This is a genomic window from Brevibacterium permense (assembly GCF_013280495.1).
Classification (GTDB): Bacteria; Actinomycetota; Actinomycetes; order Actinomycetales; family Brevibacteriaceae; genus Brevibacterium; species Brevibacterium permense.
In genome coordinates, this window is the sequence record NZ_JABSSX010000001.1 from 1 (window position 1) to 228,467 (window position 228,467).

Annotated in this window: 220 protein-coding genes and 3 tRNA genes (1 of these 223 running past the window's edge); 146 read left to right on the top strand and 77 right to left on the bottom strand. The window is 64.8% G+C overall.

Going from position 1 to position 228,467, the window contains the following annotated elements; genetic code table 11:
* Positions 1-154 precede the first annotated feature (154 nt).
* Positions 155-1,078, bottom strand: a complete 924-nt coding sequence (locus HK353_RS00005) for a hypothetical protein (protein ID WP_173151089.1) — start codon at positions 1,076-1,078, stop codon at positions 155-157.
* A gap of 423 nt (positions 1,079-1,501) precedes the next feature.
* On the bottom strand, positions 1,502-3,055 hold the full coding sequence (locus tag HK353_RS00010) for an APC family permease (protein ID WP_245395683.1): 1,554 nt from the start codon (positions 3,053-3,055) through the stop codon (positions 1,502-1,504).
* A 209-nt stretch (positions 3,056-3,264) separates the two neighbouring features.
* Between HK353_RS00010 and HK353_RS00015 the strand changes: the two genes are divergently transcribed.
* From HK353_RS00015 to HK353_RS00040, 6 genes are all read left to right on the top strand, one after another.
* Positions 3,265-4,422, top strand: a complete 1,158-nt coding sequence (locus tag HK353_RS00015; protein ID WP_342589757.1) for a CPBP family intramembrane glutamic endopeptidase — start codon at positions 3,265-3,267, stop codon at positions 4,420-4,422.
* Between the two features lie 59 nt (positions 4,423-4,481).
* Positions 4,482-4,970 (top strand): DoxX family protein, encoded by a 489-nt coding sequence (locus tag HK353_RS00020; RefSeq protein WP_173151091.1) that lies wholly within the window; start codon positions 4,482-4,484, stop codon positions 4,968-4,970.
* A 60-nt stretch (positions 4,971-5,030) separates the two neighbouring features.
* Positions 5,031-5,597 carry an isochorismatase family protein gene (locus HK353_RS00025; RefSeq protein WP_173151093.1) on the top strand — a complete coding sequence of 189 codons (567 nt, stop codon included), beginning with the start codon at positions 5,031-5,033 and terminating at the stop codon, positions 5,595-5,597.
* Positions 5,598-5,768: 171 nt separating this feature from the next.
* The gene (locus HK353_RS00030; RefSeq protein ID WP_245395684.1) at positions 5,769-8,138 is read left to right on the top strand and encodes an MMPL family transporter; all 2,370 of its coding nucleotides are present in this window, start codon (positions 5,769-5,771) and stop codon (positions 8,136-8,138) included.
* A gap of 177 nt (positions 8,139-8,315) precedes the next feature.
* The gene (locus HK353_RS00035) at positions 8,316-9,749 is read left to right on the top strand and encodes a sensor histidine kinase (protein ID WP_245395685.1); all 1,434 of its coding nucleotides are present in this window, start codon (positions 8,316-8,318) and stop codon (positions 9,747-9,749) included.
* Entirely contained in the window at positions 9,746-10,366 is a 621-nt protein-coding gene (locus HK353_RS00040; RefSeq protein ID WP_173151095.1) for a response regulator, read from the top strand. Before HK353_RS00035 ends, HK353_RS00040 begins: the two co-directional genes overlap by 4 nt.
* 146 nt (positions 10,367-10,512) lie before the next feature.
* On the opposite strand, the gene HK353_RS00045 is transcribed toward HK353_RS00040, so the two are convergent.
* Positions 10,513-10,974, bottom strand: a complete 462-nt coding sequence (locus HK353_RS00045) for a VOC family protein (protein ID WP_173151097.1) — start codon at positions 10,972-10,974, stop codon at positions 10,513-10,515.
* An 8-nt stretch (positions 10,975-10,982) separates the two neighbouring features.
* The gene (locus HK353_RS00050; protein ID WP_173151099.1) at positions 10,983-11,375 is read right to left on the bottom strand and encodes a hypothetical protein; all 393 of its coding nucleotides are present in this window, start codon (positions 11,373-11,375) and stop codon (positions 10,983-10,985) included.
* Between the two features lie 169 nt (positions 11,376-11,544).
* Between HK353_RS00050 and HK353_RS00055 the strand changes: the two genes are divergently transcribed.
* The 5 genes from HK353_RS00055 to gap all read left to right on the top strand — a co-directional run bounded on the left by HK353_RS00055 (position 11,545) and on the right by gap (position 18,246).
* Positions 11,545-13,035 carry an outer membrane protein assembly factor BamB family protein gene (locus HK353_RS00055; RefSeq protein WP_173151101.1) on the top strand — a complete coding sequence of 497 codons (1,491 nt, stop codon included), beginning with the start codon at positions 11,545-11,547 and terminating at the stop codon, positions 13,033-13,035.
* Between the two features lie 301 nt (positions 13,036-13,336).
* Positions 13,337-15,304, top strand: coding sequence for a serine hydrolase domain-containing protein (locus HK353_RS00060; protein WP_173151103.1), 1,968 nt, complete (start codon positions 13,337-13,339; stop codon positions 15,302-15,304).
* A gap of 189 nt (positions 15,305-15,493) precedes the next feature.
* A complete protein-coding gene (locus HK353_RS00065) occupies positions 15,494-15,862 on the top strand; it encodes a carboxymuconolactone decarboxylase family protein (RefSeq protein WP_229663963.1) in 369 nt (122 codons plus the stop codon).
* A 45-nt stretch (positions 15,863-15,907) separates the two neighbouring features.
* A complete protein-coding gene (locus HK353_RS00070) occupies positions 15,908-17,005 on the top strand; it encodes a GlxA family transcriptional regulator (protein ID WP_173151105.1) in 1,098 nt (365 codons plus the stop codon).
* A 245-nt stretch (positions 17,006-17,250) separates the two neighbouring features.
* Positions 17,251-18,246 (top strand): type I glyceraldehyde-3-phosphate dehydrogenase, encoded by a 996-nt coding sequence (gene gap, locus HK353_RS00075; RefSeq protein WP_173151113.1) that lies wholly within the window; start codon positions 17,251-17,253, stop codon positions 18,244-18,246.
* Between the two features lie 207 nt (positions 18,247-18,453).
* Here the strand turns inward: gap and HK353_RS00080 are convergent, their stop codons facing one another.
* A complete protein-coding gene (locus tag HK353_RS00080; protein ID WP_173151115.1) occupies positions 18,454-18,771 on the bottom strand; it encodes an XRE family transcriptional regulator in 318 nt (105 codons plus the stop codon).
* Between the two features lie 259 nt (positions 18,772-19,030).
* On the opposite strand from HK353_RS00080, the gene HK353_RS00085 reads away from it, so the two are divergent.
* Complete coding sequence (locus HK353_RS00085) at positions 19,031-19,891, top strand: hypothetical protein (RefSeq protein WP_173151117.1); 861 nt, start codon at positions 19,031-19,033, stop codon at positions 19,889-19,891.
* A gap of 5 nt (positions 19,892-19,896) precedes the next feature.
* On the opposite strand, the gene HK353_RS00090 is transcribed toward HK353_RS00085, so the two are convergent.
* Both HK353_RS00090 and HK353_RS00095 read right to left on the bottom strand, forming a co-directional pair.
* Complete coding sequence (locus tag HK353_RS00090; protein ID WP_173151119.1) at positions 19,897-21,837, bottom strand: bifunctional sugar phosphate isomerase/epimerase/4-hydroxyphenylpyruvate dioxygenase family protein; 1,941 nt, start codon at positions 21,835-21,837, stop codon at positions 19,897-19,899.
* Complete coding sequence (locus tag HK353_RS00095; protein WP_342589789.1) at positions 21,834-22,862, bottom strand: MFS transporter; 1,029 nt, start codon at positions 22,860-22,862, stop codon at positions 21,834-21,836. Before HK353_RS00095 ends, HK353_RS00090 begins: the two co-directional genes overlap by 4 nt.
* 34 nt (positions 22,863-22,896) lie before the next feature.
* Between HK353_RS00095 and HK353_RS00100 the strand changes: the two genes are divergently transcribed.
* Positions 22,897-23,250 (top strand): type II 3-dehydroquinate dehydratase, encoded by a 354-nt coding sequence (locus tag HK353_RS00100; protein ID WP_245395687.1) that lies wholly within the window; start codon positions 22,897-22,899, stop codon positions 23,248-23,250.
* Positions 23,247-24,107 (top strand): shikimate dehydrogenase, encoded by an 861-nt coding sequence (locus tag HK353_RS00105; RefSeq protein ID WP_173151121.1) that lies wholly within the window; start codon positions 23,247-23,249, stop codon positions 24,105-24,107. The genes HK353_RS00100 and HK353_RS00105 overlap by 4 nt, the downstream gene beginning before the upstream one ends.
* Before the next feature lie 51 nt (positions 24,108-24,158).
* On the opposite strand, the gene HK353_RS00110 is transcribed toward HK353_RS00105, so the two are convergent.
* From HK353_RS00110 to HK353_RS00120, 3 genes are all read right to left on the bottom strand, one after another.
* Entirely contained in the window at positions 24,159-24,944 is a 786-nt protein-coding gene (locus HK353_RS00110; protein WP_173151123.1) for a DedA family protein, read from the bottom strand.
* On the bottom strand, positions 24,941-25,993 hold the full coding sequence (gene mgrA, locus HK353_RS00115) for an L-glyceraldehyde 3-phosphate reductase (RefSeq protein ID WP_173151125.1): 1,053 nt from the start codon (positions 25,991-25,993) through the stop codon (positions 24,941-24,943). Before mgrA ends, HK353_RS00110 begins: the two co-directional genes overlap by 4 nt.
* An 89-nt stretch (positions 25,994-26,082) precedes the next feature.
* Positions 26,083-26,403 carry a 4a-hydroxytetrahydrobiopterin dehydratase gene (locus tag HK353_RS00120; RefSeq protein WP_173151127.1) on the bottom strand — a complete coding sequence of 107 codons (321 nt, stop codon included), beginning with the start codon at positions 26,401-26,403 and terminating at the stop codon, positions 26,083-26,085.
* 80 nt (positions 26,404-26,483) lie between these two features.
* On the opposite strand from HK353_RS00120, the gene HK353_RS00125 reads away from it, so the two are divergent.
* From HK353_RS00125 to HK353_RS00150, 6 genes are all read left to right on the top strand, one after another.
* On the top strand, positions 26,484-27,869 hold the full coding sequence (locus HK353_RS00125; RefSeq protein ID WP_173151129.1) for a GntT/GntP/DsdX family permease: 1,386 nt from the start codon (positions 26,484-26,486) through the stop codon (positions 27,867-27,869).
* Between the two features lie 270 nt (positions 27,870-28,139).
* Entirely contained in the window at positions 28,140-28,916 is a 777-nt protein-coding gene (locus HK353_RS00130; protein WP_173151131.1) for a UTRA domain-containing protein, read from the top strand.
* Positions 28,913-30,136, top strand: a complete 1,224-nt coding sequence (locus tag HK353_RS00135; protein ID WP_173151133.1) for an anhydro-N-acetylmuramic acid kinase — start codon at positions 28,913-28,915, stop codon at positions 30,134-30,136. Before HK353_RS00130 ends, HK353_RS00135 begins: the two co-directional genes overlap by 4 nt.
* A gap of 103 nt (positions 30,137-30,239) precedes the next feature.
* A complete protein-coding gene (locus HK353_RS00140; RefSeq protein WP_173151135.1) occupies positions 30,240-31,748 on the top strand; it encodes a sodium:solute symporter in 1,509 nt (502 codons plus the stop codon).
* The gene (gene murQ, locus HK353_RS00145; protein WP_173151137.1) at positions 31,745-32,791 is read left to right on the top strand and encodes an N-acetylmuramic acid 6-phosphate etherase; all 1,047 of its coding nucleotides are present in this window, start codon (positions 31,745-31,747) and stop codon (positions 32,789-32,791) included. Before HK353_RS00140 ends, murQ begins: the two co-directional genes overlap by 4 nt.
* A complete protein-coding gene (locus HK353_RS00150; RefSeq protein WP_173151139.1) occupies positions 32,788-33,867 on the top strand; it encodes a BadF/BadG/BcrA/BcrD ATPase family protein in 1,080 nt (359 codons plus the stop codon). Before murQ ends, HK353_RS00150 begins: the two co-directional genes overlap by 4 nt.
* A gap of 7 nt (positions 33,868-33,874) precedes the next feature.
* On the opposite strand, the gene HK353_RS00155 is transcribed toward HK353_RS00150, so the two are convergent.
* Entirely contained in the window at positions 33,875-34,381 is a 507-nt protein-coding gene (locus HK353_RS00155) for a GNAT family N-acetyltransferase (protein WP_217278154.1), read from the bottom strand.
* A gap of 280 nt (positions 34,382-34,661) precedes the next feature.
* On the opposite strand from HK353_RS00155, the gene HK353_RS00160 reads away from it, so the two are divergent.
* The 4 genes from HK353_RS00160 to HK353_RS00175 all read left to right on the top strand — a co-directional run bounded on the left by HK353_RS00160 (position 34,662) and on the right by HK353_RS00175 (position 37,354).
* Positions 34,662-36,269, top strand: a complete 1,608-nt coding sequence (locus HK353_RS00160; protein ID WP_173151141.1) for a glycosyltransferase family protein — start codon at positions 34,662-34,664, stop codon at positions 36,267-36,269.
* A gap of 74 nt (positions 36,270-36,343) precedes the next feature.
* A complete protein-coding gene (locus HK353_RS00165; protein ID WP_173151143.1) occupies positions 36,344-36,526 on the top strand; it encodes a hypothetical protein in 183 nt (60 codons plus the stop codon).
* Entirely contained in the window at positions 36,523-37,092 is a 570-nt protein-coding gene (locus HK353_RS00170) for a GNAT family N-acetyltransferase (protein ID WP_173151145.1), read from the top strand. Before HK353_RS00165 ends, HK353_RS00170 begins: the two co-directional genes overlap by 4 nt.
* A 10-nt stretch (positions 37,093-37,102) precedes the next feature.
* The gene (locus HK353_RS00175) at positions 37,103-37,354 is read left to right on the top strand and encodes a PspC domain-containing protein (protein WP_173151147.1); all 252 of its coding nucleotides are present in this window, start codon (positions 37,103-37,105) and stop codon (positions 37,352-37,354) included.
* A gap of 24 nt (positions 37,355-37,378) precedes the next feature.
* On the opposite strand, the gene HK353_RS00180 is transcribed toward HK353_RS00175, so the two are convergent.
* The 4 genes from HK353_RS00180 to HK353_RS00195 form a co-directional block, all read right to left on the bottom strand.
* Positions 37,379-37,846, bottom strand: coding sequence for an SgcJ/EcaC family oxidoreductase (locus tag HK353_RS00180; RefSeq protein ID WP_173151154.1), 468 nt, complete (start codon positions 37,844-37,846; stop codon positions 37,379-37,381).
* Positions 37,847-38,326 (bottom strand): RDD family protein, encoded by a 480-nt coding sequence (locus HK353_RS00185; protein ID WP_173151156.1) that lies wholly within the window; start codon positions 38,324-38,326, stop codon positions 37,847-37,849.
* A 230-nt stretch (positions 38,327-38,556) separates the two neighbouring features.
* Positions 38,557-38,629 (bottom strand) — tRNA-Lys (locus HK353_RS00190).
* A 142-nt stretch (positions 38,630-38,771) separates the two neighbouring features.
* Entirely contained in the window at positions 38,772-39,710 is a 939-nt protein-coding gene (locus HK353_RS00195; protein ID WP_342589758.1) for a hypothetical protein, read from the bottom strand.
* Between the two features lie 175 nt (positions 39,711-39,885).
* Between HK353_RS00195 and HK353_RS00200 the strand changes: the two genes are divergently transcribed.
* The 3 genes from HK353_RS00200 (at position 39,886) to HK353_RS00210 (ending at position 42,451) form a co-directional block, all read left to right on the top strand.
* Positions 39,886-40,473: a hypothetical protein gene (locus HK353_RS00200; protein ID WP_245395688.1), complete on the top strand. Its 588-nt coding sequence runs from the start codon at positions 39,886-39,888 to the stop codon at positions 40,471-40,473.
* A gap of 340 nt (positions 40,474-40,813) precedes the next feature.
* Complete coding sequence (locus tag HK353_RS00205; RefSeq protein WP_101543807.1) at positions 40,814-41,434, top strand: DUF47 domain-containing protein; 621 nt, start codon at positions 40,814-40,816, stop codon at positions 41,432-41,434.
* A 3-nt stretch (positions 41,435-41,437) separates the two neighbouring features.
* A complete protein-coding gene (locus HK353_RS00210; protein ID WP_173151158.1) occupies positions 41,438-42,451 on the top strand; it encodes an inorganic phosphate transporter in 1,014 nt (337 codons plus the stop codon).
* Positions 42,452-42,555: 104 nt separating this feature from the next.
* Here the strand turns inward: HK353_RS00210 and HK353_RS00215 are convergent, their stop codons facing one another.
* The 10 genes from HK353_RS00215 to HK353_RS00260 all read right to left on the bottom strand — a co-directional run bounded on the left by HK353_RS00215 (position 42,556) and on the right by HK353_RS00260 (position 53,846).
* Positions 42,556-43,014, bottom strand: coding sequence for a DUF4383 domain-containing protein (locus HK353_RS00215; protein WP_245395689.1), 459 nt, complete (start codon positions 43,012-43,014; stop codon positions 42,556-42,558).
* A gap of 291 nt (positions 43,015-43,305) precedes the next feature.
* The gene (locus HK353_RS00220) at positions 43,306-43,866 is read right to left on the bottom strand and encodes a dihydrofolate reductase family protein (RefSeq protein ID WP_173151160.1); all 561 of its coding nucleotides are present in this window, start codon (positions 43,864-43,866) and stop codon (positions 43,306-43,308) included.
* Between the two features lie 420 nt (positions 43,867-44,286).
* Positions 44,287-45,066 carry a phosphate ABC transporter ATP-binding protein PstB gene (gene pstB, locus HK353_RS00225; RefSeq protein WP_101543804.1) on the bottom strand — a complete coding sequence of 260 codons (780 nt, stop codon included), beginning with the start codon at positions 45,064-45,066 and terminating at the stop codon, positions 44,287-44,289.
* Between the two features lie 55 nt (positions 45,067-45,121).
* Entirely contained in the window at positions 45,122-46,261 is a 1,140-nt protein-coding gene (gene pstA, locus HK353_RS00230) for a phosphate ABC transporter permease PstA (RefSeq protein WP_173151162.1), read from the bottom strand.
* 14 nt (positions 46,262-46,275) lie between these two features.
* The gene (gene pstC, locus HK353_RS00235) at positions 46,276-47,166 is read right to left on the bottom strand and encodes a phosphate ABC transporter permease subunit PstC (protein WP_101544086.1); all 891 of its coding nucleotides are present in this window, start codon (positions 47,164-47,166) and stop codon (positions 46,276-46,278) included.
* A 244-nt stretch (positions 47,167-47,410) separates the two neighbouring features.
* Positions 47,411-48,514 (bottom strand): phosphate ABC transporter substrate-binding protein PstS, encoded by a 1,104-nt coding sequence (gene pstS, locus HK353_RS00240; protein WP_173152038.1) that lies wholly within the window; start codon positions 48,512-48,514, stop codon positions 47,411-47,413.
* Between the two features lie 305 nt (positions 48,515-48,819).
* Complete coding sequence (locus HK353_RS00245) at positions 48,820-49,794, bottom strand: NUDIX domain-containing protein (RefSeq protein ID WP_173151167.1); 975 nt, start codon at positions 49,792-49,794, stop codon at positions 48,820-48,822.
* Positions 49,791-51,935 (bottom strand): RNA degradosome polyphosphate kinase, encoded by a 2,145-nt coding sequence (locus HK353_RS00250; protein WP_245395690.1) that lies wholly within the window; start codon positions 51,933-51,935, stop codon positions 49,791-49,793. The genes HK353_RS00245 and HK353_RS00250 overlap by 4 nt, the downstream gene beginning before the upstream one ends.
* A gap of 4 nt (positions 51,936-51,939) precedes the next feature.
* Positions 51,940-52,953, bottom strand: coding sequence for a mycothiol synthase (gene mshD, locus HK353_RS00255; protein ID WP_173151169.1), 1,014 nt, complete (start codon positions 52,951-52,953; stop codon positions 51,940-51,942).
* Positions 52,950-53,846 (bottom strand): winged helix-turn-helix domain-containing protein, encoded by an 897-nt coding sequence (locus HK353_RS00260; RefSeq protein ID WP_173151171.1) that lies wholly within the window; start codon positions 53,844-53,846, stop codon positions 52,950-52,952. The genes mshD and HK353_RS00260 overlap by 4 nt, the downstream gene beginning before the upstream one ends.
* A 139-nt stretch (positions 53,847-53,985) precedes the next feature.
* On the opposite strand from HK353_RS00260, the gene HK353_RS00265 reads away from it, so the two are divergent.
* The 20 genes from HK353_RS00265 to HK353_RS00360 all read left to right on the top strand — a co-directional run bounded on the left by HK353_RS00265 (position 53,986) and on the right by HK353_RS00360 (position 78,008).
* A complete protein-coding gene (locus HK353_RS00265) occupies positions 53,986-54,789 on the top strand; it encodes an ammonia permease (RefSeq protein WP_342589760.1) in 804 nt (267 codons plus the stop codon).
* 170 nt (positions 54,790-54,959) lie between these two features.
* Positions 54,960-55,562: a heme-binding beta-barrel domain-containing protein gene (locus tag HK353_RS00270; protein WP_173151173.1), complete on the top strand. Its 603-nt coding sequence runs from the start codon at positions 54,960-54,962 to the stop codon at positions 55,560-55,562.
* Position 55,563: 1 nt separating this feature from the next.
* Complete coding sequence (gene ygfZ, locus HK353_RS00275; RefSeq protein ID WP_173151175.1) at positions 55,564-56,775, top strand: CAF17-like 4Fe-4S cluster assembly/insertion protein YgfZ; 1,212 nt, start codon at positions 55,564-55,566, stop codon at positions 56,773-56,775.
* A 206-nt stretch (positions 56,776-56,981) separates the two neighbouring features.
* Positions 56,982-58,346, top strand: a complete 1,365-nt coding sequence (gene gabT, locus HK353_RS00280) for a 4-aminobutyrate--2-oxoglutarate transaminase (RefSeq protein WP_173151177.1) — start codon at positions 56,982-56,984, stop codon at positions 58,344-58,346.
* Positions 58,347-58,450: 104 nt separating this feature from the next.
* Positions 58,451-60,001, top strand: coding sequence for a histidine kinase (locus tag HK353_RS00285; protein ID WP_173151179.1), 1,551 nt, complete (start codon positions 58,451-58,453; stop codon positions 59,999-60,001).
* Positions 60,001-60,780, top strand: coding sequence for a response regulator transcription factor (locus HK353_RS00290; protein ID WP_245395691.1), 780 nt, complete (start codon positions 60,001-60,003; stop codon positions 60,778-60,780). The genes HK353_RS00285 and HK353_RS00290 overlap by 1 nt, the downstream gene beginning before the upstream one ends.
* A 186-nt stretch (positions 60,781-60,966) precedes the next feature.
* Positions 60,967-62,787 (top strand): PucR family transcriptional regulator, encoded by a 1,821-nt coding sequence (locus HK353_RS00295; RefSeq protein WP_173151181.1) that lies wholly within the window; start codon positions 60,967-60,969, stop codon positions 62,785-62,787.
* A gap of 98 nt (positions 62,788-62,885) precedes the next feature.
* Positions 62,886-64,433 (top strand): type III PLP-dependent enzyme domain-containing protein, encoded by a 1,548-nt coding sequence (locus HK353_RS00300; protein ID WP_173151183.1) that lies wholly within the window; start codon positions 62,886-62,888, stop codon positions 64,431-64,433.
* 182 nt (positions 64,434-64,615) lie between these two features.
* A complete protein-coding gene (locus HK353_RS00305) occupies positions 64,616-66,436 on the top strand; it encodes an ABC transporter substrate-binding protein (RefSeq protein WP_173151185.1) in 1,821 nt (606 codons plus the stop codon).
* 125 nt (positions 66,437-66,561) lie between these two features.
* Positions 66,562-67,722 carry an ABC transporter permease gene (locus HK353_RS00310; RefSeq protein ID WP_342589761.1) on the top strand — a complete coding sequence of 387 codons (1,161 nt, stop codon included), beginning with the start codon at positions 66,562-66,564 and terminating at the stop codon, positions 67,720-67,722.
* Positions 67,722-68,729 carry an ABC transporter permease gene (locus HK353_RS00315; protein WP_245395692.1) on the top strand — a complete coding sequence of 336 codons (1,008 nt, stop codon included), beginning with the start codon at positions 67,722-67,724 and terminating at the stop codon, positions 68,727-68,729. The genes HK353_RS00310 and HK353_RS00315 overlap by 1 nt, the downstream gene beginning before the upstream one ends.
* Positions 68,729-70,384 (top strand): ATP-binding cassette domain-containing protein, encoded by a 1,656-nt coding sequence (locus HK353_RS00320; RefSeq protein WP_173151187.1) that lies wholly within the window; start codon positions 68,729-68,731, stop codon positions 70,382-70,384. The genes HK353_RS00315 and HK353_RS00320 overlap by 1 nt, the downstream gene beginning before the upstream one ends.
* Positions 70,377-71,456: a S66 peptidase family protein gene (locus tag HK353_RS00325; protein ID WP_173151189.1), complete on the top strand. Its 1,080-nt coding sequence runs from the start codon at positions 70,377-70,379 to the stop codon at positions 71,454-71,456. Before HK353_RS00320 ends, HK353_RS00325 begins: the two co-directional genes overlap by 8 nt.
* Before the next feature lie 28 nt (positions 71,457-71,484).
* Positions 71,485-72,285, top strand: a complete 801-nt coding sequence (locus tag HK353_RS00330; protein WP_245395693.1) for a serine hydrolase — start codon at positions 71,485-71,487, stop codon at positions 72,283-72,285.
* 59 nt (positions 72,286-72,344) lie between these two features.
* Complete coding sequence (locus HK353_RS00335; RefSeq protein ID WP_173151193.1) at positions 72,345-72,653, top strand: DUF3870 domain-containing protein; 309 nt, start codon at positions 72,345-72,347, stop codon at positions 72,651-72,653.
* Between the two features lie 129 nt (positions 72,654-72,782).
* Positions 72,783-73,940 (top strand): DUF819 family protein, encoded by a 1,158-nt coding sequence (locus tag HK353_RS00340; RefSeq protein ID WP_173151195.1) that lies wholly within the window; start codon positions 72,783-72,785, stop codon positions 73,938-73,940.
* A gap of 113 nt (positions 73,941-74,053) precedes the next feature.
* Complete coding sequence (locus tag HK353_RS00345) at positions 74,054-75,247, top strand: dipeptidase (RefSeq protein ID WP_173151197.1); 1,194 nt, start codon at positions 74,054-74,056, stop codon at positions 75,245-75,247.
* Positions 75,244-75,945, top strand: coding sequence for a type 1 glutamine amidotransferase (locus tag HK353_RS00350; protein WP_173151199.1), 702 nt, complete (start codon positions 75,244-75,246; stop codon positions 75,943-75,945). The genes HK353_RS00345 and HK353_RS00350 overlap by 4 nt, the downstream gene beginning before the upstream one ends.
* 102 nt (positions 75,946-76,047) lie before the next feature.
* Positions 76,048-77,481: an APC family permease gene (locus HK353_RS00355; protein ID WP_342589762.1), complete on the top strand. Its 1,434-nt coding sequence runs from the start codon at positions 76,048-76,050 to the stop codon at positions 77,479-77,481.
* Positions 77,482-77,612: 131 nt separating this feature from the next.
* Positions 77,613-78,008, top strand: coding sequence for a universal stress protein (locus tag HK353_RS00360; RefSeq protein WP_101543775.1), 396 nt, complete (start codon positions 77,613-77,615; stop codon positions 78,006-78,008).
* 199 nt (positions 78,009-78,207) lie between these two features.
* Here the strand turns inward: HK353_RS00360 and HK353_RS00365 are convergent, their stop codons facing one another.
* Positions 78,208-79,236 (bottom strand): NAD(P)/FAD-dependent oxidoreductase, encoded by a 1,029-nt coding sequence (locus HK353_RS00365; RefSeq protein ID WP_173151201.1) that lies wholly within the window; start codon positions 79,234-79,236, stop codon positions 78,208-78,210.
* 109 nt (positions 79,237-79,345) lie between these two features.
* Between HK353_RS00365 and HK353_RS00370 the strand changes: the two genes are divergently transcribed.
* The 4 genes from HK353_RS00370 to HK353_RS00385 all read left to right on the top strand — a co-directional run bounded on the left by HK353_RS00370 (position 79,346) and on the right by HK353_RS00385 (position 85,547).
* Positions 79,346-80,005, top strand: a complete 660-nt coding sequence (locus tag HK353_RS00370) for a helix-turn-helix domain-containing protein (RefSeq protein WP_245395694.1) — start codon at positions 79,346-79,348, stop codon at positions 80,003-80,005.
* A gap of 646 nt (positions 80,006-80,651) precedes the next feature.
* On the top strand, positions 80,652-82,880 hold the full coding sequence (locus HK353_RS00375; protein ID WP_173151203.1) for a DUF222 domain-containing protein: 2,229 nt from the start codon (positions 80,652-80,654) through the stop codon (positions 82,878-82,880).
* A gap of 143 nt (positions 82,881-83,023) precedes the next feature.
* Complete coding sequence (locus HK353_RS00380) at positions 83,024-84,139, top strand: LLM class flavin-dependent oxidoreductase (RefSeq protein WP_173151205.1); 1,116 nt, start codon at positions 83,024-83,026, stop codon at positions 84,137-84,139.
* A gap of 319 nt (positions 84,140-84,458) precedes the next feature.
* Positions 84,459-85,547: a C40 family peptidase gene (locus HK353_RS00385; RefSeq protein WP_173151207.1), complete on the top strand. Its 1,089-nt coding sequence runs from the start codon at positions 84,459-84,461 to the stop codon at positions 85,545-85,547.
* A gap of 403 nt (positions 85,548-85,950) precedes the next feature.
* Here the strand turns inward: HK353_RS00385 and pepN are convergent, their stop codons facing one another.
* Positions 85,951-89,040, bottom strand: coding sequence for an aminopeptidase N (gene pepN / locus HK353_RS00390; RefSeq protein ID WP_173151209.1), 3,090 nt, complete (start codon positions 89,038-89,040; stop codon positions 85,951-85,953).
* A gap of 85 nt (positions 89,041-89,125) precedes the next feature.
* Here pepN and HK353_RS00395 point away from each other — a divergent pair, with 85 nt between their 5' ends.
* Positions 89,126-90,274 carry an FUSC family protein gene (locus HK353_RS00395; RefSeq protein WP_173151211.1) on the top strand — a complete coding sequence of 383 codons (1,149 nt, stop codon included), beginning with the start codon at positions 89,126-89,128 and terminating at the stop codon, positions 90,272-90,274.
* Between the two features lie 12 nt (positions 90,275-90,286).
* Here HK353_RS00395 and HK353_RS00400 read toward each other — a convergent pair whose 3' ends face one another.
* The gene (locus HK353_RS00400; protein WP_173151213.1) at positions 90,287-90,940 is read right to left on the bottom strand and encodes a helix-turn-helix domain-containing protein; all 654 of its coding nucleotides are present in this window, start codon (positions 90,938-90,940) and stop codon (positions 90,287-90,289) included.
* Between the two features lie 66 nt (positions 90,941-91,006).
* On the opposite strand from HK353_RS00400, the gene HK353_RS00405 reads away from it, so the two are divergent.
* The 6 genes from HK353_RS00405 to HK353_RS00430 all read left to right on the top strand — a co-directional run bounded on the left by HK353_RS00405 (position 91,007) and on the right by HK353_RS00430 (position 95,825).
* Complete coding sequence (locus tag HK353_RS00405) at positions 91,007-91,783, top strand: AzlC family ABC transporter permease (protein WP_173151215.1); 777 nt, start codon at positions 91,007-91,009, stop codon at positions 91,781-91,783.
* Positions 91,780-92,244: an AzlD domain-containing protein gene (locus tag HK353_RS00410; RefSeq protein WP_173151217.1), complete on the top strand. Its 465-nt coding sequence runs from the start codon at positions 91,780-91,782 to the stop codon at positions 92,242-92,244. The genes HK353_RS00405 and HK353_RS00410 overlap by 4 nt, the downstream gene beginning before the upstream one ends.
* 204 nt (positions 92,245-92,448) lie before the next feature.
* A complete protein-coding gene (locus HK353_RS00415; RefSeq protein WP_173151219.1) occupies positions 92,449-92,760 on the top strand; it encodes a DUF2516 family protein in 312 nt (103 codons plus the stop codon).
* A gap of 73 nt (positions 92,761-92,833) precedes the next feature.
* Positions 92,834-93,643, top strand: a complete 810-nt coding sequence (locus tag HK353_RS00420) for an alpha/beta fold hydrolase (RefSeq protein WP_173151221.1) — start codon at positions 92,834-92,836, stop codon at positions 93,641-93,643.
* 119 nt (positions 93,644-93,762) lie between these two features.
* Entirely contained in the window at positions 93,763-95,199 is a 1,437-nt protein-coding gene (locus HK353_RS00425) for a glycosyltransferase (protein ID WP_173151223.1), read from the top strand.
* A gap of 50 nt (positions 95,200-95,249) precedes the next feature.
* A complete protein-coding gene (locus tag HK353_RS00430; RefSeq protein ID WP_173151225.1) occupies positions 95,250-95,825 on the top strand; it encodes a YbjN domain-containing protein in 576 nt (191 codons plus the stop codon).
* 44 nt (positions 95,826-95,869) lie between these two features.
* Here the strand turns inward: HK353_RS00430 and HK353_RS16815 are convergent, their stop codons facing one another.
* Together HK353_RS16815 and HK353_RS00440 are read right to left on the bottom strand one after the other, a co-directional pair.
* A complete protein-coding gene (locus tag HK353_RS16815; RefSeq protein ID WP_217278158.1) occupies positions 95,870-96,190 on the bottom strand; it encodes a hypothetical protein in 321 nt (106 codons plus the stop codon).
* Positions 96,187-97,230 (bottom strand): bile acid:sodium symporter family protein, encoded by a 1,044-nt coding sequence (locus HK353_RS00440; protein WP_245395695.1) that lies wholly within the window; start codon positions 97,228-97,230, stop codon positions 96,187-96,189. The genes HK353_RS16815 and HK353_RS00440 overlap by 4 nt, the downstream gene beginning before the upstream one ends.
* A gap of 168 nt (positions 97,231-97,398) precedes the next feature.
* Here HK353_RS00440 and HK353_RS00445 point away from each other — a divergent pair, with 168 nt between their 5' ends.
* Positions 97,399-98,142 (top strand): phosphoglyceromutase, encoded by a 744-nt coding sequence (locus tag HK353_RS00445; RefSeq protein WP_173151227.1) that lies wholly within the window; start codon positions 97,399-97,401, stop codon positions 98,140-98,142.
* Positions 98,143-98,232: 90 nt separating this feature from the next.
* Here HK353_RS00445 and phoU read toward each other — a convergent pair whose 3' ends face one another.
* Positions 98,233-98,895, bottom strand: coding sequence for a phosphate signaling complex protein PhoU (gene phoU, locus HK353_RS00450; RefSeq protein ID WP_173151229.1), 663 nt, complete (start codon positions 98,893-98,895; stop codon positions 98,233-98,235).
* A gap of 267 nt (positions 98,896-99,162) precedes the next feature.
* On the opposite strand from phoU, the gene HK353_RS00455 reads away from it, so the two are divergent.
* Together HK353_RS00455 and HK353_RS00460 are read left to right on the top strand one after the other, a co-directional pair.
* A complete protein-coding gene (locus HK353_RS00455) occupies positions 99,163-100,620 on the top strand; it encodes a sensor histidine kinase (protein ID WP_342589763.1) in 1,458 nt (485 codons plus the stop codon).
* Positions 100,617-101,300, top strand: a complete 684-nt coding sequence (locus HK353_RS00460) for a response regulator transcription factor (RefSeq protein ID WP_039208435.1) — start codon at positions 100,617-100,619, stop codon at positions 101,298-101,300. The genes HK353_RS00455 and HK353_RS00460 overlap by 4 nt, the downstream gene beginning before the upstream one ends.
* Positions 101,301-101,519: 219 nt before the next feature.
* Here the strand turns inward: HK353_RS00460 and HK353_RS00465 are convergent, their stop codons facing one another.
* Positions 101,520-102,083 carry a hypothetical protein gene (locus tag HK353_RS00465; RefSeq protein ID WP_173151231.1) on the bottom strand — a complete coding sequence of 188 codons (564 nt, stop codon included), beginning with the start codon at positions 102,081-102,083 and terminating at the stop codon, positions 101,520-101,522.
* A 352-nt stretch (positions 102,084-102,435) separates the two neighbouring features.
* On the opposite strand from HK353_RS00465, the gene HK353_RS00470 reads away from it, so the two are divergent.
* The 4 genes from HK353_RS00470 (at position 102,436) to HK353_RS00485 (ending at position 105,705) form a co-directional block, all read left to right on the top strand.
* Complete coding sequence (locus HK353_RS00470) at positions 102,436-102,918, top strand: CarD family transcriptional regulator (RefSeq protein ID WP_025779034.1); 483 nt, start codon at positions 102,436-102,438, stop codon at positions 102,916-102,918.
* Between the two features lie 14 nt (positions 102,919-102,932).
* Positions 102,933-103,913, top strand: coding sequence for a 2-C-methyl-D-erythritol 4-phosphate cytidylyltransferase (locus tag HK353_RS00475; RefSeq protein ID WP_173152054.1), 981 nt, complete (start codon positions 102,933-102,935; stop codon positions 103,911-103,913).
* Positions 103,910-104,395, top strand: coding sequence for a 2-C-methyl-D-erythritol 2,4-cyclodiphosphate synthase (gene ispF, locus HK353_RS00480; RefSeq protein WP_173151233.1), 486 nt, complete (start codon positions 103,910-103,912; stop codon positions 104,393-104,395). Before HK353_RS00475 ends, ispF begins: the two co-directional genes overlap by 4 nt.
* An 80-nt stretch (positions 104,396-104,475) precedes the next feature.
* Positions 104,476-105,705: a hypothetical protein gene (locus tag HK353_RS00485; protein ID WP_173151235.1), complete on the top strand. Its 1,230-nt coding sequence runs from the start codon at positions 104,476-104,478 to the stop codon at positions 105,703-105,705.
* 202 nt (positions 105,706-105,907) lie between these two features.
* On the opposite strand, the gene HK353_RS00490 is transcribed toward HK353_RS00485, so the two are convergent.
* The 5 genes from HK353_RS00490 to HK353_RS00510 form a co-directional block, all read right to left on the bottom strand.
* Positions 105,908-107,320 (bottom strand): amino acid permease, encoded by a 1,413-nt coding sequence (locus tag HK353_RS00490; protein WP_342589764.1) that lies wholly within the window; start codon positions 107,318-107,320, stop codon positions 105,908-105,910.
* A gap of 193 nt (positions 107,321-107,513) precedes the next feature.
* Positions 107,514-108,185 (bottom strand): MBL fold metallo-hydrolase, encoded by a 672-nt coding sequence (locus tag HK353_RS00495; RefSeq protein WP_173151237.1) that lies wholly within the window; start codon positions 108,183-108,185, stop codon positions 107,514-107,516.
* Positions 108,185-109,276, bottom strand: coding sequence for an S-(hydroxymethyl)mycothiol dehydrogenase (locus HK353_RS00500; protein ID WP_173151239.1), 1,092 nt, complete (start codon positions 109,274-109,276; stop codon positions 108,185-108,187). Before HK353_RS00500 ends, HK353_RS00495 begins: the two co-directional genes overlap by 1 nt.
* 375 nt (positions 109,277-109,651) lie before the next feature.
* Positions 109,652-109,765 (bottom strand): methionine/alanine import family NSS transporter small subunit, encoded by a 114-nt coding sequence (locus tag HK353_RS00505; protein WP_173151241.1) that lies wholly within the window; start codon positions 109,763-109,765, stop codon positions 109,652-109,654.
* Position 109,766: 1 nt separating this feature from the next.
* Positions 109,767-111,314 carry a sodium-dependent transporter gene (locus HK353_RS00510; protein ID WP_173151244.1) on the bottom strand — a complete coding sequence of 516 codons (1,548 nt, stop codon included), beginning with the start codon at positions 111,312-111,314 and terminating at the stop codon, positions 109,767-109,769.
* Positions 111,315-111,559: 245 nt separating this feature from the next.
* On the opposite strand from HK353_RS00510, the gene cysS reads away from it, so the two are divergent.
* Together cysS and rlmB are read left to right on the top strand one after the other, a co-directional pair.
* Entirely contained in the window at positions 111,560-113,011 is a 1,452-nt protein-coding gene (gene cysS / locus HK353_RS00515) for a cysteine--tRNA ligase (RefSeq protein WP_173151246.1), read from the top strand.
* Positions 113,012-113,071: 60 nt separating this feature from the next.
* Positions 113,072-114,010, top strand: a complete 939-nt coding sequence (gene rlmB / locus HK353_RS00520) for a 23S rRNA (guanosine(2251)-2'-O)-methyltransferase RlmB (protein ID WP_173151248.1) — start codon at positions 113,072-113,074, stop codon at positions 114,008-114,010.
* 68 nt (positions 114,011-114,078) lie between these two features.
* Here the strand turns inward: rlmB and HK353_RS00525 are convergent, their stop codons facing one another.
* The 4 genes from HK353_RS00525 to HK353_RS00540 form a co-directional block, all read right to left on the bottom strand.
* On the bottom strand, positions 114,079-115,578 hold the full coding sequence (locus tag HK353_RS00525) for an amino acid permease (RefSeq protein WP_173151251.1): 1,500 nt from the start codon (positions 115,576-115,578) through the stop codon (positions 114,079-114,081).
* 174 nt (positions 115,579-115,752) lie between these two features.
* A complete protein-coding gene (locus tag HK353_RS00530) occupies positions 115,753-116,640 on the bottom strand; it encodes an SDR family NAD(P)-dependent oxidoreductase (protein WP_245395696.1) in 888 nt (295 codons plus the stop codon).
* Between the two features lie 147 nt (positions 116,641-116,787).
* On the bottom strand, positions 116,788-118,134 hold the full coding sequence (locus HK353_RS00535; RefSeq protein WP_342589765.1) for a DUF4032 domain-containing protein: 1,347 nt from the start codon (positions 118,132-118,134) through the stop codon (positions 116,788-116,790).
* A 3-nt stretch (positions 118,135-118,137) separates the two neighbouring features.
* Positions 118,138-118,845: an ABC transporter ATP-binding protein gene (locus HK353_RS00540; RefSeq protein WP_245395697.1), complete on the bottom strand. Its 708-nt coding sequence runs from the start codon at positions 118,843-118,845 to the stop codon at positions 118,138-118,140.
* A 227-nt stretch (positions 118,846-119,072) separates the two neighbouring features.
* Here HK353_RS00540 and HK353_RS00545 point away from each other — a divergent pair, with 227 nt between their 5' ends.
* Both HK353_RS00545 and HK353_RS00550 read left to right on the top strand, forming a co-directional pair.
* Positions 119,073-120,056 (top strand): LacI family DNA-binding transcriptional regulator, encoded by a 984-nt coding sequence (locus HK353_RS00545; protein ID WP_173151253.1) that lies wholly within the window; start codon positions 119,073-119,075, stop codon positions 120,054-120,056.
* Positions 120,053-121,138 (top strand): substrate-binding domain-containing protein, encoded by a 1,086-nt coding sequence (locus tag HK353_RS00550; protein WP_173151256.1) that lies wholly within the window; start codon positions 120,053-120,055, stop codon positions 121,136-121,138. Before HK353_RS00545 ends, HK353_RS00550 begins: the two co-directional genes overlap by 4 nt.
* A gap of 78 nt (positions 121,139-121,216) precedes the next feature.
* Here HK353_RS00550 and HK353_RS00555 read toward each other — a convergent pair whose 3' ends face one another.
* Positions 121,217-122,197, bottom strand: coding sequence for a trehalose-phosphatase (locus HK353_RS00555; RefSeq protein WP_173151258.1), 981 nt, complete (start codon positions 122,195-122,197; stop codon positions 121,217-121,219).
* 10 nt (positions 122,198-122,207) lie between these two features.
* Positions 122,208-123,797 carry an alpha,alpha-trehalose-phosphate synthase (UDP-forming) gene (locus tag HK353_RS00560; RefSeq protein ID WP_173151260.1) on the bottom strand — a complete coding sequence of 530 codons (1,590 nt, stop codon included), beginning with the start codon at positions 123,795-123,797 and terminating at the stop codon, positions 122,208-122,210.
* A 65-nt stretch (positions 123,798-123,862) separates the two neighbouring features.
* Here HK353_RS00560 and HK353_RS00565 point away from each other — a divergent pair, with 65 nt between their 5' ends.
* The 3 genes from HK353_RS00565 to HK353_RS00575 all read left to right on the top strand — a co-directional run bounded on the left by HK353_RS00565 (position 123,863) and on the right by HK353_RS00575 (position 127,483).
* Positions 123,863-125,947, top strand: a complete 2,085-nt coding sequence (locus HK353_RS00565; protein WP_173151262.1) for a serine/threonine protein kinase — start codon at positions 123,863-123,865, stop codon at positions 125,945-125,947.
* A gap of 317 nt (positions 125,948-126,264) precedes the next feature.
* Positions 126,265-127,125, top strand: coding sequence for a DsbA family protein (locus tag HK353_RS00570; RefSeq protein WP_173151265.1), 861 nt, complete (start codon positions 126,265-126,267; stop codon positions 127,123-127,125).
* Between the two features lie 282 nt (positions 127,126-127,407).
* Positions 127,408-127,483, top strand: a tRNA-Thr gene (locus HK353_RS00575).
* 92 nt (positions 127,484-127,575) lie between these two features.
* On the opposite strand, the gene HK353_RS00580 is transcribed toward HK353_RS00575, so the two are convergent.
* Genes HK353_RS00580 through HK353_RS00600 form a run of 5 tightly spaced genes read right to left on the bottom strand, consistent with a single transcriptional unit; the run spans position 127,576 to position 131,271 of the window.
* Positions 127,576-128,814: a tyrosine-type recombinase/integrase gene (locus tag HK353_RS00580; protein ID WP_342589766.1), complete on the bottom strand. Its 1,239-nt coding sequence runs from the start codon at positions 128,812-128,814 to the stop codon at positions 127,576-127,578.
* A complete protein-coding gene (locus tag HK353_RS00585; RefSeq protein WP_173151276.1) occupies positions 128,706-129,137 on the bottom strand; it encodes an ImmA/IrrE family metallo-endopeptidase in 432 nt (143 codons plus the stop codon). The genes HK353_RS00580 and HK353_RS00585 overlap by 109 nt, the downstream gene beginning before the upstream one ends.
* A 54-nt stretch (positions 129,138-129,191) precedes the next feature.
* Positions 129,192-129,704, bottom strand: a complete 513-nt coding sequence (locus tag HK353_RS00590; RefSeq protein WP_173151278.1) for a hypothetical protein — start codon at positions 129,702-129,704, stop codon at positions 129,192-129,194.
* A 5-nt stretch (positions 129,705-129,709) separates the two neighbouring features.
* Complete coding sequence (locus HK353_RS00595) at positions 129,710-130,639, bottom strand: hypothetical protein (protein ID WP_173151280.1); 930 nt, start codon at positions 130,637-130,639, stop codon at positions 129,710-129,712.
* A complete protein-coding gene (locus HK353_RS00600; protein ID WP_173151282.1) occupies positions 130,639-131,271 on the bottom strand; it encodes a hypothetical protein in 633 nt (210 codons plus the stop codon). Before HK353_RS00600 ends, HK353_RS00595 begins: the two co-directional genes overlap by 1 nt.
* 209 nt (positions 131,272-131,480) lie before the next feature.
* On the opposite strand from HK353_RS00600, the gene HK353_RS00605 reads away from it, so the two are divergent.
* From HK353_RS00605 to HK353_RS00820, 45 genes are all read left to right on the top strand, one after another.
* Positions 131,481-131,789, top strand: a complete 309-nt coding sequence (locus HK353_RS00605) for a helix-turn-helix transcriptional regulator (RefSeq protein WP_173151284.1) — start codon at positions 131,481-131,483, stop codon at positions 131,787-131,789.
* Positions 131,789-131,968: a hypothetical protein gene (locus tag HK353_RS00610; protein ID WP_173151286.1), complete on the top strand. Its 180-nt coding sequence runs from the start codon at positions 131,789-131,791 to the stop codon at positions 131,966-131,968. Before HK353_RS00605 ends, HK353_RS00610 begins: the two co-directional genes overlap by 1 nt.
* A complete protein-coding gene (locus HK353_RS00615) occupies positions 131,965-132,189 on the top strand; it encodes a hypothetical protein (protein ID WP_167199590.1) in 225 nt (74 codons plus the stop codon). The genes HK353_RS00610 and HK353_RS00615 overlap by 4 nt, the downstream gene beginning before the upstream one ends.
* A gap of 41 nt (positions 132,190-132,230) precedes the next feature.
* Complete coding sequence (locus HK353_RS00620; RefSeq protein ID WP_173151288.1) at positions 132,231-132,590, top strand: hypothetical protein; 360 nt, start codon at positions 132,231-132,233, stop codon at positions 132,588-132,590.
* A complete protein-coding gene (locus HK353_RS00625; RefSeq protein ID WP_173151290.1) occupies positions 132,590-132,859 on the top strand; it encodes a hypothetical protein in 270 nt (89 codons plus the stop codon). The genes HK353_RS00620 and HK353_RS00625 overlap by 1 nt, the downstream gene beginning before the upstream one ends.
* A gap of 114 nt (positions 132,860-132,973) precedes the next feature.
* Positions 132,974-133,768 (top strand): Rha family transcriptional regulator, encoded by a 795-nt coding sequence (locus HK353_RS00630; RefSeq protein ID WP_173151292.1) that lies wholly within the window; start codon positions 132,974-132,976, stop codon positions 133,766-133,768.
* Positions 133,765-133,983: a hypothetical protein gene (locus HK353_RS00635; protein ID WP_173151294.1), complete on the top strand. Its 219-nt coding sequence runs from the start codon at positions 133,765-133,767 to the stop codon at positions 133,981-133,983. Before HK353_RS00630 ends, HK353_RS00635 begins: the two co-directional genes overlap by 4 nt.
* Positions 133,980-134,207 (top strand): hypothetical protein, encoded by a 228-nt coding sequence (locus tag HK353_RS00640; protein ID WP_173151296.1) that lies wholly within the window; start codon positions 133,980-133,982, stop codon positions 134,205-134,207. The genes HK353_RS00635 and HK353_RS00640 overlap by 4 nt, the downstream gene beginning before the upstream one ends.
* The gene (locus HK353_RS00645) at positions 134,204-134,728 is read left to right on the top strand and encodes a hypothetical protein (protein WP_173151298.1); all 525 of its coding nucleotides are present in this window, start codon (positions 134,204-134,206) and stop codon (positions 134,726-134,728) included. The genes HK353_RS00640 and HK353_RS00645 overlap by 4 nt, the downstream gene beginning before the upstream one ends.
* Positions 134,722-135,150, top strand: coding sequence for a hypothetical protein (locus tag HK353_RS00650; RefSeq protein WP_173151300.1), 429 nt, complete (start codon positions 134,722-134,724; stop codon positions 135,148-135,150). The genes HK353_RS00645 and HK353_RS00650 overlap by 7 nt, the downstream gene beginning before the upstream one ends.
* Positions 135,147-135,302, top strand: a complete 156-nt coding sequence (locus tag HK353_RS00655) for a hypothetical protein (protein WP_173151302.1) — start codon at positions 135,147-135,149, stop codon at positions 135,300-135,302. The genes HK353_RS00650 and HK353_RS00655 overlap by 4 nt, the downstream gene beginning before the upstream one ends.
* Positions 135,303-135,448: 146 nt before the next feature.
* Positions 135,449-135,574: a hypothetical protein gene (locus HK353_RS17255; protein ID WP_281063431.1), complete on the top strand. Its 126-nt coding sequence runs from the start codon at positions 135,449-135,451 to the stop codon at positions 135,572-135,574.
* The gene (locus HK353_RS00660) at positions 135,571-135,843 is read left to right on the top strand and encodes a hypothetical protein (protein ID WP_173151304.1); all 273 of its coding nucleotides are present in this window, start codon (positions 135,571-135,573) and stop codon (positions 135,841-135,843) included. The genes HK353_RS17255 and HK353_RS00660 overlap by 4 nt, the downstream gene beginning before the upstream one ends.
* 86 nt (positions 135,844-135,929) lie before the next feature.
* The gene (locus HK353_RS00665) at positions 135,930-137,138 is read left to right on the top strand and encodes an RtcB family protein (protein ID WP_173151306.1); all 1,209 of its coding nucleotides are present in this window, start codon (positions 135,930-135,932) and stop codon (positions 137,136-137,138) included.
* Positions 137,139-137,140: 2 nt separating this feature from the next.
* On the top strand, positions 137,141-137,284 hold the full coding sequence (locus HK353_RS00670) for a hypothetical protein (protein ID WP_173151308.1): 144 nt from the start codon (positions 137,141-137,143) through the stop codon (positions 137,282-137,284).
* 211 nt (positions 137,285-137,495) lie between these two features.
* Entirely contained in the window at positions 137,496-137,894 is a 399-nt protein-coding gene (locus HK353_RS00675; RefSeq protein ID WP_173151310.1) for a DUF7574 domain-containing protein, read from the top strand.
* Positions 137,895-138,049: 155 nt separating this feature from the next.
* The gene (locus HK353_RS00680) at positions 138,050-139,225 is read left to right on the top strand and encodes a hypothetical protein (RefSeq protein WP_173151312.1); all 1,176 of its coding nucleotides are present in this window, start codon (positions 138,050-138,052) and stop codon (positions 139,223-139,225) included.
* Entirely contained in the window at positions 139,222-139,554 is a 333-nt protein-coding gene (locus tag HK353_RS00685) for a VRR-NUC domain-containing protein (protein WP_342589767.1), read from the top strand. The genes HK353_RS00680 and HK353_RS00685 overlap by 4 nt, the downstream gene beginning before the upstream one ends.
* 2 nt (positions 139,555-139,556) lie before the next feature.
* Entirely contained in the window at positions 139,557-140,321 is a 765-nt protein-coding gene (locus HK353_RS00690) for a hypothetical protein (protein ID WP_173151314.1), read from the top strand.
* A 710-nt stretch (positions 140,322-141,031) separates the two neighbouring features.
* Positions 141,032-141,487: a hypothetical protein gene (locus HK353_RS00695; protein ID WP_173151316.1), complete on the top strand. Its 456-nt coding sequence runs from the start codon at positions 141,032-141,034 to the stop codon at positions 141,485-141,487.
* Positions 141,468-143,153 (top strand): hypothetical protein, encoded by a 1,686-nt coding sequence (locus tag HK353_RS00700; RefSeq protein ID WP_173151318.1) that lies wholly within the window; start codon positions 141,468-141,470, stop codon positions 143,151-143,153. Before HK353_RS00695 ends, HK353_RS00700 begins: the two co-directional genes overlap by 20 nt.
* 1 nt (position 143,154) lies before the next feature.
* Entirely contained in the window at positions 143,155-144,624 is a 1,470-nt protein-coding gene (locus HK353_RS00705) for a phage portal protein (protein WP_173151320.1), read from the top strand.
* A complete protein-coding gene (locus tag HK353_RS00710) occupies positions 144,621-145,559 on the top strand; it encodes a VG15 protein (protein ID WP_173151322.1) in 939 nt (312 codons plus the stop codon). Before HK353_RS00705 ends, HK353_RS00710 begins: the two co-directional genes overlap by 4 nt.
* Before the next feature lie 71 nt (positions 145,560-145,630).
* Positions 145,631-146,290 (top strand): phage scaffolding protein, encoded by a 660-nt coding sequence (locus HK353_RS00715; protein ID WP_173151324.1) that lies wholly within the window; start codon positions 145,631-145,633, stop codon positions 146,288-146,290.
* Between the two features lie 41 nt (positions 146,291-146,331).
* Complete coding sequence (locus HK353_RS00720) at positions 146,332-147,150, top strand: phage major capsid protein (protein WP_173151326.1); 819 nt, start codon at positions 146,332-146,334, stop codon at positions 147,148-147,150.
* A gap of 15 nt (positions 147,151-147,165) precedes the next feature.
* Positions 147,166-147,591 carry a hypothetical protein gene (locus HK353_RS00725; protein ID WP_173151328.1) on the top strand — a complete coding sequence of 142 codons (426 nt, stop codon included), beginning with the start codon at positions 147,166-147,168 and terminating at the stop codon, positions 147,589-147,591.
* Positions 147,592-147,605: 14 nt separating this feature from the next.
* A complete protein-coding gene (locus HK353_RS00730; protein WP_173151330.1) occupies positions 147,606-148,199 on the top strand; it encodes a hypothetical protein in 594 nt (197 codons plus the stop codon).
* Positions 148,196-148,600 carry a DUF6093 family protein gene (locus tag HK353_RS00735; RefSeq protein ID WP_173151332.1) on the top strand — a complete coding sequence of 135 codons (405 nt, stop codon included), beginning with the start codon at positions 148,196-148,198 and terminating at the stop codon, positions 148,598-148,600. Before HK353_RS00730 ends, HK353_RS00735 begins: the two co-directional genes overlap by 4 nt.
* Positions 148,601-148,610: 10 nt before the next feature.
* Complete coding sequence (locus HK353_RS00740) at positions 148,611-149,003, top strand: hypothetical protein (protein WP_173151334.1); 393 nt, start codon at positions 148,611-148,613, stop codon at positions 149,001-149,003.
* Positions 149,000-149,422: a hypothetical protein gene (locus HK353_RS00745; RefSeq protein WP_173151336.1), complete on the top strand. Its 423-nt coding sequence runs from the start codon at positions 149,000-149,002 to the stop codon at positions 149,420-149,422. Before HK353_RS00740 ends, HK353_RS00745 begins: the two co-directional genes overlap by 4 nt.
* A gap of 71 nt (positions 149,423-149,493) precedes the next feature.
* The gene (locus HK353_RS00750; protein WP_173151338.1) at positions 149,494-149,772 is read left to right on the top strand and encodes a hypothetical protein; all 279 of its coding nucleotides are present in this window, start codon (positions 149,494-149,496) and stop codon (positions 149,770-149,772) included.
* A 9-nt stretch (positions 149,773-149,781) separates the two neighbouring features.
* Positions 149,782-150,297, top strand: a complete 516-nt coding sequence (locus HK353_RS00755) for a phage tail tube protein (protein ID WP_173151340.1) — start codon at positions 149,782-149,784, stop codon at positions 150,295-150,297.
* Positions 150,298-150,394: 97 nt separating this feature from the next.
* Entirely contained in the window at positions 150,395-150,934 is a 540-nt protein-coding gene (locus HK353_RS00760; RefSeq protein WP_173151342.1) for a hypothetical protein, read from the top strand.
* A 149-nt stretch (positions 150,935-151,083) separates the two neighbouring features.
* Positions 151,084-151,305: a hypothetical protein gene (locus HK353_RS00765; RefSeq protein WP_173151344.1), complete on the top strand. Its 222-nt coding sequence runs from the start codon at positions 151,084-151,086 to the stop codon at positions 151,303-151,305.
* Between the two features lie 11 nt (positions 151,306-151,316).
* Positions 151,317-157,547, top strand: coding sequence for a phage tail tape measure protein (locus HK353_RS00770; protein WP_173151346.1), 6,231 nt, complete (start codon positions 151,317-151,319; stop codon positions 157,545-157,547).
* A gap of 3 nt (positions 157,548-157,550) precedes the next feature.
* Positions 157,551-158,426 carry a hypothetical protein gene (locus tag HK353_RS00775; protein ID WP_173151348.1) on the top strand — a complete coding sequence of 292 codons (876 nt, stop codon included), beginning with the start codon at positions 157,551-157,553 and terminating at the stop codon, positions 158,424-158,426.
* A gap of 12 nt (positions 158,427-158,438) precedes the next feature.
* The gene (locus HK353_RS00780; RefSeq protein WP_173151350.1) at positions 158,439-159,485 is read left to right on the top strand and encodes a hypothetical protein; all 1,047 of its coding nucleotides are present in this window, start codon (positions 158,439-158,441) and stop codon (positions 159,483-159,485) included.
* A 7-nt stretch (positions 159,486-159,492) separates the two neighbouring features.
* Positions 159,493-160,620 (top strand): hypothetical protein, encoded by a 1,128-nt coding sequence (locus HK353_RS00785; RefSeq protein WP_173151352.1) that lies wholly within the window; start codon positions 159,493-159,495, stop codon positions 160,618-160,620.
* Positions 160,617-164,090 carry a hypothetical protein gene (locus tag HK353_RS00790; RefSeq protein ID WP_173151354.1) on the top strand — a complete coding sequence of 1,158 codons (3,474 nt, stop codon included), beginning with the start codon at positions 160,617-160,619 and terminating at the stop codon, positions 164,088-164,090. The genes HK353_RS00785 and HK353_RS00790 overlap by 4 nt, the downstream gene beginning before the upstream one ends.
* Before the next feature lie 154 nt (positions 164,091-164,244).
* Positions 164,245-164,697 (top strand): hypothetical protein, encoded by a 453-nt coding sequence (locus tag HK353_RS00795; protein WP_173151356.1) that lies wholly within the window; start codon positions 164,245-164,247, stop codon positions 164,695-164,697.
* Positions 164,694-165,095, top strand: a complete 402-nt coding sequence (locus HK353_RS00800; protein WP_173151358.1) for a hypothetical protein — start codon at positions 164,694-164,696, stop codon at positions 165,093-165,095. Before HK353_RS00795 ends, HK353_RS00800 begins: the two co-directional genes overlap by 4 nt.
* A gap of 2 nt (positions 165,096-165,097) precedes the next feature.
* A complete protein-coding gene (locus HK353_RS00805) occupies positions 165,098-165,406 on the top strand; it encodes a hypothetical protein (protein ID WP_173151360.1) in 309 nt (102 codons plus the stop codon).
* A 63-nt stretch (positions 165,407-165,469) separates the two neighbouring features.
* Positions 165,470-166,549, top strand: a complete 1,080-nt coding sequence (locus HK353_RS00810; RefSeq protein ID WP_173151362.1) for a peptidoglycan-binding domain-containing protein — start codon at positions 165,470-165,472, stop codon at positions 166,547-166,549.
* An 11-nt stretch (positions 166,550-166,560) separates the two neighbouring features.
* Entirely contained in the window at positions 166,561-167,055 is a 495-nt protein-coding gene (locus tag HK353_RS00815; RefSeq protein WP_173151363.1) for a holin, read from the top strand.
* 11 nt (positions 167,056-167,066) lie between these two features.
* The gene (locus HK353_RS00820) at positions 167,067-167,261 is read left to right on the top strand and encodes a hypothetical protein (RefSeq protein ID WP_173151365.1); all 195 of its coding nucleotides are present in this window, start codon (positions 167,067-167,069) and stop codon (positions 167,259-167,261) included.
* Positions 167,262-167,311: 50 nt separating this feature from the next.
* On the opposite strand, the gene HK353_RS00825 is transcribed toward HK353_RS00820, so the two are convergent.
* From HK353_RS00825 to HK353_RS00845, 5 genes are all read right to left on the bottom strand, one after another.
* On the bottom strand, positions 167,312-167,989 hold the full coding sequence (locus tag HK353_RS00825) for a hypothetical protein (protein ID WP_173151367.1): 678 nt from the start codon (positions 167,987-167,989) through the stop codon (positions 167,312-167,314).
* Positions 167,990-168,286: 297 nt separating this feature from the next.
* Positions 168,287-168,454: a hypothetical protein gene (locus HK353_RS00830; protein WP_173151369.1), complete on the bottom strand. Its 168-nt coding sequence runs from the start codon at positions 168,452-168,454 to the stop codon at positions 168,287-168,289.
* A 14-nt stretch (positions 168,455-168,468) separates the two neighbouring features.
* The gene (locus tag HK353_RS00835) at positions 168,469-168,663 is read right to left on the bottom strand and encodes a hypothetical protein (RefSeq protein WP_173151371.1); all 195 of its coding nucleotides are present in this window, start codon (positions 168,661-168,663) and stop codon (positions 168,469-168,471) included.
* Between the two features lie 491 nt (positions 168,664-169,154).
* The gene (locus tag HK353_RS00840; protein ID WP_173151373.1) at positions 169,155-171,167 is read right to left on the bottom strand and encodes an ABC1 kinase family protein; all 2,013 of its coding nucleotides are present in this window, start codon (positions 171,165-171,167) and stop codon (positions 169,155-169,157) included.
* Positions 171,168-171,285: 118 nt separating this feature from the next.
* Positions 171,286-172,626, bottom strand: coding sequence for an MFS transporter (locus HK353_RS00845; RefSeq protein ID WP_173151375.1), 1,341 nt, complete (start codon positions 172,624-172,626; stop codon positions 171,286-171,288).
* 92 nt (positions 172,627-172,718) lie between these two features.
* On the opposite strand from HK353_RS00845, the gene HK353_RS00850 reads away from it, so the two are divergent.
* Genes HK353_RS00850 through HK353_RS00860 form a run of 3 tightly spaced genes read left to right on the top strand, consistent with a single transcriptional unit; the run spans position 172,719 to position 175,020 of the window.
* Positions 172,719-173,843, top strand: coding sequence for a M4 family metallopeptidase (locus HK353_RS00850; RefSeq protein ID WP_173151377.1), 1,125 nt, complete (start codon positions 172,719-172,721; stop codon positions 173,841-173,843).
* Positions 173,840-174,184, top strand: coding sequence for a protealysin inhibitor emfourin (locus HK353_RS00855; protein ID WP_173151379.1), 345 nt, complete (start codon positions 173,840-173,842; stop codon positions 174,182-174,184). Before HK353_RS00850 ends, HK353_RS00855 begins: the two co-directional genes overlap by 4 nt.
* Before the next feature lie 17 nt (positions 174,185-174,201).
* Entirely contained in the window at positions 174,202-175,020 is an 819-nt protein-coding gene (locus HK353_RS00860; RefSeq protein ID WP_173151381.1) for a tryptophan 2,3-dioxygenase, read from the top strand.
* A 9-nt stretch (positions 175,021-175,029) separates the two neighbouring features.
* Here the strand turns inward: HK353_RS00860 and HK353_RS00865 are convergent, their stop codons facing one another.
* Positions 175,030-175,794 (bottom strand): alpha/beta hydrolase, encoded by a 765-nt coding sequence (locus HK353_RS00865; protein ID WP_173151383.1) that lies wholly within the window; start codon positions 175,792-175,794, stop codon positions 175,030-175,032.
* Positions 175,791-176,753 carry an SGNH/GDSL hydrolase family protein gene (locus tag HK353_RS00870; RefSeq protein WP_173151385.1) on the bottom strand — a complete coding sequence of 321 codons (963 nt, stop codon included), beginning with the start codon at positions 176,751-176,753 and terminating at the stop codon, positions 175,791-175,793. The genes HK353_RS00865 and HK353_RS00870 overlap by 4 nt, the downstream gene beginning before the upstream one ends.
* Positions 176,754-177,037: 284 nt before the next feature.
* On the opposite strand from HK353_RS00870, the gene HK353_RS00875 reads away from it, so the two are divergent.
* Both HK353_RS00875 and HK353_RS00880 read left to right on the top strand, forming a co-directional pair.
* Complete coding sequence (locus tag HK353_RS00875; protein WP_173151387.1) at positions 177,038-178,318, top strand: amidohydrolase; 1,281 nt, start codon at positions 177,038-177,040, stop codon at positions 178,316-178,318.
* Positions 178,315-180,222: a threonine/serine exporter family protein gene (locus tag HK353_RS00880; RefSeq protein WP_173151389.1), complete on the top strand. Its 1,908-nt coding sequence runs from the start codon at positions 178,315-178,317 to the stop codon at positions 180,220-180,222. Before HK353_RS00875 ends, HK353_RS00880 begins: the two co-directional genes overlap by 4 nt.
* Positions 180,223-180,296: 74 nt before the next feature.
* Here HK353_RS00880 and HK353_RS00885 read toward each other — a convergent pair whose 3' ends face one another.
* Positions 180,297-180,998, bottom strand: a complete 702-nt coding sequence (locus HK353_RS00885; protein WP_173151391.1) for a uracil-DNA glycosylase — start codon at positions 180,996-180,998, stop codon at positions 180,297-180,299.
* A gap of 465 nt (positions 180,999-181,463) precedes the next feature.
* Here HK353_RS00885 and HK353_RS00890 point away from each other — a divergent pair, with 465 nt between their 5' ends.
* The 6 genes from HK353_RS00890 (at position 181,464) to HK353_RS00915 (ending at position 187,527) form a co-directional block, all read left to right on the top strand.
* The gene (locus tag HK353_RS00890; RefSeq protein ID WP_173151393.1) at positions 181,464-182,930 is read left to right on the top strand and encodes an aldehyde dehydrogenase family protein; all 1,467 of its coding nucleotides are present in this window, start codon (positions 181,464-181,466) and stop codon (positions 182,928-182,930) included.
* 329 nt (positions 182,931-183,259) lie between these two features.
* The gene (locus HK353_RS00895; RefSeq protein WP_025780444.1) at positions 183,260-183,526 is read left to right on the top strand and encodes a DUF3263 domain-containing protein; all 267 of its coding nucleotides are present in this window, start codon (positions 183,260-183,262) and stop codon (positions 183,524-183,526) included.
* Positions 183,527-183,528: 2 nt separating this feature from the next.
* Complete coding sequence (locus HK353_RS00900; RefSeq protein ID WP_173151395.1) at positions 183,529-184,092, top strand: LytR C-terminal domain-containing protein; 564 nt, start codon at positions 183,529-183,531, stop codon at positions 184,090-184,092.
* A 449-nt stretch (positions 184,093-184,541) separates the two neighbouring features.
* Positions 184,542-184,745, top strand: a complete 204-nt coding sequence (locus HK353_RS00905) for a cold-shock protein (RefSeq protein WP_025780447.1) — start codon at positions 184,542-184,544, stop codon at positions 184,743-184,745.
* Positions 184,746-185,297: 552 nt separating this feature from the next.
* Complete coding sequence (gene groL, locus HK353_RS00910) at positions 185,298-186,941, top strand: chaperonin GroEL (protein WP_039208485.1); 1,644 nt, start codon at positions 185,298-185,300, stop codon at positions 186,939-186,941.
* A gap of 202 nt (positions 186,942-187,143) precedes the next feature.
* The gene (locus HK353_RS00915) at positions 187,144-187,527 is read left to right on the top strand and encodes a nuclear transport factor 2-like protein (protein ID WP_173151397.1); all 384 of its coding nucleotides are present in this window, start codon (positions 187,144-187,146) and stop codon (positions 187,525-187,527) included.
* Positions 187,528-187,640: 113 nt separating this feature from the next.
* On the opposite strand, the gene HK353_RS00920 is transcribed toward HK353_RS00915, so the two are convergent.
* Complete coding sequence (locus HK353_RS00920; protein WP_173151399.1) at positions 187,641-188,408, bottom strand: DUF1707 SHOCT-like domain-containing protein; 768 nt, start codon at positions 188,406-188,408, stop codon at positions 187,641-187,643.
* Between the two features lie 76 nt (positions 188,409-188,484).
* Between HK353_RS00920 and HK353_RS00925 the strand changes: the two genes are divergently transcribed.
* The 3 genes from HK353_RS00925 (at position 188,485) to HK353_RS00935 (ending at position 190,487) form a co-directional block, all read left to right on the top strand.
* Complete coding sequence (locus HK353_RS00925) at positions 188,485-189,234, top strand: TSUP family transporter (protein WP_173151401.1); 750 nt, start codon at positions 188,485-188,487, stop codon at positions 189,232-189,234.
* Between the two features lie 225 nt (positions 189,235-189,459).
* A complete protein-coding gene (locus HK353_RS00930) occupies positions 189,460-190,269 on the top strand; it encodes a hypothetical protein (protein WP_173151403.1) in 810 nt (269 codons plus the stop codon).
* Positions 190,269-190,487, top strand: a complete 219-nt coding sequence (locus tag HK353_RS00935) for an RNA-binding S4 domain-containing protein (RefSeq protein ID WP_025780455.1) — start codon at positions 190,269-190,271, stop codon at positions 190,485-190,487. Before HK353_RS00930 ends, HK353_RS00935 begins: the two co-directional genes overlap by 1 nt.
* A gap of 112 nt (positions 190,488-190,599) precedes the next feature.
* Here the strand turns inward: HK353_RS00935 and pspAB are convergent, their stop codons facing one another.
* From pspAB to HK353_RS00985, 10 genes are all read right to left on the bottom strand, one after another.
* Complete coding sequence (gene pspAB / locus HK353_RS00940; protein ID WP_173151405.1) at positions 190,600-191,199, bottom strand: PspA-associated protein PspAB; 600 nt, start codon at positions 191,197-191,199, stop codon at positions 190,600-190,602.
* A 48-nt stretch (positions 191,200-191,247) separates the two neighbouring features.
* Positions 191,248-192,159 carry a zinc metalloprotease HtpX gene (gene htpX, locus HK353_RS00945; protein ID WP_101543644.1) on the bottom strand — a complete coding sequence of 304 codons (912 nt, stop codon included), beginning with the start codon at positions 192,157-192,159 and terminating at the stop codon, positions 191,248-191,250.
* 79 nt (positions 192,160-192,238) lie between these two features.
* Entirely contained in the window at positions 192,239-192,523 is a 285-nt protein-coding gene (gene pspAA / locus HK353_RS00950) for a PspA-associated protein PspAA (protein ID WP_139468159.1), read from the bottom strand.
* Positions 192,520-193,269, bottom strand: coding sequence for a PspA/IM30 family protein (locus HK353_RS00955; protein WP_173151407.1), 750 nt, complete (start codon positions 193,267-193,269; stop codon positions 192,520-192,522). Before HK353_RS00955 ends, pspAA begins: the two co-directional genes overlap by 4 nt.
* 340 nt (positions 193,270-193,609) lie before the next feature.
* Complete coding sequence (locus HK353_RS00960; RefSeq protein WP_172171469.1) at positions 193,610-193,897, bottom strand: WXG100 family type VII secretion target; 288 nt, start codon at positions 193,895-193,897, stop codon at positions 193,610-193,612.
* A 227-nt stretch (positions 193,898-194,124) separates the two neighbouring features.
* Complete coding sequence (locus HK353_RS00965; protein ID WP_217278160.1) at positions 194,125-196,101, bottom strand: trypsin-like peptidase domain-containing protein; 1,977 nt, start codon at positions 196,099-196,101, stop codon at positions 194,125-194,127.
* Positions 196,098-198,176, bottom strand: coding sequence for a HAMP domain-containing sensor histidine kinase (locus tag HK353_RS00970; RefSeq protein ID WP_342589768.1), 2,079 nt, complete (start codon positions 198,174-198,176; stop codon positions 196,098-196,100). The genes HK353_RS00965 and HK353_RS00970 overlap by 4 nt, the downstream gene beginning before the upstream one ends.
* A gap of 30 nt (positions 198,177-198,206) precedes the next feature.
* Positions 198,207-198,965 (bottom strand): response regulator transcription factor, encoded by a 759-nt coding sequence (locus tag HK353_RS00975; protein ID WP_101543636.1) that lies wholly within the window; start codon positions 198,963-198,965, stop codon positions 198,207-198,209.
* Between the two features lie 244 nt (positions 198,966-199,209).
* On the bottom strand, positions 199,210-199,986 hold the full coding sequence (locus HK353_RS00980) for a hypothetical protein (RefSeq protein ID WP_173151409.1): 777 nt from the start codon (positions 199,984-199,986) through the stop codon (positions 199,210-199,212).
* Between the two features lie 15 nt (positions 199,987-200,001).
* On the bottom strand, positions 200,002-200,613 hold the full coding sequence (locus HK353_RS00985; RefSeq protein ID WP_245395699.1) for a CGNR zinc finger domain-containing protein: 612 nt from the start codon (positions 200,611-200,613) through the stop codon (positions 200,002-200,004).
* Positions 200,614-200,908: 295 nt separating this feature from the next.
* Here HK353_RS00985 and HK353_RS00990 point away from each other — a divergent pair, with 295 nt between their 5' ends.
* Positions 200,909-201,871, top strand: a complete 963-nt coding sequence (locus HK353_RS00990) for an EamA family transporter (protein WP_173151411.1) — start codon at positions 200,909-200,911, stop codon at positions 201,869-201,871.
* Positions 201,872-201,945: 74 nt separating this feature from the next.
* Here HK353_RS00990 and HK353_RS00995 read toward each other — a convergent pair whose 3' ends face one another.
* Both HK353_RS00995 and HK353_RS01000 read right to left on the bottom strand, forming a co-directional pair.
* Entirely contained in the window at positions 201,946-203,580 is a 1,635-nt protein-coding gene (locus HK353_RS00995) for a DNA repair helicase XPB (protein WP_173151412.1), read from the bottom strand.
* A 136-nt stretch (positions 203,581-203,716) separates the two neighbouring features.
* Positions 203,717-205,798 carry a helicase-associated domain-containing protein gene (locus HK353_RS01000; protein WP_173151414.1) on the bottom strand — a complete coding sequence of 694 codons (2,082 nt, stop codon included), beginning with the start codon at positions 205,796-205,798 and terminating at the stop codon, positions 203,717-203,719.
* A gap of 73 nt (positions 205,799-205,871) precedes the next feature.
* On the opposite strand from HK353_RS01000, the gene HK353_RS01005 reads away from it, so the two are divergent.
* The 5 genes from HK353_RS01005 to HK353_RS01025 all read left to right on the top strand — a co-directional run bounded on the left by HK353_RS01005 (position 205,872) and on the right by HK353_RS01025 (position 209,810).
* Complete coding sequence (locus HK353_RS01005; RefSeq protein WP_101543627.1) at positions 205,872-206,102, top strand: hypothetical protein; 231 nt, start codon at positions 205,872-205,874, stop codon at positions 206,100-206,102.
* A 388-nt stretch (positions 206,103-206,490) separates the two neighbouring features.
* A complete protein-coding gene (locus HK353_RS01010; protein WP_173151416.1) occupies positions 206,491-206,871 on the top strand; it encodes a cold-shock protein in 381 nt (126 codons plus the stop codon).
* The gene (locus HK353_RS01015; protein WP_173151418.1) at positions 206,871-207,830 is read left to right on the top strand and encodes a DUF3027 domain-containing protein; all 960 of its coding nucleotides are present in this window, start codon (positions 206,871-206,873) and stop codon (positions 207,828-207,830) included. Before HK353_RS01010 ends, HK353_RS01015 begins: the two co-directional genes overlap by 1 nt.
* 8 nt (positions 207,831-207,838) lie before the next feature.
* A complete protein-coding gene (locus HK353_RS01020) occupies positions 207,839-209,116 on the top strand; it encodes an MFS transporter (RefSeq protein ID WP_173151420.1) in 1,278 nt (425 codons plus the stop codon).
* Positions 209,117-209,312: 196 nt separating this feature from the next.
* Positions 209,313-209,810, top strand: a complete 498-nt coding sequence (locus tag HK353_RS01025; RefSeq protein ID WP_173151422.1) for a DUF456 family protein — start codon at positions 209,313-209,315, stop codon at positions 209,808-209,810.
* A 131-nt stretch (positions 209,811-209,941) separates the two neighbouring features.
* Here the strand turns inward: HK353_RS01025 and HK353_RS01030 are convergent, their stop codons facing one another.
* From HK353_RS01030 to serC, 3 genes are all read right to left on the bottom strand, one after another.
* Entirely contained in the window at positions 209,942-211,207 is a 1,266-nt protein-coding gene (locus tag HK353_RS01030; RefSeq protein ID WP_173151424.1) for an MFS transporter, read from the bottom strand.
* Positions 211,208-211,334: 127 nt separating this feature from the next.
* Complete coding sequence (locus tag HK353_RS01035) at positions 211,335-212,486, bottom strand: FAD-dependent oxidoreductase (RefSeq protein WP_173151426.1); 1,152 nt, start codon at positions 212,484-212,486, stop codon at positions 211,335-211,337.
* 221 nt (positions 212,487-212,707) lie between these two features.
* Positions 212,708-213,889, bottom strand: coding sequence for a phosphoserine transaminase (gene serC / locus HK353_RS01040; RefSeq protein WP_173151428.1), 1,182 nt, complete (start codon positions 213,887-213,889; stop codon positions 212,708-212,710).
* Between the two features lie 175 nt (positions 213,890-214,064).
* Between serC and pdxH the strand changes: the two genes are divergently transcribed.
* From pdxH to HK353_RS01070, 6 genes are all read left to right on the top strand, one after another.
* Positions 214,065-214,736, top strand: a complete 672-nt coding sequence (pdxH, locus tag HK353_RS01045) for a pyridoxamine 5'-phosphate oxidase (protein WP_173151429.1) — start codon at positions 214,065-214,067, stop codon at positions 214,734-214,736.
* Between the two features lie 143 nt (positions 214,737-214,879).
* Positions 214,880-215,320, top strand: coding sequence for an aldehyde dehydrogenase family protein (locus HK353_RS01050; RefSeq protein ID WP_173151430.1), 441 nt, complete (start codon positions 214,880-214,882; stop codon positions 215,318-215,320).
* Positions 215,321-215,583: 263 nt separating this feature from the next.
* Complete coding sequence (locus HK353_RS01055; protein ID WP_173151431.1) at positions 215,584-216,270, top strand: iron-dependent transcriptional repressor DtxR; 687 nt, start codon at positions 215,584-215,586, stop codon at positions 216,268-216,270.
* Positions 216,271-216,728: 458 nt separating this feature from the next.
* Entirely contained in the window at positions 216,729-217,577 is an 849-nt protein-coding gene (locus tag HK353_RS01060) for an NlpC/P60 family protein (protein ID WP_173151432.1), read from the top strand.
* Positions 217,578-217,993: 416 nt separating this feature from the next.
* Positions 217,994-218,494, top strand: coding sequence for an HNH endonuclease (locus tag HK353_RS01065; RefSeq protein WP_062862386.1), 501 nt, complete (start codon positions 217,994-217,996; stop codon positions 218,492-218,494).
* Positions 218,495-218,661: 167 nt separating this feature from the next.
* Positions 218,662-219,726 carry a universal stress protein gene (locus HK353_RS01070; protein WP_173151433.1) on the top strand — a complete coding sequence of 355 codons (1,065 nt, stop codon included), beginning with the start codon at positions 218,662-218,664 and terminating at the stop codon, positions 219,724-219,726.
* Positions 219,727-219,878: 152 nt separating this feature from the next.
* On the opposite strand, the gene HK353_RS01075 is transcribed toward HK353_RS01070, so the two are convergent.
* Positions 219,879-219,954, bottom strand: a tRNA-Arg gene (locus tag HK353_RS01075).
* Between the two features lie 107 nt (positions 219,955-220,061).
* On the opposite strand from HK353_RS01075, the gene HK353_RS01080 reads away from it, so the two are divergent.
* The gene (locus tag HK353_RS01080; protein WP_342589769.1) at positions 220,062-225,029 is read left to right on the top strand and encodes a DUF4011 domain-containing protein; all 4,968 of its coding nucleotides are present in this window, start codon (positions 220,062-220,064) and stop codon (positions 225,027-225,029) included.
* Positions 225,022-225,342: a hypothetical protein gene (locus HK353_RS01085; protein WP_173151434.1), complete on the top strand. Its 321-nt coding sequence runs from the start codon at positions 225,022-225,024 to the stop codon at positions 225,340-225,342. Before HK353_RS01080 ends, HK353_RS01085 begins: the two co-directional genes overlap by 8 nt.
* A 177-nt stretch (positions 225,343-225,519) precedes the next feature.
* Here the strand turns inward: HK353_RS01085 and mscL are convergent, their stop codons facing one another.
* From mscL to HK353_RS01105, 4 genes are all read right to left on the bottom strand, one after another.
* Positions 225,520-225,981 carry a large conductance mechanosensitive channel protein MscL gene (gene mscL / locus HK353_RS01090; RefSeq protein ID WP_173151436.1) on the bottom strand — a complete coding sequence of 154 codons (462 nt, stop codon included), beginning with the start codon at positions 225,979-225,981 and terminating at the stop codon, positions 225,520-225,522.
* A 249-nt stretch (positions 225,982-226,230) separates the two neighbouring features.
* Complete coding sequence (locus HK353_RS01095) at positions 226,231-226,740, bottom strand: SAF domain-containing protein (protein ID WP_245395700.1); 510 nt, start codon at positions 226,738-226,740, stop codon at positions 226,231-226,233.
* A 325-nt stretch (positions 226,741-227,065) separates the two neighbouring features.
* A complete protein-coding gene (locus HK353_RS01100) occupies positions 227,066-227,383 on the bottom strand; it encodes an FmdB family zinc ribbon protein (RefSeq protein WP_173152072.1) in 318 nt (105 codons plus the stop codon).
* A gap of 123 nt (positions 227,384-227,506) precedes the next feature.
* Positions 227,507-228,286 (bottom strand): 5-formyltetrahydrofolate cyclo-ligase, encoded by a 780-nt coding sequence (locus HK353_RS01105; RefSeq protein ID WP_342589770.1) that lies wholly within the window; start codon positions 228,284-228,286, stop codon positions 227,507-227,509.
* Between the two features lie 45 nt (positions 228,287-228,331).
* Here HK353_RS01105 and galU point away from each other — a divergent pair, with 45 nt between their 5' ends.
* Positions 228,332-228,467, top strand: partial view of a UTP--glucose-1-phosphate uridylyltransferase GalU gene (gene galU / locus HK353_RS01110; protein ID WP_173151440.1) — the start only. 767 nt of this gene lie beyond the right edge of the window; only the first 136 of its 903 coding nucleotides appear in the window; the start codon lies at positions 228,332-228,334; its stop codon lies beyond the right edge, outside the window.

Sequence of the window (228,467 nt, forward strand, 5' to 3'; positions counted from 1 at the left end):
GACGAAGAACGCGTCGAGGTGGTCGAAAGGCACTGGTCGCATGATGGGCTCCTTCTCAAGTGCTGTCCCGACCCGACCGTGCTGGTCAGGCCGGGTGTTGCACTAGAAGATAGAAACCGCCGCGTCAGAAATGTCCGTTAGTGACCTATGTTTCTCACTGCAAACCGAGATGCTGGCGGATGTCTCGCTCGAGTTGGTGACGATTCGTCGATTTCGTCACTCGGATAACTGTCCAACCGACGGCTCTCAGCGCGTTGACTCGATCGATGTCGGCGGCCCATTGGTCTTCGGAGGTCCGGTGATGGTCTCCCTCGTATTCCAAAGCGAGCTTTTCCTGCGGATAGCCGAGGTCAGGATGCAGCGTGCGATCGATCGACGGACAGTACACAGCAGGATGGACTGCAGGTTCGGGAAGGTTCCGCGAAACAGCCCAGAGCCGGAGATCAGTCTCCATCGGCGAGTCGACGCCTTCTCTGATCAGTTCGAGGGCGGAAAGCAGCTTCGATCTGGCTCTGAGATGTTTCGTGCCGGAGATGTGCGTGGCCAGGTCTTCCAGTGAGAACTGGGGCGGGCTCTTCCAATCGCCGATCGCAGCATCTCCCATCTTCACCAACGATTCAACCGAACTGACGGCCGCGAATTGGCTGAAGACCTGCAACGGACTCTGAACTGGCAGGCCCAGGAAACCAGTTCGTCTGAGCGTTCTCATCCGATGCAGCGTCACACCCTTTCTGCGAATGCGTTTGTTGATGTCCGACGTTGCCAGACGGAGAATATGTCGGTTGCTGGAACCTTGCAGCGGCCACCCGAACAGACGCGCAGCAGTTTCACTGCATGCGACGATTCCCGAGTGCCTGTGTGCGAGGGCAAGCAGCAGTTGAGCTTCCTTGATCCAATCATCATCGGCCCATGTCGGAACCGGGAACTCAGTGGGGACCGTGGCGTCGAAGCGGATTCCCCACGCGGCTGCTGGAAAGTTGCGGCCGGAGCGAATGTCGTAGTCCGACGCCCCTCGTGCACGTGCCTCGGAAACCGAGACGATGGCTGGGTAATCGGCATAGTTCAGAGGATGTCTCATGCACAGATCGTTCACTTGCACTCTCGGCGCAGGAAGAGCTGCTGAGGCAGCTGTGGGCAACCGTTCTGCATCCACAGCCCGTATGCGCCTGAGTCAGGTCATTCGTCCACAACCGGTTGAGGGCGGAGCCGGGGTGACCTGAGGCGATGTCAGCGCGCCCAGGAGAAGCTTCGCGTGTCCCGGCGACGACTTGAATGAAACTCTGCACAGGAGTGGGTGTGCGAGTGGACTCAGCGAGGTGCGCAATCAGGGCGGCATAGGCTGTGCGCGAAATAGTGGTCACCATCGGACACTCGGGCCAAAACATTAGGTCACCATCGGACATTTCTGGTGCCAGAAAGTATCCGATGGTGACCTAAATTCGAGGGCAGTGTCCGTTTGTGACCACTATTCGGGGAAGTGGCCGCGGCCACCCCGCGTGAGTTACAGCTTCGCTCTGTGGGTGCGGATCGCCTCGGCGACGGCGATGGCATCGCCTTCCGGGGCGTCGGACTTCCGATCGGGACGTGCCGTGAAGAGGTAGATGAACCCGACGGCGAGTACGACGACCAGGCCGATGAGCACGATCCAGTCGGCGAAGAACGACCCGGAGTCACCGGGCAGCGACAACAGGATCATCGCGAAGATGCCGTAGGCCAGAGCTGCGATGTTGACGACGATGCCCCAACCGCCCAGTGACCATGGTCCAGCCGGCTTCCAACCCTTGACCCGCTGTCGCAGGGCGCCGAGGACGACCATCTGGAAGGCCAGATAGATGCCGAGGATCGCAAACGAGGTCACGGCCACGAGGATGCCGTCGTTGAACCAGATGAGCACGCTGATGAGTGCGGGTGCAGTGCAGGCGACGATGAGGGCATTGCGAGGAACTTTCGTGCCATCGGTGACCTTCGACAGCCACCGGTGGGCGGGCATCATGCCGTCGCGGGCGAAGCTGAAGATCAACCTCGAAGCGGCGGCCTGGAGGCTGAGCACGCAGGAGATGAACGCGAGGATCGCCACCAGCAGGAAGATCTTCGCCCCGACCGCGCCTAGACTGCCCTCGAGAATCGTGGGAATCGGATCCTCGACCTCTCCGGCGACGATCTCCTCGAGGTTCGGGGCTGCGAGCACGTAACCGCCGAAGGAGAACAGGGCCGAGATCGCCCCGACGAGAATCGTCATGAGCATCGCCTTCGGGATGCCGCGAGCGGGGTTCGAAACCTCCTCGGCGACGTCTCCGCAGGCCTCGAAGCCGTAGAAGAGGAACAGGCCCGCGACGGCGGCACCCATGAATACGGGCAGGTAGCTGCCGTCCCCGGCGGTGCCCATGGTGTCGAAGAAGACGGAGAAGCTGTGTTTGCGTTCGAAGATGAGCAGGAAGAGCCCGAGCCCGATGACGCCGATGAGCTCGGCGAAGAGTCCGATGCGTGCGATCCGGGCCAGCCATTTGGTGCCGGAGAAGTTGATGCCCAGCGCCAGCACCAGCAGTGCGAGTGTGAGCACGAGGGTGGAGTTCCGGGTCAGCTCGAGCCCGAACAGGCTCGTGACGAATCCGGAGCCGAATTCCGCCACCGAGGTGATCGTGACGATGAGTGCGCAGATGTAGACCCACGCAGCCATCCACGCGTACCGCTTGCTCCACAACCGGCGCGCCCATGGGTAGATTCCGCCAGCGATGGGGAACTGGGAGACGACCTCGCCGAAGACGAGGGCGACGAGCAGCTGACCGCAGGCGACGATGACGATCCACCAGATCGACGGGGGACCGCCGGTGGACAGGGCCACCGCCATGAGCGAGTAGACCCCGACGAGTGGGGAGAGATAGGTGAAGCCGAGGGCGAAGTTCGCCCACGGACTCATCGATCGCTCGAATGAGTCGTTGTAGCCGAGGACGGCCAGGTGGTCGGAGTCGGAGAGGTGGTCCCCGGGGGTGCCGCGGCGGCCGGGAGATTTATCGGCGCCCGAGGGGTAGTGGGCGCTCGTGGGGTGATCGGACATGGTGATGTTCCTTCATTCGAATCGTCGTTGATTCTGTGCTGTTCGCATCGTATCTCCGATTCTCACCTGCGGAAGCATTCTCGTCCGCGCGGCTGATCGCGATTTCATCCTCGCGGCGGAGGTGCCGAACGACGGCGAGTCATAGCGTGGAATCACAGGCACGGACCACTGCCGAACCGGTGGGCACAGTGCAGGAACGAGGAGGAATCGTGAACACGCAGACGCACAGTCAATCCGGATTCGCCGAAGCGACCGGACCGGCCGAGCCATCACCTCAGTCCGCCATCCAGCCCCACCCGCACGGAACGACGGATTCCATGCCCGGTCCGGCCGCCTCGGCGATGGATGGATCACACACCCCCACCGAGGATGTCGACGCGAAAGGGAGACCGCTCGCCGTCGTACCCGCCCGGGTCCCGTGGCTTGAGATCGGCATCTTCGCCGTCACCGCATTCGGGCTCGCTTGGCTGGCCTGCCTGCCGCTGTGGTCCTCCGAAAAGGGGATCGGCGATCCCGTCCTGCTTCTGGCCTGCGGCAGCGCCATGATGTTCACTCCGCTTATCGCGAGCATCATAGCCTCCATCGTCCAGGGCCGCCGTGCCCGTGCCAGGGGAGAGGGCCTGACCAGTGCACCCCGCTACTTCGGCTTCTGGCCGCTGCGCCCCTTCGGGCGGGTCATCTGGATGACGGTGGCCGCCTTCTTCGGAATCATGGTGCTCGTCGTCTGCGGATACCTCCTCAGCGCGGCCTTCGGCTGGCTGAGCCTCGACCTCACCGGGCTGTCCGGGTTCAAGGCGCAAGCGGCCACACTGCCTGGCATGGAATCGGTGCCGACGGCCGCCGCCCTCGCCGTCTATCTGGGCCTGATGCTCGTCAGTTCGTTGACCAAAATCTTCGTCACCATCGGTGAGGAGTTCGGCTGGCGCGGGTGGCTGCTCACCAGCCTGCGCCCCTTGGGAACCTGGCCGGCGCTGCTGATCATCGGCGTCGTCTGGGGTCTGTGGCACGCGCCGCTCATTCTGCTCGGCTACAACTTCGACCGCCCCGACATCACCGGCATGGGCTTCATGGTCGCCGGGTGCATCGCAGTCGGCATCCTCTTCGGCTGGCTGCGCCTGCGCACGGCTTCGGTCTGGCCAGCGGTCTTCGCGCACGCCGCACTCAACGGATGCGGGACTATGCTTCTCGGGTTGTTCGTCGACGCCGGGGCACAGACGCCGGACCCTGCCCTCGTCGCTTTCCTCGGGGTGGCCGGATGGATTGTCTCCGCCGTTGTCATCGTTGTCCTCGTCCTCACCGGCCAGTTCCGCAAGCAGCCGGAATTGGGCATCAAGAAGCCGAAGGTCGGCACCGAGGCCGGCCTCTGAAATTGAGGCTCGACCCCGGTGTCCATTAGGCTCAAAATCCCCAACCTCTTAGGAGCACTATGCTTTTCGGACCATCGCTGCTGCAGACTGCAGGACGCATGCTCACCGCACCGATCTTCATCACCGGCGGACTCTCTGCCGTGAAGGATCCGGCAGGAAAGGCGGCGATGGCCGAGTCGACGCTCGACACAATGCGCGAATACGTGCCGGGTCTGCCCGATGACAACGAACTGCTCGTGCGCATCAACGGCGGTGTGCAGATCCTCGCCGGCGCCACCCTGGTCTTCGGCATCAAGCCGCGGCTGTCCGCGCTGACACTCGCCGGATCCCTCATCCCGACCACTCTCGCCGGACACTCCTTCTGGGAGATGGAAGGCGGAGAGGCGAAGGCCCATCAGACGCAGTTCTCGAAGAACCTTGCCGCTCTCGGCGGTCTGATGCTCATCGCCGGATCCGGTGACAACAGCAAGGCGATCGAGGAGGCAGCGAACAAGGCCGCCAAGAAAGCTGCGAAGAAGGCCGAGAAGGCCGCGCTCAAGCAGGCCTGAGACCCTGCACCGTCTCGGGATGCCCCTGGAAATCGGCGCAGAAGCGCCTATGCTCGAAGCATGGTCAAGGCACTCCTCATCGTCGATGTCCAGAATGACTTCACCGAAGGCGGCGCGCTCGGTGTGACCGGCGGCGATCATGTCGCCGAAGGCATCACGCGCCACCTCGCCGCGCGCTCCGGCGACTACGACGCGATCATCGCCTCCCGCGACTGGCACGATGCCGACAGCGACAACGGCGGTCACTTCAGTGACACCCCGGACTTCGTCGACAGTTGGCCCGTCCACTGCGTCGCCGGCACGACCGGTGCCGAATTCGACCCGCTGCTCGACACCGCTCCCATCACTCACGAGGTCCGCAAAGGCCAGGGCCGACCCGACTATTCGGCCTTCCAGGGAATCACGGAAACGGGGAGCCGCCTCGGCGAGCTTCTGAACGATCTCACCATCACCGAGGTGGACGTCGTCGGCATCGCGACCGACCACTGCGTGCGCGCCTCCGCGCTTGACGCACTGACCGCGGGAGTGGCCGTCCGCGTGCTCACCGACCTCGTCGCAGGCGTCGGGGAGGACACGAGCGCGGCGGCCCTGACAGAGGTGGAACAAGCGGGCGCCACCCTGGCCTGAGTCGCTGACCAACCGCCGCTGACGCCCCACTGACCCCTCCACCCCCACTGACCCCTCCACCCTCAGAAGAAACATCGTCCCAGGTCAGAAAAATTTCTCCATCGAAAGTTGCAGATGGAGTCTGAACTCTTTTGCGATGTTTTCCAGCCCATAGATTGATGGACTGGAGTCATGAACTCACCACTGGCGAAAACCGCACACACGCTGACATCGAAGCGCGGTTCGTGGCTCGTCCTCGTCGGGATCGTCGTCCTCGTCGCTCTGCTCTTCGGACTCCTGTCCGGGGCAGGGGAGGACCGGCCCAACGAAACCGCTCCGGCCGACTCCGAATCGACTCAGGCACAGAAGATCCTCGACAAGTTCCCCGAGGCGGACAAGCAGTCCGTCATGGTCGTGGCCTCGCACGAGGACGGATCCGAACTCTCCGCCGACGACCAGGCGCAGCTGAAGAAGCTCGGCACCTCGATCGGCGATTCAGTCGGCGACGAATCCTCCGAGACCGTGACAGGACCGATCCTCAGCGACGACAAACAGGCCGCGCTGCTCATGGTGCCGATCACGGTAGGCCTGACGAACTCCGACACAGCCGAAACCGTCGACGACCTGCGCACCGCCATCGCCGATCACCGAACCGCGCAGTCGCTCACTGATGATGGCATGTCCGTGCTGGTCACCGGCGGTCCCGCGATCGGCGCCGACATCGCCTCGGCGTTCAACGGTGCGGACTTTACCCTGCTCATCGTCACCATCGTCATCGTCGCCCTGCTGCTCATCATCACCTACCGCTCGCCGATCCTGTGGCTGCTGCCGCTCATCGTCATCGGCACAGCCGACGGGCTCGCCTCGACCGTGACTGCGGCCGTCGGCGACTGGCTCGACCTGCAGTTCGATGCGGGCATCATCAGCGTCCTCGTCTTCGGCGCCGGCGCGAACTACGCCCTGCTCTTCATCTCCCGCTACCGCGAGGAGCTGCGCCGGATCGCCGACCACCGCACTGCGCTCGCCGAAGCCTGGACGCACACCGCGTCGACGATCCTCGCCTCGAACCTCACCGTCGTGCTGTCCCTGCTCAGCCTCGTCTTCGCGATCATCCCCGGCACCCGCGGCCTGGGCATCACCGCGGCCGTCGGCCTGCTCATCTCCGCAGCCGCCGTCCTCTTCGCGCTGCCGCCCGTACTTGCGATCTGCGGCAAGAAGATGTTCTGGCCGTTCATCCCGAAGGTCGAAGAGTTCACGGATGAAGAGATGACTCCCGCCGAGGCGGCCCCGCACTCAGCGCGGGAGCTCGGTGACCGCGCGGCCGGAATCAAGGACCGGGCCACCTCAGCCAAGCCCTCGATCTGGCGGACCATCGCCACTCGCGTGGTCCGGAAACCCGGCCTCCACCTCGGTGCCGGAATCGTCATCCTCGGTGTCATGGCCACCGGCTTCATCGGGTCCTCGATCGGTCTCGACCAGACCGAGAAGTTCCGGGTCCAGTCCGAATCGGCGAAGGGACTCGACGTCCTCGCCGATCATTTCCCGCCCGGCGAATCCCAGCCGATCTGGATCGTCGCCGATACCGACCATGCGGATGACGTCGTCGATACGGTCAGCGACATGGACGGCGTCGTGCGCGCCTCGGCGATCGAGGACACGACAATCGACGGCACCTCGGTCACGAAGATCATGGTCACAGGCGAGTACGAACCCGACAGCGCGAAGGGACTCGACCTCGTCGAGGACATCCGCAGCGATGTCCACGCCATTGAAGGAGCCGACGCTCAGGTGGGAGGGGCCGCGGCTACGGAGCTCGACGCTCGCGCCGGCAACCAGACGGACTTCTTCACGATCGTCCCGATGGTCCTGGCGATCAGCTTCATCATCCTGCTCGGCATCCTCCGGGCGCCGATCGCGGCGTTCACTCTGCTGCTCGTCAACGTGGTGTCCTCGGCAGCGGCGATCGGTCTCGGAGCATTCCTGTCACGGACGATCTTCGGCCAGTCCGCCCTCGATGCGCAGGTGCCGATCCTGGCGTTCCTCTTCCTCGTGGCACTCGGCATCGACTACTCGATCTTCCTCGCTCACCGGGCGAAGAAGGAGTCCGTCTTCCACGGCGGACGTCAGGGCATGGTCGAAGCCGTCGCGCACACCGGTGGAGTCATCACGAGTGCCGGCATCGTCCTGGCCGGAGTGTTCGCTGCGCTGGGCATGCTGCCGCTCATGGTGCTCGGCCAGCTCGGTCTCATCGTCGGAGTCGGCGTGCTCGTCGATACGATCATCGTCCGCACCGTCATCGTGCCCTCGATCTTCGGACTCGTGGGCGACAAGATGTGGTGGCCCAACAAGGCGATCACGCACTTCCACGAGCGTGCGGCATCCGGTGCGGCTGGTGGATCGGCAAACGCGGGCAACGGTACTGCCGTAGGGTCGGCCGAGGCCGCCGGATCGGATGCGGCCGCCGGATCGGATGCGGCCGGAGACGGCGAGCACTCCACTCACCTGCTCGCCGAAAGCAAGTTCGCGGACACAGGTTCCGGTGCTCACCACGGCAAGCACTGAGCTGAACCGCCCGGCGCGAGCCGAGTAGGCACACGTCAGCAGACCGCCGGTCAGAGTGAGGCGGGCGGGCCCGGGCGACGACGCAGATCGTCGCCCGGGCCCGCTCGGTTTCCGCACCGGACGGTGCAGATGTCATACCACCGGGGTTCCGGATGTGATTGAGTTGGCAGGGAGATCATGACAGCACTGGATCACCGCTTCGGCCACCTGGCCGCTGAGGCCGATCTGCAGGAGGGTGGCAGCGTGGGCGCACGCAAATGGACGGAACGCACGATGGAGTTCGGTCAGCACGCCATCACTCTCGTCCTCGTGCTCATTTCCTGCATCCGCGCCGTCTCGGGTGGTGCCTCGATGATCGCCGCCGTCGCCGTGAGCGTGGTATTCCTCGCCTGGTACGCCCTCGGTGCCGTCCGCGCGGCGCGCTCCGGCGCACTGGTGCTGGCGAAATGGTGGCTCGTCGTCCTCGCAGCAGCATGGCTGTGCACCCTGCTCGTTTCCGCCGAGTTCATCTGGGTCGCCTTCCTCCTCTGGCTGCTCGCCGGCCATCTCTTCTCCCTGCGCATCGCCATCGTCTTCACCGCGCTCACCTACATCGCGACGGTCGTCGCTCCGCTCGCGCACTACGGACAGGTGCCGACCCCGAGCATCATCGGCTCCCTCATCGGTGCCGTCTTCGCCCTCGGGTTGTCCCGCGGCTATATCGAACTGCTGCGCGAAGGCCGCCGTCGTGAGGAGCTGCTGCGCTCCCTCGAACTTGCCCACCAGAATCTGCTCGATCTGCAGGACGAGCTCGCTCTGACCCAGCGGCATGCCGGCGAGATCCAAGAACGCACCCGCGTCTCCCGCGATATCCATGACACGATCGCTCAGTCGATCTCGTCGATCCGGCTCATCGCCCACGCCGAGGCGGAGCGCACCACCGATGGCCATGCCGGGCAGGTGCTCGCCCAGGTCGAGGATCTCGCCGCACAGAGTTCCCGGGACGTGCGTCGCATCATCGCTGCGCTCGCCCCGGCCGAACTCGAGGACGGGGCTCTGACCGCAGCGATCCGTCGTCTGCTCACCCGCCTCGAGGAAGACAGTTCGATTGCCGGTCGCTTCGACGTCGACGAGACACTGCCGACACTGTCCGCCGAGGTGGAGGTGGCACTGCTGCGGACCGCGCAGTCGGCGCTCGCCAACGTTCGCCAGCATTCCCAGGCCACGCGCGTGATGGTCAGCCTCATGGACCTCGACGGGGCGATCAGGATGGACATCGTCGATGACGGCGTCGGAATGGACGATCCTCACAATCGGCAGCGGAACCCCGATTCGGGCTTCGGTCTCGACTTCATCGGCTCCAGGATGCGCGAACTCGGCGGAGAGCTCGTCATCGAATCGAGTCCAGGATCCGGCTTTGCCATCTCCGCGACCCTGCCCAGCCAATCCCAGCTGCACACCCGGGGTGAGGGCCTCAGCATCTCAGCCGCGGAATCGGGCGCGGATTCGGACCGCCGCCTCGGCGAGGGTGAGGGCACTGGCGCGGACGGGTCGGGCACGGATGGATCGGGCCGCCTCGGCGAGGGTGAAAGCAACACAGGTGAGACACGCGATCCAGGAGAGAACGCATGAGCATTCGAGTCATCCTCGTCGACGATCACCCCGTGGTGCGGGCAGGTCTGAAGTCCGTCATCGACGCTCCGGACCACATCGCCGTGATCGGCGAGGCCAGCAGTGGAGAGGAGGCGCTGACGATCGTCGACGAGCTCGACCCCGACGTCGTCCTCTGCGACCTGCGGCTGGGGGAAGGGATCGACGGCATCGAGGTGACGAAGCGACTGCGGGCACGGCAGAACCCGCCGGCGGTGCTCATCCTCACCACCTTCGACCTCGATTCGGAGATCATCGCCGCGATCAACGCCGGGGCCTCGGGGTACCTGCTCAAGGACATCGACCCGGGGGACATCTCGACGGCGATCGAGAAGGCGGCGAAGGGGGAGACCTATATGCCTCCGGAGATCTCGTCGAAGGTTTTCGCCGCGATGCGCAATCCCAGCCCAAAGCTCACCCGGCGTGAGCGTGACGTCGTCAGACTCTTGGCAACAGGGGCGTCGAACGCGCAGATCGCTCAGGAGCTCTTCGTCACCGAGGCGACGGTGAAGAGCCACCTCGTCAACGTGTTCACGAAGCTCGGGGTGGACTCTCGGGCCCGCGCCATCCGCGTCGCGGAGGACCAGGGGCTGGTGTAGAGGCCTCGCTTCTCGCAGTCTTCGCCGAGTTTAGGTCACCATCGGATGTTTGAAGCCGAATATAGGTCACCATCGGATACTTCTGAGCGAATAAAGTATCCGATGGTGACCTATATTTGCGGGCTGGCTGGACCTGCTGATCTCAATTACTCGTTCGTGAACCGAGTGAACTGCGCTTCATCGTTGACCGAGGTGCCTCGGTATTCCTGCTGTTGCCCACTTGGCACCAGGTCTTGGTAGTAGCCGAGCCGATTGCCCCAGGGATCAGCGAAGTCGACAAATGCGACGACTCCAGGCAACTGTGACGGTTCGGATCGCTCTATCCCAGAGGAGTCGAGAAACGACAATGCCTCGGCCAGATCGAGCACACGAAAGCGGACCCTGTTGAGCAAAGGCGGTGCTTGGTCTTTCCCTGACACCTGAAACCAACATTCCTGGCCAGCGATCGGCGACCACTCGAAGAAGTCGTCGTGTGGCTCGAACTCCGGCTCGCGACCGAACAGAGAACTGTAGAACGATCGCGCTTCGGCGGCGTCACCGGTCGGCACGTACACCTGCAACGTGAAACCTGTGGTCTTCGCGGCAGAATTTCCCGAATCAATTTCCATGTCTAGATCTATGCCCTTCGCTCATCTAGTGTTTCTCCGAACCAAGCGCGCGGAATTTTGTCCTCCAGCTTCGTCAGATCAAGGTAGCGGAGAACGGTTCGTCCTCGGTTCGACGCGGCATAGTTGCCGACCGGCACCTCCGTCGGCGAAATAGCCCACGAGGCGGCATCATCCAGACCGAGCCTTGTCACAGCGTCGACCAGCAGCACCGGACCGGGCCCAAGTGCACGTTCAGCCGGATCATCTTCGACCATCACGCAGGCGCGATCGTTGACTCCTAACAACGCAGTCCGCGGATCGGGACGCCAATAGACGTTGAGCCCACTCGCGACGTGGGCGGAGACAGCAACAGCGAGATCGTCCGTGGGGACCATGGTGCAAGCGTGCGCGAGAATCTTCATAGTTCAGTCCTCATCATGTTGAACAGGGAATCGGCATTGACATCCCAGTTCTCGCCGCCATTGTACGCTGAGGCGACCGTCTCCAATCTCACCACACCCGAAGTGCCAATACGATTGCCGCGGCATATGATCAAGCTATGAATCGGGGTATGAGCAGGAGAAACGCGTCATGAAGCGGATGTGGGCGGCGGTCGTGGCAACAGGCTTGGTGGCACTGAGCGGGTGCAGCAATGACAACGGTGAGCCAGCGGGGACACCGTCGCCGACGATCACCCCGACCTTGTCCGAGCCGGTCGAACTCGACTACTACGCCTCGGTAATCACCGACAACGGCTCGGATCTGGCGCTCGTCGGTGACTGGATGAGCCAGAAGCTGCGAGTCGTCGATGCCAAAGGCGACGAGAAGTGGAGCATCGACTCCAATGGCAATGAAGACGACGGTGGCGGCCCTGAGGCGTATTCGGCAGGTGAGAACGTCATCGTCCACGATTACTCCGGTACGACGACGGCCTACTCGTGGGCCGATGGGCAAGAAGCCTGGTCCTTCGACCTCCCAAGCACCGCTGGTTCCTGCCGCCCCGCACAATCCTTTGGGTCGCAGTCGACGAGCGGGAACAGCCGCCTCGGCGAGGGGGACCACATTCTGATCGAGAACATTTGGATGGACGCCGAGGAAAACTGCAAGCCCTCGGCCGACGGGAACACAGTCCTCTACGCCCTCGACCCGGACACAGGGAAGGAAGCGTGGCCGGCACTGTCGGTCGGCGAAGACGGCGAGACCTTCGGCGGTCGCCTTCTCGAACTGGCACCCGACCGCAAATCCGGGATCATGTCGTGGATGGACGGGGCCGAGTCGATGGTCACACGAGTGAATTTCAAGGACGGCTCGCACACGTCAATCCCCATCACCGAGGCGCGCGAGATCGATGACACCGGAGTCGATTACTTCACCGTGCTTCCGACCGCCGATCCCAGCAGTCTGACGTACGTGTACGGGTCGATGGACGGCGACGATCCGATGAGCTCGACAGTCACCCGGGCGGCCAAACTGAGTGTCCCCACGGACCTGAAGCCGTCCGATTCGGCGACATTGGCAGCCACCGGGCATTCTGTCGATGTGAGCATGAAAGACAGCTTCGATGCCGTGTGCAGCGCCGAACTGCACTTCACCGCAGGCGGCAAGCCGGCGTGCCTGCAAACTCAGCTGTTCGCGTCAGCGGTGAAATACCAAGGGTCCGACGGGGCCGTCGACGGTTGGTATGCCGACGCCCCGGAGGCCGCGGTCGCCAGGATCGGCGGTCTTGGCGGTCCACAGTGGGAGCCCGTCGACCACGGAGATCAAACGCTCGTCGTCGTTCCCGCAGCCGAAAGTGGGATCGCTGCATTGGATGCTGCGAACGGCAAACCAGTGTGGACGACCAGCGGGCCCAAACTGCGTGAGGAGGGCGAAACAGGAAGTTGGGGCGGCCAGGGTGTGTTGCCGGACCTCGGGTTGATCGTCGTCACTGACAACAAGAAGACGACGTTTTTCAATGCGAAGACCGGCAAGCCTGTCAGCGACCATCCGGCCGGGGACTACGCCGAACTGACTTCGAGCGGGAGATTCGCCATCGCGACGAACGAGGACACGAGCACGATGTGGGCCGTCGTTGACAGATGAAGAGTCGGGGCGACGGCTCGGTCGGGTAGCCAGCCGGTCGGACTGACCATGTCGGCTGGACCAGGACCCGAACCGGCCCCACCGACGTCCTACCCGACTGTCAGATGAATAACTGATAGGTAATGGGCCGTATCGTCACTCCAGGTGAGAGGCGCAGGCGATCGGGACGGAGAACGCCGCATCGCCCGAATCGGCCCGCTTCGACTACGGAGTTTCACCTCCTACCGGTAGTCTGTTCCCTGCACATCGGGACGGCCGCGCGCATGCGCAGCGCAGTCCAGGTCGAGACAGCGGAGGTGACATGGCAGGCGAAGACGAGACGTTTCCGCCCCGCCCGGTGACCCCGCCGAACCGCCGCATCGGTGCACTGTCCGGCAATACCAAGGGCATCAGCACATCCACAGACACCGCCACCGAGGCGGCTCCCGGGCAATCCGCGGACGCGGACTCCCAGCAGCCCCCGGCCTCCCAGGGTCCCGCAGTTGCGCAGTCCGGAGACGACGATGGGGACGCCTCGGCGTTGGACATCACCCTTCCCCACGTCGGGGAACTCACCTCGGCGAGTGAAGACGCCATCGTCGACCCCTCGGAAGCGGTGCTCGAGAGCATCGACCTCGACACCTGGAAATGGCCCGAGTTCTTCGCCTTTGCGCTCACCCGGATGCAGGAGATCTTCCCGACCGGCGGGATCCCGCGCGGCATCGGGCCGGTGCGCGAGTACGTCACCGAAGACAACGACTTTCGATCCTTGACCATCGACCGCGAGAAATGGCCGGCCGCCGACGAGGACTGGACCACCGTCGGCGACGTGCTGGCCAACACCCACACCGACGCCTGGCTCGTCACACGCAACGGAGTGGCGCTGGCCGAGGAATACGCCTGGCCGATGAAGCCCGCCCGCCAGCACATGCTCTTCTCCGTGAGCAAGTCCATCGTCGCCACCGTCATCGGTGCGCTCGCCGACGCCGGACTGCTGCGCCCCACCGACCTCGTCACCACGCATGTGCCCGCACTGGCTGAGAGCGGATACGCGGGAGCCACCATTCGCGATCTGCTCGACATGCGTTCGGGCATCAAGTTCTCCGAGGAGTACCTCGAGGAGGACTCCGAGATCCGAGCCCTGTTCGAAGCGGTCGATTTCGCGCCCCGATCGGCCGCCTCGGCGAAGGGGATCAAGAACTTCCTCACCGGGCTGACCAGCGACCGCGAACACGGCTCGGCCTTCGTCTACCGCAGCTGCGAAACCGACGTGCTCGCCTGGATCGCCGAGGCAGTCACCGGCCAGCCGTTCTCCATCGTCGCCAGCGAATACGTGTGGTCGCGGATCGGCGCCGCCCACGCCGCCCAGGTCTGCCAGGACCGGTGGGGCGGATCGATTGCTGACGGTGCCATCAGCGCCACCCTGCGCGACCTCGCCCGCTTCGGCGAGATCATCGCCCGAGGCGGCACCACCGACAACGGCGAACGCGTGCTTTCGGCGGAATGGGTCGACGACATCTTCACCGGTGCCGAGGACTCCGCTGAGGTCTTCGCCGCGTCCCCGTCCGGACGTTCCTATCCTGGCGGAATGTACCGCAGCCAGTTCTGGATCCCCTCTGCCGACCGCAACGTCGTCATCGGCATCGGCATCCACGGCCAGATGCTCTACATCGACCGCGCCACCCAGACCGTCGGCATCAAGCTCTCGAGCGACCCGGAACCGGTGAGCCTCGCGGCCCAGCACGGCACCCTGGCCATGTTCGAAGCCATCGCCGAGGCGGTCCCGACCGCTGGTCAGACGCCTGCAGGCCCGGCCCTCACCGAGGCGGCTCCCCGGGGCGATGCGTTGAGTGCCCCGTCCGCAGCGCCGAAAGCGGCTACTCCCGCAGCGCCGACCACCGCTGCTCATGCCGACCCGACTGCGGCTGCTCCCGCCGGCCCAAACATCGGCACTCCCGAAACAGAGGATGCGGAAGCCTTGGCGACCGAGGCCGGTCCGGCTGCTGCAGCACCAGCCGAAGCGGTGCAGGCAGCCGCGACATCTGCCGAATCGGTCCCCGCAGACACCCTGCCCGCTCCGGCGGAGGCCGCGCCCGTGTCGCCGGCTCCTGCAGATCCGACTCCGGCAGCTCCAGCAGTTGCAGACCCTGCATCTGCAGCGCCCGTGCCTGCGCTGAGTGAAGCAGCGGTTGCACCTCCTGAGGCCGCGCCTGCCGCAGCCGCACCTCAGGAACCGCCTCTTCCGGGAGCGCAGGCTGCCCCTCTCATCGGCCAGAACACTCTCTACTGAGGTCGAGCGGTTCGCGTGCCACCTGCGGGCGGATCCACCTCGAAACAGCGCGGATAGTCGAGCCGGATCCACCCGCAGGAGACACGCCGGCCGCAGTCCCGTCCGGCGCAGCTGTGTACGTGTCGATCCGCCTCTTAGGTGACAATTCCGTAGCGATTGGTGCGGGGACTCGGTAGCGTGAGGATCGGAATGACACCGATCACAGGAGATATGACCATGACCGACTTCTTCGACCGCGAGAACGACCGCAAGTACGACAGGGCCTACAAGGAAACCACTCCCGACATCCTCAAGGCCTTCGGCGAGTTCAACAACGCCGTATTCGCTTCCGAAGGTCGTGAGATCCCGCTGAAGTACCGTGAACTCATCGCCTACGCCGTCGGCTTGACCACCCAGTGCGCCTACTGCATCGATGCGCATTCGAATGCCGCCGTCAAGGCCGGCGCCACGGAGACCGAACTGGCAGAGACTGCCTGGACCGCCTCGGCGCTCCGTGCCGGTGGGGCATACGCCCACGGCCGTCTGGGCTTCAAGCTCACCGGGGTCCACGAGCACTGAGTTCGCCCCGGGGCGAGTCCCGATTGCCTAGACTGAGAGGCGATCATGAGTGACGAGCCCCGCACCCTTCCGCGCAGAACACCCCGTTCCCGCCCGCACCGCATCCTCGTGCTGGCACTGGACGGGGTGTCTGCCATGGATCTCGGCGTCCCCGTCCAGGTCTTCGGCCGGGAGTCGAACGCAGCCACAGACCGCACCCGCACCGAGGCGGCTCCACGCTCCCAGCCGAATCCGAGCGGTGAGGCGGCTTCCGCCGTGCCCGGCGGACGGGCGACGACCGTGCCCGTAGGCAGCTGGCCCTATGAAGTCGAGGTCTGTGGCATCACCGCAGGAAAGGTGACCGGATCGGACAGGCTCGACTATTCCGTGGACCAGGGACTTCACGCCCTGGAAACCGCGGACACGATCATCCTGCCGGGTGCCACCTCGGCGGTGGCAGAAGAACCACCGGCCTCGGTCGTCGGGGCGCTGCTCTCGGCATACGAACGCGGCGCGCGGATCGCTGCCATCTCCACCGGCACCTTCGTCCTCGCGCGCACAGGACTGCTTGTCGGACGACGCGCCACCACGCACTGGTCGACGGCGAAGGAGCTCGCCCGACGGTTCCCCTCGATCAAGGTTGATGAGAACGTCCTCTTCATCGACGAAGGACAGCTGCTGACCTCCGCTGGAGCCGCCTCGGCGATCGATCTGTGCCTCCATCTCATCCGCAGCGATCACGGCGTCGGACTGTCCAACCAGGTCGCCCGGCGGCTCGTCGCCGCCGCGTATCGCAGCGCTGGCCAGGCGCAGTACGTGCCGCGCAGCGTGCCTGACCCGCTCGGCGACGACTTCGCCGACACCCGCGAATGGGCGCTTCAGCACATCGGCGAGAAGATCACCTTGCGGGATCTCGCCGCCAATGCCGGAGTCTCCGTACGCACCTTCTCCCGCCGCTTCGTCGAAGACACCGGTTACACCCCCATGCAGTGGGTTCTCAGAGCCCGAGTCGATGTCGCCCGGGAACTCTTGGAGAATTCCGACCTGGGCATCGAACAGATCGCTGACCAGGTGGGACTCGGAACGGGTGCGAATCTGCGGATGCATTTTCAGCGCATCCTCTCAACCTCCCCGAACGACTACCGTCACTCTTTCCAGGGATGAAGAGAGCCCTCTTCTCGACGACTTCTCGCGTCGTCCTGCGGCGGCAATTCCACACCTGCATCGCCGGCTTTCAGCGACCCGGATCACACGAACACGAGGCTGGCCGGAAACTTTCGACCTTTGGCAATACGACTGGCGAGAAGCTTGCGTAGTTTGTCTGTCTGGCCACTGTTGTCGTGCGTGAAAGTTGCCCATGATGGAGATATCAAGACGAATCCCGTGTTCAACATCTACAAGGAGTGACATTGACTCGCATCGCCATCAATGGTTTCGGTCGCATCGGACGCAGCACCCTGCGCGCGCTGATCGAGCGCGGCAGCGAGCTCGAGGTCGTGGCCATCAACGATCTGGGCCCCGTGGCCGATCTCGCTCGGCTGCTGAAGTTCGACACCACCCTCGGGCGCTTCAACCATGACGTCGAGGCCACGGATGATGAGATCGTCATCGACGGCAAGGCCATCAAGGTCTTCGCCGAGAAGGATCCGGCCGAACTGCCCTGGGGTGAGCTCGGCATCGACATCGCGCTCGAATCGACCGGCCGCTTCACCAAGGCCGAAAAGGCCAGCGCCCACATCACCGCCGGCGCGAAGAAGGTCCTCGTCTCCGCTCCGTCGAAGGGTGCTGACGTCACCCTCGCCTACGGAGTGAACAATGAGGCGTACAAGCCCGAGCACACCGTCATCTCCAACGCCTCCTGCACGACGAACGCCTTGGCCCCGCTGGCCAAGGTCCTCGACGACCTCGCCGGAATCGAGCAGGGCTTCATGACCACCGTCCACGCCTACACCGGTGACCAGATGGTCCAGGACGGCCCGCACAAGGACCCCCGACGTGCCCGCGCCGCCGCCGAGAACATGATCCCCACGTCGACGGGTGCGGCCAAGGCCATCGGCCTCGTCCTACCGCAGCTCGACGGCAAGCTGTCCGGCGATGCCATCCGCGTGCCCGTCCCGGTCGGATCGATCGTCGAGATCAACACGACCGTGTCCCGCGAGGTCACCCGCGACGAGGTGCTCGACGCCTACAAGAAGGCCGCCGAGGGGGAGCTCAAGGGCGTCCTCGACTATGAGACCGAGCCCGTCGTCTCCTCCGATATCGTCGGTCAGCCCGCATCGTCGATCTTCGACTCCGCACTCACCCGCGTCGTCGGCAACCACGTCAAGGTCGTTGCCTGGTATGACAACGAGTGGGGCTTCTCCAATCGTGTCGTCGACAACCTCGAGTTCATCGGCAAGAACTGACGTTCTCCGCTGATGTTTCCCGGCGCTCGTCGCCGGCGACACCTTCGGCGCCGAGGTGGTTCCTCGGAGTCAACGGATGCAACTGTGGCCTCGGATCTGCGTTGAGCAGATCCGAGGCCATAGCCTTTCGGTGCCCGGGAGCCTGACTATCGCTAAGTGTGCCTGAGTCCAGATGACCTCGGTGGAGAACTGTCTTCGGCGAGGAACTCAGACGTCGTCGGCGCCGGGGGTGCCGCCTTCGTCTTCCCAGCGTTCGATGGCGCGGACCTTCGCACGACTGAATTTCAGGCGGATGCCGTAGCCGCCTTCCTTGCCGTCGGGAATGAACCGTGCGCCGTACTCCTCGAGGGCGAGGATGAGTCGACGCTCCTGCTCGGCAGTCAGGTCAACGGTCCCCTTTTCGTAGTCCTTGAGTTCGGACTTGTCGATCTCAGCTTTGTCTGCGACGTGCTTGGCTGAGACCTGGCAGAGGATCCGCGTTGCGCGTGCCAGGGGGCCGTCGATGATGATCTCGTCTGTGCTCATGGCTCCACCATGCCAGAGGTCACCAGGAGTGCCAAGGCAGGGGGACTCTTATGAGGGTGGCGGTTTCCCCTGGTGAGACGGTGCGTGGCACGACGCCGTCCAGAGAAATGCACCTCTCACGATTTCATATGAATGATTCGTTCTATTCTTCTCCGATCAAGGTATGTCAGTGCCTCCGGATAGTGTTTCATCATGCCTCCGACAGCGGAGTCAGGGGCGCCGCATCGCAGGGTGCGATGCACGACGGAAGGTCAGAACAATGGAGATCACGACCAGCAGCATCAGAGAATTGGCGTGGAGCTGTGAAGAGTTCCTCGACGACCGAGGGGAGCCGCGATCAATCAGCTATCCGGGCAGTCTCGCTCTGTGCATTCTCGACGCGCTCTATTCGACGGGTTCGCACCCGACGTCGGTCGACAACGTCACCGATCGCTATATCGAACGGCACGGTGAATCCGATGGGGCGAAATCACTGCGGTACTCGATCGCAGAGGCCGGCGGGCCCGAGGTGTGGGCGCGGGAGGTGATCTGCAATGTCAAGCCTGCCAATGTGCAGCCGGGCGCCATGCTCAGGGCCGAGGTTGTCGACCGTGCCACACGAGTGATGGCCGATCATGGCATCGACACCGTTGAGCAGCTGCTCGCCGCCGTCGGAGAAGAACCGTGTATCGGGCCGCATGCCAATGTGGTGGCAAAGGCATGGAGAGCGCTCCCCAGTCAGAAATCGGGATTCTCATGGCGCAATCTGCTCATGATCGCAGGCTCCCCTCATTTCGATATCGACTACCGCGTGAAAGGCTATTTCAATCAGATTGGCGGGTGGTACCCCATAGCCACGGACGAGTATGTGCTTGAACTGATCGGCGCTGCCGCTGATTTCCTCGGTGTTGAGGAGCACGAGATCCGACGAATCGTCTGGCAGATCTCGCGCCGTCGGCTTCGGCCGAATCCTCGACGAGAGATGTGCCCTTGGCCGTACGGTCTCGAGCTCGAGGCAGGCGAGGACGTCGACTATGAGTCGTGGGGGTCGTCCTTCGGCTTCGAAGGTTCGGCGATCAGCTCGAGCGACTGGTCTGGTATGGAATACGTCGATTCGCGCGGGAGCGCCGCGCCTTTCTGACTGTTTCAGCTTTCCGTATTGCGCCGATGCTGGGCTGCCAACCGCACCGGTGCGTTCGGAGCGCCGAAGCCGCGATAGCCGGTACGGCGTTCGACCATCTCGAAGAAGACCGAGCCGATCGTCGACGTGTAGAAATGGAGGAACTCGCCCTCGTCATCACGGTCGTAGAGGATGTTGTGCTCACGCAGCCGATCCAGCAGCTCTGGTGCGAGGTCGAAGCGTGCGGCAAGGTCCTCATAGTAGTTCTGCGGCACTGCCAGGAACTTCAAGCCTCGCGCGACCGCGGTTGTCGCCGCGGTGAAGATGTCATCGCAGGCGATGGCCACATGCTCCGGGTAAGTCGCGGCAGGTGAGCCGGCGTCTCGGCTCAATGCGTTGGGGCTGTGATCGGGGGAGACGTTGAGCGGCATCCTCACTGCCCCATCGGCGCTGGACATCACTTGGGAGCGCACAAGGCCGGAGGGGCTTGGGACATCCTGGGACGGCAGCGCGGTCAGAGCGAGCATGGAGGTGTAGAAGAGCACTGCCTCGTCGTAGTGATGGGCCGGCTGAGCGAGGTTGATGTGGTCGATAGCCGACTGCCGATCGTCCGGGACGGTGCCGAACTCGTCGGTCCACTGCGGATCCTCACCATTTCCATCACCGAAGAAGACCTCTGACCCGTCGGGCGCGAAGACCCCACGCAGCACCTTCTCGTCGTGAGCCTGCTCGCGAGGAACCTCGGTCGTCGAGAGCAGGAGGGCGCGTTCCATTGCGGCATCGGCATCTGCGACGGCGAATCCGATGCCGCGCAGGTAAGTCTTGGACGCAGTGGAATCTGCATCCGGAGTGGACACTGCAAACGCAACGGTGGATTTATCAGATGTCTCGATCAGAGCGTTCTCCGGTCCGGTGGGCTCAGTGACGACGATTCGAGCTTGACCGCGTCGCCACAGCTGCACGTGTGGTTTCGTGCGGTGGAAGCCGACGAACCGGAACCCGAGCTGATGGATCTGCCGGGTGAGCGCGCCCAGGTTATCGGTGTTCAGTTCGACGTAGTCGATGCCTCGCGGCTGCGCGACCTGCGGCAGCGGCTGCAGATCGAGTCGCACACGATCGCGTCCCGTGTGAGCGGAGGAAGCATTGCCTTCACGAGCTGCCGACACATTGGCTTCGAGCCACCGCAGGGAACGCAGTCCGTCGACAGCGGTGCGCTGAGTGTCGGCCTGCCGGAAGGAGTCGTTGAAGACTTCGAGCGACACCGGTCCGGAATAACCGGTCCCGGCGACGCGAGCGAGGAAGTCGGTGAGGTCCCATGAGCCTTCGCCGGGGAAGACTCGGTGGTGACGGGACCAGCTGAGCACGTCCATCGACAGGGCGGGGGCGTCGGCGAGCTGGAGGAAGAAGATCTTCTCGCCCGGGATCTCGGCGATGCGTGACAGGTCCGTGCCGCGGGAGAGCATATGGAAGCTGTCGAGGCAGGTGCCGATGCGCGGATGGTCGACGGCCTTGACGAGGTCCCAGGCGCGATCGTATTCGGAGACGAAACGGCCCCAGGCCAACGCCTCGTAGGCGACGTCGATGCCGTATCTCTCCGCCAGATCACCGAGGCGGCGAAGCTGATCGACGACAACCTCATCATCGTCGATGGTCGCGGTGGCGACGTTCGAGCACAGCAGAATCGTGGTCATGCCCATTCGCTTCATCAGCTGGAACTTCGCCTCGGCCCGGGCCAGATTGGCGGCGAACTGCTCCTCCTCGACGCCTTCGAAATCGCGGAAGGGCTGATAGAGGTCAAGACTCAGCCCGAGCTCTGCGGCCAGTGCAGCGGTCGCTTCGGGGGAGTTGGGGGAGACGATGAGATCCTGTTCGAAGATCTCGACCCCGTCGAACCCTGCCGTCGCGGCAGCCTGCAGCTTCTCTTCGAGCGTGCCCGACAGGCACACCGTGGCAATCGAGGTTCTCATCGTGACCTTTCCTCATGGACGACATCGATCTCTTCCAGGCTCAGTCCCTTCGTCTCCTTCGCCGTCAGTGCAACAAGACCGACGACGATGCAGACACCCGCGGTGAAGGCGGCGACCGATACCCAATTCTCTCCTCCGGCACCGGCGACAGCGGAAGCGAGGACCGGAGCCAGACCGCCGGAGACTGCGAATCCGACCTGAGTGCCCAGAGCCAGCCCCGTCACTCGTGCCGTCGTCGGGAACATCTCGGCGTAGAAGGAGGGCCAGATGGAGTTGGCCAGCGAGTACGCACAGCCGGACATGATGGCGCCGAAGACGAAGATGAGCGGCCAGTTCCCGGCCGAGACCGCACCCAGGTACGGGAACATCATCAGACCCGAGCCGACGGCACCGGTGATGAAGACCGGCTTCCGGCCGAACCGGTCGGAGAGCAGTGCGGCTGCCGGGATCGCGAAGAGGGCGACACCGTTGGCGATGACCGAGACGAGCAGCATGGTCGAACGCTCGAGACCGACGATCGATGTGGCGAACGACAGCGACCAGACGGTGAAGACCATATTCACGGTGTTGACCATGGCGCACACGGCCACGCGGACGACCGCGGCCTTGTGCCACCGGAAGACCTGCATGAGCGGTGGGTTCTCAACCCGCGACTCCTTGAATGCTGGCGGCTCATCGAGCCCGCGACGGATGAGCCAGGCGGTGAGCACGACGAGTGCCGACAGCCAGAACGGTACGCGCCAGCCCCAGCTGAAGAGTGCTTCGTCAGGCAGGAAAGCAGTGAAGGGAACGAACACGGCGGTGGCCAGCAGGGTGCCGAATTGGGTGCCGTGCAACGTCCAGCTCGTCGTCCACGACCGTTTCTCCTCGGCCGAATGCTCGAGGGAGACGGAGATCGCGCTCGCCTGTTCACCCGAGGCCGACAGACCCTGGACGATGCGGCAGAGCACGAGCAGGATCGGAGCGAGCATTCCGATCTGGTCGTAGGTCGGCAGGCAGCCGACGACGAAAGTCGAACCGGAGATCTACGGCCGCACCACGCTGTACGACATCGAAAAGATGTGTGCCGACACCGCCGCCGAGGCGGGGCTGGGCGTTCGCTGCATCCAGAGCAACCATGAGGGTGGGCTCATCGACGCCGTGCACGAGGCCCGGCACTCGACGGTCGGTGCGATCATCAACGCCGGCGCGTACACGCACACTTCCCTGGCCCTGCACGATGCGCTGAAGTCCTACGATCACCCGATCATCGAGGTGCACCTGAGCAACCCGCATGCGCGCGAAGCCGTGCGCCACCACTCCTATCTCTCACCCGTGGCCGCCGCCGTCATCGCCGGAGCCGGCGGGAAAGGCTACGTCCACGCGGTGGAGATACTCATCGACCAGCTCCCGACCGCGAAAGCGAGACCATGACCTCTTCCCTCCTCCTCGGACTCATCGGCGTCGGCATCTCCGCCTCCCGCACCCCGCGGATGCACGAGAACGAAGGTGCCGCACATTCCATCCCCACGATCTACCGCACCATCGACATCGCCGAACCTCGCCTCGCCGAGGTGGGGCTTGAGGAGCTGCTCACCGCGGCGATCCGGCTCGGCTTCGATGGACTCAACATCACCCACCCGTTCAAGCAGCGGTTCATCGATCTCCTCGATGACGTCGACCCGGTGGCCGCGCGCATCGGTTCGGTCAACACCGTCGTCATCGACGCTGCGGGGAAGACGACCGGCCACAATACCGACGTCACCGGATTCGCCGCCGGGTTCCGTGCCGGACTGCACGGCGCCGCCACCGAGGTGGTTGTGCAGATCGGTGCGGGCGGAGCCGGCCGTGCGGTCGGGTTCGCCCTGGCCGAACTCGGCGTCGGTGAACTCATCATCGCCGATACCGATATCGACCGGGCCGCCGGTCTGGCGACGGATATCGGGACCGTCACGGGCTCTCGGGTCCGGGCGCGAGCGATCGGGCTCGATGAGCTGGAAGGGGCGGCCGCCTCGGCGCAGGGGATCGTCAACGCGACCCCGGTGGGGATGAAGGCGTACCCGGGAACTCCGGTCGACACTTCCGTGTTCGGGTCGGATACCTGGGTGGCCGACGTCGTGTACTTCCCGCTCGAGACGCAGCTGCTCGCCGAAGCCAGGGCCAAGGGGTGCCGCACACTCGACGGATCGGGGATGGCGGTCAATCAGGCAATCGACGCATTCGAACTCTTCAGCAGCCAGAAGGCCGACCCGCAGCGCATGCGTGAGACCTTCCTGTCCTTCGGTTCCTGATCCGAGACACCTGACCGGAATTCGACGCGGCTCCCGGTCAGGGGCGAATGGTCAGTTCTCGGAGGTGTCACCCGCAGCTTCGGTTTTCTTCTGCTTGCGGTATTCCTTGAAGAAGCTGATGGCGAAGATGCCGACGATCAGGGCCAGAGTCAGCCACAGGGCGTACTTGTCGATGACCTTGAGGATGTCGACCGCGGCCTCTCCGAGCTGATAGCCCAGGAAGGTCCAGATGAGCGTGAAGATGAGGCAGCCGAGAAGGTCGGCGACGAGGAACAGCGACAGCCGCATCCGCGTCCACCCGGCGACGAGGTAGACGAGGGTGCCCGGGATGCCCGGGCAGCGCGAGACCAGCGTCATGAGGAACAGGGCCCAATTCGGGATCTTCTTCAGTTGGTTGATGCGTTTGAGCTGACGTTCGTTCTGCGCGAAGAGCCGCAGCACACCGTCGCCCCACCGGCGACCGGCCAGCCAGAACGCCCAATCGAGTTTGGCCATGCCGACGAAGCCGGCGACGATGACCAGCCACAGCGGGATCTCACCGACGCGAGCATAGGCGGCGGCCGCGACGATCGAGGTCTTCGCGCCGTTGATGAATTCCTGGACGACCGGGGCATTGACGAGCATCCACGGCCGCAGCGGCATGAGGCCGAGGTAGATGAGCGGGACGCCGATGATGATGAACAGCAGCAGCTTGTCGAGACCTTGAGCCTTGCCCTGCCAGGGTTTGATCGCCGCCCAGGGGCTTTCCCCTGCCGTGCTCTCGCCTTCTGTGGTCTCCGCAGTATCCGCGTCTTCAGCGGTATCCGTGCGGTCAGGATCCACGCGATCGTCACTCATCGGGCATCGCCCTCTGAGGTGCTGCGGCGCGCGTCTCCCCAGATATCGACACCGGAATCGACGGCGAATTCGTCGATTGCGCCGAGCTCTTCATCGCTCAACGGTGCCGCGTCGAGAGCCGCGACATTGTGCTCGAGCTGTTCGATACGGCTGGCCCCGATGACCAGCGAGGACACTCGCTCATCCCGCAGCGCCCAGGCCAGGGCGAGCTGTGCCAACGACTGACCGCGTGCGGCAGCGATGTCATTCAGCGACCGAATCCGGGCGAGGTTGTCGGCGCTGAGGAACCCGTCCTGGAACGACGGCTTCGCCTTGCCTGCGCGCGAATCTTCGGGGACTCCGCCGAGGTACTTGTCCGTGAGGAGGCCTTGGGCGAGCGGAGAGAAGCAGATGACGCCGAGCCCTTCGTCAGCGGTTGTGTCGAGGAGTCCATCGTCCTCGATCCACCGGTTGAACATCGAGTACGACGGCTGGTGGATGAGCAGGGGAGTGCCGAGATCGCGGGCGATCTGGCAGGCCCGGGCCGTATCGGTGGCGGAGTATGAGGAAATCCCGGCGTAGAGCGCGCGACCGGAACGCACGGCGGTGTCGAGCGCACCGATGGTCTCTTCGAGCGGCGTCGAAGCATCGGGACGATGGGAGTAGAAGATGTCGACATAGTCGAGGCCGAGTCGGCGCAGGGACGCATCGAGGCTGGCCAGAAGGTATTTGCGGCTCCCGCCGGGGCCCCCATAAGGGCCGGGGTGCATGTTCCAGCCGGCCTTCGTCGAGATGATGAGCTCATCGCGGTAGGGGTGGAGGTCTTCACGCAGCAGGCGCCCGAAGTTGATCTCCGCCGAGCCCGGGGGAGGGCCGTAGTTGTTCGCCAGGTCGAAGTGCGTGATGCCGAGGTCGAAGGCCCGGCGAACGATATCGCGCTGATTCTGGAAGGCGACGTCATCGCCGAAGTTGTGCCACAGCCCCAGCGACAGGGCCGGCAGGACGAGCCCGGACCGTCCGACGGGACGGTAGGTCATCGAGTCATAGCGGTTCTCAGCGGCTTGAAACACACGTTCTCCTGGCTTCGCGCGGATGGTCTGACCCCAGACTAGTACGGTCCGGGACCGCCGGGGTTTCCGTCCGCTGCTGCCCTGGCCGGTCAGTCGGCGTCGGGGTCTGCCTTGACCCCCGCCGAGGCGGCCAGTTCGCTGATCTGTCCCGCCATGTCGAGGTCGCGTTCGGTCACGGACCCGGCATCATGGCTGGTCAGCTGGATGTCGACGTGAGGGAAGGTCAGGGTGATGTCGGGGTGGTGGCCGGCCTCCTCGGCGGCGGCACCGATCTTGTTGACCAGTTCCAGACCGGTCGCGAAGTCACCGGTGAGCAGCCGGGTGCCGATCGAGTCGTTGCGGTCCTGCCAGTCGGTCAGGCCGTTGTCCTTGAGTGCGTCGAGCAGCTTCTGTCCGGTATATGCAGTCATGACTTCATGCTAGGGACTTCCCGGTGCCGCGTGAACCCCTCGTTCCCGGATCCAGCAGTTAGGGGCGTAACGTTGCCCCAGTGATTGGCTCAACCGCATACCTCGTGACGCTTCTCTTCGCGTCGATCGCGCTGCTCATCCTCCTCATCAACTGGAAGACGAAGCTGCATCCGTTCCTCGCTCTCCTCATCACTTCCGCCGTGACGGCACTGGCCGCCGGTGAGGAGATCGGCAAGATTCCGGAGACGATCGCCGCCGGAGCCGGCGACACCCTCGGCGAGACCGGTGTCGTCGTCGCCCTCGGAGCGATGCTCGGACGGCTTTTGGCCGACAGCGGTGCCATCCAGCGGATCGCGAACCTCGTCATCGAGCACTCCTCGCCGAAGGCCGCACCGTGGATCATGACGGGAGTCGCCTTCATCATCGGCATCCCGATGTTCTTCGAGGTCGGCCTCGTCGTCCTCATCCCGGTCATCTACGCGGTCGCCTCGCAGCTGGAGAAGAAGACCGGGCAGAAGAAGCTGTGGTACCTGCGCATCCTCGTCCCCGCGATCGCCGCGCTCGCCTGCCTCCACGGCATGGTTCCGCCCCATCCGGGACCGCTCATCGCTGTATCCGGACTCGACGCGAACGTCGGAATGACCATCGGCCTCGGGCTCGTCTGTGCGATTCCCACCGTCATCCTCGCCGGCCCGGTCTACGCCCGCTGGATCGCCCCACGAGTCAAACTCGAACCGACTCCTGAGCTCATCGACCAGTACACCGGAGCCCGCGCCGAGGTGGACCAGAAGGAACTGCGAACGATTCCCGTCTGGCTCGCCTTCGTCACCGTCCTCGTCCCCGTCGTGCTCATGCTCGTGCACACCGTGGTGCAGCTCGTGGCACCGGAGTCAGTGTTCGAACCCGTCGCCGAGGTGATCGGCAACCCGATCATCGCCATGCTGGCCGGAGTCGTCTTCGCCGCCATCGCACTCGGTTGGACCTCGGGAATGGGCGGCGAGCGGATCCGCAGCTCCTTCGGAGACAGCCTCAAGTCGATCGCCGGAGTTATCCTCATCATCGGCGGCGGTGGTGCCTTCAACGAGGTGCTGGGGGACTCGGGCATCGGCGACGCCGTCGTCGGCGCGACCTCTCACCTGGAGATGAACCTCATCCTGCTCGGCTGGTTCATCGGCATCCTGCTGTCGTTCGCCACCGGATCGGCGACCGTCGGAATCACCTCGGCCACCGGCATCGTCGCACCTCTCATCGGTGATCACTCCGGGGCCTACGTGTCTCTGCTCGTCATTGCGATCGGCTCGGGATCGATCGGTCTGAACTGGGTCAACCATGCGGGATTCTGGTTCGTCAAGGAAAGCTTCGGCATGACGATCGGTCAGGCGACGAAGACTCACATGATGGTCCAGACCCTCGTCAGCGTCTTCGGCCTGATCTTCGCCTTCCTGCTCTCACTGCTCTTCGTCTGACGGGCCGCCGCCGGCCCGGCCGCCGCCCGTCAGCCCGGCCTCTGACCGCCCGCCCTCTGCTCGCCGATTTCTGCCGATCAAGCCGGAGCGCCGATATGTCATGGTCGACGACGCCATATTCGCGGCGCCGCTTGATCGAGGGAAGGGAGCGCTTGAAAGTGAGCGAGCGCTTGATCGAAGGCACGGGGATCACTCTGTTCGAGGGGCCAGCCATCACAAAATAGACCAGTGGTCTTGATTTAGTGGTGTGTCCTGTGCCTCAATGGTGGTGTGACGAAATTCCATGCCATCCGCGACCAGCTCCTCGACCGTCTCGAGGACATGGCCGCCGGTGAGCAGTTCCCTCCGGAACGGCAGCTCGCCGAGACGCTCGGCATCTCGCGGATGACCCTGCGCCGCGCCATCGACGAACTCGTCGCCAAGGGCATGGTCCGCAGGCGGCACGGCACGGGTGTCTTCGCACTCGGTCCGAAACTCGACCAACCGCTGGCCGCGAGCTCCTTCACCGAGGATATGCTCGCCCGCGGGATGCGTCCCGGGTCCCATATCCTCAGCTTCGACGTCGCCGAGGCGGGCGCGCACATCGCTCGTCGACTCCACATCTCCGAAGACGACGACGTCATCGCGATCCTGCGTCTGCGCCTGGCCGACGACGAACCGATCGCTCTCGAAGAACTCCACGTCCCCTCGGCTCTCGTTCCGGGGCTGAGTCCAGGCGACCTCGAGGACCAGTCCTTCTACGATCTGCTGAGCCGAAACTTCGGCATCCGCCTCAATCACAGCGTGCAGACGATCGAACCGACCCTCCTCGATGCCAGCGAAGCGCACCACCTCGGCGTTGAAGAGCTCTCACCTGCGCTGCTGTTCGAACGCATCTCCCGCGGTGCCGATGACCGCCCCTTCGAGTTCGTCCGCTCCGTCTACAGAGGCGACCGTTACAAGGTCCGCACCGAACTCACCGTCCCCGCCCCCGCGGCCGCCGGAGCCGTCCCAGCCGTGCCCGCAACCGCCACCGTCCACGACCCCACTGGAGGGGTGCAGCCATGATCATCGCCGGCCTCATGACCGGAACCTCCGCCGACGGTCTCGACCTCGTCATCGCCGAGTTCCGACCCGACCCCATCAGCGACACGGAACCCACCCCCAGTTTCGACCTCGTCGGCGCGGACCCCACCACCCTGACCGTGCGGATCCTCGCCGAACGCGAAACCCCGTTCGACGACCGACTCTCCGCCGACATTCTTCGCCTTCTCGAACCGGCAGATCTGCCGTTGTCAGTGGTCAGCAGCGTCGACGCGCGGCTCGGCCGGTTCTGCGCCGACGCCCTGTCCGAACTCTGTGCCGACCACGACCTGGCCCCTGACCTCGTCGTCAGTCACGGACAGACTGTCCGCCACGACATCACCGACGGGCAGGTCACTTCGAGCCTCCAGCTGGGACAGCCGGCCTTCATCGCAGAACGACTCGGTGTTCCCGTGCTCTCCGATGTCCGCTCCCGCGATGTCGCTGCAGGGGGACAGGGCGCACCACTCGTCGGGCTGCTCGACTCCCTCCTGCTCTTCGACGCCGAGGCGCCGACCGCGGTGCTCAATCTCGGCGGAATCGCGAACATCACTGTCATCGCACCAGGCCACGATCCCATCGCCTTCGACACCGGCCCGGCCAACGCCCTCATCGACATCCTCGCCCGCCGCATCACCGACGGCCGGCAGAGCTTTGACCGCGACGGCGCGCTCGCCGCCGCAGGCACCGTCGACAAGGACCTGCTCGCCGAGTTCCTCACCGAGCCCTTCTACGCACGACCCGCCCCGAAATCGACGGGCAAGGAACTCTTTCACGCCGCCTACCTCGACTCACACCTCGAATCCCACCCCCACCTCGGCGAGCATGATCAGATCGCCACGGTCACGGCGTTGACCGCGCACACGATCGCAGAGGCGGTCCGAGACCACGAGGTCACCACCGTCATCGCCTCGGGAGGTGGGACGCGGAATCCGGAGCTGATGCGCCGCCTCGGCGAGGAATTGGGTGACGGTGTCACCCTCACGAGCACGGACGCTGCTTTCGGGCTGCCGGAAGGCAGCAAAGAAGCGCTGCTCATGGCACTCATCGGATGGCTGAGCTGGCACGGACTCGACGGCACGCAGCCGAGTCTGACCGGGGCGATCGGACCGCGCATCGCGGGTCGGTTCACTCCCGGTGACGGACCGCTGCGGCTGCCCGAACCCCTCCACCGACGACCCGCTCGGTTGAGACTCACGGACTGAACCGCGGCCGCCACCGGCAACGCCCGCCCGGCCACACAAACGAACGCACCTCCTGACCACCGACCACCCGACACACTCCACACCCCCCAACAAGGAGAGACCAATGCAGATCATCGACCTCCTGGTGATCATCGCCTATCTCGTCGCAACGGCGTGGCTGGGACTGGCACTGAGCGGCAAACAGAGCAGCCTCAAGGGCTACTTCCTGGGCGGGCGCGACCTGCCGTGGTGGGCCGTCTGCCTGTCCGTCGTCGCCACCGAGACGAGCGCGCTGACCGTCATCGGCATCCCCGTCATGAGCTACCTCGGCGACCTCAACTACCTGCAGCTCGGACTCGGCTACATCGTCGGCCGTGTCATCGTCGCCTACTTCATGCTGCCGCGCTACTACGACGGTGAGATGATCACCGCGTACGCCTACCTGGGCAAACGTTTCGGCCAGTCGACGCAGACCACGGGCGGCGTGACCTTCCTCTTCACCCGACTGCTCGCCGACGGCATCCGTGTGCTCGCCGCGGCCATCCCGCTCAAGGTCATCCTCGACGGGCTCGGAATCCACACGAACTACTTCGTCATCATCGTCGTCCTCTCCCTGGTCACGATCGTGTACACGTTCATCGGCGGCATCAAGGCTGTCGTCTGGGTCGATGTCGCGCAGATGATCCTCTACGTCCTCGGCGGGATCCTCGCGATCATCATCATCACGGGATCGATCGGCGGCGGATGGTTCGCCGAGGCGTTCGAGGCCGGAAAGACGAACATCTTCGTCTTCGAGGGCAACCCGATCTCCGCGGACACCTCGTTCATTCCGTCGGTTCTCGGCGGTGCCGTGTTCGCGATGGCCTCGCACGGTTCCGATCAGCTCATCGTGCAGCGGCTGCTCTCGTGCCGGTCGAAGCTCGAGGCGCAGAAGGCCCTCATCACCTCCGGATTCGTCGTGGTCGTCCAGTTCGCGATCTTCCTCGCCGTCGGTCTGGCTCTCTGGGCGTACTACGATCACGCGCTGCCCGCGGATCTCGGCCTGACCCGCGACGACGAAATCTTCCCGCTGTTCATCATCGAAGGGCTGCCCACGGGAATCTCCGGACTGCTGCTGGCAGGCATCCTCGCCGCCGCGATGTCGACGCTGTCCTCGTCGCTGTCGGCCCTGTCGTCCTCGACGGTCAACGACGTCTACGCGAAGCTCAAGCGCACCCCGATGACCGACGAGCAGGGATTCAAGGTCGGCCGTTGGGCGACGATCGGCTGGGGGATTGCCTTCATCCTGCCGGCCACGGTCTTCGAATCCGACTCCGGCAACATCGTCATCCTCGCCCTCGGAATCGCCGGCATCACCTACGGCGGTCTGCTCGGTGCGTTCGTCTTCGGCATCGTCAACAAACGGGCCCGAGCTGTCGACGCGAACATCGCCTTCGCCCTGGCAGTGGCCGTCAACGCGTTCTTCTTCGTCATGGAGAAGTACGTCACCGGTGAAGTGTGGGTGGCGTGGCAGTGGTACCCGCTGCTCGGCGTCATCGTCACCTTCATCGTCGGCGGCCTGCTCGGTCTGCGCCACACGACCAAAGTCGAAGAACCCACCATCGCCGAGGCGGAAGGAAGCCCCCGTCCATGACCTCCTCCCAGCCGGGCTCAGCCCGCCCGACCCCGCCGACGTCGGAAACGGCAGCGCCGTCGGCCGGTCGGCCGCTGTCGCCGACCGAGCAGCGCAATCCGGCCAGCTCGGGCCTAGACGACCTCGACACCCTCGGGGTGCTCAAGGTTCTCAACGCCGAAGACCACGGTGTCATCGACGCGGTCGCCGCGGCCCTGCCGCAGCTGGCCGAACTCGTCGACATTGCCGCTGACCGCATGCGCCGAGGCGGCCGAGTCCACTACTTCGGTGCAGGTACCTCGGGGAGGTTGGGCGTCCTCGATGCGAGCGAACTCCTGCCGACGTTCAACCTCGAACCGGGCCGGGTCATCGGGCACATCGCCGGTGGTCAGGCTGCTTTGGTCAATGCGGTGGAGAACGCCGAGGACTCCGGGGCTGACGGATCCGCGGCCGGCGCCGAGCTCGGACCTGATGATGTGGCCATCGGCATCGCCGCGAGCGGGTCGACCCCGTACGTCGGCGGGGCGCTCGACGCGGCGCGAGCCAACGGCGCCCACGCTGTGCTCATCTCGAACAACCCGCACGCCGCTCCGGCCGACAAGGCCGATGACCACATCGTGCTCGACACCGGCCCCGAGGTGATCACCGGATCGACCAGGCTCAAGGCCGGCACCGCCCAGAAGCTCACCCTCAACGGGTTCTCGACCGCGCTCATGGTCGCTCTCGGCCGGACCTGGGACAACCTCATGGTCTCCGTCGTTGCGACGAACGCGAAGCTGCGCGAACGCATCGTGCGCATCCTCCGCGAGGCCGCCGACCTGGGAGACGCCGACGCGCGAGCCCTGCTCGAGCGCTGCGAGGGTGATCTCAAGACCGCCATCGTCGTCTCCTTCACCGAGGCGGCCCCTGCCCTGGCCGCGTCGACCTTGGAGTCCCATGACGGATCGGTCAGAGCCGCGATCGCCGAGCTTGTCCGCGCGGGCGCATCGTCCGATGTTGGAGCCGGCTCCGGACAGGAAGATTCCGGCCAGGACAACCCTGGGCCGGGTGCTGTGGGCGCATGAGCCTGATCCTCGGCCTCGATATCGGCGGTACCGGCAGCCGTGCCGCGCTCGGTGAGTTCGGCGACGTATCTGACCAGCGGGGCAATGTCGCCGGCGGAACACACGCCGCCGCCGGTGCGGGCTCCGTCGCACCCGTCGTCGACCAGATCGACGGACCGCGCATCACGATCGGGCAGAGCGGCAGCACTGTTCTCGACGTCATCCGAGAACTCGTGAAGTCGGCCGCCGATACCTGGTCGGAGCGATTCTCCGAGGTGGCCGGCATCGGCATCGGCGCGACCGGCATCGCCTCTTTCGCCGAGGATCCTGCCGAAGTCCTCGCGAAGATCTCGTCCGAGCACGGCGTGCCGGCCGTCGCGGCCATCGATGCTGTCACCGCCCACCTCGGTGCCCTGGGCGGTACCGGAGGAGCGATCACCGTGCTCGGCACCGGAGCGATCGCCATCGCCCATTCGGGCCCGGACGATGCCGGCCACTGGTCAGCCGAATGGTCACGAGCCGATGGCTGGGGACACCTCTTCGGCGATCGCGGGGGAGGAGCATGGCTGGGACATCATGCTCTCGAACTCGCTTTGCGCACACACGACGGAATCGACGAACGAGGTCGTGCGCTGCTTGAGACGGCAACCACACGATTCGGCCCGCCCGCCTCCTGGCCGGGACAGTTCTATACCCGCAGCGACCGGGCAGGACTGCTCGCCGAATTCGTCGTCGACATCGCCGAGACTGCTCGAGCCGGCGACACAGCATCGGCCGACCTGCTCCGCGAAGCTGGTCAGGAAGCGGCCCGCAGCGCGCTCGCCGCAGCTCGTTCCGTGCGAACTGACACTGACTCGTCAACGGTAGCCACCGAGGCCATTCCCACTTCCAACTCCGCGACCCGCATCGCTCTCACCGGGGGAGTCGCGGCCGCCGGCGATCACCTCGTCGAGGGATTCCGCGCCGAAGCCGCACGACTGGATCCGACCATCACCATCGTCGAGCCCGCAGGCGGACCGTTGGATGGGGCACTCGCGCTCGGTCACCTCGGTGCCGGTGGGACACTGGACGCACAGGGCAAGGTCCTCTGGACCTGATTGGGCGTCAGTCGCCCCTGGCCTGCCGCACCATCCGCACCTCGCGCACCCCGTCGTACTCGTCGGTCTTGACCGTGCCGTCGGCGACGAAGACATTCTTCACATAGAACGCCTGGGCACGGGGATTCGGATCCGCCACCCACAGCGCAGTCGTCACGGACGGGTCGATAACGGCGTCAAGGAGGTCCTGGCCGACGCCCGTGCCGTGCACGGATCGATAGGCGTAGAGAACGTAGAGATGCCGATCTTCGACGCTTCCGTCGGTTTCCGGCGGTCCGGACATGGCGATGCCGACGATCCGGCCATCGGATTCGGCGACGGCGCAGGTGAACTTCGATGGAGCCGCCTCGGCGAGGATCTGCGTCCACATCTGTCGGCGTCGATCGACGAGGTCGGGAGCGTCGAGGAGCTCGTCGGGCATGATCCCGCGGTAGGTCTCCTCCCAGGTGTCGACGTGGACGCGCGCCATGGCTTCGGCATCGGCGGGCTCGGGCGGGCGAACTGTGTGGGGCATGTCTGGATGCTACCGGCCGACGCAGCCAGGAAGATCGGTCGCCGGCACGAAATATTCACCTAACCTGCATCTGCCGACAAACAGCTGTCCAGCGGGGCCACCCAGGATCGAGAGAGTGAGAGCGAACCGCGAACCAGTCACCTCCGTCGAATCGCCAACCTCCGGCCACCCACTTCCTCAACCGCTCCGGCCGTCACCACCTGGTCCTCGGAGCTCCGGCGGGGGAGCCGTCGCATTCGAGCCGGCTGCAGCACCACCGCCCACCGACCTCGAGCTGCCGATGGGCCCGCGTACCCGGCTGTACCGGTTCTTCGAAGCCCTGCCGGCGGCGATCAGCTTCACCGCTGTCGGGCTCGTGTTCGTCCTCCCATTCGTCGATGCAATGCTCGGAGCGGTCTATGTGCTTTCGATCGTCGGGCTGATGTTCGTCCGCGCCATGCTCGGCGCGATCGACGTCGCCCGCGGGTTCCTTCGCTACCGACGCAGCGCTCGCGTCGGCTGGGCGGCACGCCTGACCGACCTCGAGCGGGCCCTGGACGGTCGCCCTTCCCTGGCGCATCCTCGGGGTGGGTTCCGTGCTGCCGACCGCGCTGCCATCGTCGCCAAAGTCAGTGCCGATCCGGACTCGATCATGCGACCATCGGCCCTGCTCCATGCGGTCGTCGTGGCCGCGTACAACGAGCCCTATCCGGTCATCGCTGACACCATCCGCACCCTGTTGCACACGTCGACGAAGCCCGAACAGCTCCTCGTCTTCTTCGCTCACGAGGAACGGGGAGGACCGGCGATGGCTGAGACGGCTCGGCGGCTCGAAGCCGAGTACGGCCACCGCTTCGGGGCCTTCGTCCTCGTCGAACATCCCACCGGATTGCCCGACGAGATCGCCGGCAAAGGAGCCAACATCACGTACGCCGGTCACCATCTGGCCGAATGGGTCCGTGACGAGGCCATCGACCCGCGTCGGGTGATCGTCACGAGCCTCGACTGCGACAACATTCCGCACGAGTCCTACTTCGACTGTGTCGCCTACGAATATGCGACCGCGCCGGACCGGGAGCGTCTGTCGTTCCAGCCGATCAGCCTCTACATCACGAACATCTGGGATGTGCCCGCACCGTCGCGAGTGGTCGCCAGCGCGAACTGCTTCTGGAATCTCACGACCACGGTCCGGCGGCTCACACTGCGCAATTTCGCCTCCCACGCGCAGCCGCTGACTGCTCTGGTCGACATGGGCTTCTGGTCGAAGCGGACCATCGTTGAGGACGGTCACCAGTACTGGCGCAGCTGGTTCCACTTCGACGGGGACTACCGGGTCGTCCCCATCCACGTCCCGATCTTCCAGGACGCGGTGCAGGCCGGGACGTTCAGGACGACCATGATCGCTCAGTTCAAACAGCTCAGCCGCTGGTCGTACGGCGCCTCCGACGTTCCCTATGTCGGGGTGCGAGTGTTCGCTCCCACGGCCCGCGTGCCTTTCTGGCCCGGAGCCATCCGCTTCTTCTCCCTGCTCGAAGGGCACGTCAGTCTCGCCTCGATCTCGATCATCATCGCCATCGGCGGGTGGATCCCCTTCGTCGTGGCCGCGCAGACGGGGCAGGCTTCCTCGTTGGTCGAGCGCATGCCGATGACCGTAGGCATCATTCAGCAGATCGGCATGATGGGACTCATCGTCTCCATCATCGTGTTCAATGCGCTGCTGCCGCCTCGCCCGATCCACGTTCCGCGCGAACTCCGGGTGACGATGTGGCTGCAGTGGCTGCTCTATCCGTTCACTATGCTCGTGTTCAACTCCTTGACCGCGCTGTACTCGCAGTGGTGCCTGCTCACCGGCCGCTACCGCGAACGCTTCGACGTCACCGAGAAGATGGCCGGCGGAACGTCCCGCTGATTACGTTGAACCCGCTATGACTTCCGTCGCCGAGGCGGTCGACCGACACGCTCGGCAGGCTCGGCATCCACCGGATGATCGAACCCGTCGTGCGCCACGGCGGCGACGTCCGCCCGCCGGCGCCGTTGGAATGGCTGCTGAGGACCTTCCCCGCGCTCACCGTGGTGCCGGCGCGTATCTTCGGCATGGGAATCACCGCGGAACACACCCCCGATTTCGCGCGACGCGAGGAACCGGCATTCGAAGGAGCACCATGAGCCAGATCCTCCAACTACGACCCTTGGCGCCCGCCGATGAAGCGGTGATGAGGGACCTTCATGAGCAGCTGCGCGCCGACGACTTCGCATTCCTCCAAGCCGAGGGCACATGGGACGACATCATCTCCACCCACGAGCGCGAGGCCCGCGGAATCGATCTCCCACCAGGTCGAGTACGCGCGGAATTCCTCGTCGCCGAGGTGGCCGGTCGACCCGTGGGTCGCACCTCCATCCGATACGAACTCAACGACTTCCTGTTCGATCTCGGCGGGCACGTCGGATATGCGGTCGCCCCCGAATTCAGGCGCCGAGGATACGCCCAGCAGATCCTGTCACGTTCGGTCGAACGGCTGCGCTCAGCCGGAGTCGAGAGAGTGCTCGTCACGTGCGATGACACGACCACCGCTTCGGCAAGTGTGATCGAACGGTGCGGGGGAGTCCTCAAGGACGTGCACGACAACAGTGATGGACCGCCGAAACGGCGTTACTGGATCGGCGCGGATTCCGGTTTTCCTCAATCGGCCTCGACGGTCAGCACTAGTGCCGCGGTGACGGCGGATCCGTAGAGTCGAAGACATGAACTCACTATTCGACTCCATCCGCAGAATCGGTTTCCGTCGCGGTCCCGACCGCATCCTCGGTGGTATTGCCGGGGGCCTTGCCGAGGTGACCGGCATCAACGTCTGGATCATGCGACTCATCGTCCTCGCCTCGTTCCTCCTCCCCGTACTCGGAATCGGCGCTTACCTCGTCGCGTGGATCCTCACCCCGTGGCAGGACGAATCGATCCCGCTGCAGCAGGTCTTCGGCGGTCGCTCGATTCAGTGACGGCTGCGCTGCAGTCCGAACCGGTCAGGCAGTTCCTCGCTTCTTGTAGTGGATCGCACCGCGCCCCTCAGGCAGGTTGACATGAGTCTGCGCAGAGGGTTCGATATCGGTGTTCTGTGCTGCGACCGTGATCCAGCCCTCGGCGCGGCGTTCGAGCACGAAAGTGAGGATCCCAAACCGGTCGCCGGCCGGTTCACCGGTGGGCGTGACCTGGCCGGTGAGGTGCCACTTGGACTGGACAACAGCCGCGTCCGCGCCGATGAGTCGGGTTCGCGGTTCGTCCATGCTGATCCGGGAATGCGGGAAGATGTGGGTGAAACCGAAGGCGTGAGCTGTGTAGATATTCTTGCGGTCGTGCCACCAGAGTCCCACGACGTTGACGAACTCGGCATCCTCGGCGAAAAGCTCGGCCAGGGCGGCGGCGTCCGCAAGGTTCCACGCGTCCTGCCAGCCGGCGACGATATCTTCTGGAGTCTTCAGCAGGGTTACCACCTACCTGACCTGTGGAGCCCTGCGGTAATAGACGTCGATCGGATCCAGGTCCAGCGTCGGTGTGTCGAAGATCGTCCAGATGAGGAGAATGATCGTGACCGGGAAGAACGCTACCGCCAGATAGCGCGTCGTACCCCTCCAGAAACCGACCCGTCGTCCGCTGTGCTTGAGTGTGACGACTCCGCACAGCGCCTGGCCGGGGGAGACGGTACAGCCGTAGAGGGCTCCGAACACCAATGCCATCAGCGGGTAGCCGATAAAAGCAACTTTGGTGGCATCGTCGATCGAGATGATATTCGCCGCGGCGAGGGCCAGCGCGATGCCGATGAGCATCCCGGTGCAGAAGAGGACGAAGACCGCATCGAGGATCCTCGCCCACCAACGCCGAACCGATGGCGCCGGGGTCAGCGGACTGCGGTTGCGCCAGGGCCCGTGGCCGTGGACGGCAAGCCCAGCTTGGGCACGGTAGTTCGAACTCATTGTGCGCATCCTTCTCGCTGCTGACCGGTCGATGACTCCGACTCTATGCGGTTGTCGGCCCGTAGAGGGTGTTCGTCAGGCACCATCCTGTGCCAGTTCCGGTACAACCCTTCTCGACCGTCCGCCGTCAGTGGGAGAACTGAATCGTCTGCTAAAAATCTGCTGGAAATGATGCACCCCCGAAGCTCGCAGCTTCGGGGGTGCTATATATCATGCCTGGTCAGGCTGGGTGGGCCCCGTGGGGATCGAACCCACGACCCGCGGATTAAAAGTCCGCTGCTCTACCAACTGAGCTAGAGGCCCCGCCCCATCACAAGCGCAGTGCACAGGCCTGCTGACGCATGATGGAGACGAACTAATAGTAGAGGTTCGCGCCCGATTTACTCAAACCAGCGTCCGCCGTCGAGAGGAGTCCCTCGACGTCCTCCCGACGAAGCCCCACGGCTCACTTCTCCAGTCCGCGCCGATCCTCAGCGGTGTACGTACGAGGCAGACCGTCCGGGGCCTCGAGCTCCTCGGGATCCGTGGGCTCGATGACGTCGGACTCGATGGCCTTGTTCTTCTTGACCTTTCCGAGCAGAGCCGACACGTGCTTGAGGCTCGACAGCAGCTTCCGATCCTTCTTCGGCGCAACGTACTCGGGGTCGGTCTCGATGGGGAAGACCGTCGGCGCAGCGCCGAAGGCCTCGTTCGATTCCCCGGCGACCTTCCGCGCCATCTGCGAATTCACCACGGCCCCGATGACCGCGCCGACGCCGAAGGGCAGCAGGCGACCGACCAGCGAACCGCCGGCACGGGCGGCGAACTTGCGGATGAAGGTCTTGCGCAGCTTCCGCACGAGCAAATCGACCAGCGGAGCCGGCAGCTGCTTGGTCACGGTGGCGCCCCAGCTGCCGAACATCGACTCCACGCCGCCGTTCTGCTTGCCGAACTTCTGGATGAGGTTCTTCCCGTCCTTGCCCAGCATGAGGCCGAGCACCAGGGCGTTCGCCCGCTTGGCATCGGCCACCGGCAGTCCGTGGATCTCAGCGATGGCCTGCGCAAACAATGCAGTGCCTTCCAGGAAGCCAGCGGTCTCGACGCTGGCGACACCCAGCGCCGCCGTCGTGCCCAATCCCGGAACGGCTGCGGTCGCACCGACCGCGGCTCCGCCCGAGGTCGTCAGGGTCAGATAGTGCCGGCGAATGATCGTGATGAGCTCTTCGGGGGTCGCGTCCGGATGCCGGCGGCGGAGACTGCGCACATAGGCCAGCGCGACGGGGCGCTGCACTGACAGCAGGCGCGACAACATCGACTGGGCGCGGGGATTGAGGGTCCCGTCGTCATTGACTGCCAACTTCGCAGCCTTGTCGAGGCCCTTCTTCGCCACTGATGATTTTGCCACGAGAGTTCCTCCTCGTTTCGGTCACTCGCGACTGCCGGTCGCAGTCACGAATCAGGTCCAAGTGTAATAGCGTCCGTTGTGAGTCCCGGGAGCAGAACCTGACCGTGCGGCGGAAACCCGAATGTGCTCCACGTCCTAGTCCGCGCACCCTGACAGGGACTAAACTGCCCTGACCATGTCACAGCGCGCATTCCACCGTCCCGTTCCCCTGGCCGACCTCGACTCCGTCGGTGCCGTCGACGATCCCGTCGCCCGTTCGGAGACCTCGCACGCCACCGCGGCACTGCTGCTCGGCGATGCAGAGGGAAACCGCGACGAGGCTGCCACCAGGCGCTTCGTCGAACTCGCCGATGACATCGGCTTCGAGACCATCGCCGAGATGTGGTCAGCCGCTCCCGCGGTCTCCGCACCCGGCGCACTGTGGCGCCTCTACGCCCTGCGCCAATGGATCAAGTCCTCACCTCGCGAACTCGCCGAGATGTTCTCCGACGGCCAACGCCGCGTCACCGAGGGCATCGGCTACGACGAGATCCTCGCCGGCGTCGAACTGCCCGCCGGACCCGATGAGGTGGCCCACGCCATCGACGAGATCCTCGTCGGCGCCTTCCGCGGTGACGTCGTCATCGCGCTGCTGCGCGCCTCCGCCTTCGTCGGCATCTGCGCGGCAGGCACCGACGACCACGACACCGCCGTCCGCCTGCGCCAGCTCTCCCAAGACCTGTCCGACGCCGCGGTCGCCCATCGCCGAGGCGGCCTCGACTGATCCTCAGCCCGCCGGCAATCCCCTCGCCGAGGCGGCCCCGCCCGACCGAATGAGCGCGGTCCCCGTCGGGACCGGATATTCCCGCCGGACCCCGATATCGACTGTGAGATTCTCAACGGACGAAGAGCCGCCTCGGCGGTGGATTCATGAGGATGAACGAGTATCGTAGGGAGTGGCCTTCGGGCCACCGGACGCTGGATCGCTGAAGCCCCGGGCTCCAAATTCAGCCGCTTCGAGCGGCCTTCCGCCGAGAGGCGCTCTCGGTTCAGCGTCCGGCACATACCACCCAGGCATCATGCATATTCGTCCGGCTTGTCCGGGCCCCGGCCAGGAGGAGCGCATGCGGCTCAAGCGGGTACCGCAGGACAAAGTGTTCTATGAGCGGTTGTCCGATCTCGTCTCACAGATGCGGCAGTGCAACCTGGTGCTCGCCGAACTCTCCGGAATCGAAATCAGCGAACGCCGCGATGTTGCCGACCGCCTCCGCGAGATCGGGGACAGGGCCGATGAGGACATGGGCGCGATGCTCCGCGCACTGCGCGAGAACTACATCACCCCGTTCGACCGCAACGATCTCTACCTGCTCAGCCACCATATGCGCGATATCTGCCACCGGCTGCACGGAGTCGGATACGTTCTCGCCTCCGGAGCTTTCGACCCGCTGCCCTCCGGCGTCCCCGAGACCCTGGCCGTGCTGTCGAATCAGACTGACCACACCTCGCGGATGATCACCCGTCTGCCGGGCAAGCTCGACCAGTGGGACTACGTCGACGCGATCAACCGTCTGACCTACCAGGTCGAGAGCCTGCAGTGGCGGATGTCGGACGCGGTGCCGAACTCCAAACGGGGACTGACCTATATGGCAGCCGTGTCCCAACTCGGGCAGGCTTTCGTCCGGGCCGCCCACGGGTTCACCGAACTCGGCAAGGTCGTCGCAGCCATTGCGATCAAGGAGTCGTAGTCCGTGGAGCTGCTCTTGGCGGCAGTCGTCATCGCCGCGGTGATCTTCGCCGGCTCGAACGGATTCCACGACGCCGCCCTGACCGTCGGCAACGCGGTCGTCGGACGAGCGATGCGACCCGGCTGGGCACTCAGCCTGGCCGTCATCTTCAACTTCATCGGTGCGCTCCTCGGTGAGGGAATCGCCATCGTCGTGGCCAATCAGATCGTGCTCTTCTCCGGTTCGACAGAACTCATCCTGACCACCCTGTTGATCGCCTTCGTCGCAGCGACGACGTGGAGCCTGTTCACCTACTATCTCGCGCTGCCGGTGTCGTCGACCCACTGTCTCATCGGCGGTCTGCTCGGCGCGGGAGTCGTGTTCGGGTTCTCCGTGAATACCGGTGAAGCGATGGACTCCGTGGTGTGGCCGCTGGTGCTCTCACCGATCCTCGGGTTCATCCTCGCGTGGGTGCTCACGCTCATCCTGTCGAAGTCGCTCGCGTCCACTCCGCCCAAGCCGCTGTTCCGGGGTGCGCGCATGGCGGACTCGGTGCTCACGGCGGCCCTGTCGCTCGTCCACGGCGTCCAGGACGCGCAGAAGATCGCGGCACTCGTCATGGTCGCCATTCTTGCCGTCGACACTCAGCAGCACGATGTCCTCTCCGTGGTCGACATCTCCTGGCCGGTGCGCCTCCTCATCGCCGCGGCTCTGGCTCTGGGCACCGGATTGAGCGGGTGGCGAGTGGTCCAGACGCTGTCCGTGCGCATGGTCCGCCTCGATCCCTTCAAATCCTCCATCGCCGATGGCGCGGCCACGATCCTCATGTACACCGCTGCCCTGATCATGCGGGTTCCGGTGTCGCTGACCTTCGTCCTGGGATCATCGATCCTCGGCACCCAATACGCCGGGCGCAAGGGCCACGCCAGAGCCCGGTACTTCGTGCCGATGTTCGCCGTCTGGCTTCTGACGATCCCTGCCGCCGCGCTGTTGGCCGTGGTGCTCGGGTGGATCGTCAAGGCCTCCGTCGGGCTCTGACCGGCCACCCGGTTCCTGCTGTTCGCTGACGCCGGAGCCGAGCCCGGGAGCGCGAGGCGCCCGGGCTCGGCTCTGATGAAATCGCTGACATCGGTGCCGACGAATCAGCCCCGAGGCTTCCGCCCGAAGACGAAGCCGGTGGTGATCATGGCCGCGGCGAGGACGAAGTGCAGCCAGTTGTCGGCGGTGTTGAGCCCAACGAAGTTGCCCATCGACTCCATCGGAATCACCAATCCGTAGATCCACAGCACCGCATAGATGATTCCGCCGACGACGAGGTAGTTCTTCGCCAGTGCACGTGAGCGGAGTCCGAGCATCCCGACGACTCCGAAGAGCAGGTGAACGATGTTGTGCAGCACCGTGACCTGGAAGAGGCCGAGCAGTGCCGCGTCGGTGTGGTGTCCGGCGAAGCTGATCGAGCCGAGATTCGCGGTGATGCCCGGGACGAAGCCGAGGATCCCCACGAGCAGGAACACTGCACCGAAGAGCCCGGAGACCATCTGCACCTGCGAACGCGCACCGCGTGCAGCGGCGGGCGACTGTGACGACATCGAAATATTCATGACGATCCTTTCCCAAAGATAGCTGGTATCGGTGATTCGGAGCAGATGCCGATTCGGATGGCCGACGGGCGAAACTTTCCGGCCGCCGTCTCATGTCGGCCCGCCGAGCCGCGAGGCAGACGCTGAGAACCGCGGCAGACGCTGAGAACCGCGGAGCGCCGAGTCCACTGTGCACACAGGGGACTCGGCGCTCCGCCGATGTCTGAGCGGTCTCTTCGAATCTTCGATGTCTCCTGCGGGCGGATCCACCTCGAATAAGCTGACGATATCGAGGTGGATCCACCCGCAGGATCAGCCGGGAAACGGCCCGTACGTGGCCAGCAGGTTGCCCTTGCTGGTCCACTGCACATCCTTGAGCTCCAACCGGGTCGTCGTTCCGCCCTCGAAGAGGGATCGTCCGCTGCCGGCGACGACCGGGTGGATGGCCACCGTCAGGTCGTCGACGAGGTTCGCTTCGACGAGCTGGCGAACGATCGACATCGATCCCTCGACGGCGATCTTGCCGCCGTCGCCGGACTTGAGTTCGCGGACGAAGTCGACGAGCTCGCCCTCGATGAGCGTCGAGTTCTCCCAGCTGAGGTCAGCTTGCGACAGCGTCGTCGAGGCGACATGTTTGGGTGTCGAATTGATGAAATCAGCGAACGGGGCGTCCTCACCTTCTGTGTGGTTCGGCCAGTAGCCCTCCCACTCCTGATAGGTGACACGGCCGAGGATGCAGTCATCGACTCCTCCTATGGCAGCGGTCATCCACTCGCCCATCTTCTGGTCGAAGGAATCGAATTGGAAGTTGAACGGATCGGATGCGATCCCGTCGAGTGACTGGAACAGTGCGGCGACGATTGTGCGTGGCATGGTGATCTCCTCAGTGAGTTGTCGTTCAGGCCGTTGCGTTTCCTGCGAGCTGTGGTTCCATAGTCCCACTAGGTTCAGAAACCGATCTATGTTTCCAATGAACATTCCGCGGGCTGACCGAGCAGCGAAAGGTCCCGGAAGTCGGATTCTTTGGTCGACCCGGAGTGATCCAGAAGCGGGAATCGAGTTGGACCGACCAGGCAATGACCTGCCGCGGACGAATCCCGCGACCTCCGAGGCGGCTCTGCGCCGGTGCCCCTGCCGCCCGAAGTCGCGTCCGGCGGACCTGCCAACGCAAAGTGGTCGTTCTGGTCACGTTCCGCTGAGCAGAGCGTGACTAGAACGACCACTTATAGAGGCATGCGCCGCCGAGACGGCACCCGCCCCGAGGGGCGCCCGCCGTTTGGGCGAGCTCTCAGATCATCCGAAGCGACCGGAGATGTAGTTCTCGGTCTCTTCCTTGTCCGGGTTCGAGAAGATCGTCGAGGTCTCGTTGAACTCGATGAGCTTTCCGGGCTTGCCGGTGCCGGCGATGTTGAAGAACGCGGTCTTGTCGGACACGCGAGCTGCCTGCTGCATGTTGTGCGTGACGATGACGACCGTGTACTTGTCCTTGAGGTCGTTGATGAGGTCCTCGATCGCCAGGGTCGAGATCGGGTCGAGAGCCGAGCACGGTTCGTCCATGAGCAGGACCTCGGGTTCGACGGCGATTGCGCGGGCGATGCACAGACGCTGCTGCTGACCGCCGGAGAGACCCGAACCGGGCAGGTTGAGGCGGTCCTTGACCTCGTTCCAGAGGTTCGCGCCGCGCAGGGCACGTTCGGTGAGATCGTCGGCCTCGGTCTTCGACAGGCGCTTGTTGTTCAGGCGCACACCGGCGAGCACGTTCTCCTTGATGCTCATCGTCGGGAACGGATTCGCCCGCTGGAAGACCATGCCCACCTCGCGGCGGACGTTGACCGGGTCGACGCCGGCACCGTAGATGTCATTGCCGTCCATGAGGACCTCACCGGAGACGCTTGCGCCGGGGATGACTTCGTGCATGCGGTTCAGCGTGCGCAGCACAGTGGACTTGCCGCAGCCGGAGGGGCCGATGAAGGCGGTGACGGAGCGCGGCTTGATCTGCATCTGCACTCCGTCGACGGCGCGGAAGTCGCCGTAGAAGATGTCGAGATCCTTGATGTCGATCTGCTTGGACATTGTGTTTCCTATCCGTGGAAATGGGTGAGTCTGAAGATCTGTGGGCAGTCGCCAGTCAGCGTCCGGCCTTCGGTGCGAGCACCTTCGCGATGATGCGGGCGAACAGGTTGAGCACCATGACGAGGGCGACGAGCACGAGCGCTGCGGCCCAGGCGCGTTCTGAGCTGGCCAGGGCGGCGGCTCCCGGCGAGACCGGGCGCAGCTGCGAGTCGTAGATGAACGTCGGCAGCGTCGACATCCAACCGGAGAAGAGGTTCCAGTTGAGTGTTTTGGCGAATCCGGCGGTGACCATGATGGGCGCGGTCTCACCGATGACGCGGGCGATGGCGATGGTGACACCGGAGAGGATTCCCGACACCGAGGTGGGCAGAACGATCTTCACGATCGTCTTCCACTTCGGCACGCCGAGTGCGTAGGAGGCCTCGCGCAGGTCCATCGGCACCAAGCGGAGGATCTCCTCCGTATTGCGCACGACGATCGGGATCATCAGCACCGACAGCGCCACGGCCGCGGTGAAGCCGGTCTTCGCGATTCCGGCCGCGCCGGGCAGGAGCACGTTGGCGATCGTGGAGAACAGAGCGAAGGCGAAGAGACCGGCGACGATCGAGGGGATACCGGTCATCACGTCGACGAGGAAGGTGATCGCCTTGCCCAGGCGGTTCTTGTTCGAGTACTCGACGAGGTAGATGGCGGTGAGGACGCCGATCGGAATCGAGATGACGCAGGCGGCGAGTGTGATGAGCACGGTGCCGACGATGGCGTGGTAGAAGCCGCCGGCCAGAGTGGCCTCACCGGCGATGTACTGCTGATCGAGGACGCCCTTCATGCCGAGCATGGTGCGGGTGAGCAGGTCACCGCTGATGGCGGCCCCGCCCTTGGACACGGTCAGCCACAGCAGCGAGATGAGGGGAACGCATGCGAGGACGAACGTCGAGGTGACGATGGTGGTCGCGATCCGGTCGACGGCCTTGCGGCGGCCTTCGTAGGACGCGGAGACCGCGAACACGGCGATCGCGTTGATGAGGCCGGCGAGGACGGCCACGACGGGTATGTTGAAGCCGCCGAAGGCGATGAAGCTGATGACGATCGCCACGAGGATCGAGGCGACGGCAATGATCCACGGGGTGGCTTTCGGGAGCTGTTTGGAGGTCAGCTTCGCCGGTTTCGACACGGCCGCCTCGGTGGTGGTGTTCATGGTGGTCATTGGTCTCAACTTCCCTTCACCGAGGTGCGGGCGACGATGGCGCGGGCTCCCATGTTCACCAGCAGGGTGATGACGAAGAGCACGAGGCCGACGGTGATGAGCTCGGACAGGCGCAGTCCCGCGGCCTCGGGGAAGTTCTGCGCGATCTCGGAGGCGATGGTCTGGTTGCCGCTGACGACGAGCGAGGCGGTGAGGACGCCGGGCGAGAGGATCATGGCCACGGCCATGGTCTCACCGAGGGCGCGGCCGAGGCCGAGCATCGTGGCCGAGACGATTCCGGACTTGCCGAACGGCAGCACGGCCATGCGGATCATCTCCCAGCGGGTGGCGCCGAGCGCCAGCGCCGCCTCTTCCTGCAGGCGCGGGGTCTGGAGGAAGATCTCGCGGGTCAGCGAGGTGATGATCGGCAGGATCATGATCGAGAGCACGAGCGAGGCGGTGAGCAGCGTGCGGCCCGTCTGCGACACGGAACCGTCGGCGGCCGGAGCGAAGATCGGAATCCAGCCGAACCACTTCGACAGCCACAGGTAGAAGCCGGTGAGGTTGCCGGCCAACGCGATGCCCCACAGGCCGTAGACGACCGAGGGGATGGCGGCGAGCAGGTCGATGACGTACCCGAGCACCGGAGCGAGCTTGCGCGGGGCCATGTGGGTGGTGAACAGCGCGATGCCCAGCGAGAAGGGAGTCGCGACGATCAGCGCGATGGCCGCAGAGATGAGCGTGCCGATGACCAGCGGCCAGACATAGGAGAAGAAGCCCTTGCCGCCGGTGATCTGGGAGGGATCGCTGATCTGCGCGGTGATGGTGTCCTTCGACTGTGCGAGAAGGAACAGGGCGACTCCGGCGAGGATCACCAGGATCAGGATGCCGGCGATGAGCGTGGCGGCTGAGAAGATGCGGTCGCCGGGTCGGACGACGGCCTTCTGCTGCCCAGCTGCCGGACTCTGCGGCGGCTTCTGCCCGGGTTCGGGCGTGGAGCCTGGCCCTGTGGGGCCTGACTCAGTGGTCTGTGTGCTGATCGGCACAAGTACTCCTCATGTGACTTGTGGTGAAACCGGGGTGGTTCCACAGGCGCGGAAAAGCGGCGCAGGGCTTCTGCGCCGCTCCCGACTGGCTATATCTCCAGGTCAGAGACTGAAATCAGCCTTCGACCTTGATCGAGTCGATGACTTCTTCGATCTGCTTGCGCAGGTCGTCCGACAGCGGTGCGGACCCGGCGGAATCGGCAGCGGACTTCTGTCCCTCTTCCGAGACTACGAACTTCTCCCAGGCCTTGACCATGTCCACGGTCTCCTGGTCCTTGTAGGACGAGCAGACGAGGTGGTAGGAGACGAGCACGATCGGGTAGGCGCCGGACTCGGTGGTGTCGCGGGCCAGGTCGAAAGCGAGGTCGCCTTCGCTGCGGCCTTCGACCTTCTCAGAGGCGTCGACGACCTTGGTCGCGGCTTCCGGGGAGAGCTCGACGAACTCGTCGCCGACCTTGACCTTGGCGGTGGAGAGCTCACCGACGGCCGAGGCATCCGCGTAGCCGATGGCTCCGTCGGTGTCGGACACGGTCTGAATGACACCGTCGGTGCCCTGCGCAGCCTCGCCGCCGTACTCCTTCGGGAAGTTGCCGTCGACCTCGGCGTCCCAGTCCTTCTCGGCGGTGGCCTTGAGGTACTCGGCGAAGTTCTCGGTGGTGCCCGAGTCATCGGCGCGGTGGACGGCGGTGATCTTGAGGTCCGGCAGCTCGGCGTCCGGGTTGTCGGCCTTGATGGCCTTGTCGTTCCAGTTGGTGATGTCGCCCTTGAAGATCTTCGCGATCGTTTCGGGGGAGAGGTTGAGATCGTCGACGCCCTTGACGTTGAAGGTCACGGCGATGGGGGAGATGTAGACGGGGAACTCGTAGGCTCCGTCGGCGCCGCAGGCTTCCTCTCCGGCCTTGACCTCGTCATCGTCGAGGTGGGCGTCGGATCCGGCGAACTGCGCGTTGCCGGCGAGGAACTGTTCACGGCCGGCACCTGATCCGTCGGGGGAGTAGTTGACGGTCACGCCGGAGTTCTGCGAGGTGAAGTCCGCTGTCCAGGCATCCATGGCCGCCTTCTGCGAGGAGGCGCCGATGCCGGTCAGGGTGCCCTGCAGGTCACTGCTGCCGCCGGATGCCTCTTCGCCGGTGGCGGACTGTCCGCCACCGCAGGCCGAGAGGGTGAGGGCGCCGACCGCGAGGATCGCAGCGGAGGGGGCGAGATGCTTCATCTTCACGAAGATGCCTTTCATGTTTGTGGACACAGCTCGAGAGTTCTCGATTGCTCGTCATCCACGCTAAGGATCACGCGTGAAGTGCAAGGAGTTGAAACGTGAATGGAAGGTGAACGAGGGGCGAAGGGTTGGAGCCGTTGTGAGTGCTCGATCACAGACTTCGTCGGTTTCATGAAAGGATCATTGTCGGGACCGGCATGCCCCCGCCGAGGCGGCCCGTTCGGAACGCGTCCAAATCCGCCGAGGCGGCCGCCCAATACCCGTGCCAGCCCCTGAAGATCGATTCCCCGATGGGTCGTGCGTCTCGGTCAGCTGTCGATGGGGCGGACGCGTTCGATCTCGACGATGCGCGGCACCGGTCCGGGTCGCACATAGGCGATGAGGACCTCACCGGGCTTGAGGTACGGATCGTCCTTCGGCAGCTTCGCCTCCACACGTTTCGGGGCATGAGCGGCGTAGACGGAGAAGATCGTCGGCAGCACCGGCCGGTGCGTGCAGTAGATGACGGGTTTTCCCTTCGCCAGCAGCTTCTCGATATAGCGGGCGGTCTTCTCCGGGTTCGCAGCGGCTGCCTTCTCGCTGAGCGTCGGCACCTTCTTGATCGACTTGCCCGTCGCCGCCGACAGCGGAGTCAGCGTCGCCACGCAGCGCTTCCACGGACTCGAGACCAGCTTGCGGACGCCCCAGGCTCCCAGCAGACCGGTCAATGCCATGGCCTGTCGGGTGCCGAGCTTGAGTAGGGGCCGCACATGCTCGGTTTCGTACCACTTCGCGCGCGGGAACGCCTTCCCGTGGCGGACGAGGATGAGCGGCCACGCACGCAGCGCGTCCGTCTCGGCGAACTTCTCCAGCGCATCGAGCTGTTCCCGGTCCGCGAACGACGTCAGCTTCGAACGGGCCTTGTCGACAGGGAACCATCCGGCGGTGTCGACCTCACGCTTGTTCACCGGGGCGAATTCCGCTTCGTCCTTGACCTCGGCCGACCAGTAGAAGACCTTCTTCAGCGTGTTCTTGCCGACCGTGTACTCGGCCGACGGCAGAGGGATGCCGAGGTGGATGTCGAACCCCGTCTCCTCCTTGACCTCGCGGATCGCGGCCTCCGGCAGGGTCTCACCCGGATCGACCTTGCCCTTGGGCCACGACCAGTCGTTGTACTTCGGGCGGTGGATGAGCACCACCTCGAGACCTTTCGGGCCGTGTCTCCAGCAGACAGCCCCGGCGGCCAGGACATCGGCGGTGACGCGCGATGACGCCTGTGCCGAGGCGACCTCGGACCGGCTCACGCCTCATCCCCGATTCGCCGACGCTTCCGGTGGCGACGGATGAGCTCCGACTGATAGTCGGCGAGGATGCTGCCCTCGTCGTCGTGGGTCCGCCGCGTCCATCTGCCGTCACCGGACAGATCGAACGCCGAGGTGGTCGGCGCGAAAGCGAGGTCGAAGAGTTCGATGATCTCCGCCCGGTGCCCGTCATCGACGATCTGCACGAGCGCTTCGACCCGACGGTCGAGGTTGCGGTGCATCATGTCTGCCGATCCGATGTAGACGATCGGGTCGCCGTTGTTGCCGAAGACGAAGGCGCGGGAGTGTTCGAGGAAGCGTCCGAGCACGGAACGCACGGTGATGTTCTCGCTCAGGCCCTCGATGCCAGGGCGCAGGGCGCAGATTCCGCGGACGAAGACTTCGACGCTGACCCCGGCCTGGGATGCCCGGTAGAGGGCGTCGATGATGGCTTCGTCGACGATCGAGTTGACCTTGATCCGCACCTGCCCCGCTCCGCCGGACTGTGCGATCGCGATCTCGGAGTCGATGAGGTCGATGAGTCCGGTGCGCACATTGCTGGGGGCGACGAGGAACCGTGAGTATTCGGACTTCGGCGCATAGCCGGAGAGCTGGTTGAACAGCTTCGTCAGATCATCGGCGACGGCCCGATCACGGGTGAGCAGCCCGAAGTCCTCATAGCCGCGGGCGGTCTTCGGGTGGTAGTTGCCGGTGCCGACATGGCAGTACCGGGCCAGACCGTCAGCCTCCTGACGGACGACGAGGGAGAGCTTCGCATGGGTCTTGAGCCCGACGATTCCGTAGACGACGTGGACGCCGGCGCGCTCGAGCTTGCGAGCCCAGGTGATATTGGCCTCCTCGTCGAACCGGGCCTTGATCTCGACGACGGCGAGCACCTGGATGCCGGCCTGAGCTGCATCGACGAGGGCGTCGATGATCGGCGAATCCCCGGAGGTGCGGTAGAGCGTCTGCTTGATCGCCAGCACGTTCTTGTCCGACGCCGCCTGTTCGAGGAAGGCCTGCACGCTCGTGGAGAACGAATCGTAGGGGTGGTGCAGGAGGATGTCTCGGCTGGCCACCGCGTCGAAGACGTCGACCTGGTCGCTGGATTCCCGCAGCGACAGGTCCTTGTTCATCTGCGGAACCATCTTCGGATAGTGCAGGTCATCGCGCGGGACATCGGCGATATCGGACATGCCGGACAGGTCCAGCGGACTGGGCAGGTGGTAGATCTCCGAGTCGTGGATGCCCAGTTCGTCCTTGAGCATCTCGAGGACACGGGGGTGGATGTTCTCCGTGATCTCCATCCGCACGGCCGGACCGAAACGCCTGCGCAGGAGCTCCTTCTCCAGAGCCTTGAGGAGGTTCTCCGCATCGTCCTCTTCGACCTCGAGGTCCTCGTTGCGGGTCACGCGGAACGTCGAATGGTGAACGATCTCCATACCGTCGAACAGGGTGCCGAGGTGTTCGGCGATGATGTCCTCGAGGGCGACGAAGCGGGCCGGGACGTCGCGTCCGGCAGGTCGGTCGGTCGCCTCGGCGACATTGAAGAACCGCGGCAGACGCGGGGGAACCTTGACGCGGGCGAAGAACTCCTTGCCCGTCTCCGGCGACCGCAGGAGCACGCCGAGGTTGAGCGAGAGACCCGAGATATAAGGGAACGGGTGGGCCGGATCGACTGCCAGCGGGGTGAGGACGGGATAGACGTGGCCGAAGAAGAATTCGTCGACGCGGTGCCGCTCATCCTCGGTGAGGTCCTCGACCTGGACCTTCGTGATCGATTCCGCGTCGAGGCGGGGGCCGATATCGTCCTTGAGCAGGGCGGCATGCCGGCTCATCAGCTCGAATGCGCGCACCCCGATATCGTGCATGACCTGCGCGGGCATGCGCCCGGTGACGCTGGGCACGGCGAGACCGGTGTTGATGCGGCGTTTGAGACCGGCGACGCGGACCATGAAGAACTCGTCGAGGTTGGTCGCGAAGATCGAGAGGAATCGGACGCGTTCGAGCAGCGGGATCTCCGGATCCGAGGCGAGATCGAGGACGCGTTCGTTGAAGGCCAGCCAGCTGAGTTCGCGATCGAGGAAGCGATCTGCCGGGTCGGGAAGGCCCAGCTCCTGACCCGAAGCTGCGATGTCGTACAACGCTCTACTCCTTCTCGTCCGTCGATGCCGTGCTCGCAGAATCGGTGCCGGTGACCTTTGCGGAGGCCGGCGCATAGGCCACGTGCGCGACCGCGACATGGAAACCCAGTCGCTCGTACAAGCCTAGCGCCGGGGCGTTGACCGATTCGACGTAGAGTTCGATCGTCTCGGCACCGTTGGCCACCATCCGCCGCATTCCCTCGACCGTCAGCGCCTTGCCCACGCCCTTGGCGTGGACGCGCGGATCGACCCCGACGACATAGACCTCGCCGAGGCGGCCCTCATTATCCGTGTCCGTGATCTTCGTCTGGTGGAACCCGATGACCTCGCCGTCGCGGGCGGCGATGATGAAGGTGGTCGGGTCGAAGTCCGCAGCAGTGACGACGGCATCGATATCGGCGCGGGTCTGGCAGCCCTGTTCGGGATGCCAGTCGAAAGCGGCGTTGTTCACGGTCAGCCAGCCGTCCTCGTCGCCGGGAGCGAAGGAGCGGATCTCGACTCCGTCGGGGCTCTGCGTCTCGGGGAGGCCGTCGAGGCGCAGCCCGGTGTCGGTGCGCATCTGATAGAGCACTCGGTCGCGGCCGAGGCCGTGCTTCTGTGCGAGGTGAGCCGCGGCCGGATGGTCGCCGTGCGACCAGCACCAGGCTTCGGGCTCTTCGTCGAGGATCGTCCTCAGCAGCTGTTCGCCGAGGCCCTGACCGCGATGGTCGGGGGCGATGAGGAATTCGGCGGCGTGACGATCCCCCTGCAGGGCGCGGATTCCGAATCCGATGAGCTCGCCGGTCGCGTCTTTGCCGGCGGGGTCGGAACCGTCTGCATCGTCGGCAAAGACGCGCCAGACGCTCGAGGCGGTCTGCGCCTCGTGGGCGGTGTCCTCACCGGTGGCGACGGCCATGAGCCCGCCGGAGATCTCGGGGGCGCCATCGGCGGCCGCCACGTCGTCGAGGAACTTCAGCTCATCCTCGGTGAGGGTGTCGATCGGGGTGGAGGTGATTGCTCCGCTGGCCTGGATTCTCATGCCGTCACGTCCTCTGAATCTGTGTCTGTGACGCTGTCGGCGCTGAACCGGTAGCCGACGTTGCGCACGGTGTGGATGGCGTTCTCAAGGTCTTTGCCGAGTTTCGCACGGAGGCGGCGAACATGCACGTCAACGGTGCGGGTGCCGCCGAAGTAGTCCTCGCCCCACACGGCGAGCAGGATGTCGTCGCGGGTGAAGACGCGTTCGGGGTGCATGGCGAAGAACTTCAGCAGGGCGAACTCGCGGTAGGTGAGGTCGAGGCTGCGACCGCCGAGCTCGGCGGTGAACGCGGTCTCGTCGATGCGCAGGTCTCCGGTGATGACGACCATCGGTTCGCCGTCGGCATTCCACATTTCCTCGCCCGTGTCGTCGAGGCGCCCGGGCGAACCGGGACCGCCTCCTCGGGAGGCGCCGACGGGGCCGCGTCCGGTGCGAACCGGGCCCCAGCCCCCGGCGTCGCCCTTCGCGCCGAGCCGGCCGGACCCGGCATGCAATCCGGCGGGGAATCCGCGGCCGGCATGAGCTGACGAGGATGCGGTGTGACGGTCACGGGCCACGCGCAGCCGCGCTTCCACCTCGGCGGGGCCGGCAGTGGTGAGGATGAGATCGGACACGTTCCATTTCGCCGAGGCGGTCGCCAGTCCGCCCTCCCCGAGGACGACGATGACGGGAGCGGTGATCCGCGCCTCGGCGAGGAGGTCGGAGATGCGCGGGGCCAGGGACAGATCGATGCAGGCGTCGGCGATGACGACGTCGACCGCGGCGGATTCGGCCCGGCGGCTGGGCAGGTCCTCGGCCGCGCAGCGGTCGATCTGGTGACCGAGGTACTGCAGGGATTCGGGAGCGAGCGGGGCGTCGAGCCTGGCCGTGGGGCAGATGTGCAGAATCCGCATGTGCTGCATCCACCTCCTCGGCGCCCGTTGTCTCGCCCGTCGTCTGAGGAAGAGTATAGCGAGGCCCGGGCCGGGGCTGCTCCGACGCGCTGCCACCGGTGGTTACCGCGGGTGTCGCCGGATGAGGCACGATAGTGCTGTGATCAGATGGATTCGAGTAGCCGTCGCCCTGGTGCTGGTGTTGGCCCTCAGTGCCTCCGTGTACTGGGGCTATACGCTGTTCCTGCTGGCGACCGGGCTCATCGTCCTCGGCGTCGCCTATGGTTGGCCGCGTCTGACGGACTCACCGCAGCCGCGAGCGACGTCGATCATGCTCGCCCTCTTCGGCGTCGGCGGACTCTACGCCGCCTGGCAGGACTCGACGGCTCCTTACCTCGACTGGCAGCCCGTGCTCGCGGGGCTCGGTCTGCTGTGGACCTTCGTGCAGAACCTCACCCGCGGAATCGGTGCCTCCTATGCGGTGGCGAACGTGTCCGCGCAGGTCTCCGGTCTCGTCATCGTCCTGTCTGCGAGCACCTGGGTCGCGGCGATCACGGTTCCCGGTGACAAGGAGGCCATCGTCATCGGCCTTGCCTCGCTCATCGTGGCGCAGTGCATGACCGCGCTGCCGTGGCCGGCGATCTACACCTCGCCGTTGGCCATCGCCATGTCCACGGCCGTGGCGGGGATCCTGTCTGTGCTCGTGTTCGCACCGGCGATCTCCTTGGCCATGGCGCTCGTCCTCGGTGTCATCATGGGCCTGCTCGTGGCAGCGGTCGATCGGATGCTCGGGCTCGTCGCCTATGCGAAGTTCCAGGCCGCCAACCTCGAGGCCTCACAGAACATCGAGGTGAAGAAGAACGTCGAGAAGGCCCGGAGCTTCGCCGTTCAGCTCGCCCTCGGTGCCGCCCCGATCGCTCTCGGCGGAGTCGTCGTCTACGCACTCGAACGCGTCGCCTCCTGATCCGGGCTGAATGCACATCACTTTGTCAGGAACTGTAGACTGAGCGCATGGAAAATCTTGTTGCTCTCGAAATCGTCTTCTCCAGCCTCGTCGGCGTTGCCGCTCTCGGTGCCCTGGGTGTCGGGATCAAGGTCGTCACGGCGCTGTTCAAAGACAACCGCTGATCCCTGATGGTGATCGAACTCGATGCCTCGGTCCACCCCGAGCTCGTCCCTCTGTCCTGGCTGATCGGGTCGTGGGAGGGCGTCGGTGTCGTCGGCTATGCGGACACTCCTGAGAAGCAGTTCGGCCAGCGCATCGACTTCGTCGCCCATGAGGGCACGCCCTTCCTCCAGTACACCGCGCATGCGTGGCTGCTCAGCGAATCCGGTGAACTCGAGTCGACCCTGACTCTCGAGACCGGAATCTGGCAGCTCGTGCGTCAGCGCGACGACGGCGACGTCGGCCCGGGGATGATGGTGCCGACCGAACCGCAGTCCTTCACCTCGGCGGCAGCGGTCGAAACCCTGCGCACGAACGACGACGCCTTCGAGATCGAAGCCGAGATCGTCCACCCGCACGGAGTCATGGAACTCTACGCCGGCACCGTCAAGGGCCCGCGCATCGATCTGGCCACCGACGTGGTGGCCCGAACCAAGACCGCGAAGGAGTACACCGCCTCGACGCGGATGTACGGCCTCGTCGGCGGCGAACTCATGTGGGCCTGGGACATGGCAGCCATGGGCCACGAACTCGCCTCCCACTCCTCTGCCAGATTGAAGAAGCTGTCTTAAGATGACTGATCCCGTGTCGCGGAATTCTGACTTCAACGATTCGCCGTCGCCGGAGAACACCGACACCCCCACCGAGGCGGTTCGGCGCTCGTCGCTGGCCCGCGGGCTGGGCTCGACCGCGGTGTTCGGGGCCGGCGACCTCGCCGAGACTCCCATCCACTACGGAGCTCCTCTGCGAGAGCAGCGCGTGCTCGAGGAGAAGGACGGTCTCGTCGACCTCGCTCACCTCCGCGTGCTGCGTCTGAGCGGACCCGACCGTCTGACCTGGCTGAACTCGATCACCACGCAGAAGATCGACACCCTGGCCCCCGGAGTGTCCACCGAAACCCTCGTGCTCGATCCGAACGGTCGCATCGAAGGCTGGCTGAAGCTCGTCGACGACGGTGAGGCGCTGTGGGCGATCAGCGACCTCAACACCGATGCGACACTGGACTTCCTGCGCAAGATGGTTTTCATGATGCGCGTCGAGATCGAGGACCTCAGCGACGACTATCAGTGCTTCGGCGCCATCACCGCTCTGCCGGAGACCCTGCCCGTCACCCGGACCTGGTCCGATCCGTGGCCGCACATCGGAAGCGGTTCGGCCTCCTACGCGCAGATCGACATCGGGCACGACGTCGCCGGAACCGACCACCCGGGTCTCGAGACTCCGTTCGTCATCGGCATCGTCAAGCGCTCTGACCTGCAGGGGCTGTCGGCGAACGGCTTCGACATGGCCGGCTTCGACGCCTGGGAAGCCCTGCGGATCGCCGCCTGGCGACCGGGTCGAAATGAAATCGATCACAAGGCCCTCGTCGGCGAACTCGACCTGCTGCGCACGGCCGTGCACCTGGCCAAGGGGTGCTACCGCGGTCAGGAAGCGGTGGCACGCGTCCACAATCTCGGTCAGCCGCCCAGGCGCCTGACCTTCGTTCATCTCGACGGGTCCGGCCATATCGCCCCGGATCCCGGCACCGAGGTGCTTGCCGAGGTCCGCGGGTCCGAACGATCCGTGGGCACGCTGACCTCGGTGACCGTGCACTGGGAGCTCGGACCGATCGGTCTGGCCGTGGTCAAACGGAACCTCGCCCCCGAGGCGCAGCTGAGCTTCGAAATCGGCGACGGCGAACGCGTCATCGGTGCTCAGGAGACGATCGTCGTGCCGATGCGCGACCACGAGCGCATTCTTCCGGAACGGAACAGGGACGTCGACGCCCGCAGCCAGAACCGCTGATCACAGGGAGTCTGGAGTGCGGCAAGGGGTGCTTCTGCCTTCGGTGTCGACGGTTTGACTCGGGGATTCGGCGGCCGGTGAACGGCTGCGGATTTCGTACCCGAACTGGACCGAATCCGCGCGTTCGTCTCTCCATTGCGGGCGGTTCTGCTCAGCCCTCGGACGGCAAGTGACAAAAAGCGTCGATAACCCCTATTCTTCCCCTTATGACAGCTTTGGAAATTGGCGGCGAAGCTCTGCCGCAGGAACGTAAGATCGTCACCGAGATTCCGGGACCGAAGTCCCGTGAGATCGAGGAACGTCGCAAGTCAGCCGTGGCGACCGGTGTCGGTTCGAGCCTGCCCGCCTACGTGGTTGCGGCCGGCGGCGGCATCCTCAAGGACGCCGACGGCAACCAGCTCATCGACCTCGGCTCGGGCATCGCCGTGACCACAGCCGGCAACTCGAACCCCCGCGTGGTCGAGGCCGCGAAGGCCCAGCTCGAGGCCTTCACCCACACCTGCTTCATGGTCAACCCCTACGAGAGCTACGTCGAGGTCGCCGAAGCCCTCAACCGCCTCACTCCGGGTGACCACGAGAAGCGCACCGTACTGCTCAACTCCGGTGCCGAGGCCGTCGAGAACGCTGTGAAGATCGCTCGCGCCCACACCGGCCGCGACGCCGTCGTCGTCTTCGACCACGCTTACCACGGTCGGACTAACCTGACCATGGCGATGACAGCGAAGGCCGCCCCTTACAAGGCCGGCTTCGGCCCCTTCGCCGGTGAGGTCTACCGCGCACCCATGTCCTACCCGTACCGCGACAACGATGCGGCCGGCACGAAGATCAGCGGTGAGGACGCAGCCAAGCGCGTCATCACGATGATCGAGAAGCAGATCGGCTCCGAATACGTCGCTGCGATCGTCATCGAACCCATCCAGGGTGAGGGCGGCTTCATCGTCCCGGCCGAGGGCTTCCTGCCCACGCTCGTCGACTACGCCCGCGAGAAGGGCATCGTCTTCGTCGCCGACGAGGTGCAGGCCGGATTCGCCCGCACCGGCAAGATGTTCGCCTCCGAGTGGGAGGGCATCGTGCCCGACCTCATCACCACGGCCAAGGGCATCGCGGGCGGTCTGCCGCTGTCGGCCGTGACCGGTCGCGCGGACATCATGGACTCGGTCGGACCGGGCCGCCTCGGCGGAACCTACGGCGGCAACCCTGCCGCCTGTGCCGCAGCACTCGGCGCCATCGCCTCATATGAAGAGGACGGACTGCCCGAGCGCGCCCTGGCTATCGGTGAGATCATCGTCGACCGCCTGACGAAGCTGCAGTCGAAGTACCCCGAGGTCGGCGACATCCGCGGCCGCGGTGCCATGATCGCCGCCGAGTTCGTCGAGCACGATTCGATCGAGCCGAACGCGGATCTCGTGAAGAAGATCGCGGACTACTGCGCGAAGAACGGCGTCCTCGTGCTCACCACGGGAACCTTCAGCAACATCCTGCGCTTCCTGCCGCCGCTGACGATCTCCGACGAGCTCCTGGGCGACGCCTTCGACGTCATCGAGGCAGCCCTCGCCGAACTCCTCGGCTGACCCTCCTCCCACTTGCTACCTGACGGCGGCTCAGCAACCTGGCGCGTGGTTGCTGCGCCGCCGTCAGGTAGTTCGGGGGGTGCAGTTGTAGCACAATAGAGGCCATGACTGGAGAGATCGACAGCGCGACCGGCACGTCAGCGAGCGTCCCGGCCCGAGTGTGGCACTTCCTTCGGGGGCCGCGCTTCATCGATCTGCCGATCCGTCTGCTGGCCCTCATCATGGGTCTGACGATCCTGGTGCCCGGGTCGTTCGAGATCACCGAACCTCGCTACGCAGGCCTGCTCATCCTCGCCTACGGACTCATCGTCTTAGCCGGCTTCCTGCCGCTGAGCATCGTCATCGCGACGACCGGACTGGGCATCGCGTTCTCCATGCTCTACCCGGACCTGGAGAACATGTTCCCCGAGGCGCTCATCCTCGCCACCGCGGTCCTGATCAGCCGCCGCCGCTGGATCGGCTTCGCGCTGGGCACCGTCGGACTGGCCGTCTACCTCGGCGCATCGACCCGACTCGGATCCTATGACGCCGGCTTCGAAGGGTTCACCGACCTCGGCTACGGCTGGCTGACCTACTCGATCCTCGGCCTGTGCGCGTCCTTCGTCGAAGCTCGAATCCGCAGTGAGATCGACCGCCGCGAACGCGCCGCAGTCGACCACCAGAAGTCACTCGATGCCATGCGCGCCCGGTTCACCAGTGACATGCACGACACCATCTCGCACTCGTTGACCACCGAATCCGCGATCATCCGCACCCTCGCCAAGGAAAGCGATCCCGAGACTGCGGCCCGCCTCCTCGCCGAGTTGGCGCTGGTCAACGCCGAGGCCACGAAACGGCTCCGACAGCTGGTGACGAGCCTGAGCAGGTGGGAGGCCGAGGCCTGCACCGGGGACTCCGCCACCTCCCGGGTTCGGTTCCGCGCCGAGGCGGAGCAGCTGACGACGGCGATCGAGGACGGGTGTGCGGCCGGTTCCGTTCCGCTGACCACCGAGCTCTCCCCCCTGCCGACCCACGCGACCGGCACCATGTCCCACCATTTCCGGGCCGTGATGCTCGAGCTCGCCACGAACGTCATCCGCCACTCCGTTCCGGGCACCCCCGCCACCCTCGCCGTCGAAATGCGAGGTGAGCGCGGTGACCGGGCCGAACTGCTTTGCTGCAGCACGAACGAATCCTCGACCGCCCTGACCCAGGCGCCGAGGTCCCTGTCCCGCCGGGCCAAGGCCGTGGGCGGCGTCTGCAGGGTGGACGAGGATGATCGGAAGAGAACCGTCGTCGAGGTGGCCCTGCCGATCCGGTTCATCACCCCTTCAGCGCAGGCTTCCTCGAAATCGGATACCGCGCGGTCTTCCTCGGACGCGGACATGATCGACGTCGTCGATGATGACTTCGACACCAGCGCTGTGTCGTCAAGTGCAGAGAATCCTGGTGCCACCTCGGCTGAGGCACCGGGCGCCGATCACAGCGCCGATTCGGCCTCAGGCGCAGGCAGGGTGGGTGCGTTGGAGGCGACCGGTGCCGAGGCTCCCGATCGACTCACGGGCACGGACACCGCTGGATCCGGCATCTCGGGCGAGGCGACCTACCGCCTCAGCAACGGCAGCCACAGCAATGCCAGCCGTACGAAGGGCGGCCGGGGCAAGGTCGACGCCTGATGGCGTCGCACTCCCACGCGGCCCCGCACACCACCTCGGCCACTTACGCGACCTCGGAAGCGGCCCCTCACGTGAGACCGGAGACGACCATGCCGCAGGCCGACCACGACATGACCCCTGACTCCGCCGCACGCACCTCCGTGCTTGTCGTCGATGACGATTCGTGGACGACACGAGCGGTGGCGGCGGCGCTCGATGATGCGGGTTCCTTCCGTGTACTCGACCCCGTGCACTCCGGCGAAGAGGCCATCGTCGCTTTCGACGCCGAGCGTCCCGACCTCGTCCTCATGGACGTCAATATGCCGCCGGGAATGAGCGGCGTCGATGCGACGGCGGCGATCATGGACCTCGACCCCGAGGCCCGCGTTGTGCTCCTGACGACCGTGTCGCCCGGTCCGGGAATCGCCCGCGGGCTCGAAGCCGGCGCACTCGCCGTGATCAACAAGACGGCCGGGGAGAGGGAACTCGTCTCGCTCGTGCGGGCCGCCTCGGTGGGGGAAAGCCCCGAACTGCTCAGAGGGTTGGCCGAGGACATCGTCATCAGCGGAGATCCCCTGCCCGACGCCCCCGACGCGGCACCGCAGCTGACCGCGCGCGAACTGGAGCTGCTCACCCTGCTCTGCCAGGGCCACAGCTACGAGGAGATCGCCGCCGACCAGTCGGTGGCCATGTCCACCATGAAGTCGCATGCCCGCAACCTGCGCCTCAAACTGGGGGCGCGCAATCTCGCCCAGCTCGTCGTCCGCGCTCTCCAGTTCAAATTCTTCTCCCCGGAATGATCTGCCCCCGCGGAGGCGGCTGGCTGATTCGACTCAACCCCACCCCGCCGAGGCGGCTGACCCGTCCGCTAGATCCCACCCCGCCGAGGCGGCTGACCCGTCCGCTACATCCCACCCCGCCGAGGCGACCGGTTCCGTTGATGCAGACCCTCCCGACCGTGGGCGCTCGTTGACTACAGTGGGAGCATGACCGACACCGCGAGTCCGCGACTGTCCCGACTGATCCGGGACACAGAGGGGTTCCTCCTGCCGCTGACCGAGGTGGCCGACGACGTCGCGGTCGCGCGAGTCGAATTCGGCTTCGACCTGCCAGCCGCGCCCACCGAGGCCGCCGACCACGGCTCCTTGAACGGAACCGTCGTCCTCGTCACCGAACCGGTGCGCAGCCCTGCCGGACTCGATTTCGTACTGACCGACTATACGGGAGCCGCCGCCCTCGTCGTCCCGCCCGGAACGCGCAGCCACCTCGGTGACCGGGTCGACCTGCGGGGGAGTGCGGGCCGGGCTCCGATCCTCCTCGAACGATCGCCGCATGTGACGTGGTCGGAGATCCTCGTCCATCTGCGACAGCTCATCGAAGGGGCGACGAGCGCCCTTGCCTGGCCCGATGTCGACGACCTCAGCGCCCTGGCCGCCGCCATCGCCGAAACCACGGGCGCGTCGATCACGATCGAGGACCCGGCCTCGCGAGTGCTCGCGCATGCCAACCTCGGCGACGAACTCGATGAGATCCGTCGCGAGACGATCCTGTCCGGGGCCATTCCCGACTGGCGGATCGCCGAACTCGAGGAATCCGGGTTCCTCGACACGATCCGCCGTTCCACCGACGTCGTCGAACGTCCCGCCGAAGGCGCATCACCGGCCCGATCGGTCATCGCCCTGCGCAGCGAGGGCGAACTCATCGGGACGATCTGGGCGGCCTACCCGGCCGAGGTCGATCCCGAACCGCTGCGCGAGGTGCTGCGCGATGCCGCCCGCGCGGCCCTGCCAGTGATGCTGCGGACCCTGCGCCGGTCACCGTTCGAGAAGCGCATCCGCCGGGAGGCTCTCGGCGGGATCCTCGCCGGCTCGGCCGATCTCGGGCCGGCGGCGACCCTGCTGTCGCTGCCGTTCTCGGGCAGCTTCTGCGTCCTTGCCTTCACCGAGGTGGCCCCCGACCGAGAGCCCGTCCTGCGGTTCCATCTGCGGGCCGCCTTCGCCGATGCCGTGCTCGCGCTCGTGAGCTCCGCCGGTGCCGCACACGCCGGACATGGTTCTGTTCCTGTCAGCCCGGCAGATGTCAGCATGGGTCGATCCGGAACCGGGGAGCGGGTCCGCCTCGCGGCATTGGTGCAGATGAGCGAGCCGATGAACGCCGATCAGGTGCGCGACCACGTCATCGCCGCTCTGCGCAGGTCCCTGCCGAAGTCGGAGACCCTGTGCTTCGGAGTCGGCGCCCCGGTCGACCGCCTCGATGCCGTGCACCGGTCGTGGACCGAAGCCGCATACGTCGTCGACGCCGTGCAGACCGTCACCGAGGCGGGTCCTGGCGCGGACGACGAGGACGTGGACCCGACCGCACAGACGAGTTCGGGCACACGCGCAAGTCCGAGTACTCACCGCCGAATCGTCGGGGCGACCATCCGCGACGTGGCAGCGAGGGTCGTCGGTCTGCAGGTCGCCGATACGCTGCTGGCCGCAGATGAGCGCGTGATCGGCGGAGGGCCCGGACCGGCCGGCGGGCGAGCACCCGCCGGCCAGCGGGCTCTGCCGGGCGCCGGAGTGCTCGGTCCGGCGCAGGCACTGGCCGCTCACGACAATCAGCACAACGGCAGCCTGCTCGAGACCCTGCGCGTCTACTTCGCCACGGTCGGCAACTCGGCCGAGGCCTCCCGCCGACTGCATGTGCACACGAATTCGCTGCGACATCGCCTCGGCCGGATCGAGGCGATCACCGGTCTCTCAACGGCGGAACCGGCCGAGCGGCTCTGGCTCGAACTCTCCGTGCTCGTTCACGACCGGTCGTGAGAAACCTACAATCAGCTTCTGCGAACATTGGCGAATTATCGTGCGTTCTTCGAGGTCAGCCGTCCTAAGGTGACAACAGATCTCGAACAAAGGACGTTATGCCCAGTCATCACCATGCGATTCCGAACCGTCGCGCCCGAGCAATCCGAACGATCGCAGAGAACAGCGCGTCGCCTCACCGCGCAGCTGCCCCGGCACAGTCGGCACATGCCTCCGCGCGACCGGATTCGGCTCCGGCACAGTCGGCACACGCCTCCGCGCAGTCGGACTCCCTCCCCGCGCTGACCGATGAGGCGGCCGTGCTCGGACTCATGGATCTCGACTGGGTCGACACCGCCTTTGACCGGCTGACCTCGGCATTTGCATCGGACCGCGAGGTGCTCCACGCAGTGGCGTGCAAGGCGGTGCCGCTGCCGTCGCTGCTGCGCCGATTCGCCGAGGCGGGAGCGGGCTGCGAGGTCGCCAGCCCCGGCGAACTCGAACTCGCACTCTCGGCCGGGTTCGCCCCCGACCGCATCGTCTTCGACTCTCCGGCCAAGACCTGGGCCGAACTGTGCCGGGCCGTCGACCTTGGCGTCTCGATCAATGTCGACAACTTCGACGAACTCTCGCGCCTCGACACGATCCTGGCGGAGCGTAACAGCACGGACGCCACGGCCGCCTCGGCGAAGATCGGAATCCGCATCAATCCGCAGTCGGGCACGGGCGCGATCGGCGCGCTGAGCACCGCCACCGAAACCTCGAAATTCGGTATCGGACTCGCCGACCCGGGCGCCCGCGAGGCCCTCATCGAGGCCTACCTCGCTCGCCCCTGGCTGAGTCAGATCCACGTCCACTCCGGTTCGCAGGGCATCAGCCTCGACAAGGCCGCCGTCGGAATCCGCGCCGCCGTCGACCTCGCCGAGGAGATCAACTCCCGTGCCTCGACCAGGCGGATCACGCGCATCGACATCGGCGGGGGACTGTCGGTGAACTTCGACGGCGAGGACATCAACCCGACCTTCGCCGACTACCGCTCGGTGCTCGAAGAGGAGGTGGCGGGCCTGTTCGAATTCGACATCGTCACCGAATTCGGCCGCGCCCTCCTCGCCAAGGCCGGCACCATCCTCACCCGCGTCGAATACGCGAAGACCACCGGCGGGCGCCGCATCGTGATGACCCAGGCCGGTGTCCAGGTCGCCACCCGCACCGCCTATGCCCCGAACGACTGGCCCCTGCGGATCCTGCCGTTCACCCCGGATGGGAACCCCAAGACCGCCGAGGAGGCCGACACCGAGATCGTCCCGACCGACGTCGCCGGACCCGCCTGCTTCTCCGGCGACCTCCTGGCCCGGGATCGGATGCTGCCGCGTCTCGACGCAGGTGACCTCGTCGCCGTACCCGAGACAGGCGCCTACTACTTCTCGAACCCGTTCTCCTACAATCTGCTCCCGCGGGTGCCGATCTTCGGCTACCGCACCGCTCCCGACGGCGGCATCGAGTTCAGCCTCATCCGCCGCGGGCAGGCGATCGCTGAAATCCTCGCCGAGGCGGGCGAGACCGAACTGCGCCCGCTGAGTCCGATGAACCGCGGGCTGAGCCCGGACGGCCGCCAGGTGAGTCCGCACGATCGCGAAACCGCTGCCGAACTTGCCCACGGCAGCTGATTTCGACTCGCCTGTGGCATCTGCACAGTGACCGGCAGGCATATTTGTGTGTTGTTGTGCCGTTTTCACGTCACTTCGAACGTAGAGTGATGGAGAACACATCTGCTCTGACCCGGGAGAACACCCAGATTCACCCAGGCCAGGGAGGACAAGTGAATCACCGCACGAGAAGAAAGACGAAGATGCTCACCTCACACTCACTGCGCAGAGGCTGGCAACGGTGCATGGCCGGAGTCGCAGCACTCGCCCTTGCCGGATCGATGGCCGCCTCCCCGGCGCAGGCTGCCACCTCGGAGGCTCCGGCGTCCGAGAACGTGCTGCGGATCGCCACCGACGGTTTCATCGACTCCTTCAACCCGTTCACGTCTTTCTACCTCGTGCCGACGAACACCTTCCGGTACATGTACGAGAACCTTGTGGCCAACGACGCCAAGGACGGTTCGATCACCGAGGGGCTCGCCACCGAATGGAACACGGACTCCGAAGGCAAGGTCTGGACCTACACGATCCGTCCGGACATGAAATGGTCCGACGGTGAACCGCTGACCTCGAAAGACGTCGCCTGGACCTACAACCAGATGATGGAGAAGGAAGAGATGGCGGTGGCGAACGGCAGCCTCGTCGAGAACTTCGACAAGGTCGAGGCTCCCGACGACGGCACCGTCAAGATCACCCTGAAGAAGCCGCAGGCGAACAACCCCGGCCAGGAGATCCCCGTCGTGCCCGAACACGTCTGGTCGAAGATCGACAAGCCCGGCGAATTCAAGAACGATGAGAAGTCCGTCGGCTCGGGGCCCTTCCAACTCGAGAGCTACGAGGCGAACAAGTCGATCACGCTCAAGGCGAACCCGAACTTCTGGCGCGGCAAGCCGAAGCTCGACGAGATCCAGTACCGCTACTACACGAACTCCGATGCGCAGGTGCAGGCGATCCGCTCCGGCGAAGTCGACTTCATCACCGGGCTCAGCCCCGACCAGTTCACGGCGCTGGAGAACGCGGACAACGTCGAACTCAACGACGGCAACGGTCGCCGGTTCAACGGAATCTCCATCAATCCGGGCGTCGCCGACGCCAAGGGCAAGGAATTCGGCACCGGCAATGAGGCGCTCAAGGACAAAAAGGTCCGCCAGGCAATCCGCGCCGGCATCGACACCGAGACCCTGCGCAAACAGGTCATGCAGGACTATGCGCAGCCGGCCACGAGCTTCATTCCCGCCGTCTATCCCGACTGGACACTCAAGTCCGACAACTCCGTCATCAGTGGATTCGACGTGGCCGAGGCGAAGAAGCTCCTCGACGACGCAGGCTGGAAGGAAGGATCCGGCGGCATCCGCGAGAAGGACGGTGAGAAGCTGCAGCTGCGCTTCCTCACCGACGCCGACGCGCCAATCGAACAGAGCACCGCGAAGTTCATCAAACCGTGGATGAAGGACATCGGCATCGACCTGAAGAACGAGTCCTCCGACGTCGACACGGTGTCCGAACGCACCACCAAGGGCGACTACGATATGTACTTCTCCGGCTGGTCGATCAACCCCGACCCCGACTACCAGCTGAGCATCAACACCTGCGGTCAGCGCCCCGACGCCGACGGCAACGGCGGCACCAGCCAGGACGGCTGGTGCAACAAGGAATTCGACAAGCTCTATCAGGCTCAGCACGTCGAGCTCGACCAGGCCAAGCGTCAGGACCTCGTGCAGAGGGCCCAGGCCATCCACTACGAGGAAGCCCCCTCGGTGACGCTGTGGTACCCGAACCAGCTCGAGGCCTACCGCTCCGACCGGTTCGACAACTTCACCAAACAGCCCAGCGACGGCGGTGCTATCGCCAACCAGGTCGGCTACTGGGGATATTCTTCGGTCGAACCCGTCAGCGAAGAGGAAGCCACCGGCGGCGGAATGGGCGCCGGCGGCTGGATCGGCATCGCGGCCGCGGTCATCGTCGTTCTCGGCGGAGGCGGCTGGCTGCTCAGCCGTCGCGAGAAGTCTGACGACCGCGAATAGTCCCCACACCCACAGTCCGGGTGCCGCACCATCCGCACCACCTGCGGCACCCGGGCCCACGGGCCAGTCCGCACCACCTGCGGCACCCGGGCCCACGGCCCGTCCCCACCACCTGGAGCACCACAGTGAGCACACCCACCCACGATCCCCATTCCGGGGATCGCCCTGACCGAGGAACGGGCACGGCGAACCAAGGCACCGACCCCACGAACCCCAGTCCCGCGTCGGCGAAGGGATCCGCGGCAACCGCCGACGCGAACTCCGCCAAGCCGGCGAACCCCGCCACCGTCGATATGGACGAACCACCGGCCGGCGGATCGTTCGCCCGCTACTTCCTGCGCAAGCTCGGCGGAGCCGCGACTTCGATGGTCCTCGTCATCGTGCTCGGCTTCTTCGCGTTCCGGATGCTGCCCGGCGATCCCGTGCTCAAGATCGCGAAGGAACGACCGATGTCCCCGGCGCAGATCGCCGAACTGCGCAGCCAATACGGACTCGACAAGCCCGTCATCGTCCAGTTCTGGGACTACCTCGTCGGCATCGTCACCGGCGACCTCGGCGAGTCCTACGTGTACCGGAAGTCCGTGTCCGCGCTCATCGGCGAATACCTCGGCCCGACCCTGCTGCTCACCGCTACCGCGGCCGTCATCGCCATCGTCCTGGGCCTGTGGCTCGGACAGATCTCGGCCTGGCGACGCAACACCCTGTTCGACAAGCTCGCGTCCTCGACCTCGCTGATCTTCTGGTCCGTGCCGACGTTCTGGCTCGGCCTCATCCTGCTCATGATCTTCGGGGGCACCCTCCAATGGCTGCCCACCGGCGGCATGATCACCCCGGGGCTCGACCCTTGGTCACCGGCCGGGATTATCGACGTCATCAAACACCTCATCCTCCCCGTCATCTCGCTCGTCGCCGTCGTCTACGCGCAGTTCCTCATGATCATGCGCGCCTCCCTGCTCGAGGAGATGAACGAGGACTACCTCACGACCGCCCGCGCGAAAGGACTCACCGAGGATGAAGTCCGCCGCCGTCACGCCGTGCCCAACGCGCTGCTGCCGACCGTCACCGTCGTCTTCCTCCACATCGGCGGGCTCATCGCCGGCGCCGTCACCGTCGAAGCCGTGTTCTCGTGGCCGGGACTGGGCAAACTCACCTTCGAGGCCATCCGCGGCCCCGACCTGCCGCTGCTGCAGGGCACCTTCGTCGTGTTCTCGGCGATCATCATCGTGATGAACCTCGCCGCCGACATCGTCTACCGATTCCTCGATCCCCGCGTCAGGAGGGCCTGATGAGCGCGAACACCCCCGCCGAGGCGGCCCCCGGCCCCTCATCGAACGAACCGAATCCGCGTGGTTCGGAGACACGGGGATCGGATCCGCGCACGTCCGGCAGGGCCGGGCCCGCCGTCGACGGCGCGAAGCTCGTCCGCGAACGTCGAATGAACAACGCGAAGAAGAACTGGGCGCTCTTCCGCTCCGACGTCCCGGCGCTCATCGGCGCCGTCGTGCTCCTGTTCTTCATCGTCATCGCGATCGCCGCACCGCTCATCGCCCCGGCCTCGATGCTCGATGTCACGAAGCAGCTCGACGTGCCGCGCTATGCCCCGCCGAGCCTCGACCACCCCTTGGGCACCGATGACCTGGGACGGGAGCTGTGGGTGCGCATCCTCTGGGGAGCGCGCGTGTCGATCCTCGTAGGCGTCGCAGCGACCGTCATGTCGATGATCATCGGCACCATCATGGGCCTGGCCGCAGGTCACTTCACGGGACTGTTCGGCGGCATCATCATGCGCATCGTCGACTTCTTCATCGTCCTGCCGTCCCTGCTTCTCGCGATCGTGCTCTCCTCCGTGCTCGAGCGCGGTGTCTTCACGATCGTGGTCGCCATCGGACTGACCTCATGGGCGTCGACGGCACGGATCGTGCGGTCGCAGACGTTGAGCGTCGAATCTCGGCTCTACATCGAAAGGGCGCGCATCCTCGGTGCCGGTCATTTCCATATCCTGTTCCGTCACCTGCTGCCTGCGGTGATGCCGCTCGTGCTCGCGAACACGACGCTGACCGTCGGTGGGGCGATCATCGCCGAATCGACGCTGTCGTTCCTCGGCCTCGGGGACACATCGAAGGAATCGTGGGGCACGATCCTGAAGAACTCGATGGACGTGTCCGCGGCGACCTCCGGCTACTGGTGGTACGTGCTCACCCCGGGTGTGGCGATCCTGCTCGTCGTGCTCGCCTTCACGATGGTCGGGCGCGCTTTCGAGGCCATCATCAACCCTGCCCTGAGGAGCCGCTGATGACCGATCTGCAATTCGAGAACGTCTCGATCACCTACCGCTCCTCATCCGACCGCGGCGATGTCGTCGCCGTGGAAGACGTCAGCCTCGACCTGCCCGCCGGTGCCACCCTGGGCATCGCAGGGGAGTCCGGTTCGGGGAAATCGACCTTGATCATGTCGGCTCTGCGCCTGCTGCCGAAGTCGGCTCGCCTCGAGGGGCGGGTCCTCCTCGGCGGGCAGGACATCCGGGAGCTGAGCTTCGGTCAGATCCGCGCGGTCCGGTGGGCACAGGCCTCGATCGTCTTCCAAGGAGCTCTGCACTCTCTCAATCCCGTCCGCGAGGTCGGTAGTCAGATCATCGAAGCCCTCGAACATCACTCAAAGGGCACGTGGACGACTCCGCAGAAGCGCCGGGACCGGATGTTCGAACTCCTCGCTGAGGTCAACCTCGAGACATCGAAGTCGAGCGCGTATCCGCACGAGCTCTCCGGCGGGCAGAAACAGCGCATCATGATCGCCATGGCGCTCGCCTGCGAACCCGATATCATCATCGCCGACGAACCGACGACGGCTCTCGACGTTATCGTGCAGAAGCAGATCCTGTCCGGCCTGGCTCGTCTCGTCGCCGAACGTGGGATTTCGCTGCTGATGATCAGCCACGACCTCGCCGTGCTCTCCGCCGTGTGCGCGAATCTCGCGATCATGCGTCACGGCCGCCTCGTCGAATACGGACCCAGCGACGAAGTGTGCCTGTCTCCGCAGGAGGACTACACGAAGCAGCTCGCCGGTGCGTTTCCGCAGATCGGGGACCCCGAATCCAGGCTCAACCCCCGGACACTCAAACCCGCCGAGGTGGTCCGGGCCGAACCGTTCACCATGACGGATGAGGTGGTGCTCGAGGCGAAGAACCTCAGCGTCTCCTTCGACACCCGCCGGGGTCGTGAACGTGCGGTGCGCGGTGTGGATCTGCAGCTGCGGAAGGCGGAGATCCTTGCCGTCGTCGGCCAGTCCGGTTCGGGAAAGACGACTCTGGCGCGGTCACTGCTCGGTCTGCAGGAGGTGGAAGCGGGTTCCCAGCTGTCGTTCGCGGGCAAGGCTCTGCCGAAGCAGGCGAAGGCGCTGCGAGCATTCCGGCGGAAGGTCCAGATGATTCTGCAGGATCCGGCCGGATCGCTCAATCCCAAACGCAGCGTGTACGAGGCCGTGGTCGAGGGCCTGAAGGTGCAGGGGATCAGGGACCAGGAGTACGAGAGGGTCATCGGCGCGCTCGAAGCCGCCGAGCTCACCCCGGCCGAGGACTATCTCGAGTCGATTCCGCAGGAGCTCTCCGGCGGACAGCGGCAGCGCGTCGTCATCGCCGGCGCCCTGGCGCTCGACCCGCAGGTGCTCATCGCCGATGAGCCGGTGGCCTCGCTGGATGCCTCGGTGCGCGGGGAGATCCTGTCGCTGTTCCTCGCACTGAAGAAGAACCTCGGAATGAGTGCGCTCATCATCACCCACGACCTCGGCCTGGCGTGGAACATCGCGGATACGGTGGCCGTGATGAAAAGAGGCGAGATCGTCGAATACGGTGAAGTCGACAGGGTGTTGTCCGATCCGCAGCACGAGTACACGCAGGAGCTGCTCGCCGCGGTTCCCCGACTGGGAAGCCAGAGTCTGGTGAGGAATGAGTAAGCCGAGCCCCTATCTCGATTCTGCACCGCTGGCGCCCGGTGACACCGTTCGCCTCATCGCGCCGTCGGGACCCACCGATGAGGAGTCGCTGCAGCGGGCGATCGCTCAGCTCGAATCCTGGGGGCTGCGCGTTGTGCCCGCTGAGCACATCCGCGCCCGCCACCCGCGGGTGAAGTATCTGGCCGGCACGGATGCCGAGCGCCGGGCCGACCTCGTCGACGCGTGGTGCGATCCGGACACGGATGCGGTCATCGCGCTGCGCGGCGGCTTCGGAGCCATGCGCCTGCTCGACGGCATCGACTTCGACCTCATGCGCCGGCACATGCTGCGCCGCGACGGCCGTCCCAAGCTGCTCACCGGCTCCTCGGACATCACCGCACTCCACCAGGCCTGGGAGCACCACCTCGGTGTCGCGACCCTGTTCTGCCCGATGGTCGGAAACGACCCGTTCAAGAAATCGACGGTCGTCCCCGACGAGGTGGCCTCGTGGCTGTTCCATCCCTGGGGCGGCCGCGAACTCGGCTTCCCCGTAGAGGACGTGACCATTTCGACCACTCAAGACCGTTCGTCGGAGCGCACCGCTGCGGAGGAGACCGCTGCGCGGGAGGCTAACCGCCCGCTCAGCCGGGCGCAGACGTTGGTTCCGGGGTCGGCGAAGGGCCGCCTCGGCGGGGGAAATCTCAGTCTCATCGCCGCTGGGATGGGCAGTCCCGAGCTCATCGACGTGCGGGAACGACGCGAGCGTCGGGGTCCGAGCATCCTCATGCTCGAAGACGTCGACGAAGAGCTGTACCGGCTCGACAATCTCATGGTGCAGCTGGTCCGCGGCGGGTGGTTCACCTCGGCGGATGCGGTCGTGCTCGGCTCGTGGGAGGACTGCGCTCCTGTCCACGAGGTGGAGGCGCTGATGATCGACTACCTCGGCGGTCTAGGAATACCGATTGTGTCGGAGATGGGCTTCGGTCACGATCCCGATGCGCCGAGTGCCCCACTCGGCGTCGATGTCACCCTCGAGGCGGAGTACGGGGAGCGGCCGCGACTGTGGGTCGATCGCGCGGCTGGGCAGGCATGAACGAAACGAGACTGACAGGAGCATGATGATGAGCGAACTGAAGTTCGATGGACTGCCCGGAGTGCGCTTCGGCGCTCTGGCCTTCGACGTCGACAGCGGTGAACGGGTGTTCGCCCACAATGAGAACGACGAACTCGACACGGCCAGCATGGGCAAGGTCTTCCTGCTCCACACTGCCTTGCAGATGTCCAAGGACGGCACGGTTGACCTGGAAGAACGCCTGCACCGACGGCCCTCGGAGAGAGTCGACGAATCGGGGATCTGGTACCTCATGGAGCAGGACGACCTGAGCATCTTCGACGTCGCTCTGCTCATCGGGGCGTTCAGCGACAACTTCGCCACGAACGTGCTCATCCGCAGGGTCGGGCTGGAGAATGTTGCGGATCAGGTGGAGACGCTCGGGTACCGGAACTCGGGTCTGCATGACTTTCTGCGCTGGCCGCGTCCGGCGAAGGCACCGCGGACACTGTCGACGGGCACGGCCGCGGAGCTCAGTGATTTCATGGCCAGGCACGCCAAGGACGAGTTCTGGGACGAGTCGACGAACGAGGTCTTCCGGCGCTGGTTGGGAGCCGGCGCGGACACCTCGATGGTCGCCTCGGCGTTCGATCTCGACCCGCTCGCTCACTACAACTACCAGCGGGATGTGTGGGTGTGGAACAAGACCGGCACGAACGGGACGATCCGGGCAGATGCCGGGATCGTGATGACGCCTACGCGTCGCGTCGCCTATGCGGTGTTCGCGAACTGGGAACCGGGCACCGACCGCGTCGTCGACGTCATGCCGATCATGCGGCAGGCCGGAGACGCGATCCACCGGTTCCTCTGAATGTCGATCGATTCGGAAGCACCCTCGGCACGGACGGCCGTGGGGTAGTCTGGTGGGCGATGTCCGATACGATCTACCTCACAGGCGAAGCGAAGGCTCCGTCGAACAACCCGATCACCAACCAGTTCGGTCTGTTCTACGTGGCGTTCGAGATCCAGCCGGACACCCACCGAATCCTCGATGTGGACTGCACGGCGACGTTGGCTCTGACCCGGAACTTCATTCGGAGCCTGTTCGTCGATGCCGACATCACGGACCCCGGTCGACTGATAGAGCGCATCCAGCGCCGCTACCACGGTTCCTCGCAGAAGGCGCTGATCACAGCAGTGAACAACGCCGTGAAGAAGTACCGCGAGGTCACCGCTTAGGCAGCACGTTCGACCACCCCGATTGCCCGGGCCCTCACCGGACCGGATCCGATCGACAACTGCACATTGCTCCACCCCGGAGGCATGCCCCGCACCGGGATGGACGTTTTCAATGAGGAAGTGTCGTAAGTGATCACGGACGGTTTTCTATTCATCAGCCTGCTTCTGGCGATCTCCGCTGTACTCGTCGTCGCGGACCGGAGCGGGCGCTTCACGCTCTTCAAATATGTGCCCGGCTTCGTCATCCTCTACATCGTGGCGGCGCTGCTCAACACCTTCGGCGTCTTCGACCACGACGGCGGAGACATCACCGCGGTCGGTGACACCCTGCGCGAGGTGATGCTGCCCGCGATGATCCTGCTCATGCTGTTCAAATGCGATATCCGGCAGATCATCAAGCTCGGGCCCAAACTGCTGCTCACCTTCGCGGTGACCGCGGCGAGCATCATCGCAGGCTTCATCATCAGCTACCTCATCCTGCACTCCAGCCTCGACCCGGAGGCGTGGAAGGCCCTCGGCGCTCTCAACGCCTCCTGGACGGGTGGTTCGGCGAACATGGTCGCGGTGCAGGAGGTCCTCCAGGCGCCGGAGAACGTGTTCGGCTACGTCCTCATCGTCGACACGGTGCTCTACTCCTTCTGGCTGCTGCTCGTCTTCTCCTCCGTCACGGTCTCCGACAAGTTCGACACGTGGACGAAGGCCGATATGTCGAAGCTCGACTTCACCGACAGGGTCTCGGCCGAGGAGGAGAAGCCGATGACGCTGTCGTCGATCTTCGGACTCATCGGATTCGCGCTGCTGGCCTCGGCCCTGGCGATCCGCCTCGGCGAACTGCTGCCCGAGGTCGGAGCGGTCATCGACGGAACGGCGTGGACGATCCTCATCGTCAGCGTCCTCGGCCTGGCCATCGGATCGACTCGGTTCGGCAGGACCGCCGGATCCAATGAGCTCGCGACGATCCTGCTCTACCTGATCATCGGCATCATCGCCTCCGGCTCGGACTTCACCTCCCTGGCCGAAGCGCCGCTCTACCTGGTGGCGGGCATCATCGTCCTCCTCGTCCACATCGCCATCATGCTCATCTACGCCAAGCTCACCCGCACCGAGCTCTTCAGCATCGCCGTGGCCAGCACCGCGAACATCGGCGGAATCGCCTCGGCGCCGGTCGTCGCGGGAGCCTTCAACCGACAGCTCGTCCCCGTCGGTGTGCTGTTCGCACTGATGGGCACGTTCCTCGGCACGTTCCTCGGCCTGTGGTCGGCCCAGATCCTGTCCGGGCTGGCATGATGAACGAACCGACCCCACCTCGCCGAGGCGGCCGACCTCCCCATCGTGGGCGTGCCGCTCCGCATCCGCCCACACCTGCACCGAACCAATCCGCCGACCGGAAGGACCCGACCATGACCGCACCCGACACAGCCTCCGCACCCGGGCCCGACACCGAATCCGCACCCGCCGTCGACGTCTTCGACGGACACAACGACCTCGCCTGGTACCTGCGCGAGGAACGCGACTACAGCGTGGAGGGGCTCAACGATCCGGCCGTGTCGCCGTTCACCACGATGGATCAGCTGGCGGCCGGCCATGTGGCCGCGCAGTACTGGTCCGTCTACGTCCATTCCTCGATCACCGGCGCCGACGCGATCAAGGCCACATGGGAGCAGATCGACGCGGTCCAGCGTGTCGTCGCCGCCTACCCCGAACGACTCGCCTTCGCCCGCACCGCCGCCGACGTCCGTGCTGCTCGCGCCGCCGGCAAGGTTGCCTCCCTCATGGGCGTCGAAGGCGGTCAGCAGATCGACGAGTCCCTGGCCGTGCTGCGGTCATACGCCCGCGCCGGGGCCCGCTATATGACGCTGACGTGGTCGACCACTCATTCCTGGGCCGACTCGGCCACGGACGAACCGGTCCACGGCGGCTTGAGCGCATTCGGACGTGAGGTCGTGGCGGAGATGAACCGGATCGGGATGATCCTCGACCTCTCCCACGTCGCGCCCACCGTCATGCACCAGTCGCTGGACCAGAGCACCTTGCCGGTCCTCTTCACCCACTCCTGCGCCTACGGTCTCAACCCGCACCCGCGCAACATCCCCGACGACGTCCTCGACCGCGTGCCCGACAACGGGGGAGTGGCGATGATGACTTTCGTGCCGTCATTCGTCTCGAACGCCCGCCGCGAATGGGTCGACGCCGGAGAACAGGGAACCGCCCCCGAGGTGACCGTGGCCCAAGTCGCCGACCATTGCGATTACGTACGCGAGCGGATCGGCATCGACCATATCGGACTGGGCGGCGACATCTGCGGAGTCGATGAGCTGCCGACCGGACTCGGTGATGCCGGCCAGTACCCGAACCTGTTCGCCGAGCTCGCCTCGCGCGGCTGGTCGCAGACCGACCTGCGCAAGATCGGCTTCGACAATGCGATGCGCGTCCTCGACGCGCACGAGGATGCGTACACGGCGTTCCTCGGCTCGGCGGACGACGCACCGTCCGCGGCCAACGGCACGTCCGCCTCGGCGACGGGGAACGGCAGCAGCGGCGACGTCGGGTCCGCAGGCAATGGTTCGTCCTCCTCGGCGGGGGCGGAATCATGACTCGGCTGCTCGTCATCGTCAACGACATCGAATCTCAGCCGGGGCTGCTGACACGGTGGATGATCAGCGAGAACGTCGAATTCGATCTGCGCATCGGCGGGGTTTCACCCCTGCCGGCGCCCTCGGAACTCGATGCCTATGACGGGCTCATCATGCTCGGCGGCGGGTACATGCCCGACGAGACGGATCGTGCCCCGTGGTTGGCCGATGAGGCCGAACTCGTCCGCCATGCCCTGGCCACGGATCTGCCGCAGTTCGGGATCTGCCTCGGCGGGCAGCTCATCGCCCACGTCATCGGGGGCGATGTGCAGGCGCGGACCGGGGCGCCGGAGAAGGGATACACGCGGATCGACACTACCACCGAGGCGGCCGCGGACCCGGTGTTCTCCGCGATCCGACCGCGGACGTCGTTCGTCGAAAGCCACGTCGACCGCATCGTCGCCCTCCCCGAGGAGGCGACCCTGCTGGCCACGAGCGAGGCCTGTGAATTCCAGGCGTTCCGAGTCGGCCGGGCATGGGGGACGCAGTTCCATCCGGAGTCGACGCGGGCGAACATCGAGCGCTGGGATGCGGAGAAACTGCAGACTTTGGGGTTCGATAAAGATACCCTGTTGGAAGAAGCGATGGAGCTCGGACCGGAGAGCGAACGTGATTCGAAGGCCTTGTTCTCGGCGTTTCTCACAATGGTTCGGAACTGAAGCTTGTGTGTCAGGCTCGTGACTGAGGCATACTGGGCGAGGCTCTGACCACAGTCAGGGCCAGGTATGCGGCACAGCCGCCGCATTGGACACGGAGGAATCGTGAGCGACAAAGAACCCACGACGACAATCGACCCCGGTGGCGGACATCAGCCCGAGACCCTCAAGCGGGTCATGGGGCCGAAGCTGCTGCTTCTGTTCATCGTCGGTGACATCCTCGGAACCGGCGTCTATGCTCTGACGGGCAAGGTGGCCGGGCAGGTCGGCGGTGCCGGTTGGGCACCGGTGATCCTCGCCTTCCTCATCGCGCTGATCACTGCATTCTCCTATATGGAACTCGTGACGAAGTATCCGCAGGCCGCGGGTGCAGCGCTGTATACGCACAAGGCGTTCGGGATCCACTTCGTGACGTTCCTCGTCGCCTTCGCCGTCCTCAGCTCCGGAATCACCTCGGCATCGACGGCGTCGAATGTCTTCGCTGCCAACCTTGTGGCCGGCTTCGGTTGGGACGTCTCCGGCACAGGGGTGATGTGGATTGCACTGGCGTTCCTCACTCTCATTGCGCTCATCAACCTCCGCGGAGTCGGCGAGAGCGTCTGGTTCAACGTCGTCCTCACACTCATCGAGCTGAGCGGTCTGCTGCTGGTCATCGTCGTCGGCTTCTTCGCACTCGGTTCGGGTGACGCCGACTTCTCACGCGTGATGATCTTCGAGACCGAGGGCGACAAGAGCGTCTTCCTCGCGGTCACCGGTGCCACTGCGCTTGCTTTCTTCTCCATGGTCGGCTTCGAGGATTCGGTCAACATGGTCGAGGAGACGAAGGATCCGCGGATCTTCCCGAAGATCATGCTCTCTGGTCTGACGATCACCGGCATCATCTACGTCCTCGTCTCCCTGGTCACCGTCGCAGCCGTGCCCATCGGCGTGCTCACCGAGAGCGAGACGCCGCTGCTCGAGGTGGTCCGCGAGGGTGCTCCGGGCCTGCCGATCGATACGATCTTCCCATTCATGACGATGTTCGCCGTTGCGAACTCGGCCCTGATCAACATGCTCATGGCCAGCCGTCTGCTCTACGGTATGGCCAAGCAGAACGTGCTCCCGCCCGTGTTCGCGAAGGTCTTGGCCGGCCGCCGCTCGCCGTGGGTGTCGATCATCTTCACGACGCTGATCGCCTTCGCGCTCATCTTCTTCGTGACCACGATCCTGCCCGAGACGGTGACCGCATCCCTGGGCGGCACCACCTCGCTGCTGCTGTTGGCAGTGTTCGCCGTCGTCAACGTCGCCGTGCTCATCCTGCGCAAGGACAAGTCCGGCAATGCCGAACACTTCAAGGCGCCGACGATTCTGCCGTGGATCGGCGTCGTCACCTGCGTGTTCCTCGTTGGTCCGTGGGCTCGCCTCGATGAGCTCATCCAGTATCAGATCGCAGCGGCGCTCGTCGGCATCGGCGTCGTTCTGTGGGCCGTGACCTGGTTCTGGAACCGTTCGACGAAGGGCACGAGCACCCGATTCCGCAATCCCGAAGAGCTGTCGTGAGCTCATCCCCTCGCCGAGGCGGTGCGGCCGGCGCCACTCGCCGACCCATGTCTGCATGGCTCGATATGCTGGGACGGTGGGTTCCCGACCTGCGCTCGGATCTGTACAGCTCAATCCAACGAAGGTGAAAAATGACAGTACTCGTCGGTTACGTCAACAATCCCGCCGGACACGCTGCTCTCGATGCCGGCATCGCGCAGGCGAAGAAGGACGGCAAGGAGCTCGTCGTCGTCAATGCGTCACGGTCGGCGCAGCGCAGCGACTCCTACCGCCTCGGCGAAGGGGAGCTCAAATCCGTCAACAACTACCTGACCAGGGCGGACGTCGAGTTTCGCGTGCTGACCTTGGGTAGCGAATACGACCCGGCCGAACAGATCCTCGACACCGCCAACGAGGTGGGAGCCGAACTGATCGTGCTCGGAACCCGGAAGCGCACCCCGGTCGGAAAATTCCTGCTCGGGTCGACGATTCAGAAGGTCATCCTCGACGCCGAAGCCCCGGTGCTGTGCGTCAAAGCCGCGCACTGAGGGCTTGACCGCGGCGGCTCGGCCGCAGCGGCGTGACCCGCGGCCATGGGGCCTGTTGTGCATGCGTGATGTCTGCGTGGCCGGTGGAAGCAAGCCACCGGTGAAATCGTGACGTCTGCGCTTCCTTGGCCGCGTGCACGAGCGGACACGCCCCGAAACGAGGCTTGCTGGGCTGTCATGCACCCGCCTCACGCACGTCTCAGCCGAGCCGCTCCATGATGAGATCGGCGTTGACATGAGCGCCGGCCATCACCCCGCTGGCTGTGCTGGCCACGACCATCGCTGAGACGTCTGCGCTGTTGCCGACCGCCCAGACGCCGGGTACATCGGTCTGCCCTGCCATCTGTGTGGGAATATAGGTGCCCATCCCGCTCGGGTGAGCGACGACCTCGCCTCCGAGCTGGGAGAACAGGTCGGCATTCGCCCGCGCATACGCGCCGACGGTGAGCGCATCGAAGGTGCGAGCGTTAGCTCCGCCTGCGGATTCGTCGGCCGTCAGGGAAACGACGGTGTCGGACTCGGTGCGGGCCACCTTGGTGACGGTGGAATCGATGTACTCGATGCCGAGCGTATCGAGCATTGCCGTCTGTTCGGAATCAGGGGCGGGAGCGTTGTGCCGGATGAAGCTGACGCGGTCGCTGAGCTGGGAGAACAGCATCGCCTGGTGGTATGACATGGCCGTTGTGCCGACGACTCCGATGCGCTGTCCGCGCACCTCGAAGCCGTGGCAGTAGGGGCAGTGCAGGACGGTGTCGCCCCATCCTTCCGCGAGGCCCGGGATGTCCGGAAGTTCGTCGCTCAGCCCGGTGGCGATGATGATGCGGCGGGCCCTGACAATGACCCCCGCCGAGGTGGTCAGTTGGAACCGGTACCGTGGCGCCTCCTCCGCGGGGTTGGGCCCTGAACCGATCGTGCGCGCTTGCTGCACAGTCGCGTCGATGAAGGCAACTCCGTATTCTTTGGCCTCAGCGCGGCCTTTCGCCACGAGATCCTGGGGTCGGATGCCTTCGTGGCCGAGGATGTTGTGCGCGTGTGCGCTCGAGGAATTGCGCAGCTGGCCGGAGTCGATGACGACGACGGATCGCAGCGACCTGGCCAGGGCGATCGATGCGGCGAGGCCGCCTGCCCCACCACCGATGACGGCGACATCGAACGAGTCCTGCGCGGTTTCGGCCGACGAGTCGGGCGCAGTCGGCTGGGAATTTACGGGTGCAGTTTGGGTGGTCATGTTTCTCCTGTGTGCAGATGGATGGTCGGCGTCTATTCGAGTGTGTTCCTGGCCCGTGCAAAAGCGCAAACGTGTTTGCAGAAATAGCAAGCTCTGTCATGCTGAGGGCATGGAAGAGCCAAGAGAGTCAGGGAAGCGTGCCGCTCATACGACGGGTCGGATGTCGGAGATCCTCTCCGATGGGTCCGCCTCGGTCGGGGCGCAGGAGGCCATCAGACAGTCCTTGGCCGGTGTCGGCGCTCGCCTGCGGGGGCTGCGGCAGGAGCAGGGGCGCACCCTCGACGAGGTGGCTGAGCTTGCCGGGATGTCGACGAGTACGCTGTCGCGCCTGGAATCCGGGAAGCGCAAGCCGAGTTTGGAGCTGCTGCTGCCGCTGGCTGAAGTCTATGGGCTCCCGCTGGATGAGCTTGTGGGGACTCCTCCGATCGGGGATCCGCGCATTCATATCTCCCCGCGGAAGTTCCATGATCAGACGATCCTGCCGCTCAGCCGCGGAGGCATCGGAGTGCAGGCCTTCAAGCACATCGTCGACGGTCGGCAGACACCGAAGTTCGGTGCGCTGAAGACTCACCCAGGATTCGAATGGGTGTATGTGATCCGCGGTCGCCTGACCCTCGTCCTCGGCGACCGGACGATGGTCCTCAGCGCTGGAGAGGCGGCGGAGTTCGATACGCGCACTCCGCACTGGTTCGGGGGAGCCGATGACGACGGGGTCGAGTATCTCAGCCTGTTCGGACCCGAAGGGCAGCGCGTTCATATGAAGAGCTGAGTGGAGCTGTGGGTCGGCGCAGGCGCTCGTTGATACGACGGGGCGTCGGTTGTGCGCGCTTGATTGTGGCGGGAAGTGAGTCCTGCCTTCGGGGCTGTGGCGGGAAGTGAGTCCTGCCTTCGGGGCTGTGGCGGGAAGTGAGTCCTGCCTGCGTGGCTCTGGCGGGAAGTGTGTTCTGCCTGCGTGGCTGCGGCGGGGTCCTGGTCCTGCGTGGTCGCGTCAGTGGCGAGGAGTAGTCTTGGTCCACTTCGTCGACACCGTAGGTGCGAGGCCCCTCTTCTAGCCGTCACCGGCGATCATTGTCAAACACGGCACTCCGAGTGAAATCTCCAGTTGACCAGCACAAATAGTACATAATAGTAATTCAGGGAAAAGATCTCAAATAAATAGCACATAACTATCGACTCTGTTCTATTTATGGATTAGAATAGAGCCAAGCCGAAGACATCAACGATGATGAACGGATAAAGCGAAGATGGCCCTCATCCCCGACCGAAGGTACGACGAGCACAACGACCGCGAAGCAGGAAAGGCTTCGCAGGCACCACCTCCTCAAGGTTCACCGCCCAGTGACCTCCCTCCAACTGCAACCGGCTCTTCTGCCCGGTCTGCCGACGGTGGCTCCTCCAGGTCGACGTACCGGGAGTTGCTCGCTGAGGCCGGATTCGATCTGACCGGTCATCCTCTCGCCGACAGATTCGACGGGATCGCCGACAACCTGACCGACGGCGAGGCGATCGCCGACCAGGCTGGTGACGGACAGAGTGACACTGTCGAAGACGGCAGCGCTACAGTCATCGACGGCGGCGCAGCTGCGTCAGGCGGCGGTCAAGCAACCGCTATCGAGGCTGACGCAGGGGTGCCTGCTCTTCCGAACGGCGATATCCACGCCGGGCAGGGGCCCTGGTCGAGCAGGACGACCATGCCGGAGACCGAGGCAGAGGTCCAGGCATGCATCAAAGAGATCGAAGCACGCCAAAGTGCGTGGATGAAGGCAAAGCGCGAAGAACGTGAGGCACAGAGAGCTGCGGAGCGTGAGGAGTATCTGAAGAAGAACCCGCAGGCTCGCGCAGAGGACGAAGAACTCGCGCGTGAAAGAGCGGAGTGGAACGCCCACGTTGAGCGGTACGAGGCGAAGAAGCGGGCGCAGAAAGAAGCCGAACGTATCGCTGAGGCAGAACGCGCGGAGCGACACAAGGCACTCGCTGAACGCTATGACTCAGAAGCTGACACGCATCCCCTGCTCGACGAGTTTCGCTGGTCAGACTTGAAGCACGCAGCCCCGGAAGTCACAGAAAGCATCTGCGCTCTGCAGGGCCTGCTCGACGGGCTCCACGACTTCACCCGCCCCATGGGGCCCGATGACGCGGTGACTCTTCTCGATGGTCTTGAGACCTTGAACCGTCTGACAGAGTCCCTGTCGGTCGTGACCCTCTCCGTGTTCGAACGTGTCGGCACGCCCCGCGATTACGGGGCGAAGACGACGAAGGCGCTGGTCCAACATCGGCTCAACCTGTCTGCACAAGAGGCCTACCGCCGCACTCAGCTCGCTGAGTGCCTGGGAAAGCGGACCAGCATCAGCGGGGAATCGATCGAGGCGCAGTTTCCGATTCTCGCAGCGGCCCTTCGTGAAGGAGTGCTCTCGGCAAACCAGGCGTCGACGATCTCCAAATGCTTGAAGAACCTGCCTGTGAACGTATCGGAGGACGACAAGATCAAGGCTGAAAGTCTGCTCGTCGAAAAGGCTCAGGCGGTTCGCGTCTGTGATATCCATGCACTCTTCGAAGAGATCCTGGGCTGGATCGATCCCGACGGCCAGGAACCGAAAGAAGCGGCAGACCGCGACAGCTTCGCTGTCAACCTGCGCCAGGCGAAGGACGGAACGTGGACCCTCAAAGGTCGCCTCGACGAGGAGACCGGTGGGATTCTCAATGGCTTGCTGACTTCGCGCATCAAAACCGATTCTCAGTCGGACGAGGACAGGTGCGCGAATGCGGCGGGCATCGATGCCGCTCCCGCGGATGGCGAACGCCCAATCGACGGAGCGAGCGCCACAGATGATACCCGTTCTGCCGAAGACGCCCGCTCCGCAGTCGAAAGCGGCAGTGCCAGTGTGAGGGACCTCGACCAGGAAGTCGTCGACGCCTATACGGAGGTTCTGCGCGGCGACCGCTCGGACTGTCTCGACCCCTCGCTCGACTTCACCTCGCCACAGGTCGGCGCGAATGGTGAGATCCCACAGGGAGCCGGGGTGAGGCAGGACGGCTCACTCGTGACGATGGCCGCTGAGCAGCCGAGTGTCAGGCGTCGCATCTACGAGCGTTTCTCCAGCGTCATCGGCAGCATCGAAATGAACCGCATCAAGGCCGGAGCGGCCTACGCACTGGTCGTCACAGCCAAGGCAGAAGATCTGGCGAACCAGACCGGCAAGGCTGTCACGGGGGCCGAAGCGCCGTTTCCGATCGATTCCGCTGCACTGGAAGGACTGAACGGGTCGGTCTTCTTCCACCTCATGGGCGAGAGAGCGAAATCGTTGGCACTGGCGACAGAACGACGGTTGGCCACAGAGAAACAGCTGGCAATTCTCGCCAGCCGTGACCAGGGATGCACGTTCCCCGGATGCGACACTCCTCCCGGCTGGTGCGAAGCGCACCATATCGTCCCATGGGCGCAGAACGGCAAGACCGACGTCAACAATCTCACTTTGGCCTGTTCAGCGCATCACCACCTGCTTGATTACACCGATTGGGACTGCAGAATGCTCATCGACGGTCGGCCCGCGTGGGTGCCACCGGCGACCACCGACCCAGCACAAGAACCGGTGCTCCACGCTCGGTTCATTGCTCGGGAAATCGGAGAGACTCTCTTCGGCTGACAAGCACCTATGTTCGGCCGACAAACACACCGGCAGTGTGACTTCTATTCGCAGGACACGTGGCCGAGACCGATGGTGCGGTTCTTCAGCGGCACGGTCCGCGAAGAACGGAATGTTCTTCTCACATGCACTGTTGCCTCGGTATGAAGCTTTCGATCCTTGACCTCGTCCCTGTCCGTACAGGACAGACGACAGCAGACTCCTTCGCCGCCTCGAAGCAGATCATCGACACGGCCGACAAGCTCGGATTCACCCGCTATTGGGTCGCCGAGCACCACAACATGCCCTCCATCGCATCGACGATGCCTGGGCCGGAGCTCATGCACCTCGGCCAGGGAACACGGCAGATCCGCCTCGGATCCGGTGGAGTCATGCTTCCCAACCATGCCCCGCTGGCGGTCGCCGAGCTGTTCGCTCTGCTCTCCGCTGTCTACGGCGACAGGATCGATCTGGGTATCGGACGCGCACCGGGGACGGACCCGATCACCTCGGCGGCGATGCGGGGCCACCTCGGCGAGGGGCGGATGGTCGACCGCGAAGGACGGGCAATCGATCCCGTCGAACAGTTCCCCCAGCACGTGATCGACACTCTCAGCCTCATGCGGCCCGAGGGGATGCGAGTTCCGCTTCACGGTGGACGCGAACATGTGCTCAAGGCGACTCCCGCGGCATTACCGGGAACGCAGCCGTTGCCGTGGCTGCTCGGCTCATCCGGTTACTCGGCCAGGCTGGCAGCTGAACTCGGCATGCCCTATGTCTTCGCCAACCACTTCGCATCCGGCGCCACCACCGGAATGAAGATCTACCGCGACAATTTCACGCCCGGAGCCTATGGAGACCGGCCGCAGACCTTCGTCACGGCCAACGTCGTCGCCGCACCCACCGAGGAAGAAGCGCGGCTGCGCTCGGAACCCTTCATGCTGCAGATGGCCAGAATGCGCACCGGCGGACGGATGGAGAAGCTGCACCTGGCCGGCGACGACGTGCGATCAGTGATGACCGACCAGGAGCGCATGGTCGGCGAAGAACTCTCCGGCAACTGGATCATCGGCGACACGAAATCCGTATCGGCGCAGCTCGAGGAACTCGCCGAGCGCTTCGACGTCGACGAGATCATGATCCAGCCGATCGCCGGCGCCATGGAAGGCGAAGACGTGCGCGAAGACCCGGGGCGGATCCAGACGATCCACCTGCTTGCCACGGAATTCCTCGGCTCCACTGGTGCTTCCGGCGTCGCTGATGCAGGCACCGATATGTGACACCTGACTGAGGCCCGTCCCCCGGTCCCGACCGGGGCAGATACCGGACATCGGCACCGGGCCGAAGTCTCAGCTCAGCATCGATTCGGGCAAGTGGACTTCAATCCACGACCAGTCCGCGTTATCCTGTCACAGTGTCATGAAAGCTGACAGTCGTGTGACAGCCAGTAGAATCGACACCGTGCAGAACCTCGCTTACGGCGAGGCCGCTCCTATCGGAGAGGTCGAAACGGAGGCGAATACTGTACGCCGAATGCGCTCGCGCACCTTCGGAGACTTCCCCCACGCGGGCCCCGGCCTGCAGACCGAAAGAGAAATAATGCGTACCAAAATTGCTGTTTCGGCAGCACTTGGGGTCGGACTGGTTTTCGGCGCCGGTGCTCCCGCACTGTCGAGCAATCTGTCGTCGACCGACGCCGCAAAAACGTCCGGCATCTCCGCTGATGTCGTGCCCGGCCAAGAACTCGAACGAATCACCGACGGCAAGATCGAAAAGGGCGAGACCGCCTACGTCGATGTCACGGTCGCGACGCTGTGGACCGACCCGAAGGCCCCTCGCAAGGTCGACAAGCCTGCCCTCCAGCATCCCGTCGACCTCAAGAAGTGGAACAAGAACCTCGAATCCACCGATGTGCGCCGGGGCCTGACTGGAAAAACCGAGACCCAGGCAACCTACGGTTCGGAAGTCTCCGTCCTCGAAACCAAGGGCAGCTGGGCCAAGGTCGCCGTGACCGACCAGAAGACCCCGAAGAACAAGAAGGGCTACCCGGGTTGGCTGCCCAAGAAGCAGCTGGTCGAAAACGACCGCTTCGGAAAACTTGCCGAAGAACAGCCCCGCGCAGTGGTCACGAAGCCCAAGAGCGAGCTCGAAGGCATCGAATTCACCAAGGACACCGGTGCCGACGTCAGCTTCAACGTCGACCTGCCGCTCATCGCCCAGGACGTCGACGATGTCCGCGTCGCTCTCCCCGGAGGCGGAGCCGCCTGGATCGACATCGACGATGTGGATGTCTACGATGTCGGCGACAAGCCCGAGAAGCCCAGCGGCAAAGACCTCGTGAAGACCGCGAAGCAGTTCGAGGGGCTGCGCTATCTGTGGGCCGGAGTCTCCTCCTACGGATTCGACTGCTCCGGATTCACCTACTCCATCTACAAAGCCCACGGCATCGAACTGCCTCGCGACTCGGGAGAACAGGCGAAGGCCGGCAAGGCCGTCTCCTCGTCGAACCTCAAGCCCGGCGACCTGCTGTTCTTCTCGACCAGCTCGGGAACGGTCCACCACGTCGGAATGTACGTCGGTGACGGCAAGATGATCCACTCGCCGAACGCGTCGAAAGACGTCTACGTCACCGACTGGAAGAAGTGGGACACCGGAAACGAATTCTCCGGAGCCCGCCGCATTCTCTGACCTGGGCCGCGTCCTCTGATCTGGATCGAGTCAGATGGTCTCGGTTTCAACCAGGACCTGACCAAGTCTGTCGAATGACCAGCCGACACATTGATGGCCGGTGCCCCAATAGGGCACCGGCCATCAGTGATTTCAGAAGGGCCCAGCTGGGAACATCGCCAAGGTCGCTGAGCACGGCTCTAGCCGGGGAGGATCGCCAGGTCTGCTGAGCAAGGCGATTGCCGAGAGGTCTGGCCAGGGGAGGGGCCCGGTCAGGGGAGGGGCGCCCGCCGAGGCGGCTACCGAGGAGAATCGACCGGGATGACTGGCGACCCGATTTCACCGAATCTCGACCGCCGAGGCTGCCGAGGCTGCCGAGGCTGCCGAGGCTGCCGCCGAATGGTTTCGCTGAGGTGACCTCCGGTCAGTGTCGCGAGCTCTGTGTGGACTTCAAGAAGATGGCACGGGCCAGATCATCGCGACGTTCGATGACCAGTCGGCGCAGAGCCGCGGGTGCATCGTCGTTGGCTGCCAACCATGCGTCAGTCTTCTCGACCACAGCCTCCTCGTCGACGGACCACCGGGGATAGAGGCCGAGCACCAGGCGGCGAGCGATCTCAATCGAATTGTCCGTCCAGAACCCGAGCAGACCATCGAAGTACTCATCGACATACTCCTCGATGAGCGGCATCGCGCTCGGCGCGATGAACCCGGCGATGATCGCCGACAGAACATCATTGCTCAGCGCTCCCGCCTCGCTGATCGCCTCCCAGGCACGGATCTTGACGATCGGCAGAGGCAGTGCGGCACTTGCCGTCTCGGCGTGAAGTCGACCCGAAGCGCTGGGATCCGAATGATTCTCCCGCGCGATATCCGTCTGATCCGCCCATCCGAGGCAGACGAGCGCCGTCAGCGCATTCCACCGCAGCGCATGATCATTGATGAGACCCCGGAACGGCAGCGTCGCAGTCGAATGCTCGGCGCCTCGACCCGTGCGGGCACCGCCGGAAGCTTCGGCCGACTGGCTCACCGAACCAGCCTGCCCAGCCGAACCGGCCTGCACAGCCGAACCAGCCTGCCCAACCGAACCGGCCTGCCCGGAAGCTCCGGCATACATCCGGTCGATCTCCTCACCGACCGGCACCGTGAGGATCTGGCTGGCGAGCCCACGACCCATAGCCACCGCGGAGCTGCCGGCCGCACAGCGGGCCGTCCGTGACGTCAGCGCCAACACGAGATTGGCCAGATGCAGCTGCGCATCCGATCCCGCCTTCGCCGCCGCCAACGCATCCAACGCGGCTCCCAGCAGCCCCATGATCGCGGCATCGAAATTCCGATCCGCCACCCACTGATCGATGCAGGTCAGAGCGGTCTGACTGAGTCCCGCCATGATCCCGGCATGACTTTCCTTGCCCAAGCTGCGGGCATAGGCGGTGAGGTACTTCTGCACCGGCATGAGCCCATCGCGCACCGCATTGTCCAACGCCGACCACACCAGTGCCCGCGACAGCGGATCCGTGATCCGCGACGCCGAGGTGACCGCCGCCTCCGTCGACGCCGGATCGAGGCGCACCCGCGCATAGTCCAGGTCGTTGTAGTTGAGCAGAGTGATCACGCCGGCGCTGCGACCAATCAGCTGCTCGACGTCGGCCGACTCGGTTGAGAACTCGAAACGGAAGGAATCGAGGGGAACGATCGCCCGCCCCGACCGCCCGAGCGTGGCGATCTCGATCGTGTGCGGCCGCAGCAGGGCCGTGCCCTCGGCCGAATCGGACTGAGTGATCGTGGCACCCGCGACCTGTTCCGAACCGGACCGTCGCCGAGGCGGGTCCACCCTGCCGCTCGACCCGGATCCTGCCCCGTGAGCGGCTCCGGCAGCCTCATCGAAACCGTCGCCGAACGCATCCGGGCTGCGCAGCCTTGCGCCCGAGCTCGAAGCCACGATCCTCCCTCGTCCTGCGCTCTGCGCGGAGACGTCGGAACCGGCAGAATCTCCGTCGGCCCCGATTCCGGCCCCACCCTGCAAGAACGCGGCCGACCCATCCGCGGACCCAGCCGAACCGTCTGCCGTCGTGAGCTGCAGGGACAGCTCCGAGACTCCGGACGTCCCCAGCCACGCGGCCGCCCAGTTCGCGATGTCCCGGTCGGGAGCCGCCTCGGCGAGGCATTCGAGGAAATCAGCCAACTCGGTGTTGCCGTATTCGAACCGTCTGAAATACAGCCGCGAACCAGCGAAGAAAGCCTCCCGGCCGACGAACGCGACGAGCTGTTTGAGCACGGATGCGCCCTTGGCATATGTGATGCCATCGAAGTTGAGCTTCGCGGCCTCGACATCGGGGATGTCGGCGACGATAGGGTGCGTCGTCGGATACAGGTCCTGCGTGTACGCCCACGTCTTGCGGCGCAGCGCGAAGGTCACCCAGCCATCGGTGAACCGCGTCGCCTCGGCCAGCGCGAGCCCGCCCATGAAATCGGCGAAGGACTCCTTGAGCCACAGGTCATCCCACCACTTCATCGTGACGAGATCGCCGAACCACATGTGCGCCATCTCGTGCAGGATGACATTGGCGCGTGACTCGTAGTTCGCGTCCGTGACCTTGTCCCGGAAGATCAGATTGTCCGTGAACGTCACGAGGCCGGGGTTCTCCATCGCGCCGAGGTTGTATTCGGGAACGAAGATCTGATCGTACTTGCCCCACGGGTAGGGGTAGTCGAATTCGGAGGTGAAGAAGTCGAGGCCCGCCTTCGTGACGCCGAAGATATCCTCCGCATCGAGGTGGTCGACGAGGCTCGCGCGCGTCCACGCGCCCAGCTGCACGGTCTGCCCGGTGCGCGGATCCGTCCACTCGTCCGTGGCCCCCTCGTAGGGCCCCGCGGTGATGCAGGTGATGTAGCTCGACTGCTTGAGCGTCGGTTCGAAGTAATGGGTGACCGCGGCCGCCGATGCGGATCCGTTCGCAGGCTCGAATCCCGCCGAGGCGGCCCCCGCCGAACCATCGGCCGGTTCCGTCCGTGCCTCGGCCCGGTTCGACAGGACCTGGAAATGAGCGGGAGCGGTGACCGTGAAGATGAACTCGGCCTTGAGGTCGGGCTGGTCGAAATTCGCGAAGACGCGACGGGCGTCGGTGGGTTCGTACTGCGTATAGAGGTAGGTCTTGCCGTCGGCCGGATCCGTGAACCGGTGCAGACCCTCGCCCGAAGTGGAGTAGCGGGCCTGTGCCTCGATCGTCAGGGAATTGCGTCCGGCGCGGACGGGGAAAGTGACTCGAGCGCCGTCGAAGACCTCGGCAGGGGAGAGGCTCTCACCATTGATCAGAACGGAGGTCACGGAGTCGGCGATGAGGTCGATGAATGTCGAATCATCGAAGCGAGCGGAGAAGTCGACGACAGTGCGAGACAGGTACGTGTCGGCATCGGTTTCGGCGTTGCTGACGTCGATATGGACTGAGTAGGAATCGACCTCGAGCAGCTGTGTTCGACTCTGCGCTTCGCTTCGGGTGAGATTCGTTGTCATTCGTTAGCCTCCTCGGCGGACAGACTTTAGCATGCCACATTTCCGGTATTCTGAGTACAGCACCAGCGAACGGCAGAGGGGACTGATGGCGGACAAACGGGTCAGCGAACTGCCTCGGCGGGGGTTCAACGTCGTCGCCCATCGCCTGCGCTTAGGACTCAAGCGGGTGTGGGTGAACTCCGGTCAGCTGATCCAGATCCCCATCGCCGCGACCGCCGCCTACTCCTTCTGCGTCTACGTGCTCGGCCACCCGTATCCGTTCCTCGCTGCGGTCGCCTCCGCCGTCGGCATCGGCCCTGTCGTCGACCGTCGCCTGCGCCGCGCTCTCGAGATCGGCATCGGAGCGACGTTCGGGGTGCTCGTGGGCGAGATACTCGTCAATTTATACGGCTCCGGCACCTGGCAGCTCGCCCTGACCCTGATCATCGGCCTGACGATCGGCACGATCCTCAACTCCGGCGGCATCTTCATCACCCAGATCGCCGTCCAATCCGTCTACGTCGTCGTTGTCCCTGCCACCGCCACCACCATGCCGTTCCCGCGCACCCTCGACGCTCTCACCGGATCCGTCTGCGCGATTCTGCTGGCCCTGCTCATCCCGCGCGACGCTCGCAAGGTCCCGCGGCGCTTGGCCGCAGACATGCTCGAGGAGGTCGACGCCGTCCTCAGGATGATGAAACGAGCCCTGCGTGAAGCCGATGTGACGATGGCCGGCCGAGCCCTCGAGCGCGCTCGCGAAACCCAGGACATCATCGACTCCTGGGGCTCATCCCTGCGGATCTCCCGCGAAGCCGCGAAGATCAACGCACGTGCCCGCCGGCATGCGGCCGAAGTCACGCGCCTGTCACGTGCCCACACCTTCTCCGACCGCGCGATGCGGACCATGCGAGTCATCGCCCGCCGCGTCGTCGGCATCACCGAGCTCGGCGTCGCCAAACCCGTCATCGCCGACTATGTCGGATCCTTGGCCGACGGTGCGAAGAAGCTCGAGATCGCTCTGCGCCGCGGCACCGACCGTTCCCTCGCCGAGGCGGCCCTGTCCGAGGCGGCGGGGGCTCTCGATCCGCGGGCGAAGCCCGATTGGGACATCCACGACGAGTCGATGGTCCTGCTCCTGCGGACTGTCGCCGTCGACCTGCTGCAGGCCGCAGGACTCACTCGTGAGGAAGCCCAGTCACGGCTTCCACCGCTGGCCGTGAACGCCGATGAGGAAGACGGGCCGGCCGTCGAATAGCCGTCGAGGTGGTCAGCTGCTTTCGACGACGAAGACGGCGTTCGTACCCGGTTCCAGAGCCGTGAAGCGATGAGGCTGATCGCCTGGATGGGTGAGATAGTCGCCGACGCCCAATTCGTAGGACTTGCCGAGCACTTCGATGCGTGCGGCCCCGCGGCCGAGTATGACATGTTCGATCGTGCCCTGCGGGTGCGGCTGAGACTCCCTGGGCTCACCCGGTTCGGCCTGGATGAAGTAGACGTCGCGTCGGGCATTCGTCGGCGACGGTGAGAGCAGAGTGGCCACATAGTCTGCGCTGGTCGAAGGCAGGCTGGGCATATCGCCGACGTGTTGGAAGGCGACCTCGTGCGGGGGCGGGTCGAGCAGGCGCGCAAGAGGGATGTCGAGCGCAGCGGCCAGAGCCCACATCGTCTCCAGACTCGGATTTCCGCTTCCCGTCTCAAGCCCGGACATCGTCGACTTGCCGATGCCGGCGCGCCTGGCGACCTCGGAGAGGGAGAGCCCGGCACGCAGTCGTTCGCGTTTCAGTGCCGCCGCGATCTGCTGACTCGGCGACAGCGACGGGCCGGGCGCTGTGGCGTCGGAATCGGTGGCGCTGGGAGCGGACTCGGGGTCGGAGCCCCCCTGAGCGTCATTCAGCGAATCGTCGTTGCTTCGAGAAGTCATGGGTTCACTATAGCGGTTAGTCCGTTCGGGTTGACGAACGATATTCGACGGTGCACTGTATAGAACATGGGTTCATTATTTCGCACGGCTGATCGGGTGCTCCCCGGCTCGACCTATCGTGCGGTCGCCATCGTCACCGTCACGATCATCGCAGTCGCGCTGTCGTACGGGGCGATCTCCGCGGTCTCCGGATTCGCCTGGTGGCAGACTCTGCTGCTGGCGATGTTCGCTCTCGGCGGCGCCGCCGAATTCACCTTCGTAGGCGTCATCGCCGCCGGCGGTGCCCCGGTCCTCGCGGTGCTGGCGGGTCTCCTCGTCAACTCCCGCAACTTCGCCTTCGGAGTCTCGGTCGGCCCTTTCTTCCCACAGGACTGGCGAGCTCTCATCGCCTCCCACTGGATCAACGACGAATCCACTGCGATCTCGCGCCTTGGGCACAACGACCGGGCGAAATGGCATGCTTTCCTGCTCATGGGTGCCGCAATCGCCATCATGTGGCCCGGTGGTGCCATGGTCGGACAGTGGCTGGGCAATGTCATCAACGCGGACCTGCTCGGACTCGACGCGGCCTTCCCGATCATCCTCTTCTGCCTCATCCGCGGGGACCTGAAGAACCGGGTCACACTCTCGGTGACCGTCATCGGCATCCTCATCGCCGTGGGCCTGACCCCGCTGCTGCCCCTCGGGCTGGGTGCCGTGACCTCGCTGTCCGTCTTCGTCTTCGTCGCCGCCGGCTGGGGTGTGCGCTGGTTCATCCGTCGCCGCCGCGCCGGCGACAACAGCGCAGACCCGCACGATGCCGCCCACTTGCAGCACTCAACTCGAGAGGAGAGCTGCCGATGAGCGCCGTCAGCTTCCTCATCGCCCTTGCCGGGCTGAGCCTCGGGACCTATCTCATGCGCTTCGCCGGTGTGAAGGTGGGAGCGGCCATCGCCACGAAGGGGCGCCGGCGAGCCCCGGCGACCGCCTCGGTGGGGGCTGAGGCCTCCGCAGGTGTGGGCGGACAGGGCGCAGCCGCCCCTGCAGGGGTCGACGGACAGGGCGCAGCCGCCTCGGCGGGGGCAGGTGATTCGGCCGAATCGACCGAGCGTGTGACGATGTGGATGGACCGGGCCACGGTCGTGCTCATCGGCGCCGTCTTCGCCACCACCGCGGTCTTCGACGGCACTGACATCGCCGATCCGGCCCGCCTCATCGGCGTCGGTGCCGGCGTCCTCGCCTCGATTCTGCGCGTGCCGATGCTGCTCGCAGTCGTCATCGGCATGGGCGTGTGTGCGCTCATCCGCACCACCGGGATCCTCTGAGCAGGGGCGGCACCCACTGACCGCGGTCCCGAGGCATCGAGCCGCCACCGCAAACATTGGCCGCGGCCTACCGGCTGCCGCCTACCGGCCGCCGCCGCGGGACGGCACGCACCCACTGTGAAAGCCGTGGGATGCGGGTGGGCAATTGCCGAGGATCTCCAACCCGGAACTGCCCCGAAAGCCCGAGATTGCTAGGCTGGGACCATGGAATACATCGCGGGCTTTCAGCGTCTCGTCTTTCTTGCCCTGACGGTGGCCGCATTCGTCGTCCAGCTCTGGGCGTTCGTCGACTGCCTCCGCTTCAAGGACGAGAACTACCGTGCCGTGGACAAACAGAGCAAGAAGTTCTGGGCCATCCTCCTCGGCGTCGGACTCGCACTCGCCCTCATCGCCCTGCCGCCGATGGGCATGAGCATGATCTTCCTCAACATCATCGCCCTCGTGGCGGGCATCGTCTACCTCACCGATGTGCGCCCGAAGGTCCGCGCCGTCGACCCGCGCTACCGCAACCGCTGACCGAGTTGACGCCGTAACTGCATTCGCGGACCCGATCGGCAAGCGCCCAGCACACGCTGACTAGACTCACCCTATGAGCACCGACCTCAACCTGCCGGGCCCCGAATCCGGCTTCATCGCCACGTTCGGAAGCGGCGAGCCGCACACCTTGTTCGGCCACGGATTCGCCGGCGCCATCCGCGATACTCGCCCCTTCGGCACCGGCATCACCGGCACCCGCCATTTCCTCCACCTGCCCGGCCACGGTGGCCGACCCTCACCCGGCCCCGGCTGGACCTACCCGCAGATCGCCGAGGTGCTCGCCGACGCCGTGAGCACCACCTCGGCGAGCCGAGCGCTGGGTGTCTCGATGTCCGCCGGAGGACTCCTCCATCTGCTGAGCATCGCCCACCCCGTGACCCGCGGCCTCGACAAGGTCGCCCTCGTCCTCCCCGCCTCCTTCACCGGATTCCCCGCCGAGGTGGCCGCCGCCAACCGCTCCTACCTCGAGCAGCTGCGTCGCCTCGTCGCCGATGAGGACATCGACGGCATCGTCGAACTCATGCTCTCCCGCGAACCCGCCGAGGTGGCCCAAATGCTTCCCGCGCGAGCCTGGACGAAGGCGAAGGCCGAGAACCTCGTCCACACGGACATGTCCGACGGACTCGGACTCGCCCTCGAAATCGCTGTCGCGGACGCCGATGAGGCAGCCGAGAATCTGCGCTCCTTCTCCGGCGACGTCCTCGTGCTCACCCACGAAGACGACCCAGCACATCCGGTCTCCGTCGCCGAAGACATCCACCGTGCGATTCCGAACTCCCGCCTCGAGGTGCTCCCTGCCGGATCGATCCTGTGGCGCGGCCGTCACGACGTGCGGCGCATCCTCGGCGAGTTCTTCGGTTAGGCACCGGCTTCGGTTAGGCACCGGCTTCGGTTGGTCACGTTCTTCGGCTAGGTTCTGGATTCGGTTCAGTGCTGGTTTCGGCTGGTCACCTGACAGAAGTCGTTGGCTAGACTGTCTCCGTGCGCATCTCCGTCCTCTCCCTCCACACCTCGCCCGTCGCCCAACCCGGCCAGGGCGACGCCGGAGGAATGAACGTCTACGTCGACCAATCCGTGCGCGCGCTCGCCGCCGCCGGACACCGAGTCGACGTGTTCACCGCCGACCCCGGCGGACTCGACGGCACGGGAGGCAGCGCAGAAGTCGCTGTCGACGGAGCCGGCGCTGGTCGGGGACGCGGCGCGGGCCCCTCCGAGGGTCAGAGTGCGAGGCTGGAGATCACCGAATCCATCACCCTCCACCACCTGGCGGTCGGCGCCGCGACGAAGGACGAACTCGCCGACGCGATCGACGAACTCGCCGACCTGCTCAATACCCACCCCGACTTCCGCTCCGCTGATCTCATCTGGAGCCACTATTGGATCTCCGCCGAGGCGGCCCTGCGCGCCCGTGACAACGCCGTAGACAACGCCGCCGAAGCCGGAGACAGCAGCACCGAATCCGGAGACAGCGGTGCCGACGCCGTTGCCGGGGCCGGGCAGGACCGTGCGGCGCAGGCTCCGATCGCGGTGAGCATGCACACGATCGGGGCCGTGAAGAACCGCGATTCCGACACCAGCCACGAACGACCCCAACGACTCGAAGCCGAAGAGCGCATCGCCGCCGAGGCCGACCTGCTCGTCGCCGCCACCCCCGCCGAAGGTCGCGACCTCGTGTCGGAACTCCACGCCGACCCCGACTCGGTCGTCGTCGCCCGACCGGGTGTCGATCACGCGCTCTACGCACCGGACTCGCAGTCGGACGCGCGCAAGCGTCTGGGTTTCGACCCGGACGAGGCGATCGTCCTCTACGTCGGGCGTATGCAGTTCATCAAAGGCACGGACGTCGCCGTCGACGCTCTGGCCGAACTGCGGGAACGCAACCCGCACCTGGCCTCCCGAACCCGCGGTATCCTCCTCGGAGCCGCCTCGGGGGCAGGCGTCGAAGCAGGCGGGGGAGCGGTCCGAGCGTCCTCGGCGTATCTGCGGGAGCTGACCGCGGCGATCGCGAGCGAACCCAGCGTCGAGGTCCGCCCGCCCGTTCCCTCCCACATCCTCGTCGACTACTACCGGGCCGCGGACGTGCTCATCGTTCCCTCCCGCAGCGAATCATTCGGACTCGTGGCCGCCGAAGCGGCCGCCTCCGGTCTGCCGGCGATCGCCTCGGCGGTGGGTGGACTCCCGGAGATCGTCGAACACGGACATTCGGGACTGCTCATCGCCGACCACAACCCTCACCACTGGGCGACGGCGATCGAAACGCTGCTCACTGACACGCAGCTGCGAGCCGAACTCGCCGGCCATGCCGTCGACCGTGCCGAACGCTTCGACTGGGGCCACACCGTCGCAGCCGTCCTCGATGCTGTGCCGGACATCTCCGGTATATCTGCGCGGCGCTCGGAAGCGCTGGGAGCGTGCTGAGCGACTAGAGTCGGCGGTGAGCACGAGAGCCGAGCGAAAGGCGTGAGAGCATGAGCACCGACACCGAGGCGATCCTGTCCGGAGTGCGCACCTGGGCCGAGAACAACGACGTTCCCGTCGACTCGATCGAGGATGCGGAGATCGTCGTCACCCTGCCCGGGGAGAAGAAGCTCAAGACGAACGTGGCGATCAGCGTCTTCGCTCGCACCGCCCATCTGCAGGCGTTCGTCATCCGTCATCCCGACGAGAACTCGGCCGCATTCAATCGGTGGCTGCTGCAGAAGAACCTCAAACCCGGGCCGGTGGCATTTGCGATCGACAGCCTCGGCGATGTCTATCTGCGCGCGAGCGTGCCGCGAGAGCGCCTGCTCGATGACCTCGACGGACTTCTCGGGGCGATGCTCGCCACGGCGGATTCCTCATTCAACGAACTTCTCCAGATCGGATTCCTCACCGGAATGAAGAAGGAGTGGGCCTGGAGGGTCGGCCGGGGCGAGTCGACGCGCAACCTCGCGGCCTTCGAAAAGGTGCTCAGCGGGGATGACAACGAATTCCTCGGCACCTTCGGCGACGCCGATTCCGAACCCCCGGCGGTGTCGGCCGATCGGGAGAGTAAGGGAGAGTAAGGGCCCGAGCTCATGAGTGCGGCGAACTCAGTCGAGCGGGCGCTTCATTCCCTCGTGACTACGGCGTCGGGGATGGCAGGTGCAGTGCCGGCTGCGACAGCGCCCGCACGGTCGACCACTTCGACGTCGGCCTCACGGGCGGCCCCGAGCACGTCGTCACGCAGGAGCGCAACAATGGCCGGCACATCGGCCGCGGTCGCGCGGCGGATGACGAACGTCCGGCCCGCCAGGCCCAAGGTCTGAGGGAAGAACCCGTCGAAGCCTCGGCCCGATTCGGCCTGACCCGATTCGCCCTGACCCGGTTCGGCCTGACCCGATTCGGCCTGACCTGATTCGCCCTCGCCCGGGGCTGCCTCGGCGGTCATCGGCTCGCGGTCCCAGCGGAGGTCGCTCCGGCAGCTGCCGGCTCACGGCCCGCCGCATCGACCGGCGGCTTGCCGTAGGGACGACGAGCGAAGAGCGAGGCCAACACGGCGCCGGAGACGTTGTGCCACACGCTGAAGACGGCTCCGGGCAGCGCTGCCAGCGGTGAGAAGTACGTGGTGGCCAGGGTCGATGCCAGACCGGAGTTCTGGAGTCCGACCTCGAACGACACTGCGCGACGGGTTGGGGTGTCGAGCCGGCAGGCCGCGGCAACACCGTAGCCGACACCGAGCCCGAGCAGATTGTGCGTGACGACGGCCAGCAGAACGAGCACACCGGCAGTGGCGATCGAGCTCGCGGATCCGGCCACGACGATCGAGACGATATAGGCGATGGCGATCGAGGCCAACCACGGCAGCACCGGCGAGATCGTGTCGACGAACTTCGACGCGAACACGCGGACGAGGACGCCGACGATGACCGGCACGAGCACGGTCTGGCAGATCGAGACGAACATCGACCAGAACGGCACATCCATATACGAACCCGCCAGCCACAGAGTCAGCAGCGGGGTGAGCACCGGAGCACACAGCGTCGACAGGGTCGTGATCGACACCGACAGTGCCGTGTCGCCCTTGGCCAGATAGGTCACGACATTTGACGCAGTGCCGCCGGGCGCGCAGCCGACGAGGATGACGCCGACGGCGATCTCGGGAGGAAGTGAATACACGGTCACGACGAGGAGGCCGAGCAGCGGCATCGCCACGAACTGAGTGACGACGCCGAGCACCGCGATCCACGGCCGCTTGGCGATGCGAGCGAAGTCCGGCACCGTCAGGGTCAGCCCCATGAAGAACATCACCACGCCGAGCGCCCACGTGATCGACGGGGCCAGAGGCGTGAAGGCATCGGGCAGCAGGAACCCGAGCACTCCCGCAATGACGACGAGGACCGGCAGAGCCGTGACGGCGATGATCGAACTGCGATCGTCAGCGGGAGCCCCTGTGCCCCCGGAAGCCTGATGTGCTGGCGTTGGTGACATGTGTCCAGGCTACTCCGCCGATTTTGTCATTCGAGACACACGCCAAGAAATTGAGACCCGATCGGCGAAGAGGAGCGGCGGGGTCGTCGGCGGACCACCGCCGGAGGAGACCGGCGGTGATGACGGTCGTCGGCGACCGAGACTGAGCGGTCGTGTCAAAATGGAGCCATGACGTATAACCTCATCCTGCTGCGCCACGGCGAAAGCGAATGGAACCAGAAGAATCTGTTCACCGGATGGGTCGACGTGACCCTCACCGACAAGGGCCGTGCCGAAGGCAAGCGCGCCGGCGAACTGCTGCGCGAGAAAGACCTCATCCCCGATGTCGTCTACACCTCGCGGCTCAAGCGTGCGATTCTGACCGCGAACATCGCACTCGAGGCAGCCGATCTGTCCTGGCTCGACGTCCACCGCAGCTGGCGCCTCAACGAACGCCACTACGGCGCACTGCAGGGCAAGAACAAGAAGGAGATCCGCGACGAGTTCGGCGAAGAGCAGTTCATGACCTGGCGACGCTCCTTCGACACCCCGCCGCCGGCACTGGCCGACAGCTCGGAATTCTCACAGGCCGGTGAAACCCGCTACGCCAACCTCGGCGATGCGCTGCCCCGCACCGAATGCCTCGCCGACGTCATCGATCGCCTGCTGCCCTACTGGTACGACACCCTCGTGCCCGAACTCACCGTCGGCAAGACCGTGCTCGTGGCCGCCCACGGCAACTCGCTGCGCGCGCTGGTCAAGCACCTCGACGGGATCTCCGATGCCGATATCACCGGGCTGAATATCCCCACCGGCATTCCGCTGCACTACGAGCTCACCGAGGACTTCACCCCGGTCGCCCCCGGCGGCACGTACCTCGACGCCGAGGCGGCCGCGGCAGCGATCGGCCAAGTCGCCAACCAGGGACGCTGAGCCGGACACAGACGACGATCGCCGAGGTGGAAGAACCACCTCGGCGATCGTTGTCTGCGCGTACGTGCGTGAGTCCGTGCGACGCGGGCCTCACTTCTTCGACAGGTAGGGCTCCCAGTTGCCGGTGAGCAGGTACTCGACCTTCTGCGACACGGACACCGCGTGATCACCGAAGCGCTCGTAGTAGCGCGAGAGCAGGGTGACATCGGCGATATGGCGGGGAGCCAGCGAACCGGCCGGAGCCTCGCCGAGCTTCCCGAACACGCTCAGGTGGAGTTCGTCGAGCTCCTCGTCGATGGCGTTGATCGTGGGCACATCGGACAGGCCGGGATTCGAGAGCAGGCTCTGCGTCGCCTCGGCGATCCTCTCACCGGACTCGCCCATCCGCGCGAACGTCGATTCGAAACCCTCGGGGATTGCGGACTCGGGATAGCGGATGCGCACCTGCTGGGCGATATGACGAGCGAGGTCGCCCATGCGCTCGAGCGACGCCGACATCCGCAGCGAACCGATGACGGCACGCAGATCTGCGGCCACCGGAGCCTGGAGAGCGAGCATCTCGGCGGCCTGCTGGTCGAGGGTGAACTGCATATTGTCGATGACGGAGTCGGCCTCGATGACCTGCTCCGCCAGCTCGAGATCATTCGACTGCAGCGACTGATTGGCCAGGCGGACGGCGTCGAGGACCTTGGTGGACATGCCGACCAGCTGGGTGGCCAGGTCGTCCAATTCGTTTCTGAAGACTTCGCGCATGAACTGCGGTTCCTTAACTCTCGATTGTGACAATCGGAACTGACTGTCGGCGGTGCTTGGTGTCTTGAGGGGTGCCGGCGCTTCCGGTCCGCACCCTCAGCGGGGGAAAGCAGAAGGTGGGAACGACGGGGAACGCAGGCACACAGACGTCAGCATCGCACGATCGAGTGAACGACTCCAGACGGGAAGGTGAATTCCTCGGCAAATACTGCCAGCAGAAGTGAATTCGGTGCGCCGGGACGGTGGACACCGCCTAAGCTTGAGGCTGTGGATCTCTTAGTAGTGGCGGTCCTGACCGGCGTCGTCGGCCTGGGCCTGGGTATAGCGGGAATTCTTGCGTTCCGATTCAGCGAACGCTCCCGTGATGCTGCCGATCTGCATTCCGAGGACGACCTGCCCGAAGGCATCGCCGAAGTGCTGGCCGTCCTGCCCTCGGCCGCGATCGTCATCGACGCCGGTGACGACGTCGTCAAGGCGTCGCCGGCCGCATACACGTTCGGCCTGGTCAGGGGGCATTCACTGGCATCGCCCGAGATGCTGCGGGTCGTCGGCCGCGTCCGCGCGCGCGGTCTCATCGAAGAGATCGATCTCGAGCAGACACGGGAGAACTCCGATTCCGTGATCCGCTACCTCCACGCCCGCGTCGCTCCCTTGGGCACCTCCTTTGTCCTCGTCCTCTGCGACGATCAGACCGAATCCAAGCGCGTCGACGCCGTCCGCCGTGACTTCGTCGCCAACGTCTCCCACGAGCTCAAGACGCCGATCGGTGCGATGGCACTGCTCGCCGAGGCGGTCACCGACTTCGCCGACGATCCGGCCGCTGTCGAACGCTTCGGCGGGCGGATGCAGCGGGAGTCGAAGAGGCTGACCCAACTCGTGCAGGAGATCATCGACCTCTCCCGCGTCCAGGACCACGCCGCTCCTGCGACGACCGAGAAGATCTCCGTCGCCGAGGTGGTCGACGATGCCGCAGACCGTGCCCGGACAGGGGCGGAAGGCAAGAACATCCACATCGAGGTCTCCCCGCCGAGCGATCTGCTCATCGAGGGCAACTACGAACTGCTTGTCAACGCGGTGCGCAACCTCATCGACAATGCCGTGAACTATTCGCCGGAGGGCACCCGCGTCGGCGTCGGAGTCGACCTCGTCGACGAGCGCATCGAGATCGCCGTGACCGATCAGGGCATCGGCATGACCGCCCAGGACACCGAGCGCGTCTTCGAACGCTTCTACCGAGTGGACCCGGCACGCTCCCGGATCACCGGCGGCACCGGGCTGGGGCTGAGCATCGTCAAGCACATCGTCGCCACCCACGGCGGTGAAGTGCGTGTGTGGAGCCAGCTGAACAAGGGATCGACATTCACGATCGTGCTCCCGCTGGCCGGAACTGCGACGGAGACCTCCGCTGCCGATTCGGCCCCGGCCGGTGTCCTCATCGAACATTCCGCGGATTCGACCGGAGCCGCCTCGGCGGATGAAGACGAACTGACCGGAGCCGCCTCGGCGGCAGATGACGAGCACACGGGGTCCGCCTCGGTGGACGAAGACGCCGCCGTCGGGACCTCCTCGGCGGATGACGATGGGCACGGAACCGCCGCCTCCGGCGCAGACGACCCGGCCGGCGACAACGACGAGCCCTCCGGTGATAATGGAGACGGCGGGGCGACCTCCGACCCACCCAAGGATCTGACCGAAGAAAGCGAACAAAGGAAGCTCACAACGTGACTCGTATTCTGCTTGTCGAGGACGAAGATTCGTTCTCGGACCCGCTGTCGTACCTGCTCGGTAAGGAAGGGTACGAGGTGACGGTCGCCGATGACGGTCTCAAGGCTCTGGCGGAGTTCGACCGCACCGGCGCCGATCTGGTCCTGCTCGATCTCATGCTGCCCGGTGCTTCCGGCACAGAGGTGTGCCGCGAGCTGCGCGCGAAGTCCAATGTGCCGATCATCATGCTCACGGCCAAGGACTCGGAGATCGACAAGGTCGTGGGGCTCGAGCTCGGCGCCGATGACTATGTGACGAAGCCGTACTCCTCACGGGAGCTGCTGGCTCGCGTGCGAGCCGTGCTGCGCCGCAATGTCGAGACCGAGGAATTCGAGGACGAGTCCGTGCTCGAGGCCGGGGGCGTGCGCATCGACGTCGAACGCCACGTCGTGTCCGTGCGTGGTGAAGAGCAGTCCATGCCGCTCAAGGAGTTCGAGCTGCTCGAGATCCTTGTGCGCAACTCCGGCCGCGTGATGACCCGTGGTCAGCTCATCGACCGGATCTGGGGCGAGGACTACGTGGGCGATACAAAGACTCTTGACGTCCACGTCAAGCGACTGCGTGCGAAGATCGAGGAGAACCCCTCGGAACCGCGTCTGCTCACCACGGTGCGCGGACTCGGGTACAAGTTCGAAGCCTGAGGGCGCCATCCGGCGAATCCGGGGGATTCTGCGCGGCGAGGTCGGTGGATGCCGGCCAGGTTCGTGAGGCCGCGTTCGTGAGACCGGAATCGGCTGGCCGGGTTCATGAGACCGGAAACTGCTGGCCGGACGTGAATGCAGAAGGAGCCGCTCACATCATGTGAGCGGCTCCTTCTGTGCTCCCGCGCGGGATTGGTCCCGGTGCTCGAGGAAGACGGATCAGCCGTCGGCTGTTGCGGTTCCTTCCGCGGAACCGGCATCCTCGGTCGGCATGTCCGACGGGGACTCGGACGGTGATTCCGACGGCACGTACTCGTTGTAGTACGGCAGGGTGTCGGTGAGGAGCTGGGTTTCGATGACCTTCTCTTCGCTGCCGTTCTTGACTGTGATGTCGACGAGGTCGCCGGGCTTCGCCTTGAGGCTGTCGACGGTGACGACTTCCTTGGACGAGGTCTCGGGGCTCTTCGGGTCCTGGACGAAGGTGTCGCCGGCCTTGATCGATTCGCTCACCGTGGTGTCGGCGACCTCGATGGACACCTTGGCGGTGGAGTCACCCTTGTTGATGAGGGTGAAGAACAGCTGAGCCGGACCGGAGCTCTCCTGGTCCGTGATGAGCATGAGCCCACGGACCTCGACGTCGCCGACGGCTCCCGAGGCTCCATCGCCGCCGTTGTAGTGGTATTCGGCGGTCTGATGGGGAGACAGCAGGCTTGCACATCCGCTGACGGGGATAACGAGAGCGAGTGCGGCAACGGCGAGAGCCGCGCGGTTGTGCCGTTTCATTATGCTCCTTGAAGTGGCAATACAAGATCAGTCTGTATACTACCCGGTTTTTGACCCGCTGTAGAACCGGGTGATCGGAGAGGACGAGGTTCCGCGACGCTCGGGCGCGTCGCGGTTGAAGTTTCGGTGAAGAGGCAGCGAAGTTCGGCCTGCGTCGCGGTCGGTCGAGGTTCGCTGCCGAGCTTCTCGGCAATGCGTCCTCTCCCGATGTTCTCGCTGGCAGAGGCGGCAGCCGGGCCGATCGCGGCGAGCCGCAGTGGCGGAGCCTAGCATGAAGATTCGCTGCCCTGAACGATTTCTGTGGCGAGCCTCATGGTAAACTGGTATTCCGCGAAAGGGGTTTGAAGAGAATATGAGTTTCCAGGTCGGCGACACTGTTGTCTATCCACATCACGGTGCAGCGACAATCCAAGAAATCAAGAAACGTGCCATCAAAGGTGAGGAGAAGCTGTATCTCAAGCTCCAGGTCGCCCATGGCGATCTCGTGATCGAAGTTCCGGCAGAGAACTGCGATCTGGTCGGTGTGCGAGATGTCGTCGGTGAAGAAGGCGTTGAGAAGGTCTTCAACGTCCTGCGTGCCGAATTCGTCGAAGAGCCCGCGAACTGGTCCCGTCGGTACAAGGCCAATGTTGAGAAGCTCCAGTCCGGCGACGTCATCAAGGTGGCCGAGGTCGTCCGTGACCTCTGGCGTCGAGAGCAGGACCGTGGCCTGTCGACCGGTGAGAAGCGCATGCTCTCGAAGGCCCGCCAGATCCTCGTCTCCGAACTCGCGCTGGCCGAGAAGAAGGAAGAGTCCGAAGCAGAAGCTCTGCTGGACGAAGTGCTCGCATCCTGAGCACCTGTGTCATCATTCCGGCCGCAGGGTCGGGATCCCGTCTGGGTTGCAATGAGCCGAAGGCTTTCGTCCGTGTGAACGGACGGACCCTTCTGGCCCGCAGCCTCGAGTCGATCATCTCCTCGGGAGTCGCCTCCGCAATCGTGGTGGCCGCTCCCGAGGATTTTCTTTTGCAGGCGCAAGAAGAAATCGCCGAAGCAGCCACGCGGATGAAATGCGAAATTTCAATTACAGCCGTAGCAGGTGGCAATGATCGCAATTCTTCGGTGCAAACAGCCTTGAAACTTAACCGAGGTGCGGAGTACGTTCTCGTTCATGATGCGGCAAGGTGTCTGACCCCGCCCGATGTGTTCACCCGAGTGGTCGCCGCGCTGCACTCCGGCGCCGAGGCGGTCGTTCCGGTTCTGCCGATGGTCGATACCGTGCGGAGGGTCGTTCCGCACGGGGCCGGCGGTGCGGAACCGAGCGCAGGTGCAGGCACGGGCGCGGAGGGCGCTTCCGGCGGAATTGTCGGGTCGATCCACGGCGATTCTGGCGCTGAAACCACCGCGGATCGACCAGACAATCCAATTTTGGCTGTGACTGAGGGCTCTGGCGCGCGTGCAGTGGTGCGGGGCGACCTCGATCGGGCCGAGCTGCGACGAGTCCAGACGCCTCAAGGATTCCGTGCCGAGGTGCTCCGGCGGGCCCACCACGAGTTCGCAGCCGACGGTGCTGGCTTGACCGACGGCACTGTCGCGACCGATGACGCTTGCCCAACCGATGGTGCGGGCTCGACGACCGAGGCCGACCGGCTGGGCAGAGCGCTGCCGACGGACGACGCGGGACTGGTCGAACGCCTCGGCGTCGACATTGTCGCCGTCGACGGTGACGAGGAGGCGCTGAAGATCACCTATCCGCTCGACCTCGTCCTTGCGGAACAGCTCGCCCGAATGCGCGACCGAGCTGCAGTCCTTGGAGCAGGTACGTTGGATTCGGCGAAGGAGCCACGATGAATCAGGTCATTCCCTGCATCGGCACCGGTGTCGATGTCCATGCTTTCGCCGTCGATCCCGCGCGCGAGCTGTGGATTGCGGGACTGCTGTGGCCGGGCGAACGAGGGCTCGAAGGACACTCGGACTCCGATGTGGCCGCCCATGCCTGCTGCGACGCGCTGTTCTCCGCCGCGGGGCTCGGCGACCTCGGTGAGCATTTCGGAGTCGACCGTCCGGAATTCGCCGGTGCCTCGGGCTCGGTGCTGCTCGCCGAGGCGGCCCGTATCGTGCGCGCGGCGGGTTTCGAGATCGGAAACATCTCCGTCCAGGTGATCGGCAATCGACCGAAGATCGGCACGCGCCGTGCTGAGGCCCAACAGGTGCTGTCGGCTGCTGCCGGCGCACCCGTGTCGGTCTCGGGCACCACCTCTGACGGACTCGGACTGACCGGGCGAGGCGAAGGAATCGCCGCCACCGCCACCGCCTTGATTCATCCGGACTGATTCAACAGCTCTGAACCTAATAGAGTCAAACGCACTTCTCTGTTCGAACCGAGTCAGGTGCGTCGAGGAAGGAACAATCAGTGAGAGTCCTCTTCCAAGGAGCCGGAGCCATCGGCATCGCCGCTGCCGCGCTCTTCATCGATGCCCATGAGGTCGCCGTCGTCTCCCGCACGGCTGGTCCCAATGGGCGGACGGCCTTTCCGCAGCGCGTGAGCACCTTCGACCCGACGTATTCGGGCCAGGTGGGAGTCGGACACGGCAGCTGCAGGGAAAGAAGCGGGCGAGCCGGAGGCAGCAACAGGGGAGCGACAGGGGGAGAAACCGGGGGAGAAAACGGGGGAGCTGAAGGCAGTCGAGCGAGCGCGGGCAATGGTTGGGCGGTGACTCGCGTGGCTGCGACTCGACGGGTGACGATCACAGACTGGGCTGCTGCCGCCGCTGATGGGAGCTGGGACCTCATCGTGCTCACGACTCGGCCGGATGAACTCGACGCAGAGGTGATCTCGGCGATTCGGGACATCTCGCCCGCGTTCATTGCGACGACGAGCCAGGTCGAGGGAGACCTCGATCGAGCACAAGCAGTCTTCCCCGGCACTCAAGCAGTCATATTCGGACCCGCGTTCCTGTCCGAGCGACTGGACCCAGGCGCTCCGGCTGAGGTTGTGCGCGCTGAGGGCAACCGTGCCGGGGAGGGCGACGGAGGTGTGCGTACAGAGGGCAACCGTGCCGGGGAGGGCGACGGAGGTGTGCGTACAGAGGGCAACCGTGCCGGGGAGGCCGACGGAGGTGTGCTCACAACTGGCGGTCTCGACGGAGTGGTCGGCAGAAGGGCCGAACCCGGGCATGAAGTGACGTTCTGGGTACCTGCAGGTGCGCCCCGGTTCTTCGTCGCAGGACCGTCGACCGCGGTGCGTGCGCTTGTCAGCAGGCTGGGTCGACTCGTACTGCCGGTGCCGATGGAGGCCGTGCTTCTGCCGCCCACGGTGTTCATTCCCTTCGTCGCCGAACTCAGCATCCGCAAAGGCAGTTGGGCCGAACTGAAATCGCACCTTGATCGCCCCGCAAAGGCCGCGACCGAAGCCGTGCGGAACCGCCTCGGGGTGCCGGTTCCCGTTCTCGGCACCGCCGCGCACGTCGTGCTCGAAGCACTGGAGAGGATCGTGCCGATCGACGTGCCGAACTATGCGGGCAGGCACTTTGCCCGGCACGTGGGCCAGACCCGGGACATGCTCGCCGGCTGGGCGGAATCGGCAGATTCGGCCCACGCCCTGCGCGAGCTCATTGCCGCATTGGACGCACGTGACGATTGAGGCTCGACGGTTTCAGGTGTCCGCATTGTACGAAGGCTGCGGCCGAACACCGGCCGCGAGGGATCGCCGCGATCCGGCCGCGATCCTGCCGCGGGGGACTACCTCGATCCGGCCGCGGGCGATCGCCGCGATCCGGCCGCGAGGACTGCCGCGGTCCGGGCACGGAAGCCGACAGCCGCCTCGGTGGCGGTGAGCGCCGGACTCAGACCTTCGCGTTGGGATGGCGCTTCGTGACGACGAGACCGACGAGGTAGAGCGCGACGACGAAGATGAGCGTGCCGACGATCTGGAAGCGCACGGATTCGACGGTGAGGCCGAGCCCGATGATCACGGCGATGCCGGCCAGAGTGACATACGACAGCCACGGGTAGCCCCACATGCGCAGCGGCAGGGACTGACCGGCCGCCTCGGCGCGACGACGCAGAACGATCTGCGATACGAGGGTCGCGACCCAGGTGACGATGAGCGTGGAGCCGACGATATTGAGCAGGACCCCGAGGACTTCGGCGGCCCAGAAATAGTTGAGTGCGACGGCGACGAAGCCGAACGCCGAGGTGGCCAGCACCGCCGCCACTGGCACACCGCGGCGATTGGTGCGGCCGAGCCCGCGCGGCAGCATCGACCGCTGCGACATCGAGAACGACATCCGGGACGCTCCGTAGATGTTCGCGTTCATCGACGACAGCAGCGCGATGACGATGACCGCGGCCAGCAGCGAGGCGATGAACGGCAGTCCGGCGGTCTCGAGAACGGCCACGAACGGGGATTCGGCCAGGCGGTCGTCCGTCCACGGCAGGACGAGGACGATGATCGTCACGGACCCGATGTAGAGGAACAGGATGCGCCACACGATCGTCTTGATCGCCTGGGAGACGCTGCGTTCGGGGTTCGCGGTCTCGGCCGCGGCGACCGCCACGATCTCGATGCCGCCGAAGGCGAACGCGACGACGAGCAGTCCGGCGGCGATGCCGGAGATGCCGGTGGGCATGAACCCGTCGGCGAAGATCTGAGCGGGCGGTTCGGCCGGGGTCCATCCGAACAGGTATGCGGCACCGAGGACGACGAAGAGGACGACGAAGGCGACCTTGATGAGCGAGAACCAGAACTCGAACTCACCGAAGCTGCCCGAAGTGGTGAGGTTGATGGCAGTGAAGACGAGCATGATCGCCAAGGCGATGACCCACTGTGGGACGGCCGGAATATAGGAGGCGGCGATCTGCGCGGCGGCGGTGGCCTCGGCGGCGACGACGAGGCACAGCTGAACCCACCACAGAGCACCGACGGCGAAGGCCGCGGCCGGGCCCATGGCCTTGCCCGCATAGTGCGAGAACGCGCCCGGATTCGGGTCGGCGGCGACGAGTTCGCCCAACGCCCGCATGACGAAGATGACGATGAGACCCGCGACGACGTAGGAGATGAGCACGGCGGGACCAGCCGCCTGCACCCCGGCACCGGAGCCGACGAAGAGACCGGCGCCGATCGCCGAGCCGAGGCTCATCATCACCAGGTGGCGAGGTTTCATCCCCACCTTGAGGCCGTTGGACGAGGTATCAGAAGAGCCGGAGGCCGAGGCGGACGCTGACTCGGCGGGCTGCGAAGACTGTGATTCAGGCACCCGACGAGTCTATCCGTCAGGGTCGGAAAGCGCAGACGCGGGTCGCGGACCACTGTGGGTCGCGACCCGCGTCTGCGAGTTGCACTGGTCGGTCAGAGACTGACCGTAGGCCGGTCGGCGATGCGATCTGCGTCGTCGCCGGCGAGCGGTCAGAGCCGGATCAGCTGCCGATCGGCCGTTGGCCTGCAGCGGCTCAGTGGCCGCGCTTGATCCAATCCTCAAGGGCCGGGCTCTCGGCGCCGATCGACGTCGAGTCACCGTGCCCGGTGAGCACGACGGTCGCCTCGGGCAGCCGGAAGAGCACGTCCCGGATCGATTCGATGATCGTATCGAAGCTCGAATGCGAACGCCCCGTGGCCCCGGGGCCGCCCTTGAACAGAGTGTCTCCGGAGAACAGCACGGGCCCAACGGCCCGACCGGCACCGGCCGATACCGGAGCCGGCAGACCGGTCTCGACGAAGAAGCACGTCGAACCGGGGGAGTGGCCGGGAGTGTGCAGGGCCTTGAGCCTGACTCCGCCGACGGTCCAGGTGTCGCCGTGGGCGATCTGTCCGTCGGGACGGTAGTTCTCATAGGTCATATCCCACAGCACATAGTCATCGGGATTGAGGTACACGGTCGGATTGCCCACCCGCTGTGCGAAGTCGCGGACGACTCCGACATGATCGTCGTGACCGTGCGTGAGCAGGATGGCCTTGACGTCTCTGGACCCGACCGCCTCGGCGATCGCATCGACATCATGGGCCGGGTCGATGACGATGACCTCGGAATCATCGCCGATGATCCACACGTTGTTGTCGACGTCGTGCGTCTGCCCGTCTAGGGAGAACGTGCCTGACGTGACGAGATGCTCAATAGCTGTCATTACAGTTCCACCACCGATCGCAGGACTTGGCCCTTGGCCATCTTCTCAAAAGCTGATTCGACATCGCCGATGCCGATACGTTCGGACACGAACTTCTCGAGCGGGAAGCGCCCCTGCTGATAGAGGTCGACGAGCATCGGGAAGTCCCGGTCGGGCAGGCAGTCGCCGTACCAGGAGGACTTGAGCTTGCCGCCGCGGCCGAACACGTCGAGCAGCGGAACCGTGAGCTCCATCTCCGGAGTCGGCACGCCGACGAGCACGACGGTGCCGGCGAGGTCGCGGCCGTAGAAGGCCTGCCGCCAGGTGGCGGGGACTCCGACGGCGTCGATGACGACATCGGCGCCGAAGCCTCCGGTGCGCTCCTGGATCGCGGCGACGACCTCGTCCTCGCTCATGCCCTTTGTCGAGACGGTGTGCGTGGCACCGAAGTCGCTGGCCCAGGACAGCTTCTTCTCATCGATGTCAAGGGCGATGATCGTGTTCGCCCCGGCCAGAGCGGAACCGGCGATCGCCGCGCAGCCGACACCGCCGGCGCCGATCACGGCAACGGACTTGCCGCGGGTGACCTCACCGGTGTTGATGGCGGCGCCGATTCCGGCCATCATTCCGCAGCCGAGCAGTCCCACGACGGCCGGGTCCGCCTCGGGCACCTTCGTGCACTGGCCTGCGGCGACGAGCGTCTTCTCGGCGAAGGATCCGATGCCCAGAGCGGCTTCGAGTTCGGTGCCGTTGGGCAGGGTCATCTTCTGTGAGGCATTGTGGGTGTCGAAGCAGTACCAGGGTTCGCCGCGCTTGCAGGCACGGCAGTCGCCGCAGATGGCGCGCCAGTTGAGGATGACGAAATCTCCGACCGCGACCTCGGTGACTCCTTCGCCGACTTCGGAGACGACTCCGGCGGATTCGTGGCCGAGCAGGAACGGGTAGTCGTCGCTGATGCCGCCCTCGCGGTAGTGGAAGTCCGTGTGGCAGACGCCGCACGACTTCACATCGACGACGACTTCGCCTGGTCCCGGGTCCGGGATGACGATGTCGGTGAGTTCGACCGGGGTTCCCTTGCTGCGGGAGATGACGCCCTTGACGGTCTGTGGCATTGCGTCTCCTAAATGTCTTCGGTGGTGGGTGTCCGCGGAGGGGAACACCCGAAGTGGACTGAGTGCACCCCTGGACGGTGCGCTCACACCCCCACCCTAACCAGGCCGGACGTCCGCGACCAGTGGACGGTTCCGGAGTGAGACGATGCGGTCGACGCGGACAGGGTGGGGTGGGACGGTGCAATGGCCGCGGACAGGGTGGGGTGGGACGGTGCAATGGCCGCGGACAGGGTGGGGTGGAACGACGAAGGCGGCCCGATGCTTGGGACGCATCGGGCCGCCTCGGTGAGGGGGAGCCGATCCACGTCGCCGAGGCGGCGCTGCGGATCCGACTCAGCCGGACGTGATCACGGGGTGGGGCTCACCCCGAACAGATCATTCGGCCGCTTCCTCATCGGGGTGCTTGCGCAGGTGGAGCAGCGATGCGGTCAGACCGCCCCAGACCGTGACCATGGCGATGACCATCATGATGATTGCTGAAGTGCCCATCTCAGGCTCCCTTCTTCTCGTGTTCGACGGAGTCGGCGATTGCGGCTTCTGCCTCGTCGAGCGTCTTCTTCGGCCATTTGATGAGCGTGAAGACGATTGCCAACACGATGAGCAGGCCGATCATGCCCCAGCCGAAGACGCCGATGATGCTCGTCGGGTACTCCTCATAGCCCTCGGTGGAGAAGGTGATGATCTGCGTGATGAGCATGTAGGCCAGCAGCAGTGTGGTGACTCCGCCGAGGATGATCATCCAGAACCAGCCCACCTTGAAGCTCGAAACCGCGTTGAGGTGATCACGCAGCACGGGCAGCTTGCGGGCGAACCAGGCGATGGCGATGAGCCCGACGACGGCGGCACCGACGATGCCGATGTTGTTGGCCCAGGCATCCATCGTGTCGAGCACGTAGAGGCCGGTGATCGTGGTCAGCAGGAGGATCGAGATGACCGCCATGACCCCGCCGACGAGCAATGTCGAGGTCTTGTTGCTGAGGCGGAACTTCTCGCGCATCGCCTGGATGGGCACCTGCACGATCGAGATGAGCGAGGTGAGTCCGGCGAAGACGAGGCAGGCGAAGAACACGAAGCCGAAGATACCGCCGCCGGGCATTTCGGAGATGAGCGTCGGGAAGGCCATGAAGGCCAGACCGATGCCGCTGTCGGCGACTTCGGAGACCTCGGTGCCCTGGGCGGCTGCCATGAAGCCGAGTGCGGCGAAGACGCCGATGCCGGCGAGGATCTCGAATGCGGAGTTCGAGAAGCCGACGACGAGGCCCGAACCGGTGAGGTTCGTCTTCTTCTTCAGGTACGAGGCGTAGGTGATCATGATGCCGAAGGCGATCGACAGGGAGAAGAAGATCTGACCGTAGGCCGCGATCCACACGCCTGGATCGGTCAGCGCTGCGAAATCCGGGGTGAACAGAGCGTCGAGGCCCTCGGCCGCACCGGGCAGGAACAGCGCCCTGACGACGAGTGCGAGGAAGAGGATGACGAGCAGCGGGATGAAGATCTTCGAGAAGCGGGCGATGCCGTTCTGCACACCGGCCAGCAGGATTCCGAGGGTGACGATCCAGACGAGGATGACCGGGATGAGCACCCCGGGGACGAACTCGAACGAGACGCCCGGGTCGCCGGCCTTGAGGAAGGAGCCGGTGAAGAATCCGGCGGCATCGTCTCCCCACGCCTGATTGAGTGAGAAGAACATGTAGCAGCCGGCCCACGCGATGATCGCTGCGTAGTAGATGCCGATGACGAAGGCGATGCCGGTCTGGAACCAGCCGATCGGCTCGGTCACCTTCGAGGCCATGCGGAATGCCAAGGGAGCAGAACCGCGCGAGCGGTGTCCCATCGCATAGTCGAAGAACAGCAGCGGGATGCCGGCTGTCAGGAGTGCGACGAGGTAGGGGATGAGGAAGGCGCCGCCGCCGTTGTCGTAGGTGATGTACGGGAAGCGCCAGATGTTGCCGAGGCCGACCGCCGAGCCGATGGCAGCGAAGATGAACGCGCCGCGGGTGGCGAAGACCTCCCTCTGGGGTGTGGCTTTTGTCGACATGGTGTCCTTTCTTGTCCGGCCTGCCTGCTGTGAGGCCGAGTGCCGGAGCCTATCTCATCTGTGAGACGGTCCGGCGGAATTGAAGTCGGCGGTGAGAGCATGGTTCTCATCTGCGTCTTCATTGCATGGCCCCACTTTACTGTGAAAATTCTGTGCAATGTGCCACGCGTCACGTGATGCGCATAACAGTCCCGTATCGAATCCTGAGAAACTGGGATGCCCGTGCGGCCCGGTAGACTTGGGGCGTGACTATCTCGCTCTATAACACCGCCAGCCGCACGACCGAAGAACTGCGCCCCGTCAACGACGGTCAGGTCGGTATCTACGTCTGTGGCGCCACGGTGCAGGGCGAGCCGCACATCGGCCACCTGCGGTCGGCCTCGGTGTTCGACACCCTGCGCCGCTGGCTGCTCTACAGCGGCTACCGGGTGACCATGATCCGCAACGTCACGGACATCGACGACAAGATCCTGTCGAAGTCCGTCGAAGAGGGGCGGGAGTGGTTCGCTCACGCGTACAAGTACGAACGCGCCTTCACTGCAGCCTACGACGCGCTCGATGTTCTGCCGCCGAGCAGCGAACCGCGCGCAACCGGGCACATCACGGAGATGATCGAACTCATCTCCCGCCTCATCGAGGCCGGTCATGCCTACCCCGCGCTCGACGGCAGCGCCGATGTCTACTTCGACGCCGCCTCGTGGAGCGACTACGGGGCACTGACGAACCAGAGGCTCGACGACATGGAACTGTCCGAGGGCGCTGAGCTGCGCGGGAAGAAGGACGCCCGGGACTTCGCGCTGTGGAAGGCGCACAAGGACTCCGAGCCGATCACCGCCTCGTGGCCCTCACCGTGGGGTCGGGGCCGACCGGGCTGGCACATCGAGTGCTCGGCCATGTCGACGAAGTACCTGGGGTCGAACTTCGACATCCACGGCGGCGGACTCGACCTGCGCTTCCCGCACCATGAGAACGAGCTGGCGCAGTCTCGTGCCGCCGGGGACCAGTTCGCGAACATCTGGATGCATTCCGGCCTGCTCAACGTGGGCGGGGACAAGATGTCGAAGTCCCTCGGCAACTCGGTCTTCGCCTCCGACCTCTTCGACACGTTCAGCCCGCTGGCCGTGCGCTACTTCCTCACCGGTGCCAGCTACCGGTCGATCCTCGACTTCTCGAGCGAGGCGATGGAACGCTCCGCGGCCTCGCTCGAGCGGCTGCAGAACTTCCTCCAGCGCGCCCGCCAGGCGCTCGGCGCGGACGCGCCGGCGCTGCCGGACGTCAGCGACGCCTACGCTTCACGCAGCGTCGACGTGCCCTCCGAATTCGCCGCCGCTCTCGACGACGACCTCGGTGTGCCTCGTGCCTTGTCCGTGGTCTTCGCCTCTGTGAGCGAAGGGGCGAAGCTCCTCGACTCCGGCAGCGACCGGGCGCGCCTGGCGCGGATCGTCGCCGAGGTGGAGCTCATGCTCGACATCCTCGGTGTCAATCCCAGCGCTGCGGTCTGGGTCGGTTCGGCGGCCGATGCCAAGGCGGAGTCGGCGCTCGACTCCCTCGTGGCCGTCATGGCCGAACGACGGGCAGAGGCGAAGGCGGAGAAGGACTTCGCCACCGCGGATGCCCTGCGGGACGAACTGGCCGCGGCCGGCGTCGTCATCGAGGACACGGCCGACGGATACCGCTACCACCTCGGCGAGGGCTGAGGGCGACGATTTTCGGCCACGGGCACGAGCTCGCGGCCCCAACGTATTTGAAGGAATCAGATGGCTTCCAATCCCCGCTCCGGCGGTTCGAAGAAGGGTCCGACCAAGGGGTCGGGCGGTAAGAACAAGCGCGGCCTGCGCGGCAAGGGACCGACGCCGAAGGCCGAGGACCGCGTCTACCACAAGGCCCACAAGGCCGCGCAGCAGCGCAAGACCTCGAACGCCTCGGCGCAGGCGAAGCGGAAGAAGAAGGAGCTCGGACCGAATATGGTCGCCGGGCGCAATTCGGTCCTCGAAGCTCTGCGCGAGGGCGTACCGGCCACCGCGATGTACGTCTCCGGACGCATCGACTCCGACGATCGGGTCCGCGAGTCCATCACTCTCGCGACTCAGCGCGGCATCTCGATGCTCGAAGCGAGCAAGCCCGACCTCGACCGGCTCACCGATGACGCGATCCATCAGGGCATCGCCCTGCAGGTCCCGCCATACGACTACGCCGATCCCTCCGATCTGCTCGAGTTCGCGGCTGAACGCGCCGAGACGCCGCTGCTCGTGGCCCTCGACGGGATCACGGATCCGCGCAACCTCGGTGCCATCGTTCGGTCGACGGCGGCCTTCGGCGGTCACGGAGTGATCATCCCCGAACGTCGAGCCGCCTCGATGACTGCCGCCGCGTGGAAGACCTCGGCCGGTGCCGCATCGCGCATCCGCGTGGCACAGGTGGTCAACCTGGCCAGGGCGATCGACGAGCTGAAGAAACAGAATGTCTTCGTCGTCGGCCTCGACATGGACGGCGACGTCGACTTGCCCGAACTGACCTTCACCCGCGACCCGCTGTGCATCGTCGTCGGCTCCGAAGGCAAGGGGCTGTCGCGGCTCATCGCGGAGAAGTGCGATCAGATCGTGTCGATCCCGATCGCCGCGACCACCGAGTCGCTCAATGCCGGTATCGCCGCTGCCGTGTCCCTCTACGAGGTGGCAAGAGCCCGCCGCTCCTGACCCCTCTTACTACCTGACGGCGGCCCAGCAACCTCGCGCGAGGTTGCTGGGCCGCCGTCAGGTAGTAATTAGAGGGAGGTGCGGTAGGTTGCCTCGTCCAAGGCGCCGACTCTTGAGTGGCGGCGGCTGTAGGTGAAGTAGACGATGGCGCCGACGGCCATCCACGCACCGAAGACGATCCATGTCCGTCCGCCGAGGTTGACCATGAGGAACGCACACGCCACGGCTCCCAGCGCGGGCACGACCGGACCGAACGGAACCTTGAATGAGCGCTCGAGGTCGGGGCGTTTGAACCGCAGGTAGATAACGGCGATGTTGACCAGACAGAACGCGAACAGGGTGCCGATGCTCGTGGCGTCTGCGAGTTCCCCGAGCGGAATGAACGCCGCCGTGATGGCCACAAGGCCACCGACGATGAGAGTGCCGACCAGGGGAGTGCCGGTGCGCTGAGAGACGCGGCCGAAGATCTTCGGCACCATTCCGTCCCTGGCCATCGTCAGCAGGATCCGCGACTGACCGTAGAGCACGGTGATGACGACGGAGAAGATCGCGAGCACCGCGGCCACCGCGAAAATCAGCACCGCGATATTCGACCCGGTGATCTCCTCGACGATCTGCACGAGCGGGGCGTGAGCGCCGTCGAACCACTGCCACTGCCGTGCACCGATGGCTGTGACGGCGACGAGGACGTACATCGAAGTGACGATGAGCATCGAGAAGATGATCGCCCGCGGCAGATCCCGGCGCGGATTCTTCGCTTCCTCACCGGCCGTCGACGCGGCATCGAAACCGATATAGGAGAAGAACACGCTGGAGGCGGCCGCAGTGACACCGGCGGCACCCATCGGCAGCATCGGCGCGAAGTTGCCGGCCTTGAACGCAGTGAAAGCGACGATGGCGAAGAAGACGAGGATGCCGATCTTGACGAACACGAGAATGGTGTTGACGACACCGGATTCGCGGGCGCCGCGCATGAGCAGCACGGTTGCCAAGGCCACGACGAGGAGGGCCGAGACGTTGATGACTCCGTCCGGATACTCGGCCAGGCCCGGCCCTGTGGTCAGCGATGCGGGCAGCTCGAGGCCGAAGACGCGCAGGGTCTCGTTGACGTAGTCGCCGGCGCCGACGGCGACCGCCGCGACCGAGACCGCGTATTCCAGGACGAGGCACCAGCCGCAGACCCACGCGACGCCCTCACCCAGGGTGGCGTAGGAATACGAGTAGCTCGACCCGGAGACCGGCACCATTCCGGCCATCTCGGCATAGCTGACCGCAGACAGCAGCGCGGTGATTCCGGCGAGAACGAAGGCAAGCCACACGGCGGGGCCGGCCACAGGCACTGCCTCGCCGAGGATGACGAGGATTCCCGTGCCCAAGGTGGCGCCGACGCTGATCATCGTCAGCTGGAAGACGCCGAAGGTCCGCCGCAGCCCACCCTGCTGCGCGGTCTGCGCATCGGTGTGGGCCTCGGCGGTCATGGCGCTGATCGACTTGCGTCGCCCCAGCTGCCGCAGCACTCCTGTGGGAGTGTGCGCCGGAGGGGTGGGCGGAGTGTGCGAAACGGTCATCTGAATATTCTTGCATAATCATGAATATTGTCTCGCCGGGTCCCCGCGTGGTCACTGGTCACTCCGCCCCGCAGCGTCGCGGATCTCACACGGCGACGGCGGAGATCCGCCGCCACGGGCTGCGATGTCAGGGACGACGAGCCGCTGCAACCGACCGCCCGGAGGCCCCCGTGCTCACACGTCGGGGGTGAACCGGCCGTCCTGGGCCATCCAGCCGCCGTCGACGAGCTGGGAGTGCCCGGTGACATAGCTCGAGGCGTCCGAAGCGAGGAACAGGACGGGACCGGCGATCTCGTGCAGGCGACCCCAGCGGCCCAGGGCGGTCTTGTCCGCATACGCGTCCCACCACTTGCCGTCGGCCTTGATCTGCTGCGTCAGGGGAGTGTCGAACGGGCCGGGCAGGATCGCATTGACGCGCACGCCCTTGCCTCCGAGCTCGCTGGCCATCGTCTTCGTCAGCTGGACGACACCGGCTTTCGCCGCCGCATAGATTCCCTGGCCGGGTTCGATGGCCAGCGCCCGGAAAGATGCATAGGTGACGATTGACCCGCGACCGCGCTCACCCATCTCACGGCCGAACCCGCGCATCAGCCGATACGTGCCCTTGAGGTTGATGTCGATGACCCGGTCGAACTCGTCATCGGTGGTGTCGACGAGGCGTTTGCGCACGTTCGCCCCCGGTGTGATGACGAGGATCTCGGCATCGGCCCAGGCGTCCACGAGGGCATCGACGGAGGCCGTGTCCGTGATATCGACGGCAGCGGCCGTGGCCGCCCCGTCCGTTCCCGGCGCGGCCGATCCGTCCGACGCCGTACCCTGCGCCGTGGAGTGGGCAGCTGACCCGCTGCCGCGAGCGGCGATGAGGGCGGCGGTCTCCTCGGCGCCGGTGAGGTTGAGGTCGGCGACGACGACGTGCGCCCCCGCATCGGCGAGCCCGATCGCGCTGGCCTGTCCCAGTCCGGAGCCGGCCCCGACGACGACGGCCCTGCGGCCGCTGAGGTCGAACAGGGATGGGATCGACGGGTTGTTCTCGTTCGTGGGCATCGGCTCGTTCGTCGACATCGGGAATCCTTCCGGGCGGGGTTCGGTTCCGGAGCGACACCGGTGTCGCTCCGTGGACTTCAAAGGTATGCCCGCCGAGGCGGCCCCGCCGTCCCCGTTTCACCTTGTGGAACATCGGCTGAGGTCAGGACCGCCTCGGGGAGGGTGTCAGAATTTCTTGCTGTCGACGTAGCGGATCTCGTCGGGGAGGTTCGCCAGGTAGTCGACGATGAAGTAGGCGATGGCCTCCATCGTGGGGATGTCGCGCTGGCGGGCGCGCGCCATGGTGCGGCGGTGTTCGGCGAATTCGTAGAAGATCTGCCCGGGTTCGAGCTTGCGGGTGAGGTTCTCCGGGATCGCCTGGATGAGAGGTTTGTACACCTCGTCGAGCCAGCGACGGGCGGCTTGGGACTCGTCGAGTTCGTCGAATTCGGCGATCTCGGGAGCCGAACGGAAGGAATCGAGGTCGTTGAGCATTGCTCGGGCCTGGTTCTCGTTCGCGCCGATCCCGGTCAGGCGCAGCAGACGCCGTGAGTGGTGGTTGGGTTCGACGACCTTCGGGGACACAAGCAGGCTGATGCCGTCGATATCGGTCGTCACGGTCAGCTCCCCGAGGTCGAAGCCCAGGTCGTTGAGGCGGCGGATGCGTTCGTCGATGCGCCAGCGTTCGCTGACGCTGAATTCCTCGACCCGGGTCAGCTCCGCCCACAGTGCGTTGTACGACTCGCAGAGCCGTTCACCGGCCGCCAGCGGATCGGTCTCGGGGGCGACGAGTCCCGCGGCCTGCAGATCGAGGAAGTCCCCGGCGATGTTCATCCGCGCGATCCGCAGGTCCATGTTCCGCTGTCCGTCGGAGAGCTGGTCGTGCAGCTCGCCGGTCTCGGCGTCGACGACATAGGCGGCGTAGGCATCGGCGTCGCGGCGGAAGAGCGTGTTCGACAGGGACACGTCTCCCCAGTAGAAGCCGACGAGGTGGAGGCGGACGAGCAGCACGGCCAGAGCGTCGACGAGGCGGCCGCCGGTGTCCTCGGCCAGGTCCCGGGAGAACAGTGCACGGTAGGGCAGCGAGAATTCGAGATAGGCGGTGATGAGAGCGCCCTTGAGTGCCTGGCCCGATGCGGTCCTGCGGCCTCCGACGACGGCGCGGGCTTCGACGAGGGGGACGTCGAGGTTGCCGAGCGCGCCGAGGATGTCGAACTCACGCGTGGCCTGCGCGTCGTCGGTCTCCTTGATCGCGAGGACTTCGTCTCCGATCTCGACATAGCGCACGACGTGGCGGGAGATTCCGCGGGGCAGGCCGCCGAGGAGCTTCTCCGGCCATTCGGCCAGGGGGAGGTGCCAGGGGAGTTCGGCCAGGGCCGCATGACCGGCGTTCCGAACAGTGTGGATCTCCGGCGCGGGAACGGCCGCGCCGACCGATGCCGCGCCGCCGACAGATGCGGGTGCGCTATTCGGCGTCGTCGCCGACGGTGAGGCCTGTGCTGACGGGTCCGGCGGGGGCAGGGTTCCCGACACGGCTCAGGAGTCCGTGTCGGAGACCGAGGCCACGAGCGCCTCGGCGAGGTCGGGTGTCTCCACACCGATGAGCCGTCCGCGATCGAGGAAGGCGATCCGGTCGCCGAGGACCTTCGCATCCTCGAGATCGGAAGTGGCGTAGATCGTCGTCAGCCCGAACTCCTGCTGCAGCTGTTTGATGAGCGCTAGGGTCTCAGCCTGCTGCTCGGGGACGAGATTGACCACGGGCTCGTCCATGATGAGCACCTTGGGTCGGCGCACCACAGCACGCGCCAGGGCCACGGTCTGGCGCTGCAGCTGGGTGAGGTCGCCGGGAACCGAATCGAGGATGTCGCTCAGCCCGATCTTGTCCATCACGGATTCGACGCGTTCGGTGATCTCGTCGGCGGGCAGGCCGTCGACGCGCAGTGCAAAACCGAGATTGTCGCGCACGCTCATATGCGGGTAGAGCGCGTAGCTCTCCAACGCCAGGGTGACATCGCGGTCGTTGACGGCGGCGTGGGTGATATCCGCGCCGTCGATGAGGATCGTGCCGGACTTCGGGGTCTCCAGTCCGTGCAGCATCCGCAGGATCGTCGACTTGCCCGACCCGCTGGGTCCGTAGAGGACGAGGAACTCTCCGTCATCGACGAAGAGATTGAACGGGCGGACGGATTCGGACGTCGTGTTCTCGTAGACATGACTGAGGCCATTCAACGACACCGTTGACATAAGTCCTCCTATAACTTCCGAATAACTCCGTGAGCAGCTGGTCGTCGGTGACCCGGCAGGGATGCTCAGTCACTCTCATCCTAAGGGGTGGATGGTTGGGGTACTCTGTGAATTCGACAAAGCGTAGAGTGATTCTCCGCACGATGGCTGTGCGCCGACGCATACCGCGGCGTCCAGCCCGCCGGATGCGCCGACCCATACCGCGGCGCGAAAGTAGACTGATTCGTATGAAGGTCACGTTGGACGAGGTCGCCGCCAAGGCCGGAGTCTCTCTGGCCACGGTCTCCCGGGTGCTCGGTCGCCGCGGTGCCGTCGCCGAGTCGACACGGGCGAAGGTGCTGGAGGCGATGGGCGAGCTCGGCTATTCGCGCTCGACCCTGCTCCATGATGCGCCGAGGCGGCTCGTGGCCGTCAGCGCTCCCGGCAATCCCGAACATTGGCAGGTCCAGGTCTGCACTCGCGTGGCCAAGGCCCTGCAGGATCATGATCTCCTCGTGACCCGACCGCTCGTCGAAACTGACCCGGAACCGCTGCAGACCGCAATCGACGCGGGCGCAGTGGCCCTGGTGACCACGACGATGACGAGTCTGAATACGGAGATCCCCTGCATCCGCGTCGCCGAACAGTCCACCACCGAGGAGGTCTCCGAAGCCGGTACGGAGGTCATCGCCGCGCGCCTCGACCTCGGCGGTGGGATGACCACGGCCTTCGAGCATCTGCGGGCGATCGGACACCGGCGCATCGGGCTGATCTGCAACGACAGCGGTGAACTGGCCGTTCAGCTCATCCGCCGATTCCTCGCCGAACATCCGGCCAGAAACCTCGGGCTCAACCTCGAGGACTGGATCTCACGGGTGCCGAAGTCGTTCTCCGGCGGATCGCGTGCGGTGCTCGAACTCAAGGATGCGACCTGCACAGCGGTGATCGTCCAGTCCGCGCTGCAGCTGCACGGTGCTCTCCACGGGCTGCGGAATCGGCATCTGCAGGTGCCGCGGGACATGTCGGTCGTCGGATTCGGCGATTCCCCGACGATGAAGTTCACGGGCCCGCCGGCCACGGTGCTCGGTCTCGACGTCGAGGGGCTGTCGAATGCCCTCATCGATGCGACGCTGCAGACCCTGCGGATCTCGACGACGGGTCTGCCTTCGGTGCCTCCGGTGTTCCGTCCTCGACTCGTCGCCCGAACCTCGACGACGGCGGCTCGCCAATGAGCGAACACCTGCCCGAGCACCGGCACGTCCGTCTCGCCGAGATCGCCGGCACTGCCGGGGTTTCGAAAGCCACCGCCTCACGAGCTCTGCGCGATCCCGAATCGGTGTCGGCCGCCTCGTTGGCGAAGGTGCGGCAGGCCTTGGCGATCCTCGGCGCTGCCGGGCAGAACCCGTACGCCGAATCCGGCACACGGGACGGATCAGGTGCTGGGTCCGGTACCGGATCCGCCTCGTCGCTCATCGCGCTCATCAAACCCGCGGTGTCAGCGGGCAACGTGGACCCGTATTCGCGGCTTGCGGAGATCCTGACGAACCGGATGTTCGGACTCGGCATCGCCGTCGTCCACATCGAGGCCATCGCCGAACGCAATGAGGCCCTGCTCGAGACGATCCTCGGCAGCGAACACGGCGGGCCCACGATCTCCGGAGCCATCGTCGTCGGCGGCGGTGCCGCCGGCGTGCTCGCAGGGATGCTCGCCGAACGCGGGCTGCCGCTCATCCGCATTTCGAATGCCCGCCACGACGACGGGATCTCGCGCATCTACCTCGACGCGACCGGCGGTATCGAAACCGCCGTGGCCCACCTCGTCCACCTCGGCCACAAACGCATAGGGCTCGCCGTGCTGCGCGATTCGGCTGCCCCGGCCCGCATCGCCGGATTCCGCAGATCGATGGCAGGGATCCTCCACATTCCAGCCACCCGTGATCAGGCCCCCGTCGTCGAGGCTGCCGGCGGAGCCATGGCCGGAGTCGCTGCCGCCGAGGAGCTGCTCGACCTGCGGTGCACCGCCGTCATCGCCTGCGCCCCGTCCTTGTCCTTCGGCATGCTCGAGGCCGCCCAGCGGCTGCGACTCGACGTTCCCAGGGACCTGTCCCTGCTCACGGTCGGCGACGTCCCCGACGCCGATGTCGTCCAGCCGCCCCTTTCCCAGGTCGTCTACGACTGGGCGACCGTGGCGCAGTCGGCGATCGACGAGATCCGCGCGATGATCGCCGCCGGAGAGGCGCGGGTGCACGTCGACTACACGGTCGACCCGGATCTCGTCCTCCGGGCCAGCGCCGTGCCCCCGCAGCGCCGCTGATCTCGGGTTTCGATCACAATCATCCTCGCCGAGGCGGTCCTGCCGTGACGTGGATCCGACCGGCGAGGCGGCTCGACCTCAGCCGCGGACGGTGCGGAGGAATTCCGTGCGTTCGGCAACGAGGCGGCCGAGCAGTTCGGCCACGGCCGCAGGATCGGCGATCCGCCATGAAGCGCGAGTCGGGGCGGACCCGACCTTGACGGTGAGACCAGCGTTCAGAGCGCGGGAGTCCGTGAGTTCGTCGAGTGCCGCGAAGGCGTCCTCATCGGTGACATCGTCGCCGATGTAGCCCATCGCCGTCGGTTCGCCGGCGCGGGCGAGCAGCCGGATGGCATCGCCTTTCGTCGCCTGCTTGACGGCGAGTTCGGTGATGTCGTGGCCCTCGATGACACGGATGTCCGGGAACTCCTCGGCTACCTCGGTGGCGTGTTCATGGAGGGCGGCAGCGGCTTCGGGGGCGAGTCCGCGAGTGTGCACCGTCCGCGAATAGGGTTTGCGCTCGATGAGGAAATCCGAGGGTCCGTCGGCGCTGCCTGAGTCGTCCGCGCCCATCGTTGCGGCCGAACCCGTCGTGGCCGCGCCCGCACCTGTCGTCGCCGCGGCCGCACCGGGGCGTTCATCGGCGCCCGGAAGAGCGTGTTCGAACGCGTCGAGGTGTGCCTCGATGGCGGCGAGCATCTTCGCCTCGGCCGGAGTGAGCTCGGGTGACCGGCCCATTGCGGTGTCGGGTTCGCGATCAGCGTCGGTGCCGAGCTCGGCCTCCGCGCCGTGCGAACCGATCAGCCATGCCGAGTCCGGTACCTCGGACAGACGTCGCAGGGTCGCGATATCGCGTCCGGACACCAGTGCCACCCGAGTGCGCGGCAGCTCGGCAAGCGCCGCGATGGCCGAGGCCGATTCGGGGAGCATCCGGGACGTCGCCGGATCGTCCTGAAGAGGTGCGAGCACCCCATCGAAATCCAAGGCCAGCAGCAGCGAATCGGCGGTGGCGAGGTCACGCAGGGCCACCTCGGCGGGGGCGGAGGGGGCAGGACCGAGCACGGTCGGCTTCGATGTCACTGTTCTTCTCCTAGCGAGCGGTGGAGATATCGTCTGTCCACTCGGCATCATCGGGTCTGTCGGCGCGATCTGACGGGGCCGCCGGCACATCCGGCGGCGGTGCGGTGCGGTTCTTCTGCACCACGGGCCGTTCCGGGACGATTGACTCGGGATTGTCCTTGATGTGCTCGAGCTCGGCGAGGAAGTTCTTCGACCACCGGCTCACGGTGTCCGTGGCGACCCGCTTGCGCATCTGCTTCATCCGACGTGTGCGGGTCCTCTCGTCCATCTGCACGGCTTCGAGGATGCCCGCCTTGAGGTCGGCGATGTCGTGGGGATTGACCATCACCGCGCCCTTGAGCTGTTCGGCAGCCCCGGTGAATTCGGAGAGCACGAGGGCTCCGTCGTCCCGCCTTCGACACGCCACATATTCCTTGGCAACGAGGTTCATTCCGTCCCGCAGAGCGGTCACAAGCATGACATCGGCGGCGAGGAAGAACGCTGTCATCTCGTCGCGCGGATAGGAATGGTGGAGGTAGCGCACGGGAATCGAACCGACATCGACCTGCTCACCGTTGATCCGACCGACGGCCAGTTCGACGTCGTGGCGGATGATCTTGTACTGCTCGAGGCGTTCCCGCGACGGTGTCGCGATCTGAATGAGCACGACATCCTCGACATCGAGTCGGCCCTCGGCGAGCAGCTCCCCGAACGCCTTGAGCCGGTGGCGGATGCCCTTCGTATAGTCCATCCGATCGACGCCGAGCATAACCACCCGCGGATTGCCGACCTCCTCGCGGATCTGCTTCGCCCGCTCGAGGATCTTCGGATCGCGGGCGAGCTCCTCGAGATAAGGCGTGTCGATCGAGATCGGGAACGACTCGGCGCGGACGAGGTGGGCCGGGAGGAAGTCACCCGGCGGGACCGAAACGGTCGATCCCTTCGTCGCATATCCCAGACGCCCGCGGACGGCACGGCGGAAGTTCGCTGCGTCCGCCGGCCGTTGGAACCCGATGAGGTCGGCGCCGAGGAGGCCGCGGAGGATCTCGTCGCGCCACGGCAGCTGAGCGAAGAGCTCGTAAGGCGGAAAGGGAATGTGGTTGAAGAACCCGATCGCGAGGTCAGGGCGCAGACGTCGGACCATCTGCGGAACCAACTGGAGCTGATAATCGTGAACCCACACGGTCGCGGACTGCGCAGCCACCTCGGCGACCTTGGCCGCGAAGCGCTCATTGACCCGCACATACGCATCCCACCAGGTGCGGTGGTACTCGGGAGGGACGATGACATCGTGATAGAGCGGCCACAGTGTGGCGTTGGAAAACCCTTCGTAGTACCTGAGGACATCCTCACTTGTCAGGGTCACCGGGGTCAGGTGCATGCCATCGATGGTGAAGGGTTCGAAGTCCTCGTCGGCGACACCCGTCCACCCGATCCAGGCACCCTCCTGAGCCTTCATCACGGGAGCCACCGCAGTGACCAAACCCCCAGGTGAGGTGCGCCATCCGCGATTCACGTCGTCGGGATCGCGGTCGACGGGCAGGCGGTTTGCCACGACGACGAAATCGCTGTCGCCGTAGGGGATCTCGGTGCTGGGCTCGGCAGAGTCGACGGTGCTCATCTGCGCCTCCTCCTGTGTCGGTCCTTGGAATGAACTGTACCCGCTCGACTAGGCTTGGCCAGGTGATGGATCAGGAATTGGGGGGCTACCGCCTCATCGAGGAGCTCGGCTCGGGCGGCATGGGCGTCGTCTACCTCGGTGTCGACGGCGGAAACAACCCGGTCGCGGTCAAGGTCCTCCACCCGCATATCGCCAATGACGAGACCGCGCGCAAGCGTCTGGCCCGGGAGACCAGGACTCTGCGACGCATCCGTCACCCCCGCATCGCCGAGGTGCTCGACGCCGAGCTCGATTCCGCGCAGCCATTCATCATCACCGAGTTCGTCGACGGGCAGACCCTGTCCGACGACGTCCGCGACAACGGCCCCTTCGCCGAGGATGAGCTCGTCCACTTCGGCCACGCCCTCCTCGACGCGCTCAACGCCGTCCACGATGCCGGCGTCATCCACCGCGACCTCAAACCCGCCAACGTGATGATCATGGACGGTGAGCCGATGGTCATCGACTTCGGCATCGCCCAGGTCGCCGACGAAGTGCGCGTGACCGCCACCGGGCTGGTCATGGGCACCCCCGGCTATCTCTCCCCGGAGATCGCCGACGGCAAGGCCTCGAGTGAGAAGACCGACTGGTGGGGATGGGCCGCGACCATGGCGTTCGCCGCCACCGGCCGCAACCCCTATGGCTCCGGACCGTTGGAAGCCGTGCTCGGTCGCGTGGCCATGGGCAAATTCGACCTCGACGGGGCGCCGAAGAACTTCGCTCCGCTCATCTCCGCCTGCCTCGACCCGAAACCCGAACGTCGTCCGTCGGGGCAGATGATCCTCGACGCTCTGGTCGACATCGAGTCCGGGCGGATGCCGCAGCTCGGTTCCGGTCCCAGCGGAGGGGCCGGCTCGGGTGGTCCGCAGCGGACATCGAGCGGGACCGCGGTCATGCCTGCCGTCGACGACGGTGGCGGTCGCGGTGGTTCAGGACACGGTAGTGCCGGTCTTGGTGGTGCCGGGGCCGCTGGGGTCGCGGCCGCGTACGGCGGCTCTGCTGGTCAGGGTGGTCAGCGGGGAGACTTTGCGGGCACGGGGTACCCGGGAGCCGGCCCTTCCGGCAGCGGGCAGCCGCAGTACCCCGGATCCAGCCGACCGACCAATCATGCCGGGTCCGGTCATGGTTTCGGGCCCAACCAGGGACCGGGCTACGGTCCCGGGCAGATGCACCGGCAGCCGCCGCAGCAGGCGACCGCACCGCCGATCAGCAACCCCAACGGCGGCATCCAAGCGGGTCCGGGCTCCCCGATGGCCGGGGCTGACCTCGGGCGTTCCGGCTTCGTCCAACCCGGCCACGGACAGAACCTCGTCGGACCGAACGGTCCCGGCGGACAGAACCTCGTCGGACCGAACGGTCCCGGCGGACAGAACCTCGTCGGACCGAACGGTCCCGGCGGACAGCACGGCCAGGTTGCCCAAGGACAGTGGGGCGAACAGTCCGGTCCCAGTGGCCAGCACATGGGGCCCGGCGGTCAGCAGATGCAGCCCGGCGGTCAGCCGTGGGCGCCGATGGGATACCGGCGTGTGCAGTCGGGCGGCTGGGTCGTCTTCGGACTCATCACCCTAGCTGTCGCCGTCATGCCACTCGGCCCGCTGGTCATCAGCGTCGTCGCCCTGATCTGGTCGGTGCTCGCTCGCACCGGCACACGCCTGGACCGGAAGGTCCAGCGGTACCGGTTCGACCGCGGAACGGATTCGGGCGGATTCTTCCGGGCGCTCGCCTCGGCGCCGGGGGCCGTGCTGGCCTCGATCCTGACGTCGGTGGCCTCGCTCATCCTGCCGGCGATCGCGGCCGCCGCCGCGCTCGTGCTCACCCGGCTCGACATCGCCGGGATCGTGCCCAGCGGGTCATCCGAACAATGGTCGGTGTGGGCGGCCGGCGCCGCGGGTTCGCTGGTGCTGTGGGTCGGGCCGGGAGCCTCGAGTCTGCGCTTCGGCTCACGTCTTCTCGTCTCTGGAGCCACTCGGAATCAGCTCGGCCGGCTCATTGCCTTGGCCGTGATCGCGATGCTCGTCATCCTCGCCGTCATGGTCATCCAGTCGGGGGCGGCCATGTCGTGGTGGCCGCTGACGATCAACCCCTTCGACTATCTGCCCGGACCGGTGTGAGCAGGTCGGACTGACTGCTTGATCCGGCGCGGGCCGGTCGGTTCGACGCGGGCGGGAATGTGGCGGGCGGGAATGAGGGAGTTCGCCTGGGCGCCTGGGCGCCTGGGCGCCTGTTCAACTGTGCGATCGGGCGATTCGATCCGAACTGAGTGCCGGAAGAGCCCGAGGTAGTTGAACGTTGTAGTTGAAGCTTGAATGTTTCTGGGAGTCGGCGCAGCACCTGTTTCGGTACAGTGGTGCCGTCGGGTCGCGGAAGCCGTCCCGCACCGTTCGGGCCTCAGGCCGCACCGATGTCAGACGATCCAACGTGAGGAACAATGGCGAAGAACAACTCCGCGGACGACAAGCGGAACCGCGCACGCGAGAACGCCCGCCAGATCGCGGCGAATCAGGCGAAGAAGGAGAAGACCGCGAAGACGATCCTGTACACCGGGATCGCAGTGGTCGTCGTCGCCGTGCTCGCCGTGGTCGGTGTGCTCGTATTCCAGCAGAGCAAACCCGCTGTCAGCCCCGCGAACTATGTCTCCGACGGGATCACCGTGGGCAAGGACAACACGCTCGTGCAGCCGCTGAAGATGCCGGAAGGCGAGGAATCGGATCTGCCGGCTCCGACCGAGGAGGGTGCGAAGAAAGGCGCCGCCACGGTCACCGTCTACCTCGACTTCCAGTGCCCCGGGTGCAAGGCCTTCGAGGAAGGCAATGCGAGCATGCTGCGCAAGCTCGCCAACGAGGGTTCGATCGTCGTCAACTACAAGCCGGTGTCGTTCCTCGACCGCATGTCAAGCGGCAACGAGTACTCCACCCGCGCAGCCAACCTCGCCGCCTGTGTCGTCGACAGCCAGCCCGAGGTCGCCATGGACCTGTTCGACGCTCTCTACGCTCAGCAGCCGGAGGAAGGCAGCGAGGGCCGCACCGACGAGGAGCTGCTCAAGGTGGCCGAGGACGCCGGCGTCGACACCTCGAAGAAACTCAAGGCCGATCCCGAGCAGACCGTGAAATCCTGCGTCACGGACCGCACCTTCGACAAGTTCGTCGAACAGTCGAGCCAGACCGCTCTGGACGACGGTGTCGAAGCCACCCCGTGGGTGCTCATCAACGGCAAGCAGACCGACAAGACCAGCGACTCGCAGGCTCTCGCCACCGAGATCCTCAAGGCCACCGGAGAGTTCAAGGGCTGAGTCCCTGAGGACCTGATCGGTTCCTGTCCGAGGCTGGACCGGACATCGTCCGGGGCGGCGCTCGACCCGGCAGTGCACGAGTGAAGGCCGGACCCCGCCGAGGTGGGGCCCGGCCTTCGTCGTCCCCGCAGGACGGGAGGTGCCTATCGGACGGGGATTGCCTACGGTGAGGTCGGGGCCGCCTCGGTGACGGTGACCTGCCGGACTCGTCGGCTGCGATTTTGTGGCCGGACCCGGCCATGGACTACTATCGTGTAGGCGCGCACGCTCGGTGCGCACCTCGCCTCCTTAGCTCAGTTGGTAGAGCACCGCTCTTGTAAAGCGAAGGTCGTCAGTTCGAGTCTGACAGGGGGCTCCACTCGGGAAAGCCCCGCGAACCGCTAGAACTAGCGGAACGCGGGGCTTCTTCTATCCCCAGACATGGCGGCGTGCCCACACTTTGCCCACACTTCAAATCGCTTCGGACCTCGCCCGGTCCAGACTCGTGGCCACAGTATCCAGGTCGTCATCCCACAGCTCGGCATAGGTATCCAACGTCATCCCCGCCGACTTGTGCCCCAGCATTCGCTGCACCACCTTCACATTCGCCCCAGACGACACCGACAACGACGCCGCAGTGTGCCGCAAATCGTGCGGAGTGATCTCAAGCCCCGCAGCCTTCTTCGCCCGCGTAAACCAACCCTCAGACTTGTTCTGCGACTTCCACGACTTCGTCGACCTCGAGTTCAGCATCACGTTCCCCGTCTCCGTTACGAACATGCGGTCGCCCTCCGGCCGCAACAGCATCGGACGGTACATGGTCATCAGGAACGGTGGGATCGCCACCGACCGTGCCTCGTGGTTCTTCAACGTTCCCTCCTGCCACGACTTGCCACCCACCTCGGTGACGTTGTCCCGCAGGTGCAGCCGGCGCCGCTTCACATCGACGTCACCCACCTTCAAGCCGGCGGCCTCGCCCCACCGCAGACCGCAATACGCCAGGGTGTACACGAACTCCGGGTACTTCGACGCCTCCGCCAACCGCTTCACATCCTGGTGAGTCAGATACACCTTCCGCTTCCGCCGCTTCTTCGGCAACCGCACCGCACCCATCGGCGACGCCGGCACCAACCGATCAGCCACCGCGATATCGAAGATCCCCCGCAGCACAGTCGTGGCCGCCGCGATCGTCTCCCGCGACGAACCCTCACCGATCATCCCCGACACCCACGTCATCACCTCAGACGGACGAATCGACGACACCTCACGCTCACCGAATGCCGGCTGCACCCGGAGCCGCCACGCGATCTCCTTGCTGTACAAAGTCGTCGGCTTCAACCCATGCACCCCGGCCTCATAGATCGGCCACAGATCCCGCACCCGCGTCCGCCCTGCAGTCGGATCGATGTACGTCCCTTGCGACTTATCGACCTCCACCGAGTTGAGGAACATCTGCGCATCACGCTTCGTCGTGAACCCACGCTTATCCGTCTGCTTCCCGTCCGGCTTCCGGTACCGAACCCGGTACCGTCGACCAGCTCTGGTCTCGTACGGAGTGATCGTCGCCATGGTCAGCCCTTCCACGCACCACGAGGATGCGGTTAGTCGGCGCCGCGCTCCCTGGCGCTCGCCTTGAGTTGTTCTGCTGTGTGTTGTTCGTCGGGGGATAGGTGGTCGAGTCGGTCGGCGAGGACTGCCGGCGTCACCCATAGGCTCTCGGCCCACTCCTCGACGCTCAGCGCGGCCTTCCACGCCCGAAACAGGAGCCGGGCGGGGATCAGTCGCTCTGCGGTGATCTGTCGCACCTGCGCCTCGATTCGGGAGTTCTGGCGGCAGGTGTGGCCGTGCTCGATATGGATTAGTTCGTGCTGTAGGGCGCACCGTCGTTCGACCTGCAGGAGGTTCTTGGCCATCCAGATGATGTTCCGGCCGTTGGTGACAGCATGGACGGGAGGGGGAAGGTCATCACGCCACGAGACGGCAACAGTGTCGAGCTCGCGCAACGCCTTCCACGGGTGTGGAAACACGCTCATACATTCGGACACTAGTTCGAATGTAGTTAGGAGTCGAATTGATGGGCGGTGCAGTCACGGTTGCGGCGAAGGCCGCGAGGGAGCGCGAGTAACCCGATCGTTCGCGGCGACTACTTCTATCCGTTGGGAATAGTCCATCCACTGAAGAGCACGGGACACGCGAGCAATGAGGAGTCCGAGAGATGCGCCAGCTACGAGGATGGCGAGTGTGGAGTTTGCTGCATCAATCCAGAAGCATGCAAGCCCTGTCACCGATACAGCGAAGGTGTCTCGAATGATGCTGCGCCAGTTTTTCCGGAGCGGCTCCCGGAAGGTATCTCGAAGGCTTCCCATCACATCGCTCTTCGCGCCGTAGAGAGTCGACCGTGCGAATGTAACTGAGGCCATGGAGAGCCCGGAGATGGTTAGCAGGCCGGTATAGATCGCCCACCGAAGCTCAGGTTCGTTTAAGCTGACGGTGCTTATTGCCAGCCAGGCCACAAGAGTGCCGACTGGAACGAAGATGAAGTCGTAAGCAGGACTGAGCATGAACGCGTCTCTCACATGCGTGGTGATGCTTGAGTTCATGGTCATCAGCCTCCGTCCACCTCGACATCCAGAATACGCTCGAGGTCGGTTCGCCGGCCATGAATCTCGCCGACTAACCCGCTGAAAGTCAATCTATCGCCAGCCACTGACACTTCCTCCTTGTGGGCGAGATTCGACTCTACGAGGCTGACGTCCTCAATGTGCCCATCGGAGTTATATATCTTAGCTTCGGACTTTTTGCCTGGCTGGATGAACAGGCGGGAGGAGCTGAGGAAGAGTGAAGCCAGGCCGCGTCGAGACTTCTGCTTTTGACGGCCCGCTTTGGTGAGGCGAACTTTGATTTCAACTTCGACGTCATCCCCGACCTCCTCTGTAAGCTGCTGTTCAAGCTGGATGGGCCCCGGAAGCGTGCCTTGCTGGGACTGGTCCTCGATTAGCTTGAGTAGATCTCGCTGAGTCGCGAACTGGGACCTGAATTCGGTGATCTCGCCTTCGCGCTTCAGTTGTTGGAGTTTGCCAGATCCCATTACTGGACTGATTTTCCAATGGATGCCACGTTCCTGTGGGTACGCCTCTTCGAGGAGAGCCAGCAGCTGGGCCTTGCCGGGTGGGTTCTGGCCGCCGCTCGCCAGCACGAAGTAGGGGCGTGCTCCGAAAGGCATTACGAAAGTCGAAATTGAAAGCGGTTTACCGTCGTCACCTGTGCTGTCCGCTAGGTCCTTGACAGGTCCGTCAGAGTCCAGCTGGGTCATGAAATCAGTTGAAATCGGCCGATGTATCGCGAAGCTCGACAGATCGGGATATCTGCTGAACCAGTGGTCCTCGAGCTTCGCCTGGTGGTGCGCGTGGCCGCTCAGGAAGTTATGGACCCGCTCCCAATCAAACTCGTCGGGTAGGAACTCCCCGTCAGGCGTGGACTGCGAAACGCGGAAATACCGCACCCCGACTTCCTTCACTCTCTTGGTGTCTTCCATCAGCTGTCGTCCTTTGTCTCGTCGGGCTGATACGCAGCGTGCCGCATGATCTCATCGACCGGCGCATCGTCGCCCTCGTCCTGTGCCGCGCTCGCCTCTGGCTTGGGGCCGCGCAGTCGTCGGACGTTGTCCCCGCTGCCGTCGTTGATGGATTCGTGGTCGAGGTCTCCTCGGGCTCGGCCTCCGAATGCACCGAGCCCGTCGTCTGCTCCTGTGACCGGCGTCCCGCCGGCGTCTGTATGTGGGGTGGCTTTTCCATCGCCATCACCTGCTTCCTTCATCGCCGTGATCGCGGCAAGAAGAATGCGCTTGTCCCTGGCGGAGATCTCCACGTCGTTCTCGATCGCCTCGGCTGCCCCGGTGGTGTTGCGTTCGGGGTACTCGAGGTTCGTTGATCGGATCGCTGCTTCGACGACGACGCGCTCTGGAACCTGGATGAGGATCGCGAGGTTCTTGAGTGTCGCCGTGCTGATGTGCCTGGGCGGCTCGTTCTTCATCTTGCCGATGTTGGTCTTCGTGAACCCGGACAGACCCAGCTCTTCGGCACGCCTCTCAAGGGCGCGGTTGGACCATTGGCGGTCCTGCTGTGCTCCGGCGATGAGTCGGCCGAGCGGGGTCAATTCAGTGCTCACGGATCACATCTTCCTAGGGGCGATGACAGTCGGCAACACACCAGGTCACCGGCTGGACAATTCCAGTGGACACTAGAAAGTCTAAGCAAAAAGGGGACACGATGCCCGGCCCCGCGCGGAACCTAGGGAATTGCCACTTGCCAAGTGGACACCAGCGTGAATATAATGGCCGTAATTAGTGGACACCCGGCAGATCGGAAGGTACAGTTATGGCTACAGCAAAGGTCTACCAACTAGGAGGGATCTGGATGGAGCTTCGAGACCGCAAGAAGCTGGCTCGACTCATGATCGTCCAGGGCGTTTCTCAGCGTGAGCTCGCACGAGCTGCCGGCTGGAAATCACACAGCTACGTGGCTCGACTCATCAAAGGTGAGGCGAAGACGCTCGAAACAAACCCAGCACTACGCATCGCGCATTTTCTGCAGGTCGGCGTAGAGGACCTTTTTTTGACCCGAGTGGACACAGAAAAAGGCCACATGGAATCAAGTAAAGGCCGCAGCGCAAAGGAGGTCGCGTGATGACTAGCACCACGGAGCTCGCGGAACACCGTGACAACGAGTACCGCGACTTCGCCGTCCTGCACGACCTCGACGCGAGGATGCTCAACCGGGGCGCGAAGCGGAATCGCCTGCACGACCCGTACCCGTTCGAAGTCTCCGGCGACGCGCTCGCCCGCTACAAGGCAACGCACTCATGACCGACTCGACAGTGATGAAGCGCGTCCTCAAACCCGCCGAGGCCGCCGAGTACATCGGAGTACCGGCCAACACCCTCGCATCGTGGCGATACCTCGACCGAGGCGACGGGGGAGGGCGCTCACCGAAGTGGATCAAGTCCCGCAACGGCGCAACGCAGAAGTGCATCGGGTACCGGCTCGAAGCTCTCGACGCGTGGCTCGAAGAGAGCGAATCAGCATGACCACCCACACCGCCACAGACCAAGACAGGAAGTGTTCAACGATGACCACACCAGCACCCACCCCAGCCACCATCCGCAGGAACGCCTCGATCAACCAGGCGATCACCGACGCCGAGCGACTCGCCGCAGTCCTCCGTCAATACCGCGGGGCACAGCGCGACGGATTCCCAATGTCGCACCTGGCACGCGTCGAAGCAGTCCTCGAGCAGGCCATAAACAGTGTGTTCGACATGACCGCCGGTGAACGTCGCGACCTCGTCGAGATCGGCACCGCCGCCGCCGAGGACGAACGCCTCCGCATCGCCGCAGCCCGACCGATCCGCCCGGTCGGGTTCCGCCCGGAACCAACCCTGCCTGCCTCGGCAGTGCTTCACGCAGTCTCAGCAGGGGACTGCGACTGATGCCCCGCGCCGAGATGCCCACCGAGATGGAGCAGTCGCGACTCGACGCACTGTTCAACATGAAGCTCGCCACCAAGAACCGCGTCGAAGCGCTCGCCGCCGAGGTCATGGCCGCCCCGGTCTCCTACGACATGGACGTCGACAACATCGACCCCGTCGCCGACACCCTCCTCAACATCTACGACGAAGCAGACGCGAACATCGCGGCGCTCCGACTGATCACTGAGGACGAGGTCGTGTCGAAGATCCGGCAGAAGCCGACCCCATGAACCGGGTGGGTCCCGGTGGAGGGGGAAGCCCCGGGGCCTGCTCGCAGCCATTGCAAATGAAGAGCCCCCGCCGGGCAGGGCGAGGGCGAGAGACACCAGGAAGGTGATCAACCAATGTCTACGAATCAGTCTAGCGGACTCGTCAAAGTCATCGACGGGGTCCCGTTCACCACATCAGAGGTCGTGTCGGAACATGCCGGCATCCAGCACAAGAACGCTCTCGAACTCCTCGAGACTCACCTCAGCGTCATCGAGGCCGCGTTCGGGCAGGTCGCGTTTGAAACGCGACCTGGCTACAACAACTCGCAGGTCCGGTTCGCGAGACTCAGTGAGGAACAGTCGACCGCGCTGCTGACTCTGATGCGGAACACCCCGCAGGTTGTCGGCTTCAAGATCAACCTGGTCAAAGCATTCGCCGAGGCGACGAAGACCTCGGTACCGGCACTCCCATCCCGCGCCGCTCTCGCCCAGATGGTCCTCGACGCAGAGCGAGAGCTCGAAGCCGCGAAGATGCAGGCCGAACTCGACGCCCCGAAGATCCGCTACCACGAGCGGTTCATCGCTGAGATGGACGACATCATCACGATCGAGTACTTCGCATCCCACTGGGGCACCACAGGACCGAAGGTGCGCGCCATGCTGATCGAGAAGAAGATCGCGGTGCGCCGGTGCATCGGCAAGAAGTGGGACAAGTCGAAGGGCTGCATGGTCGACGAGTTCGAGTGGCGGCCCCGGCAGGGCACCCGCTACCAGGAGTGGTTCGTGGTGCGCCCCCAGCACAACGCACCCAGGCATCACAACGGTCAGGTGCGGCAGACCATGTACCTCTTCTCGTTCCACTCCGAGGACCTGGCCGCGAAGCTCGGTCTCACTCAGCCGGTCATGTTCGACGGTGGTGATGCGGCATGAGCACCCACACCCGCGCCGAGGTGCGCCGGTTCCCGCGTGAGGTGTACTTGCGTCGCCGGCTGCTCACCATCTATCTACCGATGATTGTGATCGGCATGGCCGGCTACTTCTACTCCTACTCGATCACTCTCACCGCGAACGGGCTTTCCGCCCTCACCATGCTGTGGGTCATCGGGGGGGTCGGCATCGCTGCCAAAGACGGGAGTAGGTCATGAAGCGGATCACCCCGGCGCAGTTCCGCATTCTCCAGGAGAAGCCGAAGGGCCATGTCCAGTTCCATCACCGGTACTGGGTGATCTGGGAGTGGAACGACGCGGATGAGAAGTACGAGTACTACCTCTTCACTCTCAACCGCGACCGTGCGTTCTCCCTCCTTGAAGAGGTGCTGCGCCGCCGACGCCTCCGTGCGCTCGAAGACTCCTTGGAGGTGCCCTGTTGACGAACACACCCGGGCAGATCGACATCTTCGAGATGATCCGCAAGCCTGCCGACAACAAGGAACGGAAGGTCATCGACGAAGCGTCCGGCCAGACCGACCGGGTGATGTTGAAGTGGCCTGCCGGACTCTCCGAATGGTACGAGGACCACTCGACTGACTGGTGGTACGGCGAAGAGGAATGCATCGGATGCCGACAAGTCGAGGCCCGCAAGGCCCTCACCATCGGCCACGGAGTCCAGTTCGACGAAGACGGCAACCAGTACCTGCCCGGCGGCCCACGCATGGCCGAGCACGGCGTCTGCATGCTCATGTCCTTCGTCGCAATGCGAGCCGACATCGCCCAGAAACTCGCAGACAACGACCCCAGATACGACGCCTGGCGACGCCAATGCCACAAGCATGAGCACCCCACGAAACGGAAGAAGTGCCCTCAGTCCCACTTCGCTGAGGAAGCCGAGCACAGCGCTCGCCTCGCCACGAAGGTGTGGGGATCGGACGCATGGAAGGAACGAGCATGGTGAATAAGAACATCTGCAAGACCGACGGCTGCACACGCACCGTTCACGCGGCCGGCATGTGCCGGGTCTGCCGGAACAAGCACCTCGAAGCGACGATGCGCCCGATCGGTGACGCGAAGATCCGAGTGATCGAGCTCGTCGCTCACTACGGCACCGTGAACGCTGTCGCGAAGCGGGTCGGCGTCGCCGGGAACACGATCGCACGTGTCTACCGGGGCGAGATCGCCTCTCGCATCACGAACACCGCCTATGCCGCGATCATGACCCACCAGCCGGTCGGCGACCCGGTGCCGGCCCACCATAAACCGAACAGTGACCGTGCCTCCTGGGCAGACGCCGCCGAGTACGCACTCACCCCGGAAGGGCGAGAGTTCGTCGAGCACTGTATGGCCCCACCGAAGTACCGAGGGAAGGTGCCCGCGTGACGATCCCGAAAGTCGAATCCGCCCGAGACAAATGGGGACACTGCACCCACTGCGGCGTCACCGTCATCTCGTGCAAGGCCCTCACCCGAGACCGCGGCTACGGCTGCTGCCCGAACTGCACACACCAGGAGAAGACCGATGCCACTGCTTAAGAACTGCTCCCACAAGTACTGCGACCACCCCGTGTTCCCCTGCCAGTCCTGCAACACCACACCACTAGCATGCACGGCTGGGCAGAAGAACGGCCGCGGCTGGTGCTGCCCCAACTGCCGACACACGCGCAAGAAGGAGCACACCGGTGATTCTGTCTCTGCTTGAGAAGCTCCTCATCCTCCCCGCTCACCTGTGGGTGTGGGTCATCAACCACAAGGTCATCCCCGACAGCGTGTGGGACCGCTTGACGGATTGGAGGACACGTAAATGAGTCTCAGCTTCGCAATCTCACTCTTCACGATCCTCGTCTCGGCCGCCTCGGTGGCCATGGTCGTTCGTCTTCGCCGTGTATACCGGCGCCGGGTGCTCGAGCTAGAGGCCAAGCTAGCCGCCCATGAGCTCTCCGAGGCGCTACGAGGCGGTCTTGCCGCCGCGCTGGCCGCGCGGGCGGGTGCTGACCTCGTCGAGCCGATCCGTGTGGAGGACATCAAGTACGGCGACAAGATGTGCTGGCATCCGGAAGACATGTCCGACCACTAGCACTATGTCGCCGGGTACGACGGAGACCCCGGCCCCTCCGCTGACGGTATCCATGCCCGCAAGATCGTCCCGAAAGGACTCTGAACATGACCATCAACCAGATCACACCGAAGCTCTACAACTGGGCATCCATCCTCGAGAACGACACCGAGTGGCAGGCTCGCACCACTTCGGAGATGCCGTTCGTTCACCCGCACCTCGCACTCATGCCTGACGCACACCTCGGCAAGGGCGCCACCGTCGGCTCCGTCATCCCCACCGACCGAGCGATCATGCCCGCCGCGGTCGGCGTCGACATCGGCTGCGGCATGATCGCCGTCCGCACCCAGTGGACCGCGGACCAGCTGCGCACCGCAGGCACGAACACCCTCACCGCGCTCCGGGAAGACATCGAGAACCGCGTCCCACTGTCCGCTGGCCACTACAACAGCACGCTCACCGACACCGCAGCGAGACGGATCGGCGAACTCGAGGACATGTGGGGAGAAATGGACGGTGGCACCCTCGGAACACGGGTAGCCGGGCCGAGCCAATACGCCGCGAACTGGCGCTACCAGCTCGGCACCCTCGGCTCCGGCAACCACTTCATCGAGATCACCATCGACGAAGAACACCGCGTGTGGGCGTTCCTCCACTCCGGGTCACGCGGTATCGGCAACAAGATCGCCCAGCACCACATCAAGGTTGCACAGGACGTCGCGAAGAAGTACTGGATCGATCTGCCCGACAAGGACCTCGCCTACCTCGTCGAAGGCACACCCGAATTCGACCACTACATCGCCGAACTCAACTGGGCGCAGCACTTCGCACTCCTCAACCGCGAAGAGATGATGGACCGCGTACTCAACGCGCTCGCCACCCACATGGGCGAGGAGCCGGTCGAGCATGAGCGCATCAACTGCCACCACAACTTCACCCAGAAGGAACACCACTTCGGCCGCAACCTCTGGATCTCCCGCAAGGGAGCAATCAGCGCTCGTGAGGGGCAGCTCGGCCTCATCCCCGGCTCCATGGGCACCGCGTCCTACGTCGTCGAAGGCTTAGGGAACAAGATGAGCTTCAACTCGTCCCCGCACGGCGCCGGCCGCAACTTCTCCCGCTCGAAGGCACGCAAGACGTTCACCCACGACCAGCTTCGCGAAGCCATGCGAGGCATCGAGTACCGCGACACGGACGCGTTCATCGACGAGATCCCGCAGGCGTACAAGGACATCGACCAGGTCATGGATGACGCCTCTGATCTCGTGAAGATCCGCCACACCTTCCACCAGATCGTCAACGTGAAGGGCGACTGACGATGACCGAGGCGGAAGCGCTCACCGAGCTGGCTCGGCAGAAGCGGATCGAGAACATGATTCGCTTCCACGAAGCACTCGACTCTAAGAGCAGAAGAGCACGAAGCCTGCGTGACGACATCAGCAGAGAGCTCGAACAACCGTGATGCAATCCGGGCACGAGGAATGCCCGCACGAGGCGATCTCGGAGAAGGTCCTGTGCGAGGCAGAACCCCGTCTTGTGTCGTTCCGATGCCACCACGAGCACAAGGACCCGATCTTCATCAATGAAGACCTGTCCCCGGAGACGGTCGGCTGGCACTGCCACTGCTGCGGCCGAGTCTGGGTCGACGAAACCTATGTGAAAGGACCACAACCATGAGCAACATTGAACGAGACACTGCACTCAGTGGAGAAGTCATGGACCCCGTGCAGGCCCACAGGAAACTGAGAACTGGGTTCGCCTCCGGTCTCGAATCGGACGAGGAGATCCCAGGACTCATCAACGTCTTCGACAAGGACGTAGGCGGTTACGAATGGGAATGCTTCGGAGCATGGTACGACGGCCACCGCTACCACTGGTTCTCTGACGGTGGGTGCTCGTGCTACGGGCCGGGCCAGGACATTGAGACGCTCGCGGACATGGAGAACGGTGACGAAGCCGCACTGATCCGGGCGTATAAGACGTGGGCCATTGATTCCTACTTCCTCGGAAATAGCGACAAAGTCGAAGCGGAAGCACAGATCCGCGCCGCGATCAGAGCCGCCCGACGATGAGCTCTGTTCCGCGCAGCCCCGACTGCAGAGACGGGAACTGCCGCAAGTGCGACGGCGAAGCCTGGGACGACACCACCGACGCGCTCGCCTCGTGCGGCTGCACTTGCCACCTCGAATCCACTCACTGACGAACACCACCACAGGAGATAACCCGGATGCCTTGGCTCAGGACTGGCGACACCGCCGCTAACCACCCCGTCGTCCTCAGCGTCCTCGAAGACAAGAGGGTCGACGACCGGCTGGTCAACGAGGCATTCGGGTTCGTCCTCCGCTGCGCCTTGCAGTCCACCGCCCATCTCACCGACTACGTCATCAGCCACGGCACCGCCGTGCAGATGGCAGGCCATTCAAGGGCCGCTGAGCTGATCAGTGTCGCTATTGCCGCCGGCTACCTCACCGAGGTGGCTGACGGGGAAGGCCGACGCGCCTACAAGCTCATCGAGGACGACACCTTCATTCACATGCGAACGAGAGAGGAGATCGAATGGGAACGCCAACGCAAGCTCGACAACTCGAACCCTGCACTCACGATCCCCGTGCGCCTCCGCGACGGTGACGCGTGCCGCTACTGCGGCCTCGTCGTCAACTTCCAAGGCGACCGGCGCGGCCAGAAGGCAGGAACGTACGACCATCTGGACAGGCAGGTGCAGTCACCAAAAGACATGGTGGTCGCCTGCGGCAGATGCAACGCGGCCCTGCTCGATGCGCCGCGGGCTCATCGTGAGAAGCAGATGATGCCCCCGCCGAAGACGCCCTACTTCAAACCGAAGACGTTGGAGTGGTTGCGCACCCACGAGTACGTGATCACCCATAACATCGTCCTCCCCGACACCGCCGAAGCCGACGTGAGAGCCGGGCGTGTACCGCCCGGCCGTGACGCCGGCACCGCAGCACAGAGGACACCTGAAACACCTGCATCCCGGTCCGAGGGACAGCCCGCCACCCAGGCGGAGCGTGACCCCGCGGGAGACGTTCACCGGCCCGAGGGACCGCACGGCAACCCGTTGTGTGATGACCCCGCGGTGAACACAGTCTGGTCCGAGGGACTATCCGCCACCCAGACGGAGTCAGACCCCGCAGACACCGGCTCTGGACCGAAGGGACCGCCCGACACAAACCAGTCGGAGTGTGACCCCGCAGAGCCACCAAGCAGGTCACAGCAGGTTCCAGCAGGTCGTGTGCATCCAGGATCTGGATATGCCGGGTCGGGTCGGGACGGTAAGGGTTCGGTACGTGACGGTAAGGGCAGGGCTGGGTCTGGACGGTCGGCGCCACCTGCTGCCCTTGTGAATTCTCCTGCTCAGAAGAAGCGGAAGAGGAGGAAGCGGTGAAGGTGCAGGATTACCGGGCTCTCCAAGCTAAGGCCATGTCGGAGACCCAGCTGCAGGATCTGATCATTGCTCTGGCCAAGCAGATGGGCTGGCTCAGCTATCACACCTTTGACTCGCGTCGCTCGACACCTGGGTTCCCCGATCTGGTGTTGGTGCATCCGAAGCAGAAGCGTGTGATCTGGCGTGAGTTGAAGTCGGAGACGGGCACGACATCGGCCGAGCAGAAGGTGTGGATCTCCACCCTGTTGCTGGTCGGTGAGGACGTGGATGTGTGGCGGCCCCGCGATTGGGTGAGTGGTCGTATCGAGAAAGAACTGAGAGGACGTTGACGATGTGGGATGCCCGTGATGTTCGGTCTGCCTCACTGCCGGACCTGGTGCGCATGTGTGCTCCGATCGTGCAGCAGTTGGAGGTGACGAAGCTGAGGCAGGATGCCACCACACCGCAGGGTGAACGCAGGTCGTCGGATGCTGTGCCGATGGTGTTCCGCATTGGTGCCGCCGAGGTGGCTGATCGGATCACCGAGGTGCTCAGGTCGATGCTCGCTGCTTGGGTGTCAGAGCAGGAGCGGCCAGTGCATCGGATGCTGACAGTGCCGCAGCTCGTAGCCAGCCTAGATCCGTTGCGCGACTGGGTGGTCAAGCATGCGCAGGCTGAGGCTTGGCATGATCATCTGCTCGAGCAGTGTCTCAAGGCATTGGAGCAGATCGACATTCCACCCGAGCGTGTGTTCGCCGGCTCGTGCCCGAGCGCTGGCTGTGGTGTGGAGCTGTGGCCCGTGATGGGTGAGGACGTGACCGTGTGCCCGAGGTGCAAGGCGCAGGTCGATGTGCGTGCTCGCAGGCGTGAAGGACTCAGGCGTATCGAAGCGTACGAAGCACCGCTGTCTCGTGTGGTCGACACACTTCGCGCAGCTGGTGAGCAGATCAGCTATGAGCAAGCACGCAAGTGGACGAGTCGTCGTGATGCTCATGATCGCGTGATGCTCAATGCTGTTGGTCAGGACCAGCGAGGCACGAAGCTGTATCGCCTTGGTGATGTTCGTGCAGTGTTGACGCGAACGACACGCCGCAAGGCGCGATCCTTGCGGGCGTAGACTTTCAGTCATCTGTCCCATACAATTCTCGTAGAGTCACCAGAGGTGGCAATGAAGGTCTGACACGGTTCATCCGGTCAGGCCTTCTGTCATGTTCGGAGGCAGTCAGTGTGGAAGGTATGCAACGGCAAGGGTTGCCCCGAGCTAGTGCCCAAGGGCACACGGCTATGCGCCGGCTGTGCCCGTGAGGCCGAGAGGCTGCGTGGCTCACCCGCATCCCGAGGCTATGGTCGTCGGCATAGGCGCACATTCCGTGAGGCAGTCCTCGCACGAGACCCGATCTGCATCCTGTGTCATCGTCGACCATCCACCGAAGCCGATCACTATCCTCGCTCCCGTCGCGAGCTCGAGGATGCTGGACTGAACCCGAACGACCCACGCTTCGGCCGGGGCCTATGCAAACCCTGCCACTCAGCAGAGACAGCGGCCCACCAGCCGGGTGGTTTCCGACAACGCGACTAGGCAAGTGGTCTTGCCGTCATGCCCCCGGGGGATGACCCCCTTGGCCCGGGAATTTAGAGACCGCCGGGGAGGGTTAAGTAACCGGCGTCGGGTTCAAAAAATCCCGAAACCCCAGGTCAGGGCGGGTGCAATTCTTGGACTTCGCGGGGCGCAATGCCTCGTCGTGATGGTACCGCAAGGGTGCCGGAAGTGAGGTATCGACCATGGCATCAGGAGGTGCACGCGCACGTAGCGGCCCGCCGGCCGACTTGAACTCTTACCGTCAGCGCCGCAATGAGGACGGGTGGATCAAGCTGCCCGAGCGTGTTGACCGCCGGCGAACCCCGAACTGGCCGCTCAAGCCTGGTCTTACTGATCGTGAGCGCGAGTTGTGGCGGCAGTTCTGGAAGATGGGTCAGTCCATCGTCTGGGAGTCCCAGCACCAGCAGGTGACGCTCGCGATCTACGTACGTCTGCTCGTGTCGATCGAGAATGAGAACTTCGATGTCCCGGCTTCGCGGCTCACGCAGATGCGCATCATGGCCGAAGACCTCGGCGTGAACCTCTCCGGCATGGCCCGTCACAAGTGGCGCTATGCCTCCACGGAAGAGCTGCAGAAGAAGTCCGAGGCCTCGGCGCCGGCCGCCGAAGCGAAGCCGCGCAAGTCGACCGCTCAGCAGATCGCGGATCTCTTCCCGTCTGCGGGTGACGACGGTGCAGGCTGATCGGAAGGTCCCGCGCCCGAACTACTCGATCCCTCACCCAATCAAGACGATGGGGTACTTCCTCGCGGACTGGCTCGCGAATCACGCCGTGGTCCCGGACGGGGACATGTCCGGTGAGATGTTCGAGCCGACGATCGACCACAAGATCTTCCTCGCCAACCATTACATCGTCCGCCCGGACGCGCAGCGCGGCGAGCTCGCCTCAGCGTTCCACTACCGCCGCTCAGCATGGGTGGCCGCGCAGAAGATCGGCAAGTCGCCGGGTATCGCCGGCCACGCGCTGATCGAGTTCGTGGGCCCGTCCCAGTTCGACGGGTTCGCAACCGGCGGCGAGACCTACCGTTGCGCCGAACACCGGTGCCCGTGCGGGTGGGAATACGACTTCATGGCCGGCGAGCCGATGGGCCGGCCCCGCGCCACGCCCCGCATCCAGCTCGCCGCAGTCGTTGAGGACCAGGTGGAGAACACGTGGGGCGCTCTCGTCCCGATGATCGACTTCGGGCCGCTGGCCAACGTCATCCCGAAGACCGGTGAAGAGTTCATTCGCCACCCGAACGGCAACCGTGACTCTCTCATCGAGATCGTCACCTCGAAGGCTGATTCGAAGCTCGGCGCGCGAATCTCGGCAGCGTTCCCCGATGAGACGGGCCTGTACACGGACTCGAACAAGATGCGGAAGTTCAACCGCACCCTTCTCCGTGGCCTCGGAGGAATGGGCGGCCGCATGGTCGAGTCCTCGAACCCACCCGACCCCGCCGAGAGCTCGTGGCTGCAGAAGGACACCATGGAGTCCGGCCTCGACGACGTCTACGTCCACCACTTCCCGCCACCGAAGCACCTCGACTTCGAGAAACCCGGCGAGCGGATGCAGATCTTCCGCTACAACTACCAGTTCTCGCCCTGGGTCGACCTCCGCGACATCGAGAAGACCGCCAAGGACCTCATGCGCGAGCACCCCGCCGAGGCAGAACGCTTCTACGGCAACCGCATCGTCGCCGGCTCCGCACATTGGATCAAACAGACCGTGTGGGACCTCCGCGCAGCAGAACCTCGCGTCGAGGTAAAGCCGCGTACGAAGATCTGCCTAGGATTCGACGGTTCGGAGACGAACGACTGGACCGGTTTCCGCGCCGAGACACTCGACTTCCACCAGTTCACCCCGACCTACCACAACGGTGCCCGCAAGACGATCTGGGACCCGCGCCGATGGGACGGCCGCATTCCCCGTCTCGAAGTAGATGCCGCGCTCGCCGACATCCTCTCCGAGTACGAAGTCGTCCGAGCCTACTTCGACCCGTTCGGTTACCGCACCGAGCTAGCTGAGTGGTCGGCGAAGTACGGCGACGTGATCGTTGAGTTCGCGACGAACCGTCTCGGCCAGATGTGGGAGGCGCTGGAAGCGTTCAAGATGACCGTCGTCGACCCGGAGTCGGAGTTCTCTCATGACGCCGACGAGACGGTGTCGATCCACATCCGTAACGCTGTCGAGTCCGCTGTCGGCGGCCACGGCAAGTACTACATCAAGAAGGCTTCTGAGGATCAGAAGATCGACCTCACCATGTCCTCAGTCCTCGCCCACCAGGCCGCTCTCGACGCTGTGAAGTCGGGAGCGAAGAACACGAAGAAGTCCACGATCTACACCGGCACATCGACGAAATGGAGGTGACATGCCCACACTCAGCGTCGACCAGGCCGAGAAGATGACAGACCGTCTCTCGCAGGACCTGCAGTACCGCCGCGGCGAGATCTCGAAGCGCATGAACTACCTCACCGGTGAAACCGGCCGCCTCCGCTTCGCCTCGGACAAGTTCAGGGAGAAATTCCACGAACGCTACGCCGGGTTCACCGACAACTGGTGTGCACCTGTCGTCGAGGCCGTAGGCGAACGCATGGTCTACCTCGGCCTACGACCAGCCGGGAAGCTCGGCGCCGACACAGAACTCTCCCGCGCCTGGGAAGCCACCGGAGCCGACGCCGGCATCCAGGAGGCGCTCGCCGTCCGTTCGGCGGCCTCGCGGGCCTTCGCGCTCGTATCGCCCACGAATCGTGCCGACCGTCCCCGGATCACGTTCGAGCATCCCGAGCTCACGATCGTCGACGAGGACCCGGCGACGGGTGTCCGTCGTGCCGCGCTGATCATGTGGGCCGATGACAACTGGGAATACGCGACCCTGTACACGGCCACCGAGGTATGGAAGTTCCAGCGAAAGACCTCCGAGGACCGCGAGATGCGCCAGGGCCGCCCCGTCGACGTCGGCAGCGGGTGGGAACCACGCCACCACAACACCGATGACACCTGGCCGGCGAAGAACCCGCTCGGCTGCGTACCGATCGTGGAGATGAAGAACCGTTCGTTCCTCCGCCCCGACCACCCGATTTCAGAGATCTCGGGTGTCATGGCCATGCAGGACGCGATCAACCTCAACTGGGCGTACCTCCTCAACGCCCTCGACCGGGTATCCCTGCCTCAGCGCATCATCACCGGCGCCGACATCCCCGAGGTGCCGGTCCTCGACAACGACGGGCAGATCGCCGGGTACCGTCCTGTCGACCTCGACTCCCTCACCGGGGAGAACATTCTCTGGATCAACGGGGATGAGGCGAAACCGCACGAGTGGTCGGCAGCGCAGATCGCCCCGTTCCTCGAGGTCACGCAGCAAGCTGTCGAGCACATCGCCGCGCAGACCCGCACCCCGCCGCATTACCTGTCCGGGAAGATGGTCAACACCGCCGCCGAGGCGTTGACGATCTCTGAGGCCGGTCTCGTCTCCCGCGCCCGCCAGTCGATCCTGTTCGTCAACCAGGACGTGCGCACCATAAACTACCTCACCGCGCTCGCCATGGGCCGCTCGGAAAAGGAAGCCGATGCGATCGCAGCCGGCACCCCGATGTGGGCCGACCCGCAATACCGGTCGGACGCGCAGCGTGCTGACGCTCTGCTCAAGAAAAAGCAGCTCGGCTACCCCATGAAGTACCTCCTCGAGCAGGACGGCCTACCCCCGCACGAAATCGACCGTGTCATGGAGATGATCAAGGAAGAGCAGGAGCAGGACCCGCTCGGCGTCATCAACCGCATGGCCACGACTGGTAACCCAGGCGTGTTCGACCAGCCTGAAACTCACCAAGACCAGCTATGAGCACCGCCGACGTCGTCCGCGCAGCATCTCGCCACAAGGAGAACACCGAGAAGCTGACGGAGGCCGCGTTCGAGCATGCAGGCAGGGCGTGGAAACGCGTCAACCCCGGATCCATCGTCTCGTCTTGGCAGACACTGTCCGCCGGCGTCATCGGCGCGGTGATGCTGGCACAGACGGAGACGATCGACAACAGCAACGACTACATCGACTTCGCGTTCAACGACCAGAACATCGACGGTCTCGACGCCAGACTCCGCCCGGGAGCGGTCGTCGGCACCATGCCGGCCACCGGGGCGACACTCGACGCAGCGCTCGCCGGTGTCGCCTACCACGCTCTCGACCACATCGGGCGCGGGTATTCGACGAATGAGGCCATGCAGACGGGTCTGGTGGAGTTGTCGAAGCTCGTACAGTACGGAGTCGCTGACGCGGGCCGTGCCTCTTCGCAGATCCGGATCGGCTCGACGCGACAGAAGGTCGGGTACGTACGCATGGCTTCTCTCGGGTGCTGCGCACGATGCTCAGTGCTCGCTGGCCGCTACTACGCGTGGAACACCGGGTTCCTCCGCCACCCGCACTGCCGGTGCGTTCATATCCCCGCGCAGGAGTCCATGGCCGACACCTTCGCCACAGACCCGTACGAAGTGTTCGACGCACTGACTGCTGCTGAGCAGGACCGCATCTATACGAAGGCCGGCGCCGAGGCGATCCGTAATGGCGCTGACATGAACCAAGTGGTCAACTCCCGCCGAGGTATGACCACCTCAGGCCGGTTCACCGCCGAAGGCGTAGGAAGGCGCGGCTACTACAAGATCACCTCCGAGGCTGGCCGACGCGGGTACAGCCGCTTGTCCGTCGACGAGATACTCCGCCGCTCCGGCTCCGACAAGGAGCGTTTCGTCAGCCTGCTCACCGAGTACGGCTACTTCGTCTGACCCACAGATTCCCCGCCTCCACGGCAAGCGTGGCGGCACCCCACCATGCGCAATGCAGGAGGAGAACACCCATGTCAACGCTCAAACCCGCTGACGATCCGAAACTCACCGAGAACAGTGACGACGAGGAAACCAACCTTGACGAGGACACCTCGACTGAGGACGACTCGATCAACAATCACGACGACGAGGATGACGACGAGGACGGCAGCGATTCGCTCGGCGACAAGGGCAAGCAGGCCCTCGACCGTATGAAGACTGCTCGGAATGAGGCGAAGAAGCTCGCGAAGGAACGCGAGGCAGAGATCGCCGAACTCAAAAGGCAGTTGGCGGCGAAAGACAAGACGCCCGAGGAGAACGAACTCGAGCAGGCCCGCGCCGAAGCCCGAGCCGAGGCGATGACCGCAGCCAACGCCCGCGTGATCCGCTCCGAGGTGAAGTCCGCGGCTGCCGGCAAGCTCCGAAACCCGGCGCTCGCTCTCCGCCTGCTCGACCTTACAGATTTCGATGTTGACGAGAACGGGGACGTCGACACCGAGCAAATCCAGGAGGCCATTTCCGACCTGTTGGAAGAGAACCCCGAACTAGCCGCGCAAGGCGGCAACGCGAGTTTCGACTCCGGGCGTGGCAAACAGCCGCGGAAAAAGAAGCTCACGAAAGACGATCTCAAGGGTATGTCTCCGGACGAGATTACCAAGGCCTACAACGAGGGCCGGATCGAAACCTCATGACTCCCACCAGGGAAGTCACCTAACCAGAAGGGACGATCGCCATGGCGATTACCAATTTCATCCCGGAGATCTGGTCGGCCAAGATGCTCACCGAGTTCCGCCACACCGCGGTGTGGGCAGGACTCACCAACCGTGAGTACGAGGGCGATCTTCGTTCGGGGAACAAGCTCCACATCACCAGCCCGGTGCCGATCGCGATCAAGGACTACAAGGCTGCGAACCGCACCACCAGTGCTGACGCAATCTCGGACACCGGCATCGAGCTCGACGTCGACCAGGAGAAGAACTTCGACTTCTACGTCGACGACATCGACCGCGCCCAGGCCGCCGGCAACCTCAACGAGTACACAAAGTCGGCCGCCGACGGACTCGTTGAAGATGCTGACAAGTTCCTCGCCGCGCTCGCCGTAACCAACGGCACCGCCGTGACTCCCGGCGCTCCGGCAACGGATGCGAAGACCGCGTGGAATGTTCTGCGCGACCTGGTCAAGGCCCTCAACAAGGCTGCCGTGCCGAAGGAGAACCGTGTCTTCGTCGCGAACGCTGAGTTCGAGGCGCTGCTCTTCGAGCATGACTCGAAGATGACCAACGCTGATCAGTCCGGGACCACCGAGGGCCTGCGCAACGCCTCTCTGGGAAAGATCCTGCGACTCGACGGGTACGGCTCGGAGAACCTGCCCGAGACTGACGCCCCGCAGGTCGTGGCCATGCACCGTTCGTCTCTGGCGTTCGTGTCGCAGATCCAGAAGACCGAGGCGATGCGCGCCGAGAACAAGTTCGCTGACCGTCTGCGTGGTCTCCACGTCTACGGCGCAAAGGTTGTTCGCCCGAAGGCCATCGCTGTCTACACGGCAGCCTGATCGGAAGGTTCACTCATGACTCTCGTGAAGGGACCCAACGGTCTCGTCTTCGACGTGGCCCCGTCGGTCGCCTCCGGGCTGATCGGCGGCGGCCACGTCGTGGCAGTCGAGGCCAAGGGCAAGAAGAAGTCCAAGAAGGGCAAAGTCGACTCCGAGAAGCAGGAGGCCCAGTCGGGCTCCGAGGTGGAAGATTCTGAGGATAACTCGGACGATTCCTTCCACGAGACCAACTCGGACCCGACTGACCAGGGCGAACAGTCCGAAGAACAGGTGGAAGATTCCGACGACGATTCGGACGAGTCTTCCACTGAGACGCCGGCCGTCCCGTCCGGCAACGCGTCCCGCGGCGAATGGGAGGCCTACGCGCTCGCCCAGGGGTTCGCAGAGGAACAGCTCGACGGGCTCAAGCGCGACGAGATCCGCGCACTGTTCGACGAATGAGGGGGTGACTGACGATGCTGATCCAACCCACGGCGCTCGCGCTCTACGGCGAGACTTTCGAGGACTCCGAGACCGCAACGGTCAATGAGCTCATCGAATCGGCATCGTCAGCCATAACCTCTGCCGCCGGCACGGGCATACTCGCCGAGACGTCAGCTATCGAGGTGCTCGGGCTCAACGAGCGGTTGCTCAACCTGCCTGGTGCCCCGATTCGTCGAGTCGACGAGATCCGTGCTGATGGTGAACTGATCGACCCGAACACCTACCGAGTGGCAAGCAATGGCGTGTACCGAGCGCAAGGCTGGGCATGCGGCGCTGCTCTTCCCACCCTGCGGATCACCTACTTCCATGGCTTCGACGTCACGCCGAAGGACATCCAGACGCTCTGTGCATCCATGGTGATCGCGGGACTCATCGCGTCTCGCGAGGGCGGCTGGGATCTGCAGAACGGTCGCATGTCCTCGATGGGGGTCGACGACTACCGGGAGGCTTACGCCACGTCTGGTGAGGGCGTTGAGCAGGTCACTCCGATGGATCTGCCTGAACGCACCCGCAAGGCGCTGCGGAAGCGTTTCGGTGGGTCTGTGGCCGTGGTGAACTCGCTGTGAGCGCAAGGGCACGCGCAGTCACTCTGCGGGGCCGCCGCCGCGCCGAGGCTCTGATGCAAGATCAGTGCCTCATCCGCCGCGTAACCGGAGAGACCACTGACCGGGAGACCGCGAAGGTGGTCCCGGTCTACGCAGACGTCTACACCGGCAAGTGCAAGCTGCAGTCCTACGAGGGCTACGAGCAGGAGAAGAACACCGCCGAGACCGCTCTCACGGTCCAGCGCATGTCCGTCCACCTGCCGGTCGGCGCGTACCGGATCAATGTCGGCGACGTCGTCGAGGTCACCGACTCACGCATGGATCCGCTGCTGGTAGGCCGGAAGTTCCGCATCACCCAGGAGGCACCGTTCAAGACGTTCGCCACCGCTTACCGGGTGTTCGTCGATTACATCGCTGACTGAGGAGGACCGAATGCCGTTGGACACCTCAGAGACTCAGAACCTCGTCGATGCGCTCGACAAGTTCGACTCCGATGTTCGCTCAAAAGCGGAAGCCGTGCTGGTCAAAGGTGCCGTGCAGATCAAGAAGAACCTGCAGGAAGATGCCCGAGGGTCGCGGTACTTCAAGCAGTTCGCGAAGAAGATCAGCTACGAAACCACGAAGCGGAAGAACACCACCGAGGTGGAGATCGGCCCGGAGAACGACAAACCAACCGGGAAGAATCCCGGCGGAGGCCCCGGCGCGGCCATCGCCTACTTCGGTGGCGCGAACGGTGGCGGAGGCACTCTCGACTTCGACGAACCCGTCGAGCGGGAGTTCGATTCGATCGACGAGTACATGAAGAAGCTCGGAGACGCACTGTGAGCAGCATCCTCGCCCTCTCCGACGCCATCGAGGACGTGTTCCCCGAAGGGACACTGTTCGAGGCTGTGAAGCCCAACGAGAAGGGCGAGTACGTCGAGTCCGCTTTCCCGTGGACCGTCGCTCGCGTCCAGATCCCGAACACACTCTCCCGCTCCATGGCCGGCACCAGGCACGCGCAACGCGTCCGCATCACCGTCACCATCGCCGGCATCACGTTCACCTCGGTCCGCGTCATCGTCGACAAGCTCGACCCGATCCTCGAAGGCGCTCGACCCACCGCGGCCGGATGGTCACTCTCCCCGGTGCGCATGCTCAACGCACGCGACATCGTCGAAGACGAAACGATCACCCTCACGACCGCGAACCGGCACCCGGTGTACACGGTCCTCGAGTACGGACTCACCGCCGCCCGCAACTGACTCTCCCACCCACCACAGGCCTCGCACCTTCCCGGCGCGGGGCCTTCGTCATGCCCACACCAGGAGGCCCCATGTACGTCCGCGTGAAGGACAAGACCACGAAGCATCAGTTCGACGTGCCGGAGGGCGACCCCCGCATCGGCACCGCCTTCGAACTCCTCGAATCTGCCCGGTATCCGCGTGCGCGCTCGCCGCGGCCACCGAAGCATCACGTCCCTGTGAAGTCGGCTCGTGCCGCTGAGCAGGGTTCGTCCGACACCAGCCCGGCGTCGGACTCGCAGACCGAAGCACCCGCTGAGGCTGCCGAAACACCTGAGTCGAAGCCGGCTCGGGCCAACTCAAGAAAGTGAGGCCATGTCATGGCTGAAATTCCATCGACGCCGGCGGACGGCAACTTCAAGGTCGTGTACGTCCCGGCTATCGCAGACACCAAGGCTCCGAAGCTCGACGAGCTCAATGCCGATGGTGCTCTCGACATCAGCTGCTACCTGACTGGTGACGGCTGGAACCCGACCAAGGAGCAGGCAACGATCTCGGATCCGCGCATGTGCTCGCGGCAGGAGTTCGGTCGCCCAGGCCGCAAGACTCCGGGTCTGTCGATCACCGTCATCGACAACACCAACTCCGACAACGAAGCCGACGCGAACGAGGCTGTCGAGACGATCACCGAGGGCGCCCAGGGCTACTTCGTGGAGCGTGTCGGCGTGCCTTACGAGGAGGAATTCGCGGTCGGCCAGAAGGTCAGCATCTACCCGGCCACCGCCGGTGAGAAGCAGCTCCTGGCACCCGAGGCGAACTCGGTGACCCGGTCCACGATCCCGCAGTTCATCTTCGCGGATGTGCAGACGGACAAGCCGATCGTCGCGGCTGCCTGATCCACCCCTACTCCTGGCCGTGCGTGGCTTTTCTCCTGTCCACGCACGGCCAGGGCATCACCCCACCACCCAAACAGGAGAGAACAGGAGAAGCACCATGTCGAAGCTCGGTACAACCCGCCCCACCACCGTCGTCAACGTCGTCACAAACCTCGATCTGCTCGCCGAACACCAGGCCGCCCTCGAAGAGCTCGAACGACTCAATCGTGTCCAGTCTGCCTCTGACCGCTTGAACTCCGCCTACTCCAAGGAGATTCGCGAACAGGCGCAGAAGGTGCAGGACCTCGAAGCGCAGATGAACGAGTCCACCGTGTGTGTGAAGCTCAAGGCGCTCAAACGCGCGAAGTACGCCGAGGTGGTCGCGAACCATCCCCCACGTGAGGACAACGACGTCGACACCGCGTTCGGCGTCAACACTGACACCTTCGGTGACGAGCTCCTGCCCCTGTCGATCGTTGACGCCTGGAACAAGGCCACCGGCGACAAGGTCGACTTCACTGGCGATGACTGGGCTGAAGAGGCCGCCGAGTTCACTGACGCCCAGTACAACGAGTTCACCATGGCGGCCCTCAACATCAACCGAGGTGCGACGGCAATCCCTTTTTCGTCGATCGCCTCCGCCGTGATCCGGAACTAAGACGCGAAGTCGAGGCGGCCGAACGCCTCGGCATCAGCGTCAAACGCTTCAACGGCTGGGAGCCGACCAACACCTACGTCTATGACGAGGATGGTCGGCTCCTCTCGTCCCAGGCCGAACCCGAATGGGACGAGACACAACGGAACTGGATGCTCTCACTCACCGAGTACAGGGCCGGTCTCTGCCCGATCTGCGGGTACCCGAAAGACGTCTGCCAGGCGCTCGAGAACGCCGGACGCTTCGATGTGCCCCCGCCGGCGAGATGCCACGCAACGACCGCGCTGCGGCAGTTCCAGAAGGACCGCGAGTACGACGTGCCCGACGCGCTCGTGTGGTCCGCGATTCTCAAACCCCCAACCGCGACTACTTGAGGAGGTGACCCTTGGCTGATCGTTCTGCAGCGTGGAAGCTCTCGCTCGACTCCACTGGTGTCGTCACTGGCACCCGTGTGGCGAAGAGCGCACTGCGTGATCTCAACGCCAACGGCATTTCGCCTGCGCGTGCGCAGCTGGCCTCGTTGGAGAAGTCAGCCAGGGAGCACCCTCAAGCGTGGGACGCGGCTGGTAAGGCCGCTCTCGGGTTCGGCACGGCAACCGCGGCAGGATTCGCACTCTCGGGCAAGGCGGCCATGTCGTGGCAGTCCGACTGGACTGGCGTCACGAAGACCGTTGACGGATCCGCGAAACAGCTCGGCAGTCTCGAATCGGGTCTGCGTCGGCTCGCGTCGAAGGAACTCCCGGCCACCCACACGGAGATCGCGGCCGTCGCCGAGGCGGCCGGCCAGTTGGGCATCAAGACCGGCAACGTCCTGATGTTCACGAAGTCCATGATCAACATGGGCGAGTCGACGAACCTCTCCGCCGAAGAGGCAGCCACCTCATTGGCTCGGTTCTCGAACATCATGGGCACCAACCAGAAAGACGTCGGCCGCCTCGGTGCCGCCGTCGTCGGCCTGGGCAACAACTTCGCCACCACGGAACGCGAGATCGTGGAAATGGCGATGCGCATCGCCGGTGCCGGCAAGCAGGCGAACCTCACCGAGGGTGACGTCCTCGGCCTCGCCACCGCACTCTCCTCCGTCGGTATCGACGCGGAAGCCGGCGGTACCGCGATCTCCATGGTCATGAAGAAGATGGGCAACGAGGTCTCCGGACAAGGCGACAAGCTCGAACTCTTCGCCCAGACCGCAGGCATGTCAGCCGGCCAGTTCTCCAAGGCATGGGAGACCGACGCCGCCGGCGCTCTCACCACCTTCGTCAAAGGACTCGGCGAAGCCCAGGCATCCGGCGAGAACGTCAACGGCACCCTCACCGCCCTCGGCATCACCGGCATCCGCGAATCCGACGCCCTGCTGCGCCTGTCCAGCGCCTCCGACGTCCTCAAGGACGCGCTCGCCACCGGCAATGAGGAGTACATTCGCGGGATCGCCCTCATCGAGGAAGCGAACAAACGCTACGACACCGCAGAGTCGAAGGTGCGGATCGCAGGCAATGCGATCAAGGACGCTTCGATCGGGTTCGGCCAGGTGTTCCTACCCGCCGTCGCCGATGCCGCCGAAGGTGTCGAGGGACTGGCGAACTGGGTCGGCAACCTCCCCGCGCCGGTCAAGGAATCTGTAGGCGCATTCGGTGCTCTTGCTGGTGGTCTTGGGCTCGCTGCGGGCGGGTTCCTGGTGCTCGCTCCGAAGGTGTTCGACGTCATCGACGGTTTCAAGCAGCTCAAGTCGGACTTCCCTGACCTGATGGGCAACCTGGGCAAGGTCGGCCAGGTCGCCGCCGCGGCCGGCGCGGGTCTCCTTGTCGTCGGTACTGCCGCTGCAGCTGCGTCTCAGCACATGCAGTCGCTGGAACGCGACACCACTCCGACGGCGTTCATGGAAGCCATCGTCAACGGTGGCGGCAACGCCGAGAAGATCCTCAGGGGCATCAACCGGGAAATGCAGGACGTGTCCGTCGTCGGCGAGAAGACGAAGGGCACCTTCACCGAGGTCGACAACCTCGCCGGCGCTTTCGACCGCCTCTACAACTCCACGTTCTCGGACAAGATCAACACCGGTCTCGGGTGGATCCCCGGTGTCGAGTCCGGTGCGGAAAAGGCCACGAAGGCTTTCCGCGACATGGACAAGGCCGTCACCGACCTCGCCACCGGCGGTTCCCTACAGTCCGCGCAGGACGGGTTCAAAGCGGTCATGTACGAGGGCCGCGCAGGTGGTGTCGCCCTCGAGGAGACATTCGACCAGTTCCCGGAGTACCAGAAGCAGACGTACGCGCTCGCCGAGGCGGCTGGCCTGTTCACGAACTCCATGTCGGAGCAGGAGAAGAAGTCGATCGCGCTCAAGATCGCCTACGGGGAGATCACCCCGGCGATGCTCGAGGCCGAGGCCACTGCGAACGGCAACGCTGATGCTCTCACTGAGCTCGGCGCAACCGCGGAGACCACTGAGGACAAGATCAAGTCTCTCGCCGACGAGATCCGCGGGTTCGGATCCGCGCAGCTCGACGCGCGCAAAGCCAACCGTGAAGTCGAAGCGTCATTCGATGACCTCGACGCCGCGATCAAGTCCGGAAAGACCTCGATCGATGACTCCACAGAGGCCGGACGCAAGAACAACGACATGCTCGACTCCGCGGCCCGCAGCATCAATGAGGCAACGGCGGCGAACATCGAGAACGGCATGTCTGCTGAGGACGCGTCGAAGAAGCACAAGAAGCTTCGCGACAAGCTTGTCGAGCAGGCGACCGCGTTCTTCGGGTCGAAGAAGAAGGCGGAAGCCTACGTCGACCAGCTGGTGAAGACCCCGGACGAGATCGAGACCGACGTCAAGATCAACACCGGTGAAGCCGTCTCCAAGCTCAAGAACATTCAGCAGTGGATCGACGGAGTCAAGGACAAGACCGTCTGGGTGCGCGTCAACGAGGTCCACGTTCGCCAAGAAGGCAACGAGAAGGTCTACTCCTCGGACCCGAAGAACAAGTCGGTCCAGAAGTTCAAGGCCGACGGCGGCATCCTCGAGTACATGGCCGACGGTGGCCTGCGACCCATGTCTCCGATCGCGGAGATGGTGCCCCCGAACACGTGGCGCGTCGTCGGCGACCGCATGGACGTCGACGAAGCCTACGTTCCCCTCGACGGTTCCCGCCGATCCTGGAAGATCCTCACCGAGGCACTCACCCGCATGCCCGGGTCCCTCCCCATGGCCAAGGGCGGTGTCGTCTCGGCGCAGAACCGAGTCGACGACGCGAACTCTGCCCTCAAACGCGCCCGCCGCGCGAAGCAGGACGCAACCTCGAAGTCCGGAAAGGCCTCCGCCACACGCCGTGTCCGAGCCGCCGAGGACGAGCTTGCCGCTGCGAAGAAGTCCCTCAAGGCCGCGCAGGACCGTGCGAAGGCCGACGAGAAGGCCGCGAAGGCCGCCGCCGAGAAGGCGAAGGAAGAGAAGCGCATCGCCGCCGAGAAGGCGAAGGAAGAACGCGAACGCAAGGCCCGCGTCGGCGATCTCCGCACCGACCTGCGCACCGACCTGCGCCGCGGCGACGTTCGCGACCAGGTCACCAGCGGTCTCTCAGGCGCATACTCCGCCGTCGACCGCCTGCAGGGCCTCGCCGACAACAAGGATCTCTCCCGCGGCGCTCGCCGTCGTGCCGGCATTCAGGCTCGCCAGTACGAGAAGTCCCTCAAGTCGCTGTACGGCACACTGGATCGGCTCGAGAAGAAGACCGAGAAGGCACAGGACAAACTCGACGAGCTCAAGCAGATCCAGTCGTCCGTGTCGTCGTCGATCGAAGGTCGGGCGTACGAGCTCGATGTGTCCTCTCAGTGGGCGCAGGACAAGAACGGCACCTGGCAGCAGACCACCGGAGTCTCCGGTGTCCGCACGAACGCGGCCGCCGCCGCAGCCAAGGTGAAGGGCCTCGCCGGGAAGCTCAAGAAGCTCGCCGGCATGGGCTACGGTGGCGCGATCCTGCAGGAAGTCGCCAGCGCGGGTTCCATCGATGAGTCGATCACCATGGCCGACGAACTCATCAAGGGTTCCTCGTCGGACGTGAAGTCGATCAACGCCTCCTACAAGGACATCGCGAAGTACTCAAAGCAGGCTGGCGCCTACGTCACCGAAGGTTTCTACTCCGGTGGGGTCAACGCGGCCGCCGGACTGGTGAAGGGCCTCGAGTCTCAGCAGAAGACCGTCGAGAAGACGATCGAGAAGATCGCCAAGGGCATGGAGAACTCCCTCAAGAAGGCCCTCGGCATCAAGTCCCCATCCCGAGTCATGTACGCCCGTGGACTCGACACCGCCGCCGGCTACAACAACGCCCTCCTCGACTCCATCCCCACCATCGAGGAATCAGCTGCAGGCATGGGCCGCGCCGCCGTCCCCGAAGTCTCCGCATTCGGACCCATCCGCACCGAGTTCGCCACCGAACCCGCATTCGCCTCCATCACCGACTCGTCACTGGCTGGCTCCGCGCTCGCCTCGCCGGCGGCTGAGGGGCCGACTGATCTGGCGGGATCGCAGTTGGGTGCGGATGTGTCGTGGGAGGACACGGTCGCGACGACTGAGGAAGCGCTCACGTCGATGCAGGCCCTCACAGAGGCCGCATATCTCAAGATGACCGCTGACACGGATGCGTCTTTGCTGGCGCGTCAGGACGGCACTCTCGCCGCGATGACGGGGATGCAGGAGACGATGACGACCGGGCTCACGGTGATGGGTACGGATCTGGCGTCGAAGATGTCGACGATGGCCGGCACTCAGTCGACGGCGCTGTCGGGCATGGTTTCGAATCAGGTGAAAAACCTCGAGACCATGGCCTCCGATCAGTCGAAGAATCTCAAGGCGATGGGCAAGACCCAGTCGGATGAGTGGTCGGCGATCAAAAAGTCGACGACCACGACTGCTGGTGACATGCGCAAGGGCGTCGACACGACCATGGGCAACATGGACACCGACGCCAGCAAGCGTCTGGGCACGCTCGGCAAGACCACGGACGCCGGGTTCGGCGCGATTGAGCGTGGTGGCAAGGCGAACTTCTCCGGCATGCGGTCGGGCATCGATAAGACGATGGAGAAGATCCCCGGCGATGTCGGCGGGTCTCTCGACAGCACGGCGGATGTGCTGAACTCGTTTGCGAAGGAGATCAACAAGTCCTTCGGTTCCGTCGGTGTGAAGCTCTCCGGAGTGAAGAAGCCGAAGGGCGGGTTCGCTCGAGGCGGCATCCTGCCTGGGTTCACCCCGTACTCGGCCGGTGATGACCAGCTCACCCCGATGCGCTCCGGTGAGGGCGTGTACGTCTCCGAGGCCATGCGTGACCCGTACGAGCGGGAACGCCTACTCGCTGTGAATGCTGCGGCCCTGCGCGGTGAACCGCTGCACCAGTTCCGGGAGGGCTACGCCGGTGGTGGCATCATCTCCGCCGGCAAGTGGTGGGAAGCCCGCGGTGCGCGCGTCTCTGAGCATCCGCACTGGGGTCGCGTCGGTCGTCACTCGCCGAACTCGCAGCACTATTCGGGTAACGCGATCGATGTGAACTACGGTCCCGGCGGACAGAACGCCACGGAGATGAAGTTCTTCGACGCGAACGTGGCTGCGTTCAAGGCCGCATTCCCGTGGGCGTTCGTGCTGTGGAGAGCAGCTGGACACTACAACCACCTCCATGCCGACAACCGGGGTAAGGCTGTCGGTGGCGGGGCTATGGACGCTGGCATCCTCGGCGACATCTCCTACACGGGCGACATCAAGAAGGAACTCGAGAAGGCCGCGCGTCGCAAGGGCAAGGAACTCATTGCGAAGTACTCCGAGAAGCTCGACGGCAACACGCTGACCGGGCAGCTCGGTGTCGGTGTCATGGAGAAGGTCGTCGCCGGCTCGATCAAGCAGGCCAAGGAGTACGCGAAGACCTTCACCGAGGGTGAGGGCGATTCTGGCGGGAACGTGGAGCGGTGGCGTCCTACGGTCATCTCCGCTTTGAACTTCATGAACCAGCCCCTGTCGAACGTGGGCCGCACTCTGCGTCGCATGAACCAGGAGTCTGGTGGTAACCCGAACGCGGTCAACAACTGGGACATCAATGCGAAGCGCGGTTACCCGTCGCAGGGCCTCATGCAGGTCATTCCTCCCACGTTCCGTGCCTACGCCCGCGCACCGTATGACAAGAACATTCTCGACCCGATGTCGAACATCGTCGCGTCCATGTCCTACGCCCTGGCTCGGTATGGGTCGCTGGCGAAGGCTTACGACCGTCGCGGCGGGTACGTCAACGGCACGAAGTCGGCACGGAAGGGTGTGCACAAGGTCGGCGAGGCCGGTTGGGAGTACGTCGACTTTGATGGCGGCGAGACGGTCATTCCTCACCAGCAGTCCGTGTCGATCGAGAACCAGCTGCTCCGCGGCGGGCCCTCCACCCTCGCTCTCGACCAGGCGTCGGTGAACGCGATCGCGACCGCGGCCGCTGGCCAGATGAACGCCTCCGATCTTGCTACCGCGCTCGAGGGTGTGCAGCTGACGGTGCGAGTCGGCGACCAGGACATGGCCGGGTATGTCATCGCCACTGTTGCCAACGGATACGAAGACTCGAAGCGCCGTGTCTCGCGTTCCTCGAACCTGATGCGGAGCTGACTCATGAACCCACTCATCCACGCCGAGTTCGACCTCGACGGATACCGCTTCGGTCCCGGCCACCCTGTCTACCTCTCCCGCGTCGACACCCCGGGAATCGCGTGGCGGGACCAGGACATCGTCAACCCGGTCGGGGCGAACGTGTTCTTCGGCCGCGACTACGCCGACCCGAAACCATGGGGCCTCGACTTCACCATCACCGGCACCACCCCCGCCGAAGCAGCCGAGAACTACTTCAAGCTGGCCAACGCCTGGGCCGCGCAGCACATCCGCGACACCCCCGGCGAGGAACTGCCGCTGGACTTCAACATGCACGGCACCGCCCGACGCATCTACGGCCGCCCCCGCGAACTGAAACCCGACGACGCCACCGACCTGTTCGTCCTCGAAACGATCAAAGCGAAGGCCACGTTCCAACCGTCGTCAGCAGAGATGTTCGACGGAACCACACGCGAACACAAGATGACGATGACCCCCGGCGCCGCCGGCGGCATCATCTTCCCCGTCATCTTCCCCATCTCCACCACGCAGGGCGGCACCCGGCAAGGCATCATCACTGACGGCGGCGGACTCACACCCACTCACGACGTGCAAGTCGAAATCCACGGCCCCGTAGGCAAAGGACACGTCACCGGTCCCGGTTGGGAGTTCGGTCTCACGAACAACCTCCCTTACGACCGAGCGATCACCCTCGACGCCCGTCGACAAACGATCCTCTGGGACAACGGGTCCTCAGCCGCCGGCCTAATCACCCCTGGCACCCGTCTCGACGACATCACCATCCCACCCGGCCGATCGGAGATCACCTTCAAAGGTGCAGACCAGTCCGGTACATCCACCGTCACCGTCACCTGGCGGCCAACCATCACCTCACTTTAAGGAGAACCGATCATGGCATTGGACCAAGCATGGGCCGTCGGCGGCGGAGCCGAAAACCCAGTCGAAGGTGCTCGCCTCAGCACCTACACTGCGACGAACGGTGGGCGTGGGGTCATCCTTCCCGACGATATGAAGGTCAGCGCACTGCCCACACCGGGGCCGTTCGTGCGCGCCGTCTCCGGGGCTTGTGTTTCACCGAACGACTACCTCGGCGAAGATGGCGGCGGCCAGTCGTATACGGGGCGTGAAGGCAGCAGTACCGACATCCCGGTCGCACCCACCGGATCGTCCGGGGGTCAGACGAAGTATCTAATTTGGGCGGTCCACGATGAGCAGTACGAGCGCGGGCTGACACCAGCCGACAAAGTCAACGACCCCCGGAACAACTACGAGTGGGTGTCCTCGGTGAATGGTCTCACCTTCCCCCACGTTCCCCTGGTCAAGCTCGTCCAGCCCGCGAACACAGCCACGATCACGAACTCAATGCTCACGGACATTCGGGAGGTCGCAAACCCGATTGTCGGTGGGTTCACGTTTGCCCGTCCCCGAATTTCTGAGGACAGCGTCCGCCAGATCAAACTCACCAGACCATTCACGGACGGTGGCGTGGGGCCGTTCTACGGTGAACTCTTCCCCGGCGGCGACGGGATCCCGAACCAGACCAGGAGAAAAATCCCGGCAAGAGCCGCGTACATGTCGATCCGTGCAGACTGGATGGCGATCAGCGTCAAGGGAGAACAGAACGCCTGGGGCCGGTACTGGGTGGAGTTCGGAGACGAATACCGAGAGCACACCTGGGCCAGCGGTCGGCAGTATGAGTTCTCGACTCAGCAGTTCGGGTTCGACACTTCCGGCGCGGGCACGAATTATAAGGAGTCCTGGCCGCTGATGGATCAGGTGTATATCCCGAAGAAGCTACGCGGCAAACTGGTCACATTCGCCTTCAAAGCCGGGCTGGATGTCGGTGCTTCTGCAGCTGGAATCGAGATGGCAGGCCTCGGTGGAATGGGCATGCAGGTGGTGTTCTCAATGGCCCCGCTCGACGAAGACACTATCTGAGGCCCTCATGTCTCAGTGGCGCTACATTGCAACCCGCCTCAACGGTGACGGCACCGAAACGTTCCTCAACTTCAACGTGCCGCTCTCCGCCGTCGAGATCAACCCCGTCGTCAACGGCCACGGCGGAGTCAAGGGGACCATCACCCCCGAAATCGCATCCCTGAAAGCCGACGACGGAGACCACCTGTTGGTGCCCTGGTGGACCGCGATCTACGCCGAAGAAGACGGCCACATCCGCGGCGGCGGCATCCTCAAAGACTACGACGACGAGGCACCGAAACTGCAGCTCGACTGCATCGGCCATACCGGCTACCTCGTCGACACCCGCTACACCGGAGCCAAGTCCATCGAACGAGACGACCCCCTGAAAGTCTCACGCCACCTCTGGGAACACACCCAAGCACGACCCCACTTCAACATCGGAGTCGAATTCGCCGGCGCCGAGAAATCCCGGGACATGTTCATCGGCGACGACTCCATACTCCCCACCCAAACCCCCACGAAAGTCACCCCATACGTCCTCGCCTGGTACCAAACCCACGACCTCGCCAAGGAATTCGAACTCCTCGCCTCCCTCGCCCCATTCGAATACACCATGACCCACGAATGGAACACCGACAAAACCGCGATCCGCCACATCCTCCACTACGGCTACCCACGCCTCGGCGCTCGCCGCACCGACTTGAGGTTCGTGGTCGGCGAGAACGTTGTGGAGCAGCCACGGTTCGACGTGGGTGGCGACTCTTATGCGTCGAACGTTATCGTCCTCGGCGCAGGTGAGGGTTCGAAGATGATGCGGAATCCTACGGACGCTGCGGATCCGGCCCCGAAGCGACTCGGCCGGGATGCGGTGGTCATCGACAAGTCCATCACCACACCTTCGGAAGCACAGAAGCGCGCTGACGCTGAGCTCAAGCTTCTGAAGGGCACCGCGGACGTGACAGAGATCCAAGTCCGGCAACACGAACATGCGCTGTTGGGCTCCTACTCCGTCGGCGACGACATTCGCATCGAAACAGCCGACGGATGGTCGGGCATCCGTTCCCTGTGGGTGAAGATCCTCGGCATTCAGATCCGACCCGAATCCAATGTGACCACGCTGCAAGTCATGCGTTCAGAGAAGGTGAGCAAATGAGCCTGGACCGTCTGTACCGCGACGTCGAGAACCTCAAGCAGCAGTACAAGGGACTCGCCGGCGGGCCGCAGCTTGCTCTCTCCTCCATTGAGAACGGCGCGATCGACTCGATGGACGCCGACGGAAACCTCAAGATGACCATTGGCCAGCAGGACGACGGCGGCAACACCATCAACGTCATCTCCGGCCCCACCCCACCCACACCGGTCGGGTTCACAGTCGACGTCGACCACGGGAAGTTCATCGTCCACTGGTCCGGTGACTTCGACGGGGACAAGCTGGCTCCGTCGGATTGGTCGCGTGCCGAGGTGCATGCTTCCCAGGATCCGTTCTTCGTCCCGTCCAGGGCGACGGCTCGTGGGTCGATTGTGTCGGCTGCGGGCGGTGAAGTGACGATCGGTGTCCTCAAGGGCCCGTGGACAATCAAGATGCTCGCCTGGTCCCAGGCTGGGAAAATGTCCGCCCCGTCAGCCCCTGTCACTGTTGATGTTCCTGGTTATGGGGACATTGTTTTGGCTGAAATTGATGCTGCTGAAACGGTCATCAAGAATGCTGGTGAGGTTCTTGTCACGGAGCAGGGCACTTTGGATGAGAAGCTTTCTGAGGTTGATGGTTCGCTGAATGATCTTGGGCAGGATTTGCAGGCTGTTGAGGATGCTCAGGCTCAACTGAACACTGACCTTACTGATGTGATGACTTCGGTGGATGGGAAGAACACGATTACGTGGGACCCGTCTGCACCATCGGCTGTGTCTAATCCTGGTAAAGCGGTTGGTGATTTGTGGTATCGCACTTCTGGGAACAACATTGTGGGGTTCTGGAAGTGGGACGGCACTGATTGGGTGACGCAACTTCTTGATGTGACGACGATTCCGTTGATTGATATTGGGGCGGGAACGTTTGGGAGCCTGTCGGGTTCGCGGCTTGATGTTGCGTCTGTCACTGCGGACAAGGTTCTTATCGCCGGTTCGGACAATCTTGTTGTTAACCCGAAGTTTGAGAATGATGCCGCCGGGTGGTCGTACAACTACGCTGCCGGGAACACGGATAACTTCGGCCCGATGGAAGGTGTTGGCCGGTCTGGTGGTGCCGGGTTGGTTGCGATTGGTCCTTCTGGTGACTGGTATGCCATGTCGCAGGAGGTTCCTGTTGAACCTGGCGAGTATTTGATGACGGTGTGGGTCAAATCGTCTGTGGATATTGCGCCTGGTGTGGAGTTCATGTTGACAACGATTCGCCCACTTCTGGTGAATGGTTCTCAACCTTGGATGACGAGTCCTGCTGCTGATCGTAATGTTGGTTTGGCTGCTGGTGTGTGGAAGAAGATTCAGTCTGTTTTCACGGTGCCTGCTGATGGTTTGTCTACGATTTTTCGTGTTGGTTCTCGTTCGGGTTTAACGTCGGGCACTTTGGTTATGTCTGACATTTCGGTGGTTCGTCGTTCTGGCGCAACGTTGATTGAGAATGGTGGTATTACTACCCCGAAGCTGTCGGCTGATGTGTTGGAGGTTAAGAACCTTAAAGCCACTACGGGTCAGTTGGATGAGGCGGTTATTAATAAACTGTTCTCTGATGTTGTGGTTGCTAAAATGGCTGTGGCTGAACAGTTCATTGGTGAGAATGCGATTCTTACTGGTGCTGTGACTGCCCCGAAGATCACCGCGTCAGAGGAGCTAACGGCGAAGGTCGCTGAGTTCCTACGAGTCCGTGCTGAGATGATTGAGGCAGATGCGATCGACAGCATGGTGATTACCGCGCCAACTATCCAGTCTGCACGGTCTGGTCGCCGCTGGGTGGCTAGTACAGACTCAATTCGCGTCATTGACAGCAACGATGATGTGCGCACCCAACTGTCACCGGAAGGGTCTACGTTCAAGGGCGAGGTTGAAGCTGACACTCTTGTCGTCAACGAGGGTGCCGAGTTCAAAGCGAACAACACTCTTGCCCAGGGTGCGAAGCTCACTCTGGCTGCTGGTGTGACGGACCCGACCGCACCACCTGTTGTACAACCGTACTGGGGCAGGTTGGAATTCGAGCCAGTATCCATGAACACTTCCGCTCCTGTCGGTCTCGCCTGGGATGGAACGAACTACATCACAGTCGGTTCGAACAAAGCCGACAAGGGTGTTGCATCGTATTACACGGGCGTGTACGCCATGAAGATCACCGGCACGACCGGTGCGACATCTCAGTTCCGGTGCGACTTCAGTGCCGGTGCGGCGAACGAGCAGCGCGTGTCGGAAGTGTTCGGTGTGACCTGTATCGGCTCGGAACTGTTCTGGCTGGGACGGTACGGGTACGTGGGGTACGTGTGGGTGACGGATCTGAGTGGGACATTCCTGCGACGGTTCGCTTACCCGGAGTTGGGTTATGAGAGCGGCGGAAGCCCCCTCGTCTACAAACCTGGTATCGGCAATGATGGTACGAACGTTGTCATCGCTCAGTGTGACGATGCAGGGTTGCTGCGCATCAGGATATACAACAAAACGACTGGTGCACGAACTTCTCAGCTTCTAGACAACGGCAACACCCGGTCGGATATTACTGGCGTGTATGTGGGGAACGCGGATTGGGGTCGGAAGCTTGCCACTGTTGTGGTGGATCGAACAAGTGAGCTTCTGTCGTTCAGTCCCACCACGGGTGTTTATGACGGTGACGGTACGAAGTTCAATGCGGCGGCGACCGGATCGACTGGTGTTGTGTTCGTGGACGGGAAATTCCGCACACTCGACTCCACGGGGGTGATCCACGAATACGCGGACTCGAATACCGGCGATGGTTCCGGTGACTGGTGGGCCACCTATTACTGGTACACGGACGTGGACGATGATGACATTATCGAATCGTCTGACTACCAGTCGCGCATGGCGCCACCGGCACGATTCACCTGGCCACGTAGGGCTGGGTTGAAGATCCTGGGTCAACCAATGCCAGATGGTGTTGAAGCTCTCGGACCAGCATTGGCGAAGAAGACCACGACGCCCGTGCGAACGGACTTCAGTGGGCCAGGCTGGCAGGTGGATGTGGGGAAACCGTCCGCACGGTACACGTCGTTGCCGACGAACTGGACCACGTACGCGTCCCCATCGGCAACGAACACGTTCCCAGAAGCAGAATCGTCCGTACTCGAGTCAGCGTCGGGCACATTCCTGGTTCGTGGTGACGGGTCCGGACATTGGGGACCACTCAACGTGGGCCGCAACGGCATCATGTCGGGTCTCATCGTCACCGGGCAAACAGTGTGCAAAGTAGACACGGCAGGAACACCAAAGAAGTTCACTGTCCAACTTCCCGCAGGCCGGTTCACGAAACCACCCGTCGTGTGGGCCACCAACTCAACAACCGTCCCACAGGACGTGGCCATTGCAGTCAGGTGGGAAGACGTTCGCACAACCAGTTTCGACCTGTGGTACTGGCGTAAAGACCTAACCGCGAACGGTGTCACCTGGTTCGCAATGGATGCGGAGTGAGTATGTACGGAACCTGTGAAAACGAAGACTGCGGCAACTACATGTGGCCGTGCCCACTCCCAGACGACCACGGAGCCGTCATCTGCGGACCATGCGGCACCCCAGTCACCAACATCACCGACATCAAACCAGAAGAAGGGACGGTGCTGCCGGAATGGATATCCGAGATGCTGACACAGCAGAGCTCCGCCGACTGAAAACCATGATCGACGGGGAGCTGGACCGCCGGCAGACGCTGACCACAGCGGAGAAGCAGGCGACTGAGCTCAACACCGCCTACCTCGCGGCCTCGGGTGTCGCCCAGGGCGATCCCTGGCGGCAACCGACGTCGGCTGTGGACGCGTACCCTCCGGACTGGACGGTCGAGCACGACGGCAAGATGTGGGTCTCGCTCGTAGCGGCGAACGTGTGGATGCCTGGTGAGTCCGGGTGGCGCGAGAAACTCGAGGACGGGGGAGTGCCCCAATTCGTGCAGCCGACCGGCCAGCATGATGCGTATCAGACCGGCGAGCACGTCATGTTCGCCGGCGCCGAGTACGTGTCCACGATCGACAACAACGTGTGGTCGCCAGCCGATTACCCACAAGGCTGGGAGGCCGTGTCATGAGCAAAACATCCCGCACTCTCCGCACTCTCGGCTCCTGCGTGTTCACCGCTGCGGGACTCTTCTATGTCCTCGCCCCACCGAACACGACGACATCGTTCTTCGACACCCCAGCGCCGGCCGTGATGTGGGGATGGGTGTTCGCGATCGGTGGCCTCATCTCCCTGGCAGGCACACTCTCCCGCGTTGTCCATGTTGAACGCCTCGGCGTGCTCTTCGTTGCCGTCGCTGCAGCCATGCTCACGGCCGGCCAAACCCTCGTCATGTTTGCCGACCCCATCACCTGGACCCGCGGAGGAGGCACCCTCGTCTACCTCGGCGGTGGACTCTGGGCGCTCGAAAGGTGGTGGAGGCTCGGGCTCGATGAGCGAGCAATCAACGAAGTAGCGGATGCGAGGTAGGGATGGATGCCGAGATCATCAGAATCGTCCTCGGCGGAGGTGTCGCTGTCATCATCGGGGCGGTCGGGAAGTTCATCTACGACCTCCGCAGCGGCCGCGTCATCAAAGAAGACTCCGCAGTCGGCCAGTGGAAAGGCATCGCCGAATCCCGCCTCGAAGAGATTCGAGAATTGAGACGCGAACTCACCTGGTACCGCACCTACTACCCCCGCCTCTGGCACGCATACAGGCTCCTCCCACCGGATGAGAAGGAACAGTTCCCGAACGTGCCACCACCGCCCGAACAAATCGCAGACATCCCGAACGACTAGAACACACCATCCGGGCCCCAAGCATCCGCTTCGGGGCTTTCTTTATGCCCGAAAGGAGGGCCCATGAGTTGGAGAGTCGCACGAGCACTCGACAAACTGCTGGCCCAGATCAACGCCTACGCCCCGAACCGATCCAAGATCAGTGACGGGTCCATCGGCGACACAGCACACAGTTCTCGCGTGTCCGACCACAACCCGGACTCCCGCGGCATCGTCCACGCGAGGGACTTCACCCACAGCCCCGCCACCGGTTTCGATGCTCACGCGTTCGTCCGCCGCCTCGCCAAGGCTGGGGACCGGCGCATCAAGTACCTGATCTCCAACAGGCAGATCAGCAACCCCTCCATCAGTGGTGGCCGTTGGCGGCCCTACTCCGGCAGCAACGCACACACCCAGCACGCTCACGTGTCCTGCGTTTACGGGGCACTCGAAGACAACACCGCCGCCTGGCCGGGACTGGACGGCACCAGCAACGCAGGTGGCACTAGCGGCGCCGGTGGCACTAGCACAGGCGGAAGCAGCTCGACAGGAAAGGGCAAGAACATGATCACTAAGAAGACCAGCACGGGAGGGCAGAAAACTGTTCCCGTCTCCCGCGCAGGGTACAAGCAGCTCAACAGAGGCGACGGGGACTACACGATCCTCACCGTCGGTAGTGGTGTCATCGACATCGACTCCACCTTCCGTGTCCGCAATCTCCCCGCGGGTGCAGAGGTGCAGATCCGGTACATCATGATCGAGTACCACAACTGGAAGAAGTCCACCGAGATCCTCCGTAACGGCTCCCGCGGTTCCGAGGTCGGCAAGCTGCAACGATTCCTCGGCATCAAGGACGACGAGATCTTCGGAGCCGGCACCGAGAAGAAAGTCCGCGCCCTGCAGTCGAAGAAGGGCATCAAGGTCGACGGGGAGGTCGGATCCGGCACCCGCGCCGTCCTGCCCACGAACCGCCGCATCACCACCTACAGTGCCCAGGCCCAAGAGATCATCGGCACCGGCGGCGACACCTTCGGCACCACCCACCTGCGCGCATGGCCCGGCACCAAGTCCGGACAGTCCCGACGCATCCGCATCGAAGCACAAACCTTCCACCCCGGCGTGACCATTGTCAGCCAGGAACACCGCGCCATCGTCATGGCCTGAAAGGACACATCATGGCTAACCTCACCACGAGAGAATTCTGGGCCGCCACCGGCGACCGAGCAATCAAGACAGTCGCCCAGACAGGCCTCGCCCTGGCCCCAGCGACGTTCATCGCCAACGAAGCAGGCATCATCGACTTCAACGGCATCCCCTGGGCAGGACTGGCAGCGACCGCCCTCTTCGCAGGCGCAATCTCCGTCCTGACTTCCATCGTCGGAGACACCGTCGGCAAGAACGGCCCCAGCTTCGTCCACGCCGAAGGCATCGGCATCGAAAACGCCGAAGCCGAAGAAGCGCTGCGGAGGCAACGCGCCGGCGAAGTCATCGACCTATCCACCGAAGTGTCCTTCGCCACCGACGCCTCCGCAGGCGAGGACGAAGAGGACGACCACCTCGACGATGACGAAGCCGACGACCTCGAACCCGCCGAAGAAGACCTCGAAGCGCTCGCCAACAGCGAGGTGGATGACACGCCGCCGGCTGAGGGCTACCGGCCCCGGCACTGAGAGGAGGCACCGTGGCCACACCGATCATGCGCTACTTCGCATTCGACCACCTGCGCGCAGGAGCACTCCGAGACACGTCTGAGAAGTTCCACACACTCGCCTGTGATCTCGACGAGTCACTGCCCGATGGGCCGGAGAAGTCGACTAGTCTGAGGAAACTCCTCGAGGCGAAGGACGCGGCTGTCAGGGCTGCGCTCGACGTCTGACCCGGACACATAGAAGGCCCCCACCGCCAAGTAGCGGTGGGGGCCATTCGTCATTGGTCGGAGTCGTCGCCGGCTTCGAAATAACCGTGCATCCTGTACCGTTCGAATGCCTGGCTGATGCCCAACCTTAAATCCGGGTGCAACCACCGTAGGAGGTAGAACGCACCTCGCTCTGCATCGTTCGCGATCTCTGCGAACTCGCCCCAATTGATTTCTTCCCCAAAAGGATTGGATTGAGGCTTATTCGTCTCGGTGCGGGATGCGAGATCTTCGAGAAACTCGGCGACGTTCCACGCAAACGCGTCGTCATCCTCGGCAAAGTCAGCATAGATCTTAAGCCCGAACTGACGTAGGCGCATCAGTTCCGGGCCTTCGTAGTTGATTCGGCCATCGCGAACACTTCCCGAGAAGGCAACCAAATAGTCTGATAGCTCACGCAAGAACCGAACTTCACGCTCTCTCCGACCTTGCAAGAGCATCGCCTGGATCTGTTGCTCGTGACGGACCTCGGCCCGCTTCGCCTCGGCCCGTAGGCGATCGAGCTCGGCGTCGTGCCGAGTTTGTTCATTCTCAGCCCGAGCATCGGCGCGCGCCACGTTCCCCCGATATATCAGCCACGAAACAAGAGCCGTCAGCGCAACACCAGCGAGAGAAATGACAGGATTCACCCACCCTGCCTCAGTCACAACTGTCACATGCTCGATCGTCGGGCTAGCTAGCACTTCCACAAACCTCCTCTCACCGTTCACAATAGAACGCATGTACTATAAACAGTTCTCGCCCGGTCCACCCCAATACCAGGAAGTCCTCAATCGCCTCTCCGCGAGGGACAAGCCCATGCGCACAAAGATCCCCGTCCGCGCTCGCCTCGTCTGGGAAGTCGATGGGGAGGAGTGGGCTGAGTGCCGCGCGTCTCGTCTCGATGCTGATGGCCCTGCGATCTATGTCGAGCTGGGTGACCAACGGTCCAGGACGGTTGGAGTATGGCTGCATCCTGACGATGTGCGGTGGGAAGGGAAGCTGGTCTAGTCGTCGTAGACGTCTTCGTCTTCCATTGCGGCGAGCTCTGCGCGTTCATCGGCTCTGGCCTTGCGCATGCCTCGGCGCACGCCCTCTTCGATGATGAAGAGCGAGATGGTGAGCACGATGATGATGCCGAGGACGCCGGCAATAAGTGGTCCGAAGAATTCCATGGCGTTCTCCTGCGCTACTTGAACTTCTTGTTGGGCTTGTAGTTGAAGACGGACTGCCCGTCTCGGTAAGCAGGCTGATTGCGTGCCTCCTGCTCCTTGCGCTCGTCGATCCGTGACCATCGCATGCCGACCCGGACGCCGGCGCCAATGACGAAGACGAGGATGACAAGGCTGAGCGCCCAGATGATGAGTGCTGCAATTGGTTCCATGGTTTCTCCTGTGCGGTGAAGTGTCGCCTTCCCGGATCATAGGCCTGTCCGTGATGCCCGAGCGCGCAACTACGTGGTTAGTTGCTGTTTCGTTATTGAGGCAGCCGTGGGTGGGGGGAGAGTACGTGCCCATTCCGTGCCCACACTTTGCCCACATTCTGCCCAATCCACACAATCCCCACGTGTCTAGAATCCGCGAAAACTAGCGGATCGAGTCTCTGACATGGGGTGTTGAATCAGTTCGAGTCTGACAGGGGGCTCCACTCGGGAAAGCCCCGCGCATCGCTGGAAACAGTGAGCACGGGGCTCTTTCTGTGCGTGCCGGAGGACTGAATCCAGGTCACTATCGGACACTGGCCGCCGATTGCAGGTCACTATCGGACATTTCTACTGGCGAAAAGTATCCGATACTGACCTGAAGTCAGCCGCTGGCCCCTTGCGAGCTCGGATGCTGCGCCGTGGCGGTGAAGGGGTGACGGCTGGTTGACCGGCTAAGTCTGGCCGTCGCGTCGGAACACGAGCATGAGGGAGCGCATGCTTAAGACGAAGCCGCCGAAGAGCAGCACGAAGCCGAAGAATGAGTACAGGCGGATGTCCTTCGTCAGCAGTGGACCCTCATTGCTGGTGATGAGCATGATTGCTCCCACCACGGCGGCCCCGGCGAGGACGGCGACGATGAGCTGCTGAAACAGGCTGGTGAGGAAGCTGCGGTCGGATGGATTCTCGAGCACACGCATGTTCATCGAGAACCGTCCCTGTTCGAGGTCCTCGGTGATCTTGTTGATCCGGCGAGGCATGCGGTCGATCATCGGCATCAGCTGCAGGGCCCGGCGCTGCAGCTCATCGGTGATCTTCGTGTCCTTGAGCTTCGACCTCACGAGCCTGTTGCCCTCCTGCCGGGACACGGCGACGACATCGAAGTGCGGATCGATCGTCAGCAGTGCACCCTCGACGGAGGCCATCGCCCGGAATGCGGCGCTGATCGGCGCCGGCACGGAGAACCGGTGCGCGAGCACCAGATTGAACAGGTCGTCGAAGAGCTTCTGACCCTGTGCCGCACGGGTGCCGCCGCCGTAGCGCAGCAGGAGTTCGCCGACGGCCCGTTCGACCTCCCGATCGTTGAGCCCGTCTGGACGCCCGAGGAGTTCGATGAGGGCGTCGGTGGCCCCGGCGCTGTCGTTCTGGTCGATCGAGTAGAGCATGAGTCCCAGCGAGGTCTGCGTGCCCGGATCGAGCCGGCCGACCGCACCGAAGTCGAGCAGCCCCAGCTTCCCTTCGGGAGTGATGAAGATGTTGCCGGCATGCAGGTCGGCGTGGAAGATCCCGTCACCGATGATCTGCTCGAGCGTGGCGCCCAACAGCGTGGTGGCCAACCGGGACCGTTCGGCATCGCTGAGCTCGGTCAGCAGCGTCCCCGCTCGTGAGAGCGGCTGTCCGGGCAGTCGATCCATGACCAGCAGGCGTTCGCCGCTGAGGCCCGGGTAGCCGTGTGGAACTGTGACGTCGAACTTCCCCGATCGTTTGAGAGAGGTCTCGATGCTGGCCATATTGTCCAGCTCGATCCGATAGTCGAGCTCCTCCTCGAGCGTGTTCGCGAATCCCGCAGCCAGTGACTGCACACCCAGATCCCTGCCCCAGGTCGTGGTTTTGTTCAGCCAACCCGCCAACCGCAGGATGATGTCGAGATCCTGAGTGACCTGATTGAGCGCCTTCGGCCGCTGCACCTTGACGATGACTTCCGTGCCGTCGAGCAGGGTCGCCTCGTGGACCTGTGCCACCGAGGCGGCCGCCAGCGGCGTGGAGCCGATCCGTGCGAACACCTCTCCGATCGGTTGACCGAGCCGCTCGGCGATGGCCGGTTCGATGACCGACCAGGGCTCGGGTGTGACCTGGGTCTGGAGGGTTTCGAGCTCACGGACGAACACGGGCGGGAGGATGTCTCGGCGGGTCGAGAGCATCTGTCCGAGCTTGACGAAGGTCACCCCCGCCTCGGCGAGGGATTCCTTGAGCGCTCGTGCGGTCTTGACGTCGCGACCCGGCGAATCCCCTCCGAAACCGCGCAGCTGTGAGCCGAGCCCGTGCCGCACGGCGATGGACACGACCTGCGCATAGCGGCGGCCGCGGCGACGGCGGGACTTCCACCCGAAGAACAGTGACTGCGGGCTCGGTAGGGATCCGGTCGGGAAGGCCGCTTCGAGCATGACGAGGGCACCGACGCCCAGGGCGAAGATCCACCCGAGGGCGAGCACCATGAACAGCACCGCCACTCCGGGGGAGACGTCGAGACCGTCGACGTTCTGCCCGGTGCCGGCCCGGTAGAGGTACTGGACGGTCACGGCCACGACGGCGCTCATGACGAGACCGACGGCCAGCGTGCGCGGCCAGCCGGTGGGAACGCCGACGACGCGACGGACCACGGTGGCGGCGAACCACGACTGTAGGAAGAGGAAGACGAGCGCAGCCAGGCTCACCAGCACGTACCCACCGACGTCCAGTGCTTCCATTGATGACTCTCCTGATCCTGTTCGGACTCCCAGCCGCGGGACGGCCGCTGCGTGCCTTCAGCTTCGGGCTGTCAGCCGAACATCGTCGATTCGGTCATCTCCAGCCTAGTCTGCCGAGTCAGTCCGTGCGCGGCGGATCGAGGCGCCTCCGCCTTCCGGGCAGGCCCACCTGACGGGCCCAGATGAGGATCCACACCGCACCGAGGAAGGCGAGCAGTCCCGGGAAGAGCACCCCGAACCGCAGGGTGGTCACGGTGATGATGAGGGACAGCAGCGTCGGCCCGCCGAGCTTGCCGCCGTTGTTGAAGATCGCCCAGATGCCGAGGAACCGCGGCCTCCCGACCGCGGGAGAGAGGTCCGCACCGATCGTCATATTCACACCCGCCCCGAGGCCGTTGCCGAAGGCCATGACCGCGGCGGCGATGACCATCCCGGCGAGATCCGGCTTTGCGACCATGATGACGAACCCGGTGCCGAAGATGGACAGGCACGCGACGAGGGTCGCGACCCGGCCGAGGTGATCCTTGATGTACGCGCCGAGGAACATGACGATGAGTTCGAGTCCGGCGCCGAAGGCGATGATGAGCGAGATCGAGGACTTGTGCAGACCGATCTCGACGCCCCACAGCTGAACGACGACCGGCTGGGCGGCGCGGGCGGCTGCCAGTGCGATGATCGTGACGCCGGTGAGGATGACCGATTTCCACCGCACGTCCAGCGGCGGCCGGCGATCCTTCTTCCCCCGCCGAGGCGGGGCGGCGTCGCCGTGCGCCGCATCGTCCGTCGTGGCGGGGTCGGCCGCCTCGGTGGGATTGGGAACATCGGTGAGGGAGGGATCGTCTGCGCGCGAGGTCGGGGCCGCCTCGGGGCGGTCGGGATGGTCGTCGAAGCCGGGGATCTGGGCGATCGGCAGGGTCATGATCGCGATCGCGGCGACGGCGGTGAGGCCGGAGAAGACGAACACGGACCAGATCGGGAAGACGAGCATGAGTCCGGCGCCGATCATCGGCCCGACGAGGTTGCCGACCCGCTGCGTTCCGCCGAGCGCGGTCATCGCCTTCGCGAGGTCGGACGGCGGCATCACCTCGGCGACGACGGCCTGCCTGGCCAGGCTCCACACATCGGAGACCGGGCCGAAGACCATGAGCGCGACCGTGTAGACGAGCAGCGAGTACGGCGAATCCCAGATGAAGGCGGCGACGATGGAGCCGAGCACGATGATCGCCGCGCACGTGGCCACGAACATGGCCCGGAAATCGCCGAGGCGGTCGATGAGGATCCCGGCCGGCACCGTGGCCATGAGCGACACGGCCCCCATGATGCCGACGATCGCGGCCGCGAACGCCTGTGTCGAGCCCAGCGAGAGCGCCCCGAGCACGAGGATCGGCATGATCGCGCCCAGGCCGACGGCGAAGAGGGCGAACGGCACGAGCACCGGCCACAGGATGGGTTTGAGCACGTAGCAAGTTTAGTTGAGGTCGCGCCGGGCCGTCCGCCGCGGATGTGCCGGGTACCCTATCGGTCCGTCTCTGAAAGTGGCACGCTGGAGTCATGGTCTCTCAGAGCGTCGTCCCATTTCACAGTGTCGTCCCGCCCTACCTTCTCGATGCGATCGCCGAGCGGGGCGCCGAGCGATTCCCGAAGGCCGCGGCCGCCGCGGCAAGCTGCCGGATGTCCGACGAGAGCTGTCGGAACCTGCGCCTGGCCGGACTGCGCTATACCCCTCCGGCCGATCTCGGCAGAGACGAATCCGCGCTCGCCCCACCCGCTCCGGCGGGCCTGCAGCGCCTCGTCCACGATGCTCAGAACACCGAGGTGCTGCCCGGCGAACTCGTCCGCTCCGAGGGCGAAGAGCCCGTCGACGATGAGCCGGTCAACGAAGCCTATGACGGGCTCGGTGCTTCGTATGCTCTGTTCTCCGAGGTGTTCGGGCGCGATTCGCTCGACGGCGCGGGAATGCCGCTCATGGCAAGCGTCCACTACGGCAAGGACTACGACAACGCCTTCTTCGACGGCCGCCTCATGGTCTTCGGCGACGGCGACGACGAAGTGTTCACCGGGTTCACCGGCTCGCTGTCGATCATCGGCCACGAGCTCTCCCACGGCGTCATCAGCCACACCGCCGACCTCGAATACCTCGGCCAGCCGGGTGCGCTCAACGAGCACTGCGCCGATGTCTTCGGCGCCCTGACCCAACAGCACGACGCGGGACAGAATGCCGAGGACGCCGACTGGCTCATCGGTGCCGGAATCTTCACCCCCGAGGTGACCGGCCGTGCCCTGCGGTCCATGATCGAACCCGGCACGGCCTATGACGACGACGTCCTCGGCAAGGACCCGCAGCCTGCGCATATGGACGACTTCGTCACCACCGATTCCGACAACGGCGGGGTTCACCTGAACTCCGGGATCCCGAACCGGGCCTTAGCGCTCGCCGCCATCGCCGTGGGCGGCCCGGCCTGGGAAAGCGTCGGACAGGTCTGGTACTCCGTCCTCACAGGGGCTGAGATCACGCAGCGCACCGATTTCGCGGAGTTCGCAGAACTCACTATCGCCGAGGCGGCCGACCAGTTCGGAGCCGGATCCGACGTTCACGATGCGATCGTGTCCGGGTGGGAAACCGTGGGCATCTCCCACGCAGGTTCGGCCCGCGGAAACCAGGGGAGCAGCTGGTGAACGAGAAGCCTGCCGGTGGTTTCGGGCATCTGCTCGTCGAACGCTCGGGCGGTATCGGCGGGATGCTGCTCGTCTGGGAAGTCGACATCGACGCAAGCACCCGACGCGATGAACTGGGCCCGCGCATCGCCGAACTTCCCTGGTCCGACAGCGGGCAGAGCGATGGTGTGGTGCAGAGTGATGATGCCCCGCAGGCCACGGGTGCTGATCGGTTCGCCTACCTCATCGAGAGCCGGTACGGGCGAGTCCGCTTCGGCGAGACTCAGATGCCGCCGGAGTGGAAACGGCTCGTCGATGACGTCCGGGAAGTCGCCGAACCGCAGAGGCGCCAACCCGGCTGACCCCTATGCTGGAGATCATGACCGACACCAACCATGACCCGGGCAGAGACGCTCGGACGACGGCCGAGAAGAACGAACGCGACCTCGAGGCCGGGGTCCACACCGACCTCAAGGAATCGATGACATACGGGTCGTATCTCGACCTCGACCGTCTCCTCGGTGCCCAGCATCCAGTCAGCAGTCCCGAACACCACGATGAGCTGCTCTTCATCATCCAGCACCAGACCACGGAGCTGTGGTTCCGGCTCGTCATCCACGAACTCCTCGACGCTCGGCGACTCATCGCCGCTGATGAGCTGCAGACCGCGCTCAAGCGCATCGCCCGCGTCAAACACATCCAGAAGACCCTGACCGAGCAGTGGTCCGTGCTCGCTACGCTGACGCCGAGCGAGTACGTCGGCTTCCGCGACCAGCTCGGCCGTGCTTCCGGCTTCCAGTCCTGGCAGTATCGGGCCGTGGAGTTTCTGCTCGGCAACAAGAATCGGGCCATGCTCCCGGTCTTCGACGGAGAACCCGAGGCGCGTGCGGCCCTGGAGCAGTACCTGGAGGAACCGAGCATCTACGATGTCTTCCGCATCATCTACGAGAACCCGCAGAAGTACTGGCAGGAGTACGAGAGCTGCGAAGAGCTCGTCGACCTCGAGGAGAACTTCCAGATCTGGCGCTACCGACACATGCGCACAGTGCTGCGGATCATCGGCATGAAACGCGGTACGGGCGGTTCGAGCGGAGTCGGATTCCTGCAGAAGGCGCTCGATCTCACGTTCTTCCCCGAGCTCTTCGACATCCGCACCGGAATCGAGAACGGTCCCGGAATCAGCCCCGAAGGGATCTGAGAAATACCTTCAGCCGAGCAGCAGGTTCCTCACCTGCGGGAAGAACAGGGAGTCGGGGTCGATGACATCGGCATGGTTCGCCTCCGGCAGCTCGGTCAGGGCGGCGGGGAAGACACGGGAGAATTTGACGTTGACCGTGGCATCGGCATCCCCATGGACCGAATGCACGTCGACGCGTGCCGGGATGAGGGCGGCCCGAGATCGCGGATCGTGGCGCAGGTAGGCGTCCAGATCGTCGTCTGGCCGCACACCCATATAGTCGAGGACTGCCCCATCGCCGAGGTTGCCCTCGACTTCCCGCAGCAGATCGGTCACCGGTGCCAGAGGACGCAGACGGATCCGCGGTCCCTCGTCGGGCAGGTGCGAAGCCCAGGCGAGGACGAGGCAGCCACCGGCCGAATGGCCCGACACGACCAGGTTCTCCCGTGCCTGCTCGCTCATACCCCAGCGCGGCAGTTCGGCGCACACGGATTCGATGGCCGCGGTGACATCGTCGAGCAGGAGCGGCTGCCCGCCGAGGCGTCGATACTCGACGGAGGCGACGAGCACTCCCGACTCGGCCAGCTCCCGAGCCAACGGTCGGGCATGGGACAGATCGGTGCGGGGTCGGAAGTAGCCTCCGTGGACGAAGATGACCGTCGCCGAGGCGGTTGCCGGGTCACCATAGACCTCGACGAACTGCTCGGGCGAGTCCCCGTAGACGTGTCGGAAGGACGGAGCCACGGTGGCCCCGGCGGCGGAGAGTTCGGGAATGCGCACGGACTCGACGCTCATCCTTCGGAACCCCGAGGTGCGTTCATCCCGCCGATGCCGGTTTCGTCGGCGCGAGTTCTGCCTGAGTCGGTCAGGTCGGCCGCGTCCGACCGGCCGGCAGCGCCCGCTTCGCCGGCGGCGCCTGTCTCACCGTTCTCCCGGGCACGGTCGACCTCACGGGAGCGTTCGACGAGGTCACGGACGCGGGTGAGCTCCGCCAGCTTCGGGTCGAGAGTGTCACCGGAGGACTGGCCGCGCAATCGCCGACCGACCCACGGGGCCAGGTACTCCCGGGCCCACCGCGACTCCTCGCTCATCACCTCGCGAATCGCCCGCGTCGGACGAGCCGGAAGACCGAAGCCCTTGACCGGCAGGGAACGACCGCTCTCCAGGGTCGCCAGAGCCTGCTCGGCGACGAGGTGGTGACCCTCCGTCGACAGGTGGATGCGGTCATCGGCCCACATCTCCGCGGCGTAGAGCGAACGCAGCCCCCACAGGTCGACCATATGGCAGCCGTGTCGCTGCGCGATCGACCACAGGTGGGCGTTGTAGATTCCCACTCGTGGACGCACCGCACGGATGAGCGGGGTGCTGAACTCGGTATCGAAGCCATTGCACATGAGCACCTCGATGCCAGCCTCACGCATCGCGATCACGGCGCGTTCGAACTTCGCGGCCAGGGCATCGATATCAGCCTTCGGACGCAGGCAGTCATTGCCCCCGGCGCACAGGCTCACGAGGTCCGGCTTCATCTCGAGCACCTGCGGCACCTGGTCATCAACGATGCGGTCGAGCAGCCGCCCCCGGATGGCCAGATTGGCATAGGACAGATCCGGGCCGCCCACCGACGACTCGGTGAGCATGAGCGCGAGCCGGTCGGTCCAGCCGCGGTACCGATCCTCGACCCGTGGGTCGGGATCCATCAGACCCTCACTGAACGAGTCTCCGATTGCGACGTATGAGGTGATCGGCTCAAGCATCAGGGATCCTTCTCTCTTCGGGCGATGCACCCAGACTATACGCCGGACCCGACCCAGGGACCCGTCCGCCCCCGAACTACCTGACGGCGGCCCAGCTACCTCGCGCGAGGTTGCTGGGCCGCCGTCAGGTAGCAATTGGGAGGGGAAGAGGGCGGGAACTCGTCCCGCCGGAAGCCTCCCGCCAACGCGGCGAACGGCCCCGAGGTCACCGAGCGGAATCATCGAGTGGCGTAGACTCGACACCGCAGCCAGACGTCGTCGCCGACCCCCTCGCTAGGAGCAGAATGTATCGGTCAGTCCCGGTCCCCGCAGCCACAGATTTCGTCATCACGAACGCGCGGATTGTGCCCGTGGCCGACGAATCCGGCAACCGCGCGAAGGCGATCGAATCAGGGACGCTGACCGTCAGGAACGGCCGCATCACCGAGGTGGCCCCCGGTTCCGTCGACACCTCAGCCCTCCCAGCGGACACCGAGGTCATCGATGCCGGCGGACGCTGGGTCCTGCCCGGTTTCATCGAAGCCCACGGCCACCTCGGCGTGCATGAGGACGGTGAAGGCTGGTCCGGTGACGATACGAACGAGATGACCGATCCCAACGGTGCGGGCCTGCGCGCGCTCGACAGCATCGACCCCACCGATCTCGGATTCGAGGATGCCCTGCGTGGGGGTGTCACCTCGGCGCTCATCAAACCCGGTTCCGGCAATCCCATCGGCGGTCGCACCGCCTTCCTCAAGACCTGGGGTCGGATCGTCGACGAAATGCTCGTGACGCAGGATCTGTCCGTGAAGTCCGCACTCGGCGAGAACCCGAAACGCGTGTACGGGGAGAAGAAGGTCACCCCATCGACGAGGATGGGCACCGTCAAGATCATCCGCGACGCCTTTGTCGAAGCGCGGAACTACCAGGCCAAACGTGCGCAAGCCGAAACCGACGGCACCCCGTTCGACCGTGACCTGGTCAAGGAGACCCTGGCCGACGTCCTCGACGGCAAGCTCGCATGGGACCAGCACTGCCACCGCGCCGACGATATCGCCACCGCCATCCGCCTGTCCGAGGAATTCGGCTACCGCCTCGTCATCAACCACGGGACCGAAGGTCACAAGATCGCCGATTTCATCGCTGCCAAGGGCATCGACGTCATCCTCGGTCCCCTGATGACCTCGCGGTCGAAGGTCGAACTGCGCGATCGCACCCTGGCCACCGCGGCCTCGCTGGCCGAGGCGGGAGTGCGCATCGCGCTGACCACCGACCATCCGGTCATCCCGATCAACTTCCTCATCCACGAAGCCTCCTTGGCCGTGAAGGAAGGACTCGATCCGACCGTCGCGATCGAAGCGCTGACAATCAACCCGGCCGCGATCTTCGGCCTCGACGACCGCCTCGGTTCCTTGGCCGTGGGCCGTGACGCCGATATCGTCATCTGGTCCGGCGATCCGCTCGATCTGAATTCCCGCGCCGAGACCGTCTTCGTCTCCGGCCGTCGCGTCTTCGACTACGACGCCGCCTCAGGAACCGCGCACATCGCCGACCCGCTCGGCCCGACACTCATCAGCGAGCCGTGAGCGACAGAGAACTCGAAGACGCCACCACCACCGAGGTTCGGGTCGATCCGCCGACCGAACCGGGCCCTGTCCGCGGCTCGTCCCCGGCGCCGGTCTCCGGCGGCAATCCGGAGGCCGGATCCCAGGCCCTGCGCGAACTGCTCGAACGCACCCGCCTGCAGCGACTTGCCGAACTGAGGGACTCCTCACCGGAACCCCAGCCGGAAGATCTCGCTAGGGCCGCCGCGGCGAAGGCGGCGAAAGCCGAGCGTGGCGGCGGGCGGTCGAAGTCTCGCACCGACCACCTCGGTGCGTCTCAGCGCATCGCCCAGAAGGTCGCTCGGCGCACCGTGGGCAAACTCGTCTCGGGTACGACGGAGAACACACAGCCGGTGCCGATCGTCACCGCCCTCAAGGGCACCCCGTATCAGGCGCCCGTCCAGGCGAACGAGCCGAGCGAAGACGAAGCCCGGATGATCCTCGACCTCGCCGCCGATATCGCGGCGATGATGATGCGCGCCGGTGCCGGCACCAGCGATGTCGAGGTTTCCGTCATCGCCGCGTGCACCGCGTGCGGTCTGGCCACCGTCGAGGTCGATCTGACCTCGAACACGCTCGTTGTGCACTATTCGACCTCGGACGGACGTCTGCTGACGGTGATGCGGGTCAACCGCGGTGAGTCCACGCATTTTGCGAAGCTCGCCTCGGTGCACAAGCTCGTCACCGACCTCGTCGACGGGCGTCTGGAATTCCATGAGGCACGCAGTCGTCTCGACGCGATCCGCACGCAGCGGCGACCGTTCCCCGAATGGTTCACCACCGGTGCCTGGGGCTTCATGGTCGGTGCCCTCGTCCTGCTGCTCGGAGGAGGCCCGATCGCGATTCCCCTGGGCATCACGATGGCCATCGTCGTGTTCCAGTTCGGCAAGCTGCTCGGCCGCACCCACCTGCCGTCGTTCTTCACCACGGCGCTGCAGGCCGCCTCTGCGACGCTCATCGCCACCATCGCCGGCGACGTGGGCATCATCGCCTCACCGCAGTACCTCGTGGCTGCCGGAATCGTTCTGCTGCTGCCGACGCAGTCGCTGTATTCGGCGGTTCAGGATGCGCTGACGAACTTCCCGCTGACCGCCGCCGGGCGGGTGGTCGGGGTGTTCATGACTCTGGCCGGCATCGTCTCCGGCATCGCCCTGGGAATCGTGTGCGGTCAGGCCATCGGCCTCAGTCATATCGAAGTGCTCGTGCCGAAGACGAGCCCGCATGTGGTCACGGCGATCCTGTCGATGGTCGCGGCGGCCGTGGTGGCGATGTCCGGTGCGGTGGCGATGTCGGCCAGGCGCCGGTTCATCTTGCCGGCGGCGCTCGTCGGCCTTGCTTCGCACATCACGATGATGTCGCTGACGCTGTTGGACGTCGACAATGTGCTTGCCAGTCTGCTGGCGGCCACCGTCACCGGCTTCCTGTCGCGGCCGCTGGCGCTGCGGCTGGGAGCTCCGGCGATCGTGCTGATGATTCCCGGCATCTACACCCTTCTGCAGGGGCTGTCGATCTTCACCGCTGTCTATCAGATCGCGTCGGAATCGGAGAACGTCTCCTTCGCTGTGGGTCTGTCCTCGCTGTTCACCGCGATCCTGGCGAACGCGGCGCTCGCTGTCGGCGCTGTGCTCGGCAGCTATCTGGCGCTGCCGTTGAAGAACCTCAAGAGCCAGAGTTCGGCCGAGGAGAAGGTCGAGGAGGTGCGCAGCGGCGAAACCTCGACCGCCGTCATCGACTCGGTGCAGCCGGGAGGCGCGAAGACGCAGTCGAGTGGGCCCGGAGGAGCGAAGGCGCAGCCGGCCGAGACCGGAGGAGCGAAGCCTCAGCCGAGTGGGCCCGGAGGAACGGGATCCTCAGAGGAGACCGCGACCGGTCCGATTCAGATCTGATCCGGACTCAGATCGGACCGGGTTCAGACCTGACCCGAGTCCGGATCGGACCCGGGCTCAGGTCCGATCCGGGCTCAGGCCTGATCCGGCAGTGCCCAGTCGATCGGATCGATGCCCTTCTGGGCGAGCAATTCATTCGTGCGCGAGAACGGTCGGGAGCCGAAGAATCCCCGCCGGGCCGACAGAGGTGAGGGATGGGCGGATTCGATGATGGCCACCTCGGCGGTTCCTGATGTCAGCAGGGGAGCGAGGTTCCGGGCGTCGCGGCCCCAGAGAATCGCGACAAGCGGCTGATCTCGATCGATCAGCGCGGTGATCGCCCGTTCCGTGATCTCCTCCCAGCCTTTGCCGCGGTGGGAAGCGGGTTCGCCGGGGGAGACGGTCAGCGCCCGGTTGAGCAGCATGACTCCCTGGCGTGACCAGGCACGCAGGTCCCCGTGCGGGGCCGGCGGAATGCCGAGGTCGGACTCGAGCTCCTGAAAGATGTTGCCCAGCGACCGCGGCAGGGGGCGGACATCGGGGTCGACGGCGAATGACAGGCCGATGGCGTGACCAGGCGTCGGATAGGGGTCCTGGCCGACGATGAGAACTTTGACCTCGGACAGTGGTTCGGCGAAGGCGCGGAAGACGAAGTCCCCGGAGGGCAGGTAGGCGCGACCGGCGGCGATCTCGTTGCGCAGGAAGTCGCCCATCGTATGAATGCGCTCCTCCACTCCGACCAGGGCGTTCGCCCAATCGGGGGACATGATCTCGGTCAGCGGAGGCGTCGACGTCATGGGCACGAGTTTAGCGATGCTCAGCGGACGAGGTCGCGCTGAGACAGTGGTGTCAGCTTCCAAGGAATGGACGGCGCAGGAACGGCGGTGCTGTCGCCAGCGGAGGGGAAGCGGCGGCGGGAAGCCACCACGGACATGATTGTTGGGTCGATCCACGGTGGTTTCCTCACTGAAATCACCGTGGATCGACCCAACAATCCGCCATCCACCGCGCAGGGGCGGGAGGGGCGAGCTTTGCGAACTCCGGCACCGCCTCGGCGAGGGCAGACGATCACCTCGGCACCACCCCGGCGGGCGCAGACGAAAACGTCGGCACCACCTCGGCGGGGGTGGGAATCGACCTGCGTGAATGTGCACGGAGCGCAGATCGGGTGTGCGCGATCGCCTATCGAACCGGTGTATTGCCGTTCAGCGCCACGCGTTATGCTCGGCGTAAGGAGTTCATCGTTGAACGAAAGGACCGAAATGTCGGAATTCCCAGAGGCCAAGAACTGGAAGATGCTCATCGGCGGTCAGTGGGTCGACGCCGCTGACGGCGACACCACCGATGTCATCACCCCGATCGACCGCAACGTCGTCATCGCCAAGGTGCCCAACGGCAAAGAGGCCGACGCCGACCGCGCCGTCAAAGCCGCACGGAAGGCCTTCCCCGAGTGGGCGGCCCTGCCGTTCAAGGAACGCCAGAAGAAGCTTCTGGCCTGTGCCGATGCGCTCGAAGCCGCTTCGGAGGAGCTCGCCCAGCTGACCGCTCTCGACACCGGCAACGCGATCCGCACCCAGGCTCGGCCGGAGACGATCATCCTGGCCGACCTGTTCCGCTACATGGGCGGCGTCGCCGGTGAGGTCAAGGGCAACACCCTGCCCGCCGGAGACAAGCAGCTCCAGTACACCAAGCGCGTGCCCCTGGGTGTCGTCGCCGGCATCCTGCCGTGGAACTCGCCGCTGATGATCGCCGCCTTCAAGACCCCCGCCGCGATCGCCGCCGGCAACACGATAGTCCTCAAATGCGCCGAGGATGCACCTCTGACCATCCTCAAGATGGCCGAGATCATCGCCGACATCCTCCCTGCCGGTGTGCTCAACGTCGTCACCGGCAAGGGCTCGGTCATCGGTGAGGCCCTCAACGTCCACCCCGACGTCGACAAGGTCTCATTCACCGGATCGACGAGCGTCGGCCGTCACGTCGCCGAGCTGGCCGGTGGTCGACTCGCACATTCGTCGATGGAGCTCGGCGGCAAGTCCCCCAACATCATCTTCCCGGACTCGAACGACGACGACACCCTCGAGCAGGTGCTGCTGTCGACCCGCTTCGCCCGCCAGGGCCAGTCGTGCACCATGGGGTCACGTCTGTTCCTCCACGAAGACATCTACGACGACTTCCTGTCCAAGCTCGTCGACGCGGTGTCGAAGATGAAGGTCGGCGACCCCCGCGATGAATCCACCGACATCGGCTGCATCATCAACCAGAAGCAGTACGACCAGGTCGCCAGCTACATCGAGATGGGCAAGGCGATGGACGGCGTCGAGATCGCCTATGACGGCTCCGATTCGCTGGAAGTCGGCGAACCCGGCTTCTACCACGCGCCCGTGATCTTCTCGAAGGCGAAGAACGACTGGCAGACCAGCCGTGAAGAGATCTTCGGCCCCGTCCTCTCGGTCATCCCGTGGAAGGACATCGACGAGGTCATCGACATGGCCAATGACTCCGACTTCGGACTCGCGGCCTTCGTCTTCACCAAGGACGTCGACGCGGCCCTGACCATGGCCAACCGGATCGAATCCGGCTGGGTCCAGGTCAACCAGGGCGGCGGCCAGCTGGCCGGCCAGTCCTACGGCGGCATGAAGACCTCCGGATTCGGACGAGAGGCATCATTGGAAGGCATGCTCGAGGGATTCACCCAGATCAAGCAGGTCAACATCCGCATCCGCTGATCCGATCTCGCCGAGGCGGGTCTGCCCGCGCGGTAGAATGTGGGGCCGATCCGATCCTCTCGATCGGGTCACCCGGTTCGCCGAGGCGGCCCCGCCTCGGCGAAGGTCGTTCCCTTCACCCCGTCGACACGGTCACCGATCCGGTGCCGTGCGGCGGGGTGTTGCGGTTGCGGGCGCAGCAGCCGCCGGGCATGTGCGAGTTGCCGTCCCACGAGCCGTGCCCTGGTCGGGATCGACCTCACAGCCTCGGCGGCGCGCCGGAAATTTCGGTACCGCCGATCCGGCGATAGAATAGAAGCTCAGACACCTCTCGAAGGAGCACAACCTCTATGCCGCCGAACGACGACACCTCAGAACTGAGCGAGCTCGAGGTGGCCGTTTTGGAGTTCGAGCGGCGGTGGTGGAAATACGGAGGCGCCAAGGACCACGCGATCCGTGAGCGCTTCGACATGTCAGCCACCAGCTACTTCCAGATCCTCAACTCGCTTCTCGACAACCCTGCAGCTCTGGCCAGCGACCCCATGCTGGTCAAGCGCCTTCGCCGAATCCGCAGCACGCGGCAGAGCGAACGCGCCCAAGCCCGCGTCTCGAGGTAGACATGACCGACGAATTCGACGAGATCGAGCCCGGCCGGCGCAGCGGTGCCCATCGACAGGAGTCCGCGGCGTCGTCGAACATCGGTGCCATCTCGCTGGTCATCATCCTCGCCCTGGTCGCCGTCCTGCTGGTCGTGGCCGCCATCAACATCATCTTCTCCTCGATGGGCAACCCCGAGTCGAAGATCGCCGACCCTCCGGCCTCCGAATCGACGTCGGCCGAACCCTCACCGAGTGAGAGCGAAGTCAGCGTCGCAGACGACTCGATCACCGTCGACGTGCTCAACGGCTCCGGCGTCTCCGGTGCTGCGAAGAAGTTCTCCGAGGCTGTCGAAGAGAAGGGCTGGAAGCTCGGTCAGGTCGGCAACTACTCGACGAACCTCTCTGATTCGACGGTGTACTACAACGGCGAAGAGAACGCGTCCCAGGCCAAGCTCGTCGCCAAGTCCCTGGGGGTCTCCGCCACGGAGGCCTCGTCCGACTTCGAAGCCGACGTGACCGTCGTCATCTGTTCGGACATCGCCGATCGCGGACCCGAGCCCAGCGAAGGCGGGGGCTCGGAGTGATCCGAAGCGATTCGGTGGTGCGGCAGCGCGACTGAGTCGGCGGGATCGGTTCGGCCTCGGCCGCACCGGCGATGGGGGCATGAGACGGCGGGACTCCTCGGTTGCGGGCGGGTCATGGGGCGGTGGGCCGCCTCGGCGAATTCCTGACCGAACGGTCTGATTCCACTCGCGGTGATCCCCGCTGTGAACAGGACAGAAATCTTTAGGTAACGAATCTGTAACAGTGTTGAACCGCTCTAGGTGGGATGCGCGCCTGCGGTAGAGTTGCAACAGCTAGGCAAGCACAGCACCTTGTGTTCTATTCGTGCTTCACCGAGATTATTCTCCAGAGGTCAATGAGAGAAGTCGCGGGGTCAGTTGAGTTTAACTAGCTTCCGTATCTCGGGTGGGGTCATCTGATCGCGGCTGCGATGCGGGATTTCAATGGCACTGCACTGTATGGAGAAGTAATGGCACAAGGTACCGTCAAGTGGTTCAACGCTGAAAAGGGCTATGGATTCATCACCCTTGAAGGCGACAACCAGGACGTGTTCGTTCACTGGAGCGCAATCCAGATGGACGGCTACCGCTCTCTCGAAGAGGGCCAGCAGGTTCAGTTCGAAGTCGGAGAAGGACAAAAGGGTCCTCAGGCGGAGTCCGTCACCCTCCTCTGAGACTGGCTGCTGTCAGCACAGTTTTCTGATCCGCTGCGGCGGGGCGTCGGAACGGCTCTCGGGCCGACCGGCACCAGTCGCACGGGGGAAGCGCCGAGCAGGCAGCTGCTCGGCGCTTTTCAGTGCCCGCGGGGCCCGGGGGTGCGTCGGGTGCACCCGGGCGCATGTACTTCGATTCAGCCCAGTGTGAGTTGAGCAGCCCATGTTGAAAACAGGGCTAATCGCCCTAAACTGGGCTGTTCGAAATCGTGGGCAATCGGACCCGCGCCAACCGTTTCGCGCTGGGCCGAACTGCGCGCTGCACCTCCATCGTGCGCCGACTACTCGCGGATCTGGACTGCCCTCGCCCATCTTGGCGGGCGACAAACATTTGCACTCGCATGGGGAGAGTGCTAAATCTAGTACTGGTGAAAACCGATGGGTTCCCACCAGTCGTCTCGAGAGCGTGGTCCATATGTGGAATGGAACATGCGGACACACTCTCTGCCGTCGCGGGCGTTGACGACTGCTCTGGATTCCCACTCCACTCCATCAGGGAGGATCTAAGCCACTATGGCAAAGATGATTGCATTCGACGAAGAAGCTCGTCGAGGACTCGAAGCTGGCCTCAACCAGCTTGCGGACGCGGTCAAGGTGACCCTTGGACCCCGCGGTCGCAATGTCGTGCTCGAAAAGCAGTGGGGCGCACCGACCATCACCAACGATGGCGTCTCCATTGCCAAGGAGATCGAACTCGAGGACCCCTACGAGAAGATCGGCGCCGAGCTCGTCAAGGAAGTCGCCAAGAAGACTGACGACGTCGCAGGCGACGGAACCACCACCGCTACCGTGCTCGCACAGGCTCTCGTCCGCGAAGGCCTGCGCAACGTGGCAGCCGGTGCTGATCCGCTCAGCCTCAAGCGCGGCATCGAGAAGGCCGTTGAGGCCGTCACGAACGTCCTGCTGAACAACGCCATCGACATCGAGACCAAGGAACAGATCGCCGCCACCGCCGGCATCTCCGCCGGAGATCCTGCAATCGGTGAACTGATCGCCGAGGCCATCGACAAGGTCGGCAAGGAAGGCGTCGTCACTGTCGAGGAGTCCAACACCTTCGGACTCGAGCTCGAACTGACCGAGGGTATGCGCTTCGACAAGGGCTACATCTCCGGTTACTTCGTCACCGACACCGATCGCCAGGAAGCTGTCCTTGAGGATCCCTACATCCTCATCGTCAACTCCAAGATCTCGAACGTGAAGGACCTGCTTCCCGTCCTCGAGAAGGTTCAGCAGTCCAACAAGCCGCTGTTCATCATCGCCGAAGACGTCGAGGGCGAAGCCCTGGCCGTCCTGGTGTTGAACAAGCTCAAGGGCACCTTCAAGTCCGTGGCCGTCAAGGCTCCGGGCTTCGGTGACCGTCGCAAGGCTCAGCTCGCCGACATCGCCATCCTCACCGGTGGCCAGGTCGTGTCCGAGGAAGTCGGGCTCAAGCTCGACAGCGTGACCACCGATCTGCTGGGCACCGCCCGCAAGGTCGTCATCACCAAGGACGAGACCACCATCGTCGAGGGCGCCGGAGACGCCGAGGAGATCGCCGGACGGGTCGCTCAGATCCGCGCCGAGATCGAGAACTCGGACTCCGACTACGACCGTGAGAAGCTGCAGGAACGTCTGGCCAAGCTGGCCGGCGGTGTTGCAGTCATCAAGGCCGGAGCTGCCACCGAGGTTGAGCTCAAGGAAACCAAGCACCGCATCGAAGATGCCGTGCGCAACGCCAAGGCTGCTGTGGAAGAGGGAATCGTCGCCGGTGGCGGCGTCTCGCTCATCCAGGCTGGCAAGGCCGCATTCGCCGACCTCGCACTCGAGGGAGACGAGGCCACCGGTGCCAACATCGTCAAGGTTGCCATCGAAGCCCCGCTGAAGCAGATCGCCACGAACGCCGGCCTCGAAGCCGGTGTGGTTGCCGACAAGGTCGCCAACCTCGAAGCCGGATTCGGTCTCAACGCCGCAACCGGTGAGTACGAGGACCTGCTGGCCGCCGGCATCAACGACCCGGTCAAGGTGACCCGCTCTGCACTGCAGAACGCCGCCTCGATCGCCGGTCTGTTCCTCACCACCGAGTCGGTCGTCGCCGACAAGCCCGAGAAGGCCGCCGCAGGTGCAGACGCAGCTGCCGGTATGGACGGAATGGGTGGAATGGGCGGCATGGGCTTCTGATAGCCACTGCTTGTTCGATCGGCCGTGCCGGTGCCCGCAAGGGTGCCGGCACGGCCGTTTTCGTGCCCTGACTCCCGAACCCCGGCTCGACGGTCAGGTTGTTCAAGCGGACGTGGCCGCTCGTCGTGAGTCGGCGACCACCTTCGCCGAGGCGGCCCGCCGACCCGTTGTTCCGCAGCCTCGCCCCGCATAGGCTGGGTCCATGACTTTCACCGGAACAGATTCCTGCGGAAACAGTCCGAAGAACGTCTTCGTGGCGACGTTCGAGGAAAATCTGTTCTATGGCGACAAAGACGCCCTCGCCGAGGTGATTGCCGACGACTGCGTCCTGCAGATCGTCCACCATTCCGGCGTCGAAACCCACACCGGACGAGAAGACGTCGTCGAAGCGCTGCTGAAGCTGTCCGGCCAGTCTCACGAGGTCGGCCACCTCGAAGCGGCGATCACCCACGGCAAAGCCGCGGCCGCATGGGGATACTGGCAGGCGGAGCCCGACGGCGACGACCTGAGGCACTTCTCGCACACGATGTGGTTCACCACGCACAAGGCTCAGGAGTTCGGACAGATCCGGCTCTTCCAAGTCTGAGACAGTTCCGGACGTTCCCTGCCTGAGACGGTCCCGGAGGTTCCCGGTCTGAGTAGGAAACGGAGTTTCCGGGCCTGAAGAGGCCCAGACCCTGCCGGACTAGGAAACTGACCTCAGTCCCAGGGACTGTCGCCGTTATGGCGGCGATGCGACCGGCGCCGGTCCCGCTCGTCCCTCCGTGAGATCCGTCCGGGAGAGTACGGCGGATGGGACGGATGAGACGGCTGCCGGCCGGTACCGAAGTCCGCTTCATAATCCCGCTCGGGAGGCCCACCCTCTTCCAGCTGTCGTTTGGCCTCATCATCACCGAGCTGGGCCCGGGCTCTGCGGGTGAGCTCCTTCTTCCGGTTGCGGATGATCTCATCCTTGCGCGCGATGTGTCCCAGCCCGCCGAGCAGCGTGGGAATGATGACGAAGATCGGCCAGAAGAAGATGAACCCTCCAGAGGCGATCGACGAGATCGCCCAGATCGCCAGCACGATCCCGACCGGCCCTGCAACAGCACCGAGCAGTGCACGACGCACCCGATCTCGGTAGTACTTCTGCGCGGCGGCATCGATCTGCTCCGGCGTGATCGGCACCCGATCTGCCTCGAGGCGAGCCAGTGCCTGCGCGCGGCCCGCATCATCGAGCTTGCCAGGCTCGACTTCGGCTGGATCGGCGAGGACGAGATCCTCGATCAGAGCTGGCACTTCACCGAGCGTCTTGATCTTCGCAGCCGCCTCGGTGCGTTCATCGAACTCCTCAACGTCGAGCTGACCGAGGGCATAACCCTCCGAGAGGACATCACTGACGACCGCGCGATCGGCATCAGAGGCCCGGACCTGCCCATACGATCGGGGATCTGCGCTGAACCGCGACCAGAGGGGACTGGCGTTCATGGTGAATACTCTAACCCCGCGGTCAGCGGTGAGACTGAGGATCAGCCGGGAATCGGGCTGGACTAAACTCGACCGAGTGGACCCCGTCGTCGTGCTCATCCTCTTCGCAGTGTTCCTCGGCGCATTGTCCCAACGCGTCACCGGGATGGGATTCGGCTTGGTCAGCGGCCCTTTCCTCGTCCTCCTCCTCGACCCGTCCAGCGGCGTCATCCTCGTCAACATCTGCGGAATCGTCGCCTCATTCTCCGTCTTCGTCCGCACCTTCGCCGAGGTGGAATGGCCGCCGTTCCGGCATCTTGCCTTGGGAGCGGTGATCGGCACCATTCCCGGCGCACTGCTGTCGTCATCGCTGCCCACCCCACTGCTGCAGATCCTCATCGGCGCGCTCATCGTCGTCTCCCTCATCAGTTCGCTGACCTTGGGGAAGCTGGGGCGGACGATCCCTGCGAACGTCGGAACACGGCTGACGGCCGGGCTCTTCTCCGGGGCGATGTCTGCCGCGGCAGGAGCCGGGGGGCCGGCGGTGAGCGCCTACGCTGTGCTGACGAACTGGGAACAACGGTCGTTCGCGGCCACCCTGCAGCCCTTCCTCGTCGTCGGGACCGCCTCGGCGGTGGTGACGAAGGTGATCATCGACGGAGGGACCTGGCCTCACCTGGAGATCGGAGTCTGGATCGGACTTGGACTTGTCCTTGCGGCGGGCCTCGCCGGAGGCGATCGGCTCTCCCGCCATATCGACGTGGGCGCAGCGCGGATCGGGATGCTCGTCCTCGCTTTCGGAGGAGGGATTGCGGCCTTGGTCAAAGGTCTCGTGGCCCTCGTCTGAGGCGGTGGCGCACGAGGCGCTGCGCTGTTCGATGACCTGCGCAATGGTGCCGCAAGACCCGCGCGCAACGGCGTCGCGTGATCTGCGTGCAGCGGTCTTCCACCGCCGAGTCTGGGCCGTCATCGACGGTCGGGGACTGAGCGGATGTGGGGCACAGGCTCAGACGTCTTCCAGTTTCATCGGGCATACTGTTCGAGGACAAAGCTAGCCTGGGAGGCATGGATCGTGACTGAAGTATTTCTGTTGCTGCTCGTAGTTCTCGGGGCCGTTTTCTTCATCGGCCACCGCAAGGAGAAGAAGCGGCAGCGGGAACTGCACGCCGCCGAACTTCAGCAGGTGAAGAAGACCGCTGAAGAGGACGTCACCGCATTCGGCGAGGAGGTCGCCGAACTCGACGTCATCACCGCTGGCGTCGACCTCGACACGGGCGGAGCGCAGGACTACAAGCAGGCGCTCGACTCGTACGACGTCGCCAAGGAGACACTCGAGAAGGTCTCCGAACCCACCGATATCCGCCACGTCACCGAGGCGCTCGAAGACGGCCGCTATGCCGCCAAGTGCGTTCGCGCCCGGGTCGAAGGCAAACCCCTGCCGGTGCGTCGTCCGCCCTGCTTCTTCAACCCGCAGCACGGTCCCTCTGTCGAAGACATCGATTGGGCTCCGGCAGGCGGCCAGCTGCGCCCCGTGCCCGTGTGCGCCGCCGACGCCGAACGCGTCGCCGTCGGAGCCGATCCGCTGGTGCGCAAGGTCGTCACCGGTGACGGACACACCCGCCGCGCCTACTGGGAGGCCGGACCGGCCTACGCCGAATACAACCGCGGCTACTTCAACTCCTACGCAGGCTCCGGTCTGCTGCCCGGCGTCCTCATGGGCGCCATGATGTTCGGCGGAATGGGCGGCGGCTGGGACGGCGCCTACGGCGGCGACATGGGCGACGCCGGTGGCGATATGGGCGGCGGTGACGGCGGCGGCTTCTTCGGAGGCGACGGCGGTGACGGCGGCGGACTGTTCGACGGATTCGGAGACATCTTCTGATGGACACGATCGAGATCCGCGGCGAGTCGATCAGGCTCGGTCAGCTGCTCAAGCTCCACGGAATCGCCGAACACGGCGCCATGGCCAAGGACATGATCGCCGACGGTGAGGTCAGCGTCAACGGCGAGGTCGAGACCCGGCGCGGTGCCACGATCCGTCCCGGCGACCGTATCGAAGCTCTCGGCGAAGTCATCGAGGTGGCAGCTGAGGAAGGCTGACAGCTTCGGATATGAGTGGAGGGCGTCCCTGCGGGGACGCCCTCCATCTGTCTGTTCGGAGTGAATTGCTCTCTGTTCCGACTGAACTGCTGTCTGTTCGGTCTGGAACTGCCTACCGCAGTTCAGGAGCTCCCGGGGTGTCGTTCATACCCGGGGCGTCCCACAGAGCCGACCAGTTCGACGTGTCCTCTTCGAACGGCAACTCATTGGAGAGGATGCCTTTGACCTGGATCTCCAGGGGATTGTCCCGCTGTTTCGGGCCCAGCTGCACGAACGGATAGAACGTTCCGCGCTTGTACTGGTAGACCAACGCCATCCGGCGTCCATCGGGATGGACGAAGTACACGGTTGTGCACAGCAGCATCGTGTCGAAGCCCTGATTGACCAGTGCCGAGTTCACGGCGTGGATGTTCGTGACGAGGTTGACCACCTCGGCGTTCTCATCGGCCACGACCTGCCATGTGAACCCGAAGCCGTCGTTCTCCTGCCTCACCGAGGCGGCCGGGTCGGAGCCGATGAGCGCGACGCTTTCGGACTCGGCGGATTGGAACGCGGCTCCCTCGACCTGGCGGAAGGCGACGGCCCCGACACCGGTGGGGGTGAAGCCGGTCGCGGCCTGCAGAGTCAGTGCCGCCGGCGGCAGGGCGAAGAGGTCGTCGAGGTTGGCCCGCTTCGGTTTGGACCGGCCGAGCAGTGCGTCGAAGAATCCCATGGAGCTCCTATTTCGGTGGTGCGCAGTTCAAAGGGTGCGGATGAAGGATCACTCGGGGCGGGAGAGCTGGGCGGAGATCTGGGCCAGCTGCTCCAGTCGCTTCTCGAGTGAGGGGTGAGTGGAGAAGAGCTGGCCGAAGGCGGCCTTTCCGCTGATGGCGGGGATGAGAGCGAGGTGGTTCGCCGAGGCGGACGACCGCAGATCCTTCTCCGGGATCTTGGCCATGTCTCCGCTGAGCTTCGTCAGCGCCGACGCCAGTGTGGACGGTGCACCGGTGAGGATGGCTGCTGCGCGGTCGGCGGCCAACTCGCGATACCTGGAGAGGGCGCGTATGAGGACGAACGAGAGCCCGTAGACGACGGCTCCGACGAGGATGAAGAGCAGCTGGATCGGGATGCCGTTGTTATTGTTGTTCGACCGTCCGAAGCTCATGTAGTAACCGGCGCGCATCATCAGCGCGGCGACGACACCGGTGACTCCGGCAACGGTCATCACCGTGACATCGCGGTGGGCGACGTGTGAGAGCTCATGGGCGAGCACGACCTCGACCTCATCACGGTCGAGCTTCTCGAGCAGGCCACGGGTCACGCACACCACCGAGCGCTCAGGGGAGCGGCCGGTGGCGAAGGCATTGGGGATCGGGGAATTCGAGACGGCCACGCGGGGTTTCGTCGAATCGGCCAGCTGGCAGAGTCGGTCGACGATCGTATGCAGCTCCGGAGCCTCCTCGGGGGAGACCTCCCGTCCGCCCATGGCACGCATGGCGATCTTGTCGGAGAAGTACCACTGGAAGAAGAACGCGCCGGCGCTGATGAGGACGGCGATGATGACTCCGGGAATGTTCTGTCCGAAGATCCACCAGATCGCGAGGATGAGGACGACATAGATGAGGCCGTTGAGGAAGATCGTCCATCCCATCCGCATGGTCAGTCCGTTGTCTTTGACGAAGCGATTCTTCATCGGGGTTCCTCTCTGGCAGTGGCAGAACCGGCCCACTGTCGAAGACAATGGGCCGGGTGCATTTCGGTGCTCTGTGGTTTCAGGCCGGGTCCGGGATGAAACCCTCGCCGGTGAGCAGTTCGGCGATCTCGGCCAAGGTGGCGTCGACGAAGGGGATGACGACATCGGAGGATCCGAGGTAGTCATCGGCGACAGGCTGCCCGTTGGCAGTGACGTAGTCGTGGAGAGCGCTCAGCGCGGTGCGGGCGGCTTCCTCGTTGCCGGCGTTGACGGCATCTTCGACCTGGTTGTCGTACTTCTGGAGCAGGTCCTGGTCGACGTTCTTGACGTCGAACTGTCCTTCGCCCATGATGCGGATGATCATTGCTGATCCTCAGCTTCGAGCGACTTCTGGTCCTGCTTCTCCGACCCGGCAGGCAGGGAGTCACGCATCCGCTGGAGTTCCATCTCGACGTCGTTCTCGCTGGAGAGGGAGTCGAGCTGAGCGGTGATGTCGTCCTTCTGGGTTCCCGTGACGTCGTCGAGGGCACCCGAAGCGAGGAGCTCATCGACGGCACCGGCCCGCGCCTGCAGCGACGCGGTCTTGTCTTCGGCGCGCTGGACGGCGAGTCCGACGTCACCGAGCTCTTCCGAGATGCCTGAGAACGCCTCGCCGATCTTGGTCTGTGCGTCGGCCGCGTTGTACGTGGCCTTCAGCGTCTCCTTCTTCGTGCGGAAGGCGTCGACCTTGGCCTGGAGACGCTGCGAGGCGAGAGTGAGCTTCTGCTCCTCGCCCTGCAGTCCTTCGTGCTGGGTCTGCAGGTCGGTGATCTGCTGGGTCAGCCCCGACTTGCGGGTCAGTGCCTCGCGAGCGAGGTCTTCGCGACCGATCTGCATGGCTTTCTCGGCCTGACCGGAGAGCTTGTTCTGCTGCTGTTCGAGCTGGTTGATCTGCAACTCGAGGCGCTTGCGGCTGGTGGCGACATCGGCAACACCACGACGGACCTTCTGCAGCAGCTCCAGTTGCTTCTGGTACGAATAGTCAAGGGTTTCGTTGGGGTTTTCGGCCTTGTCCAGAGCTTTGTTGGCCTTGGCACCGAAGATCGTCGCGATCCGTTGGAAGATACTCATCCGTAGTCGACTCCTGCATTGGTTTGACCCGACGCTGCCAACCCGATCCACTCCGGTCCGGAGATTCTTGGCCAACACCGCCGCGAACTATCGCTCTCAAGTCTACTGAGAAAGGCTGATAATTTGCCAGACGCCGACTACGAGAACGAACAGATCCCGGCCGCAGAAACTCGGGGATCTGCGGCGGGGATCTGTGACTATCGGCGAACGGGACTCGACAGGGGCGTGCAGTACGAGCTGATCCGGTCGGGACGCCCGACCGAGCAGGGACTCGACAAGGCGGAACAGGAACCGCCCGTCACGAGCAGAACCTCGATCGTGACGGTGCAATCCGATCGGCTCAGGGGGCGAAGAGACGCGAGTTCGCCGCCTCGACTTCGGAGTACTGCCGGGCCGCGGTGTGGAGCGCTCCGTGGACGGAGTCGAGCGATTCCATGAGCTGCTTCTGCGCACGCTCCCACTGGTTGACCACGGCTTGGAAATTCTGGGCGGCACTGCCGCGCCAGCATTCCTGGAGGGCGAGCAGATTGCGCATCATCGTGTCGGATTCGGACACGAGATTGCGGGAGGTGTTCGCAGCGGCTGTGGCAGCGGATTGGACGCGTTCGGCGTCGACTTCGAAACTCATCATCACTCCTCTTGGTCAGAGACGTTCCGCCGCGGTCGGGCGGGACGACATCAGTGTCGGCTGCCCAATAGAGGAGGGGAAGAGCACGGAAAGAGGGTGTGGACAGCGTTCGGCTGTCCACACCCTCCAGGTGGCTGAGTCACGACCGGATCCCCATGCGCGGACGCGTGAGTGGCGGAAATTCGGGCGACTGACCGCTGCAGCAGCGGACCGCCTCGGCGGCTTGCCTACTGCAGCACGAGCGTGACGTCGAGCTTCTGTTCTTTTCCGCCCCGGACCACGGTGACCTCGACCGGAGTGTTCACCGGCTGGGCGCGGACGAGGGCGCGCAGAGCGATGGCGTTGTTCACCTTGGTTCCGGCCACCTCGACGATATCGTCTCCGTCCTTGATTCCGGCCTTGGCCGCGGGGGATCCGCCGGCCACGGACTGCACCTTGGCGCTGCCGCGGCTGATCCCGCCGCTGTTGATGTGCCCGTCGGTGAGAGTGATGCCGAGGAACGGGTGCTTGGCTTTGCCGGAGGAGATGAGCTGATCGGCGATCATCACAGCCTGGTTCGCGGGGATCGCGAATCCGATGCCGATCGACCCGGACTGACCTCCCTCGCCCTGGCTCAGCGATGCGGCCGCCGAGTTCACGCCGATGAACTGGCCATCACCATTGACCAGTGGCCCACCCGAGTTGCCGGGGTTGATCGCCGCATCGGTCTGGATGGCGTTCGTGATCGTCATCTCCTTCTCCTGGGAGGAGGCATCCTCGCCGATGTTCTCAGTCGACACCGGGCGGTCGAGCGCGGAGACGATGCCGGTGGTCACGGTGTTGGCCAGGCCGAGCGGATTGCCCAGGGCCATCACGGGGTCGCCCACGGTCAGCTTCTTCGAATCGCCGATGACCAACGGTTTCACCCCGTCGGGCACCTGTTCGAGCTTGATGACGGCAATATCGGTCGAGGGATCGCGGCCGACGATCTTCGCCTCCGTCGTCTCACCGTTCTTCATGGTCACGGCGATCTCGCCGTCGGGGGTGTCCGCCGGCGCGACGACGTGGTTGTTCGTGATGACGTGGCCCTGATCGTCGTACAGTGCACCCGAACCGAGTCCCTGGACCTGGCCTTGAGTGCCGACCTGGATAGACATCACACTGTCCGAGGTCTTCTCTGCGACCTGCGTCCAATCGGGGGTCTCGATCGTCTCCTCGGCGACCTTGCGCGGTTCGTCGTTCTGCAGCGCCGAAAGCGCATAGTTTCCGCCGAACGCGAGAGCCCCACCGAGGAGCGCGGCCACCAGGCCGATCGCGATCGTCGCACCCCAGCCGGGTCCTTTCTTCTCTCGCCGAGGCGGCTGCTGAGCTCCGTACGGACCGAACCCGTCCGGCCCCTCCGGGCCACCGGGGCCGTTGGGATCTCCCGGTCCACCGGGTCCGGGCTGGGAACCGACGGCCGAGAATTCCGAGGAATAGGGGCCCGAGCCATGTGCGGCCGAATATGCGTTGGCGCCGGTGGGCTGGCCGGGAGCGCCCGGGTAGCCGGCAGAACCTGACTGCTGAGAGTTCGGCCCGGTCTGATAGGTGCCGGCGCCACCAGCTGCGGCTCCGGCGCCAGCAGCTGCTGCTCCGATTCCTGCCGCGGCTCCGGTTCCGACAGCAGTCGAGCCGGTGTTGTTCTGTCCGGCGTTGTTCTGGCCCTGATGCGACTGCGGACCATTCTGCTGGGGCTGCCCGTACGGGGACGGGTGCTGAGTCTGATTCGGCTGGACGTTCTGCCGATCCGGTCGTGGCTGATTGCCGAAATCGCCCTGGGCACTCTGATGTCCTGGATAGCCCGGCTGGCCGCCCTGCTGTTGGCTGCCCGGATGGTGCGAAGAGTGCCGCTGACCGTTCGGTTGATACGGCGACGACTGCTGGGTGGGAGAGCCGCCTCGGTGAGGGGATCCGTCCACAGGGTTCTGCGCCTGAGTCGACGGAACGTCGGGGCGTCTTTCGGGCGGTGCCACCGGTGGACTGACCCGTGCAGGGCCGTTGGGCTGGGACGGGAAGGTGCGCGGAACCTCAGCTCCGGACCCGCGGGAGCCACCGGCCGATGGGCTGCGACGCCCCCCGGCGGCGGAACCGCTGTCCTGATTCCCCGACGGACGCGGTGTCTGATCATCCGATCGGGAGCTGCGGGACACCTCATCCGGATTCTGAGGGTCGGTGTTCTCGTTCATCGCTCATCCTTTCGCGTGTCCGCAGTGGTTTCGCCGTTGTCGGAGATCGGCAGGTCGATGCGGAACGTCGCACCGCCGCCCGGGGTTTCGTGGACGGAGATCGCACCATGGTGGTTCTCCACGATCGCCTTGACGATCGACAGCCCGAGCCCGGATCCGCCGGTGTCCCTGGTCCGAGACACGTCGAGGCGGTAGAAGCGCTCGAAAATGCGCGGAACCACCTCGGGGTCGATTCCGTCGCCGTGGTCTCTGACCTCGAAGCGGACCCGGCCGTTGGGGAATCCTCGCAGTGACTCGTCGACCGTGATCGATCCGGCCGCCGTGACATCGGGGACGATGTTCGCCGGCTCGGGAGCCTTGGATTGAGGTCCGGATTGGGGCTCGGCTGATGAACTTGACTGCGGCGCAGTCTGGGAGTCGGCCCCTGCCCCATTCCGCGGTCCGGAACTCTGAGGACCGGAGGGCTGCGCCGACTGCGATCCGGGCGGTGTCCTGAGCTGCCCGTTATGCTGCCCCTCTCCGTGCTCCGCAGTCGGAACGGTACTCTCGGGCCCGACCTGACGGTCGGGCTTGGCCGGGGACTGAGCGGCGGTCCGGGGGTTCGGCTGGGTGTCGGATTGGTCGTTTCCGGCAGAGTCGCCTCGGCGGAAGATTCGTACCCCGCCGGTGACGAACCCGCGTTCACGTGGTTTGTCTTTCGCCCCGTTCTTCGCACCATTGCGACCGTTCTGACCGCGCGCTCCGCCTTCGCGGATCTCGCCGGTGTCCGCGGAATCGGGGTCGACCGACTCGGGCAGACCGACGACGCCGACGGCGAATTCGATGGCCGTGTGCTCAGGTGTGTGGCGTACGGCGTTGCCGGCAAGGTTGACGATGACCTGGCGGATCTTCGATTCGGATCCGCGGATCATCGGCACGGGTTGGGCATCCTCACCGTCGAGTCCGATGAAGCTGATATCGCGGTCCGGGGCCTGTGCCGCGGCATCGGCGGCAGCATCGCGGACGACCTTGTGCAGATCGACCGGACCGATCTCGGCGGCCCGCTGCTCGTCGAGCCTGGCCAGGACGACGAGATCGTCGACGAGGACGCCCATGCGCTTGGCCTCGGACTCCATCCGCTCCATCGCATTGGCCACGTCCTCGGACTTCGTGATCGCACCCTGACGGTACAGCTCCGCATACCCGCGGATCGTGACCAGAGGCGTGCGCAGCTCGTGCGAGGCGTCGGAGACGAACTGGCGGATGCGCTTCTCCGAGCGGGTCTGCCCGTCGAACGAGTCCTCGATGCGTCCGAGCATCGTATTCAGCGCCGCCGACAGCCGCCCGAGCTCGGTGTTGCGCGGATAGCTGGGCACACGTTGGGACAGGTCGCCGGCGGCGATGCGGGAGGCGGTCTTCTCGATATCGCGCAGCGGCCGGAACGTGTTGTTGATCGCCCAATAGCCGACTCCGGCGACCATCGCCAGGGCCAACAGGCCGATGCCGATCATCGTGTTCCGGGCCCGCTCGTTGATGTTGTCGACCTCGCGGTCGAAGGGAACCGCGATGGACACGAGCACGTCGGTGTTCTTCACCTTCATCGCTCGCGCTCGCCACTGCGAGCTCGTTCCGGCGACGGTGAAAGGCTCGCCGCCGCGCGAATAGACTTCCTTCTCATTGATCTTCGGCAGGATCGGATGGTTCTGCGGCTCCGGTGCGACGGGGTCGCGGATCGGATCCCCGTCCGTGTTGTAGAACTGCACGTAGAAGCCGCCCGGCAGGAGGCTCTTGAGCTGATCCCAGGAATTCGAATCGATCGTCGTCGACGACGGCGCATCCTCGTCGGCGTCGTCCCCGGGCTGGAGTTCGGCCTTCTGGAACACATCTTGGTAGGCCTGCTTCGCCAACGTCTCCGAAGCACTGATGAGTCGCTCATCGGTGCGCTGGACGAGGCTGTCGCGCAGGTTCTCCAGCACCCAAGCGCTCGTCCCTGTGAGGACGAGCAGCATGAGCAGCATCATGATGGCCAGCAGCTTGGTGGTCAGGGACCATTCTTCCCAGAAGCCGGGACGAGAGGGACGGGATTCTATTGCCACGTATGTAATCTATCGCCCTTGGTTGGACGACTACTTGGATTCCGGTGTGCGCAGCATGTAGCCGACCCCGCGCTTGGTCTGAATCATCGGCGTCCATTCCATCTCGACGGGGTGACCGGCGGCGTCCGTTTCCGGAGTGACGTCGATCTTGCGGCGCAGGTAGGAGATATAGGACTCGACGATTCCGGTGTCACCGCCGAAGTCGTATTCCCACACGTGGTCGAGGATCTGCGACTTCGACAGGACGCGGTTCGTGTTGAGCATGAGGTAGCGCAGCAGCTTGAACTCGGTGGGGGAGAGATCGATGAGGATGCCGGAGCGGCGGACCTCATGGGTATCGTCGTCGAGTTCGAGGTCGCCTGCCACGATGACGGCGTTCTCCTCGTCTTCGAGATTGCGAGTGCGGCGGAGGACGGCGCGGATGCGGGCGACGACCTCTTCGAGGCTGAAGGGCTTCGTCACATAGTCGTCACCGCCGACGGTCAGACCGGTGATCTTGTCCGAGGTGTCGTCACGGGCGGTGAGGAACACGACGGGGGCGTTCATGCCGATCTGGCGCAGACGGCGGGTGACGGTGAAGCCGTCCATGTCCGGGAGCATGACGTCGAGGACGAGGAGGTCGACCTCCGTCTGCTCGGCCAGACGGAGCGCCTCGGCGCCGTTGGCGGCGGAGACGACGTCGAATCCGGCGAAACGGAGACTGGTGGACAGGAGTTCGCGGATATTGGGCTCATCATCGACAACGAGCAGGGTGGCTTCGATGTCGGTGTCGTTCTGTGCTGTAGTCATGGCTCCAGTCTGAGTCCCGTTTCTGGGAGTGGGCTGGAGGTCAGCTGAATGCGAATGTGACATGCGTCACTGGAAAACTCTCAGGAAAGTCCTTTTGGGCCCTGGATCGGGTATTCGCTCTCAGGGACGAAAGCCAGATTTCAGTGAAAAATGTGGTTGCGGTCAGTTCGCGGTCAGAAATGATCGCCGAGGCGGCCGTTCGTGGGTGGCCTCCGCTCAGTTCCATGCGGGGCGGGCTAGTGCCTCAGCTCCGGCTGGGTGGGCGTCTGTCTGGAGGCATCGGGAACGCGGTGTGCGGCGACGTATCGGGATTCGCGCGGATCTCGCGAGGCGGGCGGAGATCGAAGAGCTGTTGAGCGACGGCGAAGCGTCGGACTCTTTCGGGGCGATGGCGGTCATAGACAACTTGGCCGCGTGTTCCGGGCATCGATGGATCTTGCTGGACGAGGTGGCGTGCCCAGCGGTCCCTGCCCTTGTCGTCGACGAAGTGAATCACGGTCAGGCTGGGGCCCCTCGTGCCGGCTCGGGACCAATGATCGATGACGCTGCCTTCGGCCAGGGCTGTATTGCGATAGGGAGGGCGGTCGAGAATCGGATAGCGGGCCTTGCGGAATGCGAGCAGGGAGACGGCGATGAGTCCGAGACCGGCGGTGATTGCAACCACCCACCAGACCGGGGCCGCGTCTGTCATGGCTGGAGCGAAGCCGAGGCCCAGCCCGCCGCCGGCCCCGAGTGCTGCCAGCTGATACCGAAAGAATCGAGACAGGCTGCCGCCGGTGCGGAAGCGGCCGAGGGCGGCGAGTACGAGCAGAAAGCTGATGGTGGCAGAGACGAGGGCCGCGATGACGGCGAGGGCGCTGAAGAGGACTTTTTCGCTGAGCAGTCCTCCGGAGCCTGCGGGGAGGAAAGCCAGTGCTGCGAGGGCGAAGCCCGACGTCAGCGTGACCGACATGGTGATGATGCCTGCAAGGCCGGCGGCGAGCTTGCGTCCGGCGGTGATGCGCAAGGGTTGAAGTGACATGGGCGGCTCCTCGGGTCAGTTGTGGGAGTCGGCGTCGGAATGGCGGGCGCGGAAGGCCGCGACGTGTGTGCGGGTGGCGCAGCTGCCGGTATCGCAGAAGCGCTTCGAGCGATTGCGGCTGAAGTCGGCGAGGTAGGCGCGGCAGTCCTCGGCGGCGCAGCGCCCGAGCCGGTCGAGATCGCCGGAGCGGATGAGGTCGATGAGGACGAGAGCGACATCGGCGGCCACTCGGTCGGCCAGGCTGGCTCGAGTGCCGGTCGCGTGCAGGTGCCAGTCCCAGTGGTCGTGTTTGACCAATTGCGGCACTGACCCCGAGTCGCTCAGTGTGAGATTGATCTCATCGACGACCGCGATCGTCCCCGCTTCGACCTCGTCATCGGTCTCGGCGTCGATGCTCGCATCCAGTGCCGCGGCGAATCTGCGACGCAGGTCCAGGGTCTCGTTGACGTCGCTTCTGGTGGCGGTCAAAGGTCCGGAGAAGTCGTGCCGGGCCGCGAATCCGCGGAGTTTTGCGGTTGTCGTCAGTTCATCGCCGCCGTCCGTGATGTCGCCGGAGGTGTTGAGGAGGTCGACGAGCATCGTGAGGTTCGCGCGGATGTCGTAGATGAAGGCCATAGTGAATGACATTCTGCCACACGATGTAATGACCAAAATGAACTTGACCCATTTCAATTTCAGGGCCGATACTGAAACCGGACATTCCGCAGGACCCGCTGAGGTTCTGCACAACCCGACGACGAGCCGGCTCGGCAGAACGACGAAACGGTCACTCCGATGTCGACGTCGGGCCGCCTCGGCGAGGTCATGATCCGGCACCGCACCATCAACTCAACACCGCACCGTCAATCCACGCAGCACCACCACCTCGGGGATGTCTGTCCTCGTACGCCACTCAACGTTTCACCACATCAGGAGGTCAGGAATGAATCGCACCGTCATCGCAGGGTTCCTGCTCACTCTTGCCTCCGCGTTCTTCTTCGCGGTGTCAGGGCCGATCGCGAAGACGATGTACGCGATCGGGTGGACGCCGGGCGCGGTGGTGCTCATCCGCTTGGCCGGCTCCGCGGTCCTGCTGCTCATCCCCACCCTCATCGCCCTGCGCGGACGCTGGGGCGAAGTGCTCACGCACTGGCGCACCGTCCTCACCTACGGCCTGGTCTCGATGGCCGGCGTCCAGGGGTTCTACTTCGTCGCCGTCGAACACCTCACCGTGGCCGTGGCGCTGCTGCTGGAGATGACCGCGCCGATGCTCATCGTCTTCTGGATCTGGGCGCGGACGCGGACCCGGCCGGCGACCGTGACGTTCATCGGGGTCGTCGTCTCCATGATCGGGCTCCTGCTCGTGCTCAATCTGCGCGGATCGTCGATCAGCATCTTCGGCGTGGTCATGGCCATGGCCGCCGCGGTCTGCCTGGCCAGCTACTTCCTCGTCTCTGCGAAGGACACGATCACGATCCCGCCAGTCGCGCTGACCGGTCTGGGCATGGGCATCGGGGCCCTGGCGATGTCGGCCATCGTGCTCGCCGGCGTCATGCCGTGGAACGCGGTGACGGCTGACGTCGACTTCGGCGGGGTGTCGATGTCGTGGGTCGTGCCGATGGCGATGATCGTCGCCTTCACGGTCGGCGCCTACATCACCGGGATCCTCGGTCTGCGCTATGTCGGGGCGACGGTCGGATCGTTCGTCAACCTCGTCGAGGTCCCGTTCTCCGTCATCGTCGCCTGGCTGGTCCTCTTCGAGATGCCCGCCCCGATCCAGCTCTTCGGCGGAGTCTTCATCCTCGGCGGCGTCGGCTTCATCAAGTGGGGCGAGTCCCGCCTGGCCCGCCGCGTCGCCCGCCGCGAGGTAGTGGTCAAGTCCGAACCCTCCCTCATCACTACGTAATTACTACCCGACGGCGGCCCAGCAACCTGGCGCCAGGTTGCTGGGCCGCCGTCGGGTAGCAATTGAGGGGCGTGTCAGCGGACTTCGATGCTGTAGCTGTAGCCCTGCTCGGTGAGGAAGCGGCGGCGCTGAGCGGCGAAGTGCTCATCGACGGTATCGGCGGCGACGACCGTGTAGAACGTGGCCGACCCCTTGTCCTCCTTCGGGCGCAGGATCCGCCCGAGGCGCTGAGCCTCCTCCTGCCTGGACCCGAAGGCTCCGGAGACCTGGATCGCCACCGAGGCGGCCGGCAGGTCCACGGAGAAGTTCGCGACCTTCGAGACCACGAGCACGGGGATCTCCCCGGACCGGAACTCGCGGAAGAGCTCCTGGCGCACCGATTCTGGAGTCTGCCCGGTGAGCACGGGCGCACCGAGTTCGGCTCCGATCTCCTCGAGCTGGTCGAGATACTGACCGATGACGAGGATCTGCGCATCCGGATGATCGGCGACGAGCTCGGAGACGATCGGCAGTTTCGCATCCGATGTCGCAGCCAGCCGGTACCGGTCCTCACCGTCGGCGCGGGCATACGCGGTTCGGGTTCCGCCGTCGAGGCGGACGCGGACTTCATGGCAGGCGGCCGAAGCGATATAGCCGAGTCGTTCGAGTTCCTTCCACGGCACCTCGTACTGCTTGGGCCCGATGAGGGAGAACACCTCGTCCTCGCGTCCGTCCTCACGCACCAGCGTCGCGGTCAGGCCGAGGCGACGGCGAGCCTGCAAGCTTGCGGTCAATCGGAAGATCGGCGCCGGAAGCAGATGCACCTCGTCATAGATGACCAGGCCCCAGTCCTTGGCATCGAGGAGCTCGAGGTGGAGATACGAGCCCTTCCTGCGAGTCGTAAGCACCTGGTAGGTGGCGATGGTGACCGGGCGGATCTCTTTCGTCGATCCCGAATATTCGCCGACCTCGTCTTCGGTCAGGGTGGTGCGGCGCAGGATCTCGTCCTTCCATTGCTTGGCCGAGACCGAGTTCGTCACGAGGATGAGCGTCGTCGTCTGCACCCGAGACATGGTGGCCACGCCGACGACAGTCTTTCCCGCGCCGCACGGCAGAACGACGACCCCGGACTCGCCGGACAGCGACTGGTCGATCGCCTGCTTCTGGTAGTCGCGCAGGTGCCACTGACCGCCGTGAGCATCATCGGACAGGGAGATCTCGTGGGCTTCGCCGTCGACGTAGCCGGCGTGGTCGGAGACCGGGTGGCCCAGCTGCAGCAGGGCGTGTTTGAGCTCGCCGCGCTCGGAGGGGTGGACGAGGACGGATTCGGCGTCGATGCGTTTGCCGAACTTGCCGACGAGGTCGGGCTGACCGACGAGCTCATCGAGCAGTCCCGTCTCCGTCGACGTCAGGGTCAGTCCGTGGATCGGATGGTCGATGAGGGTGAGGACACCGAACCGGTCCATGATGTCGACGATGTCGACGAGGAGCTCATGCGGGACCGGGTACTTCGCGAATTCGAGGAGCACGTCGACGACGGATTCGGCATCATGGCCGCTGGCGCGGGCGTTCCACAGTCCCAGCGGAGTGATCTCATAGGTGTGGATGTACTCCGGGGTCCGCGACAGCTGCGCGAATGGAGCGATCGCCACGGCCGCCTCGACGGCCAGAGGATGCCCCGATTCGAGCAGCACAGTCCGATCGGACTGCACGATCAACGGACCATTCATTCAATACTTCCCTTCCCGACGTGTGATGACACCAGAGGACACAACACGTCCATCACTCCGATTGTTCCCGCTCCGAGCTACCTGACGGCGTCCCAGCAACCTGGCGCCAGGTTGCTGGGACGCCGTCAGGTAGCAATTAGGGGGAGGGGTCGACGGAGACGATGCGGGCGACGGACAGGGAGGCCTCGGCGCCGGTGGTCGTCACCACTCCGCGCACGCGGCCGGCGTTGAGTGTGGCCGGCAGCATCTCGATCGTTCGTTCCTTGCCGTGGGAATCCGCGATCCGAATGAGCACGCGCTGCTTCGCCTCCGCGGCCTCCCGCAGCCGATCCATATGTCCCAAAGGCTCATCCGTGCTCACCTGGGCGGCCGCCGCCGGTGCCGACCGCAGGATCCGAATATATTCGCCGAGGTGGCCGTCGCCGACCCGCGGACGTCGCCTCACGCTGACCTCGGGTTCCGAGTCGGTGATCACCCGTCGCTTCCGCACGGGTCCGGCCGCCGAATGCAGGAGGGCATGATGATCCCCGGCCTCGAGCAGATGCATCGTCCGCTCCGGGCCCAGCTGAGCGATCGCCACGGTCGGAGCCAGTCGTTCGAGACCGGCCGGCATCATCGCCTGATCGGAGAGGATGACATCGAGGTCGACGGGGTCGTCGACGATGAGCACCGCCCTGGCCCCTGCGACACGCACCCGGCGCAGCTTCGAGGCCGTGTTCTGCACGAGGAACTCCAAGGTCGACGGCAGCTCTTCGGCGCTGATGCCTGCGAGTTCGGCCAAGGCCTCCTCCGGAGTGGTCCCTGACTGCATGGTGTCTTCGATGGTCTCGCCGTCGATGCGATAGACGGTGCCCTGGCCGCGTGCCTCGACGACGGCGTACTTGCGCAGAATATGGTGGACCCGCGGCTCGATCGGGCCGGTGGCCACCGCGGTGAGATCGGACTGGATGAGCACCGTGTCGACCTCGGCCCCGAGCCCCTCGGTGACCGCGGCGATGACATCGCCGGGCACGGTCAGGGCGTCGACGGACACACCCAGGGGCAGGATCGAAGGGTCCTGTTTGGCCTGCTCGGCCATCGCCCGGTCCAGTCCGGCGGCCAGACGGAGACCGAACCGACTCGGGCCGAAATGATCCGGCTCCTGCAGCGGAGTCGTCGCCAGCCCGAAACTCACGCACGTATGGAGAACGGCCTCGGTCATCGCGAATTCGTGTGCCGGCAGCAGCGGATGCCGACGCAGCACCTCCGCATGGATCCACCCGGCCGACCGTGCCGAACCCAGACCGATGTCTTGGAGGACGGAGAGCGCGGCGAAGCGCAGCAGCGGCATCGCCGGCACCGACAGTCCATAGCCCTTGAACAGGGACTTCTTCGGAGTCGCGAGCACTGTGAGGCGTTCGTTCTCGCTCGCCCCCGCCGCCAGCTGAGTGACGTCGAGCAGATCGCGCAGCCACGCCCCGACCAGCGCCGCCCACAGTTCGGCACGATCGCCGGCGAGAGCGGAATCGGCATCGTCGGCGGCCGTCCACTGTGGATCGAGCGCATCGTCGAGGACCCCGATGAGGTGGAGCGACTTCGCCGCCTGCAGCAGAGTGATCGTCTGCTCGAGACCCAGCTCGAGAGTGCGGGCGAGTCGGGAAACGTCCCGCTTCGATATGCCGCCGCTGGTCAGCCGGGAGATCGGGGAGGCGGCAAGCTCATCGACGAGGCCGCGCAGGGATGAGATGACCTCGGCCACGGCGGCCTGTTCGCTGTTGTGGATGAGAGGCTGGCCGATCGTGGCCGTGCTCGAATCGAGCGACGACGAGTCGACCTGCCAGGGATAGGCCCGGGCGGATTCGGCCGCCGAGGTCGGCAGCAGTGTGATGGCCTCGGACTGGATTCGCCAGGTCCCGTCCCCACCGGCTGGCCATGCCAGGCCGAGGTTGCGCAGTCGGGGCAGCGCCGCCTCGGCGAGGGCGGGATCGATGTGCGGATTGCCCGTGATCTTGATCTCCGGCGTCGTCCGGGCCGCCTTGGCCAAGGCGATGAAGACCTCAAGCGACTGCGCGTCGAGGGCTTCGATGCCGCGGGAGACCCCGATGCGCGAGGACGCGGCCGCGGCCAGGGCCGCCATCGTCGGGGACTCGGGTTGGAGGAGGTCGCGTCGGGTCCGGACGAAGGACTCGAAGTCGGCATCTGCACTGTGGGACAGCCACTGGCTGAAGGTCATTGACATCGCAGATCAGTCTATCGCGAGGGGTACAATGGAGGCGCAGAGAAGGATCACAGATCGGACGGAAGGACGCGCATTGTCAGCCACTCGAGTCGACACGACCATCGTCGTCGCCGCGGTTGCCGCCGCAGCCATCGGGGCGCTCGGCCTCATCGGCGTCCTCGGTCAGGCCTGGATGGGACTGACGCCCAGTCCGCTGCTGACCTACCTGCCCATGATCCTCGTGCCCATCGCCGTCATCCTCGCCTGCGTGGCCATGATCCGAGCCGCGATCCGACGCAGACAGACCGGGGTGGGCCACCGCTGAAACCATCACCCATGCCTCACCTCGCAGGTGTGGGGACGGGCATGAGCCACACCCGCACAGTGTGATCGAGGCGGTGCGGGTCCCCACCTCGCCGAGGCGGCCGACCTCCCAGTCGCGCACGCTCCGGTGATCTCCCGCCGCCGACAAGGCGCCCACCGCCACCGTGCACGTGAGCTTCACAATCAGGTGAGAGCCAGCGATCACAATGCTCATGCGATGCCCTCGGCCACACAGACAAGACGGTCTGACCGACGGCGACGAGAGCACAGCGACCACACCATCCGATCAACTTCTCGGCTGTTCCGCAGCCGACCGACACACAGCCCGCACCAGCGGGCACCGTACGATCAGCCCGCTTCAGCGGGTACGAACAGACAGAAAGGACATCATGCCCACCGGACGCGTGAAATGGTTCGATGCCGACAAGGGCTTCGGCTTCGTCATCGCCGAGGACGGCTCGCAGGCCTTCCTCCATTCCTCCGTGCTGCCCGAGGGAGTCGAAGTCACCAAGGGCACCCGGCTCGAATACGATGTCGTCGATTCCCGCCGCGGAGCGCAGGTGCTCAAGGCCCGCCCGATCACCACTCCAGGCAAAGTCGCCAAGGCCCGCCGACGTTCGGCCGTGGACATGGCAGTTATGGTTGAAGATGTCATCAAAGTTTTGGATGACCTCAACAACGGACTGCAGCACGGCCGTTACCCGGACCCCACCCATGGGAACAAGGTCGCCAGCCTGCTGCGGGCGATTGCCGACGATTTGGAGTCCTGATGTCATCACTGTTCAGTGATTGGCTGGCCCGGCAGACCGCCGCGCCCGCCGAGAACGACGCCGAACAGACCACCGAGGCGGCCCCGGGCAGCGATGTGCCCGCCGCTGCGGGCGAATCGACCGCCGCTGGAAGTGCGGTCGCCGCGGATTCCGGCACGGTCGCCTCGGCGAAGGCATCGAAGACCGGTCGTCCGCGATCGGGCACGGAGAAGGTCGTCCTCGACACCCAACTGGCCGCGGCGATCGACATCGCCCGCTCTGCCATCACCGAGGTGGCCGGCACTGCCGTCGTCGGCGAACACCTGGGCACGGTGGCCGAGGCGACCCGTCTGGTCACCCACTACTTCGTGTGCACCGACCCGACCTACCGCGGTTGGCGGTGGGTGGCAGTGCTCGCCCGCGCTCCGCGCGCGAAGAAGGTCACGGTCTGCGAAACTGCGCTGCTGCCCGGGCCTGATGCCCTCGTCGCCCCCGAATGGGTGCCGTGGGAGGAACGCCTCGAACCCGGCGATATGGGCCCGCGGGACACCCTGCCGAAGCTCGACCAGGACCCGAACCTGCAGCCGGGCTTCCAGCAGACCGAGGACAATTCGGCAGACAACATCGACCAGATCCAGAACTTCGAATTCGGTCTCGGTCGTGAACGCGTGCTCTCCTCCGACGGGCTGAGCGCGGCCGCAAGCCGGTGGTCGGAATCCGATGCCGGACCCGACAGCGAGTTCGCCTCACGCGCGGCCGGACACTGCGGCAGCTGCGGCTACCTCATGCCGATCGCCGGATCGCTGCGTCAGAAGTTCGGGGTCTGCGCCAATGCGTGGTCGCCGTTCGACGGTCGCGTGGTCGGACTCGAATCCGGGTGTGGTGCGCATTCGGAGACCGATGTGAGACGGCCGAACAACGAGCCTGCTGAAGCAGTCGTCGACGACTACTCCGGCGAGCTCGAGTTCCAGGAGGGCTGAACCACTCGATGTCCCAGATGTTCCGGTCGCTGTCGGAGCCGAACTACCGGCACTGGTTCGCCGGTGCCCTGATCTCCAACACCGGGACATGGATGCAGCGCACGGCGCAGGACTGGATCGTCCTGACCATGCTCACGGACAACAACGCTTCGGCGTTGGGCCTCACCATGGCTCTGCAGCTGGGCCCGCAGCTGATCATGTTCCCGTTCGCGGGAAACCTCGTCGACAAGTTCGACAAACGGCGTCTGCTTATGGTCACCCAGGCGCTTCTGGGATTCATCGGACTCGTCCTCTTCGTCCTCACCATCACCGACGTCATCGTCCTCTGGCACGTCTACGTGCTCGCTTTCACGCTCGGGATGCTCACGACCCTGGACAACCCGGCCAGGCAGGCCTTCGTCTCCGAGCTCGTCGGTGAGAAGCTGCTGCCGAATGCCGTCAGCCTCAATTCGGCGTCCTTCAACGGCGCCCGCATGATCGGTCCGGCCGTGGCCGGTGTGCTCACCGCCGCCATCGGCCCCGGTCCCGTCTTCCTCCTCAGCGGTCTCGGCTTCGCGGCGACGCTCACCGTGCTCCTCCGGCTCGACAAGTCGAAGCTGCATCCGTCCGGTCGGCGCGGCAAGGGCGGGGTCCTCGGCGGACTGAAATATCTGCGCAGACGCCCGGACATCACGGTCGTGCTCGTCGTGCTGTTCATCGTCGCGACCTTCGGATTCAACTTCAACATCTACACGGCGACGATGGCGAAGATCGAATTCGGCAAGGACGCCAGCGGCTTCGGCCTGCTCAACTCCGTCATGGCCATCGGGTCCGTGACCGGGGCGCTCGCCTCGGCCAGGCGCGAGAGACCCCGACTGCGCTTCATCTTCGGCGCCGCCGGCGGATTCGGTGTGGCCGTCGGCGTGGCATCGCTGATGCCCAACTACTATCTTTTCGCCGCCTCGCTGATGTTCGTCGGCTTCGCATCGCTGACGATGATGACCTCGGCGAACGCCTATGTGCAGACGACCACCGCGCCGAACTACCGCGGCCGAGTCATGGCCATCTATGCGGCTGTCGTCATGGGCGGCACCCCGATCGGGGCACCCCTGGCCGGCTGGGTCGCCGATGCCTTCGGACCGCGGATGGCGCTCGTCGTCGGAGCCGCCTCGGGGATCATCGCCTTCGCCGTGGGCCTGCTGTGGATGATCATGGCCAAGGACCTGCGGCTCCACAGGGATCCGAAGTCGCGGATCCGGCTGCACATGAGCTATCAAGGCAGGCCGCCCGGCGGCAGCGGACACTGACGGGCTCGAGCAGGCGGGGTCGCTGTCTGCCGGTGGGAGCTCGACCTGCGGCGGTCACGGGAGGAGCCCGGCACTCGGCAGGGGTCGGCACTCGGCACGGGGCGGCACTCGGCGGGCCCGGAGGTTCGTGTCATAGAATTTCGATCGACCGCCTCGGCGAGGGATTCGAGGGTCGAGCGACGGAAACGGACGGACTGTGACAACTGACATCATCACCTCGGCGCTCGTCGGCCTGGCGATCCTCGTCGGCTGCCTGGGCATCATCGTGCCGGTGCTGCCCGGGTCGATCCTCATCGCCGTTGCGGTGCTCATCTGGGCGATCATCATCGGCGGGCCGGCCGCGTGGATCATCTTCGCCATCGTCGCCGTGTTCGTCGCGGCCGGGATGAGCGCCTCGCTCGTGCTCACCGGCCGCAAACTCAAGTCCATGCAGGTGCCGAACTCCTCGGTGCTGCTGGGCGGGGTGCTCGCGGTCATCGGCTTCTTCGTCATCCCGGTGCTCGGCCTGCCGATCGGCTTCGTCGCCGGCCTCTATCTCGCCGAGTATTCCCGCCTCAAGGACGGCAAGACGGCCTGGAACTCCAGCTGGGAGTCGATCAAGGCGATCGGCATCGGCGCGGGCATCGAGTTCATCCTCGCGATGCTCGCCGGCATCACCTTCGGCATCGGCGTCCTCATCCACTTCTTCGGGTAAGGGCATGCCGGACCCCTCGCCAGCGGCGGCAGAACACCGCGTTGCAACGGGGTGTTCTGCGGCTAAGGGTGTGGGATGCCTGAGGCGGACCGGCGAAGCGGCGCGAACCTGTTCCGCCAGGTATGCGATTCTCAGCCGCGGTCGAGTCGCGCAGCCCTAAATGGCGAAAACCACAGTCCGATTGCTGTGAGAGCGAAGATCGCGGCTGCGAGGACCAAGGCGAAATCGGTGCCGGTGGCAGCTGCGAGGAATCCGGCCAGCGGCGAGACTATGACGATGACGGCGCGGTTGATCGAACGCATCGTCGTGTTCGTCCGCGCCTGGAAACGGTCAGGAGTGATCGACTGTCGGTAGGCCATCTCATGTGAGTTGCTCAGCCCGATCCCGAAACCGTGCAGGAACATCCCGGTGAACAGGATGATCGCCGAGGCGACTGTGGACCGGCCGTTCCCCGCCTCGCCGTCCGCGGCGAGTTCGGCCGAGATGAGAACCAGCACTCCGATGGCCGAGCCCACGTGGGCGAGGATCACGGTCCGCCCGGATCCCACGCGACGCCCTACCGCCCCTGAGCTCAGCGCTCCGGCGATGCCGCCGAGTCCGCTTCCTCCCATGACGATGCCGAAAGCGACGGTGTTGAGCCCGACGTCGCTGAGGAAGTACACGGCAGTGACCGATGCCAGAACCGCCTGCCCGGCGAACCAGATGTGTGTCCACACAGCGAGGTCCCTCAGCGTTCGAGTCGTATACACCCACTTCAGGCCGGCTGCGATTTCGTGTCCGAGCCGCCGTTTCGGCGGTGGCGGCGACTGCGGCGGTAGCCTGGGTTCTTCGACGCGGATGAGTGCGACGACGATCGCGGAGAACAGAAAGGTCGAGACATTGACGAGAACGGCCAGAGGAGCGGAGATGACGGCGAGAAGTGCACCGCCGAGTGCGGGTCCGGCGGTCTCTGCTGCCGCGTTGGTGCCGTCGATTCGGGCGTGGGCGGGCTGCAGGCTGCTCCGGGTGACGAGGCGGGGCAGAAACGCCTGCGAAGCGCTGTCGTTGACCAGTGTCGCCGTTCCCAGAAGCGCGACGAGTAGGACGAGCACGCCAAGATCGAGCAGATCGGCGAACCACAGAGCGGGGATTGCACACAGCAGAATTGCTCGCACCAGGTCGGTTCCGATCATGACTGGTCTGCGTCGCACCCGGTCTATCAGTGCCCCGAGCACGAGACCGAACAGCAGGTAGGGCAACCACCGGGAGGCGTTCAGCCAGCCCAAACCGACAGTACCCGCGTGCAGATGGTCGACGACGATGACCTGCAGGGCGATCATGGTGATCCAGCTGCCGAAACCAGAGACGGTTTCGCCCACCCAGAACCAGCGGAAGGCTCGGGGCAGCGCCGCAGTCATAACCTCAGGCTAGCAAACCGCGAAACCCACCCGACAAGCGTCTGCGGCCACGGAGACAGTCCTCAAGTCATTGAGCCAGCCCGCGGATCACAGCGCCGGACCGCAACGCTCAGTGTCAGACCGCAGCTCACAGCGCCAGGTGGGCGATCTCCGTTGCCTCTTCGCCGAGTATCAGCCTGGCCAGCCCGTCGCCGATGAGCGGACCCATCGTGAGTCCACCGGCTCCGAACCCCGAAGCCAGCCACAGTCCGTCCGCGCCCGGGACCGCTCCCGCGTAGGGCAGCGCCCCCTCCCGCGTCGACATGGGGCGTACGCCGATCCGGGCCTCGAGGACAGTCGCCTCGGCGAGGCCGGGGGCGATCCGCAGCGCGTCGTCAAGGACCTGCTTCGTACCGGAGGCCGTTGCGCGGACGTCGAAGCCGACGCCGTCCTCTCTAGTGGCTCCCGCGACGATGCGGCCACCGTCGAACGGGGTGATGTAGTGGTGATCGAGCGGGTGAATCGTTGGCCACGGAGATGTGTTGACACCGCGCAGCCCCAGATGGAGCAGCTGGCCACGCTGAGGAGTGATCCCCACCGGGTGACCGAGCCGGTCGAGGAGGTCAGCACTCCGTGCGCCACCTGCGATGACGAGTGCGTCGAATTCGTCCATCGCCGAGGTGGTGCGCACCGACCAGGTTCCCCTGCTCGATGCGGTGATGGCCTGCGCGGAGTCAGCGACGAACTTGGCGCCATACTGCCGGGCCCCAGTGAGGATCGCATCTCGCAGAACCCGCCCGTCGACACGTCCGCCTCCGGTGATGAGGAGTCCAGTCATGTCCGGAGCGATCGGAGGGAAGAGCTCGGCCAGCTCCGCCGCATCGACGTCATGGTTTTCGCCTGCGACGGATCTGGCGGCCGCGACGCGCTCACGAATAGTCGCAGCCGCCTCGGCGAGAGTGTCCGGGTCATTGTTGACGACGAGGGCACCGGATCGGCGGTAGCCGAGGTCCGGGATGCCCAGCGCAATCAACCGTTTGAGAAACTCCGGATAGAAGTTTCCGCCGGCTGCGTACGTCTCGTAGTAGGCGCCCGTGCTCGTCGACACCCACGGTGCGATGATCCCTGCGCTGGCCGCTGTAGCCTGCCCGGCCGTGGCATCGTCGACGACGATGACGTCGACGCCGCGGTAAGCGAGGGCGAAAGCGGTGCTGGCCCCGGCGATGCCGCTGCCGATAACGCCGACGCGGGCACAGGTGTCGACGGTGCGTGCTGGTGCGTCGGTCGCGGTGCTGGTCACGGTGCGCCTCCCCAGGCAGATCTTTCAGAACGACGGTTGCCGCCGATCTGTCACGAGCCTACGCCCCGCAGCACGATCTTTTCGGAGTGGAGGTCTGCCGTCCCGCTGGCGGCATCCCGCACCATGAGCGCCGGAACATCCCGTAAATGTCAGAATGCCCCGTTGCAACGGGGCATTCCGGAATTACGTGGAGGAATTGCGCGGGCGGCGCGACGCAGTCCCTACTTGAGGGCTTCGATGACGAAGTCGATGCAGTTAAGCAGTGCCCGCACATCGTCGGGGTCGACGGACACGAACGTCGCGATGCGCAGCTGATTGCGGCCGAGCTTGCGGTAGGGCTCGACGTCGACGACGCCATTGGCCCGCAGCACCTTGGCCACGGCAGCCGCATCCACCGAATCATCGAAATCGATGGTGGCCACGACCGACGAACGGTCCGCCGCATCTGCAACATAGGGGTGAGCCGCCTCGGCGGAATCCGCCCAGTCGTAGACGAGCCCGGAGGACTCAGCGGTCCGTTCGGCCGCCCAGGACAGACCGCCGTTGCCGTTGATCCATTCGATCTGCTCGGCGAGCAGGAGCAGGGTCGCCACGGCTGGTGTGTTGTAGGTCTGGTCCTTGGCCGAGTTCTCGATCGCGGTGACCAGGTCGAGTGAGGTCGGGATCCAGCGTCCGGAGTCCTTGATCTTATGCGCGCGGGCGATCGCGCGCGGCGACATGATCGCCACCCACAGTCCGCCGTCGGAGCCCATGTTCTTCTGCGGGGCGAAGTAGTAGACGTCAGTTTCGGCGATGTCGACGGCCAACCCGCCTGCGCCGGAAGTGGCGTCGATGACGACGAGAGCATCCTCGGCGATCCCGGTCGGACGGGCGATTCGGGTGGCGACACCGGTCGAGGTCTCGTTGTGGGGCCAGGCGAAGACGTCGGCGGCGTTCTCGCCGGTGGCCGCCTCGGCGGGGGAGTCCACGAGACCAGCGGCGGCCAGGGCCTCCGGCGACGGGATCGCGGCGGTGCCGGGTTCGGCACCCAGGATAAGGGAGGACTTCAGGTATGGGGCGGTGTCGGTGGCCTTCGCGAACTTCTGACCGAACTCGCCGAAGGTTGCGTGGGCGGCCCGTTCGCGGACGAGGCCGAATGCCGCGACGTCCCAGAACACGGTGGACCCGCCGTTGCCGAGCACCACTTCGTAGCCCTCGGGCAGGTTGAACAGCTCGGCCAGTCCGGAGCGGATGCGGCCGACGAGGTTCTTCACCGGCGCCTGGCGGTGGCTGGTGCCGAGCACCTCGGTCGCGGCCGAGGTCAGCGCCTCGATCTGGGCGGGGCGGATGCGGGCCGGGCCGGACCCGAAGCGTCCGTCGGCGGGCAGGAGGTTCTTCGGGATCTCAATATTCGTCGCAGTCACGCTCGACATTCTACGGCGGGCCCGCCCGGCGCCCGGGACCGGTCCGTCATGTGACGGACGTGCCGTTTCGACATTCCGAGTCTCGACCGCCCTCGCCGAGGCGGTACCCGGCTCGATCGCCCACAGAGGCAGGACCCGGCTGACTCGTGTCCGTTCCGCGTCGTAGAGTGAAGACATGAGTGAGCCCGTCGATCGTCTCCCGCAGACCCGGAAGTCCTATGACTCAGCCGTCTTCGAACACCCGGACGCCGCACCCCTGGACCTGCTGCGCCAGTGGTACGACGAGGCGGCCGACCATGTCCGCGAACCGAATGCGATGACCGTCTCGACCCTGGACGAATGGGGCCCGAGCTCGCGCATCGTCCTGCTCAAGGGCCTCGACGAAGGCGGACTCCTGTTCTTCACCGACTACGACTCCGCGAAGGGCCGGCAGCTGCGGGCCGACCCCCGCATCGCCGTGAACTTTCCCTGGCAGGACATGGAACGACAGGTCCGCATCCGCGGCGTCGCCGAGGTGGCCGCCCCCGAGGACTCGGACGCGTACTTCGCCGTGCGCCCCCGTGGATCGCAGATCGGGGCGACCGTGTCCAAGCAGTCCCAACCGGTGACCAGCCGCGAGCAGATGCAGGCCGAATACGATGCCGCGGCGGCCGAGCTTGAGGGCCAGGACGTTCCGCGGCCCGACCATTGGGGCGGATTCCGCGTGCGCGTCTTCGAGATCGAATTCTGGCAGGGCCAGCAGAACCGGTTCCACGACCGGTGGGTCTTCCGCCGCGCCGACGGCAGCCACGAAGCAACCGACCTCGACGACTCCTCGGCCTGGGAGGTCGTCCGCCTCTACCCCTGAGGCACTGCCCCACTCCTGAGGTTCTGCCCCAGGGCACTGACCTCCCGAGTTGCAGAACGAAGCAGCACAGGGTGCCGGCCACCCAGCAGAATGGTCACAACATGCGCGCCGCATCCGGGCGCAGACGATGCAAAGGAGCACCCATGACCACTTCCAATACCCAGTACGGACCTGACGCCGTGTTCGACAACCTCATCGGCGGCGCACGGGTGCCCAGCGATGATCGGTCGACGAATACGAACCCGTCCGATCCTTCCGATGTGATCGGCCGCTACGCCCGCGCGGATGCCGCCACGGTCGCCTCGGTGATCGAGGTCGCCGACAACGACGAAGCGCTGTCCGTGGCCAACGTCACCGAGTTCGGACTGTCCGCCGGCATCTTCACGTCCTCCCTGAAATATTCGGCCCACTTCAAGCGTTACGCCGACGCCGGGATGGTGATGGTCAATGCCCCGACGGCAGGAGCGGACTATCACGTGTCCTTCGGCGGACGGCAAGGGTCGAGCTATGGTCCCCGCGAACAGGCTCGGGCGGCACGCGAGTTCTTCACGGTGCACAAGACGGCCTATACGAACGTGAGCTGAACAGACCGGTGCGAATTCTTCCCGAACGGGCAGATGCACACCCTGATCGAACCGTCAGGCGCTGACCGAGGCCGCGACCGGGATGGGGCGATTCCTCGACTCACGGGAAATGCTGAACGCACGATAGGATTGGGGCAGATCGCAACGGCCGCGAACGGGTTCGCCTGTGCGGGGTGGGGCAGGGTCGGAACGACCCGAAATGGTGACAACGCCTGAAACGGTCGAAACGACCTGAAGACGAAGAGTGGAGTGGCTGGTCAGAAGTGAACGACCTCATTGATACAACCGAGATGTACCTCAAATCGATCATCGAGCTCGAGGAACAGTCGATCGTGCCGTTGCGTGCCCGCATCGCCGAGCGCCTGGATCATTCCGGCCCGACCGTGTCACAGACCGTGGCGCGGATGGAGCGCGACGGACTGCTCCACGTCGGCAACGATCGCCATCTCGAGCTCACTCCGGAGGGCCGGCGGATCGCCACCGATGTCATGCGCAAGCACCGTCTGGCCGAGCGTCTCCTCTCCGATGTCGTCGGACTCGAATGGGAGCTCGTCCACGACGAGGCCTGCCGCTGGGAGCACGTGATGAGCGAGCAGGTCGAGCGCAAGCTCGTGACGCTGCTCTCGGAGACCTCCACCGGGCCCTACGGCAACCCGATCCCAGGACTCGACGTCATCGGCGGCGAAGCCTCGAAGTCCACCGACGTCATCGACCTCGCCACGGCGGTCGGCCGGGACGGTGCGAAGAAGCTGACGATCGCCTGGCTGGCCGAACCCCTTCAGGTCGATATCCATCTGCTTCAGCAGTTCCAGGTCGCCGGCGTCCTGCCGGGCAGCGACGTCGAGATCTCTCGCAACGGCGAATACATCACCGTGCAGGTGCCCGGCGCGCAGGACGTACTCGACCTGCCGGTCGAGACCGCCTCGCACGTCTTCGCCTACCGCAGCTGAGACGCCCAGGGGCCTCCGCCGATAGCGGCGAGACTGATTCTCGGCAAGGCGCCGAGACGCAGTCTCTGTGACGGCAACGCTGTGTCTCGATAACGACGAAACCGAGCAACGGTAACGAAAGAGCGGGTGCCTGAACCCCGATTCGTTACAAATCACTGTGATCTCTGACCCAGGGAGTGGTTCCTCCACCCCTGGGTCACGTCGTATAACGAGAAAATGTTACGAATATTTCAAGCCATTTAGAGCCTCTGACCTGCGGGTTTATGGAAAACATCACGGTTTCCCTCCGCTGGTTGTGACAAAAACGTGACAATCAGTCACCGATTGGTTACAGTTGTGGAGGTCGTTCACGCAGTGACGACTTCACAGCGAGATCCGAGCGCCACGCTCGCCGTGAGATACCAAGGACCGATAGTGGCGGTTGGCTGAGAGCAGCCAATAGGGACGAGAGGGAAAACGTGGCAACTAAGCAGCATGGCCGCCGCGCCGCCGATGCCAAGGTCAAGACTCCACTGACCGAACTCACTGAACTTCTGAACGCCAACTCAGGCGTCTTCGGCCGTCGTGCAGCAGTTGTCGCTGCCAGCGGTGGTCTGCTGACCGCCGCAGTGATGCCGGCCGCCGGCCAGGGAGCCGACGACCAGAGCAAGGTCTCCGCAGAAGCCGAGACCACCCAGAAGGTCGACTTCGAGAACCAGACCGTCACCATCGGCGACGACTCGAACAGCAAGAAGGATAAGAAGGACGACGAGAAGTCCGATTCCTTCGGTGTCGAGAGCAAGGCCATCACCGCTGAGGCTGCTCCGAAGCCCAAGCCGAAGCCCAAGCCGGTCGAAACCTCCACTCCCTCCTCCGACGAATCCGCCGGAACCTCCGACGAATCCGCCGGAACCTCCGACGACACCGCCAACAGCGGATCGTCCGATTCGGGCGAGTCCGACTCCAAGGACTCGGGATCCATCGACGGATCCAAGGCCGAGCAGGTCCTCGCCTGGGCCCAGAAAGGCGTTGGAACCCCTTACGTCATGGGTGGAACCAGCCAGAGCGGCTGGGACTGCTCCGGCTACACCTCGTGGGTCTACAGCCACGTCGGCGTGAACCTGCCCCGCACCTCCGGTGCTCAGAAGGGTGCAGGCCAGATCGTCTCGCAGTCCGAAGCCAAGCCCGGCGACCTCATCTGGAAACCCGGCCACATCGGCATCTACGCCGGCGACGGACAGATGTACGATGCCGGTTCACCCGGATCCGGAACCTCGAAGCGCAGCTACAGCTGGATGGGCAACGTCACCTTCATCCGCGTTCTCTGATCTTCTTTCCGATTGCTCCCCGTACGACTCGACGGTCCTCGAGTCGTACGGGGAGCTTTCGTGTGCCCGGAAACTTCGGGCGCCCGCTCACACATACCAGATTCGGTGAACGGAAACCGAAGTTTCCGTGACGCGAGCCGTATGAATTGGGTCACGGGCGCGCGCGGCGTTACTCTGGAGAAGATTGAGTTCCATAAATGGTGGACACCAAGTGGTGTCAACCGCTGATGCGAAGGAAAGCAGATGGGGCATAGTCGAATAATTCGAATAGCCGCTCCAGTCTCTGGTGCGGAGTTCATATCTGTCTCCGTGCCCTCTTTCCCAGGCGTCGTGCCCATGAGCACGGCGCCTTTTGTGTTCCCTGGGGCTGGGGCAGCCGGTTTCGGCCCAGTAGAGAAGAAGATGAGGGGCGAGATATGAAGACTCTCGTGCTGAACGCCGGTTATGAACCGTTGTCGATCGTTCCGTTCACACGAGCCGTGGTGCTCGTGCTGACCGGAAAGGCGACAGTCCTGGCCGCAGAGGACATTCCGGTGAGATCCGAGCACATGAGTCTCGATCAGCCCTCCGTCATCCTGCTCACCCGCTATGTGCGCCCGCCGAACAACCGCCGCGTCTCGCTCTCCCGCCGCGGAGTCCTGCGTCGGGACGGCCACCGCTGCGCCTACTGCTCGAAACCGGCGTACACCGTCGACCATGTCGTCCCACGGTCCCGCGGAGGAGCGAACACGTGGGAGAATCTCGTCGCGTGCTGCCGCGAATGCAACAATCGCAAAGGCAATCGCACTCTCAGCGAGATCGGATGGAAGCTCAGCTTCCTGCCGCAGGAGCCCCGGCTCGGTCAGCTGTGGATGCGTGGGATCGACAAGCCCGTCGAGAAGTGGCGGCCATTCCTCGAGTACTCCAGCGCTGCCTGACAACAACTCCAGCGCCGCCTGAAAACGGGGCATCGTCCCAGATAGGGGACCGTGTTGTCCATATGTTGGCGCAATTCGGATAACGATGTGACATAGGTGAAGTTCTCACCGTCAATGTGCTCTAGGGTGGACGAAACAGAAGTTCGCTTCGACCCAAGGAGCTTGCGATGAGTGAGCAGGATCGCCCACAGAACCCCGACCCGGCCCCGGCCGGTGAGCCCGAAGCCGTCATCGTCGGAATCGACGGTTCGCCGCCGAGCCGCAACGCCCTGGCCTGGGCGATCCAAGAGGCTCGCTCCCTGAACCGCCCGATCCGCCTCGTCGGCGCCTACACGATCCCGAGCGTGGCCGCAGCCGCCATCGATGTGTCCTATGTGCCCATCGACGACAGCTCGATCCGTGCGGCCGTGACGAACACCCTCAAGGAGGCCGCCGCCGAGGTGAAAGCCGCGGGTGTTCCCGTCGAGGCGGTCATCGAGATCGGAGACGCCGCCGGTGTGCTCATCGACGAATCGAAGACCGGCTGCCTCACCGTCGTCGGCTCCCGCGGGCGCGGCGGCTTCGCCGGTCGTCTCCTCGGCACGGTCTCGAGCGCTCTGCCGGCGCACTCCGCGTGTCCGACGGTCGTCGTCCCCTCCTGCTGGGACAACCAGGCCGAGCGCCCCGCGCACCCGACCTCGTCGCGGCCGATCCGACAGGACGGCGTCGAGGTCGAAACCCACGACCCCAACGCCGAGTCGATCGAAGGTCTGCGCTTCGACGGGAAGGTCGTCGTCGGCGTCGACTCGCTCGGCGCCGAATCCCCGGCGCTGTGGAAGGCGGCCCGACTGGCTGTGCGCCGTGGCTCACCGCTGCATATCGTCGCCGTGATCACCACAACGGTCATCGGTCCCGAGTGGCTGCCGAGCACTGCCGACCTCGAACGCCTCGTCAACGAGGGCGCGGACAAACTCGTCGTCGCCAAACAGCGGCTGGCCGAGGAGTTCCCTGATCTCGACGTCACGTGGACGCTCTTCGACGGCCAGCCCGCCGAGGTGCTCGTCCGAGCCTCTGACACGGCCGAAGTGCTCGTCATCGGGTCGCGTGGCCGGGGTGGATTCGCCGGCCTCCTGCTCGGTTCGACCTCGCAGTCGGTGCTGCCGTACTCGCAGTGCCCGACGATGGTCGTCCGCGTCGCCCGCGATTACGGTCGCCGCAAGAGCAATGAGGCCCCGGCAGAGCCTGGTCTCTAGAGTCCACCTGAGTCCGTGAATCCCGATCACGATGATCGGATGCTTCAGGCCGGCAGACAATCACCGAGGCGGCCGATCGATACGATCGGCCGCCTCGGTGATGGTGGGTCTGGGCGACATCGGCAAGTGGATCTTGCTCGGACAGGTGGTTCTGGCGCCCCCGGGCAGATTCGAACTGCCGACACCCGCTTTAGGAGAGCGGTGCTCTATCCCCTGAGCTACGGGGGCCAGGTGGTCATCCTCAACCACGATCACCCAGTGTAGCGTAGAAGAAACCTCACTGTTCCACGGTGTGCCAGCACCTATTATGGACAGATTCTCGTTAGGGTCGAATTGTGTCGGATTCCGTTAGAGACGAACAGTTCCCAGAACTCGGAGATGTCTTCGCCGAGTGGAAGAAGCAGGCTGCCCATCTGGGCGGTCGCGACACCATGCTTCATTTCCGGGACTCCCGTGACGGAAGCATCGACCTCTCCGGCGCCCACCCCTCCGGCCTGGCACAGCTGCTGGCAGGGCGCGCCACCCGACTCTCCAGCCTCATTCGCGACCACGACATCCTCACGGATGCGCGCAGGCGAGCGAAATCCATCCGGTCGAAGGCAGAGCAGCTCGACAACGAACGCGGCATCCGCACCGCCCATCTGGCGCTCGGATTCGCTTCGTGGACGGAAAAGGACGCGAAGTTCAAGTTCAACGCCCCCGTCGTCATGCGCCATATCACGCTGGTGCCTCGTGGTTCCCGAGTCGAGGACTACGAGATCGTGCTCGACAACGAGATCACGATCAATCCCGCTCTCGTCCAGCATCTGCGGGAGGAATACGACCTCGACGTGCCCGTCGACGAATGGGTCGACGCGACCGGCGGACCGCACGGCTTCGACCCGGGTCCGGCTCTCGACCGTCTGCGCGATCTGGGGCAGAACGTGCCCGGTCTGCGGATCAACCACCGCCTGATCATCTCGACGTTCGCAAACATTGCGAACCCGTTCTCCACCGACTACCTGCCTACCCAGCATCCCGTCCTGCGGGCGCTGGCCGGCGACGAGGACGTGCGTGCCTCCCTCGGCGGGCCTTCGTATGTGCCGCAGCCGGGCGTCCTCCCGGACGAGAAGATCGCCGCCGCCGAGAAGGCCGAGGCCGAGCAGAAGCGAGCCGAAGCTAAGAGAGTCGCCGGTGTCGCTGCCGCCGCCGAATCCGCAGACGAGGACACCGAACCCGCAGGCGACGAGAAGTCAGCGCCGGAAGCGACCTCCGCGGACGCAGCGAAGTCCGGAGCTGAGTCGAAGACTGCGGAAACGGCAGAAGGCGACCTCGCCGAGGATGCTGCTGAGTCCGCTGATGAGTCGGCGACCAGCGGCGAGAAGACCGGTGAGAAGGCTGCGTCCGAGAAGCCTGCGGCCGAGAATGCTTCGGTCGAGGCATTTGCCGGTGCCGCTGATGCAGCGGATGCCGATGCCGATGAGGACTACGGTCAGCCGACCGTGCCGATCAGCGACGAACCACTCGACGCCGCAGAGCCGGTCACGGCCGCCGAGTCCGCCGTCGACACGACCACCGACGACGAGAAGACGTCGACCGATGCCGAAGCCGTATCGGCGACCAAGTCTGAGAAGACAGCACCCGCGGCTGAAGCCGACGGTGAGGACGTCGTACCCGCTGCGCTTCAGGAGCCGATCACCCCGCTTCCCGACCGGAAGCCGCAGGAGGAATTCCTCGTCATCGACGTCGACGGCGACCAGCAGGCCGTCGTCGACGCTGCCGTGTCCGGTCACTCCGTCGTCGTCGACACCCCGCCCGGGACCGGTGCCACACAGGTTGCCGTCGCCGTGGCCACCACACTGGCACACACCGGCAAGAGCGTCCTCTTCCTCGCGCAGACCTCCGATGCGCTCGACGATTTCTCTGCTCGCCTCGGCGAGGTCGGGCTCTCCGACTTCGCGGTCGACACCCGCGCTGGAACGGATGACATCCGCAAACAGCTCATCGGTCTCATCGCCTCGGCGGAGAAGTCCGAACGCCCGGACCTGTCCCACCTGCTGACCGAACTCAACGAACAGCGGGCGACCCTGGCCGACCATGTCTCCTCCCTGCACCGCAGGCGCAAACCGTGGGACGTCTCCGTCTACGAAACCATGCAGCACCTCGCCGAACTCACCTCCGGCGATGACTCTCCGCAGACCCCGGTGCGCTTCGACGAGGATATTCTCGGCGCCAGTGACGACCGTCGGAACATCCTGCGCGGCAAACTCGGTGAACTTGCCGGACTGGGCGCCTTCACCCTCGATGTCGAAGACACCGTCTGGTTCGGAGCCGACCTCAAATCCGTCGCAGAGGCCGAAGCCGCGCGCACCGTGGCCGAACGCATCGGACGGATGATCCCCGATCTCGTCGCAGCCACGGAACCGGTGCTGCAGAAGGCGAAACTCAACCCGCGCCGCAACGTCGACGACTGGTCCCGCGCCATCCGCGTGCTCCTGCGCGTGCGCAAGACGCTCGACAATTTCGCCCCAGACATCTACGACCACCGCCTCGATGACCTCATCGCCGCCACCGGCACACCCGAATACCGGGCCGATGTCGGCGTCGAGATGGGCATGATGCAGCGCCGTCGACTGAAGAAGTCGGCTGCGGAGTTCCTCCGCCCCGGGGCCGAGGTGGGTGACCTCCACGAGGCCCTCATCGACGTCCGCGCCCAGCGGGTCATCCTCTCGGACCTCGCCGGACATGACGGTCGCCCGCAGATCCCGCGCGGCGTGCTCGAAGCCGACGAGATCCTCCAGAGCCTCGAAGCCGATATGGCCAAGCTGGCCCCGATCCTCGAGACCACCCCGGACGGCGGGGACCTCGGATCTATGCTCATTGAGGAGCTTCAGGCACGTGCCGAAGCGATGGGCAGCGATTCGGAGAACCTCGCCGATCTGCCCGAACGCTCCCGCCTGCAGCGTGAACTCGACGGCGAGGGCCTCGGCGATCTCATGGCCGATCTGCGCCGACGCAAGGTCGACGAGTCACTCGTCGGCCCCGAATTCGATCTCGCCTATTGGGCCTCCGTGCTGCAGACCATGGCCGGTGAAGATCCTGCGATCGGCCGCCACGAGGGTGCCGCTCTCCACCAGGTCGCCGAAGGCTTCCGCGAGAACGACCGTGCCTTCGTCGCCGCAGGCGCCTCCCGACTGCGCTTCAACCACGCGCAGGCATGGAAGCGCGGAATCGAATCCGATCCGATCGCCGCCGGAGTCATCAAGCAGGAGCTGCTGTCGAAGCACACCTCGACGAAGCGGATCTCCACTCAGGCACCCGAACTGCTGACGACTCTGGCCCCGGTGTGGATGGGCAGCCCGTACGCGGTGCCCGAACTCTTCTCCGCTCTGCCTCTCTTCGATGCGGTCGTCATCGCCGATGCCGGACGACTCTCGGTCGCCGATGTCGTCCCCGGAATCACCCGAGCCCGTCAGGTCATCTCCCTCGGCGACTCCCGCCTGCTCGGACCGCGCCCGTTCTCGATCGCGGTCGATCGATTCGGCATGGACGACGGGAAACATCCCCGCTCGGTGCAGGACCGCCTCGGCGAGTTCCTGCCGCGGATGCGACTGTCGAACTCCTACCGCCTGTCCCCGGTCGGGCTCATCGACTTGGCCAACCGGCACTTCTACGATTCGACGATTTCGACGCTGCCGACCGCGCACACCGGTGAGGGCAGCGGCCTTGAATTCTCCTATGTCGCCGACGGCAGGGGCCCCACGGACATCGGGACCGGTCGGGTCGAGAGCCCCGACGCCGAGGTCAAACGGGTCGTCGATCTGGTGCTCAAGCACGCGCGGAACCGGTCGCGGGAATCGCTGGCCGTCGTCGCGCTCACCCCGCACCACGCGCAGCGAGTAGCTACGGCGATCTCGCGGGCGATGAAGGATCTGCCGTATGTGGCGGCGTTCTTCAACGACTCATCGAAGGAGCCGTTCGTCGTCACCGACGCCGAACGCGTCCAGGGCATGTCGCGCGATGCCGTGATCTTCACCCTCGGCTACGGCCGCACCGTCCACGGCCGCGTCATCCACGACTTCGGTCCGCTGTCCGGCCCGGACGGTCGTCGCATCCTCGCGGCCACGATGACGCGGGCCAGGAAGCGGCTGACCCTGGTCTCGAGCATCGAGGCCGAGGACTTCGATCGCAGCAAGCTGAACGGGGGAGCGGTCATGCTCCCGCAGCTGCTCGAGGAAGTCGCGACCGGCGGCGTCCACCAGCCCGGACCGCACGGTGAGATCTACGATCCGCTGTTCAACGACATCGCTGACCGGCTGCTGCAGCTCGGCGTCGTTGCTCACGAACACTACAACGGCATCGACTTGGCCGTGGCGAACTCCACCGAGGACGAGCACGGAATGATCATCGCCGTCGCTGGCGACGGACCCGAATACGCGTCGATGCGCAGCCTGCGCCAGCGGGATCGGGTGCTGCCCGAACAGCTGAGCCGCCGAGGCTGGAAGTTCATGCGCGTGTGGTCGACCGATGCGTTCGTCGATCCGCAGTCCGAGACCGAGAAGATCTTCGAGGCCTGGCGCGCCACCGTGGAGACGATGAGCCCGCAGGCCGTGCTCAATGCGGCGCGTGCCGCCTCGGTGGTCGTCGGCCGCACCGGCAGCCGCCCGAAGCTCGTGCCCGGTCTGCCGATGCACAAATACTCCGCCGAAGGCCTCGACCAGATGATCGACTGGATCCAGTCGGATGCGGTCGTGCGCGGCGACGGTGAGATCAAGGATCTGCTGCGCACCGCCCTGGCGCAGAAGGGCAACTCGAGCCGCGGCGATTCCCAGCTGCAGGCCGCCGTTGACCGTTACCGCGAACGCCATGCGCAGGCGAAGAAGGTCACCGGCGTCGAGGTGTTCATCCCACGGTCGAACTCGACTGGACCCGTCGAAGACGAGATCCTGCCGACATTCGACACGGGCAAGATCCGTGCCGACGAGCTCCGGTCTGCGGGCCTCGTGCAGACCGCAAGCAACGATCAGGTCCCCGAGGCGGCCGACGAGTCCGACAGCGCTGATTCGGCTGATGCGACGTCTGACAGCGCCGGTGATGACAGGGCACGTTCGTCCGCAGTGGCAGCTGGAATGCGCGACGCTGAGGCCGCCAGTGCAACTGGTGCCGAGTCCGCAGACTCGAGTTCCGCCGATGAGGATTCGACCGCCGTTGAATCGGGCGGGTCGGATTCGGCCGAGGAGGAGTCGGGGGAGGCGGAGCCGGCTGAACCCGGGACGGACGGGACAGTCTCGGCGAAGTCGGGGTCGAAGAACGACGATGCCTGACCGGCCCACCGATGCCGAGGATCCTGACCATGACCGCGAATCGGACGGCAGGGACCGAGAATCGGTCGAACCCAGCGTCAACGGATCGAACACTGAACTGGACGAGCCGCCGCATAGCGGCGGCGAGTCCGGCGCTGAGCCGACAAAGCCATCGTACGGGGACGGCGATACCGAATCTGATGAGTCTCGGACGGCCCGGATCGAAGCGGCGAAGCGCCGATATCGAGCGACTCTGCGCAATGAAGCCGACTCCGGTGGCGGCGGCTTCAGCGACGAATACTACCGTTCGCAGAAGCCCCCGCACTGGTCATAGCTCCTGATCCGTCTGGTGGCTTCGATCCGTCCGGGCATCTCCCCGCCCTCTCCGGTCGGTCAATAGCGCCCGATCGGTCTCAGATAGCCCGATAGGTTTCAAGCGGGCTGGATAGGTTTCAGATGCGAAGAGGCCCGCTCTCGGATGAGAGCGGGCCTCTTCGCGATCGGCTGGTGATCAGTGCCGCGGAGGCTGGTTCGGATCGATCGGACCGTCGGTGGCGGGACCCTCGGCGGGCCCGGCAGGCGAGGCAACCTGGTTGCGCAGGATCTCGCGGATGTCGCCGAGCAGATCCTCGGTGGTCGGAGGAACTTCTTCTTCGGGAGCTCCGCGCTTGCGCAGCTCGTTGAGCTTGTTCATCGGCACGATGATGATGAAGTAGACGATGGCGGCCACGATGAGGAAGTTGATGGCCGCAGTGATGACCGCACCGATGTCAAGAGTTGCCTCGGGCACGCCTTCCTTGAGCGGGATCTTCAGGGCCGGTCCCTCAGCACCGCCGACAGCGGCGATGAGCGGGTTGATGATCTTGTCGGAGAAGGCGGTGACGATGGCGGTGAAAGCGCTGCCGATGATGACCGCTGTTGCGAGTTCGACGACATTCCCCTGGAGAATGAAGTCTCTGAATCCCTTAAGCATTAGAGAAACCCTTTCGGTGTGTGTTCACTGAAATGCTGTTATCGAATAGCTCAATTACGTTCCAATATTACACATGGGTAACTCATTGTCAGCAGAAATGTTCTGCGAGTCTGATCATCGTATTGACGCTCCGGGTAATCGTTGTGATAGTCCGGGTAATCGGTTTGCAGTGATGAATGCCGGTCAGGTGAACGCAGACGTCTCCGACTACCGCAGATCAGCAGGCGAACGGCCCGGCGATGACCTGGTTCAGTGAGGGAGGATCGCAAAGCTGATGGGGAGTCCGGCGAACTCGGCGACACGCCCGGCATCATCGGCGGAGAGGATCACGGAAACAAGTTGTCCTGACTCCGCGGCAATTTCTTGGGGTTTGTCGACGAGGCGGGCGATCGTCACTTTCTCGACGACGACTTCCGACCCGCCGTCGGGCAGGGACGAGAAGAGACGGATCTTCTGCCCCGGTTGGAGCAGTGCCGCCGAGGCATCATCGGCAAGACGGATGGGCATGAGAAGATCGCGACTGCCTTTTGGCAGCGCCTGCTGATCGAGCACGATCGACGAGGTCAGGGGTGACCCCTTCGACAACCCCGCCGAGGTGGCGCGTCCCTTCACCTCTTCAACGGACCTGAATGCCTTGTCGGGGACGAGGTCGGAAGGGAACCGAGTGAGAGTGAGGTCCTGGGCCTTGAGCTCGGTTCCGGGTGCCAGGTCCGACTTCGCGACGACGATCGCCGTTCCTGCGCTGCTCGGTGTGAGCAACCAGACGGCAAGAGCGCAGGCGCACGCGAGGCAAACGGCGGCGAGGATGCGCTGAGGCCGAATGCGAGACGGCCGAGACCAGCCAGTAGACGTGGACCGGATGCGGTGGAAGATGCCCATGCACCGAGCCTGCGGCGCTCCGCGGCCAGCGGCAAGGGTACGGAACTAGCCTGTGGACAGTTTGTGCCGTCCACAGGCGATCGGTGTCTGAGTGAGGGGAGCCGGTCCGTCGCGGCATCCGGTCGGCTGGCGGTTGAGGTGAATCGCCCTGAAGGTCCAGGCTGCCAGCTGGCGGCAGCGACGGTGCGCCGGCGACCGGCGTAGTTCAGCTTGCGGCTGGGGTGCTCGCGGTCGAGGAGCTGCTCGATGACGAAGTCGACGAGCTGGAGGCTTCCTTCGACGACGAGCTCGAGGACTCCTTCGAGGAGGAGTCTGAACTCGAGGAGCTGACAGTGCTCGACTTGCTCGAGCGGGAGTCGGTGGCGTAGAAGCCGGATCCCTTGAAGCTGATGCCCACGGCGCCGAAGACCTTCTTCAGGCGGCCCTGGCATTCCGGGCAGTCGGTGAGCGAGTCATCGCTGAAGTCCTGATGAATATCAAAGGCGTGACCACAGCTCTTGCAGGCGTAGGAGTAGACGGGCATTCGAGACCTTTCTTCGACGACAAGATTATAGTGCATCTCAGTTCCTCCCCGGAGCACCGGTCCGCGATATGCACAAGGTTATCCACATATCAACACGCGCGAGTGGGTGCTGATTCCCGACGATCAGGCCGTGAAGATGTGAGTTCCGTCGTCGGTGACGGCCTCCGGGATGCGCAGGTCCCAGTCTTCTGCGGCGAGGCCCTTGAGGTTGAGCTCGTCGGCGAAGCACACCCCGACAACGCGGGGACCCGAACCAGGAGCTGCCGAACCATTGCGTCCCGAACCACGGGACTCGGGACCAGAGGACTCTGAACCAGGGGACTGGGAACCAAAAAGTCCCCATCCGAGAGCGCCCGAACCGAGAGGCTCCTCCCCGTGTGGGCCGAAGCTCCTGTCGTAGAAGCCGCCCCCGTTGCCCAGCCGAGCACCATCGGCTCCGAAGCCCAGGGCCGGGACGAAGACGAGGTCGAGGCCGATCGTGGGGGAGAGCAACTGGACGGCGGTGAGCAGCTCACCATCCCGGACCGGTTCGCGGATTCCCCATCGGCCCCGCGGTCTCAGGCTGGCCATCGAACCAGTAACCTTTCCGAACATCAAAGGTTCGCCCACCTTGGTGACGACGGGCAGGTAGACGGTGCCGCCGGATGCGAGAAACTGATCGAGCGCCGGGTCGAGGTCCGGTTCTCCGGGCAGCGCCGCATAAGCAAGAAGGGAACGAACCGGTGTTTCTCGGATGAGGTCCCACACTGCGGCCGCCACAGTCCCCGCGGCCGCCACAGTCCCCGCGGCCGCCACAGTCCCCGCAGCCGCTGCGGTCCCCGGCGCTGCCTCGGTGAGGGAGCGGTCTGCGCGAGCGGCGCGGATGCGGGACCGCAGCCGCGCCTTCGAAGTCTGTGAGTCCACGTATTTCAGACTAACCGGGGCGGACGGATTCGTTAAGATGACTTCATGAGTGATGAAGCGCAGCGCACCGTTCGCAAGGCCGTGATCCCCGTCGCCGGTCTCGGAACTCGGTTCCTCCCCGCCACGAAAGCCACCCCCAAAGAGATGCTCCCGGTCGTCGACAAGCCGGCGATCCAGTACG

What these genes read in the sequence shown, in the direction of transcription:
- HK353_RS00005 (WP_173151089.1), bottom strand. Translation starts at nt 1,078, where the DNA reads ATGAGACATCCTCTGAACTATGCCGATTACCCAGCCATCGTCTCGGTT.
- HK353_RS00010 (WP_245395683.1), bottom strand. Translation starts at nt 3,055, where the DNA reads ATGTCCGATCACCCCACGAGCGCCCACTACCCCTCGGGCGCCGATAAA.
- HK353_RS00020 (WP_173151091.1), top strand. Translation starts at nt 4,482, where the DNA reads ATGCTTTTCGGACCATCGCTGCTGCAGACTGCAGGACGCATGCTCACC.
- HK353_RS00025 (WP_173151093.1), top strand. Translation starts at nt 5,031, where the DNA reads ATGGTCAAGGCACTCCTCATCGTCGATGTCCAGAATGACTTCACCGAA.
- HK353_RS00030 (WP_245395684.1), top strand. Translation starts at nt 5,769, where the DNA reads ATGAACTCACCACTGGCGAAAACCGCACACACGCTGACATCGAAGCGC.
- HK353_RS00035 (WP_245395685.1), top strand. Translation starts at nt 8,316, where the DNA reads ATGACAGCACTGGATCACCGCTTCGGCCACCTGGCCGCTGAGGCCGAT.
- HK353_RS00040 (WP_173151095.1), top strand. Translation starts at nt 9,746, where the DNA reads ATGAGCATTCGAGTCATCCTCGTCGACGATCACCCCGTGGTGCGGGCA.
- HK353_RS00045 (WP_173151097.1), bottom strand. Translation starts at nt 10,974, where the DNA reads ATGGAAATTGATTCGGGAAATTCTGCCGCGAAGACCACAGGTTTCACG.
- HK353_RS00050 (WP_173151099.1), bottom strand. Translation starts at nt 11,375, where the DNA reads ATGAAGATTCTCGCGCACGCTTGCACCATGGTCCCCACGGACGATCTC.
- HK353_RS00055 (WP_173151101.1), top strand. Translation starts at nt 11,545, where the DNA reads ATGAAGCGGATGTGGGCGGCGGTCGTGGCAACAGGCTTGGTGGCACTG.
- HK353_RS00060 (WP_173151103.1), top strand. Translation starts at nt 13,337, where the DNA reads ATGGCAGGCGAAGACGAGACGTTTCCGCCCCGCCCGGTGACCCCGCCG.
- HK353_RS00065 (WP_229663963.1), top strand. Translation starts at nt 15,494, where the DNA reads ATGACACCGATCACAGGAGATATGACCATGACCGACTTCTTCGACCGC.
- HK353_RS00070 (WP_173151105.1), top strand. Translation starts at nt 15,908, where the DNA reads ATGAGTGACGAGCCCCGCACCCTTCCGCGCAGAACACCCCGTTCCCGC.
- HK353_RS00080 (WP_173151115.1), bottom strand. Translation starts at nt 18,771, where the DNA reads ATGAGCACAGACGAGATCATCATCGACGGCCCCCTGGCACGCGCAACG.
- HK353_RS00085 (WP_173151117.1), top strand. Translation starts at nt 19,031, where the DNA reads ATGGAGATCACGACCAGCAGCATCAGAGAATTGGCGTGGAGCTGTGAA.
- HK353_RS00090 (WP_173151119.1), bottom strand. Translation starts at nt 21,837, where the DNA reads ATGAGAACCTCGATTGCCACGGTGTGCCTGTCGGGCACGCTCGAAGAG.
- HK353_RS00100 (WP_245395687.1), top strand. Translation starts at nt 22,897, where the DNA reads ATGTGTGCCGACACCGCCGCCGAGGCGGGGCTGGGCGTTCGCTGCATC.
- HK353_RS00105 (WP_173151121.1), top strand. Translation starts at nt 23,247, where the DNA reads ATGACCTCTTCCCTCCTCCTCGGACTCATCGGCGTCGGCATCTCCGCC.
- HK353_RS00110 (WP_173151123.1), bottom strand. Translation starts at nt 24,944, where the DNA reads ATGAGTGACGATCGCGTGGATCCTGACCGCACGGATACCGCTGAAGAC.
- HK353_RS00120 (WP_173151127.1), bottom strand. Translation starts at nt 26,403, where the DNA reads ATGACTGCATATACCGGACAGAAGCTGCTCGACGCACTCAAGGACAAC.
- HK353_RS00135 (WP_173151133.1), top strand. Translation starts at nt 28,913, where the DNA reads ATGATCATCGCCGGCCTCATGACCGGAACCTCCGCCGACGGTCTCGAC.
- HK353_RS00140 (WP_173151135.1), top strand. Translation starts at nt 30,240, where the DNA reads ATGCAGATCATCGACCTCCTGGTGATCATCGCCTATCTCGTCGCAACG.
- murQ (WP_173151137.1), top strand. Translation starts at nt 31,745, where the DNA reads ATGACCTCCTCCCAGCCGGGCTCAGCCCGCCCGACCCCGCCGACGTCG.
- HK353_RS00150 (WP_173151139.1), top strand. Translation starts at nt 32,788, where the DNA reads ATGAGCCTGATCCTCGGCCTCGATATCGGCGGTACCGGCAGCCGTGCC.
- HK353_RS00155 (WP_217278154.1), bottom strand. Translation starts at nt 34,381, where the DNA reads ATGCCCCACACAGTTCGCCCGCCCGAGCCCGCCGATGCCGAAGCCATG.
- HK353_RS00160 (WP_173151141.1), top strand. Translation starts at nt 34,662, where the DNA reads ATGGGCCCGCGTACCCGGCTGTACCGGTTCTTCGAAGCCCTGCCGGCG.
- HK353_RS00165 (WP_173151143.1), top strand. Translation starts at nt 36,344, where the DNA reads ATGATCGAACCCGTCGTGCGCCACGGCGGCGACGTCCGCCCGCCGGCG.
- HK353_RS00170 (WP_173151145.1), top strand. Translation starts at nt 36,523, where the DNA reads ATGAGCCAGATCCTCCAACTACGACCCTTGGCGCCCGCCGATGAAGCG.
- HK353_RS00175 (WP_173151147.1), top strand. Translation starts at nt 37,103, where the DNA reads ATGAACTCACTATTCGACTCCATCCGCAGAATCGGTTTCCGTCGCGGT.
- HK353_RS00185 (WP_173151156.1), bottom strand. Translation starts at nt 38,326, where the DNA reads ATGAGTTCGAACTACCGTGCCCAAGCTGGGCTTGCCGTCCACGGCCAC.
- HK353_RS00200 (WP_245395688.1), top strand. Translation starts at nt 39,886, where the DNA reads ATGTCACAGCGCGCATTCCACCGTCCCGTTCCCCTGGCCGACCTCGAC.
- HK353_RS00205 (WP_101543807.1), top strand. Translation starts at nt 40,814, where the DNA reads ATGCGGCTCAAGCGGGTACCGCAGGACAAAGTGTTCTATGAGCGGTTG.
- HK353_RS00215 (WP_245395689.1), bottom strand. Translation starts at nt 43,014, where the DNA reads ATGAATATTTCGATGTCGTCACAGTCGCCCGCCGCTGCACGCGGTGCG.
- HK353_RS00220 (WP_173151160.1), bottom strand. Translation starts at nt 43,866, where the DNA reads ATGCCACGCACAATCGTCGCCGCACTGTTCCAGTCACTCGACGGGATC.
- pstB (WP_101543804.1), bottom strand. Translation starts at nt 45,066, where the DNA reads ATGTCCAAGCAGATCGACATCAAGGATCTCGACATCTTCTACGGCGAC.
- pstA (WP_173151162.1), bottom strand. Translation starts at nt 46,261, where the DNA reads ATGAACACCACCACCGAGGCGGCCGTGTCGAAACCGGCGAAGCTGACC.
- mshD (WP_173151169.1), bottom strand. Translation starts at nt 52,953, where the DNA reads ATGAGAATCCAGGCCAGCGGAGCAATCACCTCCACCCCGATCGACACC.
- HK353_RS00260 (WP_173151171.1), bottom strand. Translation starts at nt 53,846, where the DNA reads ATGCGGATTCTGCACATCTGCCCCACGGCCAGGCTCGACGCCCCGCTC.
- HK353_RS00270 (WP_173151173.1), top strand. Translation starts at nt 54,960, where the DNA reads ATGGTGATCGAACTCGATGCCTCGGTCCACCCCGAGCTCGTCCCTCTG.
- ygfZ (WP_173151175.1), top strand. Translation starts at nt 55,564, where the DNA reads ATGACTGATCCCGTGTCGCGGAATTCTGACTTCAACGATTCGCCGTCG.
- gabT (WP_173151177.1), top strand. Translation starts at nt 56,982, where the DNA reads ATGACAGCTTTGGAAATTGGCGGCGAAGCTCTGCCGCAGGAACGTAAG.
- HK353_RS00285 (WP_173151179.1), top strand. Translation starts at nt 58,451, where the DNA reads ATGACTGGAGAGATCGACAGCGCGACCGGCACGTCAGCGAGCGTCCCG.
- HK353_RS00290 (WP_245395691.1), top strand. Translation starts at nt 60,001, where the DNA reads ATGGCGTCGCACTCCCACGCGGCCCCGCACACCACCTCGGCCACTTAC.
- HK353_RS00295 (WP_173151181.1), top strand. Translation starts at nt 60,967, where the DNA reads ATGACCGACACCGCGAGTCCGCGACTGTCCCGACTGATCCGGGACACA.
- HK353_RS00300 (WP_173151183.1), top strand. Translation starts at nt 62,886, where the DNA reads ATGCCCAGTCATCACCATGCGATTCCGAACCGTCGCGCCCGAGCAATC.
- HK353_RS00305 (WP_173151185.1), top strand. Translation starts at nt 64,616, where the DNA reads ATGCTCACCTCACACTCACTGCGCAGAGGCTGGCAACGGTGCATGGCC.
- HK353_RS00315 (WP_245395692.1), top strand. Translation starts at nt 67,722, where the DNA reads ATGAGCGCGAACACCCCCGCCGAGGCGGCCCCCGGCCCCTCATCGAAC.
- HK353_RS00320 (WP_173151187.1), top strand. Translation starts at nt 68,729, where the DNA reads ATGACCGATCTGCAATTCGAGAACGTCTCGATCACCTACCGCTCCTCA.
- HK353_RS00325 (WP_173151189.1), top strand. Translation starts at nt 70,377, where the DNA reads ATGAGTAAGCCGAGCCCCTATCTCGATTCTGCACCGCTGGCGCCCGGT.
- HK353_RS00330 (WP_245395693.1), top strand. Translation starts at nt 71,485, where the DNA reads ATGAGCGAACTGAAGTTCGATGGACTGCCCGGAGTGCGCTTCGGCGCT.
- HK353_RS00335 (WP_173151193.1), top strand. Translation starts at nt 72,345, where the DNA reads ATGTCCGATACGATCTACCTCACAGGCGAAGCGAAGGCTCCGTCGAAC.
- HK353_RS00345 (WP_173151197.1), top strand. Translation starts at nt 74,054, where the DNA reads ATGACCGCACCCGACACAGCCTCCGCACCCGGGCCCGACACCGAATCC.
- HK353_RS00350 (WP_173151199.1), top strand. Translation starts at nt 75,244, where the DNA reads ATGACTCGGCTGCTCGTCATCGTCAACGACATCGAATCTCAGCCGGGG.
- HK353_RS00360 (WP_101543775.1), top strand. Translation starts at nt 77,613, where the DNA reads ATGACAGTACTCGTCGGTTACGTCAACAATCCCGCCGGACACGCTGCT.
- HK353_RS00365 (WP_173151201.1), bottom strand. Translation starts at nt 79,236, where the DNA reads ATGACCACCCAAACTGCACCCGTAAATTCCCAGCCGACTGCGCCCGAC.
- HK353_RS00370 (WP_245395694.1), top strand. Translation starts at nt 79,346, where the DNA reads ATGGAAGAGCCAAGAGAGTCAGGGAAGCGTGCCGCTCATACGACGGGT.
- HK353_RS00380 (WP_173151205.1), top strand. Translation starts at nt 83,024, where the DNA reads ATGAAGCTTTCGATCCTTGACCTCGTCCCTGTCCGTACAGGACAGACG.
- HK353_RS00385 (WP_173151207.1), top strand. Translation starts at nt 84,459, where the DNA reads ATGCGTACCAAAATTGCTGTTTCGGCAGCACTTGGGGTCGGACTGGTT.
- pepN (WP_173151209.1), bottom strand. Translation starts at nt 89,040, where the DNA reads ATGACAACGAATCTCACCCGAAGCGAAGCGCAGAGTCGAACACAGCTG.
- HK353_RS00395 (WP_173151211.1), top strand. Translation starts at nt 89,126, where the DNA reads ATGGCGGACAAACGGGTCAGCGAACTGCCTCGGCGGGGGTTCAACGTC.
- HK353_RS00400 (WP_173151213.1), bottom strand. Translation starts at nt 90,940, where the DNA reads ATGACTTCTCGAAGCAACGACGATTCGCTGAATGACGCTCAGGGGGGC.
- HK353_RS00405 (WP_173151215.1), top strand. Translation starts at nt 91,007, where the DNA reads ATGGGTTCATTATTTCGCACGGCTGATCGGGTGCTCCCCGGCTCGACC.
- HK353_RS00410 (WP_173151217.1), top strand. Translation starts at nt 91,780, where the DNA reads ATGAGCGCCGTCAGCTTCCTCATCGCCCTTGCCGGGCTGAGCCTCGGG.
- HK353_RS00415 (WP_173151219.1), top strand. Translation starts at nt 92,449, where the DNA reads ATGGAATACATCGCGGGCTTTCAGCGTCTCGTCTTTCTTGCCCTGACG.
- HK353_RS00420 (WP_173151221.1), top strand. Translation starts at nt 92,834, where the DNA reads ATGAGCACCGACCTCAACCTGCCGGGCCCCGAATCCGGCTTCATCGCC.
- HK353_RS00430 (WP_173151225.1), top strand. Translation starts at nt 95,250, where the DNA reads ATGAGCACCGACACCGAGGCGATCCTGTCCGGAGTGCGCACCTGGGCC.
- HK353_RS16815 (WP_217278158.1), bottom strand. Translation starts at nt 96,190, where the DNA reads ATGACCGCCGAGGCAGCCCCGGGCGAGGGCGAATCAGGTCAGGCCGAA.
- HK353_RS00440 (WP_245395695.1), bottom strand. Translation starts at nt 97,230, where the DNA reads ATGTCACCAACGCCAGCACATCAGGCTTCCGGGGGCACAGGGGCTCCC.
- HK353_RS00445 (WP_173151227.1), top strand. Translation starts at nt 97,399, where the DNA reads ATGACGTATAACCTCATCCTGCTGCGCCACGGCGAAAGCGAATGGAAC.
- phoU (WP_173151229.1), bottom strand. Translation starts at nt 98,895, where the DNA reads ATGCGCGAAGTCTTCAGAAACGAATTGGACGACCTGGCCACCCAGCTG.
- HK353_RS00465 (WP_173151231.1), bottom strand. Translation starts at nt 102,083, where the DNA reads ATGAAACGGCACAACCGCGCGGCTCTCGCCGTTGCCGCACTCGCTCTC.
- HK353_RS00470 (WP_025779034.1), top strand. Translation starts at nt 102,436, where the DNA reads ATGAGTTTCCAGGTCGGCGACACTGTTGTCTATCCACATCACGGTGCA.
- ispF (WP_173151233.1), top strand. Translation starts at nt 103,910, where the DNA reads ATGAATCAGGTCATTCCCTGCATCGGCACCGGTGTCGATGTCCATGCT.
- HK353_RS00495 (WP_173151237.1), bottom strand. Translation starts at nt 108,185, where the DNA reads ATGACAGCTATTGAGCATCTCGTCACGTCAGGCACGTTCTCCCTAGAC.
- HK353_RS00500 (WP_173151239.1), bottom strand. Translation starts at nt 109,276, where the DNA reads ATGCCACAGACCGTCAAGGGCGTCATCTCCCGCAGCAAGGGAACCCCG.
- HK353_RS00505 (WP_173151241.1), bottom strand. Translation starts at nt 109,765, where the DNA reads ATGGGCACTTCAGCAATCATCATGATGGTCATCGCCATGGTCACGGTC.
- HK353_RS00510 (WP_173151244.1), bottom strand. Translation starts at nt 111,314, where the DNA reads ATGTCGACAAAAGCCACACCCCAGAGGGAGGTCTTCGCCACCCGCGGC.
- rlmB (WP_173151248.1), top strand. Translation starts at nt 113,072, where the DNA reads ATGGCTTCCAATCCCCGCTCCGGCGGTTCGAAGAAGGGTCCGACCAAG.
- HK353_RS00525 (WP_173151251.1), bottom strand. Translation starts at nt 115,578, where the DNA reads ATGACCGTTTCGCACACTCCGCCCACCCCTCCGGCGCACACTCCCACA.
- HK353_RS00530 (WP_245395696.1), bottom strand. Translation starts at nt 116,640, where the DNA reads ATGTCGACGAACGAGCCGATGCCCACGAACGAGAACAACCCGTCGATC.
- HK353_RS00540 (WP_245395697.1), bottom strand. Translation starts at nt 118,845, where the DNA reads ATGTCAACGGTGTCGTTGAATGGCCTCAGTCATGTCTACGAGAACACG.
- HK353_RS00545 (WP_173151253.1), top strand. Translation starts at nt 119,073, where the DNA reads ATGAAGGTCACGTTGGACGAGGTCGCCGCCAAGGCCGGAGTCTCTCTG.
- HK353_RS00550 (WP_173151256.1), top strand. Translation starts at nt 120,053, where the DNA reads ATGAGCGAACACCTGCCCGAGCACCGGCACGTCCGTCTCGCCGAGATC.
- HK353_RS00560 (WP_173151260.1), bottom strand. Translation starts at nt 123,797, where the DNA reads ATGAGCACCGTCGACTCTGCCGAGCCCAGCACCGAGATCCCCTACGGC.
- HK353_RS00565 (WP_173151262.1), top strand. Translation starts at nt 123,863, where the DNA reads ATGGATCAGGAATTGGGGGGCTACCGCCTCATCGAGGAGCTCGGCTCG.
- HK353_RS00570 (WP_173151265.1), top strand. Translation starts at nt 126,265, where the DNA reads ATGGCGAAGAACAACTCCGCGGACGACAAGCGGAACCGCGCACGCGAG.
- HK353_RS00580 (WP_342589766.1), bottom strand. Translation starts at nt 128,814, where the DNA reads ATGGGTGACGCCGGCAGTCCTCGCCGACCGACTCGACCACCTATCCCC.
- HK353_RS00585 (WP_173151276.1), bottom strand. Translation starts at nt 129,137, where the DNA reads ATGAGCGTGTTTCCACACCCGTGGAAGGCGTTGCGCGAGCTCGACACT.
- HK353_RS00590 (WP_173151278.1), bottom strand. Translation starts at nt 129,704, where the DNA reads ATGAACTCAAGCATCACCACGCATGTGAGAGACGCGTTCATGCTCAGT.
- HK353_RS00595 (WP_173151280.1), bottom strand. Translation starts at nt 130,639, where the DNA reads ATGGAAGACACCAAGAGAGTGAAGGAAGTCGGGGTGCGGTATTTCCGC.
- HK353_RS00605 (WP_173151284.1), top strand. Translation starts at nt 131,481, where the DNA reads ATGGCTACAGCAAAGGTCTACCAACTAGGAGGGATCTGGATGGAGCTT.
- HK353_RS00610 (WP_173151286.1), top strand. Translation starts at nt 131,789, where the DNA reads ATGACTAGCACCACGGAGCTCGCGGAACACCGTGACAACGAGTACCGC.
- HK353_RS00615 (WP_167199590.1), top strand. Translation starts at nt 131,965, where the DNA reads ATGACCGACTCGACAGTGATGAAGCGCGTCCTCAAACCCGCCGAGGCC.
- HK353_RS00620 (WP_173151288.1), top strand. Translation starts at nt 132,231, where the DNA reads ATGACCACACCAGCACCCACCCCAGCCACCATCCGCAGGAACGCCTCG.
- HK353_RS00625 (WP_173151290.1), top strand. Translation starts at nt 132,590, where the DNA reads ATGCCCCGCGCCGAGATGCCCACCGAGATGGAGCAGTCGCGACTCGAC.
- HK353_RS00630 (WP_173151292.1), top strand. Translation starts at nt 132,974, where the DNA reads ATGTCTACGAATCAGTCTAGCGGACTCGTCAAAGTCATCGACGGGGTC.
- HK353_RS00635 (WP_173151294.1), top strand. Translation starts at nt 133,765, where the DNA reads ATGAGCACCCACACCCGCGCCGAGGTGCGCCGGTTCCCGCGTGAGGTG.
- HK353_RS00640 (WP_173151296.1), top strand. Translation starts at nt 133,980, where the DNA reads ATGAAGCGGATCACCCCGGCGCAGTTCCGCATTCTCCAGGAGAAGCCG.
- HK353_RS00650 (WP_173151300.1), top strand. Translation starts at nt 134,722, where the DNA reads ATGGTGAATAAGAACATCTGCAAGACCGACGGCTGCACACGCACCGTT.
- HK353_RS00660 (WP_173151304.1), top strand. Translation starts at nt 135,571, where the DNA reads ATGAGTCTCAGCTTCGCAATCTCACTCTTCACGATCCTCGTCTCGGCC.
- HK353_RS00665 (WP_173151306.1), top strand. Translation starts at nt 135,930, where the DNA reads ATGACCATCAACCAGATCACACCGAAGCTCTACAACTGGGCATCCATC.
- HK353_RS00670 (WP_173151308.1), top strand. Translation starts at nt 137,141, where the DNA reads ATGACCGAGGCGGAAGCGCTCACCGAGCTGGCTCGGCAGAAGCGGATC.
- HK353_RS00675 (WP_173151310.1), top strand. Translation starts at nt 137,496, where the DNA reads ATGAGCAACATTGAACGAGACACTGCACTCAGTGGAGAAGTCATGGAC.
- HK353_RS00680 (WP_173151312.1), top strand. Translation starts at nt 138,050, where the DNA reads ATGCCTTGGCTCAGGACTGGCGACACCGCCGCTAACCACCCCGTCGTC.
- HK353_RS00690 (WP_173151314.1), top strand. Translation starts at nt 139,557, where the DNA reads ATGTGGGATGCCCGTGATGTTCGGTCTGCCTCACTGCCGGACCTGGTG.
- HK353_RS00705 (WP_173151320.1), top strand. Translation starts at nt 143,155, where the DNA reads ATGCCCACACTCAGCGTCGACCAGGCCGAGAAGATGACAGACCGTCTC.
- HK353_RS00710 (WP_173151322.1), top strand. Translation starts at nt 144,621, where the DNA reads ATGAGCACCGCCGACGTCGTCCGCGCAGCATCTCGCCACAAGGAGAAC.
- HK353_RS00715 (WP_173151324.1), top strand. Translation starts at nt 145,631, where the DNA reads ATGTCAACGCTCAAACCCGCTGACGATCCGAAACTCACCGAGAACAGT.
- HK353_RS00720 (WP_173151326.1), top strand. Translation starts at nt 146,332, where the DNA reads ATGGCGATTACCAATTTCATCCCGGAGATCTGGTCGGCCAAGATGCTC.
- HK353_RS00725 (WP_173151328.1), top strand. Translation starts at nt 147,166, where the DNA reads ATGACTCTCGTGAAGGGACCCAACGGTCTCGTCTTCGACGTGGCCCCG.
- HK353_RS00730 (WP_173151330.1), top strand. Translation starts at nt 147,606, where the DNA reads ATGCTGATCCAACCCACGGCGCTCGCGCTCTACGGCGAGACTTTCGAG.
- HK353_RS00740 (WP_173151334.1), top strand. Translation starts at nt 148,611, where the DNA reads ATGCCGTTGGACACCTCAGAGACTCAGAACCTCGTCGATGCGCTCGAC.
- HK353_RS00750 (WP_173151338.1), top strand. Translation starts at nt 149,494, where the DNA reads ATGTACGTCCGCGTGAAGGACAAGACCACGAAGCATCAGTTCGACGTG.
- HK353_RS00755 (WP_173151340.1), top strand. Translation starts at nt 149,782, where the DNA reads ATGGCTGAAATTCCATCGACGCCGGCGGACGGCAACTTCAAGGTCGTG.
- HK353_RS00760 (WP_173151342.1), top strand. Translation starts at nt 150,395, where the DNA reads ATGTCGAAGCTCGGTACAACCCGCCCCACCACCGTCGTCAACGTCGTC.
- HK353_RS00765 (WP_173151344.1), top strand. Translation starts at nt 151,084, where the DNA reads ATGCTCTCACTCACCGAGTACAGGGCCGGTCTCTGCCCGATCTGCGGG.
- HK353_RS00775 (WP_173151348.1), top strand. Translation starts at nt 157,551, where the DNA reads ATGAACCCACTCATCCACGCCGAGTTCGACCTCGACGGATACCGCTTC.
- HK353_RS00780 (WP_173151350.1), top strand. Translation starts at nt 158,439, where the DNA reads ATGGCATTGGACCAAGCATGGGCCGTCGGCGGCGGAGCCGAAAACCCA.
- HK353_RS00785 (WP_173151352.1), top strand. Translation starts at nt 159,493, where the DNA reads ATGTCTCAGTGGCGCTACATTGCAACCCGCCTCAACGGTGACGGCACC.
- HK353_RS00790 (WP_173151354.1), top strand. Translation starts at nt 160,617, where the DNA reads ATGAGCCTGGACCGTCTGTACCGCGACGTCGAGAACCTCAAGCAGCAG.
- HK353_RS00795 (WP_173151356.1), top strand. Translation starts at nt 164,245, where the DNA reads ATGGATATCCGAGATGCTGACACAGCAGAGCTCCGCCGACTGAAAACC.
- HK353_RS00800 (WP_173151358.1), top strand. Translation starts at nt 164,694, where the DNA reads ATGAGCAAAACATCCCGCACTCTCCGCACTCTCGGCTCCTGCGTGTTC.
- HK353_RS00805 (WP_173151360.1), top strand. Translation starts at nt 165,098, where the DNA reads ATGGATGCCGAGATCATCAGAATCGTCCTCGGCGGAGGTGTCGCTGTC.
- HK353_RS00810 (WP_173151362.1), top strand. Translation starts at nt 165,470, where the DNA reads ATGAGTTGGAGAGTCGCACGAGCACTCGACAAACTGCTGGCCCAGATC.
- HK353_RS00815 (WP_173151363.1), top strand. Translation starts at nt 166,561, where the DNA reads ATGGCTAACCTCACCACGAGAGAATTCTGGGCCGCCACCGGCGACCGA.
- HK353_RS00830 (WP_173151369.1), bottom strand. Translation starts at nt 168,454, where the DNA reads ATGGAATTCTTCGGACCACTTATTGCCGGCGTCCTCGGCATCATCATC.
- HK353_RS00835 (WP_173151371.1), bottom strand. Translation starts at nt 168,663, where the DNA reads ATGGAACCAATTGCAGCACTCATCATCTGGGCGCTCAGCCTTGTCATC.
- HK353_RS00840 (WP_173151373.1), bottom strand. Translation starts at nt 171,167, where the DNA reads ATGGAAGCACTGGACGTCGGTGGGTACGTGCTGGTGAGCCTGGCTGCG.
- HK353_RS00850 (WP_173151377.1), top strand. Translation starts at nt 172,719, where the DNA reads ATGGTCTCTCAGAGCGTCGTCCCATTTCACAGTGTCGTCCCGCCCTAC.
- HK353_RS00860 (WP_173151381.1), top strand. Translation starts at nt 174,202, where the DNA reads ATGACCGACACCAACCATGACCCGGGCAGAGACGCTCGGACGACGGCC.
- HK353_RS00865 (WP_173151383.1), bottom strand. Translation starts at nt 175,794, where the DNA reads ATGAGCGTCGAGTCCGTGCGCATTCCCGAACTCTCCGCCGCCGGGGCC.
- HK353_RS00870 (WP_173151385.1), bottom strand. Translation starts at nt 176,753, where the DNA reads ATGCTTGAGCCGATCACCTCATACGTCGCAATCGGAGACTCGTTCAGT.
- HK353_RS00875 (WP_173151387.1), top strand. Translation starts at nt 177,038, where the DNA reads ATGTATCGGTCAGTCCCGGTCCCCGCAGCCACAGATTTCGTCATCACG.
- HK353_RS00885 (WP_173151391.1), bottom strand. Translation starts at nt 180,998, where the DNA reads ATGACGTCGACGCCTCCGCTGACCGAGATCATGTCCCCCGATTGGGCG.
- HK353_RS00890 (WP_173151393.1), top strand. Translation starts at nt 181,464, where the DNA reads ATGTCGGAATTCCCAGAGGCCAAGAACTGGAAGATGCTCATCGGCGGT.
- HK353_RS00895 (WP_025780444.1), top strand. Translation starts at nt 183,260, where the DNA reads ATGCCGCCGAACGACGACACCTCAGAACTGAGCGAGCTCGAGGTGGCC.
- HK353_RS00900 (WP_173151395.1), top strand. Translation starts at nt 183,529, where the DNA reads ATGACCGACGAATTCGACGAGATCGAGCCCGGCCGGCGCAGCGGTGCC.
- HK353_RS00905 (WP_025780447.1), top strand. Translation starts at nt 184,542, where the DNA reads ATGGCACAAGGTACCGTCAAGTGGTTCAACGCTGAAAAGGGCTATGGA.
- groL (WP_039208485.1), top strand. Translation starts at nt 185,298, where the DNA reads ATGGCAAAGATGATTGCATTCGACGAAGAAGCTCGTCGAGGACTCGAA.
- HK353_RS00915 (WP_173151397.1), top strand. Translation starts at nt 187,144, where the DNA reads ATGACTTTCACCGGAACAGATTCCTGCGGAAACAGTCCGAAGAACGTC.
- HK353_RS00920 (WP_173151399.1), bottom strand. Translation starts at nt 188,408, where the DNA reads ATGAACGCCAGTCCCCTCTGGTCGCGGTTCAGCGCAGATCCCCGATCG.
- HK353_RS00935 (WP_025780455.1), top strand. Translation starts at nt 190,269, where the DNA reads ATGGACACGATCGAGATCCGCGGCGAGTCGATCAGGCTCGGTCAGCTG.
- pspAB (WP_173151405.1), bottom strand. Translation starts at nt 191,199, where the DNA reads ATGGGATTCTTCGACGCACTGCTCGGCCGGTCCAAACCGAAGCGGGCC.
- htpX (WP_101543644.1), bottom strand. Translation starts at nt 192,159, where the DNA reads ATGAAGAATCGCTTCGTCAAAGACAACGGACTGACCATGCGGATGGGA.
- pspAA (WP_139468159.1), bottom strand. Translation starts at nt 192,523, where the DNA reads ATGATCATCCGCATCATGGGCGAAGGACAGTTCGACGTCAAGAACGTC.
- HK353_RS00955 (WP_173151407.1), bottom strand. Translation starts at nt 193,269, where the DNA reads ATGAGTATCTTCCAACGGATCGCGACGATCTTCGGTGCCAAGGCCAAC.
- HK353_RS00960 (WP_172171469.1), bottom strand. Translation starts at nt 193,897, where the DNA reads ATGAGTTTCGAAGTCGACGCCGAACGCGTCCAATCCGCTGCCACAGCC.
- HK353_RS00965 (WP_217278160.1), bottom strand. Translation starts at nt 196,101, where the DNA reads ATGAACGAGAACACCGACCCTCAGAATCCGGATGAGGTGTCCCGCAGC.
- HK353_RS00975 (WP_101543636.1), bottom strand. Translation starts at nt 198,965, where the DNA reads ATGACTACAGCACAGAACGACACCGACATCGAAGCCACCCTGCTCGTT.
- HK353_RS00980 (WP_173151409.1), bottom strand. Translation starts at nt 199,986, where the DNA reads ATGTCACTTCAACCCTTGCGCATCACCGCCGGACGCAAGCTCGCCGCC.
- HK353_RS00985 (WP_245395699.1), bottom strand. Translation starts at nt 200,613, where the DNA reads ATGTCATTCACTATGGCCTTCATCTACGACATCCGCGCGAACCTCACG.
- HK353_RS00990 (WP_173151411.1), top strand. Translation starts at nt 200,909, where the DNA reads ATGAATCGCACCGTCATCGCAGGGTTCCTGCTCACTCTTGCCTCCGCG.
- HK353_RS00995 (WP_173151412.1), bottom strand. Translation starts at nt 203,580, where the DNA reads ATGAATGGTCCGTTGATCGTGCAGTCCGATCGGACTGTGCTGCTCGAA.
- HK353_RS01000 (WP_173151414.1), bottom strand. Translation starts at nt 205,798, where the DNA reads ATGTCAATGACCTTCAGCCAGTGGCTGTCCCACAGTGCAGATGCCGAC.
- HK353_RS01010 (WP_173151416.1), top strand. Translation starts at nt 206,491, where the DNA reads ATGCCCACCGGACGCGTGAAATGGTTCGATGCCGACAAGGGCTTCGGC.
- HK353_RS01015 (WP_173151418.1), top strand. Translation starts at nt 206,871, where the DNA reads ATGTCATCACTGTTCAGTGATTGGCTGGCCCGGCAGACCGCCGCGCCC.
- HK353_RS01020 (WP_173151420.1), top strand. Translation starts at nt 207,839, where the DNA reads ATGTCCCAGATGTTCCGGTCGCTGTCGGAGCCGAACTACCGGCACTGG.
- HK353_RS01030 (WP_173151424.1), bottom strand. Translation starts at nt 211,207, where the DNA reads ATGACTGCGGCGCTGCCCCGAGCCTTCCGCTGGTTCTGGGTGGGCGAA.
- pdxH (WP_173151429.1), top strand. Translation starts at nt 214,065, where the DNA reads ATGAGTGAGCCCGTCGATCGTCTCCCGCAGACCCGGAAGTCCTATGAC.
- HK353_RS01050 (WP_173151430.1), top strand. Translation starts at nt 214,880, where the DNA reads ATGACCACTTCCAATACCCAGTACGGACCTGACGCCGTGTTCGACAAC.
- HK353_RS01065 (WP_062862386.1), top strand. Translation starts at nt 217,994, where the DNA reads ATGAAGACTCTCGTGCTGAACGCCGGTTATGAACCGTTGTCGATCGTT.
- HK353_RS01070 (WP_173151433.1), top strand. Translation starts at nt 218,662, where the DNA reads ATGAGTGAGCAGGATCGCCCACAGAACCCCGACCCGGCCCCGGCCGGT.
- HK353_RS01085 (WP_173151434.1), top strand. Translation starts at nt 225,022, where the DNA reads ATGCCTGACCGGCCCACCGATGCCGAGGATCCTGACCATGACCGCGAA.
- mscL (WP_173151436.1), bottom strand. Translation starts at nt 225,981, where the DNA reads ATGCTTAAGGGATTCAGAGACTTCATTCTCCAGGGGAATGTCGTCGAA.
- HK353_RS01100 (WP_173152072.1), bottom strand. Translation starts at nt 227,383, where the DNA reads ATGCCCGTCTACTCCTACGCCTGCAAGAGCTGTGGTCACGCCTTTGAT.